The 222,537-nt window shown below is 61.3% G+C and carries 201 protein-coding genes and 1 tRNA gene (1 of these 202 cut by a window edge); 106 read left to right on the top strand and 96 right to left on the bottom strand.

The window, feature by feature from the left end; translation table 11 throughout:
• Positions 1-116: 116 nt before the first annotated feature.
• Entirely contained in the window at positions 117-332 is a 216-nt protein-coding gene (locus PQU92_RS07475; protein ID WP_272747588.1) for a hypothetical protein, read from the bottom strand.
• A 93-nt stretch (positions 333-425) separates the two neighbouring features.
• A complete protein-coding gene (locus PQU92_RS07470; RefSeq protein WP_272747587.1) occupies positions 426-1,673 on the bottom strand; it encodes a UbiH/UbiF/VisC/COQ6 family ubiquinone biosynthesis hydroxylase in 1,248 nt (415 codons plus the stop codon).
• A gap of 102 nt (positions 1,674-1,775) precedes the next feature.
• Between PQU92_RS07470 and PQU92_RS07465 the strand changes: the two genes are divergently transcribed.
• Positions 1,776-3,194, top strand: coding sequence for a serine hydrolase domain-containing protein (locus PQU92_RS07465; protein ID WP_272747586.1), 1,419 nt, complete (start codon positions 1,776-1,778; stop codon positions 3,192-3,194).
• On the opposite strand, the gene PQU92_RS07460 is transcribed toward PQU92_RS07465, so the two are convergent.
• Both PQU92_RS07460 and PQU92_RS07455 read right to left on the bottom strand, forming a co-directional pair.
• Positions 3,191-3,676, bottom strand: a complete 486-nt coding sequence (locus PQU92_RS07460; protein ID WP_272747585.1) for an FKBP-type peptidyl-prolyl cis-trans isomerase — start codon at positions 3,674-3,676, stop codon at positions 3,191-3,193. The two genes, PQU92_RS07465 and PQU92_RS07460, sit on opposite strands and share 4 nt — an antisense overlap.
• A gap of 14 nt (positions 3,677-3,690) precedes the next feature.
• On the bottom strand, positions 3,691-4,920 hold the full coding sequence (locus tag PQU92_RS07455) for a threonine ammonia-lyase (RefSeq protein ID WP_272747595.1): 1,230 nt from the start codon (positions 4,918-4,920) through the stop codon (positions 3,691-3,693).
• Positions 4,921-5,159: 239 nt separating this feature from the next.
• Between PQU92_RS07455 and PQU92_RS07450 the strand changes: the two genes are divergently transcribed.
• Positions 5,160-7,202, top strand: a complete 2,043-nt coding sequence (locus PQU92_RS07450; protein WP_272747584.1) for an NAD(+) synthase — start codon at positions 5,160-5,162, stop codon at positions 7,200-7,202.
• Positions 7,203-7,259: 57 nt separating this feature from the next.
• Positions 7,260-8,282: an NAD-dependent epimerase/dehydratase family protein gene (locus PQU92_RS07445; RefSeq protein ID WP_272747583.1), complete on the top strand. Its 1,023-nt coding sequence runs from the start codon at positions 7,260-7,262 to the stop codon at positions 8,280-8,282.
• Between the two features lie 178 nt (positions 8,283-8,460).
• Here PQU92_RS07445 and PQU92_RS07440 read toward each other — a convergent pair whose 3' ends face one another.
• On the bottom strand, positions 8,461-9,081 hold the full coding sequence (locus PQU92_RS07440) for a carbonic anhydrase (protein WP_272747594.1): 621 nt from the start codon (positions 9,079-9,081) through the stop codon (positions 8,461-8,463).
• An 86-nt stretch (positions 9,082-9,167) separates the two neighbouring features.
• Complete coding sequence (locus tag PQU92_RS07435; protein WP_272747582.1) at positions 9,168-9,380, bottom strand: hypothetical protein; 213 nt, start codon at positions 9,378-9,380, stop codon at positions 9,168-9,170.
• 207 nt (positions 9,381-9,587) lie between these two features.
• Between PQU92_RS07435 and PQU92_RS07430 the strand changes: the two genes are divergently transcribed.
• Positions 9,588-11,258 carry an MFS transporter gene (locus PQU92_RS07430; RefSeq protein ID WP_272747581.1) on the top strand — a complete coding sequence of 557 codons (1,671 nt, stop codon included), beginning with the start codon at positions 9,588-9,590 and terminating at the stop codon, positions 11,256-11,258.
• Here PQU92_RS07430 and PQU92_RS07425 read toward each other — a convergent pair.
• The 5 genes from PQU92_RS07425 to PQU92_RS07405 all read right to left on the bottom strand — a co-directional run bounded on the left by PQU92_RS07425 (position 11,248) and on the right by PQU92_RS07405 (position 20,199).
• A complete protein-coding gene (locus tag PQU92_RS07425; RefSeq protein ID WP_272747580.1) occupies positions 11,248-12,510 on the bottom strand; it encodes a type II toxin-antitoxin system HipA family toxin in 1,263 nt (420 codons plus the stop codon). The genes PQU92_RS07430 and PQU92_RS07425 overlap by 11 nt on opposite strands.
• A complete protein-coding gene (locus PQU92_RS07420) occupies positions 12,500-12,838 on the bottom strand; it encodes a helix-turn-helix transcriptional regulator (protein WP_272747579.1) in 339 nt (112 codons plus the stop codon). Before PQU92_RS07420 ends, PQU92_RS07425 begins: the two co-directional genes overlap by 11 nt.
• Before the next feature lie 68 nt (positions 12,839-12,906).
• On the bottom strand, positions 12,907-14,967 hold the full coding sequence (pbpC, locus tag PQU92_RS07415) for a penicillin-binding protein 1C (protein WP_272747578.1): 2,061 nt from the start codon (positions 14,965-14,967) through the stop codon (positions 12,907-12,909).
• A 29-nt stretch (positions 14,968-14,996) separates the two neighbouring features.
• On the bottom strand, positions 14,997-15,170 hold the full coding sequence (locus PQU92_RS07410) for a hypothetical protein (protein WP_272747577.1): 174 nt from the start codon (positions 15,168-15,170) through the stop codon (positions 14,997-14,999).
• 52 nt (positions 15,171-15,222) lie between these two features.
• Positions 15,223-20,199: an alpha-2-macroglobulin family protein gene (locus tag PQU92_RS07405; RefSeq protein WP_272747576.1), complete on the bottom strand. Its 4,977-nt coding sequence runs from the start codon at positions 20,197-20,199 to the stop codon at positions 15,223-15,225.
• A 224-nt stretch (positions 20,200-20,423) separates the two neighbouring features.
• Between PQU92_RS07405 and PQU92_RS07400 the strand changes: the two genes are divergently transcribed.
• The 5 genes from PQU92_RS07400 (at position 20,424) to PQU92_RS07380 (ending at position 24,271) form a co-directional block, all read left to right on the top strand.
• Entirely contained in the window at positions 20,424-20,924 is a 501-nt protein-coding gene (locus PQU92_RS07400; RefSeq protein ID WP_023460547.1) for a response regulator, read from the top strand.
• A gap of 76 nt (positions 20,925-21,000) precedes the next feature.
• Positions 21,001-21,408 (top strand): EF-hand domain-containing protein, encoded by a 408-nt coding sequence (locus tag PQU92_RS07395; protein ID WP_272747575.1) that lies wholly within the window; start codon positions 21,001-21,003, stop codon positions 21,406-21,408.
• Positions 21,409-21,455: 47 nt separating this feature from the next.
• Positions 21,456-22,235, top strand: coding sequence for a class I SAM-dependent methyltransferase (locus tag PQU92_RS07390; protein ID WP_272747574.1), 780 nt, complete (start codon positions 21,456-21,458; stop codon positions 22,233-22,235).
• Between the two features lie 4 nt (positions 22,236-22,239).
• Positions 22,240-23,745 carry a 2-polyprenylphenol 6-hydroxylase gene (gene ubiB, locus PQU92_RS07385; RefSeq protein ID WP_272747573.1) on the top strand — a complete coding sequence of 502 codons (1,506 nt, stop codon included), beginning with the start codon at positions 22,240-22,242 and terminating at the stop codon, positions 23,743-23,745.
• Between the two features lie 94 nt (positions 23,746-23,839).
• Positions 23,840-24,271, top strand: a complete 432-nt coding sequence (locus PQU92_RS07380; RefSeq protein WP_272747572.1) for a ribbon-helix-helix protein, CopG family — start codon at positions 23,840-23,842, stop codon at positions 24,269-24,271.
• Between the two features lie 140 nt (positions 24,272-24,411).
• On the opposite strand, the gene pnp is transcribed toward PQU92_RS07380, so the two are convergent.
• From pnp to miaB, 19 genes are all read right to left on the bottom strand, one after another.
• A complete protein-coding gene (pnp, locus tag PQU92_RS07375) occupies positions 24,412-26,643 on the bottom strand; it encodes a polyribonucleotide nucleotidyltransferase (protein WP_272747571.1) in 2,232 nt (743 codons plus the stop codon).
• 188 nt (positions 26,644-26,831) lie between these two features.
• Positions 26,832-27,101: a 30S ribosomal protein S15 gene (gene rpsO, locus PQU92_RS07370; protein ID WP_272747570.1), complete on the bottom strand. Its 270-nt coding sequence runs from the start codon at positions 27,099-27,101 to the stop codon at positions 26,832-26,834.
• A 34-nt stretch (positions 27,102-27,135) separates the two neighbouring features.
• The gene (gene truB, locus PQU92_RS07365) at positions 27,136-28,095 is read right to left on the bottom strand and encodes a tRNA pseudouridine(55) synthase TruB (RefSeq protein WP_272747569.1); all 960 of its coding nucleotides are present in this window, start codon (positions 28,093-28,095) and stop codon (positions 27,136-27,138) included.
• A 276-nt stretch (positions 28,096-28,371) separates the two neighbouring features.
• Positions 28,372-28,836, bottom strand: coding sequence for a 30S ribosome-binding factor RbfA (rbfA, locus tag PQU92_RS07360; RefSeq protein ID WP_272747568.1), 465 nt, complete (start codon positions 28,834-28,836; stop codon positions 28,372-28,374).
• A 41-nt stretch (positions 28,837-28,877) separates the two neighbouring features.
• Positions 28,878-29,561 carry a hypothetical protein gene (locus PQU92_RS07355; RefSeq protein WP_272747567.1) on the bottom strand — a complete coding sequence of 228 codons (684 nt, stop codon included), beginning with the start codon at positions 29,559-29,561 and terminating at the stop codon, positions 28,878-28,880.
• 73 nt (positions 29,562-29,634) lie between these two features.
• A complete protein-coding gene (gene purU, locus PQU92_RS07350) occupies positions 29,635-30,513 on the bottom strand; it encodes a formyltetrahydrofolate deformylase (protein WP_272747566.1) in 879 nt (292 codons plus the stop codon).
• Between the two features lie 176 nt (positions 30,514-30,689).
• Entirely contained in the window at positions 30,690-33,818 is a 3,129-nt protein-coding gene (infB, locus tag PQU92_RS07345) for a translation initiation factor IF-2 (protein WP_272747565.1), read from the bottom strand.
• A 113-nt stretch (positions 33,819-33,931) separates the two neighbouring features.
• The gene (locus tag PQU92_RS07340; protein ID WP_272747564.1) at positions 33,932-34,651 is read right to left on the bottom strand and encodes an RNA-binding protein; all 720 of its coding nucleotides are present in this window, start codon (positions 34,649-34,651) and stop codon (positions 33,932-33,934) included.
• A complete protein-coding gene (gene nusA / locus PQU92_RS07335; RefSeq protein WP_272747563.1) occupies positions 34,629-36,257 on the bottom strand; it encodes a transcription termination factor NusA in 1,629 nt (542 codons plus the stop codon). The genes PQU92_RS07340 and nusA overlap by 23 nt, the downstream gene beginning before the upstream one ends.
• A gap of 15 nt (positions 36,258-36,272) precedes the next feature.
• Complete coding sequence (gene rimP / locus PQU92_RS07330) at positions 36,273-36,947, bottom strand: ribosome maturation factor RimP (RefSeq protein ID WP_438263810.1); 675 nt, start codon at positions 36,945-36,947, stop codon at positions 36,273-36,275.
• A gap of 236 nt (positions 36,948-37,183) precedes the next feature.
• Positions 37,184-37,798 (bottom strand): hypothetical protein, encoded by a 615-nt coding sequence (locus PQU92_RS07325; RefSeq protein WP_272747562.1) that lies wholly within the window; start codon positions 37,796-37,798, stop codon positions 37,184-37,186.
• A gap of 101 nt (positions 37,799-37,899) precedes the next feature.
• Positions 37,900-38,613: a tRNA (guanosine(46)-N7)-methyltransferase TrmB gene (gene trmB, locus PQU92_RS07320; RefSeq protein ID WP_272747561.1), complete on the bottom strand. Its 714-nt coding sequence runs from the start codon at positions 38,611-38,613 to the stop codon at positions 37,900-37,902.
• A gap of 146 nt (positions 38,614-38,759) precedes the next feature.
• Positions 38,760-39,932: a methionine adenosyltransferase gene (metK, locus tag PQU92_RS07315; protein WP_272747560.1), complete on the bottom strand. Its 1,173-nt coding sequence runs from the start codon at positions 39,930-39,932 to the stop codon at positions 38,760-38,762.
• A 155-nt stretch (positions 39,933-40,087) separates the two neighbouring features.
• Positions 40,088-40,507, bottom strand: coding sequence for a helix-turn-helix domain-containing protein (locus PQU92_RS07310; RefSeq protein WP_272747559.1), 420 nt, complete (start codon positions 40,505-40,507; stop codon positions 40,088-40,090).
• Between the two features lie 103 nt (positions 40,508-40,610).
• Positions 40,611-42,296: an apolipoprotein N-acyltransferase gene (gene lnt, locus PQU92_RS07305; protein WP_272747558.1), complete on the bottom strand. Its 1,686-nt coding sequence runs from the start codon at positions 42,294-42,296 to the stop codon at positions 40,611-40,613.
• The gene (locus tag PQU92_RS07300; protein ID WP_272747557.1) at positions 42,296-43,183 is read right to left on the bottom strand and encodes a CBS domain-containing protein; all 888 of its coding nucleotides are present in this window, start codon (positions 43,181-43,183) and stop codon (positions 42,296-42,298) included. The genes lnt and PQU92_RS07300 overlap by 1 nt, the downstream gene beginning before the upstream one ends.
• Positions 43,184-43,192: 9 nt before the next feature.
• On the bottom strand, positions 43,193-43,666 hold the full coding sequence (ybeY, locus tag PQU92_RS07295; RefSeq protein WP_272747556.1) for an rRNA maturation RNase YbeY: 474 nt from the start codon (positions 43,664-43,666) through the stop codon (positions 43,193-43,195).
• Positions 43,659-44,618: a PhoH family protein gene (locus PQU92_RS07290; protein ID WP_272747555.1), complete on the bottom strand. Its 960-nt coding sequence runs from the start codon at positions 44,616-44,618 to the stop codon at positions 43,659-43,661. Before PQU92_RS07290 ends, ybeY begins: the two co-directional genes overlap by 8 nt.
• The gene (miaB, locus tag PQU92_RS07285) at positions 44,615-46,000 is read right to left on the bottom strand and encodes a tRNA (N6-isopentenyl adenosine(37)-C2)-methylthiotransferase MiaB (RefSeq protein ID WP_272747554.1); all 1,386 of its coding nucleotides are present in this window, start codon (positions 45,998-46,000) and stop codon (positions 44,615-44,617) included. The genes PQU92_RS07290 and miaB overlap by 4 nt, the downstream gene beginning before the upstream one ends.
• A gap of 151 nt (positions 46,001-46,151) precedes the next feature.
• Here miaB and PQU92_RS07280 point away from each other — a divergent pair, with 151 nt between their 5' ends.
• The gene (locus PQU92_RS07280; RefSeq protein ID WP_272747553.1) at positions 46,152-47,075 is read left to right on the top strand and encodes a polysaccharide deacetylase family protein; all 924 of its coding nucleotides are present in this window, start codon (positions 46,152-46,154) and stop codon (positions 47,073-47,075) included.
• Here the strand turns inward: PQU92_RS07280 and PQU92_RS07275 are convergent, their stop codons facing one another.
• From PQU92_RS07275 to PQU92_RS07250, 6 genes are all read right to left on the bottom strand, one after another.
• Positions 47,076-47,489: a Fur family transcriptional regulator gene (locus tag PQU92_RS07275; RefSeq protein ID WP_272747552.1), complete on the bottom strand. Its 414-nt coding sequence runs from the start codon at positions 47,487-47,489 to the stop codon at positions 47,076-47,078.
• Positions 47,490-47,592: 103 nt separating this feature from the next.
• Positions 47,593-48,045 (bottom strand): GNAT family N-acetyltransferase, encoded by a 453-nt coding sequence (locus tag PQU92_RS07270; protein WP_272747551.1) that lies wholly within the window; start codon positions 48,043-48,045, stop codon positions 47,593-47,595.
• Between the two features lie 21 nt (positions 48,046-48,066).
• Positions 48,067-48,744 carry a tRNA (adenosine(37)-N6)-threonylcarbamoyltransferase complex dimerization subunit type 1 TsaB gene (gene tsaB, locus PQU92_RS07265; protein WP_272747550.1) on the bottom strand — a complete coding sequence of 226 codons (678 nt, stop codon included), beginning with the start codon at positions 48,742-48,744 and terminating at the stop codon, positions 48,067-48,069.
• A 5-nt stretch (positions 48,745-48,749) separates the two neighbouring features.
• Positions 48,750-49,316, bottom strand: coding sequence for a NifU family protein (locus PQU92_RS07260; protein ID WP_272747549.1), 567 nt, complete (start codon positions 49,314-49,316; stop codon positions 48,750-48,752).
• Between the two features lie 345 nt (positions 49,317-49,661).
• Positions 49,662-50,126, bottom strand: a complete 465-nt coding sequence (locus PQU92_RS07255; RefSeq protein ID WP_272747548.1) for a universal stress protein — start codon at positions 50,124-50,126, stop codon at positions 49,662-49,664.
• Positions 50,127-50,184: 58 nt separating this feature from the next.
• Entirely contained in the window at positions 50,185-54,990 is a 4,806-nt protein-coding gene (locus tag PQU92_RS07250) for an NAD-glutamate dehydrogenase (protein ID WP_272747547.1), read from the bottom strand.
• 425 nt (positions 54,991-55,415) lie between these two features.
• Here PQU92_RS07250 and PQU92_RS07245 point away from each other — a divergent pair, with 425 nt between their 5' ends.
• Both PQU92_RS07245 and PQU92_RS07240 read left to right on the top strand, forming a co-directional pair.
• Positions 55,416-56,912: a helicase HerA-like domain-containing protein gene (locus PQU92_RS07245; protein WP_272747546.1), complete on the top strand. Its 1,497-nt coding sequence runs from the start codon at positions 55,416-55,418 to the stop codon at positions 56,910-56,912.
• A 64-nt stretch (positions 56,913-56,976) separates the two neighbouring features.
• A complete protein-coding gene (locus PQU92_RS07240; protein WP_272747545.1) occupies positions 56,977-57,387 on the top strand; it encodes an MAPEG family protein in 411 nt (136 codons plus the stop codon).
• A 44-nt stretch (positions 57,388-57,431) separates the two neighbouring features.
• Here PQU92_RS07240 and PQU92_RS07235 read toward each other — a convergent pair whose 3' ends face one another.
• Together PQU92_RS07235 and PQU92_RS07230 are read right to left on the bottom strand one after the other, a co-directional pair.
• On the bottom strand, positions 57,432-58,592 hold the full coding sequence (locus PQU92_RS07235; protein ID WP_272747544.1) for an MltA domain-containing protein: 1,161 nt from the start codon (positions 58,590-58,592) through the stop codon (positions 57,432-57,434).
• A 15-nt stretch (positions 58,593-58,607) separates the two neighbouring features.
• Positions 58,608-59,240, bottom strand: a complete 633-nt coding sequence (locus PQU92_RS07230; protein WP_272747543.1) for a Tim44/TimA family putative adaptor protein — start codon at positions 59,238-59,240, stop codon at positions 58,608-58,610.
• A gap of 187 nt (positions 59,241-59,427) precedes the next feature.
• On the opposite strand from PQU92_RS07230, the gene secB reads away from it, so the two are divergent.
• On the top strand, positions 59,428-59,919 hold the full coding sequence (secB, locus tag PQU92_RS07225) for a protein-export chaperone SecB (RefSeq protein WP_438263809.1): 492 nt from the start codon (positions 59,428-59,430) through the stop codon (positions 59,917-59,919).
• Positions 59,920-60,031: 112 nt separating this feature from the next.
• Here the strand turns inward: secB and dnaQ are convergent, their stop codons facing one another.
• From dnaQ to PQU92_RS07205, 4 genes are read right to left on the bottom strand one after another with little or no spacing between them, the layout of a single operon-like run.
• Positions 60,032-60,733, bottom strand: a complete 702-nt coding sequence (gene dnaQ, locus PQU92_RS07220; RefSeq protein WP_272747542.1) for a DNA polymerase III subunit epsilon — start codon at positions 60,731-60,733, stop codon at positions 60,032-60,034.
• A gap of 37 nt (positions 60,734-60,770) precedes the next feature.
• Positions 60,771-61,361 (bottom strand): dephospho-CoA kinase, encoded by a 591-nt coding sequence (gene coaE / locus PQU92_RS07215; RefSeq protein WP_272747541.1) that lies wholly within the window; start codon positions 61,359-61,361, stop codon positions 60,771-60,773.
• Entirely contained in the window at positions 61,361-62,203 is an 843-nt protein-coding gene (locus PQU92_RS07210) for a shikimate dehydrogenase family protein (RefSeq protein ID WP_272747540.1), read from the bottom strand. The genes coaE and PQU92_RS07210 overlap by 1 nt, the downstream gene beginning before the upstream one ends.
• Complete coding sequence (locus tag PQU92_RS07205; RefSeq protein ID WP_272747539.1) at positions 62,200-62,799, bottom strand: Maf family protein; 600 nt, start codon at positions 62,797-62,799, stop codon at positions 62,200-62,202. The genes PQU92_RS07210 and PQU92_RS07205 overlap by 4 nt, the downstream gene beginning before the upstream one ends.
• A gap of 129 nt (positions 62,800-62,928) precedes the next feature.
• Here PQU92_RS07205 and PQU92_RS07200 point away from each other — a divergent pair, with 129 nt between their 5' ends.
• The gene (locus PQU92_RS07200) at positions 62,929-63,288 is read left to right on the top strand and encodes a hypothetical protein (RefSeq protein ID WP_272747538.1); all 360 of its coding nucleotides are present in this window, start codon (positions 62,929-62,931) and stop codon (positions 63,286-63,288) included.
• Between the two features lie 132 nt (positions 63,289-63,420).
• On the opposite strand, the gene PQU92_RS07195 is transcribed toward PQU92_RS07200, so the two are convergent.
• On the bottom strand, positions 63,421-64,278 hold the full coding sequence (locus PQU92_RS07195; RefSeq protein WP_272747537.1) for a pyruvate, water dikinase regulatory protein: 858 nt from the start codon (positions 64,276-64,278) through the stop codon (positions 63,421-63,423).
• A 474-nt stretch (positions 64,279-64,752) separates the two neighbouring features.
• On the opposite strand from PQU92_RS07195, the gene hemE reads away from it, so the two are divergent.
• The 13 genes from hemE (at position 64,753) to PQU92_RS07130 (ending at position 77,447) form a co-directional block, all read left to right on the top strand.
• Positions 64,753-65,778 carry a uroporphyrinogen decarboxylase gene (hemE, locus tag PQU92_RS07190; RefSeq protein WP_272747536.1) on the top strand — a complete coding sequence of 342 codons (1,026 nt, stop codon included), beginning with the start codon at positions 64,753-64,755 and terminating at the stop codon, positions 65,776-65,778.
• Positions 65,779-66,768 (top strand): ferrochelatase, encoded by a 990-nt coding sequence (hemH, locus tag PQU92_RS07185; protein ID WP_272747535.1) that lies wholly within the window; start codon positions 65,779-65,781, stop codon positions 66,766-66,768. It begins immediately after the preceding gene.
• Complete coding sequence (locus PQU92_RS07180) at positions 66,765-67,220, top strand: CopD family protein (RefSeq protein ID WP_272747534.1); 456 nt, start codon at positions 66,765-66,767, stop codon at positions 67,218-67,220. The genes hemH and PQU92_RS07180 overlap by 4 nt, the downstream gene beginning before the upstream one ends.
• A 282-nt stretch (positions 67,221-67,502) precedes the next feature.
• Positions 67,503-68,870 carry a transcription termination factor Rho gene (gene rho / locus PQU92_RS07175; protein WP_272747533.1) on the top strand — a complete coding sequence of 456 codons (1,368 nt, stop codon included), beginning with the start codon at positions 67,503-67,505 and terminating at the stop codon, positions 68,868-68,870.
• Positions 68,871-68,987: 117 nt separating this feature from the next.
• Complete coding sequence (locus PQU92_RS07170) at positions 68,988-69,242, top strand: DUF6489 family protein (RefSeq protein ID WP_272747532.1); 255 nt, start codon at positions 68,988-68,990, stop codon at positions 69,240-69,242.
• A 16-nt stretch (positions 69,243-69,258) separates the two neighbouring features.
• Positions 69,259-70,590: a tRNA uridine-5-carboxymethylaminomethyl(34) synthesis GTPase MnmE gene (gene mnmE, locus PQU92_RS07165; protein WP_272747531.1), complete on the top strand. Its 1,332-nt coding sequence runs from the start codon at positions 69,259-69,261 to the stop codon at positions 70,588-70,590.
• A gap of 121 nt (positions 70,591-70,711) precedes the next feature.
• The gene (mnmG, locus tag PQU92_RS07160; protein WP_272747530.1) at positions 70,712-72,574 is read left to right on the top strand and encodes a tRNA uridine-5-carboxymethylaminomethyl(34) synthesis enzyme MnmG; all 1,863 of its coding nucleotides are present in this window, start codon (positions 70,712-70,714) and stop codon (positions 72,572-72,574) included.
• A 17-nt stretch (positions 72,575-72,591) separates the two neighbouring features.
• The gene (gene rsmG, locus PQU92_RS07155; protein WP_272747529.1) at positions 72,592-73,248 is read left to right on the top strand and encodes a 16S rRNA (guanine(527)-N(7))-methyltransferase RsmG; all 657 of its coding nucleotides are present in this window, start codon (positions 72,592-72,594) and stop codon (positions 73,246-73,248) included.
• Positions 73,249-73,255: 7 nt separating this feature from the next.
• The gene (locus tag PQU92_RS07150; RefSeq protein WP_272747528.1) at positions 73,256-74,065 is read left to right on the top strand and encodes a ParA family protein; all 810 of its coding nucleotides are present in this window, start codon (positions 73,256-73,258) and stop codon (positions 74,063-74,065) included.
• Positions 74,066-74,218: 153 nt separating this feature from the next.
• On the top strand, positions 74,219-75,103 hold the full coding sequence (locus tag PQU92_RS07145; RefSeq protein WP_272747527.1) for a ParB/RepB/Spo0J family partition protein: 885 nt from the start codon (positions 74,219-74,221) through the stop codon (positions 75,101-75,103).
• Between the two features lie 186 nt (positions 75,104-75,289).
• Positions 75,290-75,952 carry a LolA family protein gene (locus tag PQU92_RS07140; protein WP_272747526.1) on the top strand — a complete coding sequence of 221 codons (663 nt, stop codon included), beginning with the start codon at positions 75,290-75,292 and terminating at the stop codon, positions 75,950-75,952.
• A 234-nt stretch (positions 75,953-76,186) separates the two neighbouring features.
• On the top strand, positions 76,187-76,987 hold the full coding sequence (xth, locus tag PQU92_RS07135; RefSeq protein ID WP_272747525.1) for an exodeoxyribonuclease III: 801 nt from the start codon (positions 76,187-76,189) through the stop codon (positions 76,985-76,987).
• A complete protein-coding gene (locus PQU92_RS07130) occupies positions 76,980-77,447 on the top strand; it encodes a hypothetical protein (RefSeq protein ID WP_272747524.1) in 468 nt (155 codons plus the stop codon). Before xth ends, PQU92_RS07130 begins: the two co-directional genes overlap by 8 nt.
• Here PQU92_RS07130 and PQU92_RS07125 read toward each other — a convergent pair.
• Genes PQU92_RS07125 through PQU92_RS07115 form a run of 3 tightly spaced genes read right to left on the bottom strand, consistent with a single transcriptional unit; the run spans position 77,438 to position 78,912 of the window.
• The gene (locus tag PQU92_RS07125) at positions 77,438-77,842 is read right to left on the bottom strand and encodes a DUF3052 domain-containing protein (protein ID WP_272747523.1); all 405 of its coding nucleotides are present in this window, start codon (positions 77,840-77,842) and stop codon (positions 77,438-77,440) included. The two genes, PQU92_RS07130 and PQU92_RS07125, sit on opposite strands and share 10 nt — an antisense overlap.
• Positions 77,839-78,183 carry a hypothetical protein gene (locus PQU92_RS07120; RefSeq protein WP_272747522.1) on the bottom strand — a complete coding sequence of 115 codons (345 nt, stop codon included), beginning with the start codon at positions 78,181-78,183 and terminating at the stop codon, positions 77,839-77,841. The genes PQU92_RS07125 and PQU92_RS07120 overlap by 4 nt, the downstream gene beginning before the upstream one ends.
• Before the next feature lie 42 nt (positions 78,184-78,225).
• Positions 78,226-78,912: a response regulator transcription factor gene (locus PQU92_RS07115; RefSeq protein ID WP_023460489.1), complete on the bottom strand. Its 687-nt coding sequence runs from the start codon at positions 78,910-78,912 to the stop codon at positions 78,226-78,228.
• 50 nt (positions 78,913-78,962) lie between these two features.
• Here PQU92_RS07115 and PQU92_RS07110 point away from each other — a divergent pair, with 50 nt between their 5' ends.
• Positions 78,963-79,475: a L,D-transpeptidase family protein gene (locus PQU92_RS07110; RefSeq protein ID WP_272747521.1), complete on the top strand. Its 513-nt coding sequence runs from the start codon at positions 78,963-78,965 to the stop codon at positions 79,473-79,475.
• Between the two features lie 184 nt (positions 79,476-79,659).
• On the opposite strand, the gene PQU92_RS07105 is transcribed toward PQU92_RS07110, so the two are convergent.
• Positions 79,660-80,283 (bottom strand): YggS family pyridoxal phosphate-dependent enzyme, encoded by a 624-nt coding sequence (locus PQU92_RS07105; RefSeq protein WP_272747520.1) that lies wholly within the window; start codon positions 80,281-80,283, stop codon positions 79,660-79,662.
• A gap of 59 nt (positions 80,284-80,342) precedes the next feature.
• Between PQU92_RS07105 and PQU92_RS07100 the strand changes: the two genes are divergently transcribed.
• Positions 80,343-80,981 carry a thiamine phosphate synthase gene (locus PQU92_RS07100; protein WP_272747519.1) on the top strand — a complete coding sequence of 213 codons (639 nt, stop codon included), beginning with the start codon at positions 80,343-80,345 and terminating at the stop codon, positions 80,979-80,981.
• Between the two features lie 167 nt (positions 80,982-81,148).
• Here PQU92_RS07100 and PQU92_RS07095 read toward each other — a convergent pair whose 3' ends face one another.
• Positions 81,149-81,538 carry an NtrZ family periplasmic regulatory protein gene (locus PQU92_RS07095; RefSeq protein WP_272747518.1) on the bottom strand — a complete coding sequence of 130 codons (390 nt, stop codon included), beginning with the start codon at positions 81,536-81,538 and terminating at the stop codon, positions 81,149-81,151.
• A gap of 509 nt (positions 81,539-82,047) precedes the next feature.
• On the opposite strand from PQU92_RS07095, the gene PQU92_RS07090 reads away from it, so the two are divergent.
• The 4 genes from PQU92_RS07090 (at position 82,048) to holA (ending at position 86,870) form a co-directional block, all read left to right on the top strand.
• Positions 82,048-82,539 (top strand): DUF3576 domain-containing protein, encoded by a 492-nt coding sequence (locus tag PQU92_RS07090; protein ID WP_272747517.1) that lies wholly within the window; start codon positions 82,048-82,050, stop codon positions 82,537-82,539.
• Positions 82,540-82,656: 117 nt separating this feature from the next.
• Positions 82,657-85,242 carry a leucine--tRNA ligase gene (gene leuS / locus PQU92_RS07085; RefSeq protein ID WP_272747516.1) on the top strand — a complete coding sequence of 862 codons (2,586 nt, stop codon included), beginning with the start codon at positions 82,657-82,659 and terminating at the stop codon, positions 85,240-85,242.
• 6 nt (positions 85,243-85,248) lie between these two features.
• Positions 85,249-85,764 (top strand): hypothetical protein, encoded by a 516-nt coding sequence (locus PQU92_RS07080; RefSeq protein WP_272747515.1) that lies wholly within the window; start codon positions 85,249-85,251, stop codon positions 85,762-85,764.
• Positions 85,765-85,817: 53 nt separating this feature from the next.
• Positions 85,818-86,870, top strand: coding sequence for a DNA polymerase III subunit delta (gene holA / locus PQU92_RS07075; RefSeq protein ID WP_272747514.1), 1,053 nt, complete (start codon positions 85,818-85,820; stop codon positions 86,868-86,870).
• Here the strand turns inward: holA and PQU92_RS07070 are convergent.
• The 5 genes from PQU92_RS07070 to PQU92_RS07050 form a co-directional block, all read right to left on the bottom strand.
• On the bottom strand, positions 86,851-87,231 hold the full coding sequence (locus PQU92_RS07070) for a RidA family protein (RefSeq protein WP_272747513.1): 381 nt from the start codon (positions 87,229-87,231) through the stop codon (positions 86,851-86,853). The two genes, holA and PQU92_RS07070, sit on opposite strands and share 20 nt — an antisense overlap.
• 160 nt (positions 87,232-87,391) lie before the next feature.
• Positions 87,392-89,884: an FtsK/SpoIIIE family DNA translocase gene (locus PQU92_RS07065; RefSeq protein WP_272747512.1), complete on the bottom strand. Its 2,493-nt coding sequence runs from the start codon at positions 89,882-89,884 to the stop codon at positions 87,392-87,394.
• Between the two features lie 181 nt (positions 89,885-90,065).
• Positions 90,066-90,740: a LysE family translocator gene (locus PQU92_RS07060; protein WP_272747511.1), complete on the bottom strand. Its 675-nt coding sequence runs from the start codon at positions 90,738-90,740 to the stop codon at positions 90,066-90,068.
• 207 nt (positions 90,741-90,947) lie between these two features.
• Positions 90,948-91,718 (bottom strand): metallophosphoesterase family protein, encoded by a 771-nt coding sequence (locus tag PQU92_RS07055; RefSeq protein WP_272747510.1) that lies wholly within the window; start codon positions 91,716-91,718, stop codon positions 90,948-90,950.
• Positions 91,715-92,620 (bottom strand): diacylglycerol/lipid kinase family protein, encoded by a 906-nt coding sequence (locus tag PQU92_RS07050; RefSeq protein WP_272747509.1) that lies wholly within the window; start codon positions 92,618-92,620, stop codon positions 91,715-91,717. Before PQU92_RS07050 ends, PQU92_RS07055 begins: the two co-directional genes overlap by 4 nt.
• A 108-nt stretch (positions 92,621-92,728) precedes the next feature.
• Here PQU92_RS07050 and PQU92_RS07045 point away from each other — a divergent pair, with 108 nt between their 5' ends.
• Positions 92,729-92,980 carry a type II toxin-antitoxin system ParD family antitoxin gene (locus tag PQU92_RS07045; RefSeq protein WP_272747508.1) on the top strand — a complete coding sequence of 84 codons (252 nt, stop codon included), beginning with the start codon at positions 92,729-92,731 and terminating at the stop codon, positions 92,978-92,980.
• Entirely contained in the window at positions 92,980-93,294 is a 315-nt protein-coding gene (locus tag PQU92_RS07040) for a type II toxin-antitoxin system RelE/ParE family toxin (protein WP_272747507.1), read from the top strand. Before PQU92_RS07045 ends, PQU92_RS07040 begins: the two co-directional genes overlap by 1 nt.
• 122 nt (positions 93,295-93,416) lie before the next feature.
• On the opposite strand, the gene PQU92_RS07035 is transcribed toward PQU92_RS07040, so the two are convergent.
• Both PQU92_RS07035 and PQU92_RS07030 read right to left on the bottom strand, forming a co-directional pair.
• Complete coding sequence (locus tag PQU92_RS07035; RefSeq protein ID WP_272747506.1) at positions 93,417-94,658, bottom strand: argininosuccinate synthase; 1,242 nt, start codon at positions 94,656-94,658, stop codon at positions 93,417-93,419.
• 202 nt (positions 94,659-94,860) lie between these two features.
• Positions 94,861-96,888: a potassium transporter Kup gene (locus PQU92_RS07030; RefSeq protein ID WP_272747505.1), complete on the bottom strand. Its 2,028-nt coding sequence runs from the start codon at positions 96,886-96,888 to the stop codon at positions 94,861-94,863.
• 419 nt (positions 96,889-97,307) lie between these two features.
• On the opposite strand from PQU92_RS07030, the gene PQU92_RS07025 reads away from it, so the two are divergent.
• Both PQU92_RS07025 and PQU92_RS07020 read left to right on the top strand, forming a co-directional pair.
• Positions 97,308-97,727: an Rrf2 family transcriptional regulator gene (locus tag PQU92_RS07025; protein ID WP_272747504.1), complete on the top strand. Its 420-nt coding sequence runs from the start codon at positions 97,308-97,310 to the stop codon at positions 97,725-97,727.
• A gap of 9 nt (positions 97,728-97,736) precedes the next feature.
• Positions 97,737-98,531 (top strand): SDR family NAD(P)-dependent oxidoreductase, encoded by a 795-nt coding sequence (locus PQU92_RS07020; protein ID WP_272747503.1) that lies wholly within the window; start codon positions 97,737-97,739, stop codon positions 98,529-98,531.
• Between the two features lie 188 nt (positions 98,532-98,719).
• On the opposite strand, the gene PQU92_RS07015 is transcribed toward PQU92_RS07020, so the two are convergent.
• Positions 98,720-99,436: a MarC family protein gene (locus PQU92_RS07015; RefSeq protein ID WP_272747502.1), complete on the bottom strand. Its 717-nt coding sequence runs from the start codon at positions 99,434-99,436 to the stop codon at positions 98,720-98,722.
• Between the two features lie 82 nt (positions 99,437-99,518).
• Between PQU92_RS07015 and pyrF the strand changes: the two genes are divergently transcribed.
• Positions 99,519-100,205, top strand: coding sequence for an orotidine-5'-phosphate decarboxylase (pyrF, locus tag PQU92_RS07010; protein ID WP_272747501.1), 687 nt, complete (start codon positions 99,519-99,521; stop codon positions 100,203-100,205).
• Between the two features lie 184 nt (positions 100,206-100,389).
• Here pyrF and PQU92_RS07005 read toward each other — a convergent pair whose 3' ends face one another.
• Positions 100,390-100,626 (bottom strand): DUF1674 domain-containing protein, encoded by a 237-nt coding sequence (locus tag PQU92_RS07005; protein ID WP_272747500.1) that lies wholly within the window; start codon positions 100,624-100,626, stop codon positions 100,390-100,392.
• A 90-nt stretch (positions 100,627-100,716) separates the two neighbouring features.
• On the opposite strand from PQU92_RS07005, the gene htpX reads away from it, so the two are divergent.
• From htpX to PQU92_RS06940, 13 genes are all read left to right on the top strand, one after another.
• The gene (htpX, locus tag PQU92_RS07000) at positions 100,717-101,637 is read left to right on the top strand and encodes a zinc metalloprotease HtpX (RefSeq protein WP_272747499.1); all 921 of its coding nucleotides are present in this window, start codon (positions 100,717-100,719) and stop codon (positions 101,635-101,637) included.
• A 152-nt stretch (positions 101,638-101,789) separates the two neighbouring features.
• Positions 101,790-103,196: an RsmB/NOP family class I SAM-dependent RNA methyltransferase gene (locus PQU92_RS06995; RefSeq protein ID WP_272747498.1), complete on the top strand. Its 1,407-nt coding sequence runs from the start codon at positions 101,790-101,792 to the stop codon at positions 103,194-103,196.
• A gap of 11 nt (positions 103,197-103,207) precedes the next feature.
• A complete protein-coding gene (gene rpe / locus PQU92_RS06990; protein ID WP_272747497.1) occupies positions 103,208-103,867 on the top strand; it encodes a ribulose-phosphate 3-epimerase in 660 nt (219 codons plus the stop codon).
• Between the two features lie 6 nt (positions 103,868-103,873).
• Positions 103,874-105,607 (top strand): heparinase II/III family protein, encoded by a 1,734-nt coding sequence (locus PQU92_RS06985; RefSeq protein WP_272747496.1) that lies wholly within the window; start codon positions 103,874-103,876, stop codon positions 105,605-105,607.
• 199 nt (positions 105,608-105,806) lie between these two features.
• Positions 105,807-107,411, top strand: coding sequence for a bifunctional phosphoribosylaminoimidazolecarboxamide formyltransferase/IMP cyclohydrolase (gene purH, locus PQU92_RS06980; protein WP_272747495.1), 1,605 nt, complete (start codon positions 105,807-105,809; stop codon positions 107,409-107,411).
• A 19-nt stretch (positions 107,412-107,430) separates the two neighbouring features.
• Positions 107,431-108,558 (top strand): radical SAM family heme chaperone HemW, encoded by a 1,128-nt coding sequence (hemW, locus tag PQU92_RS06975; protein ID WP_272747494.1) that lies wholly within the window; start codon positions 107,431-107,433, stop codon positions 108,556-108,558.
• A 46-nt stretch (positions 108,559-108,604) separates the two neighbouring features.
• Positions 108,605-109,207 carry a hypothetical protein gene (locus PQU92_RS06970; protein ID WP_272747493.1) on the top strand — a complete coding sequence of 201 codons (603 nt, stop codon included), beginning with the start codon at positions 108,605-108,607 and terminating at the stop codon, positions 109,205-109,207.
• A 30-nt stretch (positions 109,208-109,237) separates the two neighbouring features.
• Positions 109,238-110,092: a 16S rRNA (cytidine(1402)-2'-O)-methyltransferase gene (gene rsmI, locus PQU92_RS06965; RefSeq protein WP_272747492.1), complete on the top strand. Its 855-nt coding sequence runs from the start codon at positions 109,238-109,240 to the stop codon at positions 110,090-110,092.
• The gene (locus PQU92_RS06960) at positions 110,089-110,454 is read left to right on the top strand and encodes a YraN family protein (protein WP_272747491.1); all 366 of its coding nucleotides are present in this window, start codon (positions 110,089-110,091) and stop codon (positions 110,452-110,454) included. Before rsmI ends, PQU92_RS06960 begins: the two co-directional genes overlap by 4 nt.
• Positions 110,455-110,517: 63 nt before the next feature.
• Positions 110,518-111,474 carry a glutathione synthase gene (gshB, locus tag PQU92_RS06955; protein WP_272747490.1) on the top strand — a complete coding sequence of 319 codons (957 nt, stop codon included), beginning with the start codon at positions 110,518-110,520 and terminating at the stop codon, positions 111,472-111,474.
• A gap of 203 nt (positions 111,475-111,677) precedes the next feature.
• Complete coding sequence (locus tag PQU92_RS06950; RefSeq protein WP_272747489.1) at positions 111,678-113,270, top strand: YifB family Mg chelatase-like AAA ATPase; 1,593 nt, start codon at positions 111,678-111,680, stop codon at positions 113,268-113,270.
• Positions 113,271-113,341: 71 nt separating this feature from the next.
• A complete protein-coding gene (locus PQU92_RS06945; RefSeq protein WP_272747488.1) occupies positions 113,342-114,883 on the top strand; it encodes a response regulator in 1,542 nt (513 codons plus the stop codon).
• Between the two features lie 70 nt (positions 114,884-114,953).
• A complete protein-coding gene (locus tag PQU92_RS06940; RefSeq protein ID WP_272747487.1) occupies positions 114,954-116,639 on the top strand; it encodes an AmpG family muropeptide MFS transporter in 1,686 nt (561 codons plus the stop codon).
• A gap of 39 nt (positions 116,640-116,678) precedes the next feature.
• Here the strand turns inward: PQU92_RS06940 and PQU92_RS06935 are convergent, their stop codons facing one another.
• On the bottom strand, positions 116,679-118,961 hold the full coding sequence (locus PQU92_RS06935; protein WP_272747486.1) for an NADP-dependent malic enzyme: 2,283 nt from the start codon (positions 118,959-118,961) through the stop codon (positions 116,679-116,681).
• A 412-nt stretch (positions 118,962-119,373) separates the two neighbouring features.
• Here PQU92_RS06935 and mutS point away from each other — a divergent pair, with 412 nt between their 5' ends.
• Together mutS and PQU92_RS06925 are read left to right on the top strand one after the other, a co-directional pair.
• The gene (mutS, locus tag PQU92_RS06930) at positions 119,374-122,085 is read left to right on the top strand and encodes a DNA mismatch repair protein MutS (protein ID WP_272747485.1); all 2,712 of its coding nucleotides are present in this window, start codon (positions 119,374-119,376) and stop codon (positions 122,083-122,085) included.
• A 43-nt stretch (positions 122,086-122,128) separates the two neighbouring features.
• Positions 122,129-124,981, top strand: a complete 2,853-nt coding sequence (locus PQU92_RS06925) for a [protein-PII] uridylyltransferase (RefSeq protein WP_272747484.1) — start codon at positions 122,129-122,131, stop codon at positions 124,979-124,981.
• 67 nt (positions 124,982-125,048) lie between these two features.
• On the opposite strand, the gene PQU92_RS06920 is transcribed toward PQU92_RS06925, so the two are convergent.
• Positions 125,049-127,394, bottom strand: a complete 2,346-nt coding sequence (locus tag PQU92_RS06920; protein WP_272747483.1) for a TonB-dependent receptor — start codon at positions 127,392-127,394, stop codon at positions 125,049-125,051.
• 250 nt (positions 127,395-127,644) lie between these two features.
• Here PQU92_RS06920 and PQU92_RS06915 point away from each other — a divergent pair, with 250 nt between their 5' ends.
• The 4 genes from PQU92_RS06915 (at position 127,645) to PQU92_RS06900 (ending at position 131,633) form a co-directional block, all read left to right on the top strand.
• On the top strand, positions 127,645-128,193 hold the full coding sequence (locus tag PQU92_RS06915) for a dihydrofolate reductase family protein (protein ID WP_272747482.1): 549 nt from the start codon (positions 127,645-127,647) through the stop codon (positions 128,191-128,193).
• Positions 128,194-128,320: 127 nt separating this feature from the next.
• Positions 128,321-129,946: a murein biosynthesis integral membrane protein MurJ gene (gene murJ / locus PQU92_RS06910; RefSeq protein WP_272747481.1), complete on the top strand. Its 1,626-nt coding sequence runs from the start codon at positions 128,321-128,323 to the stop codon at positions 129,944-129,946.
• A gap of 10 nt (positions 129,947-129,956) precedes the next feature.
• Positions 129,957-130,952 (top strand): tryptophan--tRNA ligase, encoded by a 996-nt coding sequence (gene trpS / locus PQU92_RS06905; protein ID WP_272747480.1) that lies wholly within the window; start codon positions 129,957-129,959, stop codon positions 130,950-130,952.
• Between the two features lie 150 nt (positions 130,953-131,102).
• A complete protein-coding gene (locus PQU92_RS06900; RefSeq protein WP_272747479.1) occupies positions 131,103-131,633 on the top strand; it encodes a copper chaperone PCu(A)C in 531 nt (176 codons plus the stop codon).
• Here the strand turns inward: PQU92_RS06900 and PQU92_RS06895 are convergent.
• Both PQU92_RS06895 and rdgB read right to left on the bottom strand, forming a co-directional pair.
• A complete protein-coding gene (locus PQU92_RS06895) occupies positions 131,607-132,377 on the bottom strand; it encodes a dienelactone hydrolase family protein (protein WP_272747478.1) in 771 nt (256 codons plus the stop codon). The genes PQU92_RS06900 and PQU92_RS06895 overlap by 27 nt on opposite strands.
• A gap of 57 nt (positions 132,378-132,434) precedes the next feature.
• A complete protein-coding gene (gene rdgB / locus PQU92_RS06890) occupies positions 132,435-133,046 on the bottom strand; it encodes an RdgB/HAM1 family non-canonical purine NTP pyrophosphatase (protein WP_272747477.1) in 612 nt (203 codons plus the stop codon).
• 131 nt (positions 133,047-133,177) lie between these two features.
• Here rdgB and PQU92_RS06885 point away from each other — a divergent pair, with 131 nt between their 5' ends.
• Positions 133,178-133,699 (top strand): DUF2975 domain-containing protein, encoded by a 522-nt coding sequence (locus PQU92_RS06885; RefSeq protein WP_023460456.1) that lies wholly within the window; start codon positions 133,178-133,180, stop codon positions 133,697-133,699.
• A complete protein-coding gene (locus PQU92_RS06880) occupies positions 133,696-133,908 on the top strand; it encodes a helix-turn-helix domain-containing protein (protein WP_272747476.1) in 213 nt (70 codons plus the stop codon). Before PQU92_RS06885 ends, PQU92_RS06880 begins: the two co-directional genes overlap by 4 nt.
• Positions 133,909-134,150: 242 nt before the next feature.
• On the opposite strand, the gene rph is transcribed toward PQU92_RS06880, so the two are convergent.
• Positions 134,151-134,867 carry a ribonuclease PH gene (rph, locus tag PQU92_RS06875; protein WP_272747591.1) on the bottom strand — a complete coding sequence of 239 codons (717 nt, stop codon included), beginning with the start codon at positions 134,865-134,867 and terminating at the stop codon, positions 134,151-134,153.
• A gap of 154 nt (positions 134,868-135,021) precedes the next feature.
• Here rph and PQU92_RS06870 point away from each other — a divergent pair, with 154 nt between their 5' ends.
• The gene (locus PQU92_RS06870; protein WP_272747475.1) at positions 135,022-136,023 is read left to right on the top strand and encodes a glycoside hydrolase family 43 protein; all 1,002 of its coding nucleotides are present in this window, start codon (positions 135,022-135,024) and stop codon (positions 136,021-136,023) included.
• 3 nt (positions 136,024-136,026) lie between these two features.
• On the opposite strand, the gene PQU92_RS06865 is transcribed toward PQU92_RS06870, so the two are convergent.
• Both PQU92_RS06865 and PQU92_RS06860 read right to left on the bottom strand, forming a co-directional pair.
• A complete protein-coding gene (locus PQU92_RS06865; RefSeq protein ID WP_272747474.1) occupies positions 136,027-136,443 on the bottom strand; it encodes a hypothetical protein in 417 nt (138 codons plus the stop codon).
• A 3-nt stretch (positions 136,444-136,446) separates the two neighbouring features.
• Complete coding sequence (locus PQU92_RS06860; RefSeq protein WP_272747473.1) at positions 136,447-136,776, bottom strand: hypothetical protein; 330 nt, start codon at positions 136,774-136,776, stop codon at positions 136,447-136,449.
• A 125-nt stretch (positions 136,777-136,901) separates the two neighbouring features.
• Here PQU92_RS06860 and hrcA point away from each other — a divergent pair, with 125 nt between their 5' ends.
• Both hrcA and grpE read left to right on the top strand, forming a co-directional pair.
• A complete protein-coding gene (gene hrcA / locus PQU92_RS06855; protein ID WP_272747472.1) occupies positions 136,902-137,987 on the top strand; it encodes a heat-inducible transcriptional repressor HrcA in 1,086 nt (361 codons plus the stop codon).
• A gap of 24 nt (positions 137,988-138,011) precedes the next feature.
• On the top strand, positions 138,012-138,608 hold the full coding sequence (gene grpE, locus PQU92_RS06850; protein ID WP_272747471.1) for a nucleotide exchange factor GrpE: 597 nt from the start codon (positions 138,012-138,014) through the stop codon (positions 138,606-138,608).
• A gap of 40 nt (positions 138,609-138,648) precedes the next feature.
• Here the strand turns inward: grpE and PQU92_RS06845 are convergent, their stop codons facing one another.
• A complete protein-coding gene (locus PQU92_RS06845) occupies positions 138,649-139,593 on the bottom strand; it encodes a dienelactone hydrolase family protein (protein WP_272747470.1) in 945 nt (314 codons plus the stop codon).
• A 349-nt stretch (positions 139,594-139,942) separates the two neighbouring features.
• Here PQU92_RS06845 and PQU92_RS06840 point away from each other — a divergent pair, with 349 nt between their 5' ends.
• From PQU92_RS06840 to PQU92_RS06825, 4 genes are all read left to right on the top strand, one after another.
• Entirely contained in the window at positions 139,943-140,281 is a 339-nt protein-coding gene (locus PQU92_RS06840; RefSeq protein ID WP_272747469.1) for a hypothetical protein, read from the top strand.
• A 262-nt stretch (positions 140,282-140,543) separates the two neighbouring features.
• Positions 140,544-142,442, top strand: coding sequence for a molecular chaperone DnaK (gene dnaK / locus PQU92_RS06835; RefSeq protein ID WP_272747468.1), 1,899 nt, complete (start codon positions 140,544-140,546; stop codon positions 142,440-142,442).
• A 143-nt stretch (positions 142,443-142,585) separates the two neighbouring features.
• The gene (gene dnaJ / locus PQU92_RS06830; protein WP_272747467.1) at positions 142,586-143,746 is read left to right on the top strand and encodes a molecular chaperone DnaJ; all 1,161 of its coding nucleotides are present in this window, start codon (positions 142,586-142,588) and stop codon (positions 143,744-143,746) included.
• Between the two features lie 28 nt (positions 143,747-143,774).
• A complete protein-coding gene (locus PQU92_RS06825) occupies positions 143,775-144,371 on the top strand; it encodes a class I SAM-dependent methyltransferase (RefSeq protein ID WP_272747466.1) in 597 nt (198 codons plus the stop codon).
• Here PQU92_RS06825 and PQU92_RS06820 read toward each other — a convergent pair.
• Entirely contained in the window at positions 144,352-144,837 is a 486-nt protein-coding gene (locus tag PQU92_RS06820; protein WP_272747465.1) for a YqhG/Tai3 family protein, read from the bottom strand. The two genes, PQU92_RS06825 and PQU92_RS06820, sit on opposite strands and share 20 nt — an antisense overlap.
• A gap of 27 nt (positions 144,838-144,864) precedes the next feature.
• Complete coding sequence (locus tag PQU92_RS06815) at positions 144,865-145,368, bottom strand: DUF3828 domain-containing protein (RefSeq protein ID WP_272747464.1); 504 nt, start codon at positions 145,366-145,368, stop codon at positions 144,865-144,867.
• A 123-nt stretch (positions 145,369-145,491) separates the two neighbouring features.
• Here PQU92_RS06815 and dapB point away from each other — a divergent pair, with 123 nt between their 5' ends.
• A complete protein-coding gene (dapB, locus tag PQU92_RS06810) occupies positions 145,492-146,223 on the top strand; it encodes a 4-hydroxy-tetrahydrodipicolinate reductase (RefSeq protein ID WP_272747463.1) in 732 nt (243 codons plus the stop codon).
• Here the strand turns inward: dapB and PQU92_RS06805 are convergent.
• The 3 genes from PQU92_RS06805 to coaBC form a co-directional block, all read right to left on the bottom strand.
• Entirely contained in the window at positions 146,220-146,567 is a 348-nt protein-coding gene (locus PQU92_RS06805; protein ID WP_272747462.1) for a hypothetical protein, read from the bottom strand. The two genes, dapB and PQU92_RS06805, sit on opposite strands and share 4 nt — an antisense overlap.
• A gap of 138 nt (positions 146,568-146,705) precedes the next feature.
• Positions 146,706-147,167, bottom strand: a complete 462-nt coding sequence (gene dut, locus PQU92_RS06800; RefSeq protein WP_272747461.1) for a dUTP diphosphatase — start codon at positions 147,165-147,167, stop codon at positions 146,706-146,708.
• The gene (gene coaBC / locus PQU92_RS06795; protein ID WP_272747460.1) at positions 147,164-148,363 is read right to left on the bottom strand and encodes a bifunctional phosphopantothenoylcysteine decarboxylase/phosphopantothenate--cysteine ligase CoaBC; all 1,200 of its coding nucleotides are present in this window, start codon (positions 148,361-148,363) and stop codon (positions 147,164-147,166) included. The genes dut and coaBC overlap by 4 nt, the downstream gene beginning before the upstream one ends.
• A gap of 52 nt (positions 148,364-148,415) precedes the next feature.
• Between coaBC and PQU92_RS06790 the strand changes: the two genes are divergently transcribed.
• From PQU92_RS06790 to rplS, 9 genes are all read left to right on the top strand, one after another.
• Complete coding sequence (locus PQU92_RS06790) at positions 148,416-149,072, top strand: hypothetical protein (RefSeq protein ID WP_272747459.1); 657 nt, start codon at positions 148,416-148,418, stop codon at positions 149,070-149,072.
• Positions 149,073-149,103: 31 nt separating this feature from the next.
• Positions 149,104-149,775 carry a pentapeptide repeat-containing protein gene (locus PQU92_RS06785; RefSeq protein ID WP_272747458.1) on the top strand — a complete coding sequence of 224 codons (672 nt, stop codon included), beginning with the start codon at positions 149,104-149,106 and terminating at the stop codon, positions 149,773-149,775.
• A complete protein-coding gene (locus PQU92_RS06780) occupies positions 149,772-150,044 on the top strand; it encodes a hypothetical protein (protein ID WP_272747457.1) in 273 nt (90 codons plus the stop codon). Before PQU92_RS06785 ends, PQU92_RS06780 begins: the two co-directional genes overlap by 4 nt.
• Positions 150,045-150,518, top strand: a complete 474-nt coding sequence (locus tag PQU92_RS06775; protein ID WP_272747456.1) for a YaiI/YqxD family protein — start codon at positions 150,045-150,047, stop codon at positions 150,516-150,518.
• A 79-nt stretch (positions 150,519-150,597) separates the two neighbouring features.
• Positions 150,598-150,846 (top strand): hypothetical protein, encoded by a 249-nt coding sequence (locus PQU92_RS06770; protein ID WP_272747455.1) that lies wholly within the window; start codon positions 150,598-150,600, stop codon positions 150,844-150,846.
• 71 nt (positions 150,847-150,917) lie between these two features.
• Entirely contained in the window at positions 150,918-151,421 is a 504-nt protein-coding gene (locus PQU92_RS06765) for a hypothetical protein (protein ID WP_272747454.1), read from the top strand.
• Between the two features lie 135 nt (positions 151,422-151,556).
• On the top strand, positions 151,557-153,902 hold the full coding sequence (locus PQU92_RS06760) for a TonB-dependent receptor (protein WP_272747453.1): 2,346 nt from the start codon (positions 151,557-151,559) through the stop codon (positions 153,900-153,902).
• Positions 153,903-153,938: 36 nt separating this feature from the next.
• Positions 153,939-154,691, top strand: coding sequence for a tRNA (guanosine(37)-N1)-methyltransferase TrmD (gene trmD, locus PQU92_RS06755; RefSeq protein WP_272747452.1), 753 nt, complete (start codon positions 153,939-153,941; stop codon positions 154,689-154,691).
• 22 nt (positions 154,692-154,713) lie between these two features.
• On the top strand, positions 154,714-155,142 hold the full coding sequence (gene rplS / locus PQU92_RS06750; protein WP_272747451.1) for a 50S ribosomal protein L19: 429 nt from the start codon (positions 154,714-154,716) through the stop codon (positions 155,140-155,142).
• Between the two features lie 53 nt (positions 155,143-155,195).
• On the opposite strand, the gene PQU92_RS06745 is transcribed toward rplS, so the two are convergent.
• The gene (locus tag PQU92_RS06745; protein ID WP_272747450.1) at positions 155,196-155,957 is read right to left on the bottom strand and encodes a slipin family protein; all 762 of its coding nucleotides are present in this window, start codon (positions 155,955-155,957) and stop codon (positions 155,196-155,198) included.
• Positions 155,958-156,299: 342 nt separating this feature from the next.
• Between PQU92_RS06745 and PQU92_RS06740 the strand changes: the two genes are divergently transcribed.
• Entirely contained in the window at positions 156,300-157,430 is a 1,131-nt protein-coding gene (locus tag PQU92_RS06740) for a PQQ-dependent sugar dehydrogenase (protein ID WP_272747449.1), read from the top strand.
• Between the two features lie 6 nt (positions 157,431-157,436).
• Here PQU92_RS06740 and PQU92_RS06735 read toward each other — a convergent pair whose 3' ends face one another.
• Positions 157,437-157,988, bottom strand: coding sequence for a hypothetical protein (locus PQU92_RS06735; protein ID WP_272747448.1), 552 nt, complete (start codon positions 157,986-157,988; stop codon positions 157,437-157,439).
• 109 nt (positions 157,989-158,097) lie between these two features.
• Positions 158,098-158,871 carry a hypothetical protein gene (locus PQU92_RS06730; RefSeq protein WP_272747447.1) on the bottom strand — a complete coding sequence of 258 codons (774 nt, stop codon included), beginning with the start codon at positions 158,869-158,871 and terminating at the stop codon, positions 158,098-158,100.
• A 286-nt stretch (positions 158,872-159,157) separates the two neighbouring features.
• On the opposite strand from PQU92_RS06730, the gene PQU92_RS06725 reads away from it, so the two are divergent.
• From PQU92_RS06725 to trxA, 7 genes are all read left to right on the top strand, one after another.
• Positions 159,158-159,982 (top strand): GNAT family N-acetyltransferase, encoded by an 825-nt coding sequence (locus PQU92_RS06725; RefSeq protein ID WP_272747590.1) that lies wholly within the window; start codon positions 159,158-159,160, stop codon positions 159,980-159,982.
• Positions 159,979-160,425 carry a tRNA (adenosine(37)-N6)-threonylcarbamoyltransferase complex ATPase subunit type 1 TsaE gene (gene tsaE / locus PQU92_RS06720; protein ID WP_272747446.1) on the top strand — a complete coding sequence of 149 codons (447 nt, stop codon included), beginning with the start codon at positions 159,979-159,981 and terminating at the stop codon, positions 160,423-160,425. The genes PQU92_RS06725 and tsaE overlap by 4 nt, the downstream gene beginning before the upstream one ends.
• Positions 160,422-161,495 (top strand): N-acetylmuramate/N-acetylglucosamine kinase AmgK, encoded by a 1,074-nt coding sequence (gene amgK / locus PQU92_RS06715; RefSeq protein WP_272747445.1) that lies wholly within the window; start codon positions 160,422-160,424, stop codon positions 161,493-161,495. Before tsaE ends, amgK begins: the two co-directional genes overlap by 4 nt.
• Positions 161,492-162,208 carry an N-acetylmuramate alpha-1-phosphate uridylyltransferase MurU gene (murU, locus tag PQU92_RS06710; protein WP_272747444.1) on the top strand — a complete coding sequence of 239 codons (717 nt, stop codon included), beginning with the start codon at positions 161,492-161,494 and terminating at the stop codon, positions 162,206-162,208. Before amgK ends, murU begins: the two co-directional genes overlap by 4 nt.
• The gene (locus tag PQU92_RS06705) at positions 162,201-165,230 is read left to right on the top strand and encodes a PD-(D/E)XK nuclease family protein (protein WP_272747443.1); all 3,030 of its coding nucleotides are present in this window, start codon (positions 162,201-162,203) and stop codon (positions 165,228-165,230) included. The genes murU and PQU92_RS06705 overlap by 8 nt, the downstream gene beginning before the upstream one ends.
• Complete coding sequence (gene addA, locus PQU92_RS06700; protein ID WP_272747442.1) at positions 165,227-168,718, top strand: double-strand break repair helicase AddA; 3,492 nt, start codon at positions 165,227-165,229, stop codon at positions 168,716-168,718. The genes PQU92_RS06705 and addA overlap by 4 nt, the downstream gene beginning before the upstream one ends.
• Positions 168,719-168,797: 79 nt before the next feature.
• Positions 168,798-169,130, top strand: coding sequence for a thioredoxin TrxA (gene trxA, locus PQU92_RS06695; protein ID WP_272747441.1), 333 nt, complete (start codon positions 168,798-168,800; stop codon positions 169,128-169,130).
• Positions 169,131-169,304: 174 nt separating this feature from the next.
• Here the strand turns inward: trxA and PQU92_RS06690 are convergent, their stop codons facing one another.
• From PQU92_RS06690 to PQU92_RS06665, 6 genes are all read right to left on the bottom strand, one after another.
• Entirely contained in the window at positions 169,305-170,603 is a 1,299-nt protein-coding gene (locus tag PQU92_RS06690) for a bifunctional folylpolyglutamate synthase/dihydrofolate synthase (protein ID WP_272747440.1), read from the bottom strand.
• Positions 170,604-170,892: 289 nt separating this feature from the next.
• Positions 170,893-171,333, bottom strand: a complete 441-nt coding sequence (locus PQU92_RS06685) for a hypothetical protein (RefSeq protein ID WP_272747439.1) — start codon at positions 171,331-171,333, stop codon at positions 170,893-170,895.
• Positions 171,334-171,388: 55 nt separating this feature from the next.
• Entirely contained in the window at positions 171,389-172,324 is a 936-nt protein-coding gene (locus tag PQU92_RS06680; RefSeq protein ID WP_272747438.1) for an acetyl-CoA carboxylase carboxyltransferase subunit beta, read from the bottom strand.
• 103 nt (positions 172,325-172,427) lie between these two features.
• Positions 172,428-173,246, bottom strand: coding sequence for a tryptophan synthase subunit alpha (trpA, locus tag PQU92_RS06675; protein ID WP_272747437.1), 819 nt, complete (start codon positions 173,244-173,246; stop codon positions 172,428-172,430).
• 3 nt (positions 173,247-173,249) lie between these two features.
• The gene (trpB, locus tag PQU92_RS06670) at positions 173,250-174,485 is read right to left on the bottom strand and encodes a tryptophan synthase subunit beta (protein WP_272747436.1); all 1,236 of its coding nucleotides are present in this window, start codon (positions 174,483-174,485) and stop codon (positions 173,250-173,252) included.
• A gap of 14 nt (positions 174,486-174,499) precedes the next feature.
• Positions 174,500-175,162: a phosphoribosylanthranilate isomerase gene (locus PQU92_RS06665; protein ID WP_272747435.1), complete on the bottom strand. Its 663-nt coding sequence runs from the start codon at positions 175,160-175,162 to the stop codon at positions 174,500-174,502.
• Positions 175,163-175,389: 227 nt separating this feature from the next.
• On the opposite strand from PQU92_RS06665, the gene PQU92_RS06660 reads away from it, so the two are divergent.
• Entirely contained in the window at positions 175,390-176,334 is a 945-nt protein-coding gene (locus tag PQU92_RS06660; protein WP_272747434.1) for a glucokinase, read from the top strand.
• A gap of 36 nt (positions 176,335-176,370) precedes the next feature.
• Here PQU92_RS06660 and mscL read toward each other — a convergent pair whose 3' ends face one another.
• From mscL to cmk, 4 genes are all read right to left on the bottom strand, one after another.
• Positions 176,371-176,775: a large-conductance mechanosensitive channel protein MscL gene (gene mscL, locus PQU92_RS06655; protein ID WP_272747433.1), complete on the bottom strand. Its 405-nt coding sequence runs from the start codon at positions 176,773-176,775 to the stop codon at positions 176,371-176,373.
• Between the two features lie 24 nt (positions 176,776-176,799).
• Positions 176,800-177,096, bottom strand: a complete 297-nt coding sequence (locus PQU92_RS06650) for an integration host factor subunit beta (RefSeq protein ID WP_023460394.1) — start codon at positions 177,094-177,096, stop codon at positions 176,800-176,802.
• A gap of 373 nt (positions 177,097-177,469) precedes the next feature.
• On the bottom strand, positions 177,470-179,158 hold the full coding sequence (gene rpsA / locus PQU92_RS06645) for a 30S ribosomal protein S1 (RefSeq protein ID WP_272747432.1): 1,689 nt from the start codon (positions 179,156-179,158) through the stop codon (positions 177,470-177,472).
• A gap of 203 nt (positions 179,159-179,361) precedes the next feature.
• On the bottom strand, positions 179,362-180,006 hold the full coding sequence (gene cmk, locus PQU92_RS06640; RefSeq protein ID WP_272747431.1) for a (d)CMP kinase: 645 nt from the start codon (positions 180,004-180,006) through the stop codon (positions 179,362-179,364).
• 181 nt (positions 180,007-180,187) lie between these two features.
• Between cmk and PQU92_RS06635 the strand changes: the two genes are divergently transcribed.
• From PQU92_RS06635 to PQU92_RS06620, 4 genes are all read left to right on the top strand, one after another.
• The gene (locus tag PQU92_RS06635) at positions 180,188-180,676 is read left to right on the top strand and encodes a TIGR02300 family protein (RefSeq protein WP_272747430.1); all 489 of its coding nucleotides are present in this window, start codon (positions 180,188-180,190) and stop codon (positions 180,674-180,676) included.
• 182 nt (positions 180,677-180,858) lie between these two features.
• Positions 180,859-180,934 (top strand) — tRNA-Ala (locus PQU92_RS06630).
• Between the two features lie 209 nt (positions 180,935-181,143).
• The gene (locus PQU92_RS06625) at positions 181,144-181,767 is read left to right on the top strand and encodes a DUF4142 domain-containing protein (RefSeq protein WP_272747429.1); all 624 of its coding nucleotides are present in this window, start codon (positions 181,144-181,146) and stop codon (positions 181,765-181,767) included.
• 110 nt (positions 181,768-181,877) lie between these two features.
• Complete coding sequence (locus tag PQU92_RS06620) at positions 181,878-182,150, top strand: GNAT family N-acetyltransferase (RefSeq protein WP_272747428.1); 273 nt, start codon at positions 181,878-181,880, stop codon at positions 182,148-182,150.
• An 8-nt stretch (positions 182,151-182,158) separates the two neighbouring features.
• Here the strand turns inward: PQU92_RS06620 and PQU92_RS06615 are convergent, their stop codons facing one another.
• Positions 182,159-184,210, bottom strand: coding sequence for a TonB-dependent receptor (locus PQU92_RS06615; RefSeq protein WP_272747427.1), 2,052 nt, complete (start codon positions 184,208-184,210; stop codon positions 182,159-182,161).
• 135 nt (positions 184,211-184,345) lie between these two features.
• Here PQU92_RS06615 and PQU92_RS06610 point away from each other — a divergent pair, with 135 nt between their 5' ends.
• Complete coding sequence (locus tag PQU92_RS06610) at positions 184,346-187,234, top strand: M16 family metallopeptidase (RefSeq protein ID WP_272747426.1); 2,889 nt, start codon at positions 184,346-184,348, stop codon at positions 187,232-187,234.
• A gap of 40 nt (positions 187,235-187,274) precedes the next feature.
• Here the strand turns inward: PQU92_RS06610 and PQU92_RS06605 are convergent, their stop codons facing one another.
• A complete protein-coding gene (locus PQU92_RS06605; protein ID WP_272747425.1) occupies positions 187,275-188,303 on the bottom strand; it encodes an aldo/keto reductase in 1,029 nt (342 codons plus the stop codon).
• Between the two features lie 158 nt (positions 188,304-188,461).
• Here PQU92_RS06605 and PQU92_RS06600 point away from each other — a divergent pair, with 158 nt between their 5' ends.
• Entirely contained in the window at positions 188,462-189,124 is a 663-nt protein-coding gene (locus PQU92_RS06600; RefSeq protein WP_272747424.1) for a dienelactone hydrolase family protein, read from the top strand.
• Between the two features lie 2 nt (positions 189,125-189,126).
• On the opposite strand, the gene PQU92_RS06595 is transcribed toward PQU92_RS06600, so the two are convergent.
• The 3 genes from PQU92_RS06595 to PQU92_RS06585 all read right to left on the bottom strand — a co-directional run bounded on the left by PQU92_RS06595 (position 189,127) and on the right by PQU92_RS06585 (position 193,002).
• A complete protein-coding gene (locus PQU92_RS06595) occupies positions 189,127-190,008 on the bottom strand; it encodes an EamA family transporter (protein WP_272747423.1) in 882 nt (293 codons plus the stop codon).
• Entirely contained in the window at positions 189,995-191,227 is a 1,233-nt protein-coding gene (locus tag PQU92_RS06590; RefSeq protein ID WP_272747422.1) for a multidrug effflux MFS transporter, read from the bottom strand. Before PQU92_RS06590 ends, PQU92_RS06595 begins: the two co-directional genes overlap by 14 nt.
• A 176-nt stretch (positions 191,228-191,403) precedes the next feature.
• Positions 191,404-193,002 (bottom strand): RecQ family ATP-dependent DNA helicase, encoded by a 1,599-nt coding sequence (locus PQU92_RS06585; protein ID WP_272747421.1) that lies wholly within the window; start codon positions 193,000-193,002, stop codon positions 191,404-191,406.
• 298 nt (positions 193,003-193,300) lie between these two features.
• On the opposite strand from PQU92_RS06585, the gene PQU92_RS06580 reads away from it, so the two are divergent.
• The 11 genes from PQU92_RS06580 to PQU92_RS06530 all read left to right on the top strand — a co-directional run bounded on the left by PQU92_RS06580 (position 193,301) and on the right by PQU92_RS06530 (position 206,713).
• Positions 193,301-195,304, top strand: coding sequence for a transglycosylase domain-containing protein (locus PQU92_RS06580; RefSeq protein ID WP_272747420.1), 2,004 nt, complete (start codon positions 193,301-193,303; stop codon positions 195,302-195,304).
• Positions 195,305-195,527: 223 nt separating this feature from the next.
• Positions 195,528-196,517, top strand: coding sequence for an aldo/keto reductase (locus PQU92_RS06575; RefSeq protein WP_272747419.1), 990 nt, complete (start codon positions 195,528-195,530; stop codon positions 196,515-196,517).
• 240 nt (positions 196,518-196,757) lie between these two features.
• Positions 196,758-197,636: a bifunctional DNA-formamidopyrimidine glycosylase/DNA-(apurinic or apyrimidinic site) lyase gene (gene mutM / locus PQU92_RS06570; protein WP_272747418.1), complete on the top strand. Its 879-nt coding sequence runs from the start codon at positions 196,758-196,760 to the stop codon at positions 197,634-197,636.
• 193 nt (positions 197,637-197,829) lie between these two features.
• A complete protein-coding gene (gene rpsT / locus PQU92_RS06565) occupies positions 197,830-198,105 on the top strand; it encodes a 30S ribosomal protein S20 (RefSeq protein ID WP_272747417.1) in 276 nt (91 codons plus the stop codon).
• A gap of 631 nt (positions 198,106-198,736) precedes the next feature.
• Positions 198,737-200,179 (top strand): chromosomal replication initiator protein DnaA, encoded by a 1,443-nt coding sequence (dnaA, locus tag PQU92_RS06560; RefSeq protein ID WP_272747416.1) that lies wholly within the window; start codon positions 198,737-198,739, stop codon positions 200,177-200,179.
• A 179-nt stretch (positions 200,180-200,358) separates the two neighbouring features.
• The gene (gene dnaN / locus PQU92_RS06555; RefSeq protein WP_272747415.1) at positions 200,359-201,480 is read left to right on the top strand and encodes a DNA polymerase III subunit beta; all 1,122 of its coding nucleotides are present in this window, start codon (positions 200,359-200,361) and stop codon (positions 201,478-201,480) included.
• 98 nt (positions 201,481-201,578) lie between these two features.
• Complete coding sequence (locus PQU92_RS06550) at positions 201,579-201,860, top strand: type II toxin-antitoxin system TacA family antitoxin (protein ID WP_272747414.1); 282 nt, start codon at positions 201,579-201,581, stop codon at positions 201,858-201,860.
• Positions 201,861-202,358, top strand: coding sequence for a GNAT family N-acetyltransferase (locus PQU92_RS06545; RefSeq protein WP_272747413.1), 498 nt, complete (start codon positions 201,861-201,863; stop codon positions 202,356-202,358).
• A 273-nt stretch (positions 202,359-202,631) separates the two neighbouring features.
• Complete coding sequence (recF, locus tag PQU92_RS06540) at positions 202,632-203,768, top strand: DNA replication/repair protein RecF (protein ID WP_272747412.1); 1,137 nt, start codon at positions 202,632-202,634, stop codon at positions 203,766-203,768.
• A gap of 2 nt (positions 203,769-203,770) precedes the next feature.
• Positions 203,771-206,224, top strand: coding sequence for a DNA topoisomerase (ATP-hydrolyzing) subunit B (gene gyrB / locus PQU92_RS06535; RefSeq protein WP_272747411.1), 2,454 nt, complete (start codon positions 203,771-203,773; stop codon positions 206,222-206,224).
• Between the two features lie 78 nt (positions 206,225-206,302).
• The gene (locus PQU92_RS06530) at positions 206,303-206,713 is read left to right on the top strand and encodes an NUDIX hydrolase (protein ID WP_272747410.1); all 411 of its coding nucleotides are present in this window, start codon (positions 206,303-206,305) and stop codon (positions 206,711-206,713) included.
• Between the two features lie 136 nt (positions 206,714-206,849).
• Here the strand turns inward: PQU92_RS06530 and rpoD are convergent, their stop codons facing one another.
• From rpoD to PQU92_RS06510, 4 genes are all read right to left on the bottom strand, one after another.
• Positions 206,850-208,934 (bottom strand): RNA polymerase sigma factor RpoD, encoded by a 2,085-nt coding sequence (rpoD, locus tag PQU92_RS06525; protein ID WP_272747409.1) that lies wholly within the window; start codon positions 208,932-208,934, stop codon positions 206,850-206,852.
• Positions 208,935-209,091: 157 nt separating this feature from the next.
• On the bottom strand, positions 209,092-210,975 hold the full coding sequence (gene dnaG / locus PQU92_RS06520; RefSeq protein ID WP_272747408.1) for a DNA primase: 1,884 nt from the start codon (positions 210,973-210,975) through the stop codon (positions 209,092-209,094).
• A gap of 137 nt (positions 210,976-211,112) precedes the next feature.
• Positions 211,113-211,691, bottom strand: coding sequence for a hypothetical protein (locus PQU92_RS06515; RefSeq protein WP_272747407.1), 579 nt, complete (start codon positions 211,689-211,691; stop codon positions 211,113-211,115).
• Between the two features lie 174 nt (positions 211,692-211,865).
• Positions 211,866-212,837, bottom strand: coding sequence for a homoserine kinase (locus tag PQU92_RS06510; RefSeq protein WP_272747406.1), 972 nt, complete (start codon positions 212,835-212,837; stop codon positions 211,866-211,868).
• A gap of 245 nt (positions 212,838-213,082) precedes the next feature.
• Between PQU92_RS06510 and PQU92_RS06505 the strand changes: the two genes are divergently transcribed.
• On the top strand, positions 213,083-214,093 hold the full coding sequence (locus PQU92_RS06505) for a cysteine synthase A (protein ID WP_272747405.1): 1,011 nt from the start codon (positions 213,083-213,085) through the stop codon (positions 214,091-214,093).
• A gap of 20 nt (positions 214,094-214,113) precedes the next feature.
• Here PQU92_RS06505 and gcvA read toward each other — a convergent pair whose 3' ends face one another.
• On the bottom strand, positions 214,114-215,076 hold the full coding sequence (gene gcvA, locus PQU92_RS06500) for a transcriptional regulator GcvA (RefSeq protein ID WP_272747404.1): 963 nt from the start codon (positions 215,074-215,076) through the stop codon (positions 214,114-214,116).
• 129 nt (positions 215,077-215,205) lie between these two features.
• Here gcvA and PQU92_RS06495 point away from each other — a divergent pair, with 129 nt between their 5' ends.
• Positions 215,206-216,303: an NAD(P)/FAD-dependent oxidoreductase gene (locus PQU92_RS06495; protein ID WP_272747403.1), complete on the top strand. Its 1,098-nt coding sequence runs from the start codon at positions 215,206-215,208 to the stop codon at positions 216,301-216,303.
• 105 nt (positions 216,304-216,408) lie between these two features.
• Here PQU92_RS06495 and PQU92_RS06490 read toward each other — a convergent pair whose 3' ends face one another.
• Together PQU92_RS06490 and PQU92_RS06485 are read right to left on the bottom strand one after the other, a co-directional pair.
• A complete protein-coding gene (locus PQU92_RS06490) occupies positions 216,409-217,401 on the bottom strand; it encodes a class 1 fructose-bisphosphatase (protein ID WP_272747402.1) in 993 nt (330 codons plus the stop codon).
• Positions 217,402-217,541: 140 nt separating this feature from the next.
• Positions 217,542-218,132: a thymidine kinase gene (locus tag PQU92_RS06485; protein ID WP_272747401.1), complete on the bottom strand. Its 591-nt coding sequence runs from the start codon at positions 218,130-218,132 to the stop codon at positions 217,542-217,544.
• Between the two features lie 162 nt (positions 218,133-218,294).
• Between PQU92_RS06485 and PQU92_RS06480 the strand changes: the two genes are divergently transcribed.
• Positions 218,295-219,395, top strand: a complete 1,101-nt coding sequence (locus PQU92_RS06480; protein ID WP_272747400.1) for a hypothetical protein — start codon at positions 218,295-218,297, stop codon at positions 219,393-219,395.
• Between the two features lie 2 nt (positions 219,396-219,397).
• Here the strand turns inward: PQU92_RS06480 and glmS are convergent, their stop codons facing one another.
• Entirely contained in the window at positions 219,398-221,236 is a 1,839-nt protein-coding gene (gene glmS / locus PQU92_RS06475; RefSeq protein WP_272747399.1) for a glutamine--fructose-6-phosphate transaminase (isomerizing), read from the bottom strand.
• A 185-nt stretch (positions 221,237-221,421) separates the two neighbouring features.
• Here glmS and glmM point away from each other — a divergent pair, with 185 nt between their 5' ends.
• A protein-coding gene (gene glmM, locus PQU92_RS06470; protein ID WP_368407097.1) for a phosphoglucosamine mutase crosses the window boundary here: on the top strand, positions 221,422-222,537 show its 5' portion. It continues 510 nt past the right edge of the window; 1,116 of the gene's 1,626 nt are visible here — the first part of the coding sequence; it begins with the start codon at positions 221,422-221,424; its stop codon lies off the right edge, out of view.

Raw genomic sequence — 222,537 nt, 5'->3', positions numbered from 1 at the left:
TTGCCGACCATTGCGCGTCACTAAGCCAGAACTCATGAGCCATAGCTTATCTCCTCGAATAAACGAAGAGAATCAATGTTTGCACCTTAAATCAATAGGATGATTAGGTTTTAAACCTAGGGTTTGCGGACATCCAGCTCATCCGCCTTGTCCTCAAACGGCGGCACCGAGCCCGGACCCACCACATCCCCGGCATTGTGCACTTTAAGATGCTCGCCGAGGTCCTTCTGATCGTCCGGGTCGCCATCCGGCGTCACCACCAGAGTCGCATCGCCTTCGGGGTGGAGTTCGTCATCAAGGGCCTGGAATTGCTTCTGAAAGTTATCGGGCATCCGGTGTCTCCTGAATCCTTTGCAGAGGGGCTCAGGGTTTCACACACCGCCTAAGTTTTCACCGTCTTAGGCGCAGACACGCATAAGGCCGGCCTAAATAGATTGCCCGCGCAGTAGCTTCGGCAGATCGCCCGTCGCACCGCCCGCGTCTTCCATGAAAAAGCGTCGCGCCGGGCCGATGGCATTGATAACCCCCATGCCGACGTCGCGCGCCGCCCGCACAACCGGGTTGTTGTTGGAGAACAGGTGAACGAAGCCGTCCATGATGACCGAGGTCGAGACATTCTCGAACCGCCGCCACTGCGCATACCGTTCCAGCACGCTTTCCGCGCCGATATCCTCGCCCAGACGCGCCGCCTCGATGACCACCTCGGCAAAGGCCGCCGCGTCTTTCAGGCCGAGGTTCAGACCCTGCCCGGCGATAGGGTGGATGCCGTGCGCGGCGTCACCCAGCAGCGCGATGCGCCCACGATACATGTCTTCGGCCAGGGCCATCGAAAGGGGATAGATGAATTTCGGCCCGGTCAGTTCGATTTCACCGAGGAAGTCGCCGAAGCGCTGCATCAGATGAGCGTGGAACAACTCAGGACGCACCGTCAGCAGCGCCTTCGCCTTGGCGTGGCTTTCGGACCAGACGAGACAAGCCCGATTATCCGTCAACGGAAGAATAGCAAATGGCCCCGAGGACAGGAAGTATTCGTAGGCGACGTGGTTGTGCGGATGCTCCATTTTCACGGTCGCCACGACGGCACTCTGACCGTAATCCCAGCCGATGGTTTTGATGCCCGCGTGTTCGCGCAGCGGCGACTGGCGCCCTTCGGCGGCGACCACCAGCGGCGCGGTCAGCACCTCACCCGTATCGAGCGTCAAAACAACCTGTTCCGGCCTATCCTCGATATTCGCGACCCGGGCGGGCGTAATCAGACGAATTCCGGTGGCGACCACCGCCTCATGCAAGGCAGCGCGTATATGCCGGTTTTCGATCATATAGCCGAGCGGTTCATCCCCCGAACGATCGGAGATTTCCGCCGCGTCGAAATGCAGGAAGAACGGCGACGGTTTTCGGGTCGCCGCACCCGGCAGGTGCGCATCGGTGACCACGATCTCGTTCATCCGGCACGACAGCGGTTCCAGCGCCGCGCCGACACCCAGCGCCTGCCATTGGCGAAAGCACGAATAGGCGATCGCCGAGGCCCGGCCGTCATAGGTCGTCTCGACCTGCGCGGTCAGCGGCATTCGCTCGACCATCACCACGTCCAGCCCGCCTTTAGCGAGCGCCAGAGCGGCGGTCATACCGGCCATACCGGCCCCTACGATGATGATGTCGTGTCGCGTGTTCATGCGGCTGTTTTAGACCTCTGCGTCGCGCGCCGCATTAAATTTATTTCAGTAGCCTCGATTTGCCGCAGCCCGTAAACAGGATGAGCTGTTCGGGAGGGGTTGATGATGACGATGACGCGCCGCTGGCACCTAAAGGGCTGGCTCGCTGCGGCGGGCATGGCGGCCACGCCGGTATTCGCCGCCGCACCGTTTAACGGTACATGGTCCGGCACGCTGATCGCGGGCGCGACGCGGCTGATCCTGCGTCTGGTCATCGACGACACCACCGCCACGCTGTTCAGCGTCAGCCAGGGCAATGGCCGCATCCCGGCCAGTTCGATGGCTATCGAAGGCCGCACCATTACCCTCACATTCACCGCCATCAAGGCGACGTTCGAGGGCACACTGAGCGATAACGACCACATAGAGGGCACCTTCTTTCAGGGGGCGCCCCTGCCGCTGCGCTTCAATCGCGGCGATGTGCCGGAACCGGTGGCCGAGCCGACCTTCCCGGCCCTGACGCCTGAGATTTTGAACGACAAACGCATGGCGGCCTATACCCCGGCCATGGGCGCGGGCTGGTCGAAGGGCACCTATTCCGGCCTGTTCGTCAAAGGGGCGCGGTCGAGCGACGACGAGATCGCGGCCCAGCCCGAAGACCAGTGGCATTGGGGATCAATCACCAAATCGATGACCGCCACCCTGTGTGCCCGGATGGTCGAGGCGGGCGTCATCGATTGGCAAACCACCGTCGGTAAGGTTCTGGGTGCGAAGACGGCCGGGCCCTATGCTCAGGCGACGCTGGTGCATCTCCTCAGCCACCGCGCGGGCCTGCAACCCAATCTCGATCTGATGAACGCCGTCTTCTACAGCCGCGATCCTTTGCCCGATGCCCGCGACGAGCGGCGCAAATGGGCCCTGGCGGCGTTGAAACAAAAGCCTGTCGGCCCGGTCGGCAAGCAGAATGTCTATAGCAATAATGGCTACATCGTCGCTGGCGCCATGCTGGAAACCCTGACCGGAAAAGCGTGGGAAGCCCTGATGCAGCAGGAGGTTTTCACGCCTCTGGCTATCGAAAATGCGGGCTTCGGCGCGCCCGGACGTCCCGGGCAGATCGACCAGCCGCTGGGTCACGCGGTGCAGGGCCATAACCGCAAGCCCATGCCGGTCGGCCCGAAAAGCGCCAACGACAATCCGGTCGCACTGGGCCCCGCAGGCCGCGTTCACATGCCGATCGCCTCGATGCTCACCTATCTCAGGGCGCACCGCGACCGGCCTGCGACCTTCCTCAGGGCTGAAAGCTGGGCCGCGCTGCATACACCGCATTTCGGCGACGACTACGCGCTCGGCTGGGTCGTGCGGCCCGACGGCAGCCTGTGGCACAATGGGTCGAATACCATGTGGTACGCCGAGGTGCTGGTCGACGTCAAAACCGGCACCGTCGCCTGCGCGACCGCCAATGACTTCGCGCCGGATACTCAGAAGGCGGTCGGCGAGGTGCTGATGTCAGCCCGCGCCGCCGCCCTTGCCGATGTAGTTTAAGGGGCAATATCGATCAGCTGGATCTTGAACACCAGCACGGCATTGGGCGGGATCGGCCCCATGCCTGCTTCGCCATAGCCCAGTTCGGCCGGCACATAGAGCTCCCAGGTCTCGCCCTTCTTCATCTCGGGGATGGCGATCTTCCACGCCTCGACCAGACCGTCCAGCGCGAAGGCCGCCGGGGCCCCGCGTTCGAAGCTCGAATCGAAGACATTGCCGTCGAGAGTCTTGCCCTCATAGTGGACCTTGACCGTATCGCGCACCGAGGGCTTCGGGGCGTTCGGGTCACTGGCCGGGGTCAGAACCTTGTACATCAGGCCCTTGGGCAGTTTCTGCACACCCGGTTCCTTCGCCTTGGCGTCGAGGAAGGTCTTGCCCGCCGCCGCATTGGCCGCCAGCACCGCCGGGTCTTCCTTTTTCCCACAGGCCGTCAGAGACAGGGTGGACACAAGCGCCGCGGCTAAAAGAACAGATTTCAACATCGCCATTCTCCGTATCAATCCATCCGCAGCGCGTAGCCGGTGGCCCGCAGCGCTTCGGAAATTTCATGGGCGTGGCGCGCGTCCTGCGTTTCCACCAGGATGTCGAATTCCGCGCCCTTGGCCGGGACGTCAAGGACGAGGCGGTTGTGCGCCACATCGACGATATTGCCGCCCTTGCGCGAGATCACGTCGGCCATAAGCGTCAGCATACCCGGACGGTCGTCACCCAGAATGCGATAGGTGACCAGACGCTTTTCACGCACCAGTTCGCGTTGCAGCACCGAGGCCAGCAGGCGCATGTCGATATTGCCGCCGCACAGGATCAGGCCGACCTTTTGCCCCTCGAACTTTTCCGGATACCGCATCACGGCAGCCAGACCGGCCGCACCCGCGCCTTCGGCCACGGTTTTTTCGATATTCACATAGGCGGCGATGGCGCGTTCGAAATCGGCCTCGTCGATAACCAGTACGTCGTCGACCAGCGGATTGGCGACGTCGTAGCTGAGATTGCCGACTTCCTTGACGGCGATGCCCTCGGCGATGGTCGAGCCGCCCGACGGCGTGTTCAGCCCGCGGCGCTTGGCGGCGAACGACGGATACATCGAGGCTTCGACGCCGATGACCTTGATCCACGGCTTGAGCGCCTTGGCGGCGACCGCCATGCCCGCGACCAGACCGCCGCCGCCGATCGGCACGATCAGCACGTCGAGGTCCGGCACGGCGTCGAGCATCTCAAGCGCCACCGTGCCCTGACCCGCCATGACGTCGTAGTCGTTGAACGGGTGGATATAGACGGCGCCCGCCTCTTCGCAGACGCGCTGCGCATAGGCCGAGGATTCGTCGAAATTGGCGCCTTCGATCACCACGCGGGCGCCGAAGCCCTGCGTCTTCTGCACCTTCACGAAGGGCGTGCCGTGCGGCATGACGATAGTTGCGGGAATCCCCAGACGCGTGGCGTGGTAGGCAATGCCCTGCGCGTGATTGCCGGCCGAGGCCGCATAGACGCCGCGCGCCCGCTCGTCCTCGGACAGGGTCATCAGCTTGTTGAGCGCACCGCGTTCCTTGAACGCCGAGGTATATTGCTGGTTTTCGTATTTAATCCAGAGCTGCGCGCGCGTCATGGCGCTGAGCTTCTGCGAATAGGCGCAGGGCGTATTGAGCACATGGCCGCTGATCCGTTCGGCGGCATCCTGGATATTCTGTAAACTGACGCTCATAGTCTCGGCATTCTCTTGAAAACTCAGCGCTCCTTACCAGAGGTATGTCGGACGCCAAAGCCAAAATCAGGAACCCATGAAAAAAGCACGGAAAGCCGTAATTTTTAATACAGTTTCATTTGTAATTATTTTATATATTTTGAAAATCAAGAAACCCAATGTGACGCATTTTTAGTCCATATTCGATTTTCAACAATATCCAACTTGCTGAAATAAGCCTATAAGACGCAATATGCGATATTCCGGTTTGACGAAAGCCGCCCAAAATGACCCATTCTGATCTTTCCTTCTATTCGCCTGCTACGCACGGTTTCGTCCGCATAGCTTGCGTCACGCCGAAGGTGCATATCGCCGACCCAAAGGCCAATCTGAAAGAGCATCTGGCCCTGATAAAGCGCGCCGAACGTCACGGCGCCGATCTGGTCGTCTTTCCCGAATTAAGCCTGACCGGTTACACGCTGGATGAACTGTTCAATCAACAGGTCTTGCTTGATGGTGCGCTTTCGGCACTTTCGGAACTGTCCAACCTGTCCGGCGCCTACCGCTGTACGATCGTCGTCGGCCTGCCGCTAAGGATTGGCCATGCGCTCTACAATTGCGCCGCCGTGATCCACAGAGGCCGATGTCTTGGTATTGTTCCGAAAACCTACCTGCCCAATTACCGTGAATATTACGAAAAGCGCTATTTTGCTTCAGGGGCCGATCTGATTGAGGCAGGCATACGCGTCAACGGATCAGGTGTGCCTGTCGATGCCCGGTTTGTTTTTCATGCCAACGGATTCGAGGCTTTCACGTTCGGCGTTGAAATCTGCGAAGACCTGTGGTCGCCGGTAACGCCGTCAACCGATATGGCTTTGAACGGGGCCAACATCATCGTCAATCTGTCGGCCTCCAATGTACTCATCGGCAAGTCTCGCGCCCGCAAAGCCTTGTGTGCGGCTACGTCCGAGCGCCTGATCTGTGCCTACGCCTATTCGGCATCAGGTCCTGGGGAATCGACCACCGACCTTGCCTGGGATGGCCAGTCGCTGGTTTACGAACTGGGAGAGCTGATAGCCGAGGGCGAACGGTTCACGTCGGATTCTATCGTGCTGGCCGACATAGACGTCGAACGGATTGCCTTGGAACGGCAACGCAACGGCACATTCAATGATGCTGTCCAGAACAAAAACAGCATAGGGCACGGGACAAGCTTCGACTACTTACCCCACGAACTAACGGACTTTCACCGCCCGGTGGATCGCTTCCCCTATGTGCCGAACGACCGCGAACGGCTCGACGAAGATTGCTACGAGGCCTTCAATATTCAGGTCCACGGCCTGATGCAGCGGCTGGAAAGCACGAAGACGCAAAAGGTCGTTATCGGCATTTCCGGCGGGCTCGACTCGACCCACGCCCTGATCGTCACCGCCAAGGCCTTCGACCGGCTGGGCCTGCCGCGTGAAAATATTCAGGGCTATACCATGCCGGGGTTCGGGACTTCGACGGGCTCGAAATCCGACGCGCACAAGCTGATGAAGGCGTTAGGCATTACCGCGCACGAGCTCGATATCCGCCCCGCGGCCAAGCGAATGCTGATGGATATCGGCCACCCCTATTCACGCGGCGAAGCGGTCTACGACGTCAATTTCGAAAACGTGCAGGCCGGTTTGCGCACCGACTTTCTGTTTCGTCTGGCGGGCGAGCACAAGGGCTTCGTCATCGGCACCGGCGACCTGTCGGAACTGGCGCTCGGCTGGTGCACCTATGGCGTCGGCGACCATATGAGCCACTACAACGTCAATTGCGGCGCGCCGAAAACCCTGATCCAGCATCTGATCCGCTGGGCCGCCAAGACCGAGTTCGACCCTAAGGCGGCGCGTATCCTGCGCTCGGTACTGGAGCGCGAAATCTCGCCGGAGCTGGTCCCTATCGGCGCGGCGGGCGAGGTGCAGAAGACCGAGGACAAGGTCGGTCCCTATGAGCTTCAGGACTTCACCCTCTATTATCTGACCCGTTACGGCTTGAAACCGTCGAAGATCGCCTTCCTGGCCTATCAGGCTTGGAAGGACGCGGAGGCGGGCGACTGGCCGCCCGATTTCCCCGAGCACAAGCGCCGCGCCTATACGATCGGCGAGATCAGAAAGTGGGCCGAGGTCTTCCTGTTCCGCTTCTTCACGATTTCGCAGTTCAAGCGTTCTGCCGTGCCGAACGGCCCCAAGCTGATTTCCGGCGGGGCGTTGAGCCCGCGCGGCGACTGGCGCGCGCCGTCGGATGCCACCGCGACCCTGTGGCTAGAGGAACTCAGGTCGCGGGTGCCAGATAGCTGAGACTTGACACGCACGTCGCATCGATAGACACCCGGAACCCAAGTAAGGACACGGATCATGCGTTACCTCGTCACCGGCACCGCCGGCTTTATCGGCTTTCATCTCGCCCATCGACTGCTGCGCGACGGCCATGAGGTGCATGGCTTCGATGGCATGACCCACTACTACAATCCGCGCCTGAAAGAGGCGCGTCTGGCGGAACTGGCGCAGTTTCCAGCCTTTACGCAGCATATCGGGATGCTCGAAGACCGCGCCGCGATCGAGGCCGCGTTCAATGCGTCAAAGCCTGAGGTCGTCGTCCATCTGGCGGCGCAGGCGGGCGTGCGCTATTCGCTCGAAAACCCCAAGGCCTATCTCGATTCCAACCTCGTGGGCTCGTTCAATATCATCGAACTGTCCAAGCTGCACGGCATCCAGCACCTGATGCTGGCCTCGACCTCGTCCGTATATGGCGCCAACCCGTCGATCCCGTTCCGTGAAACCGACAAGACCGACGAGCCCCTGACCTTCTACGCCGCCACCAAGAAGTCGACCGAGCTGATGGCGCATGCCTACGCGCATCTGTACAAGGTGCCGACGACGGCCTTTCGCTTCTTTACGGTCTATGGCCCGTGGGGTCGTCCGGACATGGCGCTGTTCAAGTTCGTCAAGGCGGCTTTGGAAGGTCGCGAGGTCGAAATCTACGGCGAAGGCAAGATGTCGCGCGACTTCACCTTTATCGACGACCTGATCGAAGCCATTGTGCGCCTGTGCGCCATCGCACCGTCCGAAGCCAACCGCGTCGCGGGCGACACCCTCTCGCATCAGGCCCCCTTCCGCGCCATCAATATCGGCGGCGGTCAGCCGGTCGGCCTGCTCGATTTTGTCGATACGGTCGAGGTCGCCCTGCAAACTAAAGGCATGAACTCGGCGCTGAAACGCAGGATGCTGCCGATGCAGAAGGGCGACGTCCCGCGCACCTACGCCGCGCCGGACCTGCTTCAGGCCCTGACCGGCTATTGTCCGTCCACGGATTTGAAAACCGGCGTTCAGGCGTTCGTCGACTGGTATATCGACAAACGCCCGCTGTTCGAGGACTGATATTCACCCTGAGGTGGCAAATGACACGCAAAATGCCCTGTAACGACGCGCCGATACCGGAAACGCCTGAGAAGCAAAGCCTGCAAGAATTCACTACAGGCAAACCGGCTTCGTGGGATGACTTTTTCGATGCGCCGGGTATCGACTTAGAAGACCGCGAGCAACCGCCTTTGTAAGGCTAAATCCCGAATAAACGCTCACGCTCCGCCAGATTGCGGACCGAGATGTTCATATCCGTCACCAGCCCGTTAGCGATCGAATAGACCCAGCCGTGGATCGCCAGAGGCTGGCCTTCGCGCCAGGCATTGAGGATGATCGGATTGGTCGCCACGTTACGGACCTGCGAAATGACGTTCAGTTCGCACAGACGATCGACGCGGGCATCCTGCGACGAACAGGCGTCCAGTTCGTGGCGGTGTTCGTGCGCCACGTCGCGGATCGGCGACAGCCAGTGATCGATCAGGCCGTGATCGGTCGACTCGATCGAGGCGCGCACCCCGCCGCAGCCATAGTGCCCGACGACCAGCACGTGTTTGATCTTGAGCACATGCACCGCATATTGCAGCACGCTCAGATAGTTGGCGTCCTGCGGCGGGGCAAGGTTGGCGACGTTGCGGTGAACGAACAGCTCGCCCGGGTCGAGATTGACGATCTCATTGGCCGGCACGCGCGAGTCGGAACAGCCGATCCACAAATATTCGGGGTTTTGCTGACGGACCAGACGCGAAAAGAAATCCGGATCGACGCGCGTCTTTTCCCGCGCCCAGTTACGGTTATTCTCGATCAGATTCTGCACCATGTCCGGCTCCGTCGTCATCTGGCTTAACCCCTCTCGTGTGTTGCACCGCATAAAACCCGCAGGCCCACGGATCAAGCCTTTTTACGTCAGGCCTGACCGAACAGGGGCGCAAGAAACAGCCAGATGGCGCTTATACCGGCATCGAGTTTCTGACCCGCGCCGGAAAACGAGCCCGTGTAGAGGTAGAGGATCAGCACGATCACCCCGATCAGACCCAGAGCGGCCTCCAGCGCGGCGATCAGGGCCTTGCCCGGTTCGATGCGCTTTTGCGGCGCATAGGTGTCCTTGGCATCGATCATGGTTCCCTCCCCAAAGCGCATCCAAAAAGTGTGAAGCGGTTTTTGGAATTAAATGCGCGTCAACCCAATATCCATTAAGCTTAACGCAAAAGCCCGCACGGCCAAACGCAAAAATAACAACGGCCGCACAAAGCCCCTTGTCAGGACAGGCCGCTTCGATCAAATGGCGGGCCCAAATCTCTGATAAGAAACGGACAGGGACGTCACATGGCCAAAAAGCCCAAACCGCCGGTCATTGAAGCCCCTAAGGCGGGCCTGAAAACCATCGTCGCGGCGTCTGCCGCCGGTACGACGTTCGAATGGTACGATTTCTTCATCTTCGGTGCCCTGACCTCGATCATCACGAAGAATTTCTTCACCGGGCTCGATGATACGACCGGCATGATCCTGGCGTTGCTGACCTTTGCGCTGGGTTTCCTGTCGCGGCCCATCGGCGCGCTGATCTTCGGCCATATCGGTGACCGCAAAGGCCGCAAGGGGACGTTCCTCTATACGATCCTGCTGATGGGGGCGGCGACCGTGCTGATCGGTTTCCTGCCAACCTATGGTCAGGCCGGGATATTTGCCCCCCTGCTGCTGGTGGGACTGCGCATCCTTCAGGGCATCGCCATGGGTGGCGAATACGGCGGCGCGGCGATCTATGTCGCCGAACACGCGCCGTCGCACCGTCGCGGCACCTATACGGCGTGGATTCAGTCGTCCGCCTCGTTCGGCCTCGTTGCCGCGCTGGCTACCGTCCTGATCACGCGTTCTGTCGTCGGCGAAGACGCCTTTGCCGACTGGGGCTGGCGCATCCCGTTCATCGTCTCGACCCTGCTGCTGGTCGTCTCGGTCTATATCCGCGCCAAGACCGCCGAAAGCCCGGCCTTCAAGGCCCTGCACGACGCCGGTGCCGTGTCGAAAGCCCCCTTTAAGGAAGCCTTCGGTCAATGGTCGAACCTGCGTCAGGTCCTGATCGCCCTGTTCGGCTTCATGATGGCGCAGGGCGTCGTATGGTACACGACCTTCTTCTACACGCAGGTGTTTCTGGAAAAGAGCGTGCGGCTGGAACCGGCGATCATCAACTGGCTGGTCATGGGCACTTCGATCCTCAGCTCGTTTCTGTATGTCATGTGGGGCGCGATTTCCGACCGCATCGGCCGGAAAAAGGTGATGGTCTTCGGTATCGCTCTGGCCGTTGTCGGCTTCTTCCCCGGCTTCCACCTGCTTGCCAAATTCGCCAATCCGGAGCTGGACGCTGCGGTTCAACGCACCCCCGTCGTCATCTTCGCCGACCCACGCACCTGCACCGTGCAGTTCGACCCGGTCGGCAAGGCGCAGTTCACCTCGTCCTGCGATCTGGCCAAGGCCCTGGTTACCGCTCAGGGCGTCCCCTATGTCAGCAAACCCGCCGAACCGGGCGCCAAAGCCGCCACGGTTCAGATCGGCAATGCGGCCCTGGCCGTCAATTCGGGCAAGGATCTGAGCAAGGACGAGCTGAAAACGCTGAAAACCAATGCCACCACCGACCTCAAGGCCGCGCTGAAAGCCGCCGGTTATCCGGAAAAGGCCGATCCGAAAAAAGCCAATCTGTGGGGCGTGTTCCTCGTCCTGTGCGGCTTTACCATCGGGGCGACGGCGCTCTATGGTCCCATGGCCTCGGCACTGGTCGAGATGTTCCCGACGCGGGTGCGCTATACGGCGCTCAGCCTGCCCTACAATATCGGCACCGGCTGGTTCGGCGGGCTTTTGCCGGCCATCTGCTTCGCTATGGTCGCCGGATCGGGCAATATCTTCTACGGTCTGTGGTATCCCGTGATCATCGGGGCCATTGCGGTCGTGGTCTGCGTGGTCTTCATGAAAGAGACCCACGGTCGCGACCTCAATTCTATTGAGTAAAGCCTTCGAACGCATAGGGATTCAAGAACTGCCGCTCCCACATCAGGTTGCGGTCGATCTCGCTCAGTTGCGCCTCGTCGCAGACGGTGTGCCACTGCGCCCGGATGGTCGTGACCTGCGCGTCGATCAGGGCCTTCGCGGCCTCGCGTGTTAATTGGAAATTGCTCGCGGCATCGAGGCAGACGGATAACCGGCTCTGGCGGTTATCACCGATGATGAGCATGGCCTGCGTCGCCTCATTACCCGTGCGGCCCTGCGGGCAGATATCGTAGGCGGGCGTCAGGGTCAGGCGTGACCCGTCCCAGAAGGCCGCGTGATTGCGGGCATGGTCGTCGGTATTGCCGCTGAGGATATTGAACACCAGCCGCCCGAACAGTTCGCGCAGGGTCTGACCCGGGTTGGTGAACCGGTGGCGGATATGTTCGCACAGATCCTCATAGCTGGCGTAGCGCGCCATCATCTCGTCCAGCCCGAAAATAGTCAGGGCCGAAACGTGCAGTTTCCGCGTCCAGCCGCTTTCGATGCGGTGGCGGTCAAAGCGCTCGATCAGCAACACGTCCTTGCCCGCGGCGTTGAGCAATTGCACCGGCGCGACGTCGAGGCCGACGCGTTCGGCCAGCCGCATGGCGACATATTCACCGCGCACCACATCGAAGACGTCGGATTTGGAAGAGAACTTGGCGATGAACTTGTGCTCGCCCTCCATCACCTTGCCCTTGGGCCGCGCGCCGCCGATCGAGTCGCCGTGGAACAGGGCCTGCTCCAGTTCCGGCGTCAGGGGCACGCCCTGCTCGACCTGCTCGGCGGCCGCCATCAGATCTTCGATGGTCGGCGTCCCGCGTTCGCGCGCCACAAACGCCGTCGGTGAACGCTGGAAATCGAGCGCGCCGATGCGATCGGAGCCCGATTCCAGCATATAGGTCAGCTCATCCAGTTGCGTGACATCGATGGCGTCGCGCTTCTTGCCGAATTTACGGTTGATGATGACGCGCCGCCCCCAAGCGTCCGGCGCGCCATCGCGCAGGCATCCCGGCATGGAGAGACCCGGCAATAGCGGTAGCGGTCCCGGCTGCAATGGCAGCTCCGGCCCGTAAAGCGAAATGGCGTCGGGGCGCTCCAGATAGGAGCGGCCATAGTTGAACTGAAGCTCCTCGCCGACGCGAAACAGCCGTCCGGCCACGACCGGTTTGGTGGCGCCCGGCAACCACGTCCAGACGAAGGCTTCTGTGATCGGCTCTGGTTCAGAAGTCATCGTTTATCACCGGTTTGGGGCGGCGCACCGTCTTCGGCAGCAGGGTCAGGCGCGATTCGACATCGTTGATTTGCAGGGTCAGCCCGCCGCGTTCCGGCGTGAACAGAGGTACTCCGGCGATGGTCGCCGCTTCAAACACCGCCCCGATGGCGCAACCCGGATCGCCGCGCTCGATGCGTTGCAGAAGGGTGCGCGAAATTCCGGCGCGTTCGGACAGTTCCTGCGTGGTAATCTTGCGCTCGATGCGCGCCATGCGGATCATCTGCCCCAGAAGCATCAGGGCTTCCCGGCTGTAGCGCGAATAGGCACGGTCGGAGACTTGCGGCATATTGATCCATTAATGATGCAAGAATAAATAATATGGATCATTTATAAATCAAAATTGTAAATATGCAATTATGGCCGTGCGTTATGTGCAATAGCCCGAACGCGGACCTGACTGCGGCTGATGACACCGTCGGCATCAACGACGCTAACCTCGTAGAAACCCTCTGCTTCGGGCCGCCAGTCGAGCCGCCCGGTTTCATCCGGCAAGAGGGGCTGACCGTTGACGTACCAGCTCAACGGCCCCTTGCCGCGCGCCGAGGGTTTCAGTCCGCGCACGACCGACAGCTTGCCGCCGATGGTCGTTGCCTCGACATAGACCACGGCCTTGTCCGGCGGGAACAGGATCGAGGCCCCGTTTTGCGCCGGTTTCAGGGCTTTCAACGCCTCGGGTGCGGCGGCGGGCGTCAGGGCCTGCGGCGCTTGCGAAGGGGCATTAATCTGATCGAAAACATCGAACAGGAGGGGCGCCGAGGCCTCGCGCCCGGTCTGATCGACGCGCGACCCGCCATCGGGTCGTCCGGTCCACACCAGAACCACATACCCCCCGGCCACTCCGACCGCCAAGGCGTCACGGAAACCGTAGGACGTACCGGTCTTATAGGCCGGACGATTGGCCGTTTTCATGAGGTGCGCCGGCAGGCGTCCGGCGGGCGGCGGTGTTTCGCGCAGGATGCTGATCACGCGAGATGCCGCGTCGGCCTGCATCAGGCGTTGCCCGCCGCGGGTGAGGTTCTGCCTGGCGTCTGCCTCGGTCCAGACCAGCGGCTTGATCAGACCCTTGTCACCAAGCCCGGTATAGAGCAGGGCCAGATCGTCGAGTTTGATTCCAGCCCCGCCCAGCGCAATGGCCAGACCGGCGTCCTTATAGCCCTCCTTGGGTCGCCGCAGTCGCACACCTACCCCATCCAACCGCGACTCGAACGCACCGACGCCGATGCGATTCAGCACCGCCACAGCGGGCACATTGAGCGAATGGGTCAGAGCTTCCTTAGCCGAGACTTCACCGTGGAACACCTTATCGAAGTTTTCCGGCTGATAGTCGCCAAAGCGCGTCGCCACGTCCATCAGACGCGTGTCTGGCGCGATGATCCCCTCCTCGAAGCCGAAGCCGTAGATAAAGGGTTTCAGCGTCGATCCCGGCGAACGCATGGCCTGCACCATGTCGATCCAGCCGCCCGCACGGTCCAACCCACCCGAACCGACACTGGCCCGTACAGCGCGGGTCTTGACCTCGATGACAAGGATCGCCGCCGAGGAATTGGGCCCCTGTGCGATGGCCGTCTGCCGTGCCAGAGTCTCCAGACGCGCCTGTAAGGGCGCATCGAGCGTGGTGACCACCGTCGCCTGTAACCCCTTGGCCTCAGCCGCCAGCCGTCCGGCCGCGTGCCACGCCAAGGCGGGGAAACTGAACCGCTTGACGACCATCGGTTCGGTTTGCGCCTCGCTGACCTGCGACGGCGCGATGATCCCCTTTTGCGCCATGCGTCCCAGCACGAGGTTGCGCGCGGCCATGGCGCGTTCCGGATGGCGGTCGGGGCGGCGCGCTTCGGGGGCCTGTGGGAGGGCTATCAGCAAGGCCTGTTCGCCGAGCGTCAGGCTTTCCGGCTCATGCCCGAAATAGGACAACGACGCCGCGCGCACCCCTTCGAGATTGCCGCCATAGGGGGCAAGCGTCAGATAAAGCGACAGGATTTCGCGCTTGGAGTAGCGCGCCTCCAGTTGCCACGCCCGACCGACCTCGATCAGTTTCGACAAGTAGTTGCGCGGCTTCGGCTCCAGCAGCCGCGCGGTCTGCATGGTGATGGTCGAGCCGCCCGAGACGATGCCGCCCGCACTGACATTCGAGCCGAGCGCCCGCGCAATGGCGATCAGATCAACGCCCTGATGCCACCAGAAACGCTCATCCTCGACCTTCAGCAGATTGCGGATAAAGGTCTTATCGGTGCGCTCCAGATCGGCGCGAATGCGCCACGTCCCGCCCCTGACCGGCAAGGCCCTCAGCCACGCCCCATTGTGATCCAAGGCCACAGCGGACGCCTCTCTGGCCCGCGACATGTCCGGCGGCAGGATCAGATCGACCACGCACACCACGACCTGAAGCGCCAGAAACGCAATCAGCGGCTTGATCAATTTGCGACCTAAAGAACTCACCCGAACGCTTACTTTTTTTGTTTTGTTTTTAGATAAAATCGCCCCACCAGCATGAGCCCCATAAACAAAACCATTTCCAGCCGTGAGGACCAGTCCGGCAGGAAAAATAATGATGTGGCACCAATCACCAGAAGAATGATCAACCCTTCTTTTCGCACAATAAAATCTAAAGCGCTTTTCACAGACTAACCCCTCACCCTAACCCTCTCCCCGCAAGCAGGGAGAGGGGACTTTTCACCGCGCCGAAACGGTCAGGCGACCACCGCCGGTACGAGCATAGAGATCGTTCCGGTACAGGTCCTTCACCTCGGCACCGGGGAGGTAGTAATCCCCCGGCGTCACGGCCCGCGCCACATAGGCCATGGCGAATCCACTATTGGCCGAAACATCCAAGGCCGCCACGTAGCGATCGTCTCGCGCCTCCTGCACATCGACGGCGCTCAGATCGCCGACGAAGCGGAACGGTCCGTTCTGAGCGTCGTCGCGCGACAGGGTCATCTCGATCTCGAACCCGGCCGGCAGCGCGTCATCGACCACGATCGGCCGCGTTTCGGCGTAGTTCGTCCGCCCACTGATCAGAACCAGCACCTTCTGCCCCTGGCCGATCTGCGACGGGTCGATCCGCTGGCCTTGCAAGGTGTAATAGGCCTTGTCGATCGTGTAGCCTTTCGCCTCGGCGGGCGGCGCGTTGATCGGCACACCGGTCACGGTGATCGTCCGCCAGATCGGGCCGGAGCCGTTATTGGTGAACTTCGCATCCTTGATCGCCGCCACATTGAAGCGTTGCAGTTTTGCATTCGCCGCATCGACCGCCGTCACGCCTTCGCCCTTGATCTTTACCGGTCCGGCGGCGTCCAGCATCCGGCTGGCGGCCTTGAGGACCTGCGCCTGCTCCTGCGTGTTCATGGCGTCGGGGCCTTTGACGTTGCGTTCCAGCAGCGGGATCAGACCCTTGGCGATTTCGGTTTCCCCGGCTTCAAAGGCCAGAGCGATCACCGCCGCCACGTCGCGCAGCGGCGACTGATACCAGTCATAGGTGGCCTTATAGCCAAGGTTTTGCGACGCCTGACGCAGCGCCGAGCGGGCACGGGCCTTGTCGCCCATCAGGGCCAGAGCCGCGCCGACCTGTGCCTTGGCGACCGGCGAGCGCTCGGACTTGAACTGCACGTCGTGATACCAGCGCAGGCGGGCCAGATCGCCCGATCCACCCTTGGCCAGCACATAGAGCGCATAGGCCGAGGCGCGCGAGCGGATTTCCGCCGACACGGCCTTGGCCGCCGGCGCCGTCCACCACGGGCCTTCATCGACCTTGAGGCGGTACGACACCGAGGTGAAGCCTTCCGGTTTCGACAGGTCGCGCATGGCGTTCATCGCCTTATCGAGCGCATCCTGCGGCACATAGATGCCGCGTTTTTTCGCTTCGACGAGGAAGTCGGTGGCATAGGCCCCGATCCAGCCCTCGGCCTCACCATCCCCGGCACGCCACAGACCGAACGCCCCGTCTTCGGATTGGCGGTCGAGAATCTTGTTGACCGCCGCCTTGATGATGCCGTCGGCGCGCGCCGCATTGACGCCCTGACCGGGCGTGACGTAGAGCCACGGATAGGCCGCCGAGACGATTTGTTCCGTACACCCATAGGGGTAGCGGTTGAGCGCCGCCGCGATAGGGGCCGGATCGACACCACGGAACGGCGAATAGGAGACCTGAACCGTCGCCGAACCGGGTTGCAACCCGTTCAGCAGGTCGGCCGGAAGAGTGTAGGCAGTACCCGCCGCCTGTTGGGCCGTAAAGGTCCGCGTCTGCGGCCCCCAGCCCATGCGGGTCTGGATCTGGTAATCCTCATCGAAGCCATAACCTTGCCCATTGAGCGCCAGATTGATCTTCGAGACGCCGACCGTGGCGGGCGCTTCGATCAGGATTCCCTCCTGAACGCGTTGACCCTGCCCGATATTGAAGGCCTTCTTGAAGGCGGTGACGAGGCCGTTGAAACCCTTGACCACCGTGTCGTACAGACCCGGCTTGCCCTCTACATTGTTCAGTTCCAACGTCGCAAAGGCCTTGTCGCCCGGCGCGAGGAAGCGCGGCAAGGCCAGTTCGGCGACCACCGGCTGACGGACGGTCAGCTTGTCTTCGCTTGAGCCCACGGCCTCGTCGGTCCAGGCGACCGCCATGACCTTGAGCTCGCCATTAAACTTGCCCACCGGCAGGCGGATATGGGCCGTACCGTCGAAGCCGGTATTGACGACGCCGGACCACAGGGCGACCGTCTTGATCGGCGTGGTGGTCAGGCCGTCGCCGCCGATCTGATCGCCGCCGAAGACATCCGCCGGAGCCCCCATGTTCGGGTCGAGCAGACGGCCATAGTCGTCGCGATATTCCAGCCCCAGGGCGCGCTTGCCGAAATAGAAGCCGACCGGATCAGGGGTTTTGAACTTGGTCAGGTTGATGATGCCCTGATCGACCACGGCGACCGAAACCCGCGCGGTCTTGCCCAGACCTGCACCACCGACCTTGACCGGCACCTCGACAAAGGCTTGCCCTGATTTCGAAAAGTCGGGTTTCAGCACCTTGTCCTTCAGGTCGAGCTTGACCTCCAGCTTGCGGCCCTTCGGATCGAGCGGCACATAGATCAGCCCCATGGCGCGGCGCGGTTTCGACGACTCGACCGGGTCGCGCGGCTGCACGACGCTGACCATGATATAGGCCCCGCCGCCCCAGCGGGCATCGGTTTTCAGGCGGATGGTCGTGCCGTTGTCACCGACGCTGACCGTTTTCAGATCGATCAGCCTGTCATTGGCGACCGCGATCTGTGCCTCACCCTTGTAGGGTGATTTGAGCGTCAGGCTGATTGTGTCGCCCTGCCCGTAGGTCTGCGACCCGGCGGTCAAGCGCACGAAATCTGGCGCTTCGGTGCCCTCGGACGACGAACCCCAGCCGGAGGCAAAACGGATCACGGTTTTCGCGCCGGTCGAGCTTTGAGTGACCTCAAGACGATAATCGCCCCAGTCGAGATTGCGATCGAAGGTCAAACCGTTGGCCGTCAGGTCGTAATCCTTATCAGATACAACCACGTCTTTCGACGTCCGGCGCCAGTTCCAGCGACCGTCCTGCTGATACCAGTCGTAGTTCCAGTTTTCCGCAATCAGACGAACCTTGACACCCTTGGCCTCGGTCTTGTCGCCCTTGGCATTCAGGCCGATGATGTTGATCACCGTTTTGGGCGTATTGCCGCCTTTAGCGTCCTGCGTATCGAGCTTGACGCCGAAATAGACCGGTTTTGTCCGGATACGGAGCGTCTCGACCTCATTGACCGGACGTCCGCCCGGTTCGAACACCGAGGCGGTCATCAGAACGCTCAAAGGCTGGTCCGTATCGTAGCTGGAATTGAACGGCAGGATGGCGTTACCGTCGGCATCGGTCGCCGTTTGCGGCAGATCGACATACTGCTCCTCGAACGGCGTCTGTTCGTTGCCGAAGCGGTAGTCCCTGAACTTCGGGAACGGATTGTGGTCGGCGCGGACGCGGGCCGAACCGGACACCTCAAGCCCCGAACCGGTCGCCCCATAGAGGAAGCGCGCATTGACCTGCACGGCGCGCGTCTCATTCAGCGCCGTCAGCGGGCGCTCGGCATCGGCCTTGACGTCGACGCCGAGACGCTGGGGCGCGAAGTCTTCGACCGCGAAGCCGATAGTGCCCTGATCGTCGTCGATACCCTCGATGAGCAGCTTGGCCCGCCACTGCCCGCGCGGCGCCGATTTCGGCAGACCGATATTGGCGGTGGCAAAACCTTGCGGCGTCTTGGCGAAGGGGTAACGGAAGGCTTCGACGCCCGACGGACGATAGATAACCAGCGCGCCTTTGCGGTCCTTGATCGCCTTGCCGTCCGGGTCGCGGACCATGGCCACCAGACGCACGGTCTCACCGGGGCGATAGATGCCACGATCGGTATAGAGGAAGCCGTCGATCAGGGCCTTGGCCGTGCGCCCATCGGTCAGCTTTTCATCCGAACGCCCGCCGACACCCTGCGACGAGAAATCCATCGGCGAAGCATTGAGATCGGTCGCCGTAAAATCCTCGGCGGGGCCATAGGCCATGATCATGCGCGCGGCGAGAGCGTCCTCGCCCTTGAGCAGGGCCTTGTCGAAATGAACGCGGCCATCGGCTGTCGATTGCGCGGCCGACAGTTCCTCGCCGTTCTGCGCCACCAGGGTCACCTTGACGCCGCCCATCGGTTTAGCGGTCTTCAGCGAGCGTACCACCACATCGACGCCGTTCGACCCGGTATAGGTGGTCAGGGCCATGTCGGTGAACAGAATCCAGCGTCGGGCCTGTGCGGGCTGATCGCTTTCCTTCTTGTCGCGACCACCCGAAGCGTCGCGCACCTTGACCACATAGGCCCCCGGCTTGAGGTCGCGCAGCACGGCACCGAGCGGGAAGACCGTTGTCACGCGCTCACCGGCATTGCCCGCGACGCGGACCTTACCGGTCCAAACCTTGTAGCCTTCGCCGCGCGGGCTGTCCTCGTCCCAGTCGTAATCATATTCGCCTTCCGGCGTCGGATCGGGCGAGGAGATCGACTTACGCACCAGATTGCGATCACCGACGCGCCAGACCTCGAACGCGAGCGTCGAAACGTTCAGGCTTTCAACCGCCACGCCGTCGGCCTCTTCGCGTGGCAGAATGACGCCATTGCCGGCAAAGCCCACATAGGGCGGCTTTTCACCGAAGCTGAAATCGACATCGGCGTTCTGTTTCAGGGTGTCCTTGCCCGCCGACGGCAGGCCTTTGAGCAGGGTCACGCGACGGTCTGTGAAGCCGAAACCGCCGACGCATAGTTCAGAATCCTTCACCGTTACGGCGGGTGCCGACGGCAGTTCCGGCGACACCATCACGTAGTCGCCATAGGATTTCGACGAATCGAGCGGTCTGGAGAATTCGATACAGGCCTTGGGGGACGCCCCCGACGTATCAAGCCTTTGTTTCCATACGGCGAATCCTGCCGGTTTCGCGCCGCCCGCGCGCGGGGCGTTCTTGTCGCGCACCTTGCCGAAGATCGTGCCCAGTGTTTCGGTAATGGGGATAGCACCGTCCTTGGCACCGGGCTTGAACCCGCCTTCGGTCGCTTTGGCGGTCAGGAAGCCTACGCAAAAACCGGAAATCAGAACGGCAGCAGCGCCGGTGATAACGGTACGGTTACGCCAGTCGAACATGGGCAAAGCCCCCCAATTCCCTGAATGCTATTTCCGGGAGTATGGACACAATCTGCGGCCGCGTAAAAGCCCCAAAAGAGGGGGGATTTATAAGTTATTGCGAAGGCGCGTTTACGCTTTTGTTAAAATTGCGATAAGGTTAAGACTTTCGTAAAGGATGCAGCCTAACCCTCGGTCATACGAGGTCGTATCTTGATCGATATCTGTATAGAAAGCCGCCTGTTTTGAGTCAGTTTTCCCGTGTGCTGGCCCTGGTCGTTGACGATAACCACTATATGCGGGTTATCGTCTGTACCATGCTGCGTGCCATGGGGATCGTCCATATCCGCGAGGCCTCCGACGGGGCCGAAGCGCTGGAAATCGTGCGCGACTGGCGGCCCGACGTGATCATCACCGATCTGGTCATGGAAACTATCGACGGTATCGAAATGACGCGCCTGATCCGCACCGGTTCCGACAGCCCGCACCCCTATGTGCCGATCATCATGATGACCGGCCACACCGACCGCAACCATGTGATCGCCGCCCGTGACGCCGGGGTCAACGAGTTCGTCGCCAAGCCGCTGACGGCCCGCGCCCTGATCGACCGCATGAAAAGCGTCATCGATAACGAACGCGCCTGGGTCAAGTCGACCGCCTATACCGGTCCCGACCGCCGCCGCAAACGCGCCAACGACTATAAGGGCCCGTTCCGCCGCGCCTCCGATAAGGCGATGATGGGGTAACCACAATGCGGTCATATTGAAACCGCAGTTGCCGGTCCTTATATCGCGGCAATACCCCCCTCCGGAGTCCGTGGTCATGCGTTCCGTTCTGCTTGCTGTTACAACCCTTGCCGCCTTCGCCTCCAGCGTCTTCGCACAGGACGTCATCGAGCCCAAAAGCAAGCCGTCGTTCGGCGATCGCCTCAAGCAGATGACGCCTCAGGAGCGTGACGCCGAACTGAACCGCATCTTCAACGAATTCGATAAAAACCGCGACGGCCACATTACCGTCGACGAAGCCCCGCACCTGCCGCCGGAACCGGGTCAGGCCGTCAATCCCGCCGCCGAGATCGAGGACGCGAAGTTTTTCATTTCGCTTTACGACACCAATGAAGACCGAAAGGTCTCCTTAAGCGAATACCGCGCCAAGGCCGCCGCCATGTTGCTGGGTCTGGGCGATACCGACAAGGCGATACGCGAAAAAATGCCGCAGGACCGCAAATAGAAACTTAAGTGTCGCCAAGGCCGCGCCGCTGGTTTAAAACCTCCCGCATGAGCGAAGATGCCCCCACCACAGAGTCCGTGAAAACCTCGCCTTTCGGCTTCCGCGACGTCGAAGCGAAGGAAAAGGTCAACCTCGTCCACGGCGTGTTCAAATCGGTCGCGGCCAAATACGACCTGATGAACGATGTCATGTCGGTGGGCGTGCACCATCTGTGGAAAGACGCGGCCTGCGCCAAGCTCAACCCGCAACCGGGCGAAGTCATCCTCGATGTCGCGGGCGGCACTGGCGACATTGCCCGCCGTCTGGCCAAGCTGGCCCGCGCCGCCAGGGCCCGGCGGGGCGGCACATCGACCGAAATCCGCATCATCGACTATAATCAGGCGATGATCGAAGCCGGGATCGAAAAGGGCAGCGAGCCGGAAATCAGCTGGTCGGTCGGCGACGCCATGAACCTGGCCATCCCAGACAATTCGGTCGACGCCTACATCATCTCGTTCGGCATCCGCAACGTCTCGGACGTACAGGGTGCGCTGAACGAGGCCAAGCGCGTGCTGAAACCCGGCGGGCGCTTCTTCTGCCTCGAATTTTCGCACGCCACGACCGGTCTGGTCGAAAGCGTCTACGAGACCTACGCCTTCAAGGTCATCCCCTTCATGGGGCAGTTGGTCGCTGGAGACCGCGACTCGTATCAATACCTTGTCGAGAGCATCAAGCGCTTCCCCGATCAGGACACCTTCGCCAGCATGATGCGCACGGCGGGCTTCTCGCGCGTCAGCTACACCAACTTCACCGGTGGCGTCTGCGCCCTGCATCAGGGCTGGGCCTAACCCGGTGATTGGGTCGTTCATCCGCCTGATCCGGACCGGCTTCTTGCTGCTGCGCGAGGACGTGCTGATCCCGCGCGAACTGTCGCACCACCTCAATCCGGCAACCCGGTTTTTCGCCGCCACCCTGCGCTTTTTCTTCGCCCACCGCGGGCCGCAGCCGCGTGTCGGCCTGCGCTATGCCCGCGCGTTCGAGAGCCTCGGCCCCGCCTTCATCAAGCTGGGGCAGGTTCTGTCGACACGCGGCGATATCTTCGGCGACGAATTTATCCGCGATCTGGCGCACCTCAAGGATCAGTTGCCGCCGTTCGATCAGGCGACCGCCAAACGCCTGATCGAAGAGGCGCTGGAACAACCGGTCGAGAGCATTTTCATCGAATTCGGTGAGGTCATCGGCGCGGCGTCTATCGCGCAGGCCCACCGCGCCATCCTGAAAGACGGCCGCAAGGTTGCGGTCAAGGTGCTGCGTCCGCGCATCGAGCAGATCATCGCCGACGATATCGCCATGATGACGCTGGCGGCCAAGCTGATCGCCTTTTTCGCCCCGGCCACGCGGCGTCTGGAGCCCGAAGCCTTTGTCGGCACGGTAGCGCAGTCGCTGCTGCTGGAACTCGACCTGCGGCTTGAGGCCTCCGCCGCGGATGAACTGGGCGCGATCATCAATGCCGAGCCCTATATGTCAGCCCCGAAGATCGTCTGGCACTACGTCGCCAAGCGCGCTCTGGTTATCGAATGGGCCCCCGGCATCCCTCTGAGCCGCCCCGAAGCCCTGACCCAGCCCGGTCTTGAGCCCAAGGCCATGGCCGATAACCTGATCCGGGCCTTTCTGTCGCAGGCCCTGAACCACGGGGTCTTCCACGCCGACCTGCACGAGGGCAACCTCTTCTGTCAGGCCCCCGACAAGCTGACCGCCATCGATTTCGGCATCGTCGGACGATTGAAACCGCCGGAACAGCTCTATCTGGCCGAGATGCTGTGGGGCTTCCTGCGCCGCAACTACCGCCGCGTCGCCGAGGTCCATTTCGAGGCCGGTTACGTGCCGAAACACCATGATGTCGCCGCCTTCGCTCAGGCCCTGCGCGCCGTCGGTGAGCCCGTTCTGGGCCGCGCCGCGACGGAGGTGTCGATGGGCCGTCTGCTGGGGCAGCTGTTCGACATCACCGCGCAGTTCGACATGCACCTGCGCCCCGAACTGGTCCTGCTGCAAAAGACGATGGTCAGCGTCGAAGGCGTGGCGCGGCGTCTCTATCCCGAACACGATATCTGGGAAGCCGCCCGCCCGGTGGTGCAGGAGTTCATCACCAAGGAACTGTCGCCGCTGGCCGAGGCCCGCCGCCTGATCGACAAGGTCGTCGCGCGGTTGAAGGACGACGAACCCAAGGCCGATCCGCTGGCCCAGCTTCAGATCGCCACCCTGCGCTCGGAACTCAGCCACAGCCGGGCGATTTCGACGCTGGCGCTGATTGCGTCGGCTCTGGCACTGGGGACGATGGTCTGGATGGCGGTGTTTTAACCTCACCAAAAGAACTCCGTCTTCATTCGTCATTTTTGCACCATTTGACGATTGTGTATTTTTGTGTAAAATTACACAAAAGGAGTTATTTGGTATGAGATACAACATTTCTCTCGAAGAGAGTGTAGCTAAAATATTAGATGCGAAGGCAGATGAATTGGGCCTCTCACGCTCTGCCTACATCTCGCAATTGGTTATGAAAAATAGCGACACTCATCCTTATAGTTACGCACTTTATAAATTTCAGGCGGCAATTAGACGCCTCATGTGCTCGGACAGCTTTCCTATACGTATGCAGAAAGCTAGGGAGAACCTTTCTGGTTTAATTTACGAGCAGCATTTGCCACCAAAAGCTTTAGCGCGTTTTAAACAACTAGAAGAAATCATTAGTGAAAAAGCAGTCGACGATGGTTCAGGTTATGGAAGTTGGTTCACTGCTGCAAAAAATATGGACGACTTTGAAGAAGCCGAGATTTTAAATGGTTTAAGTACAATTTACTCGGAGCTTATTGAGTTATCATCGTAAGTAGCAATCCGGCCCCGTTATGGGGTCGAGGGGTCCGTGACCCCTCGCCTTGAGACCTAAAAGAAAAGGCGACCCCTTAACGGGATCGCCTTTTCTTTTAGTCTTAGAAGATGAAGGGGCCGCAGGCCCCTTCGACCCCCTTAGTCGCGACGCGGGCGGCGCGGACGGCGTTCACGCTTTTCGCCGCCTTCCGATTCCGACTCGTTCGATTCCGGCTCTTCACCAGCCGCCACGCGGGCCGCTTTTTCAGCCGCCAGCTTTTCCGTCAGGTCTTCGCCGGTTTCCTGATCGACAACCTTCATCGACAGCTTGGTCTTGCCGCGATCGTCGAAGCCGAGGAACTTCACCTTCACTTCGTCGCCTTCGCTCAGGACGTCCGAGGTCTTGCCGACCTTTTCGTTCTTGATCTGCGAGATGTGGACGAGGCCGTCCTTGGCACCGAAGAAGTTCACGAACGCGCCGAAATCGACGACCTTCACGACCTTGCCCTTATAGATGGCGCCAACTTCCGGCTCAGAGGCAATCGACTTGATCCAGTCGCGCGCGGCGTCGATCTTCGATTGTTCCGAAGCGGCGATCTTGATGGTGCCGTCTTCGCCGATATCGATCTTGGCGCCGGTCTTTTCCACGATTTCGCGGATGACCTTGCCGCCCGAACCGATGACTTCACGGATCTTGTCGGTCGGGATCTTGATCGTTTCGATCTTGGGCGCGAACTCACCCAGCTCTTCGCGGGCGCCGGAGATGGCCTTGTTCATTTCGCCGAGGATGTGCAGACGGCCTTCGTTGGCCTGACGCAGCGCCTTGGTCATGATCTCCTCGGTGATGCCCGGAACCTTGATGTCCATTTGCAGCGAGGTGATGCCGTTGACGGTGCCCGCGACCTTGAAGTCCATGTCGCCGAGGTGATCTTCGTCACCCAGGATGTCCGACAGAACCGCATAGCCGTCCTTTTCGAGGATCAGGCCCATGGCGATACCCGATACCGGCGACTTCAGCGGCACGCCGGCGTCCATCAGGGCCAGCGAGGTGCCGCAGACGGTCGCCATCGAGGACGAGCCGTTCGACTCGGTGATTTCCGAGACGACGCGCAGCGTATAGGGGAATTCTTCCGCCGACGGCAGCATCGGACGGATGGCGCGCCAGGCGAGCTTGCCGTGGCCGATTTCGCGGCGGCCGGGCGAGCCCATGCGGCCGGTTTCGCCGACGCTGTACGGAGGGAAGTTATAGTGGAGAAGGAACTTCTCCTTGTAGGTGCCTTCCAGCGCATCGATGAACTGCTCGTCTTCGCCGGTGCCGAGCGTGGCAACGACCAGAGCTTGCGTCTCACCGCGGGTGAACAGGGCCGAACCGTGGGTGCGCGGCAGGATGCCGACTTCCGAGACGATCTGACGGACCTTGTCGACGGCACGACCGTCAACGCGGCGGCCGTGGTCGATGATGTCGCGGCGCAGGACGTCGGCTTCGCATTCCTTGAAGGCCGAACCGAAGACAGCGGCTTCGACGCCGTCCGGGTTTTCTTCGGTCTTCACGAGGGCGGCAGCGGCCTTCTTCTTGGCTTCACCAACGGCGTTGCGGCGCTCTTCCTTGGCCTTGTGGCCGTAGGCGGCGATGATGTCCGGACCGACGAGGCCCTTGATCTGCGTGACGACGTCCGAGAAATCTTCGGCTTCGAATTCGAAGGGTTCCTTGGCGGCGTGGTCGGCCAGCTCGATGATCGCGTCGATGACCGGCTGCATACCGGCGTGGGCGAACATCAGGGCGCCGAGCATCTTGTCTTCCGACAGTTCCTGCGCTTCGGATTCGACCATCATCAGGGCGTCCTGCGTACCGGCAACGACGAGGTCGAGCGAGGACTCCTTGGATTGGTCAAGGGTGGGGTTGAGGACGTATTCGTCGTTGATATAGGCGACGCGGGCGGCGCCGACGGGGCCCATGAACGGCACGCCCGACAGGGTCAGGGCGGCGGAGGCGGCGACGAGGCCCAGAATATCCGGATCGTTTTCCATGTCGTGCGACAGGACGGTTACGACGACCTGAACTTCGTTCTTGAAGCCCTTGACGAACAGCGGGCGGATCGGACGGTCGATCAGGCGCGAAACGAGCGTTTCCTTTTCCGACGGACGGCCTTCGCGCTTGAAGTAACCACCGGGGATCTTGCCGGCGGCGAAGGTCTTTTCCTGATAGTTGACGGTCAGCGGGAAGAAGTCCTGACCCGGCTTCGGCGCGCGGGCGTAAACGACGGTGGCCAGAACGGTGGTTTCACCGTAGGTGGCGAGGACGGCGGCGTCAGCCTGACGGGCGATGCGGCCGGTTTCGAGCGTCAGCTTGCGGCCACCCCACTCGATCGTTTTTCTTTTGATATCGAACATGTATTTTCTTTCTGTCACCCGCAGGCCCATTCCTGCCGGGCTTTAAGTCTGTGAGGCCCGATCAGTTCGGGAAGGGGCCCTGTTTGCAGACGGCAAAGGATTTTGCCGCTGAGATTCGCCGTTCAGGCGAGGTATATCATACGATCAGGGCCCGACACTCTGTGTCAGGCCCTGACGTTTAGTAAGACTTAGCGACGCAGACCCAGGGTCTCGACGATCGCCTGATAGCGCGCCACGTCGGTGTTCTTGAGGTAGTCAAGAAGACGGCGACGCTGCGAAACCATTTTCAGGAGGCCGCGGCGGCTGTGGTTGTCTTTCTTGTGACCCTTGAAGTGCTCGGTCAGGTTGGCGATACGCTCGGAGAGGATCGCAATCTGGACTTCTGCCCCGCCCGTGTCGCCTTCGCTACGGCCGTGGGTCTTGATCAGTTCGGCTTTACGCTCGACAGTGATCGACATCGTATGCTCCTTTTCGCAGGGTCTATGCCGCTGCCTAAGAGTTGAGGTTAAGGATGCGCGTGGGGTAAAATTGCCCCAAACGCAATTCGCCCAAAGCCACGATCTGACCGTCCTTGTGCGCCCAGAGGGTGCGCCCGTGCTCTGATTTTCCCGATTGTGCTCGGATTTTCAAAGCCGCCTCCGCCGTTTCCGTGCGGGAGAAGGACAGGGCGATATCGCGACCCTGTTTGAGCTTAGCGGCCTCGTCTTCCGTCACAGGCAGCGCCGGGATGTCGTCCAGCGCCGTCTCAACGGCAAGCAAAGCCTCGAAAGCGGCGTCTCTATGCCTCAAATCCTCAAGCTTTTCCACCCCTGAGGACAAATTTAAATTGAAACCACCGACCTGTTCACGGCGCAAAACGCTGACCACGCCCAGCACGCCAAGTTCAAGCGCCAGATCGCGGGCGATGGAGCGGACATAGGTGCCCTTGCCGCAGTGGAGGCGGAACTCGGCCTCGTCGTCGGAGACCATGCGTTCCAGCGTCAGGTCGTGCACGGCGACAGGCCGCGTTTCCAGCTCGAACTCGACGCCTTCGCGGGCGAGGTCATAGGCGCGCTTGCCATCGATCTTGATCGCGGAAAAGGCGGGCGGGGCCTGTTCGATCTCACCGATGAACACCGGCAGGATGTCGCGGATTTCGGCCTCGGTCGGGCGCAGGTCGTTTTGCTCCAGCACCTCGCCTTCAAGGTCGTAGCTGGCGGTGCGCAAACCCCAGCGGACGGTGAAGCGATAGACCTTGTCGGCTTCCATCAGATACGGCACGGTCTTCGTCGCTTCGCCCAGCGCGATCGGCAGGATGCCCGAGGCCAGGGGATCGAGCGTCCCGGCGTGACCGGCTTTCTGCGCGTTATAGAGGCGCTTGATGAAGCTGACAGCCTGAGTCGAGCCCATGCCGAGCGGCTTGTCGAAACAGACCCAGCCGCTGACCTCGTCGCCTTTTTTCTTGCGTGCCATGTTTTACCTTGTGGTCGGTTGCGGCGTGAACGGAAGGCCCCCACCACCACATCTCAATCGCTACGCGATCTCGTGCGGTCCCCCTCCCCGACCGTTTTCTTTGCGTGGATAAACCGAGAAACGGTCAGGGAGGTATGAAGGAAGATACTCCTTATCAATACCTCCCTGCCGTCAGCGCTTCAGATAACACACAAAGAAAGGCGGCGGGGAGGGGGACCGCACGACGCCGCGTTTACGCGGCTAGATGCGGTGGTGGGGGCCAATGACCCTCAGCGCTCAGTCCTCGTCCTCATCGTCCGAATGCCGCAGATCGCGCGCAATTTCCGGACGCAGGAACAGGGCATCGATGCGCGCCGCCTCATTGAAGCTCTCGTCGTGCAGGAATCGCAGGTCCGGCGTGAACTTCATGTCGATCATCCGCCCCAGAATGCCGCGCAGATACTTGGCATGACGGTTGAGTGCCTCGACCGCCGGGGCGATCTTGTCCTTGGAAATGGTCACACCGCCAAGGCCAGCCCCCAGCGGTTCGACGAACACGGTGGCGTGGCGCAGGTCCGGCGAGCAGCGCACTTCGGTGATGGTGATCGACACGCCCTGCAGGGCTTCGTCGTGCAGTTCTTCTTCGCGCAGGATCTCGACCAGCGCGTGACGGACCAGTTCGCCCGCGCGCAACTGGCGCTGGGACGGTCCAAGGGTTTCGGCCTTGTGACCCTTACCCGATTTGTGAGTTTCGCGTTTCATCCGCGCTGTATAAGCTTTTTTCGCAGATTTTCTATCGAAATCTATCCGCCGACAAAGCCGCGCAACGGGACATAGAGCCCCAGCCGGTTCCACGCCGCCGTCTGCATCAGGGTCCGCAGCCACGTCACATAGGCCTGCGCCATGGCGAACGACAGTTGCGCATAGGCCATGACCATGCGCGTGACCGCATCGTGTTCAGGCTCATTGACGGGCGCTTCCACGACCTCGACCGGCTGAAATTTCAGCGGTTCGGCCTCCGGTTCGGGCACCACCGTAAACCCATCGAGCATATGCGAGAGATAGGCACTCAGGCCTTCGCCGTCATAGGTATTGAGCGCGGCCTCGGCCTGAACCTGACGACCCGCGTCGTGGGCATAATAGGCGAGAATAGCCTGACACACCGCCACGTCGTAGCAATACTGACGCCGGCCCTGATAGGTCAGGATCGTATGGGCGGCGGCGCGTTCTTCATTGACCGCCGCCAGACGCGTCTTGATCGTCTGGATGCGCGGTTTATCGAGCATCCAGTCACGACTGATCGTACCGATGTGGGCGTTTTGCACGCCACACAACCGCGCCAGACCGCGCTGCGTCAGGTAATGCGACCCATCCGACAGACGCCCCATGCCGATGCCGTTCACCTCGGCATACTGCACGATATAGAGGTTCGAGGCCGGCGTTTTCACCCGGCGTTTGCGTGTCGATGCGGTCTTGGCCTTCGGCATGTCTGAACCCTCCCGGACCCGGACATTGCAACGCGAAGGCGATCTTCGCAAGTGCGAAATCAGCGAAAGACGCCTAATTAAAAACGATGGTTTTGCCGCCATTGATGATGACGCGCCGTTCCGCATGCCAGGTCACCGCGCGCGCCAGCACCCGGGCTTCGATATCCTGCCCGATGGCGACCAGTTGCTCCGGCGTGTGCCCGTGGTTCACGCGCTGCACGTCCTGCTCGATGATCGGGCCTTCGTCGAGGTCGGACGTCACATAGTGCGCCGTCGCGCCGATGATCTTCACGCCGCGCTGATGCGCCTGATGGTAGGGCTTGGCGCCCTTGAACGACGGCAGGAACGAGTGGTGGATATTGATGCACTTGCCCGACAGGGTACGGCTCATCTCGTCCGACAGTATCTGCATGTAGCGCGCCAGCACCACCAGATCGGCCTTGTGCTCATCGATCAGGCTCAGGAACTGCGCCTCCTGCTCGGCCTTGGTGTCCTTCGTGATCGGCAGATGCACATAGGGCAGGCCGTTCCACTCGACAAATGACCGCATGTCCTCGTGATTCGACATCACCGCTGCGATTTCGACCGGCAGCAAGCCCGAGCGCCAGCGATGCAGAAGCTCGTACAGGCAATGGCCGAACTTCGATACAGCTATAATCACACGCGGGCGAACGCTGAGATTATGGATGTCCCATTCCATGCTGAAGCGGTGCGCGATCGGCTTGAAGCCTTCGCGCAGGATCGACATCGGCGGCATTCGCGGCCCGGCCTGTTTGAACACCACGCGGACATAGAACATGTCACCGCCCGCGTCGTTGAACTGATTGGATTCAACAATCGAAATGTCGTTGTCGTTCAGATAGCCCGACACCGCCGCGACGATACCGCGCGTATCGGGGCATTTGATGATCAGGACGTAATGGGACGGGTCGAAAAAGGTCGTATCGGGCACAAGCGCATTCCAGAGGTTTGTCCCGCTATAGCAGGTAAATCTTGCGAAAAGTCAAAGGTTACAAATGAAAGAAAAAGGTGTGGGGTCACAGACCCCACACCCCATAACTGTCAGAGACACCCAAGCCCCAAAAGCATTCGGCCCGAAACAAGGCCGGGCCAAATCCTTTTGATAGACTAGAGAGTCCGCTTGATCTCTTCGACCGTAAAGCACTCGATGAAGTCCCCGGCCTTGAGGTCCTGGAAGCCATTGAACGCCATACCGCATTCCTGACCCACGACCACCGAATTGACCTCGTCCTTGAAGCGCTTGAGCGTCGAGAGGACGCCCATTTCCTGAATAACAACGTTGTCGCGCAGGATACGGACGCGGGCGCCCTTTTCCACGCGGCCTTCGGTAACCCGGCAGCCGGCGATCTTACCGACCTTCGAGATGTCGAACACCTGAAGCACCTCGGCATTGCCGAGGAAGGTTTCGCGCTGGATCGGCGCCAGCATGCCCGACAGAACGCCCTTGATGTCGTCGATCAGGTCGTAGATGATCGCGTAGTAACGGATTTCCACGCCTTCGCGTTCGGCCAGATCGCGCGCCTGCTTCGAGGCCCGGACGTTGAAACCGATGATCGGCGAGTTCGAGCCCTTGGCCAGTTGCACGTCGGACTCGGTGATCGCACCGGCACCCGAATGGATGATACGGGCGCGAACTTCGTCGTTGCCAACCTTTTCCAGCGAGCCGATGATCGCTTCGGCGGAACCCTGCACGTCGGCCTTGACGATGAGCTGAAGCTCCTTGACCTTCTTTTCGGCCAGCTTCGACATCATGTCGGTCAACGACACGGCGCCCACCGGGGCCATCGTCTTTTCACGCTTCACGCGCAGACGATACTCGGTGATTTCACGGGCGCGCGCATCGCTTTCGACCACGGCGAAGGCTTCACCGGGATCGGGCGCGGCGTCAAGGCCGAGGATTTCCACCGGCTGCGACGGACCCGCTTCGGGTAGTTGCGCGTTGCGTTCGTCGATCAGGGCGCGGACGCGGCCCCACGACGCACCGGCCACGATGATGTCGCCGCGCTTGAGCGTACCGCGCTTGACTAGAACCGTCGCCACCGGGCCACGGCCCTTGTCGAGCTTGGCTTCGATGACCACGCCTTCGGCGGTGCGGTCCGGATTGGCGCGCAGGTCGAGGACTTCGGCCTGCAGCAGGATGGCTTCGATCAGGTTGTCGAGGCCCTGACCCGTCTTGGCCGAGACTTCGATGATCTGCGTGTCGCCACCCAGCGCTTCGACGACGACTTCGTATTGCAGAAGTTCGTTGATGACGCGCTGCGGATTGGCGTCCGGCTTGTCCATCTTGTTGACAGCCACGATCATCGGGGTTTTGGCCGCGCGAGCGTGGTTGATGGCTTCGATGGTCTGCGGCATGACACCGTCATCGGCCGCCACGACCAGCACCACGATGTCGGTCACGTTCGCACCACGGGCACGCATGGCCGAGAAGGCGGCGTGGCCCGGCGTATCGAGGAAGGTGACGCGGTCGCCCGACGGCACCTTGATCTGATAGGCGCCGATATGCTGGGTGATGCCCCCGGCTTCGCCCGAGGCGACGTCTTCCTTGCGCAGGGCGTCGAGCAGCGAGGTCTTACCGTGGTCGACGTGACCCATGATGGCGACGACCGGCGGACGAACGATGGTATCGTCGTCGTGGTCTTCGGCATCGATGAAGCCTTCCATGACGTCGGCTTCAGACACGCGCTTGACGGTATGGCCGAATTCGGTGGCCACCAGTTCGGCGGTATCGGAATCGATCACGTCGTTGATCTTGAGCATCATGCCCTGCTTCATCAGCATCTTGATGATGTCGACGGCGCGGACAGCCATACGGTTGGACAGTTCCTGAACCGTGATGACATCGGGGATGACGACATCACGCGACACGCGGGCCTGTTCGGTCGTCGTGCCCTTGCGCTTTTCGCGTTCACGCTCACGCGCCCGGCGGACCGAGGCCAGCGAACGCATGCGGTCGGCGGCACCCTCGTCGTCACCGACAACGGCTTGCAGGGTCAGGCGGCCTTCGCGGCGCTTGGGCTCACCGCGGGTCTGCGAGACGGCCTTGGTCGGCGCGCCGGCCTTGCCGCGCTTGTTGCGATCATCGTCGTCACCGGCACGAGCACCCAGCGGGCGACCGGCGGGCGTGCCGCGCGAAGAGCGGATACGGTCGACTTCGGACACCGACGGGGCGTTCGGGGCGACACCGGCGGGGGCACGCGGCGGACGCGGCGAATTGGCCGAGTAACGAACGGTTTCACCGGCGGGACGCGGACCACGGTCGCCCTGAGGACGGGGTCCACGATCGCCCTGAGGACGATCGCCTTGCGGGCGGTCACGATTGCCATCACGATTGAATGGCGGGCGGTCGCCTTGCGGACGATCACGGTTGAACGGCGGACGATCGCCCTGAGGACGGTCACCCTGCGGACGCGGGGTGCGCTCACCATAGTTGCCTTGCGGACGGTCACCTTGGGGGCGCGGCGTACGTTCGCCATAGTTACCCTGGGGGCGATCACCTTGCGGACGGTCGCGGTTAAACGGCGGACGGTCGCCCTGAGGACGGGGACGGTCGCCGTATTGACCTTGCGGACGTTCCGTGCGCGGACCACGATCGTCGCGGAAGCCTTCACGATGACCTTCGCGCGGCGCGCGCTGGGCCGGACGCGACAGAGCTTCTTCGATAGGGCTCTTTTGAACGGGTTGCGGCGCGGGCTCGGCCGCGCGCGGCGCTTCGACCGGGGCCGAAGGCGCAGCCGGTGCCGGTTGAGCCGGTTGCGGCGCAGGCTCGGCGGCGCGACGCGCGGCCTCTTCACGGGCGCGGACTTCGGCAGCGCGACGGGCATCGGCTTCGCGGCGTTCCTGATCCTGACGGGCGGCCTCGACGACGCGGTTGCGGCGTTCGACCTCTTCCTGGCGCAGACCACCGAGGTTACCACCAGCGGCTTGCGGACGCGGAGCCGGACGCGGACCGTTGTTTTGCGGCTGACCCGACGGCGCACCTTGCGGACGCGGCTTGGCCAGATTGCTGTCGGCGGTCGGACGCGGCGCGGCGTTCGCGCTGCCCGGAGCGCCCGGCGGCGGCGTGCCGATACGGCGCTTGGTTTCCACCACCACCGTCTTCGAACGCCCGTGGCTGAAGCTCTGCTTTACGGTGCCGGTGGACACGTTTCCACCGGTCCGCGGCTTGAGGCTCAGCGGCGCGCGGGTATTGTCGCCCTTTTGGGCATCGGTCTTATCGTCTTTCGGGTCGCTCATTCAGCTTGCTTACTTAAACCTTGATGAAACCGCGATCGGTTTCGTTTCGGACAAATTCGGAATACGAAAATGGGGCCGTGAAAATTCACCGCCCTGATAGTCGCATTCTCAACTCAATTAAAGGGCCTTTCGCGCCATTTCGCAGGAAACAGCGGTTGGAACCCGCTCAGGCGCGTAATCTCTTTCGAAAAGGCCTGAGACCGACGCCCTTCGACAATGGCGGCGTGTATGACATTTTCCAGTCCCAAAGCCAAACTCAATTCGTCGTTCGTGAAGATTCCGCAGATATTAACCGGCGGGGTTTGCGAAAATGCGACAGACAGGAGCTTGTTACGACCGTCTTCGGCACCGTCGGCGGCTTCGATCAGCCAGGCGGCCCGGCCAGCGGCGTGAGGCTGGCTCCTGCCTAATTTAAGCGCTGCGGCGACTTTTTCAAACCCCGTCAGCAAATTTCCTTCGCGACGCGCCAGACCGAGCTGATCGAGCACGCGTTTGCGGATCAGGTTCGGCACCATGTCGCTCAGTCCGTCAGGGGCTTTCACCTGACGTTTGGCGGCGCGCGAAAACAGGTTCTTTTTGATGGCCAGCGCCAGACTGTCGGCATCGGCCTTGAGCCATAAACCGCGACCGGGCAGGTTTTCCTTGAGGTCGGGCACGGCAAAACCGTCTGGCGACACGACAAACCGGATCAGGCCGTCACGCGCGAACGCCGTATGCGAGGCGATATCGCGCCGCGTGGTTTCGACAGGCAAGGTCGCATCCTGAGGCGTTTCCGCCTCAGGACTATCTTCGGTCAGATCGACGAGGGTCTCATTGTTCGGAGTCGGCGTCACTGATTTCGCCCTCCTCTTCATAAGACTCTTCGGCTACCTCTTCCGGTGCTTCGATCCAGCCGGCGGCGATACGCGCGTTGAGGATCAGGTTTTCCGCATCCGGCACCGACAGCGAGAAGGCTTCCAGCGCACCGGCGACGCGAACGCGCTCGGCACCGTTCTGTTCAAAACCGCCACGCAGTTCGTCGGTCGCCAGATCAGCGAGATCCTCGACCGTCTTCACGCCGGCTTCGCCCAGAGCGACGGCCATGGCCAGCGTGATACCCGGCACGTTCAGAACCTCGTCTTCGACACCCAGTTCGGTCCGCTTGGCGTTCTGCTCGGCCTGTTCGCGCTCAAGGAAGTCGCGCGCACGGGCTTGCAGTTCCGAGGCCGTGTCTTCGTCGAAGCCTTCGATGACGGCGATCTCGCCCTGATCGACATAGGCCAGATCTTCGACCGTGGTGAAGCCTTCGGTAACTAGCAGCTGGGCGATGACTTCGTCGACATCGAGCGCTTCCTGGAACAGGGCGGTGCGCTCGGCGAATTCTTTCTGACGGCGTTCCGAATCCTGCGACTCGGTGATGATGTCGACCTGCCAGCCGGTCAGCTGCGAGGCCAGACGCACGTTCTGGCCGCGACGGCCGATGGCCAGCGACAGTTGTTCATCCGGCACGACCACTTCGACGCGGTCTTCTTCTTCGTCCAGCACGACCTTCGACACTTCGGCCGGGGCCAGAGCGTTGACGATGAAGGTGGCTTCGTCCGGCGACCACTGGATGATATCGATCTTTTCGTTCTGCAGTTCGGCGACGACGGCCTGAACGCGCGAACCGCGCATACCGACGCAGGCGCCGACCGGATCGATCGAGTTGTCGTTCGACAGAACCGCCATCTTGGCGCGCGAACCGGCGTCACGGGCAACCGACTTGATTTCGATCACGCCGTCATAGACTTCGGGGACTTCCTGCGCGAACAGCTTGGCCATGAAGCCGCCGTGGGCGCGCGACAGCATGATCTGCGGGCCCTTGGTTTCGCGGCGCACGTCGTAGATATAGGCGCGGATGCGGTCATTGACCTGAAAGGCTTCGCGCGGGATCGACTGATCGCGGCGCATGATGCCTTCGCCCCGGCCCAGATCGACGATGACATTGCCGTATTCGACGCGCTTGACGGTGCCGTTGACGATTTCGCCGACGCGGTCCTTGAATTCGTCGTACTGACGGTCGCGCTCGGCTTCGCGCACCTTGTGCGTTACCACCTGACGGGCCATCTGCGACTGGACGCGGCCCAGTTCGAACGGCGGCAGGATTTCCGGATATTCCTTACCGACAAAGGCTTCCTTGTCGTCGCGCAGGGCGTCGGTCAGGGTACGCTGGGCGTATTCGTTCTCGATCTCGTCGTCGGCGACGACCGTCACGTAGCGGGTGATGGTCATTTCGCCGGTGCGCGGATCAACAAAGACGCGGATGTCGTGTTCCGCGCCGTAACGCGAACGGGCGGCCTTTTGCACCGCTTCTTCGATCGAGGCCAGGACGACCGACTTGTCGATCGACTTTTCGCGCGCCACGGCGTCGGCGATTTGCAGCAGTTCCTGACGGTTGGCGCTGATTCCGGTAAAGCTCATGTCACTTTTCCTATTTTAGTTCGGCTTGTTGTCGTCGGATTCGTCATCGAAATCCGCGTCGTCAAAATCGTCGTTATCGGCATCTTCGAAGTCGTCATCCTCTTCGTCGCCGAAGTCCACGTCGTCTTCAAAATCCTCGTCGTCCTCATCCTCTTCCTGATCGCGGCGGGCGGCGGCCTTTTCGGCGCCCAGCTTCATCAGTTCGTCGTTGAGCACCAGCTTGGCGTCGACAATCCACGCGAACGGGATCATCGCGGTGTCTTCTTCGTCCTCAAGGTCGATGGCGATATATTCGCCGTCTTCCGTCCCGGCCAGCGTCCCGCGGAAGCGCTTGCGCCCCTCGGCCAGACGATCGAGCTCCAGACGCGCGACCAGCCCCTGATAGGTGTCGAAATCCTTGAGACGCGTCAGCGGGCGGTCGATGCCAGGCGATGAGACTTCGAGGATGTATTCGCCCGAAATCGGGTCGGTCTCTTCGAGATAGCCCGACACGGCACGCGACAGGCGGGCGCACTGATTGACGCTGATCTCGCCATCGGTCTTGCGCTCGGCCATGATTTGCAGACGACGCGCACCGCCGGGCTTGTTCGAGCCCATCAGGCGCACGCGCACGATGTCGAGGCCCAAAGTTTCGGCAATGGGGTCGAAAGCTTCGATCAGCTTACGGTCTTCGGTGGTTTTCGCGCGCAACAGGTGTTCCTTTGGTTCTTCCGATTGGGCAACAAAAAAGCGGCTGGCCTTCTGAAGGGCCGCCGCCGTGGCCAGTGGCCGTTCGGACGATGTTGGAGCGCTTATAGACCCTTGAGGTCAGATTGCCAAGGTAAAATAAGTTTTAGCCACGGATATACACGGATGCGGCGGCATACCGCCGCTACACGGATGGATCGCAGTAATCCGTGTTCTCACTTGCACGATCCATGGCCAAGTTAAAATTTCACAGGATACAGCGCGAAGTATTCCTCCGGCACATGCAGGGTGAAGACATGACCCGTATAGGTCATCATCATCACATAGGTCACATATCCGCCGATCCCTACCGTCAAAACCAGCAGCATCCACGACACCGGACGCAGGGTTTTCTTGAAGATATCGAACAGGATGCAGCCCATATGAACGAACAGGGCGAAAATCGCCAGCGCATAATAGGGGATCAGGACGTACATCCACCCCGTCTGCATCAGGCCCGCGACGATCAGATAGATATTGCTGTCGAGATTGAACACCTGACGCACAGCAAAGATAAACGCTACGTGGGTCAGGGCGAAAAAGGCGATATAGACGCCTGACGCGGCCTGAAGCTGATGAAGGAAGTCTTTCTTTTTGGCCCAGATTTCGCGCGCCAGCGCCCAACCGGTCAGGATTTGCAGCAAAAAGGCCAGCAGCACGACCATCTCGACCACTGGATGTCGATAGGCCATGCGCGCCACGGTCATGAAGGTGATGTGCGTCTCTAAGTCCTGCAAGCCGATCAGGTGATTGGCCATGTGCAGACACAAAAACGCGAACACGAACCCCGCCGAAACCTTATGCAGGCCTTCCATAACCTCAACACGCCCCCATTAACTATGGTTAACGATGGCGCATTCCGGGCGCGGCGTCCATGCCCGAATGATCGGACAATTACGGCTGTGGTAATTTCGCGTCAGATTCGCGGTTTGCGATAAAAATCAAGAAAAACCGGGGCGCAATCACCCAGCTTTTTCTCTTCGTAGCGGGTGGTGACGTGATCGGCGGGCGGCACGTTCCATTCCGCCGGGGTCTGCGCGGTCCACTCAAAGTCCGGATGCGCCGTCGCGCGCTCCAGCGTCCAGTCGGCATAGTCGGCCCAGTCGGTCGCAAAGCGCAGACGCGCGCCGTCCTTCATGACGCGGGCCAGCGCATCGAGCGTCTCAGTCTGGATGAAACGGCGCTTGTGGTGACGAGCCTTGGGCCACGGATCGGGGAACAGGATGAAGACCTTGTCGACGCTTTCGGCATTGAGCTTGTCGATCACCGGGCGCGCATCACCGGGCATGACGCGGACATTGCTCAGATCCTGCTCTTCGATATGGCGCAGCAGGGAACCGACACCATTGAGGAACGGCTCGAAACCGAGGATCAGGGCTTGCGGATTGCGGCCCGCCTGCGCGGCCAGATGCTCACCGCCCCCGAAACCGATCTCCAGCCACAGTTCCGAGGCACCATTGCGCTCGCCGGTATTGATGGCGTCGATGCGGGCATCGGTGATCTCGATTTCCGGCAGTAGCGTGTCGAACAGGTCAGCCTGACGCGGTTTCAGCGTGCGCGACTTGATGCGTCCAAAGGAGCGCATGGGCCCCCAGGTGGTGGCGGCGGCGGGTGTGGTTTCGTCGGTCATGCTTACCTTCCTTCTCCCTGAGGGAGAAGGTGGCCCATCAGGGCCGGATGAGGGGGAATGGTTGAACCGTGCTCATATCTGACAGTTCCCCCTCACCCCAACCCTCTCCCTCAAGGGAGAGGGGGTTTTACGGATAAGCCGCCCCTTTAAAACGCACCCTTCAGCGCGTCAACCAGATCGGTGCGTTCCCACGAGAAACCACCGTCGGCATCGGGCGTACGGCCGAAGTGGCCATAGGCCGTCGTGCGCTCATAGATCGGCTTGTTCAGACCCAGATGCGTGCGGATGCCGCGCGGCGTCAGACCACCGATCAGTTCCGGCAGGATCGCTTCCAGCTTCGCTTCGTCAACCTGACCCGTGCCATGCGTGTCGACATAGAAGCTGAGCGGCTTCGACACGCCAATGGCGTAGGAGACCTGAAGCGTGCAGCGCTTGGCCAGACCCGCCGCGACGACGTTTTTCGCCAGATAGCGCAGGGCGTAGGCCGCCGAACGGTCGACCTTGGTCGGGTCCTTGCCCGAGAACGCGCCGCCGCCGTGCGGGGCCGCGCCGCCGTAGGTGTCAACGATGATCTTGCGACCGGTCAGGCCGGCATCGCCGTCCGGGCCGCCGATGACGAAGTTGCCGGTCGGGTTGACGTACCATTCGGTTTCCGGCGTCACCATGCCTTCCGGCAGGACGTCGAGGGCATAGGGCTTGATGATCGCTTCGACATCCTTCGGGCTCAGGCCGTCCTTATGCTGATGCGAAACCAGCACCTTGAGGATGCGACTCGGGACGCCGTTTTCGTACTGCACCGTCACCTGCGACTTGGCGTCGGGCTCAAGACGGTGTTCGCCCGCATGACGCGCTTCGGCCAGGCGGCGCAGGATGTTGTGCGACCACTGCAGCGGCGCCGAGGTCAGTTCCGCCGTTTCGTCCGTGGCGTAACCGAACATGATGCCCTGATCGCCCGCGCCTTCGTCCTTATTATGACCGGCGTCGACGCCCTGTGCAATATCGGCGGACTGGGCGTGCAGGTGGCAGGCATAGTCGGCCAGCTTCCAGTGGAAACCCTTCTGCGCGTAGCCGATATCCTTCACCGCGGCGCGGACCTTGTCTTCGAGGCCGTCGATGATGTCGCTGATCTGATCGTCACCGGCGCGAACTTCACCGGCCAGAACGATGCGGTTGGTCGTGACCAGAGTCTCACAGGCGACCCGCGCTTCCGGATCGGCGCGCAGGAAGGCATCGACCACGACGTCGGAAATGCGATCGGCGACCTTGTCCGGGTGGCCTTCGGAGACACTTTCGGAGGTAAAGATATAGGACGGACGCATGGGGGTACTCCGGTTTCGGTTCCCGCCACTCATATAAACATATCTTTATATGATCAAGTCGTTTTGATCATCGTTTTGATTTCCGGGCACGAAAAAGCCCTGTCCGTCCACCTGACAGGGCTTTTCGACTTTCTATCACGAAACCTGAAGGGGGATCAGGCGTCGTCGTCTTCGGCCAGGGCCCGCACCAGTTCGAGAATGCGGCGGCGATGCTTGGCATTCTTGATGCGCGGGAAGGCTTCGGCCAGTTCGATGCCTTCGGTGGTCATCAGGAACCCGTGTACGAACTGCTCGGACTCGGACTCCGAAAAGCCTTCGATGGCCTCGGATTCGCCGTAACCTTCGAAGAAGTAGGCCACCGGGGCCTTGAGCGCGCGGGAGATTTCATAAAGCTTCGAGGCGCTGATGCGGTTGGAGCCGCGTTCGTATTTCTGCACCTGCTGAAAGGTAAGGGCGATGGTTTCCGCCAGACCTTCCTGAGACATCCCCAGAAATTTCCGACGCATTCTTACGCGGGCACCTACATGTAAATCGACCGGATTCGGACTACGGTCCGTTTTTGAGATATCGTCCAACTTTGCCTCTTTTTATACAAGTTTCCGAAGCCAGAAATGCAACTTCGGTATTTCTCGGTTTTGTCCTCGACACCGATCCGGACACCGGCGGCAAGGCGCTCCCTTATTGATTTCTTTTGCTAACCCTTACGAAAGTCGCAATTGCGGTCGGAATCAAGCAAAAAAGACCCACAAGGAACAGGTGCGCGTATCGCGAGAAAGCATAGGGGGTAAGTTTTACCGGTGCCGGAAGAAGCACATCGCGGAAACCGGCTTCCCCGATGTTAATATCTGAACCCTTTATTATACGTCCTAACGGGTCGATCATGGCTGATACACCCGTTGGGGTTGATCTTACCATAGGTAAACCTTCTTCGATAGCACGATAACTCGACAGGTTGAGATGCTGGACCGGACCGGTTGTCGGACCGAACCAGGCATCATTGGAAATATTTACGATCCATTGTGGCCTTTGCGTGTCATCTGTACCCTTGAAGGTTTCAGATGACAGGGCCGGAAACAGACCTTCGTAGCAGATGAGCGGTAAGAACCGCGGTATATCGTCGATTTCTACTGAATGTGTACGCTTCCCGGCGGTGAATCCATCGCCGACATGTACCAATTCTTTGATGCCTACTTTTTCCAGGGTTTTTTCAAAGGGTAAAAACTCGCCGAACGGCACGAGTTTGAATTTCGAATAGGCGACGCGCACCTGAGTTTCACCCGCATGACGATGCAGCGACAGCAGGGAATTTCGCCACACGACGCCTTTTTGCGAATCTATATCCTGATGATAGGCCCCCCACAGGAGCGTTTGATCCTCCCTGAGTAACCCGCCGAAAACTTTTGCAGTTTCAGATTGTGGGTCAAGCAGGTTTTCCGCTGAGTCCGGCAGGGCCCCTTCGGGCCAGATCACGATCCGGGGATAGGGTGGGTTATCACTATTTGTTTCTGATTGTAAAATTTCGCGTTTTACGGGTGCATGAGTCATGGCGGCATAGCCGTCAAGGACGCGCATCAGCGCGCCTTCGGTCCACTTGGCCCGCTGACCGACATTCGGCTGGACGATTCGCACGAGGGTATCGGTCGTGACGACCGAGGTCGTGGCCAGCCTGACCGAGCCATAGATCAGGCCCGCGCACAGTATCGCCGCCGATGTCAGGACGGGTAGCTGTCCGCGCCAGCGCATGCGGAACGATCCCTGCCCCCAAACGGTGACCGCAAGGCTGGAAAACACCGCCACGGTCACCAGGCTCAGGCCGTAAACCCCGAACAGGGCCGCCAGCTGCGACAGGGCCGATCCGGCTTTCCACGTCGCCCCGGCGGGGTTCCACGGAAATCCGGTCAGGATCGTGCCGCGCAACCACTCGAAGCCGCAGAACAGGCCGACAAAAAACAGCCAGCGCAACACATGATCGGGCCGGAAACGGCGATACAGCGCGAACGCCGCGCCCCAGAAGAGCGCGATCCCCGCCGGCAGCAGGGTCACCGCGAACGGCGCCATCCAGCCCTGATTTTCGGCATCGACCAGAAAGGCCTCCGCGACCCAGAAACAGCCGACCAGGAAATAGGCAAAACCGGCCCACCAGCCGATGGCGAAGGCTTTTCGCAGGGGTTTCGGTCCAAGATCCTGATCGAGGCTCCACAGCAGAACCGTGTAGCCGAAAAGCCCCGGCAGGAAACCGAACGGCGGCTGGGCCAGCCCGATCAGCAATCCCATAAGCGCCGCCTGACGTTTGGGCCCCACAAAGCGCCGGTAAAGTCCCAGCGACACGCTCAGCGTTTGGGCGCTCCGTTCCGTCAGGTTCATCAGGCTTCGTCCGTGGTTTGTACAGTGTCCGTCTTATGGCGATGCAGGCGCAAGCGCCGGATATGACGCGCATCCGCATCGATAATTTCGATATCTATGCCGGCCTCGGCATGAGGAATGATCTCACCCATTTCAGGAATCCGGCCCGCCAGAACCGTGACCAGTCCCGCAAGCGTGTCTATCTCTTCCTCGCTGTCTTCGGGATAAAGCGTCAGATCGAGACGCTCTTCAAGCGTTTTCAGTTCGACGCGCCCCCCGACCTCAAGGGTGCCGTCGGGCATCTCGTGCAAGTCGTCGGCCTCTTCGTCGTCGTATTCGTCGGCGATATCACCCACCACCGCTTCGAGCAGGTCTTCGAGCGTAACCAGCCCGTCCGTACCGCCGAATTCATCGATGACCAGCGCCATGTGCGAGCGCTCGACCTGCATCTTGAGCAGCAAATCGGACGCCGACATCGAGCCCGGCACGTAAATCAATTCGCGGCGGATGCGCGACAGAACCGGTTCAGTCCAGTCGGGTGTCTCTCGCCCTTCTTCCGGCGCCAGAATTTTCAGCAAGTCCTTGATGTGGATCAGCCCCACCGGATCATCAAGCGTCTCGCGATAGATGGGCAGGCGCGAATGCTCACTGTCGATGCAGACGCGGATCAGCTCGGCCAGCGTGGCCTGTAGCTCGACGCCGATAATATCGACGCGCGGCGTCATGACATCGGACACGCGCAGATTCTGAAAGGCGCGGGCATGGTCGATGAGGTCGGTCGAGGGGTTTTCCTCGTGCAAACTCAGGCCTTTGTCCTCTTCGGACGGCCCGATCAGGCCGAACAGGTTGAGGAGGGTTTTCTTTGGCTTCGCAGCGGTTATGTCGCTGCTACTGTCAGGCTCCGGCATGGTTTGCATTTATCCAATATTTAAGTATGGGTCGGCGATGCCGAGGCCCTTCAAAATCTGCCGTTCGAGGTCTTCCATTTCCTCAGCTTCGGCGTCGTTCAGGTGATCATAGCCCAGAAGATGCAAGGCCCCATGCACACTCAGGTGCGCCACATGGTCTTTCAGCGTCTTGGACTGTTCCTTCGCCTCGCGCACGCAGGTCTCGAACCCGAAAGCGATGTCGCCCAGATGCGGGTGCATCATGTCGGGCGCGGGAAAGGACAGGACGTTGGTCGGGGCGTTCTTCTGACGGAACTCCTTGTTGAGCGCCTTCATTTCCGCGTCGTCGGTCAGAAGGACGACGATATCGAGCTGCTCTTTCGCCCCCAGATGGGCAAAGGCGGCTTCGATGGCCCCGGTCACCACGCCAGATACCTCCGGCAGGACTTCGGTCCAGTCGTCGTGCTCGACTTCGATATCGATCAGGGGGGCGAAATCAGTCATTCTGTTCACTGTCGTAGGCGCGCACGATCCGCGCGACCAGTTCGTGACGCACCACGTCATCGGCGGTCAGGCGCGAAATCCCGACGCCCTTCACATCGCGCAGCAGGCCGACCGCATGCGCCAGACCCGAGTCCGACGGCCGCGGCAGATCGACCTGCGACGGGTCGCCGGTGACGACCATCTTCGAGCCTTCGCCAAGGCGCGTCAGGACCATCTTCATCTGCTGTTTCGTCGTGTTCTGCGCTTCGTCGACAATGACATAGGCATTGCTCAGCGTCCGCCCGCGCATATAGGCCAGCGGTGCGACCTCGATCTCGTTGCGTTCGCGGCGGCGCTTGAGGCCGTCGGCCCCTAAGATATCGTCAAGCGCCTGCCAGATCGGCATCAGGTACGGATCAACCTTCTCATTGAGGTCGCCGGGCAGGAAGCCGAGCTTTTCACCCGCCTCGACCGCCGGACGCGTAATGACCAGACGATCCACCGCGCCCTTGAGCAGCAGCGACGTGCCGTGCGCCACGGCCATGAAGGTCTTGCCCGAGCCCGCCGGGCCGAGGCCAAACGTCAGGTCGTTGCGCAACAGTTCCTTGTAATAGGCCGCCTGCCCTTCGGTCTTCGGTGCAATCGCGCCCTTACGGCCCATGACGATGACGTGCGATTGCCCATGATGGTCGGCCCAGACGGGGGATTTGCCCGTCGGGTTCTGGATCAGGGTGCGGACATCGACCTCACTGATATCGACGCCTTCGTCGTAGAGTTCCGACAGGGCGTTGATAATGACGTGGGCGCGCTGACGGTCGCGCACCTTGCCCGTCACCTGAAAACCGCCGCCGGGGGTTTCGATCAGGACGTGGTACGCGCCCTCGATCAGCGCCAGATAACGCTGCGACGGGCCTGACAAGGCCAGGACCTTGTCTTCGTCCAGTTCGATGAAGTCGTCCGTGGCTAAGCTCATGCCAGCTCTTCTTTGGCGTAAACCTTTTCCAACTCGCCGATCAGCGAGTTATTGCCCAGCCCGATAATCTTGACCGGCACGATCTGACCGATCAGGTGGGCGGCGTCTTCGGCGAAGACCGAGTGCAGCCACGGCGAGCGGCCGATGGCCTGCTGGTTATGACGGCCCAGTTTCTCGAACAGGACGTCGATGGTCTGACCGACCAGTTCGGCCTTGAAGGCCTGCTGCTGCTCGATGATCAGGGCCTGAAGCGCCTTGAGGCGGGCGTCGGCCACGGCCTCATCGACCTGACCCGGCATGGATGAGGCCGGGGTGCCGGGGCGCTTGGAATATTTGAACGAGAAGGCCGAGGCGTAGCCGACCGTGCGGATCAGGTCCATCGTGTCCTCGAAATCCTTGTCCGTCTCACCCGGGAAGCCGACGATGAAATCGCCCGACAGGGCCAGACGCGGATTGGCCGCCTTGATGCGCGCGATCAGGTCGATATAGGCCTGACGCCCATGCTTGCGGTTCATGGCGCGCAGGATCTTGTCGGAGCCTGACTGCACCGGCAGGTGCAGGTACGGCATGAGCTTCGGATTGTCCGCATGGGCGCGGATCAGTTCGTCGGTCATGTCATTGGGGTGCGAGGTCGTGTAGCGGATGCGGTCGAGGCCGGGGATTTCCGACAAGGCTTCCATCAGGCGCGGCAGGGTCGATTCCTGACCCGTACCGTCGTCGCCGTTGAAGGCGTTGACGTTCTGACCCAGAAGGGTGACTTCGCGCACGCCTTTTGACGCCAGAGACCGCGCCTCTTCGACGATCGAGGCGACCGGACGCGACCATTCGGCGCCACGCGTATAGGGCACGACACAGAAGGTGCAGAACTTGTCGCAGCCTTCCTGCACGGTAAGAAACGCCGTCACGCCGGTGACGTGTCGCTCGCTCGATAAGGCATCGAACTTGTCTTCCGGCGCGAAATCGGCACTCAGGCGCTCGCCCTTGGCGCGGGTGGTACGTGCGATCAGCTCCGGCAACTGGTGATAGGCTTGCGGCCCGATAACCAGATCGACCGCCGGGGCGCGATTCATGATCTCCTGCCCCTCGGCCTGCGCCACGCACCCGGCGACAGCGATCGTCATCCGGCCTTCGCCGCGGGCTTCCTTTTCGCCGCGCAGTTCCTTCAGGCGACCGATCTCGGAATAGACCTTTTCGGCGGCCTTTTCGCGGATGTGGCAGGTATTGAGCAGGACGAGGTCCGCGCCATCGGCCTGATCGGATACGGCATAGCCCAGCGGGCGCAGAAGATCGACCATGCGCTCGCTGTCATAGACGTTCATCTGACAGCCATAGGTTTTGATGTGCAGCTTTTTCAGCGCGGCGGGGGATGCGGTTTCACTCATGCGGTGCTTATGAGGTTTTGCCCTCGCTTTTTCAAGAGCCGGGACCCGAAATTGTCCACAAGCACAGGCATGGGGCATAGACAAAGGTCGATAGGTGACGGTGGCCGAACGCGATGATATCCCTGAGCGCACAAAACACAGGGATTGCGCGATGACTTTGAAACACCTGACCGCTACGGCGTGTGTGCTGGCCATGCTGGCGTCCGGGACGGCCGCCGCCGAACGCTTCGATATCGCGATTACGGTCGATGACCTGCCCGCCCACGGCCCCTTGCCCAAGGGCATGACGCGCGACGGTATCGCATCGTCCTATCTGGCGACGCTCAAGGCGAACAAGGTGCCCGAAGCCTACGGTTTCGCCAATCCGTCGAAGATGACGACGGAGCCCGGCAGCGGCGTCGTACTCGACCTGTGGCGCAATGCCGACTATCCGCTGGGTAACCACACCCTTACCCATATGGGGCTGGCGAAAGCCCCGTCTCTGGCGGCGTGGCTGGCCGATCTCGAAGCCGGTGAGCCCGAAGTCGCCAAACGCATGGATGGCTGGACGTGGAAGGTGCTGCGCTTTCCGTTCCTGAATGCCACGGCCAATGACCCGGCCCGCCGCGCCGGGGCGATGGCATGGTTGTCCGAGCACGGCTATGCGATCGCCGAGGTAACGGTGAGTTTCGACGACTTCGCCTATACCGACGCCTATGCCCGCTGTCTGGCCAAGGGTGATACGGCGACGATAAAGGCGATGGAAGTTCAGTACTTCAAACAGGTCGATGACGGTATCGTGCGGATGAAAGCCTTGTCGCAAAAGGTCTATGGCCGGATGATCCCGCAGGTTCTGCTGACGCATCTGGGCGGCTGGAGCGCCCATACGATGCCGGTGGTCATGCAAAAGCTGGATGCCGCCGGGGCGCGCTATGTGACCTTGTCTCAGGCCCAGTCGGATGCGGCCTACCGAGAGGCGGATCCTTTGCGTGGCAATGGTCCGATGATGGAGCGCGCGGCGAAGCGTAAAGGCATAGCCATCGACGAGGTGATCAAACCCGCGCCGACGGCGAACGTCAAAGAGCTGTGTAAATAGTTACTTCTCGTCGTCGAGCGGGACGCCGTAGAGTTCGAGCTTGTGCCCGACCAGCTTGAAGCCCAGCTTCTCGGCCAGGGCGGTTTTCAAAGCTTCGATCTCTTCGTCGAAAAATTCGATGACCTGACCGGTCTTGATATTGATCAGGTGATCGTGGTGGTCGTCGCCGGCCTGTTCGTAGCGCGAACGGCCATCGCCGAAATCGTGGCGTTCGACGACGCCGGCCTCTTCGAACAGGCGCACGGTACGATAGACGGTCGCAAGAGAGATGTGGGGATCAACGGCCGCCGCGCGGCGGTACAGTTCCTCGACGTCCGGATGGTCGGTCGCCTGCGACAGGACGCGGGCCACGACGCGACGCTGATCGGTCATGCGCATGCCTTTTTCGATGCACTGCTGTTCAATCCGGTCCATGCGGCCCTCCCGTTCTGCTGCGACGGCACGTCGCATGGTTTTCAATTAGAGCGCATTCCGAAAAGTGTCCAACGGTTTTAGGACTCAAATGCGCGACAAAAACTTAGTTCCCATGAATCGCAAGGCTCAAGATGCGCGCATCGACCGGCGGACCGTTGCGGCGGCTGTAATAGGCCTTGCGCTTGCCGACCGTCTGAAAATTCAGGCCTTCGTAAAAGGCGATGGCAGCAGGGTTATCGAGCGCCACCTCAAGGAACAGACTACGCGTGCCCTTGAGTTTCAGATGCCCTAAAAGGTGTTCCAATAGGGCCTGCGCATGGCCCTGACGACGTGCAGCGGGATCGGTAGCGATGGTCAAGATTTCAGCTTCGTCGGCGATTTCAGCTGATAAAACAAATGCTTGCAGGTTATTTTCGGTATATAAACCCCACAAAACATGGTGGGGCTTGCTCAAATATTCCAAAAACTCGGAATCTTTCCAGCCAAAATCGAAGCTTTGGGCGTGGATTTCCACCAAACGAGGGTCGAATTCGCGTATTTGGTGAATATGCTTCATATTTTTCAGAACTGTTTCGGATCAGAAATCGAAGCTGATAACGGCCTTGTTCGATACCTTAGCGTCAGCATCGCGCATGTAAAGCGGCGTCAGATCGTCATAGGCCTGCGTATCGGCAAAACAGAGCGCTGCCATGGCCGAAAGATCGGGTAGAGCCGCCGGTATGACCTCAGCCGACGGGAAGATATCGGCCAGATATCCGGCGCCAGAGCCGATGATGAGATCGGGTGGGGTCAAGGCTTCGACCTCGCTCAGATCGTTGATATCAAAGGATTTAGCGTCATAAGCATGACCCTCGGTATCCAGCGTTTGCAGGTATAACTGGCCACGCCCGGCATCATGGGCAACCAGTCGCGTCCGGCCATCGAAATCCGCGCGACGACCCATCAGTTCGAGCGTGAAAAAACCGCGCAAGGGGAGGTCCAACCCTCCGGCCATACCCTTGGCGAAGGACAGACCGACGCGTAAACCGGTGAATGACCCCGGTCCCAACGTCACGCCGATGACGCTTAGTGCCTTCGGTATAGTTCCACTTTTTTCGAAGCTTTCAGCGACCGCTGGGCCAATGAATTCCTGATGCCCGCGGGTCATTTCCTCGCTACGGATAAAGAGCGGCGTTACGGTCGTACCGTCGTGCGAAAACAGCCCTACCTGACAGGCATTGAGCGCCGTATCGATCACCAAGGCGTAGCGGGTCATCCGGCTTAAAGCACCTGCTCGATGGTCTGCACTTCGGGGACGTAGTGCTTCATCAGAGACTCGACGCCCTGACGCAGGGTCGCCGAAGACGACGGGCAGCCCGAACAGGCGCCGCGCATGTGAAGATACAAGGTGCCGCTGTCGATATCGAAATGGTCGAATTCGATGTCGCCGCCGTCCTGCGCCACCGCCGGACGGACGCGCGTGTCAAGCAGGTCCTTGATCTCGGCGACGATCTGAGCGACCTCGCCTTCGTAGACGCGCTCTACGACCTCATTGCCTTCGCTGAGGATCGGACGCGACGAGGCGTAGAAGTCCATGATCGCGGCCAGAATCGGGGCCTTGATCTGGGCCCAAATCAGCGCCGCTTCGGGGTCGCGTTTGACCGTCAGGAAGTCCGAGCCGAAATAGACGCCCGACACGCCGTCGATCTGAAACAGGGCGTGGGCCAGCGGCGATTTTTCCGCCTCATCCTCGGTGCGGAATTCCAGCGAGCCCTTGCCGAGCACATCGCGGCCAGGGAGGAATTTCAGAACGTCGGGATTGGGCGTGGCTTCGGTCTGGATGAACATGGCAGGCTTCCAATAAATCTAAAGCCCAAATGGGGGTAAAAGCAGACGATGGCAAGGGGCTTTTATTGAGTCACGTTGATACGAATTCTGCCATATAGCGAAACCCTTCTATTACCAATACGCCGCCGTAAAGGACCAAATAGAACCAGCCGGTGAATATCTTCACTCGCTTAGATACTAAGTGAGGGCCGAAATCATCCGGATAACGAATGGTCAAAATGGCAAACACCATTCCGAGAGTTAATATCCAAAAAAAAGTCCAGTCCATGCCCGCCTCACCCAGCGCCACGCATCGCTTGTCAAAGCCATACTTTCGCCGACTATATATCCCATAGGGCTAGGAAATTACATTAACTCCTCAATCGCCTCGTCGGACAAATCCCCCGGTACCACGGTGACCGGAACCGGTCGCGTGCCGCCCAACGTACCGACGCCTTCGCGGACCAGCAGGGTCACCAAAGGCCCCGGATGGCTGCCCGACGCGCCGATGACGATGATCTTGATCTCCGGATCGGCGTTCAGCACGTCGCGCAGCGCGTCCTTGATATGGCCGGTGCGGATGATGATTTCCGCCGGACGACCGGACTTTACGGCCGCCGCGTCCGACAGGCCCGACAGCAGGGTTTCGGCCTCTTCGCGCTGTTCGCGCTCGATTTCGTCGCGGACCCCGGCCCACTGGCTGAAGTCCGTCGGCGGCAGGACGCGCAGCAGCGAAACCATACCGCCGGTTACCCGCGCCCGCGTCGCCGCATAGGACAGGGCCGAGCGGAATTCCGGCGTATCGTCGGCGATGACCAGAAACTTTCTCATAGCGAGCATTTCCAGAAAAAGTGGGAACCGGTTTTTCGCCCGGAAATGCGACAAACTATCATAGTCTTCCCACCCACTCACGTAGCACGGCGTTGACGATGGACAGTTTGGCGAAGCTCCACCCTGCCCCACCGCCTTCGATATCGGCCATGATCTGATCGACGGGGGCGATCAGGGCGGCCTGAGATTGCGCCCAGCCGTCGAGGTCGCCCGATTTTACCACCGCCGCCGTCACCGATTTCTGCTCGGCATAGACGTCCTCGATCAGGCGGCGGATGGCCATGCGGTCCCACGGGTCAGATGAATAAAGTTCCCCGGCCCCGGCGCGCAGACGGTCGAAGCCGAAACGTTCCCCGGTCAGGAAATAGAGCCGCGCAGTCTGCGCCAGATCGCCGCCATTTGCCAGATCGATGACATCGACCGCGCTGGTCCAGGCCAGCAGCACCGCCACGCGCTTTGCCAGATCGGCGGGTGCCCCGGCGGCGATCAGCTTTTCACAGCGCTTAGCAACGCGTGCCACCTCGTTCGGACTGAGCAGATCAGGCGTACTGAGCAGGGTCGCAACCCCGGCCTGATAGGCGGCAATCACCTCGGTCAGGCTTTGCGGTTGCCCGACGAAACGACGGGCGAGGAAATAGACCTGACGACGCAGGAATACGGCAATGGCGTTATAGAGCGCGGTCTGCGCTGCCGCCGGAATCTGATTGTCCAGCGCCGAGACCTCGGCCCACAAGGCTTCGGTGCCAAACAGACGACGCGCGCCTTCAAACGACAGGACCAGCCCGCCGGTGTCGACCGCGGCGGCCTTTTGCAGACGCGCCGGGAAGCTGGGGCCGAGAATATTGATCATCTCGTTGCACAGGACGGTCGCTACGATTTCGCGGTGCAGACGGTGCTGACGGATATCGTCGATCATGCCGTGCAGGGGCTTGGGGAAATAGTCGACCAGGGCCTGTTCGAAGATCGGATCGTCGATAGCCTTGGTCTCGATCAGGTCGTCGAACAGGACGATCTTGCCATAGGCCATGACCACGGCCAGTTCGGGACGATACAGCCCGGCGTTCTGAGCCTTACGCGCTTCCAGTTGGGCGTTCGACGGCAGGCCCTCGACCTTGCGGTCCAGCTTGCCGCGCTTTTCCAGCCCCGACATAAAGGCCTGCATCGAAGCATTGTCGTCCACTGCCGTCGATTCGAGCAGGGATAGCGTCAGGCTCTGGGCGTAGTTGTCCATCAGGACCAGATCGCCGACCTCATCGGTCATAGACGCCAGAAGCGTGTCGCGCGCCTCAACCGTCATGCGGCCCGACTGCACCAGACGGCCGAGCAGGATCTTGATATTGACCTCGTGGTCCGAACAATCGACGCCCGCCGAATTATCGATGGCATCGGTGTTGAGCTTCACCCCATTGGCCGACAGGGCGATGCGCCCGGCCTGAGTGATGCCGAGGTTTGCCCCCTCGCCCACCACCGCCGCGCGGATATCACCCGCATCGACGCGGATGGCGTCATTGGCCTTGTCGCCGACGTCGAGGTGCGACTGCGACGGCGCCTTGATATAGGTGCCGATGCCGCCGAAATAGAGCAGCTCCGCGGGGGCCTTGAGGATGGCCTGCATCAGCTCGAACGGCGACAGGGCGTCGGCGGTGAGGTCGAGCGCTGCCTTGATTTCCGGCGAAAGCTCGATCGATTTCAGGCCACGCGAGAAGATGCCGCCGCCCGTCGATATCTTCGACTTATCGTAGTCCTGCCACGACGAACGTGGCAGGGCGAACAGGCGCTCGCGCTCGGAAAAGGAGGCCGCCGGATCGGGGTTCGGGTCGATGAAAATATCGCGGTGGTCGAAGGCGGCGATCAGCTTGGTCTGTGTCGACAACAACATACCGTTGCCGAACACATCGCCGGACATGTCGCCGACGCCGACCGTGGTGAAGGTCTCGGTCTGGATATCCTTGCCGCGTTCGCGGAAGTGGCGCTTGACCGCTTCCCATGCGCCGCGCGCCGTGATGCCCATCGCCTTGTGGTCGTAGCCGACGCTGCCGCCGGAGGCGAAGGCGTCATCAAGCCAGAAACCGTAGTCGCGCGCCACGCCGTTGGCGATGTCGGAGAAGGTCGCCGTCCCCTTATCGGCGGCGACGACCAGATAGGGGTCCGGCGCGTCCCACGCGACGACGTCCTTCGGTGCGATAATGCCGCCATTGGCGTCAAGATTGTCGGTGATGTCGAGCAGGCCCGACAGATACATCTTGTAGGCCCGCACGGCTTCGGCACGGATGGTGTCGGGGGCACCGCCCGCCGGGAGTTGCTTAGGATAGAAGCCGCCCTTCGAGCCGACCGGGACGATGACCGCGTTCTTGACCTGCTGCGCCTTGACGAGACCCAGCACCTCGGTGCGGAAGTCTTCCTTGCGGTCGGACCAGCGCAGACCGCCGCGCGCCACCGGGCCAAAGCGCAGGTGTACGCCTTCGACCACCGGCGACCAGACGAAGATTTCGCGATAGGGCTTGGGTTCGGGCAGGTCGGCCAATTCGCGCGAGGCGATCTTGAACGAAATGTAGGGCTTTTGCTGGTAATAATTCGTGCGCAGCAGCGCCCCGATCAGGGCCGACAGACGGCGCAGAACGCGGTCGTGCTCCAGTGACGACACGCCCTGCAGCAGGTCGAGAATGCGCTTTTCGGCGGCTTCGACCTCGGTCTTGCGCGCTTCCACGGTTTTACCGAGGACGAATTTCAGGCTGAACAGATTAAGCAGGGCGCGCGTCACCTCGGGATAGGTGCGCAGGGCCTGTTGCTGGACAATGCCGCTGGGGTCGAGGCCCGACTGGGCGCGATACCGGCAAAGGGCGCGCAACAAGGCGACTTCGCGCCACGGGATGCCTTGCAGAACCAGCGCGTTGAAGCCATCGACCTCGGTATCGCCGCGCCAGACGGCCATCAGGGCCTCTTCGAACGGCGTTTTGAACGTTTCGAACGGCGTCGCGTGTCCGGCGGGCAGTTGCAGGATGAATTCGTGCACCCAGTGGCGCGGCCAGCCCGCCGACTCGACCTTGTAGCCGTATTCCTCAAGCGTTTTCAGACCCATACGGTCCAGTACCGGCAGAATGTCCGACAGAGGAATCGCCGTTTCGGCGCGGTCGTAGATCTTCAGGCTGAAACGGTCTGAGGCACCCTCACCCTGATAGGCGCGGACGGCCAGCGTCGCCTCATCGGTCAGGGCCGACAGGCGCGCAATATCAGTGACGGCCTCGCTCAGGCTATAGCGTTCCTGATACCCCGCCGGCAGGGCGCGCGCCCAGTTGAGGTAACCGATATCCGCCGCGCCGCTTTCCAGCGCCTCATCCTCGACGCGCTGCGCCCAGTTGAGCGTCAGGTCGGTGATGCGGTCCTCACAGTCGGTCAGATCGGGCAGCGGATGGTTACCCGGCGTCACACCGATAATATAGTGGATGCACGACAGCAGACTGCCGGTCACATAGGGATAGAGCGCGCTGACCCGACCGCCGTAACCTTCGGCCAGGATCGCTCCGGCGCGCTCCTGCACCGAGACGTGGTAGGATTCGCGCGGCATATAGAGCAGGACCGAAATGAACCGGTCGAACGGGTCCTGACGCACGAACAGCTTGACGCGCGGACGGTCGGAGATGTGCAGGATGCCGCGCGTGATACGCAGCAGGTCTGCGTCGGTCATCTGAAACAGTTCGTCGCGCGGATAGGTTTCAAGGATATTCTTGAGCCGCTTTTCCGAATAGCCACCGTTGTTGAAGCCGATGCGTCGGGCCTCGGTCAGGACGTGTTCGCATTTCCGGCGGATCAACGGCACCTCGAAGGCCGGACGGTCGTAGGCGTCGGAGGTGAACAGGCCGACAAAGCGCGTCTCACCCGACGGCTTGCCATCGGCGCCGTAATGCTTGATCGAGATATAGTCCATATAGACGCGGCGATGGACGCGCGATTTGAGATTGCCCTTGGCCACTGTGACCGGCTCGGAATTTTCCAGATGGTGCAGCAGTTGCGGGCTTAAGATAGCAGGTTCGGAGCCTCGGCGCAGGATGGCACGCTTGTCGCGCAAAATGCCGTATTCCTCCTGCATCAGGCTCAACGGCTCTTCGGGGACGTAGCCGCCGCTCTCGTTGCGCGGATAGATATAGGTCCGCGCACCCAGGAACACGAAGTGGTTTTCGCCGACCCAGCGCAGGAAGGCCAGATCTTCGCTTAGGACAGCGGGATCGATCTGCACCACCGGATGCAGGCTCAGGCCTTCGAGGGTGGCGACTTCCTGAGTCAGCAGCTTCTGCATACGCGGGAAATCGACCACCGCCGCGCGCAGGTCGTTCAGGGTTGCGTCTATGCCATCGATGATCGCCGGATGCTTTTCCGGCGACTGGCGCGTGATGAAGACCAGCATCATCGATTCCGCGACATCGTCACCGCTTGGGGTGCGCTTGCCGTCGCGGTCGCGCTGAACCGTCAGGACCGGATGGAACATCGAACGGATGCCGAGGCCCTGATCGAGCAGTTCACCCATGACGCTTTCGACGATAAAAGGCGCGTCGGGTTGGGTGATTTCGATCAGGTCGTAGGATTTAAGGGACGTGATTGCCTTATGGGCGGCGGCACCGGGACGTGAGGCGGCGCGTTGCCAGACCCCGGCAAAGGCGGCGGCCATTTCCTGAGGCGTCAGGTCCGGCAATTCTTCCGGCTCGTAGTCTTCCAGACACTGATCGAGGAAGGCGGAGGCTTCGCGGGTGACCCCCTCGCCCAGCGCCTGAAGGAAGGCTTCGGCGATCAGCGCCTTGAGGGTCGTGACATCGTCTTCGGTCGAAGAGGCGAGCGAGAAATCATCCATGGCAGCGTTCCGTCCGGGCATGTCCGCGCCCTTGGGGATGTGGGCACGGATCCATTATGTAGGCCCATTAGTATGGCTTGGAAAGGCGGCTGAAAACAACGGGGGTCGGAAAATATTGTTTCTTGTGGAACGAAAAGGCCGTCTGCCTTGTTCAGGCAGACGGCCTCGTTCGAGTGCTCTCTATGGGGGGAAAGAGCCACTCAATGCGGACTCACGCCGGCTATGGGGGGAACCTTCGCGTGGACCGATAATCGCTCCGAGAGAGACAGAGCAGTCCGAATATAATACCACTTTGCGCCCTTCCCGCTAATCAGGCCTGATCGCGAAACCATCACATCTATGTGAGAGAACGGTGTTACTTTGTGTCTGCGTTGCGCTGTGCAAAAGCCTTTGCCAAATCCGCCGGGATCACTTTATTAAGAAGGACTAATTTGAGGACTAAGAACATGGCGGATTCCAAGGGCGTACTGATCGGTTATTCCAGCGAAGGACCGCAAAATCTGTTACTTCAGCGTGCCAACCGGCACGGCATCGTCGCGGGCGCGACCGGCACAGGCAAAACCATCACGCTCCAGATCATGGCCCAGGCCTTTTCCGACGCGGGCGTCCCCGTCTTCGCCGCCGACGTAAAGGGCGACCTGTCGGGGATCGCCCTTCCCGGCGCGCCGAACGAAAAGCTGCTGGCCCGCGCCAAGGACATGGGCATCGCCCTGCAACCGTCCGCCGCGCCGGTGGTCTTCTGGGACCTGTTCGGGCAGAAGGGGCACCCGATCCGCACCACCGTCTCCGACATGGGGCCGCTGCTGCTGGCGCGCCTGTTCCAGTTGAACGAGGTGCAGGAAGGCGTGCTGAACATCGTCTTCCACGTCGCGGATAAGGAAGGGCTACTGCTGCTCGACCTGAAAGACCTGCGCGCCATGCTGACCCACGTGTCGGACAATGCCAAGGAAATCAGCGCGCAATATGGTCAGGTCTCGGCCAGCTCGATCGGCGCCATCCAGCGCCAGATCCTGACGCTCGAATCGCAGGGCGGCGAGCAGTTCTTCGGCGAACCGGCCCTGCGCCTCGAAGACCTGATGCGCACCGATATTTCCGGCAAGGGTTATGTGAACCTGCTGGCCGCCGACAAACTGATCGGCAGCCCCCGCCTCTATTCGACCTTCCTACTCTGGCTGCTGTCGGAACTGTTCGAGGTCATGCCCGAAGTCGGCGACCCCGAAAAACCGCGCATGGTCTTCTTCTTCGACGAAGCCCACCTGCTGTTCAATGAAGCGCCCAAGCCCTTGCTGGAAAAGATCGAGCAGGTCGTGCGCCTGATCCGTTCCAAGGGCGTCGGTATCTATTTCGTGACGCAAAACCCCGCCGACGTACCGGATTCGGTGCTCGCCCAACTGGGCAACCGCGTTCAGCACGCGCTCCGCGCCTATACGCCGTCCGAGCAGAAGGGCCTCAAGGCGGCTGCCGAATCCTTCCGTCCGAACCCGGCCTTCAACACGGTCGAGGCCATTCAGGCGCTGGGTGTCGGGGAAGCTTTGATTTCGCTGTTGGACGAGAAGGCCTCGCCGACCATCACCGCGCAGGCGAAGATTCGCCCGCCCGCCTCGCGCATGGGACCGGCGACCGATGCCGAGCGTCAACAGATTCTGGCTAAATCTCCGGTCGCAGGGATGTACGACGCCCTGCGCGATCGTGAATCGGCGTTCGAACTTCTGACCGCCCGCGCCGCCGAAGCCGCAAAGGACGAGGCCGAGGAAATCGAAGCGACCAAGGTGACCAAGACCGTCAAGGTCGAAAAGGAAGTGGTGCGCAAGCCGTCGCAGACCGAAAAGGCTGTGACCTCGGTGGCCGTGTCGGTCATCCGCACCATCGGCGTCACGCTAGGCCGTGAGCTGGTGCGCGGCCTGATGGGCTCGATGAAGAAGTCGACCTCGCGGCGCCGCTAGCGCTTTTTGTTTTGGCGCGATATTTTCGCCAAAAACCGCTCATACTTTTTGGCATATCGCTCTGATGATCCACCCCCTCCTCGCGCTTATCGGCTGGACTCTTGTGGTGCTCGTCTGGGTTTATGCCCGGCGCATCCCGGCCATGCTGCGCCTGGGGCTGAACCCGCAGGTCTTTGCCGACAAACGCAATCTGGCCAAGCTGCCCGCCGACGTGCGCGCCATTTCGGACAACTACGCCAATCTGCTGGAACAGCCGGTGCTGTTCTACGCCCTGTGTCTGGGGATTCAGGTCAGCGGCCTGACGGACATGTTGTTCGTCGTTCTGGGCTGGATCTATGTCTGGCTGCGTATCGCCCACACCGGCGTGCAGGCCTTCGGCAATCGCGTCATGCTGCGGTTTTTTGTCTTCGCGGCGGGAACGCTGGTGCTGGCAGTAATGGTGCTAAGAGCGGTTCGGCTGGTGTTTAATTTCTGAAAACTCATACCTCCCCAGCTTTGCTGGGGAGGTATGAATATAATTCATTCCGCCGGGACGATCCGCCACATGCGCAGGGTATGCTTGACGCGACCCGCTTCCTGACCGGCGCGGTCGCCATGGCCGATATAGAGGTCGGCCCTGATCTTGCCCTTGATCGCCCCGCCGGTATCGAGCGCCGAAACCATACGCTGATAGACGGGGAACGAGTCCTTCAGCGTCCCCGCATCGGCATCGAGCCAGTAGAGATCGCCGTACTGATGATGCAGCGGATCGACGGCAATGGCCGAACCGGCGGGCAGCGGCACGGCGGCCGCGCCCAAAGGTTCCATCCGCGTCGTATCGATGGCGAAGAAGGCGTAGCGCGGATTTTGGTTCATCACCTCCTGCGCCACCGGCCCGCGATTTTCGGCCAGCCATTTGCGGATATTGTCACCCGACGACTGGTTCTTGGCCAGAATACCGCGATCGGTCAGGGTCTTGGCGATACCGACGAAGGGTTGCCCGTTATCGGCGGCATAGGCGGCCATGATACGCGTGCCGTCTTCGAGCGTCAGATAGCCCGACCCTTGCAACTGCATGAAGAAATAATCTTCGGGGCGCATGAAATAACGCGCATAGGGTGCGGGCTGGGCCTCGATCTCGGCACGGGTATAATAGGGCACATAGAGGTCGCCAACCTTACGCGCGGCGACCTTTTTCCCGGCCGCCGACGGTGGGCTTAGTTGTGTCGCATCCACCAGCACCAGATCGTCGGGCCGTTCGCGCACGGGCTGCGAAAACTCCGTCGTGGCGACGGTGGTGGCCGGATATTCCGGCACGAAATAGGCCGTCAGCAGCCCCTCGCCCTCCAGACGCTCGATCCTGAACCGCGTCAGGAGCCACGCCTTGATCTCCTCCGGCGATTCGAAGCTCTTGCCTTTGAGATCCTCGCAGCTCTTCGAATACTGCCGCCCCTTCTTATAGGCGCAGGTGCCGCGCACGGCTTCGAGCGCGATGAAGGCGTCGGAGGTCTCCCACCCCGGCAAGGCGCTCAGACGGTCGGATTTCGGAATCGGCTGCGGTTCGGGTTCCGGTTTATCGCCATTATTTATGGGCGGCGGCACCGGCGTCGGGCCGACCGGGGGCTTCGGAGTTTCCACGCATGCCGCCACCAGCAGCAGCAAGCCTGCCGTAACGGCGAATTTCAGCCTGTTTGCCCCCATGGACCCCGCCCCCGCCTACGCTTTAGCGGCTTCGACGCGGACCAGAATCCACGGATTGGCAGCGGATTTGAGGTTTTTCTGGAAGGTCCAGTATTCGGCCGTGCGGCGGTGTTGCTTGTGCACCTGATCCGGCTGACCCACCTCGGCCGGCGGGGTGCGCGTCTCATAGACGAGCTCCGACAGAAAGCGCATGCGCACCTGGGCGCGGTCGTCCTTCAGATCGATCAGGTCCATATCGGCCTTGGGGGAATCGACGAAGGCAACGGCGATGGCTTTTGCCTCGCCACGCGCCGCAATCGCCTTGCCGAACACCGCGAACACGTCTTCGGACAGACGCTCTTTCAGGCCGTCGATTTCGCCGCGATTGAAGGCCAGTACGATCTGCTCATAGGCCTCGCGCGACTTCTCGACGAAATTGGCTTCGTTGAAATTGGAATCCTTGGCCTTGAGCGCATCGAGATTGGGCAGGCGCAGACGGTCCGACGGCTTGTCCTGAGCCGGACGGCCGATAGGCCCTTCCGTATCTTCGATCCGCGGGGCGCCGGGTTTGTCCTCGGCCTTGAAACCCACACGCCGACCGAGCACATTGTAGAGCTGAAAGAGCACCACAACGGCCACAAGGGCGAGAATGAGCAATTCCCAGGACATACACATCATCTCCGACAAACAGGCGTAATCTTCCCTATATAGGATAAGTTTGATGAAACGGAACACTTCGTTTGCGCAAACGCCCCAAACCTCAAAGATTGCCATTCGTTTTTGTGCGTGTTAGGGGCGTTTCACAGCCAAATTTCGGTCGCGCGCGAAATCGTCGCAGCGCCCGCAGGAGATATTTATGAACGACAGCGTAACCCCGACCGAAACCCCGGAAGCGAACAGCGTTCCCCTGCCCGCCAATATGCAGGTCATGGCGCAGTTCGTCCGCGACTTCTCGTTCGAGAACCCGCGCGCCCCGAATTCGCTGCGTATGGATCAACGTCCGGAAATCGACATGGGCGTGGAAATGAACGCCAAGGGTCGTCCCGACGGCCTGTTCGAAGTCGATCTCAAGCTGTCGGTCACCGCATCGAATCCCGAAGGCCCGATGTTTGCCATCGAGCTGGTCTATGGCGGCCTGTTCCAGCTGGCCGGCGTGCCCCAGCCGATGATCGAGCCGACCCTGCTGGTCGAATGCCCGCGCTACCTGTTCCCGTTCGCCCGTCGCATCATCGCTGACGCGACCGCCGATGGTGGCTTCTTCCCGCCGTTCTTTGTTGAGCCGATCGATTTCGCGACGCTGTACATGCAGCAAAAGGGTCAGATCGGCGAAACGCAGGGTCAGGCGTAAATACTCACAAAGTTTTTCGCTCTGCGAAAAAGCTTTGTGGTTTGAAACGGAGAAAAAGACCCTCGGGCGGCCCGACGGGTCTTTTTCGCATTTTAGGCTTTAAGATTAACGACTACGACGCCGTATAGCCCCACATATTCTTGTCTTTCAGATATTTAAGACAAAAGGCCATGTGTGCCTCGGCTTCTTCCGGGTGGATGTGCGAGGGCAGGGCGCGGGGGCGCGGGCCATAGTCCATCACGATGATCGCCTCGCCCGTCGCCGACACCGCGCCATGCATGGTCAGGTCGAGGCCGCGCTCCTTGCCGCCCGACAGCTCCAGATAGACCCCGGCCAGCAGCCGCGCATCGAGCAACGCTCCGTGCTTGTCGCGTTCAGCCAGCGAAATATTGTAGCGCCGACACAGGGCATCGAGCGAATTGGCCATACCGGGAAACTTGTAACGCGCCATTTCCAGCGTATCGATCCAGCGGTCGGGATCGGTCGCCGTAAGGCCCAGCCGCTCCAGCTCCATATTGACGAAGCCGCGGTCGAACGAAGCGTTATGCGCGATTAGCGGCGCGTCGCCGATAAAATCAATAAATGCCTGACTCAGTTCGGAAAAGCGCGGCTTATCTGCGACCATCTCATCGGTGATACCGTGGACGCGGATGGCGTCCGGTTCGATCAAACGATCAGGGTTGAAATAGTGGTGAAAGGTGCGCCCTGTCGGCAGCAGGTCATCGATTTCGATACAGCCGATTTCGATCAGGCGATGCCCTTTTTTGGGGTCAATGCCGGTGGTTTCGGTGTCGAGGACGATCTGTCTGGCCATGGCCCTTTGTGAATCCGTTCGCCGCGATTGTCCAGAGTCAGGCCGTCGTCAGGGTCTGGACAATCTCACGGACCTGTTGACGGCTGTGGTCGAGGCTGATCGAGGTGTCGATGACAAAATCGGCGCGGGCGCGTTTTTCGGCGTCGGGCGTCTGACGCGACAGGATGTCCTTGAACTTGGCCTCACTCATGCCGGGCCGGGCCAGAACGCGGGCAGCCTGGACCTCCGGCGGAGCGGTCACCACGACGACCTTATCGAAGGTTTTTTCCGCGCCGGTCTCGAACAACAGCGGAATGTCGGACAGGGCCAGTGTCGCACCGTTCAGCGCCTGACGCGCCAACCAGTCGTTACGATCATCGACCGTCGCCGGGTGAACCAGAGCGTTGAGAATTTTGTATTTTTCCGGATCGGCGCGCAAAATGGCCGACAGCTTGACGCGATCCACCGCACCGTCGGTCAGCACGTCGCCGAACGCTTCGACAAGCGCCGCTTTCAACGGCGCCGACGTCGCATAGAGGCGATGCACGGTCTCATCGGCGTCCCAGACCGGTACGCCTTCATCGGCAAACATCTTCGCAATCGTCGATTTACCCATGCCGATGGAGCCGGTGAGACCGAGGCGGATCATCAGGCCTCACCGAGATAGGCGAGGGCCAGACCACGCACGTCGAAGGTCGCATCCGGTAAGACACCATAGAACGCCTCGAACGACGGACGCGCCTGCTCGATCAGCATCATCAGGCCATCCACCGTGGTCAGACCGCTGTTTTCCGCCGCCTGAAGCCAGTTGGTTTTGAGCGGACGATAGGTCATGTCCATGATCGTGGCGGATCTGTCCAAAGCGTCGAACAGGGGCAGGGGACCGCCCGAGGCAGCATTGATCACCGCGACCGAACCGGCAAAGGCACGATCGACATCGCCCAGTTCGTAGGCGGTGACGCCGTCCTTGAACGCAAAGACCAGTTCTTCGGCGCGGGCCAGCGTCCGGTTGACGATGCGGATGTCTTTGCAACCTCTGGCTAGAAGCGCGGCGACTACCGCCCGCGACGCACCCCCGGCGCCCATAATCGTCACGCCACCCGCCGTCAGGTCGCAATCCGGGGCCTGAAGTTTAAAGGCCTGAATGAGCCCATGACCGTCGGTCGAATCGGCATGGACGCGGCCGTCGTCGTCGAAGGTCAGGAGGTTGGCCGAGCCCGAGGTGTGGGCCAGATCGGAATAGGAATCGGCCAGTTTCAGCGCCAGTTCCTTGAACGGTGCGGTGACGTTCAGACCCTTGATGCCATTAGTCCGGCACGACAGGACCAGACGCTCGAACGCGTGATCATCGACCGGGGCAAAGGGCGCATAGACGCCGTTCAGGCCCATATCCCTCAGCCAGGCGGTGTGCAGGAAGGGCGACAGGGACTGACGGATCGGTTGACCGACGACGCCGGCGACCATGGCCGCGCCTGTGGGGAGATTGTTCATGCGGGAAGCACCTCATAATGGCGAAGCTGACCGAGCAGCGGCAGGAGCGGCAGGCCCAGCACGGTGAAATAGTCGCCCTTGATCGAGTCGAACAGGTGAACGCCGTAGGCTTCGAGCATATAGCAGCCGACACTCGACAAAATTTCTTCGCCCGCCGTCTCAATATAGTGGGCGATAAACTCGTCGCTCAGACGACGCACCGACATATCGGCGGTGTCGACGTGCGACCACAGAAGCTGCCCGTCCTGCGCCACCGCGACGGCGGAATGCAGATAGTGGGTCAGGCCGGAAAACCGACGCAACAGATTGGCGGCGTCGGCCAGCGATTTTTGCTTGGAGATCAGATCGCGTTCCAGTTCGAGCACGGAGTCGGCACCGATCACCAGACCAGGGTTCGTGCGCGACACTTGCAGGGCTTTTTCCTGCGCCAGTTTCAGAGCGACAGCCTTGGGGGTGAAACCCTTGAGCAGGCAGTCGTCCTTGACCGCGTCCTCGTCGATATCGGCGGGGATTTTGGTAAAGCTCAGGCCGCAATTGGTGAGCAGGGTGGCTCGGATTTTCGAGCCGGAGGCGAGAATAAGGGCAGGGCGTGTCATGCGCTTTTCTTTTGCCGATGGCGCGCGATTGTCAAGCCCGTTAAGGATTGGCCACGGATAGACACGGATGCGCTTCGCGCTCACGGATGATCGTGTATAATTGTTGCCAGGTGTTTCTGGTGCTTTCGCATGACCACGAAAAACGCATTATCCAGCCTCGGTCTTGGAGGCGATGGCGACGAAGTCGCCGCCATAACCGATGTCGAAAAGGCTTTTGGCGTCCAGCTCAATTACAGTGAGGCCACGGGCTGGGAGACCGCCGGGGATGTTTTCGAGAGCTTGAAACGCGTTTTGCCGACAGAGGTCTTAGTTGAACCCGATCTCTGGCAACGATTTGCCGTCGCTATTTCCGGAGAGACTGGTGCCGATCCCGAACGCGTGAGCCCCGAAACGTCTCTGCTGGAAGCGGGTAAGGTTTCGGGATGGCTAATCGCTTTGATTATAATAGTTTTTCTGACTATTACAGCCTGGGTCACGTCATCCATATAGCGGCTGCGCCGCCCCCTCCGTCTCGTCGCTTTCACGCCGATCCACCTCCCCACTGCGTAGGGAGGAGGGAGGCACGATAACTATGGGGGTGCAGGGGTCCGCGACCCCTGCGTCTTAAACCTTCAAACCCTTTTAAATCCCACCCAGTCTTCCCGTCCGCTTTTCATTCAGCAAACTGATGATGGCTGCCGAGGTTTCCTCGACGCTACGCCGGGTGACGTCGATCACCGGCCAGCCCTTGCGCTCGAAGAGGCGGCGGGCGGCGATGATTTCTTCGCGCACGGCCTCGGTGTCGGTATAGCTGGTCGGGCGGTCATCGGCGGCGATGCTCATGATGCGCGCCTTGCGGATCTGAACCAGGCGGTCGGGCGAAGCGAGGAGGCCGACGATCAGGGGTTCCTGAAGGTCGTCGAGTTCCGGCGGCAATTCGCGACCGGGGACCAGCGGAATATTGGCGGCCTTGTAACCGCGGTGGGCCAGATAGATGCAGGTCGGGGTTTTCGAGGTGCGCGACACGCCGATGAGGATGATTTCGGCCTGACGCAGGCGGTCGGCATAGGCGCCGTCGTCGTGGGCGATGGCGTAGTTAAGGGCTTCGATGCGTTCGAAATATTCGTTGTCGAGATTGTGCTGGGCACCGGTGCGCTTGGAGAATTCGGCGGCGCCGAGATAGCGCGAATAGGCGACGACGACGGAATCGAGCACGCCGATAGTGGGGATATCGCGCTCGCGGCAGAAGGTTTCCAGCGTCAGGCGCAGGTCGGCATCGACCAGGGTGTGCAGGACGATACCGGGATAGGCTTCGATTTCATGCAGGGCGCGCTCCATCTGCTTTTCCGAACGGATCAGCACATAGATATGTTCGATGGGGTAGATGCCTTCGAAGCGGGCGGCGGCGGCCTTGGCCAGGGCGTTAAGGGTTTCGCCGGTCGAATCCGAGACCAGATGGACGTGGAAGTGGATGCCGATCTTTGCCGCTGATGTCGTCATGAAATTTATCTGTGTACGCTTTCTGGGGAAAAACGGGGGATGATCCCATCGCTTTTCCGGATAAGTTTCCCATAAAGGCCATACCACGCCGGGCACCGGGGAAACAGCGGAAAACCGGGGCGATTCCGCGGCTATTTTTCCCCAATCACGGGCAGGGTGAATCTTTTGTGACGGATTTGTGTGCAAATCTTAATGAAAAATTAACCGTGTATGACCGGAGTCCGTTTCAATTAAGAAAGTTTTAATCATTCCTAAGATTTGGTTAACTATCCCGGTTTTTCACAGGGTGTGAATGATTAATTATTCGTTAACGACGTCTTGTGAAAAAGCCGTGATAAACGCCCTCACGACCTCGGCCTGCGACGTTTTTCCGCAGTCTCCCGGCCCTTACTACCCCTTCTATCTTTCTTAAAATCTATTTAGAGGAACAGTTTAGGATTGAGGGGAACCCGCCCCCGGCCTATGGGTTGACCTATGACCACCTTTACCCCATCCATAGTCTCGGTCCTTCAGGGACACAGGCAGACCATCCCTCCCGTCTGGTTTATGCGTCAGGCCGGTCGACACCTGCCGGAATATCGTGAGCTTCGCGCCACGACGCCCGATTTCCTCAGCTTTTGTCTGAACCCCGAAAAAGCCGCCGAAGCGACCCTGCAGCCGGTTCGGCGTTACGGTATGGACGGCGCGATCCTCTTTTCCGATATATTGGTCATTCCCATGGCACTGGGCCAAGACGTACGCTTCGAGGCGGGTGAGGGGCCTGTCTTAGGCGACTTACCGCCTATCGAGCGGATGGCCGATCTGGCGGGCTCGGCGGGGGAATATCTGGCCAATGTCGGCGAGACCCTGAAGATTTTGCGTTCGGAACTTCCCAAAGAGGTGACGCTCTTAGGCTTCTGCGGCGGGCCGTGGACCGTGATGACCTATATGCTCAACGGACGTAAGGCGCACGACCGGTCGCTGATCCGGTCCTTTGTCTACGAGCAGCCCGATCTGGTGGCCAGGGTCATGGACGTGGTCATCGAGGCCTCGGCGCAATATCTGAAAATGCAGGCCGAGGCCGGGGCGCAGGTGCTTAAAATCTTCGAAAGCTGGGCCGAAGGCTTCCCAGATCCGCTGTTCGATCAACTGGTCATCGGGCCGCATCAGCGCCTGATCAAGCGCGTCCGTGAATTGGGCGTGACCCTGCCGATCATCGGGTTCCCGCGCGGGGCCGAGGCACGCTGTCTGGATTATGTGCAGGCCGTCGAGGTTCAGGGCATGGCGCTGGGGACCGCGACGCCGCTAAAACTGGGGCAAGAGATTCAGAAACTGAAACCCATTCAGGGGGCGCTCGATCCCGTCGTGCTGCGCTCGGGTGGGCAAGCGCTCGACGATATGGTGCGGGCGTTGAAATCCGCCTGGGGGCAGGGGCCGTATATCTTCAATCTCGGTCACGGGATTTTCCCCGATACGCCCATCGCGCACGTCGAACGCGCCTTGGAAATCATTCGTAGTTAGATGAAAAAAGTCGCTGTCATTCTGTTCAATCTCGGCGGTCCGCTCACGCAAGCCGACGTCAAGCCGTTCCTGTACAACCTGTTCAGCGATAAGTTCATCATCGCCTTGCCGACGCCGTTTCGTCAGATCATCGCCAAGCTGATCTCGACGCGGCGCGAAGCCTCGGCGCAGGCAAACTACCGCTATATGGGTGGTGGTTCGCCCATCGTGAAGGAAACCGAAGCACAGGCGCGGGCGCTGGAAGCGCACCTGAATACGACGCCGGATATCGAGTTCAAAGCCTTTATCGGCATGCGCTACTGGCACCCCTTCATCAATGAGGCCATAGCCGCACTAGAGGCCTGGGGTGCGGAGGAGATCGTCGCCCTGCCGCTCTATCCGCAATATTCGACCACCACGACCCAGTCCTCGTTCGAGACCTTCAAAAAGGCTTATAAAGGCACGGCGCCGGTGCATTTTATCGAGGACTATCCCGTCAATCCGTGGTTCGTCAGCGCCTATGCCGTTCTGATCCGCAAAGCCGTCGCCCATATCGAGAACCTTGATGACTACCGCCTGCTGTTCTCGGCGCATGGCCTGCCGGAAAAGGTCATCCTCGGCGGCGATCCGTACCAGCGACAAGTGGAGGCCAGCGTCGCGGCGATCATGGCCACGCTCAATGTGCCGATCGAGCATGTGATCTGCTATCAAAGCCGCGTCGGGCCGCTGAAATGGATCGGCCCGGCGACCGACGAGACGATTCTTGAGACCGCCAAATCCGGGAAATCGCCGGTCATCGTGCCGATTGCCTTTGTGTCGGAGCATATCGAAACCCTGGTCGAACTCGATATCGAGTACAAACATCTTGCCGAAGAGGCGGGCACCAAGGACTATATCCGCGTCCCGACCGTCAGCGTCGAACCCGACTTCATCCGCGGTCTTGCCGAAGAGGTGCTGACGGCGATAGGTTACGCGGCACATACCGAGGTAAAAGAGGCCATAGCCCGATGAACCACTACGATCTGCTGCGCGGCTTGCATATTCTGGCCGTCATCGCCTGGATGGCTGGGCTGCTCTATCTGCCGCGCCTGTTCGTCTATCATATCCAGAACCGCGACAAGCCCGAGGTCACCGCCGTCTTCGCCAATATGGAGCGCCGCCTGCTGCGTTTCATCATGAACCCGGCCATGATTGCGGCATGGCTGTTCGGGGCAGGGTTGATCTACGTCAATGTCGCTGACCGTTTCGGCATGAAGTTTTTCCACGAGCCGTGGTTCGTCGTGAAGATGCTCGGTATCGTCGGTATAACGGGTTACCATCATTTCCTGTCGGCGAAGTTCAAGAAACTCAACCGTGGTGAAGATATCGGCACGGAAAAATTCTGGCGCATGGCCAACGAGATCCCTTTCGTGCTGGCGATCATTATGGTCATTGCGGTGACGACGGAATTTTTTACGATTTAAAAAGAGAAGACGCAGGGGTCACAACCCCTGCACCCCGGAACTAAAGCTTGAAAATTTCGAGTTTCGGTGTATGTCGGACTCTGACGCGCGCGCCGGACATCGGCTTTCAAGCGCGCACCCCTCTCAGGCACCGCGGTTCTCGCGGCTAAACGCCTCCCCCAGACGATACACATACGGCCCTTGGAAAAGGGTACGACCATTGACGGGCTTTCGCCTTAAGTGACTGTATTCACGAATGAATGAGTCACGGGCATAGCTCTATATTCAAAAAGAGATCCCCTCATGAGTGAAGATACCGAAACCGAGTTCGACACCACGCTCGACGACGCCAACACCGAAGATGCCAACGGTGAAGAGGGTGATGAAGAGAGCGAAAACCCCAATCAGGAAAAGCTGTCGCTTCAGGAGCTGAAGGACAAATCGCCGGCTGACCTGCTGGCCTTCGCCGAACAGATTGGCGTCGAGAACGCCGCCTCGATGCGGATGCAGGATCTGATGTTCGCGGTCCTCAAGACCCTGGCCGAAGACGGTGTCGAAATCACCGGCTCCGGCGTTATCGAGGTCCTGCAGGACGGTTTCGGCTTCCTGCGTTCGCCCGAAGCCAACTACCTGCCGGGTCCGGATGACATCTACGTCACCCCTCTTCAGATCCGCCGCCACGCCCTGCGTACCGGCGACACCGTCGAAGGCCCGATCCGGTCGCCGCGCGAAGGCGAGCGCTACTTCGCCCTCTCCAAGATCAAGACGATCAATTTCGAAGACCCCGAAGCCATCCGCCACAAGGTCCATTTCGATAACCTGACGCCGCTCTATCCCGATCAGCGTCTGACCATGGAAATCGACGACCCGACGCTGCGCGATCGTTCGGGCCGCATCATCGACATCGTCGCCCCGCTGGGTAAGGGTCAGCGCTGTCTGATCGTTGCCCCGCCGCGCGTCGGTAAGACGGTCATGCTGCAAAACATCGCCAAGTCGATCGCGGCCAACCATCCCGAATGCTATCTGATGGTGCTGCTTATCGACGAACGTCCCGAAGAAGTGACCGACATGCAGCGCACCGTGCGCGGCGAAGTCATCTCCTCGACCTTCGACGAGCCGGCCACCCGCCACGTTCAGGTCGCCGAAATGGTCATCGAGAAGGCCAAGCGTCTGGTCGAACATAAGCGCGATGTCATCATCCTGCTCGACTCGGTCACGCGTCTGGGCCGTGCCTATAATACCGTCGTACCGTCGTCGGGTAAGGTTCTGACCGGTGGTGTCGACGCCAATGCCCTGCAACGTCCGAAGCGCTTCTTCGGTGCCGCGCGCAATATCGAAGAGGGCGGCTCGCTGACCATCATCGCCACGGCGCTGATCGACACGGGCTCGCGCATGGACGAAGTCATCTTCGAAGAATTCAAGGGCACCGGTAACTCGGAAATCGTGCTCGACCGTAAGGTCGCCGACAAGCGCGTCTTCCCGGCCATGGATATCCTCAAGTCGGGCACGCGTAAGGAAGACCTGCTGGTCGACCGCGCCGATCTGCAAAAGACCTACGTCCTGCGCCGTATCCTTAACCCGATGGGCGCTCAGGACGCCATCGAATTCCTGATCGACAAGCTGCGTCAGACCAAGAACAACGCTGAATTCTTCCAGAGCATGAACACCTGATCCTTGCCAAATCAGGCACATCAGGCGCATGCTGAATTATCCGGGCCGGAGCAATCCGGCCCGTCTTACTTTCTCCTCCCCACTTCGTAGGGAGGAAATTCAAATTGGAGTTAGGTCATGAAGGTCACCGTCGATGTCGAATGCACCCCGCAGGAAGCCCGCGCCTTTCTGGGCCTCCCTGATGTCGAACCGCTGAACAAGTTCATGATCGACGCCATGCAGGCGCGTATCGAGCAGAATATCCACTCCATGCAACCCGAAGAGATCATGAAGACCTGGTCGAGCTTCGGCGTTCAGGCGCAGGACCAGTTCCTCAAACTGATGCAGACGGCGGCCACCGCCGGCATGGGCGGCTTCAAGGGCCCAAAGTAGGACTTGAGTGTTTCACGTGAAACAGACCATTTTCGCTCTGGCCTCGGCGCAGGGTAGGGCCGGGGTATCGGTCATACGTTTATCCGGCCCGCAATCCGCCGAGGTCATACAGGCGCTCTTGGGGCGTTTACCAAAGCCACGATTTGCGACCCTGGGACGGCTGGTACAAGACGGCGAAACCATCGATCAGGCCTTGGTTCTGTACTTCAAAGGGCCGCACAGTTTCACTGGTGAGGACTGCGCCGAATTCCATATCCATGGCTCACGCGCCGTGCTGGATCGGCTTTATGGCATTTTCCGCAGCATGGGACTACGCCACGCCGAGGCAGGCGAGTTCTCCCGCCGCGCCTTTGAAAACGGTAAGCTCGACCTAACTCAGGCCGAGGCGATTTCCGATCTGGTCGAGGCTGAATCCGAAGCCCAGAGGCAACAGGCCCTGATGCAACTCGATGGCGGGTTCAGGGAGCGCTACGGTCAGTGGCGCGACAACCTGATCAAATTGCTGGCCCATATCGAAGCCATTGTCGATTTCCCCGATGAGGATATTCCCGAAAGCCTCAGCGATAAAATTGTCGGTGACATTATCGCGCTGAAATCGGATATCGCTTCGGCCATCGATGACTCCAGACGCGGGCGACAAATTCGTGAGGGCTATCGTATTGCCATTATGGGCAAGCCGAACGCGGGCAAGTCGAGCCTGTTCAATGCGCTGCTGGAAAACGACACCGCCATCGTCACACCGATTGCGGGGACGACCCGTGATGTGATCGAATCCCATATTCGCATCGGCAACTATACGGCCCTGATTTACGACACGGCGGGTCTGCGCGAGACCGACGATGTGGTCGAGTCTGAAGGTATCCGCCGGGCGAGGGCGAGGGGCGATACGGCGGATCTACGCCTTTGGGTGATCGATAGTTCCGAATCCCAAGCGTCCGATCTGAGCGGTATTCGCGCGGGTGACTATGTCGTGCTGAATAAGAGCGACCGTGCCGAGGCTGGAAAGATCGATGACCTGAAAGCACGGATGCCCGACGATGTGCACCTATTCGAGACCAGTCTGCTGACCGACACGGGCACAGACGCGCTTCGGGTGGCGCTTGAAGCGCATCTGGAAAAGGCACTGTCGCTGAGCACTTTCCCGGCGGCAACGCGTGAGCGTCATATGGAACGATTGCGTGAGGCCGAAGCCTGTCTCGACCGGGCGCTGGGTATCGGCTTTGGTACGCCCGAACTCATGGCCGAAGATATCCGACAGGCATTGTCAGCCTTCGATGCTCTGTTCGGGCGCACCGATGTCGAGCAGGTGCTGGACCATATCTTCTCAAGCTTCTGCATTGGCAAGTGAGCCGTCTGTGTTTCACGTGAAACACTCACAAAACGGCGAAATTAACACTTCTCGATTCGACCCGTGCGGGACGATCTGATATAGGCTGCCGCTCAACTCTTCCGCATAAGGTATCGCGTCCATGACCCAGCTTTGGGATGTTATTGTCGTCGGTGGTGGTCATGCCGGCGCCGAGGCCGCCACGGCGTCCGCGCGCATGGGCGCGAAGACGTTGTTGCTGACGCACAAGATCGAGACGCTGGGTAAAATGTCGTGCAACCCGGCCATCGGTGGTCTGGGCAAGGGGCATCTGGTGCGCGAAATCGATGCGCTGGATGGCGTTATGGGTCGCATGGCCGATATCGGCGGCATCCAGTTCAAGGTGCTGAATAAGTCGAAAGGCCCTGCCGTGCGTGGGCCGCGCGCTCAGATCGACCGCAAGCTCTATCGCGAGGCTATGCAGGCCGAACTGAAAGCCACCGAAAACCTGACCATTATCGCGGCGGCCGTCGAAGACCTGATCCTCGAAGGCGACACGGTGATCGGCGCGGTCGATGCGCATGGCGTCGAATATCGTTCCAAGGCCGTGGTCCTGACGACCGGTACCTTCCTGCGTGGCATCATCCATATCGGCGAAAAGCGCATGGCCGCGGGTCGTTTCGGCGATGAACCGGCCAATGGTCTGGGGCAACGTCTCTACGATCTGAAACTTGACATGGGTCGTCTGAAGACCGGCACACCGGCGCGCCTTGATGGCAAGACGATCAACTGGGATATCCTGGAAAAGCAAGAAGGCGATGCGGTGCCGACGCCGTTTTCGACCCTGACGACGTCCATCGACCGGCCTCAGATCGTCTGCGGCATCACCCATACCAATGCCGAGACCCATCGCATCATCAATGACCGCATCATGGAATCGGCGGTCTATGGTGGTTACCTGTCGGGGCGCGGTCCGCGCTATTGCCCCTCGATCGAGGATAAGGTGGTGCGCTTTTCGGATAAGGACAGCCATCAGGTCTTCCTCGAACCGGAAGGCTATGACGATGACACGGTCTATCCGAACGGCATTTCCACCTCTGTTTCCGAGGCGACGCAGGAGGCGTTCTTGCGCACTATCGTCGGTCTGGAGAATGTGATCGTCAAACGCTACGCCTACGCCATCGAATACGACTATGTCGATCCGCGCGAACTCTATCCGACGCTGGAACTAAAGAAGCTGCCCGGGCTGTTTCTGGCCGGGCAGATCAATGGCACCACCGGTTACGAAGAGGCGGGGGCGCAGGGCCTGATGGCCGGGCTCAATGCGGCGGCGAAAGCGGGCGGTCTGAACGCCGTTGTGCTGGGTCGCGACGAAGCCTATATCGGCGTGATGATCGACGATCTGGTTACCAAGGGTGTCACCGAGCCCTATCGCATGTTCACCAGCCGTGCCGAGTTCCGCCTCAAGCTGCGTGCCGACAATGCCGATCAGCGTCTGTCGGACACGGCGTTGAAACTGGGTATCCTGAGTGAACGCCGTAAAGCGCACTGGCTGCAAAAGAAGGCGGCTCTGGCTGAGGCGCGGGCGCGCGCGGCGGAACTGAAGCTGACGCCGAATGAGGCCAATGCGCACGGCATTCGCGTCAATGCCGACGGTCAAAAGCGCGACCTGCTGCAACTGCTGTCCTACGATAGCTGCGACCGTGACACGCTGAAAACAATCTGGCCGGAACTGAATGCCTGGTCTGATGCGATCTTTGAACAGGTCGAAATCGATGCGCTCTATTCGGGTTATCTGGGGCGTCAGGCCGCCGAGATCGATGCCTTCCGTAAGGACGAAAATCTGGCCCTGCCGGACGATCTGGACTACTTCGCGGTCGGCGGTCTGTCGAACGAGGCCAAGGAGAAACTGAACCGGGTGAAGCCGATGACGCTCGGTCAGGCCAGCCGCATCGAAGGCATGACGCCGGGCGCGCTGACAGCCCTACTGTTCCACGTGCGAAGCCTGAAAAAGAGCGTAGCTTAGAAATGACAGAGACATTCATGACGCCAGAAGAGATGGCGTCGCATCTGGTGTTTCACGTGAAACAGGCAGCCATCGCCGACCTGATGCGCTTCGGTGAGATACTCGCTGAGCGCAATGAGGTCATGAATCTGGTCGGTCCGGCGACGATTCCGCACTATTGGTCGCGGCACGTGCTCGATTCGGCGCAATTGCTCAACCATGCGCCGAACGCCAGAACCTGGGCCGATCTGGGGGCAGGGGCCGGATTTCCCGGTGTGGTGCTGGCCATACTTCTGAAACACCAATCCACAGATTCGGCCATACCATCCCCAGACTTGCCCACAAGCGGACACGTCTATCTCATCGATTCTCTGGCCAAGCGTTGTCGCTTTCTGAGCGAAATCGTGCGAGACTTGGGCCTGCCCGCCACGGTCATCAACGACCGCGCGGAGAATGTCTCTCTCAAGGTCGATGTGGTGACGGCGCGGGCCATGGCGCCGCTGCCGAAGCTGTTGGGTTTTGCCGAGGGTTTCTTCAAACGAGGCGCCGAAGGGTGGCTTCTCAAGGGCGAAAATACCGACGCCGAGATCATCGAGGCGCACAAACACTGGTCGTTTCAGGCCGAAAAGTTTCCTTCCCTCAGCGATCCTCGCGGTCGCGTGGTGCATATCCGGAGCGTAAGACGTGCCAAATAAATCTGCTGTGAAGCGCCCACCTCGCGTTCTGGCCGTCTCGAACCAGAAAGGCGGCGTCGGTAAGACGACCACCGCCATCAATCTCGGTACGGCGCTGGCCGCGGTCGGCGAAACGGTTCTGCTGATCGATATGGACCCGCAGGGCAATGCCTCGACCGGTTTAGGCGTGCCCCGTGCCGCGCGTACCACGACCATCTACGACGTCATCGTCGATCAGCAGCCGATCGGCGAATGCGCGGTGAAAACCTCGGTGCCGGGGCTCTACATCATACCATCCGACCCCGATCTGTCGGGTGTCGAGATCGAACTGGGGCAGGCGGAGCGCCGGTCTTACCGTCTGCGCGACGCGCTGGAGCAGCAACTGGACGAGGGCGAGGTGCGCTATACCTACGTCCTGATCGATTGCCCGCCGTCGCTGAACCTGCTGACCATCAACGCCATGAGCGCGTCCGACGCCGTTCTGGTGCCGCTGCAGTGCGAGTTCTTCGCTCTTGAAGGCCTTAGCCAGCTGATGCGGACCATCGATCTGGTGCGCGGGTCGCTCAATCAGCGCCTGGAATTGCAGGGCATCGTACTGACCATGTACGACCGCCGCAACGCCCTGTCGGGGCATGTGGCCAAGGACGTGCGCGGCCATTTCGGCGACAAGGTTTATGATACGGTCATCCCGCGCAATGTGCGGGTGTCGGAAGCGCCGTCGTTCGGCAAACCGGCGCTGATCTACGATCTCAAATGTTCGGGCTCACAGGCCTATCTCAAACTGGCCCGCGAAGTCGTGCAGCGCGAAAAGCAGCGCCGTGCGCAGGAAGCGGCCTAACATAATTAATACTCCCCCACCACGTGGGGGAGATACCGCCGTCAGGCGGGAGAGGGGGGCCTTGCGTCTGGTTAAAGCTCCCCACCGTCACGTCGCAAAGCGCCGTGCCACCTCCCCCGCGTGGCGGGGGAGTATAAGGAAACGGAACGAACCATGTCAGAAAAACAACGCGGCCTCGGACGGGGGCTTTCGGCGCTTCTCAGTGACAATCAGGGCAATGTCCCGGTGGTGCCCGTGGCCGCCGATGGTGCGCCGGTGCAGACTCTGGAAAAGCCGATCGAGCTTCTGATCCGTAATCCGGATCAGCCGCGCCGCTTTTTCTCCGAAGCCGAGATCGACGATCTGGCCGCTTCGGTGAAAGAGAAGGGCGTCCTGTCGCCGATCCTCGTCCGTCCGGCGCCTAATGCTGCCGGTCAGTTTCAGATCATCGCCGGCGAACGCCGCTGGCGCGCGGCGCAGAAGGCGGGCCTGAAAACCGTGCCGGTGCTGGTGCGCGAGCTGGACGATCTCGAAGTGCTGGAAATCGGCATCATCGAAAACGTGCAGCGCGAAGACCTCAACCCGATCGAAGAGGCCCGCGCCTATAAGACCCTGATGGAGCGCTTCGGTCGCACGCAGGACGCGGTGGCGCAGGTCGTGTCGAAATCGCGCAGCCACATCGCCAATATGATGCGCCTTCTGGCCCTGCCGGAAGCCATTCAGGATCACGTCATCCACGGTCGCCTGAGCGCCGGTCACGCCCGCGCCATCGCCACGTGCGACAATGCCGCCGAACTGGCCGAAAAGATCATCGCGCAGGGTTTGTCCGTGCGTCAGGCCGAGGCCTTGGCGCGGCAATCGTCGGCGGGGCTTGAGACCAAGTCGGCGCGACCGAAAGCGCAACCCGACGCCGACGTGCTGTCGTTGGCGCAGGATCTGGAGGAAATCCTCGGCCTGACGGTCAAGCTCGATGACAAGGGCGGGAAGGGCGAGATGAAGATCGCCTACGCCAATCTGGAGCAGCTCGACGCCCTGTGCCGTCGCCTGATGGCGTCTTAACAGAGGGATTCATGCGCGGTTTAGTTTACGGCCATTTTGTGCGGGGCTTATGACGTTTTGATGCCGTACTCACGTCATCATATGCGGATAGCCTCTTTCTCAAGGCATACTAGCGCATCCCAAAAAGTGCTCAGTGCTTTTTGGGATTAGATGCACGGCCGAAAAAAACACCGTAAGAGAAACGACATGACCGATATTTCAAAACGCACGCTTTTGCTTGGATTGGCCACCGTGAGTCTGATGCCGGTAACGGCATTGGCACAAGGCAAGACCAATACCCAGCCCTTCGTTCTGGCGCCGAAGTTCAGCGCGCAGGATCAGGGCCGTATCAATCGTGCGGTCGCCTATCTGCAAGCCCTCAATTCGGGGGCGGGCCGGTTCGAGCAGACCGACTTCAAAGGCCGCAAGACCCAGGGCGACTGGTGGCTGCAACGTCCGGGCAAGATTCGCTTCGCCTATGATGCGCCCTATTCGCTGCTGGTCGTCGCCGACGGCAAGCGCGTCAATATGTGGGACCCGCGCCTGAAGGCCTTCAATCAGTATCCGCTCGACGCCACGCCGCTGTCGTTGTTTCTGTCGAAGCAGATCAGGCTGGATCAGGGTGTCATCGTCACCGAGGTCACCCCGACCACCGACGGTTTCCGCCTCAAGGCGCGCGACCGCCGCCGCGATGTCGAAGGCTCGATCCTGATGACCTTTATCGAGCAGGGCGGCAACCTGACGCTTGGCGAATGGACCGTGACCGATGCACAAGGCAAGGGCACACGGCTCAAGCTCTTGACCTTTAACAAAAACGCCCCGGTCAAGGCCGATCTGTTCGTGCTGAATAAACCCAAGGATGCAAAATAACGTCTGAGAGGCTAGATTTTCGCCGATAACACGGAAATGTGCATTGTGTTTTTCCACAACCGTGCCATTATTAACACAACATCTCATACCCGTTATCCGGTGTGAGATCGGACGGCGACGACCAGACTATGATCTCTTGAGTGCGTTTTTCCCTTTATCTCTTCGTGTTATGTGCCAAAATCTGACCCGGTCGGGAAACTGACCGGGTCTTTTTTGTCTTGAATGTGAGTTTGTATGCGCCTGTCGGTCGTCTCGTGGAATGTCAATTCGGTTCGTCTCCGGCTCGATCAGGTGCTGCGCTTTCTGAAACAGGCCGATCCGGACATCCTGTGCATTCAGGAAATCAAATGCCAGACGCATGAATTTCCCTCTGAGGCCTTCATCGAAGCCGGGTATCCGCACATTCTGGTCCATGGGCAAAAGGGCTGGCATGGCGTGGCGCTGGTGTCGAAATACCCGTTCGAAACGCGTGAGGTTCTGCCCTTCTGCCGCCGTGGCGAGGCCCGGGTACAGGCGATCGAGGTCGCCGGGATCGAGCTGTGGAACTTCTATATCCCCGCGGGGGGCGACGTGCCGGACCGGGTGGCCAATGACAAGTTCGACCATAAGCTGGAATTTTACGAGCGCCTGACCGAGTATCTGAAACGCCGCGATGCCGATAAGCCGCTGATGATCTGTGGCGATCTCAATATCGCGCCGGGCGAATACGATGTCTGGTCGCACCGTCAGATGCTGCGCGTCGTCAGCCATACCCCGGCGGAGCTGGAGACCTTCGCCCATCTGATGGTGGCGGGCGCGTTCCATGATCCGTTCCGCGCGGCTTATCCCGATCCGCAGAGGCTGTTCACCTGGTGGTCGTATCGCTCGGCCGATTTCCGCAAATCCAATCGCGGCCTAAGGCTGGATCACATCCTGCTCAATCCGGGCTTGATGGCGCGCCTGACCTCGCCTATAGCCGCCGTGATCCACGATACGGTCCGCGAATGGGAACGCCCCAGCGACCATGCCCCCATACAGGTAGAATTGAATGTCTGACGCCCCCATCGAATCCCGTCTGCCCGCTGAAATCCTGGCCAAGGCCAATTTTCAGCACGGCGAATATGCGTGGAAGGTCCGCGATATCCCGGCGGTTATCAAGGCGGCGGTCGATACCAATCTGATGAATCTCGGCGGGCAACTGCAAATCCGCATCCCCGGCTGCATTGGCGAATGCGACTGGGTCGAGACCGATCCGGCGGCGATGGTGCCCGACGATCTGCCATGGGATGTGCGCATCCGTATGGTCGCCGAAATGGCCCTGACCGACTGGGAAGACCTGAAGAACCACTTCAATTTCGAAGAACAGATTCGTTTGGCCTTTCCCGATCCGATCAAGGATTTCCTGTCCAAGGGGGGCAAGATCGAGGACGCGATCTGGTTCTGCTGGTACGTGATCGACGAAGATGGCGACCGCGAACACCGGGAGTCGTTGCCGCCTATGGAAGATCAGGTCTGACGCAGTTCTTTCCGCACCACCAGTTTCAGGCCCGACCAGACCTCGCTGACGGCGCAGACCTTCACATCGACCCAGCCCAGCGGCAGGCACACTTCGCGGATGACGTCCTCGGTGATGTCGGTGGGGACTTTCGACGCTTTCTTGGGCCATGAGACCCAGACCATCGCGTCGGATGATAGAGTTGCGCGCCATGCTTTCAGGCGCGTTTCCAGTTCCGCGCGCTCTACGGTGAACAGATGCACCAGTTGCGGATCGTCGGCTTCGAACACGACGCCTTCCGGCAAAGGCTCAAGCCACGCCGTATAATTGTCCGGTGCATTGACGGCGAGGGCGCGCATCCCCGGCTTGTACCCGAGTTTCTTGGCCAGAGGCGTGCCTGAATAGCCAGAGGTCACTTTTGCTGAACCTTTTTATAGAAAGCATCTGTATTTTTTCTCTGAGAAATAAATACACCTGCCGGCCCTTTGTCAGCGCAGGGATGCCACTCTTCGGCCTCTCCAACGGGCGTGAAATGAATTCTCAAACACCCCGGTTCGGCCTCTCCGGTTTTCCACTTGAAATGTTCGGTCTTATAGCCGTTTTGTAGGGTGGCCGTACCATCGGTTTTCAGAATGAGCGTTTCTTTTTGATCGCCGTCTTCATAAACGAAGGTCCCTGTCAGATCGTCTGTTTTTGCTTCCATACAACCTGACAAGCAAAGTCCGAGCAGCGTCAGTGCTAAGGCTATCCGCATCATTTCCCCCAAACGAAAAACCGGGACCATCTGGCCCCGGTTTTATCAGAATTGCAAACGATAGCCACCGGCATCCGTCATCAGCAGACGGGCATTGGCCGGATCGGGCTCGATTTTTTGTCTCAGTCGATAGACGTGGGTTTCCAGCGTGTGCGTGGTGACGCCCGCATTGTAACCCCACACCTCGGTCAGCAGCTCTTCGCGCGAAATCGGCTTACCGCCGGCGCGATAGAGGTATTTGAGGATATTGGTTTCTTTTTCGGTCAGGCGAATCTTCTTCTGCACCTGATCGATCAGCAGCTTGAGCGCCGGTTTGAACTCGTAAGGCCCGATGCGGAAGGTCGCGTCTTCCGACGTTTCGTGGCTGCGGACCTGAGCGCGGATGCGCGCCAGCAGGACGGCAAAACGGAACGGCTTGGTGACATAGTCGTTGGCACCGGCATCTAAGCCCAGAATCTGATCGGAGTCGCTGGCTTGTCCCGTCAGCATGATCACCGGAGTGGTCAGGCCGGACTTGCGCAGGACACGGCAAGCTTCGCGACCGTCCATGTCGGGCAGATCGACGTCGAGCAGGATCAGGTCGGCATTGATCGTCTTGCCGAGGCGGATGCCTTCGGTACCGTTGGCGGCTTGCGTAACCTTGAACTCTTCGTGCAGCTCAAGCTGCTCGGCCAGGGCTTCACGCAGTTCGTCGTCGTCATCGACGATCAGCAGGGTTTTTTGTTGCACCATAATCCTATAGCTTATGAGTGTCGTTTTTACAGATAGGGTGTAACCGGCATATGGTCAAAATTTTTACCGCATACGCCGAAGGTTTTCTAGTCTTAAACTCAGATAAGGTGCGTTGCGCCCTCGGTAAAGGGGGCGTTATTCCTGCGGCGGACAAAAGAGAGGGCGATTTACGCTCGCCGCTGGGGATGTGGCCGCTGAAATACGTGTTTTATCGGCCGGATAGATTGCCAGTGCCGGAAACGGTTCTGCCGGTCAAGGCGTTATCGCCGGACGATGGCTGGTGCGATGACGCGGGGTCTGAGTCCTATAATCAGCATGTGAAATTGCCGTTCGACGGCAGCCACGAAAAGCTGTGGCGCGAGGATGGTGTCTACGACATCGTCTGCGTGCTGGGGCATAATGACGATCCGCCGGTGAAGGGACTGGGCTCGGCGATTTTCCTGCATCTGGCGCGCGAGGATTATTCGGGTACGGAGGGCTGTGTGGCCCTGTCGCAGGCGCATCTGCTGGAGCTGCTGAAGAGCGCCGATGCGGAGACCTATGTGGAGATTGTGAGAGACTGACTCATCTTATACCTCCCTGCCTTTGGCGGGGAGGGGGACCATTGGCGAAGCCAATGGTGGTGGGGTGGCTTTCGGTGTTTCAACAATTACTGTCGCAAGTAAGGAAGAACCCCCACCACCACATCTCGCTGACCTTCGGTCATCTCGTGCGGTCCCCTCCCCAACAAGTTGGGGAGGTATAAGACTAACGGCTTCCGAAAATGGCGGTGCCCACACGGATTTCATTCGAACCAAAGCGCAGGGCGGTCTCATAATCGTCGCTCATCCCCATGCTGAGGTGCGCAATGCCGTTGCGTTCGGCGATCTTGCGCAACAGCGCGAAATAGGGGCCGCGCGGGCCGTCGACCGGCGGGATACACATCAGGCCGCTGATGGTGAGTCCGTAACCGCGCGCCGCCGCGATGAAGGCATCGGCCTCCAGCGGCAGAATCCCGGCCTTTTGCGGTTCCTCGCCGATATTGACCTGTATCTGAATCTCAGGTGCCCGGCCCTGCTTCTGAATCTCATCGGCGATAGCACGAGCGATCTTGTCGCGGTCGACGCTTTCTATGACGTCGAAAAAGCCCACGGCCTCGGCGGCCTTGTTGCTTTGCAACGGCCCGATCAGACACAGGGTCAGGTCCGGATACTGGTCCTTGACCGGCCCCCAGCGTTCCATGGCCTCCTGCACGCGGTTTTCACCAAAACGTCGGTGGCCAGCCTCCAGCACCGGGCGTATAACCTCCCAAGGCTGAGTCTTGGATACTGCCGTGAGGATCGCGGCATTGTCCGCGCGCCCGGCCCGTCGCAGGCCCTTTTTCAGCGACATCAGGACGTTTCTGTAATTTTCGGGGGGCCCGTAGTTTTCAGCAGAGGTACCGGACTGGGATGACATATAAGACCCGCTTCGCCTTTTTGATGAACCGCGCCAAAGACATAGCCCGCCATGCGCATATGTCCAGCCCGAATGGCCGCGTCCTGCCGCCGCTGTTCTTTTTCACCGACCCACAGCGGACGCCGCATCCGGAAGAGATCGCCGCGCATCTGCCGGAAGGGACGGGGATTATCTACCGTCATTTTGGCGATCGTCATGCGGTCGCTCATGCGCGTGTTTTAAAAACCCTGACCGAAGACAATGGGTTAAAACTGCTTATCGGTGAGGACGAGGCCCTGGCCGAAGAGATCGATGCCGATGGTGTGCACCTGCGCGAACAAAGCCTGTGGCGCGCGGCGGGTTTGCGTCAGACGCATCCGGAATGGTTGCTGACCGCGGCCTGTCACGCGTGCGAGACGCTGACAGCGTCGGATGTCGCCGACCTTGACGCGGTATTCATATCGCCGGTCTTCCCCAGCCGGAGTCCATCGGCAAACGGGGTGGCGCCTGTGGGCCTCAAGGGCATCCAGCGTTTCTGCGACCTGAGCCCGGTGCCGGTTTTAGGCTTGGGGGGCATCGGCGCTGACAATGCGGAATCGCTCACGCACACCGGTCTGGCGGGCTTTGGTGCGATTGAGGCATTCCATTTGTAGAATTAGCCACGGATAAGGCACGGATGCGGTGCTGTGCTGTGCACCGCGAACACGGATATTAAGCGCATTGTTCCCAACGGCTTTCGATCAGGACTCATGAAAACATCCGTGTCGGCGCGTTCACGCGACGATCCGTGCCTTATCCGTGGCCAAAATAATCTTTAAGATTAAAACTTGAACGTCGTTTCCAGACGGACGCGGGGCTGGTCTTTTTCCTGCGCCGGGTCGCGCGGTTGCAGCGCCTTGGTCTTTTCACCGAAACCGACCGAACCGCCGACGCGGACCGACGGGGTGATCTTGTAGAAGGCCCCGGCATCGACGTCGTTCCAGCCGCTTGGGCGGGCTTCGTCTTCGTTGACGCCCAGCTTGAGACCCCAGCGGCCCTTGAGCGACCACTGATAGACCTTGGACTGCTGCTTGTTGGCGTTGACCTGAGAGTCGACCGAGACACCGGTCAGGCTGACGGGGGCGGAAGCCTCGCTCGTCTTGCCCTTGACGGTCTGCTGATTGAGCGCAAAGGCCGGTGCAGTGCTTGCGGCGATTGCCAGCACCGTCATCGAGACCAAACCTGCGACCCAACGTGTCATCGTTTTTGTCAACCTAAGGCGCGCTTGTTAAGCGGCACCGATCCTGAACTTTTTTCGAGCCTCGCCTTATATGGGAATGATGACGGTTTTATGTAACCCGCCACTGCCCCAGAAAGGATAGGCCTGCCCACACCATACACCCCTATTCTGGCGTATATGTGTTATTCCCGGATTAAGAGGGATGGGTAACGAAAGCAATATATTTGAGCGTTTTTTGGCGCTTGCGTCAGATTCGCTCAAAACCTGTGGTGAAATGGTCACGCTCGATATTACGCGACGTTCTCCGGTTTGCCCCATAAGCGTCTCAATTGGGTGCCAGTTTGCCCCGCAACGGGCCATTTTGGGGGCTTGCGACGCCATATAAGGCGTCGGGACAGGGAAGGTCCAAGGAAACCCTTGTCATACCCCCGTTTGCCTATGCTATAGAGCGATTAATAAGCCTCAAGGCGAAGAGATACACTTTCGGAGTGGACGATACTATGACGATGACGAAAAAGGCGGTTTGGGTTATGGCCGCCGCGGCAATGTCTCTGAGCCTGGTGGGCTGCACGAGCTTCGGCAAGAAGGACAGCACCCTTGATGCCAGCGCCGAAAGCAAGGGTTTCCTCGGTCTGGGCGGCAAGAAACCGGCGTCCGAAACCGCCGACGCCACCATCGGGGTCAATGCCTATCTGTGGCGCGCCTCGCTCGATACCATCTCCTTCATGCCGCTGGCTTCGGCCGATCCGTGGGGCGGGATCATCATCACCGACTGGTACGCCAACCCGGAAAAGCCGGATGAGCGTTTCAAGGCGACCATCTATATCCTCGATACCCGTCTGCGCGCCGATGCTCTGAACGTGTCGCTGTACAAGCAGACCAATACCGGCGGTCAGTGGGTAGACGCCACGGTTTCGGCCCAGACCCAGATCGACATCGAAAACGCCATCCTGACGCGCGCCCGTCAGTTGCGCCTGTCGAACGTGAAGTAATATCTAAAACGAACTGAGAGCTTTAAAAGAGCGTTCCGGCTTTGACCTGAACGCTCTTTTTGTCTATTCGGAATGCCAATTCGTTCGCGGCGAGATGCCGCCCTTCATGGCTTACCGATGTCACGCTACAATCCCAAAGAGTCCGAACCGAAACAACGTGCCCGCTGGGACGAGGCCCAGGTCTTCCTGACGAAGACGGCTGAACAGGCGCAGGGTAAAGACAAGTACTATGTGCTTGAAATGTTTCCCTATCCGTCGGGCCGGGTACATATGGGCCATGTGCGCAACTACGCCATGGGCGATCTGGTGGCGCGGTTCAAGCGCGCGCGCGGTTTCAACGTGCTGCACCCGATGGGCTGGGACGCCTTCGGTATGCCGGCGGAAAACGCCGCCATGGAGCGCGGCATCCACCCCAAGGGCTGGACCTACGACAATATCGCCAACATGAAGACGCAGCTTCAGCGTCTGGGTCTGTCGATCGACTGGACGCGTGAATTCGCCACCTGCGATGCCGCCTATTACGGCAAGCAGCAGAAGTGGTTCCTCGACCTGCTGAAACACGATCTGGTCTATCGCAAGGAGTCGCAGGTCAACTGGGACCCGGTCGACAATACTGTGCTGGCCAACGAACAGGTCATCGACGGCAAGGGCTGGCGCTCGGGCGCGGTCGTCGAAAAGCGCAACCTGACACAATGGTTCCTCAAGATCACGCAGTATGCCGACGAGTTGATCGAGGGTCTGGAGACGCTCGACCGCTGGCCGGACAAGGTGCGCCTGATGCAGGCCAACTGGATCGGCCGCTCGAAGGGCCTGAAGTTCAGCTTCCCGTTCGCGGCCAATGCGCCCGCCGGTTTCGACGGGCTTGAGGTCTATACGACGCGGCCCGACACCCTGTTCGGGGCAGGCTTTGTCGCGGTGGCTGCCGATCACCCGCTGGTTAAGGCCCTGCCCGCCTCGCCGGAGCTGGACGCCTTCCTCGACACGGTGAAGAAGGGCGGCACGACGCAGGAAGAAATCGACACCGGTGAGAAGCTGGGCTTCAATACTGGTGTCACCGTCGCGCATCCGTTCAAGGCGGGTGAGACTCTGGACGTGTGGATCGCCAATTTCGTCCTGATGGGTTACGGCACCGGGGCCATCTTCGGTTGCCCGGCCCACGATCAGCGCGATCTCGACTTTGCGCGTAAATACGATCTGCCTGTGACCGAGGTGGTTCTGCCCGCCGATGCCGATCCGGAATCGTTCACCGTCGGCACCGAGGCCTATACCGGTCCCGGCACGATCTTCAATTCGGACTTCCTGAACGGTCTCGATATCGAAACCGCCAAGGCGCAGGCCATCGCGAAAATCGAAAGCATGGGCCTCGGCGAAGGCGCGACCATCTACCGTCTGCGCGACTGGGGCGTGTCGCGTCAGCGGTATTGGGGCTGCCCGATCCCGGTCATCCATTGCGAGGACTGCGGTGTCGTGCCCGTGCCCGACGATCAGCTGCCGGTGGTTCTGCCCGACGACGTGACCTTCGACGTCCCGGGTAATCCGCTCGACCGTCACCCGACGTGGAAGCACGTCAAGTGTCCGTGCTGCCAGAAGGATGCGCGTCGCGAAACCGATACGCTCGACACCTTCGTCGATTCGTCGTGGTACTTCGCGCGCTTCACCGCGCCGGATGCCGATGAGGCGATCCGCAAGGCCGATGCCGATTACTGGCTGCCCGTCGATCAATATATCGGCGGCATCGAGCACGCCATTCTGCACCTGCTCTATTCACGCTTCATTACCCGCGCCCTGAACACCTGCGGCTATCTGGATGTAAAAGAGCCGTTCGCAGGCCTGTTCACGCAAGGCATGTTGACGCACGAGACCTATTCCGAAGGCGTGGACGAGGTCGGCAAGCCGCTGTGGGTCGATCCCTCGGATGTCGACATCACCACCGATGGCGGCAAGCGTTCGGCGATCCAGATTTCGACCGGCAAGCCGCTGATCATCGGCGACATCGAAAAGATGTCGAAGTCGAAGAAGAACGTCGTTGCCCCCGAAGACATTTTCGACACCTACGGCGTCGATGCGGCGCGCCTGTTCGTCCTGTCGGACTCGCCACCCGAGCGCGACGTGCAATGGACGACCGGCGGGGTCGAGGGGTCATGGCGCTTTACCTCGCGCGTGTGGACCGAGTTCGACAGCCTGCCCGACGAGGAGATTGCGGGCGAAGAGGCCGCGGCGCTGGAGTTGCGCAAGGCCGCGCACAAGGCGTCGAAGGCCGTCACCGAAGGCTTCGAGAGCTTCCGCTTCAACGCGGCGATCGCCAAGCTGTACGAGTTCGTCAATATCCTGCGCGCCGCTGACGTGCAGAAAACGGGCACGGCGGCCAAGCGCGAAGCCCTGACGATCCTCGCCGGTCTGATCGCGCCGATCACGCCGCACCTGGCCGAAGAAGGCTGGACGCGACTGGGTCACGACGGCCTGATCGCCGATGCCGCCTGGCCGCAATTCGACCCGGCGCTGGCCACCGACGACGTCTATATCCTGCCGGTGCAGGTCAATGGCAAGAAACGCGGCGAACTTTCGGTCCGACTGGGTGCCACGGAAGACGAAATCCGCGAAATGGCGCTTGCGGACGAGGGCGTTAAACGACATCTTGAGGGCGTCACCGTGCGCAAGGTGATCGTTGTCCCGAACCGCATCCTCAACTTCGTCGTAGGGTAACCGCTCATGATCCGCAAAGCCGTGTTTGCCGCCTGCCTTCTGGTCGCGCCCCTGTCGTTAAGCGGCTGCGGCTTCACGCCGGTCTATGCGCAGAAGGGGCTGGCGGCGACGCTGGCCGGGATCGACTTCAATGTGACCGAGTCGCGCACCGGCTATTTCGTGCGTCAGAACCTCGTTTCGGGCTTCGACAGCGCGGCGGCAGCCACCAAGCCCTATCGTCTGGACGTCAAGCTGGTCGAAAACCGCTACGATATCGGCGTCGGGGTCAATGACACAGCGACCCGTTCGGAAATTTCGAACTCGGTCACCTATCAGCTGGTCGATGTACAGACGCGGAAGGTTCTGACCGAAGGCAGTTTTGTCGATACAACGACCTATGACGCGAGCAATAAATCGCCCTATGGCAGCGTCATTTCGCAAAAGGACGGTCAGCAGCGCGCCGCCACCAGCATCAGCGAGCGCCTGCGTAACGACATCACGCTCTATTTCCACGGCAAGGCTACTGCCGCCTCTGCAAATTAGTTTGCGCGCATCTGATCCAAAAACCGCTTCACACTTTTTGGGATGCGCTTGGAATGAAACTCGTCAAACGCCCTGAAATCGAGGGCTTTCTCAAATCGCCGCCGCGCGACGTGATCGCCTGCCTAATCTATGGCAAGGATCGCGGGCAGGTGATCGAGCGCGGCGAAGCGCTGGCGCGACAGATCGTGCCGGATGTGAAAGACCCGTTCAACGTCTCGATCCTCACCGATACGGATATCGATAACGACGCGGCCCGGCTTGAGGACGAACTGACGGCGCAGTCCCTGATGGGCGGCCGGCGGCTGGTGCGGTTGAAGTTTTTCTCGGAAAAGGCCGCGCTCGACAAACAGGTGGCGGCGGCGCTCAAGGCCCATGCGGCGGGGGAATTCAACCGTGAGGCTTTCTTCCTGATCGAAGCCGGTGGTCTGGGCGGCGATTCCGCGACGCGCAAGCTGGCCGACGCCGATAAGGCCGTGGCCTCGATCGCCTGTTACGAGGATGAGACCGGCGATGTCGTGCGCATGGCGCGTGAAACTCTGGCCAAAAACGAAGTCGCCCTGACGCCCGACGCCATGGATATCTTCGCCGCGCGCTTGCCCCGCGAACGCGGTGTGGCGCGGCAGGAGATCGAGCGTCTGTGCCTGTTTATCGGGCCGGGGTCGAAAAAAACGCTCGATGCCAAGGAATTGCAGGATTTCCTTGGGGTTGAGCCCGAAGCCTCTCTGTTCGATGCAGCGCTTCAGGCCTTTGGGGCGAAGATGGGTCCGGCTCAGGCCGGTTTGCGCCGCGCCTTTGCCGAGGGCGAAACCGGGGTCGATGCGGTGCGGGCGCTCAATGCCCACCTGATCAAGCTGAGGCTCATTCAGGCGCAGGTGGCGAAGGGCATCGACGCCAAGCAGGCGACGCGCGCCGCCGGGGTGTTCTGGAAACAGGAGGCCGAGTTCCTGCGTCAGGCGCGGGCGTGGTCGGACTTCCATATCGATCCGCTGTCGAAAGAGATGATCGACACCGACAAGGCGTGCAAATCGACGGGTATGCCCGATTTGCTGATCGCCGAGCGGCTCTATATGAGCATCGCCGGGCGGGCTAAGCGGTTGGGGCTGTAGAGGCGACGCACTCGATTTCGATAGCGGCATCGAGCGCCAGTTGTGTCACGGCGAAGACCGAACAGACGGGCAGGGGTGCGCCGTGGAAATAGGTGGCGAACAGGGTGTTGAAGCGGTCGAGGTTGGCCATGTCGGTGAGCATGACCCTGACCGAGACCAGCGCCGTCAGGTCACGCTCGAAACGGGCCAGAGAGGCTGAGACATTGGCCATCATCTGACGGACTTCGGCATCGAACCCTTCGGCGAGATTGCCGTCGTCGTCATCGCCGATATGGCCGGACAGATAGATCGTATGGCCGATCTGCACCGCTTCGGAAAAGGCGGCGTCAAACGGATAGGCGAGGAAAACGGGTTCGGTCATGGGAAGATTATGACTGAAAAATCATACGTGTGTCTAGGTTAAGCAAGAACCCCCACCACCCCGCCCTTCGGGCGCGGTCCCCCTCCCCAGCAAGCTGGGGAGGTATAAGGAGAGCAAAGCAGTGCGATCTGCTCCAAGTAATGGTCCTAGGGGCTTGCCCCTAGTGGCCCGGGGGCGGGCCGACTAGGATATCGCGCTTGCCGACGTGGTTGGCCGGGCCGACGACGCCTTCCATCTCCATCTTTTCCATCAGCGAGGCCGCGCGGTTATAGCCGATCTGGAGCTTGCGCTGGATGTAAGAGGTCGAGGCCTTGCGGTCGAAGGTGACGAAATAGACGGCCTTGTCGTAGAGGTCGTCGCCGGAGCCGCCTTCGCCCATGCCGCCGCCATCGCTGTCGCCGCCGTCATCGTCGCCCCCGGCGGTGATGTCGTCGAGATAGTTGGGTGAGCCCTGCGAGCGGAGGTATTCGGCCACGGCCTCGACCTCGTTGTCGCCGACGAAGGGGCCGTGCAGACGGGTAATGCGTCCACCGCCCGCCATATAGAGCATATCGCCCTGACCGAGGAGCTGTTCGGCGCCCTGTTCGCCGAGAATGGTGCGCGAGTCGATTTTCGAGGTGACCTGGAAGGAAATCCGGGTCGGGAAGTTGGCCTTGATGGTGCCGGTGATGACGTCGACCGACGGGCGCTGGGTGGCCATGATCAGGTGGATACCGGCGGCACGCGCCATCTGAGCCAGACGCTGGACCGCGCCTTCGATGTCCTTGCCCGCGACCATCATCAGGTCGGCGACCTCGTCGATGATGACGACGATATAGGGCATGGGCTCGGGGACCATTTCCTCGATCTCGAAGATCGGCTGGCCGACCTCGTCGAAGCCGGTCTGGACCTTGCGGATGAAGTTCTTGCCTTCGGCGGCGGTGGCCTTGGCGCGTTCGTTGAAAGAGGCCACGTTGCGCACGCCGATCTTGGACATGCGGCGGTAGCGGTCCTCCATCTCCTTGACGGTCCATTTGAGCGCCACGACGGCCTTTTTCGGGTCGGTGACGACCGGGGCGATTAGGTGCGGGATGCCGTCATAGACGCTGAGTTCCAGCATCTTGGGGTCGATCATGATGAACTTGCACTGTTCCGGATCGAGGCGATAGAGGATCGACAGGATCATGGCGTTGACCCCGACCGACTTACCCGAGCCGGTGGTACCTGCGATCAGAAGGTGGGGCATCTTGGCGAGGTCGGTGACGTAGGGCTCGCCGCCGATATTTTCACCCAGCACCATCGGCAGGATGTGACCCGCCTTTTCGAACTCGGCTGAGGCCAGCATGTCGCGCAGATAGACGGTTTCGCGCACGGCGTTGGGCAGTTCGATACCGATGGCGTTGCGGCCCTGAACGATGGAGACGCGGCACGAGCGCGCCGACATGTTGCGGGCGATGTCGTCGGCCAGCGCCACGACGCGCGCACCCTTGACGCCCGCAGCCGGGGCCAGTTCGTACAGGGTGACGACGGGGCCGGGGCGGATCTGGTCGATGACGCCCTTGACGCCGAATTCGGCCAGCACGCTTTCCAGCATCCGGGCGTTTTGACGCAGCGCCGCTTCGTCGAAGCTGGTGGCGCGGGGCTTGGGTTTCGACAGGATATTCAGTTCGGGCAGGCGGAAATTGCCGGGCTTGAGGAATTCGAAGCTCGACTGACGCTCGTCCTGTTCGCGGGCCGACGGTTTGGGGGCCTTGGGCGCTTCCATGCGGATTTTCGGTTCGGGTGCCGCAGAGCGGGGTGCCGGGTTCAGCATCGGCGCGTCGGGGTCGAGGTCGTCGATATCGAACGGCGGGGCGTCGTAGTCGTAATCGGGTTCTTCGCTGACCGGTGCGCGCAGATTGACCTGCGGTTCAGACACCGGTTCGGCGTCGTAGGCCGCTTCATCAAGGAAGGGCTTGGGCGTCTTGGCGGTTTTGCGCGCCGCCTTGGGCTTCGCTTCGGCGCGGCTGACGGCATCGCTGACCTTTTCGGTGATGCCCGAGGCATTGAGGGCGCCCTTGAAGCCGCCCAGCACGAAACCGGCGGCGCGGACGTAGTTTTCAGCCTTGAGGCGCAGCGCCTGATTAAAGGCCCAGATGGCGGCGGCGGCGAAGATCAGGCTGGCGATGACGTCCCCGGCGGGCAGGCGCATGAAGTCGAACAGAGCCTTGAGGAGGCCGTGCACGCCCGTACCCCAGAAGCCGCCGATCGACGGCGAGGTCGCATCGCCTGTATGCAGCGGCGCGAGGGCGGCGGCCAGCATCAGGACGAACAGCGCGGCGAACAGGCTGTGGATGCGAAGGGCGCGGCGGCCTTCGTCGGGATCGAGCTGCATCAGACGCGTCAGGCCGAACCAGGTCATCAGGGCCGCCATCGGCCAGGCGGCGAGACCGAGCGATTGCAGACCCAGATCGGCGACGATGGCACCGAACCCGCCGAGCAGGTTCTGGACCGCGGCGCTGGTTGCCGTGTTCCAGCTGGCGTCGGCGGCGTTGTAGGAGGCATAGGCCAGCAGCGAGGCCAGTCCCATCAGGCAAACCAGAGCGCCGCGCAGGCGCGCCATCGGCACCGACCGCCAGATCATGAGGAAGTTGGTTTCGAGATGGTTCCAGACGAGGGCGGTAACGGTGCTCATACGACAAACGGGCCTGTAGAGAGCGCATTCCGAAAAGTGTGCAGCGGTTTTTCGGAATCAAATGCGCGACAAAGCAAAAGCTCAGAACAGGTTCTGATCCGAATGGATTGGAACCTGTTCTGGATTGAACCCGTTTTATGCCGTCAAAAGGGTTAAGAGCGGTTTACCATGACCAGGATTATCAAGCCGATTTCAACAAATCTGCCACGCCATGACCGAGGATCAGCAGTGCAATCAGACCCAGCAGACACCCCACGAACAACTCGAAATATTCGCGGTTTCGGCCCCGGCTGAGAAGCTGCGTCAGGGCCAGTCCGCTCAGGCCGTAGGTGGTCATGGTGATGACGTCCATGCCGATGGCGGTGGCGGCGAAAACCGGCATCTGCGTCGTCATCGGCCGGCCGAGATCGAGAAACGGCGGCAGAACGGCAGTGAAAAACAGCGTCACCTTGGGATTCAGAAACTGGACCATGAAGCCGTCTTTCCACGTCGCCCACAGGCTTTGCGGAATTTGATCCGTTGTCGGAACATCGAGCTCATGCGCGGTATGCGATTTGCGGGCGCGGACGGTCTTATAGGCGATCCACAGCAGATAGAGGGCGCCACCGAAGGTCATCAGATGGAAAATGACCGGGACGGTGGTGATCAGGATGTGCAGCCCGAACGCGGCCATGACGAACCAGATCAGGGTGGCGCTGTTGATGCCGAACACGCCCATCAGGACGCGCGGCACCGACCGCTTCAGGCCGGTCGAAATGCAAAACAGGTTGGCCGGTCCCGGCGTGATGGCCATGAGCAGCATCGCCGCCAGAAAGGCGGAGTATTTTGACGGATCGACGGGGAGCGAAGCAAACATGCCGCCTTATTTCGTATAAATCGAAACTTGTCGAGCCGTCTTAGTCCCCTCTCCCTTGAGGGAGAGGCGGGGCGGCCCGTGCCGTTAGGGTGAGGGGGAAATGCCTGATGCAAGTGCAGTAAAAATACGTTTTAAGCAGAGCGGGTTGAAAGAGTTCCCCCTCACCCGGTGCTAACGCACCACCCTCTCCCTCATGGAGAGGGGAGTCTATTTCGTATGGCTGACCACGGAGAATAGCTCGAACCGCTCTTTGCCCAATTGCCACATCTCGATCCGCACGGATGTCTCGGTGAAATCCAGCATATTGAACCCCTGAGGCTGTTTACGGATGCGCGTGGACATGGCCGTCGATGCACAGACGAACAGGGTCGTATGTCCGCCGGTCAGGCGCGTCTCGACATAGGCGTGGTGCTGATGTCCGGCCAGCACGATATCGATCTTCGTTTCATCAATGGTTTTCAATAGCTTGTCGGCATTGAACACCGTGATATCGAGCGGAAAATCCTTCGGATTGAGCAGGGGGTGGTGCACAGTCAGCAGCCGCCACGGTGCGGTCGAGGTGGCGAAGGTCTCGGCAATGTCATGGCGTTGCGCGGCGCTGATCGAGCCATAGGCCCAGTTGGTGGCCGGCAGGATCATACGCGCGCTATTGATGCCCTTGATATCGACCAGATCGCTGCGCAGGACCGGATTCATGTCCTCCCGCAGATATTTCTTATAGCGCCGCCACGGGGCGATGAAACGCATCACATCCATGCCGGGCAGGTCGTGATTGCCGGGGATGATGAACACCGGCACGGGCAGAAGATTGAAAAAATCGCGGGCTTCGACAAATTCGGCCGTCAAGGCGTGCTGGGTGATGTCGCCTGAGGCCAGCACCAGATCGGGTTTGGTTTCGATCAGGTGCGACAGGAGGGTTTCGGTCACGCGGCGGTCGTGGGCTCCGAAATGCAGGTCCGAGATATGAGCGATCTTCATGCCGCGTCCTTTGGCACAAGGAGCTTCACACCGCGCGGTTTGAGTTTGAATTCCAGCGGGGTTTTCAGCTCCAGCACCTCGCCGTCGATGGAGACCAGTTGTTTGTTATGGCCGGACCACAAGGTCAGGGCTTTGGCGGTCAGTTCGACCAGATCGGGGTCTTTTTTCCAGTCCCCGACCAGAAGCCGGGTGACGAAGCGCAGATGCGAGCCGCGCGTTCGGGTGGTCGAAATATAGGCGGCCAGCTCGCCGCCCTGAAGGTTATCACGCTTGAAATTGTTCTGGCTGAGCAGGTCGGAATCGGCGAAGCGATTGGCGGCGACGACGGCGGCGGGCGAGCGGAACTTTTTCATCTTCTTGCCGATTTGCAGCACGATACGGTCGCCTTTATGCCGCTCGAAATGGTCGATAACAAACCAGAACAGTTGCGGGATCAGGACGAGGATATTGCGGCTGCGGTTTTCTTCGCGAAAGACCGAGGCTTCGGGCATGGTGCCGATCGAGGCGCAGCACAGGAACATCTCGTCATTGACAAAACCGGCGTCGATGGCGGTCTCAATTGCCCCTTCGGCGTATTTGGACAGGGCCGCCTGAAGCGTATCGATCGACAGGTCCTTGGCCAGCAGGTTCATGGTGCCGAACGGCAGGATGCCAAACGCCTTGCTCTTTTTGCTCAGGGATACCGCGCACGAGCGCAGGGTGCCGTCGCCGCCGCCAACCAGCAGGGGCGTATCGCTTTTGGCAAAGCGCACCAGATTGGCTTCCATGTCGTCGGGTTCGGAAAAGCAGAGTTCGGCAACGGCCATGCCGCTGGCCTCGATGGCGGCTTCGATGGCGGGCTGGCCCATATTGAGGACGGTCCCGGCCTTACCGTTGATCAGTATATTGAATGCAGTGCCCATGCCTCCGGTGTGCCGGGCAGGGTGCAAAGATTCAATGTGTGGGTATTGATGGCAATTTATGCCATTTAATGGCATGATAGGTTTTACAGGAGCCTAACGATGCAGAGCATGAATATTTCGCTGCCCGAACCCTTAAAGCAATTCGTCGATGGTCAGATTGCCGAAGGTCGTTACAGCAGCGTTAGCGAATATGTCCGTGAACTGATCCGCGCCGATGAAAAGCGCAAGGCAGAGGCACGACTTGAAGCCTTGCTGATGGAGGGTTTGGCGTCGCCGGAATCAGAGTTCCAAGCCAGTGACTGGGCCGATATTCGGAAAGAGGCGATGGCGCGGCTGGCATTGAAGCAGAGCAAGCCCTGATGCCGGTTGTCCGCAAGCGCGAAAGTGCGCGTCGCGACCTTGTCGAGCATTTTGTCTATCTGGCCGAAGAGGCCGGGATGGCAACGGCAGACCGTTTTCTGGAAAACGCGGAGACGACATTCGCTGAACTGGCTGAATTTCCGGCTTCGGGTCGTCGACTTGATCTTGAAGCGGCGATTTTGAAAGACATGCGCGTCTGGCGTATCAAAGACTTTGAAAACTGGCGTGTGTTCTACATTCCTGAAGCGAACGGCGTTTCGATTGTCCGCGTCCTTCATGCCTCACGCGAATGGTGGGCGATACTCTCCGATTAAAGTTATGGGGTGTGGGGTCCGTGACCCCACGAAACCGTTACTCAAAGAAAAACCCCTTCGGAAAACCGAAGGGGTTTTTCTCTGAAGATAAGACTTGGGGCCGCAGGCCCCAAACCCCATAACTATTTCGCGTCACGTGCGTCACGCTTAGCGGCGACACGAAGGCGAAGGGCGTTGAGCTTGATGAAGCCCGCCGCGTCGCGGTGATCGTAGGCGACCTTGCCTTCTTCGAAGGTGACCAGATCCTGATCGTACAGCGAATAGGGGCTTTCGCGGCCGATGATCGTCGTGTTGCCCTTGTAGAGCTTCACTGTGACGCGGCCGGTGACCTTGGCCTGAGAATAGTCGATGGCGGCTTGCAGCATTTCGCGCTCGGGCGAGAACCAGAAACCGTTATAGACCAGCGACGCATATTTCGGCATCAGCTCGTCCTTCAGGTGCATGGCCCCACGGTCCAGCGTGATCGACTCGATGCCGCGGTGGGCGGCCAGCAGGATCGTGCCGCCGGGGGTCTCATAGACGCCGCGCGACTTCATGCCGACGAAGCGGTTCTCAACCAGGTCCAGACGACCGACGCCGTTGTCGTGGCCGAGCTGGTTCAGCTTGGTGAGCAGGGCGGCAGGCGACAGGGCTTCGCCGTCGATGGCGACCGGATCGCCTTTTTCGAAGTCGATGGTGAAGACGGTCGGGGTATCCGGCGCGGCTTCCGGGGCGATGGTGCGCTGATAGACGAATTCCGGGGCTTCGACCGCCGGGTCTTCCAGCACCTTGCCTTCGGAAGACGAGTGCAGCAGGTTGGCGTCGACCGAGAACGGCGCGTCGCCGCGCTTGTCCTTGGCGATGGGGATCTGGTGCTGTTCGGCAAAGGCCAGCAGGGATTCGCGCGAGGCGAAGTCCCATTCGCGCCACGGGGCGATGACGCGGATGTCGGGCTCAAGGCCATAGTAGCCCAGCTCGAAACGGACCTGATCGTTGCCCTTACCCGTCGCGCCGTGGCAGACGGCGTCGGCGCCGACCTTGCGGGCGATTTCGATCTGCTTCTTGGCGATCAGCGGGCGGGCGATCGAGGTGCCGAGCAGGTACTGGCCTTCATAGACCGTGTTGGCGCGGAACATCGGGAAGACGAAGTCGCGCACGAACTCTTCGCGCAGGTCTTCGATATAGATGTTTTCCGGCTTGATGCCGAGCAGTTCGGCCTTTTTGCGCGCCGGTTCCAGCTCTTCGCCCTGACCGAGGTCGGCGGTGAAGGTGACGACTTCGGCGCCGTATTCGGTTTGCAGCCACTTCAGGATGATCGAGGTGTCCAGACCGCCCGAATAGGCGAGGACGACTTTCTTGACGGGCTTTTCAGCGGGGGAGGTCATAAGGCAAACCACTCCGGTTGGGGGGCGAAAACTATTGTCCGCGCGTTTAAGACCAGAGGGGCTACGATGCAAGTTTGTTTGTCGCTATCGGCAAACAAACTTGCTTAGCTAAAAAGAGAAAAAGTCTCGACGGGCCGCCCCGAGAGACTTTTTCACGATATTGAAAAGGGGGCACATGGGGGAAAATCCTTTTCCCCCATGATCAAACGCTGACTTGAGTGCCTAATTCCACCACCCGGCCCGGCGGGATATGGAAGAACTCCGTCGGGTTGGTCGCGTTGCGCATCAGGAAGATATATAGCCGGTCCTGCCACAGCGGCATCCCCGAATTGGCCGAGGCCACCACTGAGCGACGGCCGAGGAAAAACGAGGTCGCCATGATGTCGAACTTAAGGCCCTGCTTGCGGCAGATGCCCAGCGCCTTGGGCAGGTTCGGGCTTTCCATGAAGCCGTAGCTGACCGTCAGCTTCTTGAAGTCGTCATTGAGCGACTCGATGGTGATGCGTTCGGACTCGTTGACGCGCGGAATGCTTTTGGTGTGGACGGTCAGGATGATGTTCTTCTCGTGCAGCACCTTGTTGTGCTTGAGATTGTGCATCAGGGCGACCGGGGCGACGTCGGGGTCCGAGGTCAGGAAAATCGCCGTGCCCGACACGCGGTGCGGCGGGCGGCTCTTGAGCATGTCGGCAAGGTCGGTCAGCGAGACGCTGTCGCGGCGGGACTTATCGAGCAGGATGTGCGAACCGCGTACCCACGTCGCCATGACGGTGAACAGGCACGCTCCGATCAGCACTGGCAACCAGCCGCCGGAGAAGAAGCGCAGCATGTTGGCGCTGAGGAAGGCGAGGTCGAGGATGGCGAAGGGAATGATGAAGGCCAGTACGCGCGGCCAGCCCCATTTCCACATCTGACGCATGACGATGGCCGCCATCAGCGTCGTGACGACCATGGTGCCGGTGACGGCCAAACCATAGGCATGGGCCAGAGCCGACGAGGTCTGGAAGGTGACCATGACAACCATGACGCCGACCAGCAGCATCGAATTGAGCTGCGGCACGAATATCTGGCCTTCCTGCGTTTCCGAGGTCCGCTTGACGTTCAGGCGCGGCAGAAGACCGAGCTGGATCGCCTGCTGCGTCAGGGAGAACGCACCGGTGATAACGGCTTGCGAGGCGACGACGGTGGCCAGACCGGCCAGCAGGACCAGCGGCAAACGCAGCGCCAGCGGGGCCATTTCGAAGAACCAGTTCAGTTCCTCGAACGGCGCGCCCGACGCCTGAGACGCCGATAGGACGTTGAGCGCCAAGGCACCCTGACCCAGATAGTTGAGCGCCAGACAGGGCAGAACGAAGAACAGCCAGGCGGCCTGAATCGGCCAGCGCCCGAAATGGCCCATATCGGCGGTCAGGGCCTCGGCCCCGGTCACCGTCAGGAACACCGCGCCCAGTACGATGAACCCGGCCAGACCGTGCTCCATCAGGAACTCGACCGCGTACCACGGATTGATGGCGATCAGGATTTCCGGACGACCGGCGAACTGCATGACGCCAAGGACGGCCATGACGGTGAACCAGACGAGACAGACCGGTCCGAACAGCAGGCCGACCTTGGCCGTGCCCTTGCTCTGGAAGCTGAACAGGCCGATCAGCATGACACCCGCGATGAGGAGAACCATCTCGGTTGAGATACGGCCTTCGAGCGCCGGAATGGTGCGCAGACCCTCGACCGCCGACAGCACCGACATGGCGGGGGTGATCACCGCGTCGCCGTAGAACAGCGCCGCGCCGATGATGCCGAGTGTAAAGACGATGGCCGTGCGCTTGCCGATGGCGCGCTGGGCCAGGGCCATGAGCGACAGGACCCCGCCTTCGCCCTTGTTGTCGGCGCGCATGATGAAGCCGACATATTTCACCGTCACGACGAGGATCATCGCCCACAGGGCCAGCGACACGACGCCGAGGATTTCCGAGCGCGTCACCCCATCATGGGCGGCGGCGGCCAGGGCTTCCTTGAAGGCGTAGAGCGGCGAGGTGCCGATATCGCCGAACACCACGCCGACCGACCCGATGGCCAAAGCCCAGAAACCGGCATGATGCCCGTTGCTGTGCTGTCCGTTCGACTCGTGATGTGCGGATTTGTGTGCGGCGCCTTTGTCCGCTTCGCCGGTCGTGCCGGTGGTGTCCGAAGCCCCGGAAGATGGGCTGGCTTCGGAAGGGGGAACCCCGATCATGCAAACTCTCCTGAGGCCCCGCAAAATGCGCGGTCCTCGCTTGAACGGCGCGCTCCATACGCCCATTTCAGACAGGTTTCAATCCACAATCCCGCACAGGCGAAGAGCCGTGTGCGCAGCAACCTATGCTAAAAGGGGTTAACAGCCGGAATCCGCATGATTATCGCCCTGTTGTAGCCGAAAACCGGTTCCCACTTTTCGGCACAGGGCTCATGGTTCTCGCCCTGTTGTAGCCGAAAACCGGTTCCCACTTTTCGGCTCAGGGCTCATGGTTCTCGCCCTGTTGTAACCGAAAACCGGTTCCCACTTTTCGGCACAGGGCTCATGGTTCTCGCCCTGTTGTAGCCGAAAACCGGTTCCCACTTTTCGGCACAGGGCTCTAGGAATAAGCCCTGAATTATCGTAACAAGAGTACAACCATGTCCGACAGTCAAAGATTTCCTGTTGCCGCGCACACCCTCGCCTATCTGGCGCACAAGGGGGCCTATTCGCGCGAACAGGCGGTTTCCTCGTCGGTGCTGGCGGCGTCGATCCCGACCAATCCGGTCGTCATCCGCCGCATGACCACGCAATTGGCCAAGGCCGGGCTGGTCAATACCTGTTCCGGCGTTGCCGGGGGGACGTGGCTGCTGAAAAACGCCGGTGAGATCAAGCTCGACGAAGTGCTGCACGCCGTAAACGGCTGCGCGCATCTGGGCTCGGCACCTCCCGGGGCCGATGGCTGCCCCGTCGGTCAGGCCATACCCAAGGCCGTGTCGGGTGCGATGAAGGAAGCCAATTCCGCCGCCACCGCCGCCTTGTCCAAAATCACCGTCGCTGATCTGATCAGGAATATCTGAGGTATCTGAATGCGCCGCCTTGTCCTCATTACCGGTGCGACTTCGGGCATAGGGCTGGCCTTCGCCCGTGTCTATGCCTCGCACGGCTGGGACGTGGTCGTGACGGGCCGCCGTCAGGAGCGGCTGGAAAAGCTGGTCGAGGAGATTCGTCTGCGCTTCGGCGTCGAGGCGCACTTCATCGCCGCTGATCTGGCCGAGGCCGGTACACCGCAGAAACTGGTCGATTTCGTCACCGCGCTCGGGCGCAAGGTCGACGGGCTGGTCAACAACGCCGGGTACGGTTTACCGGAAGGTTTTGTCGGTAATGATTTCGCTGCGCACGAAACCTTCATGCGGGTGCTGATGCAGGCCCCGACCGAGCTGGCCCATCTGGTCCTGCCGGGGATGATCGAGCAGAAATTCGGCCGCATCATCAATGTGGCGTCTCTGGCCTCGTACCTGCCCGCGTCGCCCGGCGACACGCTCTATGCCCCGGCCAAGGCCTATCTGACGCGGTTTTCGCAAGGTCTGCACCTTGAGGCGCGCGACCATAATGTCCACGTCTCGGCCCTGTGTCCGGGCTATACCTATTCGGAGTTCCACGATGTGACCGGTTCGCGCCGCATCATCAGCCAGAACACGCCGGAATGGATGTGGATGGGTGCCGACGAGGTCGCGCGCGAAGGCTATCAGGCGGCGGAGGCCAATCGCGCGATCTGCGTGCCGGGCGCGCCAAACAAGTTCCTGTCGGCAGTGCTGAAGATATTGCCGGACGACTGGTCGCTGGAACTGATTTCGAATCAGTTGCGACGCATGATGCGGTGACTTCTTATTCCTCCCTGGCTATGCCGGGGAGGGGGACCGCCGCGATTTATCGCGGGGGTGGTGGGGTATCTTGCGGAGGTTCATTGGCCACGATTGCAAGAAAGTAAGAACCCCCACCACCACATCTCGCCATTTCATGGCTCGTGCGGTCCCCCTCCCCAGCAAGCTGGGGAGGTATGATATAGGGTCTACTGCCCGCTGTACGGATGCGCGGCCGCTGGCACGATGATGTCGTGCGTGATGACGCTGACGGCGGAAATAATGATCTGGATCGCCAGCGCGCACAGGATCAGGCCCAGTACCCGGATCACCACTACCATCCCGACGCGGCCCAGCAGCTTCGAAATTGATCCGGAAAAGAAGAAGGCCAGCATGGTCGCCAGCGCCGCCGAAACGATCGCGCCCAAGCCCACCGCCATGCCGGTGACGCCCCACTTCTGCGCTTCGCCGGCCTGAATGATAACGGTCGAAATCGCGCCCGGTCCGATCAAAAGCGGAATGGCAAAGGGCACGACGAACTTCTCGAACGATTTTTTGGCGCGGTCGCGGCCCCGCAAAGGCATCCCATGCGCGTCGAGGGTCTCTTCGGTAAGCGACTCGGTTTCCTCGAACATCGACAGGAAGTCGCCGCGTGTCATGTCGAGCCCGAGCAGGAACAGCAATATGCCGCCCGCGATCCTGAACGCGTCCATCGAAATGCCAAAGAACTGCAGCAGGCCAAGGCCGGTGAAGAAGAAGAAGCTGAGGAACAGGGCGGCAAAGGCCGAGATATAGACGATCAGCCAGCGGCGCGACGAATCCGACTGCGTCCGCGTGGCGGCGGCGAAGATCGGCACATTGCCGATGGGATCAAGCAGCGCGAACAGCGTAATGAAAAAGTTGACGTAAAGCTCAACCAGGCCCATGACGCTCCCCTGAATGCCAGCGCAGGGTTTGTCTGTACCAAACCTGCGCATCTGGTTACAGGAAAAACTTTCGGAGTCTCTCATGTCCCTCCCTGCCGATCCCCGCATTATCGTCGCCCTTGATGAGCCCGATCTGGACTCGGCGCGGGCCCTGGTCGCGCGGCTGGGCGATCACGTCAGCTTCTACAAGATCGGCCTGACCTTGCTGGGCAAGGGCGGTTATGCGCTGGTCGAAGAACTGGGCGCGCAAGGCAAACAGGTGTTTCAGGACTGGAAACTGCACGATATCGGGGCGCAGGTCGAAGGCGCGGCACAGGCGATTTCGTCGGGCGTCTGCGACATGCTGACCGTCCATGCCGAGCCGCAAGTCATGGCGGCGGCGGTCAAGGGGCGGGTGGACAACACTAAACTTCTGGGGGTGACGGTGATGACCAGCCTGACTCAGGCGCATCTGGATGACATGGGCTACGGCATGGCGCTCGAAGACCTCGTCAAGCGCCGCGTCGATCAGGCGGTCGAAGCGGGGATGGACGGCGTGGTCGCCAGCCCGCACGAAGCGGCCATGATCCGTGCCCGGGTACCGGCTGAGTTCCTGATCGTGACGCCGGGGGTTAGACCGTCGTGGGCGGACGCCAACGATCAGCAGCGGATCGCGACTCCGGCGGATGCCATCCGCAACGGGGCCTCACACATGGTCATCGGTCGCCCGATCACCCGCGCCGCCGATCCGGTTGAGGCTGTGCAGAAGATATTGGCGGAGTTGGCGTAATTTCATACCTCCCTGCGCTTGCGCGGGGAGGGGGGCCATCAAGCGAAGCGTAGATGGTGGTGGGGTATCTTACATTGTTTCAGCAGTCTCGCTCGTAAATAAGTAAGAACGCCCACCACCACATCTCACCCGCTATGCGGGCTCGTGCGGTCCCCCTCCCCGACAAGTCGGGGAGGTATAAGCTTTAGAAATCCACCGCGATGCCCTTGCGTTCCCAGTCGCCGTAGCGCGTGGGTTCAGGGCCGCTGGGGCCGCCTTCCTCGATGGCTTTCAGGCGCTCGACTTCGGCCTGAGCGCGACGTTCTTCGGCCTCGGCCAGAGCGCGCTGGGCGGCAGGCGTCAAAATCTTCGCGGGCGCTTCGATTTTTTCTTCCGATTCAAACGATTGCGGGGCGGATTCGTCGTGATTTTCGGATGACATATTTGTAATCGCCTTAAATTCAACGCGGGTTTCCCTATATTTAGACCTGAAGGATTGCCGTCGCAATCCAATATAGGAGCTTACACCCCGATGAACCCGTTCAAGACCTTTATGCTACTGGCAGGGATGACCGCGCTGTTCGGCGTGATCGGTCTGGCTATCGGCGGGCCTGCGGGTATGCTGATCGCGCTGGGCCTTGCCTTGGCCATGAACGCCTTCGCCTACTGGAATTCCGACAAGATGGTGCTTAAGGCCTATCAGGCCGAGCCCGTCGATCCGCGGCAAGCCACCGGCCTGATCCGCGACTATTACAATGACATCGCCGAGATGAGCCAGCGCGCAGGTCTGCCCATGCCGGCGGTTTACGTCATCCATAACGATCAACCGAACGCCTTTGCCACCGGCCGGAATCCGCAAAACGCTGCCGTGGCCGCGACGACGGGACTTCTGCGCGCGCTCGACCGGTCGGAAATCCGTGGCGTCATGGCGCACGAACTGGCCCACGTGAAGAACCGCGACACCCTGATCATGACGATCACCGCGACGATTGCCGGTGCGATCTCGTCTCTGGCCAATTTCGCCATGTTCTTTGGCGCGGGCAACAGCGACGATGAGGATGGCATCAATCCGATCGCCGCGATCCTGATGGCGATCCTCGCGCCCATCGCCGCCATGCTGGTTCAGATGGCGATCAGCCGGACACGCGAATACGAAGCCGACAAGCTGGGCGGCGAAATCTGCGGCGATCCGGAAAGTCTGGCGCGTGCCTTGCGCAAGATTGAGAACTTCGCGCACGGCATCCCCAACCACGAGGCGGAACGCAATCCCGCCTCGGCGCACATGTTCATCATCAACCCGCTGTCAGGTCGCCGGATGGACAATCTTTTCTCGACCCATCCGGCCACGGACAATCGCGTCCGCGCGCTGATGGATCTGGCGGTGCGCATGGGGGGTCGCGGTAAGAGCGCGTCGGGTGGCTTTACGAGCGTGCCGACAACGCCTATGAGCTAATTCTCTCTCTCCCTCTCCCTTGAGGGAGAGGGCCGGGGTGAGGGGGAACTGTCAGCCAAGAGCGCGGTTCTGCCTTTCCCCCCTCACCCGGCCTTTCAGGCCACCCTCTCCCTCAGGGAGAGGGAATAACGCCCAGCATCTTAGAGTAAGATATGTCCCTCCCGCCTAAAAAGCCGACCTTCAAAAAACCTGCCTTCAAAAAAGCCCCGTTCAAAAAACCGTCCCCCGGTGACCGGCCCATCAAGGCCCCCAAGCCTGCGCCGGACGAGTCGATGGACAACGATATCGGCCTCAATGCCCGTCTGGGCGCCTTGAAGCTGATCGAGGCGGCGCTCGACCATCGCGGCGGCTTTGACGAAGCGGGATCGACCGCCGAATTCCTCAAGCTGTCGGACAGCGAGCGCGCCTTTGCCCGCGCTCTGGCGCTGCTGGTGCTGCGCCGTCTGGGGCACCTCGACCACATCATCCATAACAAGACCCAGAAGATGCCGCCCGAAGCCGTGCGCGCCCTATTGCGTATCGGCATGGCGCAGATCTTCTTCATGCAGGTCCCCGATTTCGCCGCCGTTTCGACTACGGTCAAGATCGCCGAGCGCGACAACAAGACGCGTCCGTTCAAGGGCCTGATCAACGCCATCCTGCGCGGCCTGATCCGCGAAGGCGGCCTGCGCGACGTCAATCCGAAGAAGCTGATGCCCGACTGGCTGTGGCAGCGCTGGCTGCAAACCTATGGCGAGGACAATGTCGCGGCCATGGCCAATGTCCTGACCGAGGAACCGGCGACCGACCTCAGCTTCCGCAACAGCGCCGACCGCGACCGCCTGCTGGAGAAACTGGAAGGCGAGGCCATCGGCGAGCTGAATATGCGTTCCAGCCTGCGCGGCGATCTGCGTCATTGGGAAGCTTACGAGGACGGCCTGTGGTGGGTGCAGGACATCGCCGCCGCGACGCCGGTCAATCTGCTCGGTGATCTGACCGGTAAGACCGCGCTCGATGTCTGCGCGGCACCGGGCGGTAAGACCGTGCAACTGGTCGCCAAGGGCGCGTCGGTGGTGGCCATCGACCGGTCGAAGAACCGTCTCAAGCGCGTCGAAGACAACCTGAAACGCCTCGGCATGACCGCCGAAATCCACAATGCCGATGCGGCCTCCTTCGACGATCCGCGTCAGTTCGATGTCGTGCTGGTCGACGCGCCCTGTTCGGCGACGGGCACCTATCGCCGTCAGCCGGATGTGCTGTGGGGCTCGAAACCCGCCGATGTCGCCAAGCTGGCCGACGTGCAGCACCGACTGCTCGACGCTCTGGCCGACCGCGTCGCGCCGAACGGCGACCTTGTTTACTGCACCTGTTCGCTGGAGCGCGAGGAGGGCGAAACGCAGATTCTGGCCTTCCTGCGCCGGAACAAGGCCTTTACGCTGGTCAAACACACCGCCGATCAACACCCGGATATTCCCGCCGCCTCAATTGCGCCCGAAGGCTGGTTGAGATTGCTGCCGCATCAGCGTAAGGGAGGTCAGGACGGGTTCTTTATCGCCCACCTCAAGCGCAATCCAGTTTAAAAGTTACGCCCATGACGACGCCCCTGATCTGCCCCTCCATCCTCGCCTCGGATTTCTCGAAACTGGGCGAAGAGGTCCGCGCCATCGACGCCGCCGGGGCCGACTGGATTCACATCGACGTTATGGACGGTCACTTCGTGCCGAATATCACCATCGGGCCGGACGTGGTGAAGTCTCTGCGTCCGCATACGCAGAAGATCTTCGACGTCCACCTGATGGTCGCACCGGTCGATCCGTATCTCGAAGCCTTCCGCAATGCCGGGGCGGACATCATGAGCGTACACCCGGAATCGGGGCCGCACCTGCACCGGACCCTGCGTCAGATTAGGCACCTCGGCGCAAAGGCCGGCGTCGTGCTCAATCCGGCGACGCCGCTGGAAGGGCTGGAATGGATCATGGACGATCTCGACCTGATTCTGATCATGAGCGTCAATCCGGGCTTCGGCGGCCAGAGCTTCATCGACACGCAGTTGCGCAAGATCGAGGCCGTGCGCCAAAAGCTCGACGCGCTGGGCCACCCGGCGATCCTTCAGGTCGATGGCGGTGTCAATCTGCAAAACGCGGCGTCGTGCGTCTCCGCCGGCGCGACGGCGCTGGTTGCTGGGACTGCCGTCTTCAAGGGCGGTCCGTCGGCCTATGCCTCGAACATCAAGACCCTGAAAGGCCTGTAACGAGAGATGCAGGCCTACGAGCAGCCTATCGCCATTGCCGGTCAGGTCGTGCCGCGCGCGCCGTGGTGGCGGGTGGTGCGGGCCTGGGCGCGGCGTCAGATCGCCGCCGAGGTCTATGGCATGCCGGGCTACGGCCTGACGCTCAAGGGGCCGTCGATCGAAGGTTTTATCGCCGCACCGCACGAAATCCGCCCGGCGGTCGCCACGACCGGCAAGGCGATGATGGCGGGCCGCTATACGCTCGGCGGGGCGCGGATGAGCACGCAGGGCTCCGGCGATCCATGGAACCGACCGTCGCCGACACGCTCCTTTGCCATTGAACTGCACCGTTTCTGCTGGCTGCGCCACCTGCTGACCCAGGGCGAGGACGGCGTCAAGGAAGGCCTGCGCCTGTTTCTCCTGTGGGAAAAGACCTTCCGCACCTGGACGCCGTTCGTCTGGTCGCAGGAGGTCATGGCGCGCCGCCTGATCAATCTGAGCATTTTCGCCCGCCGACTGGCCGCCTATGCGTCGGAGGATGAGGCGCAGATTCTGGCGCGGTCGATGGCCGAGCAAGCGCGGCAATTGTGGCGTCTGCCGCGACATCTGGCGTGGTATACACAAAAGGCCACGGCGCTGGTGCTGGTCGGCTGCGTCCTGTCCGGCCACGTCGGCGATCGCTTGCGCCGCAAGGGTCTGCGCATCCTGCCCAAGGCGTTGAAGCGCGCCATCATGGCCGATGGCTCGCATGCCTCGCGCAGCCCGCAGGCGGGTCTGGAGCTTCTCTACGACCTGCTGCTGATCGAGGATGCCCTCAATCAGCGCGGTCTGGCTATCCCCGAATATCTTGAGGTCGCCATCGAGCGCCTGAGCCGCTTCGTGCGCACACTTTCACATCCCGACGGGTCGTTGTGCGCGTTCCAGGGCGGCGAGTCGGTCGACGGCGAGTCGGTCGCCCCGGCGTTGCTGCACGAAGATAAACGGCCTCTGGCCCTGTCGAACCTGCCGCTGTCGCTGGAACACGGGCGCTATCACCGGATGCTGGGGCGCTCGCTCAGTGTGTTCGTCGATGCGGGTGAGCCGAAGCCCGGTGTGTTGGGTTACGGCGCCTGCGACCACCCGATGAATTTCGAGGTGTCCGGCGGGCGCGACAAACTGTTCGTTACCCCCGGCTGGTCGTCGCAGCAATCGGATCAGCATGGCTTCCGCGTGGTGTCGGCGTCCAACAGCCTGACCATCGGTGAAGGCGTCATCCTCAGCCCGATCACCGGCAAGTTCGGCGAATTGTTGCACTTTACGCTGGAGGGGCTGCGTTATCGCATCCGCTCGCGCCGCATCGAATCCGACGATTCCGGTTCGCTGCTGGAGATGGAACACGAAGGCTGGCGACCGCAGTTCGGCCTCAAGCACGAGCGTCGCCTCTATGTCGATCCGGGCCGTGACGAGCTGCGCGGTGAAGAGAAGATGATCCCGGTCGAGCCGAAAAAGGAACTGGCGGCCTCGGCGCCCTATGCGCTGCGCTTCCTGCTACACCCGGAGGTGCAGGCCTCTCTGGCGCGCGACAAGCGTTCGATCCTGCTGCGCGGTCCCGGCGGGCGCGGCTGGTGGTTGCGCCACGACGCCAAGGAAGTGGTAATCGAGGAGTCGGCGGTGTTCGACAAGGGCCTGCCGAAGAAGTCGACGACGTTATGTTTGCGTGGGATATGTCGGTTGGATACCCCGACGCGCATTCGCTGGAAGCTGTCCCCAGCGGAGGGATGATTTTATCCCCCTCTCCCTGAGGGAGAGGGTTGGGGTGAGGGGGAAATGGTAATCTTGCGCTCATGGCTAGCAGTCCCCCCTCACCCGGCCTTTCAGGCCTCCCTCTCCCTCAGGGAGAGGGTATAAAGTGGGTTCCCTTTTGCAGCTTCGTTGTGTACACCGCGCGCATATTTCCCCAACCTCTCCGAATGGACTGCCCATGCCCGCCGCGCCCGATTTCCCGCCCGCCCCTGATTTTGTCACGCCCAAACGCGCCCTGATCTCGCTGTCGGACAAGACCGGCCTGATCGAGGTGGCTCAGGCGCTCGCGGCCGCAGGCGTCGAAATCGTCTCGACCGGCGGGACGCGCGCGGCGATTGCCAATGCGGGCATCGCGGTCAAGGACGTGTCGGACCTGACGCAGTTCCCCGAAATGATGGACGGCCGCGTCAAGACCCTGCACCCCAAGGTCCACGGCGGCCTGCTCGCCTATCGCGACGCGCCGGAACACGCGAAAGCGTTGACCGAGCACGATATCGCCCCCATCGACATCGTGTGGATCGACCTCTATCCGTTCGAAAAGACCGTCGCCGCCGGGGGTGGCTTCGAGGCGGCGATTGAGAATATCGACATCGGCGGCCCGGCCATGATCCGCTCCTCGGCCAAGAACCACCCCTATGTCGCCGTCTGCGTCGACAAGGCCGGAATCGACGAGGTCATCGCCGCCATCACCACCGATGGAAAGACCGGTCTGTCTTTGCGCAAGTCGCTCGCCGCTCGCGCCTTTGCCCGCACCGCCGCCTATGACAGCGCTGTGTCGTCGTGGTTCGCCGAACAGCTTGGCGACACCTATGCCGAGCGCAAGACGATTGCCGGGGCGCGCCTGCAAACCATGCGCTACGGTGAAAACCCACATCAGTCCGCCGCCTTCTACAAGACCGGCGAAGACCGTCCGGGCGTTGCCACCGCGACCCAGCTTCAGGGCAAGGAACTGAGCTACAACAACGTCGCCGACACCGACGCGGCCATCGAGCTGGTCGCCGAATTCGACGAACCGGCCTGCGTTATCGTGAAACACGCCAATCCGTGCGGTGTCGCCGTCGGCCCGGACCTGCTGACGGCCTATAAGCGTGCGCTGGAGTGCGACGACGTCTCGGCCTTCGGCGGTATCGTGGCGCTGAACCGCAAGCTTGACCGTGCGACGGCGGAAAAAATCGTCGAGGTCTTCACCGAGGTTATCGTCGCCCCCGCCGTGGACGATGACGCGGTCGAGGTCATCAAGGCCAAGAAGAATCTGCGCCTGCTGGTCACCGGCTCGCTGCCCGATCCGCTGAGTGGCGGTCAGGTCTTCCGTTCGGTCGCCGGGGGTCTGCTCGTCCAGTCGCGCGACACCGCGCGTATCCTCGCGCCGGACCTGAAGATCGTCACCAAGCGCCAACCGACCCCGACCGAGATTCAGGACATGCTGTTCGCTTTCACGGTCGCCAAGCACGTGAAGTCGAACGCCATCGTCTATGCCAAGGAAGGCCGCACCGCCGGCATCGGCGCCGGTCAGATGAATCGTCGCGACTCGGCGCGCATCGCGGCGCTTCGTGCGCAGGAAGCCGCCGAAAAGCTGGGCCTGACGGAGTCGCTGGCCAAGGGTTCGGCCTGCGCGTCGGAAGCCTTCTTCCCGTTCCCCGACGGCCTGCTTGAAGCTGCCGCTGCCGGTGCCACGGCGGTCATCCAGCCCGGCGGCTCGATCAAGGACGCCGACGTGATCGCCGCCGCCGACGAAGCGGGTCTGACCATGGCCTTCACCGGCGTACGCGTCTTCCGTCACTAAAATAATGGGCGGCACAGGCATGACCCCGGTCGCCCTCTATATCCACTGGCCCTATTGCGCGCGCATCTGCCCCTATTGCGACTTCAACGTCACGCGCGATAGGGGCCAGATCGCGACGCAGACCGCGCTGTTCGAAGCGATCCTCGCCGATTTGCGCACTCAGGCGTCGTGGCTGGGACCGCGTGAGCTGGCCTCGGTCTTTTTCGGTGGCGGTACCCCGTCGCTGATGTCGCCCGAATGGGTCGCCGCCCTGATCGATGAAGCCCGCCGCCTGTTTCCACCGTCCGGTCCCGTCGAAATCACCCTCGAAGCCAACCCGACCGACGCCGAGATTTCGCGCTACCAAGCCTTTCGCGCTGCCGGGATCAACCGCCTGTCGATCGGTATCCAGTCGCTGGATGACACCGCGCTGACATTTCTTGGGCGCAACCATTCCGCCCGCGAAGCCTTGCTCGGCCTCGACACGGCTCTGTCGGTGTTCGAGCGCGTCTCGCTGGACCTGATCTATGCCTTGCCGGGGCAGACACCTGAGGATTGGGCGGCGGAACTGAAACGCGCGGCGGCCTTGGGCGTCGAACACATCTCGCCCTACCAACTGAGCCTTGAGCCCGATACGCCGTTCGGGCGCGCCGCCCGGCGCGGCAAGCTGAGTCTGCCCGCGCCGGAACTGGGTGAGGCCTTCTATTATACGACGCAATCGGTGCTGAACGATCTGGGTTTCGAGGCCTATGAGGTGTCGAACCACGCTAAAGGCCTTGCCGCGCGCTCGGCGCACAATGTGAATATCTGGGAGGGTGTGGATTATATCGGCGTCGGCCCCGGCGCGCATGGTCGGATAAGCTATGACAATGCCCGCCATGCCACCGTCTCCGAAAGCGATCTGCGCACCTATATCGTCCGCGTCGGCGACCACGGCACCGGCGTCGAGCATGAACGCTTATCGCCGAACGAGTCCGCCGAAGAGGCCCTGATGCTCGGCCTGCGTCTGATCGACGGCGTACGGCTGGAACGCATCGAAAGCCTGTCGCTGATCAAACGCGACGACCTGATCCATGACGGCTTCCTCGACATCCGTAACGACCGCCTTAGAGCCACCGACAAGGGCCGCGTGGTTCTGGATCGTCTGTTGCTGGAACTCCTGTCATAATTTCTGCCGAATTGCCGGTTACGGTCGCGTGCTTAAGGGGTGTTGCATGCACAAATGGCGTAGATATCTGATCGTTTCGGCCATCCTGCTGGCCGTCATCGGCGGCGTGGTCTGTTACGATGTTTACCGCGCCCAGAGCGTGGCCATCGAGACCCTGACCTTTGCCGGTAAGCCCGATCTCAACCGCCTCGAAGCCCTGATCGACGGCACCGCCATCACCAATAGCCTGTACAAAGACATCGAGCCGTTCGAGGCCGCGCCGCAATCCCCGCCCGCCGATCCGAAGCGCAAGCGCGGCTTCCTCAACCGCATCTTCGACCAGGGCGCGGCCCTGATCATCCGCAAGAAGCGCGAACCCGACGCGCCGCCGCTGAAAGGCCCGGACCTGCATCTGTGTGCGCAGGCCGCCGGGGAGCCGGAGGGTTTCGCCACCTTGATCCGCCACCTCAAGCCGACCCCGGTCAAGACCGGCTGGAAGCCCGATCCGCGCATCCGTTACGGCAGTTTCAACGCCCGTCAGTACAATATCAGTGGCGATAGCTGGCTGGTCGTGGCGCGCGAAGGCCTGCTCGACTGGAAGGTCAAGGGCGTCAAACTGACCGACGCCCAGAAACGCCAGGTCGCCCGCACCTGCGTCGGGATTATTTGACTTCCCCGCGTCGTGCGCCAATAAGAACGCATGACCGATTTCTTTGCGCCGCCGCCCCGTCCTGTCGAAGGCGGGCTCTATATCATCGCCACGCCGATCGGCAATCTGCGCGATATTACGTTACGCGCGCTCGATGTCCTGCGCGCCGCCGATGTCGTGCTGTGCGAGGACACGCGGGTGACGGGCAAGCTGCTGGCGGCCTATGATCTCAAGAAAAAGCTGATCCGCTACGACGACCATTCCGGCCCGCAGGTCATCCCCGAAATCCTCGCCCGCCTGCACACCGGCGAAGTCGTGGCGCAGGTGTCGGACGCCGGGACGCCGCTGATTTCCGACCCCGGTTTTCGACTGGTCAATATGGCGTTAGGTGTCGGCGCGCGCGTCCACCCGATCCCCGGTGCGTCCGCCGTCATGGCCGCGCTGTGTCTGGCCGGATTGCCCACCGACCGCTTCATGTTCGCCGGGTTCGCCCCCAACAAATCGAGCGCCCGTAAGACCTTCTTCGCCGACTTCAAAACCCTCGCCTCGACAGTGGTGTTTTTCGAGACCGGCCCGCGCCTGCACGACAGCCTGAGCGATCTGCTGGCCACCATCGGTGATCGCGACGCGGCGGTGTGCCGCGAACTGACCAAGCTCTACGAGACCTGCGTGCGCGGCCGCCTGAGCGACCTCGTCACGCGTGAGGAACTGCATGAACCGAAAGGCGAAATCGTCGTCCTGATCGGTCCCGCCGAAGCCGTCGAAACCTCCGAAGACGACCTCGATGCGGCCATCCTCGATGCGCTGAAAACCCTGGCCCCGTCCGAGGCCGCCGCGACCCTGGCCCAGCGCTTCGACCTGCCGCGCAAGGTGATCTACAAACGCGCGCTCGATCTGAAAAAATGAGGCGCGAACGGGGGCAGAAGGCGCACAAACGCGGCCATCTGAGCGAATATATCGCGCTTGGTCACCTGATGCTGACCGGTCATCGCATCCTCGGGTTTCGCCTGAAAACGCCGGAAAGCGAGATCGATATTCTGGCACTCAAAGGCAAGCGCCTCTGCGTCATAGAGGTCAAGCAGCGCCGCACGCTTCTGGAGGCCGTGACCGCTGTCGGCCCGGTGCAGCAACACCGCCTGTGGCAGGCGGGGCTGAAGCTTCAGGATCGCAAACCCGCCTTGCGCAAATACGATCTGCACGTCGATCTCTACGCCATTACCCCGCAGGGCGTAAAACATGTGCGCGACGCTTTTTCCGAAGGTATTTGAGCCCGCCCTCTTGCCGTTGCGCGCCGTCGGTTTACATAGAACAAAGCAACAGAGAGATACCCCATGACCCTGCGCGTCGCCATCCAGATGGACCCCATCGAAAAGATCAATATCGCCGGGGACACGACCTTCCTGCTGATGATGGCGGCACAAAACCGGGGACATGAACTGTGGGTCTATGAGCCGCAGCATCTGTCGCTCGAAGACGGTCAGGTCAAGGCGCGTGCGCGTAAGGTAAGCCTGCGCCCCGTCAAAGGCGATCACGTCACCGCCGGGGATTATGAGACGCTCGACCTCGGCACGGACATCGACGTCGTCTTGATGCGTCAGGACCCGCCCTTCGACATCGCCTACATTACCGCGACCTATCTGCTGGAGATGATCCATCCGAAGACGCTGGTGGTCAATGACCCTAAGAGCGTCCGCGATTGTCCGGAAAAGCTGTTTGCCCAGCATTTTCAGGGCCTGCAACCGCCGACCCTGATCAGCGCCGATCCGGTGGCCCTGCGGGAGTTTCAGGCGAAGCACGGCGACACGATCCTCAAGCCGCTGCACGGCGCGGCGGGTGGCGGTATCATCAAGCTCAAGGCCGATGACCGCAATCTCGATGCCCTGATCGAACTGCACGCCGCCATCGGGCGCGAACCGCTGGTCCTGCAGAAATTCATTCCGGCCGTGTCGGCCGGCGACAAGCGCATCATCCTTGTCGACGGTGAGGTCGTCGGGGCCATCAACCGCGTGCCGGAAAAGGACGCTGTGCGTTCGAACCTGCGCGTCGGTGGTACGGCGGTGCAAACGACGCTGACGCCGCGCGATCTGGAAATCTGTGCCCGTGTTGGACCGGAACTCAAGGCGCGCGGCCTGATGTTCGTGGGTCTCGACGTCATCGGCGACTATCTGACCGAGATCAATGTCACCTCTCCGACGGGTGCGGTGCAACTGAAAACGTTCGACGGGATCGATGCCGGGGACGCGCTCTGGGACGCTGTGGATCGCCGGTTATCCACAGGTCAGGCTTGAAAACACTGAGATATTTTCCGAATTTTTGCACACGCACACGGTAAAATAAGCCCGTATACAAAAAATTACCCCATTTGTTCCAATTTTGTTCTTGATTTGTCTATTTTCATTCCCTAGGGTGTGGATAAGAAATCAATATAAGGTGGTGGGATCAACCCTATAATACCTGCGATGGTTTCTTCCACGGGGTTGGGAGGGGAGTCATGCCGGCACGGGTCACAACGATTGCGTTCGAAGGGGCTAAGGCGCACCGCGTCGAAGCCGAGGTGCAACTGACCTCTGGCAATGTCGCTTTCGTCGTCGTCGGGCTGGGGGACAAGGCCGTCGCCGAAAGCCGCGAACGCGTACGCGGGGCCTTTGCGGGCATGGGTCTGAGCCTGCCGGGTAAGCGTATCGTCGTCAATTTGGCCCCTGCCGATTTGCCGAAAGAAGGCTCGCACTACGACCTCCCCATCGCCCTGGCCCTGATGGTGGTGATGGGTGTCTTGCCGCAGGATGCGCTCGACGCCTATGTCTGTGCGGGTGAGTTGAAGCTCGATGGGCGTATCGGTGCGATGGCCGGGGTGCTGCCCGCCGCATTGGCCGCATCGAGTTTCAATATGGGGCTGATCTGTCCCGAGGAAAACGGCCGTGAAGCGGCGTGGGCGGGGGATGTGCCGATTCTGGCCCCGCGCTCGCTGATCGATCTGATCAACCATTTCAAGGGTCATGCGGTGTTGTCGCCGCCGTCACCGGGTGAGGTCGTGGCCGGTCAGGCCGCGCCCGATCTGCGCGAGGTCAAGGGGCAGGAGGCGGCCAAGCGCGCGCTGGAAATCGCGGCGGCGGGTGGCCATAACCTGCTGTTCGTCGGCCCGCCGGGATCGGGCAAGTCGATGATGGCCCAACGCCTGCCGGGTATATTGCCGCCGCTGACCTCGTCCGAACTGCTGGAAACCTCGCAGGTGTGGTCGATGGCGGGGTTGCTGGAAAAGGGCAATCTGACGCGCGATCGACCGTTTCGGGCACCGCACCATTCAGCGTCGATGGCGGCTTTGACGGGCGGTGGATTACGCGCCAAACCGGGGGAAATCTCTCTGGCGCATAACGGGGTACTGTTCCTCGACGAACTGCCCGAATATTCGGCGCAGGCCTTGGATAGCCTCCGCGCGCCGCTGGAAACCGGCGAAGTCGTCGTCGCCCGCGCCAACCACCACATCCGTTATCCGGCGCGGGTGCAACTGGTCGCCGCCATGAATCCGTGTCGCTGCGGCTATGGCGGGGTGGGGAAGGGGGCCTGTGGCAAGGCGCCGAAGTGTCTGCGCGATTATCAGAGCCGGGTGTCGGGGCCGATGATGGACCGTATCGACCTGCAAATCGACGTGCCGCCGGTCACCGCTGCGGATATGGGCCTGCCGCCGCCCGCCGAAGGCTCGGCCGAGGTCGCCGCGCGTGTGCTGGCGGCGCGACAGATACAGGTTGCGCGGGCGCAGCGTCTGGGTCTGTCGCCCGAACAGGCGCTGAACGCCACGGCGTCGGGATCGGGTCTGGAGCAAATCGCACCGCTTGATGAGGCGGCCAAAACCCTGCTGACTCAGGCGGCACAGCGCTCGAACCTGTCGGCGCGGGGCTGGACGCGTTGTGTGCGTCTGGCGCGGACCATCGCCGATATCGAAGCCAGTCTGAGCGGCGAGGAGACGCCGATCCTGCGCCGCCATGTGGCTGAGGCCCTGGTCTATCGCCGGACCTCGCCGATGGAGGCCGAAGCGCCCGCTGCCTCTGTTGCGGCGCGATTTTCGCCGCAAAACGGATCGCTTTGAGCCGTCGTTAAGGTTTCTCGGCTACAGTGATCACGGCCTGAAAAACAGGCCTCTGCGAGAAGAATATATCCATGCGCCACAGCTCCACGACTGCCCCCGTTCCCGCCCTGCTTACCGAGGCCGATGCCCGTGACGCCGCGGCCAAGCTGAAGGCGCGTGAGGATTTCTTCAAGCTGATGAGCCATGAAATCCGCACCCCGCTGAATGGTGTGCTGGGCATGTTGTCCCTGCTCAACCGCACGCCGTTGAGCGGCGAACAGCAGTCCTATCTGCAAACGGCGCGCGAATCGGGTGAACACCTGCTGACCCTCGTCAACGATCTGCTCGACTATGCCCGTATCGAGGCCGGGCATATAGGTCTGGAAATCCACCGCGTTGAATTAGAACCCCTGCTGCAAAGCGTCGCCGAACTGCTGTCGCCGCGCGCCCATGCCGGGGGTATCGAAATCGCCTGGAAGTTGGATGCGCAACTGGAATCGATCCAAATCGACGAAGGCCGCCTGCGCCAGATCCTGTTCAATCTGGCCGGAAACGCCATAAAGTTCACGCAATCCGGTGGCGTCCTGATCGATGTGTCCCTGACCGAGACCGGCCATATCCGCTTCGGTGTCCGCGACACCGGCGACGGCATCCCGGAAGAGGCCCGCGCCCGTATTTTCGAGGAATTCGGTCAGGTCGATCCGTCCCACGCCTCGGGGCAATATGGCGGGGCCGGTCTGGGGCTGGTCGTCGTCAAGAAGCTGGTCGAGGCGATGAACGCCACCTTGACGCTAGACTCCGAACTCGGCTCGGGCTCGCTGTTCAGCGTCGAGTTCCAGATTCCGTATACTTTGCGCAAGCCCGTGATCGTCAATGCGCCGGCGGACACGGTCCTGATTACGGCCAATCCGATCCTCACCACCAGTGCGCAAAGCCACCTCGACAGCTTTCAGACGCCGATGCGCACGGTGCGCACGCTCAAGGAGGCGGGCAAACGCGCCCGCACCGTGGTGCTGGCCGACCGCCGGACCCTGGGCGAACCGGTGCCCGCGCCGAACAATCGCAGCCTGATCCTGCTGGCACCCGAAGAGCGCGATGAGATCAGCGCCTGGCGCGACAAGGGCTGGGCGGGTTACCTGATCAAGCCCCTGCGCCGCAACTCGCTGAAAGAGCGTATCGAAACCCTGTCGTTGAAGCCCGTCGCCGCCGAGGCGCGTCCGGTCACCCCCGAAGACGAGCGTATCCTGACGGCCTCGGGTCAGAACGTCACCGCGCTTCTGGTCGAAGACAATCCGGTCAATGCGCTTCTGGCGCAAATCCTTCTGCAGCGCGAAGGCTGCCGCGTCGAGCGGGCGGCTTCGGGCGAAGAGGCGCTGGAAATCATGGCGCATCGTGGCTTCGATATCGTGTTCATGGATCTGGGGCTGCCCGGTCTGGATGGCCTCGGCACGACACGGCAATTACGCGCCAGTGGCCATCTGACGCCGATCATCGCCCTGACGGCCAATGCGTACGAAGAGGACCGCCGCGCCTGTCTGGCCGCGGGGATGAACGACTTCCTGACCAAGCCGATCGAACTGGCGGCCCTGCGCCACCGCCTGTCGCAATGGTGCGGTCAATCGCAGGCGGCTTAAACGTCATCGAACCTTGCCAAATCAGGCAACTGCCCCGATGATCGATTGAATTGCGATTTCCGGGGCCCCCATGACCGACACTCCACCCGCCAAGCCGACCCTGTGGCAAGCCGTGCGCCCCTTCTTCCAGCGCAAGGTGCTGGCCATGATCTGCCTCGGTTTTTCGTGCGGCCTGACCCTGACCCTGATCTTCGACACCCTGTCAGTGTGGTTGCGGACCGTCGGTCTGTCGCTGGAGGTCATTGCCTTCTTCTCGCTGGCCACCTTTGCCTACAGCCTGAAATTCGTTTGGGCGCCGCTGGTCGATCGTGTGCCTTTGCCCATTCTGACGCCGCTGCTCGGTCACCGGCGCGGTTGGATGCTGCTGACCCAAAGCCTCGTCATGCTGGGGCTGTGGCTGATTTCCGGCCTTAATCCGCAGGAAAATCTGGCGCTTATGGCGGCGATCGCTGTCATGCTCGGCTTTGTCGGCGCGACTCAGGACATCGTGGTCGATGCGTGGCGGATCGAAAGCGCCGATGAGGACGGGCAGGGCGTCATGGCCACCGCCTATGCCTGGGGCGCGCGCGTGGCCCCGTTCATCGCCGGGATTGTACCGCTGATTCTGGCCGAAACGCTGGGCTGGGGTTTTGCCTATGCCCTGATGGCGGCGCTGATGGGGCTGGGCCTGATCGGAACCTTACTCGCGAAAGAAGGCGTCCACACGATCCGTGCCATCCACTACGGTGATCTGCCGCCGCATCCGGTGACCGAAGGCCTCGAATGGGGCGGGCGTATCCTGCTGATGGTCATTGCCGCCTCGCTTATGGGGGCGGGCCTGACCGCTAATATCAGCCTGTTCCAGTTCGCCTTCCCCAGCGCCGAAGCTTACGACGCGGTCAAGGCCGTGTGGACGTCGAAACAGACCGGCATCTTCCTGCAATTGCCCGCGGTCATCCTCGGTCTCGGCCTGATGTTCCTCGCCTGTGTGCCGTTGCCGAAGGTACCGACGCGCCCGGGAGCGTACCTGCGCCAGACCTTTGTCGAGCCCATCGCCGACTTCTTCAAACGTTATGAAAATCTGGCGGGGCTCATTCTGGCGACGATCTGCGTCTATCGCCTTGCGGATTTCCTGTTGAATATCAACGGGGCCTTCTATGTCGATCTGGGTTTCGATCTGGCCGTGATCGGTGAGGTGCGCAAGATTTTCGGCGTGGTGATGACCATTATCGGCGTCACCGCCGGGGGCCTGAGCATGACGCGCTTCGGCATGAAGTTCAGCCTGATCACCGGCGCGGTCATCTGCTCGGCGTCGAACCTCGCCTATGCGTGGCTGGCGACGCAGGGCGACAGCGTCCCGGCGTTCTCGTTGACGCTGGCCATCGACAATATCTCCGGCGGGTTCGCGGGAACGGTGTTGATCGCCTATATGTCATCGATGATTTCCGAAGGCTTTGCCGCCCCACAATACGCGCTGCTGTCGTCGCTCTATGCCTTACCGGGTAAGCTTCTGGCCTCGCAGTCGGGCCGCATCGTCGAAAGCGCGGCCAAGGGGGCCGATCAGGGCGGACTGGCTGCCCCGTTCCTGCCGTGGCTGCACAACCTGCCTGCTGTGTCGTTCACCAAGCCCGCCGAGACCTTAGGCGTCAGCCGCGAAGCGCTGGGGGCGGGCTATATGCTGTTCTTCACCTATACGGCGGTGATCGGTTTTGTTGCGGTGGTGCTGGCCGTGTGGCTGATCCGCGTGGGTGCGGTCAGGGAAAAGGGCGAGGCCTGAACGGCTTCGCCCTTATAGTTCCTCAAACCTTGATGGCTCTTAACCGCCCATGCTGGCGCGGATATCGTAGGCGGCAAAGGTCGCCATGGTCAGGATCTTCGTCACCGAATCCGACAACTGACAGATCTGCACCGGCTTCGACAGACCGAGCAGCAGCGGGCCGACGACGGTCGCGCCGCCCAGCGCCTGCACCAGCTTGGTCGAGATCGAGGCCGAGTGGATCGCCGGCATGACCAGAATATTGGCCGGTGCGGTCAGGCGCTGGAACGGGTAGTTGGCCCACAAGGCCGGATCGAGCGCCACGTCGGGCGGCATCTCGCCTTCGAACTCGAAGTCTACGCCGCGCTTTTCAAGCTCCGCCACGGCCTTGGCGACGCGCTCAGACCGTTCGCCCGCCGGATTGCCGAAGGTCGAATAGGACATGAAGGCGACGCGCGGGGTGTGGCCCATGCCGCGCACGGCCATGGCCGCTTCGACGGCGATTTCAACGAGATCGTCGGGATCGGGCAGTTCGGCCACGGTGGTATCGGCGATGAAGATGGTCTTGCCGCGCGCCAGCACGATCGACAGCCCCATGACGCGGCCGCCGGGGGCTGGATCGACCACGCGCAGCACTTCGTCGAAGGCCTGGTCGAAGGAACGCGTGACGCCCGTCACCATGCCGTCGGCGTGGCCGGACAGGACCATGGCGGCGGCAAACGAGTTGCGGTCCTGATTGATCAGGCGATCGACGTCGCGCTTCAGGAAGCCCTTGCGTTGCAGGCGGTTATAGAGAAGTTGCGAGTAGGCGGCATTGCGGTGGCTGAGACGGGCATTGACGATTTCGATGCCTTCTTCCGCCGGGTCGAGGCCCGCCGCACGCATATTGGCGGTGACGAGGTTTTCACGACCGCACAGGATCGGCGTGCCCAGCCCCTGCGCCTTGAAGGCATGGGCGGCGCGGATGACCGACACGTCCTCGCCTTCGGCGAACACGATGCGCTTCGACGGGCGCGACCGCACGGCAGCGGTGATATTTTGCAGAAAGCCCGCCGACGGATCGAGGCGCTTTTCCAGCGTCTTACGGTAGGCGTCCATGTCCTCGATCGGCTTGCGCGCCACGCCGGTAGCCATGGCGGCCTGCGCCACGAAGGGCGGGATGTACCAGATCAGGCGCGGATCGAACGGGGTGGGGATGATATAGTCCTTGCCGAATTTCAGGTGGCGGCCCTGATAGGCGGCAGCGACCTCGTCCGGCACGTCTTCGCGGGCCAGTTGCGCCAGCGCCTGCGCGGCGGCCAGCTTCATTTCGTGGTTCACCCGGCGGGCACGCACATCCAGCGCGCCACGGAAGATATAGGGGAAACCGAGGACGTTATTGACCTGATTGGGGTAGTCAGACCGCCCCGTGGCGACGATGGCGTCGTCGCGCACCTTGGCCACGTCTTCCGGGGTGATTTCCGGATCGGGATTGGCCATGGCGAAGATGATCGGTTGCGGCGCCATCGAGGCGACCATTTCCGGCGTGATGACGCCCTTGGCCGACAGACCCAGCACAACGTCGGCCCCGACCATGGCTTCGGCCAGGGTCCGTTTGTCGGTGTCGGTGGCGTGGACCGATTTCCACTGATCCATCTCGACCGTACGGCCCTTATAGACGACGCCGTGGATGTCGCAGACCGTAGTGTTTTCAGGCTTCACGCCCATGGCCTTGATCAGGCCGATGGAAGACAGACCCGCCGCGCCCGCACCGCACAGGACGACCTTGACATCCTCGATGTTCCTGCCGGTGATCTCCAGCGCATTGATCAGACCGGCGGCAGCGATGATCGCCGTGCCGTGCTGATCGTCGTGGAAGACCGGCACGTCGGCCAGATCCTGCAGGGCGGATTCGATAATGAAACATTCGGGCGACTTGATGTCTTCGAGGTTCACGCCGCCGAAGGTCGAGGTGATGTTCTTGACCACCGTGATGAATTCGTCGGGGTCCTGCGTCGCCACTTCGATATCAAAGCTGTCGATATCGGCGAAGCGCTTGAACAGGACGGCCTTGCCTTCCATGACGGGCTTCGAGGCCAGCGCGCCCAGATTGCCGAGGCCGAGGATGGCCGTGCCGTTGGAAATGACCGCGACCGTATTGCCTTTGGAGGTATAGTCGTAGGCGGCGTCGGGGTTTTCGGCGATCTTGCGCACCGGCACGGCGACGCCCGGCGAATAGGCCAGCGCCAGATCGCGCTGGGTCGCCATCGGCTTGGTGGCCAGAAGCCCGATCTTGCCCGGCGACGGATACTGGTGAAAATTCAGCGCTTCTTCGTCGCTGACCTTGGTCTTGTCGATCGGCATTCGGGCTTCCTGCGTTTCCGCTTATTTGTCAGACAATTCGGTGTTTACCTAGGGTGTTAGTATTGCAGGAAGCCCCGGAGATAAACAGGTTTATCAATCACTTTTTCTCAAAAAACATTTTGCTTCATTTCAACATATGAAACGCCATGCGGAAGTCCGTGCATCTTACTTATTCCTCCCTGACTTGTCGGGGAGGGGGACCGCGCCTGAAAGGCGTGGTGGTGGGGTATCTTGCTCCGGTTCAACACGCTGGGTCGTAAGAAAGTAAGATACCCCACCACCCCTTTGCTTCGCAAAGCGGTCCCCCTCCCCATCAAAGATGGGGAGGTATAAAAATGGAATCCCTGTGGAAATTCACACCCTCCGTCGTTTCCGGCTAGGCTTTGGCGTTAACAGTTATTAACGTGGCCAGATGAATGCGACGACGTCTCCCCAAATCGATGATGGCCTTAAGGCCCAGCTTGACGGCGCCACGCCCGTCATGGCGCAATATCTTGAAATCAAAGCGCAAAATCCCGACGCGCTGTTGTTTTTCCGTATGGGCGATTTCTACGAAGTCTTTTTCGATGACGCCGTGAAGGCGGCGGGGGCCCTGTCGCTGGCCCTGACCAAGCGCGGTCGGCATCAGGGCGAGGAAATCCCCATGGCGGGGGTGCCGGCCCACGCCGCCGAGGCCTATATCGCCAAGCTGATTCGGGCCGGGTTCCGCGTGGCCGTCTGCGACCAGCTGGAAGACCCGTCGGAGGCCAAGAAGCGCGGATCGAAATCGGTGGTCAAACGCGGCATCGTGCGCATCGTCACGCCCGGCACCCTGACCGAGGATACCCTGCTGGAGGAACGCGGGGCCAACCGCCTGATCGCCCTGTCGCAGCGGGCCGGGGTGATGGCACTGGCGTCATTGGAACTGTCGACCGGCGAGGTCGAGTGTCTGGAAACGACGCCGGAAACGCTGGGCACGCATCTGTCGGCCTTGCGCCCGTCCGAAAGCCTTGTCGCCGACCGGCTGTTGCAGGACGAAAACCTCTATGCCCTGCTCAAATATTGCGGTGGCGTGCTGCAACCGCAGTCGGCGTCTCTGTCCGATCCGGCGGCGGGCGAGGCGCGGCTGAAGCGCCTTTATGGTGTCGATACGCTGGACGGTTTTGGCGCGTTCAGCCTCGCCGAAGTCTCGGCCATGGGGATGCTGGCGGCCTATATCGACCTGACTCAGGCGGGCAAGGTGCCGGTCCTGAAAGCGCCGAAAAAGACGACGTCTCTGGCGTTTTTGGCGATAGACCCCTCGACCCGGCAAAGCCTTGAGATCGAACGCACCCAGAAAGGCAGCCGCGAAGGCTCGCTGATGTCGGCCATCGACCGCACGATTACGTCGGGCGGGTCGCGTCTGCTGGCGGCGCGGTTGTCGCGGCCCCTGAACCACCCCGACGAGATCAATAGACGCCTCGATGCCGTGCAGTGGTTCGTCGAGCATCGCGGTTTGCGACAAAACCTGCGCGACACCCTGCGCGGGATGAGCGATCTGGCGCGCGCCCTGTCGCGGCTGGGTCTGGGGCGCGGTGGCCCACGTGATCTGAAGGTCATCAAGGATGGTCTGGAACTGGCCGGTGAGACGATCCGGGTGCTGAAACAGACCGACGCCGAAGATGCCCTCGATCCGAGGTGCCCGACCGAAATCCGCAGCCATATCAAGGCCCTGACGGTCTCCGATTCCGTCGCCGACCTGCGGTTCAAGCTCGACATGGCGCTGGTCGAAGAACCGCCGCTATCGACGCGCGATGGCGGTTTTATCAAGGCCGGGTACAACAGTAATCTCAACGAACTGATCACGCTGCGCAACGATTCGCGTCAGATCATCCTGCGCATGGAATCCGACCTCCAGCAGGAAACCGGCCTGCCGCTGAAGATCAAATATAATGCCGTGCTGGGCTATTTCATCGAACTGACCTCAAAACAGGCCGATAGCCTCAGCGACTCCGACCGGCAACGCCTGATCCACCGGCAAACCCTCGCCAACCAGATGCGCTTTTCGACGCCGGACCTGATCGATATGGACGCCCGTATCGCGCGGGCGGCATCGGACGCCCTGACGCTGGAGCTGGCGCTGTTCGAGGATTTGCGCGAAGAGGTCCGCCGCAATGCGCATCCCTTGCAGGACATGTTCGACGCCTTCTGCGCGCTGGATGTCGCCTCATCCGCCGCCGAATGGGCCGAGGACATGGAGGCCACGCGTCCGGTCGTTGACGACAGCCTCGTCTTCGACGCCAAAGCCGCGCGGCACCCCGTGGTGGTGGCCGCCCTGCGGTCCGAGGGCAAGCCGTTCACGCCGAATGACGGCTGCCTCGATGCGTCGGGTCAGACCGGACCGCGTCTGACTCTGGTCACCGGGCCGAACATGGCCGGTAAATCGACCTTCCTGCGTCAGAATGCGCTGCTGGTGATCATGGCGCAGGCCGGACTGTTCGTACCCGCCGCATCCTTGCGTCTGGGTGTGGTCGATCGTTTGTTCTCGCGCGTCGGCGCCGGGGACGATCTGGCGCAGGGCCGCTCGACCTTCATGATGGAGATGGTCGAAACCGCCGCCATCCTCAGTCAGGCGACGCAACGCTCCTTTGTGATTCTGGATGAGATCGGGCGCGGTACGGCGACCTTCGACGGTCTGGCTATCGCCTGGGCCTGCGCGGAAAACCTGCACGAGGTCGTCAGGGCGCGCGCCCTGTTCGCGACCCACTATCACGAACTGTCCCAGCTTGAATCCTTACTCGCCCATACCCACAATATCTCCATGACCGCGAAGGAGTGGAACGGCGACCTGATCTTCCTGCACGAGGCCAAGCGCGGAGCGGCGGATCGCTCCTACGGCGTGCAGGTCGCCAAGCTGGCCGGGATGCCGCCGGTCGTCGTGGCGCGGGCGAAGGACATTCTGGAGCGGCTGGAAACCGACCGGTCGCATCAACTGAAACTCGACGACCTGCCTCTGTTCGCCACCGTACAGGCGCAGGTGCAAAATGTTGCAGCGCAACACGCGGTGGAATCCGACGTGGAAAAGGCGGTAAAAGCCGTCAATCCCGACGATTTGAGCCCGCGTGAAGCGCTTGAAATTATCTATCGTTTAAAGGGTCTGGTTTAGATTAAACAGGTTCCCCATGCCGCCCGAAGGTTCACGCTCGCCCATGCTTACCAAGACCAGTCCCGCCCTGCTGACCCATAGCATCGACGGTGCCGACCTGCGGGCCAAGCTGACCCAGGCCTATGAAGACTCGACCGGCGACGTGTCGGACCTGCGCCGCAAGGCCGTGGCGATCCTCAAGCGCGAATGGGATATGGCGCGCGACAGCCTCCTGTCGCACGTCGAGGACCATCGCGGCGGATTGTCGACGGCGCGCGCCTTGTCGAAACAGGCCGACGAGATCGTCCACGCCCTGTGGGACTTTACCCTGACCCACGTCTATCGGGCGCGCAATCCGACCGAGGGCGAGCGCCTGTCGCTGGTGGCGGTGGGGGGTTACGGGCGCGGCGAACTGGCCCCGCATTCGGACCTCGACCTGTTGTTCCTGCGCGCCTGGAAAGAGACGCCGCACTCCGAAAGCGTCATCGAATTCATCCTCTACAGCCTCTGGGATCTGGGGCTGAAGGTCGGCCATGCCTCGCGCACCGTCGATGAAACCATCCGTATCGCCCGCGAAGACCACACGGTCATGACGGCCCTGCTCGAATATCGCCCGCTGGCCGGGGATACGGTGCTGGTTCAGAGCCTCAAGGAAAAGCTGAACCTCGACGTCATCCGCCACGGCGCCTACGATTTCGTCACCGCCAAGCTGGAGGAGCGCGATTTCCGCCACGCCAAGTCGGGCGCCTCGCGCTATGTGGTGGAACCCAATCTGAAAGAAGGCAAGGGCGGCCTGCGCGACCTGCATACCCTGTTCTGGATCGCCAAATATGTGTCGGCGTCCGGTCCCGCGCCGGTGCTGCGCGAAAGCGCCCGGCCGCAAAACCCCAATGGCTGGGGCGCGCTCGATGCGCTTCTGACCGAAAAGGAACGTCTGGCCTTCGTGCAGGCCTTCGACTTCCTGTGGAAGGTGCGCATCCTGCTGCACGTCACGGCGGGCCGTGCCGAAGAACGCCTGAGCTTCGACCTGCAACCGGAAATCGCCCGCCTGATGGGCTATATCGATGCCGATGGCGAGCCGGCGGTCGAGCGCTTCATGCGCCGCTACTTCCTTGTGGCCAAGGAGGTCGGTGCCCTGACGCGCATCTTCTGCACCAAGCTTGAGGCCCAGAAGACCAAGCCGCTGACGCGCCTCAGCCACATGATCCAGTCGGGCATCATGTCCCTGACCAAGCCCGAACATCCCGGCATCGTCATCGATTCCGGACGCCTGAGCGTGCAAAACGCCGATGTGTTCAAAAAATCGCCGATCGCCATGTTCATCCTGTTCCGCATGGCGGACAAGATGGAGCTGGACCTGCACCCGGACGCCTTCACGGCGATCACGCGTAATCTGAAACTGATCAATGCGGCCCTGCGGCGCGACAAAACCGTTGCCGAGGTCTTCCTCGACATTCTGGTGCGCGGCAAGAACCCCTACCGCACCCTGTCGCTGATGACCGAGACCGGACTTCTGGGGCGTTACATCCCTGAATTCGGGCAGATCGTCGCCCAGACCCAGTTCAACATGTACCACACCTATACGGTGGATGAGCATACCCTGCGCGCCGTCGGCCTGATCCGCGAGATCGAGTTGGGCAAGCATCCGGAAGAACACCCGCTGGCCACCTCGCTGATCCCCAATCTGGCCAACAAGGAAACCCTCTATCTGGCCATGCTGCTGCACGACACGGGCAAGGGCGGCGAGCTGGGGCAGGAGATCGAGGGCGAGATCGCGGCGCGGCGGGCCTGCGCGCGGCTGGGGCTCGAAGACTGGCAGATCGATCAGGTCGCCTGGCTGGTGCGTCACCACCTTGTCCTGTCGGACTATGCGCAAAAGCGCGATGTGTCGGACCCGGAAACCGTGGCGGCCTTCGCGCGCATCGTGGAAACGCCCGAGCGTCTGCGGCAATTGCTGATCCTCACCGTGGCCGATATCCGCGCTGTCGGGCCGGGCGTCTGGAACGGCTGGAAAGGCCAGTTGATGCGCGAGCTTCTGGCGGCGACCGAGTCGGCTTTCCGCGGCGGACGCGGTTCCGAAGGCGATGCCGTGACGCAGGTACGCGAAGACCTGCACGCCCGCGCCGAGGCTTTGCGCGAACAGCTGGGCGGCAGTAACCGCGACATGCGGGCGTGGCTGGCGACGATGGAGGAATCCTATCTCTTCTCCTTCTCGCCGGACGAGATCAGACAGCATGCCCAGCAGGCGTGGTCGACCTTCGACTCCGAACCTTCGGCGCGGGCCCATATCGATCAGGCGCGCAACGCCGCCACCTTCTGCATCAGCGGCTCGGACCGCCCCGGCCTGTTCGCCGATCTGGCGCGCTGCTTCACCAATCTGGGGGCCAACGTCGTGGGGGCGCAGGTCTTTACCTCGACCACCAAGCAGGCGCTCGACATCTTCTATGTGCAGGACAGTCAGGGCAAGCCGTTCGGCTATGACGACCCGTCGCGCCTGAGGCAACTGGAGCAGTCGCTGGAAAAGGCGGCTCTGGGCGAGGTGGCGCCGCCGCCGCCGCACAAATCGACCCTGGCCGGTCGCGCGGCGGCCTTCGCCATCGCGCCGACCGTGGTCTTCGACGACGAATCCAATGCCCACATGACGATCATCGAAGTGTCGGGCCGCGACCGTCCGGGCCTGCTGGCCGATGTGGCCAGCGTCATCAACAAGGCGCGGCTCGACATCGCCTCGGCGCATATCGACTGCTACGGTGAACGCGCGGTCGATGCCTTTTATGTGGTCGATCATTTCACGCGCCAGCAATTGTCGAAGGGGCAGAAGGACAAGATCCGCCGCGCCCTGAGCGACGTGCTCGACCCGCCCGCACCGCGCCCGAAATCGGCCCCCACGCGGGCGAAGGCGTCGTTGGCACGATAAGCCCACAAACGAAAAACGCGCACCCGATCATGACCGGATGCGCGTTTTTTATTGATAGCCTCTGATTTTAGAAGCTGTAGCCCAGCGTGACAAAGGCCTGACGCGGCGCCGACGAATGGACCACCAGAATGGAGCCCGCCGCATCGTCCGGCGCGAAGACGCTGCTATCGAAGTTCGAGGCGTAGCGCTTGTCGGTCAGGTTGGTGACGTTGAGCGACAGGCGCGCGCCCTTCATGATGTCGAAGTGGCGGAAGTCGTAGTTGACGCCCAGATCGAAGGTCGTGACGCCGCCGAAGCCCTGATCGTTGGTGTAGGTGTAGTAGCGACGGCCCGTATACTTGCCTTGCAGCGAGGCGGAGACGCCGTAGCCCTTCACCGTCACGACGCTGGACAGCAGTTCCTTCGGCGTGTCGACCTGCTGCTTGCCCTTGGTCGCCTTGACGACGCAGGTCGTGGTGCACCAGTTGAGGTCTTCGTTATAGGTCGTCTTGTTCAGCGCGGCCGAGTTATACCAGGTCAGCCACGGCAGGGCCTTCCACAGGACGCCCAGCTCGACGCCCTTGCTGGTGACGCTGCCGGCATTGTGGAACGAGTTGCCGCAACCCGGGTTCTGCTGCTGGTTCGTCGGGCAGGGGTTGTACTGCAGCAGGCGGTTGTCGAAATCGACGTCGTAGGCCGCCATCGACACCTGAAGCTTCGGGCTGACATAGCGGTAGCCGAGGTCGATGCTTTGCGAGGTTTCCGGCTCAAGATACTTGCCCTGCGCGTCCCACACGGCCTGCGACACCGATTGCGGCCCAAGCTTGAAGCCGCCCTGGAACATGGCGATGTTCTCGGAATAGCTGGCATAGACTTCGTGGCCGGGGGTGATCGTCCAGCGCGCGCCGACCTGCGGCAGGAAGCTGTCCTTGGCCTTCAGCGAGCCGCTGGCGAACTGGGTCGAGGCGGCCGCGGCGGTCTTGGCGATGCCCGGCAGAGCCTTGGCGTCGGAGGTGGCGTCGGTGCTCTTGAAACCGAAGTCGATGCTCACGGCGTCGTCAAACAGGGTGACGGTGTCCTGTACGTAGAACTGCTTGGTTTTCCACGTCGTTTCCTGCACCCACTGGGCGAGGTCGGGCTGGCCGTCCTTATCCATGAAGTGGGCGAGGCTGAACGGACCCGTGACGTTCTGCCAGAGATAGCGCGCGGCGGAGGACACATTGTCCTCGGTCCAGAAACCGGCCTGCACGTGATGGTTGGCGACGGTCCAGCTGACGCTGCCGATCACGCCGTCGCGGTCGATGGTGTAGCGCGTGTCGCGGATCTGTACCGGCAGGTCGTCGGCGGTCGAGGTCGTGCCTTGGGTCGACCAGCCGGTGATGAAGTTGTTACCGGCACCCTTGTCGGTGTGTTTGTAGACCTTGGCGCTGACGGTCAGGCCGGTGGCGATCTCGTACTCACCGGCAAGGTAGTACAGTTCATCGTTGCGCAGGATCTGACCGTTGGTGAAGGTGACGTCCGAATTCTTTTGCGGCGACGGGGCGGCGACGCACTTGGTCGGTGCGGTCGGGCCGGTCACCGAGCAGTAGGCGCGGTTGAGATAGGACTGCCAGTCGGGCGCATAGCCGCCCCAGTCCGGCCCGAGGCGCGACAGCATGTCCTTCGACAGATAGGCGTCGTCGGCCTGATTGGTGCTCGACAGGTCGGCGAAGGCCGTGATCCTGCCGCGCTCGAATTCGTATTGGGCCTTGGCGTTGACCTGCTTGCCCCAGGACTTGTTATAGGCGCCCTGGTTCACGAACAGGTCCTGTTCGGTGTAGTGGCCCGACAGATAGGCCGAGAAGCCGTTATATTCGCCCGTGTCGAAACGCAGGAAGGTGCGCGCGCTGTCTTCGCTGCCGAAGGTCTGGCTGGCCGAAACGCCCAGCTCTTTGTGCGGGTTGCTGGAGGTATAGATCAGCGCGCCGCCCAGATTGCTGGTCGAAGGCAGGCTCAGGCCTGCGATGCCGGTCGCCAGATCGGCGCGGCCGAGGTTTTCCGAGATCAGGGCACGGCTGATGGTCAGGCCGTTATAGTTGTTGTAGGCGCCGTCGCCCAGCGGCACGCCGTCCAGCGAATAGCCGAGGTGGGTGGTATTGAAGCCGCGCACCTGAAGCGACAGCGACTGTTCGTTGGTGCCCAGCGCGTCGATCGACTGCGCCATGACGCCCGGCAGGTAGTTGAGCGCCTTCTGCACGCTGGTGCCCGGCGGCACGACGTCGAGATTGGCCGGCAGGAGCGTCGAGACCGAGCGCGTCTGGCCCTTGCCGACGACGACGATTTCCGTCACCTCATCGTCCGCGCCGTGCGCGCAGGCGACGCCCGCCAGCATGGTCGTGGACAACAGGACAGCGAGGCCTGCCGAGAAAGTTTTGGCGCGCGATGACACGGTCATATGCAGATAGTCCCCAGAAGCGGCACCGTCCGTAACCGCGGACGGCCCTGAATTGACACGCCGGATGCGGGCGCGACCGTTCGATCGGCGCGGCCCTTACCGGCGAGGCCCCCTTACGCGGGCTCTGCAACGGTTTTGTGAAATGGTTTGCAGAAGTGAGGGGCGGGCCGCGACGGCGGTTCTGACTGTGGCCTTTGTGTCGCGTGTGGTGATACAACCGATCGATCAAATCAGCGGCAAGAGGGTCGTCATGGCGAAGTTTGTTCTGGCAATGAACGTGTCGATCGACGGTTATGTCGATGATATTGGCGGCAATTTTGTCATGCCGTCGCCCAGTGAGACGCATTTCGATGTCTGGACCCAGGCCGTCGAGGGCTATGCGGGCAGCCTCTATGGCCGCAAGATGTATGAGGTCATGCGCTACTGGGACGAGGATCGCCCGGAATGGGACGCTGCCCGGCAAAGATTCGCCGTAGCGTGGCGTCGCTTGCCAAAATGGGTCGTCTCCCACACGCTTCAGGCCGCCGGCCCGAACGCCACGCTCATTTCCGGTGATATCGAGGCACAAATCCGCGCACTGAAAGCCCAAACGGACGGCACGATCAGCGTCACCGGCCCGCAACTGGCCGGACTTGCGACACAGCTGGGCCTGATCGATGAATACCACCTGCACGTCCGCCCGTTCGTGCTGGGTGGCGGTAAGCCGTTTTTCCACGACGCCCGCCCGCCGCTTCGACTGGTCTCAACCACGCAGATCGATGACGATACGGTGTGTCTGGTCTATGCGCCAAAGCCGTAAACCCCGGTTTCCCCCTTCCGTCTTTTTAGCTCACGCTAAAAATCCACCTTCCCCGTAAACAGGGAAGGATGTAAGGCGGTGGGTGGGGCCGTCACCGCCTCGGTCGTTTCCTGTTCAAGGCTGTTACGTGTCCGATTCCTCAGCTTCCCCGCCGCTCGAACCCCAGAGCCCTAAACCCCAGAGCCCCAAAACGCAAAGCGTTGCCCGTTCGTCGCTCGTTTTCGGCGGGGTGACCCTGATCAGCCGCGTCATGGGCTTTGCCCGCGATCTGGTCATCACCGCCGCCATGGGCGCGTCGGGCAATATCGCCGCCGACGCCTATTCGACGGCCCTGCAATTCCCGAACCTGTTCCGCCGCATCTTCGCCGAAGGCGCGTTCACCGCCGCTTTTGTGCCGGCCTATTCGGCGACGCTGGAAAAGGATGGCCCCGAAGCCGCCGACCGGCTGGCCCGCGACGCCATGGCGACGATCACCCTGGTCGCCATCGTCCTTAGCGTGATCGCGCAGATTTTCATGCCGCAGATCATGGCCGTCTTTTCCGAAGGCTATGCCGAAAACCCGGAAAAGATGCGCCTGACGGTCATATTGACCCAGATCACCATGCCTTACCTGCCGTGCATGACCATGGTGGCGCTGCTGTCGGGGGTACTGAATGCGCGGGGCCGGTTTGCCCTGTCGGCGCTGGCACCGACCCTGCTCAACCTGTTTATGCTCATCTTCGTCTGGTTCGCGCGCGATCCGGTGACCGCCGCCTTTGCCGCCTCGTGGGCGGTGATCGCCGCCGGTCTGGCGCAGGCCGCGCTGCTGGTCTGGGGTTGCCGCAAGACGGGCGCGAAGATCGGACTGGCCCGCCCGACATTGACACCCGAAATCCGCAACCTGCTGATCCTTGCCGTTCCCGGCGCGATGGCCGCCGCCGCGACCCAGATCAACGTCTTCGTCTCCTCGTGGCTGGCCTCGGCCATCGACGGGGCGCGGACGTGGCTCAACGTCGCCGACCGCCTCTATCAGTTGCCGCTCGGCCTCGTCGGCGTTGCCATCGGCGTAGCGCTCCTGCCCGCCTTGTCGCGCTCGGTGCAGGCGGGCGACCATGAGCGCTCGCAAAGCGTGATGGACGAAGCTGTGCTGCTGTCCATGGCCCTGACCCTGCCCGCCGCCGCCGCCATCATCGCCATGCCGTTTTTCCTCATCGACGGGCTTTATACGCGCGGCGAATTCCTCACGCACGATGCGGTTGAGACCGCTTCGGCCCTGCTGCACTACGGTTGGGGCGTCCCGGCCTTCGTGCTGGCCCGCGTCCTGACCCCGGCGTTTTTTGCGCGCAAGGACACGTTCGGGCCGATGAAGTTCGCGGTGGTCTCGGTCATCGTCAACCTCGCCTGCGGCCTGACCCTGTTCCCGATCATCGGCGTGGCGGGCCTCGCCATCGGCACCTCGGCCGCCGCGTGGGTCAATGTCTTCCTGATGCTGTTCACGCTGGCGCACCGTAAGACGTGGGTGCTGGGCAAGCGCGCGGGTATCGGCCTGATCAAGGTGCTGATCTCAGGCGGCCTGATGGGGGCGTTCTGCGCCGCCTGTTCCTATTACCGGCCGCTGGTCGAAAGCCCGATTGTGTCGATCATCCCGCACGGGACCAAGGAAATCGCCATCGTCGCCGTTTGTTTTGCCGGGCTTTTGCTCTATATCGCCTTTCTGTTCATCACGCGGGCCATCCGCCCGTCCGATATCAAGAAGGCCCTGAAGAAGGGGTAGGACCACTTACATGCGTATTCTTTCGGGTATTCAGGCCTCAGGCTCCCTGCACCTCGGCAACTATCTCGGCGCGCTGAAAAAGTTCGCCGACATGCAGTCGTTAGAGGCCGAGCGCTTCTATATGATCGCCGATCTGCACGCGATCACGGTGTGGCAGGATCCTGAGAAGCTCTTGTCGCAGACCCGCGAAATCGCCGCCTGTTATCTGGCCGCCGGTGTCGATCCAGCCAGGTCGACCATCTTCGCGCAGTCGGCGGTCCCGGCCCACACCGAAATGGCGTGGCTGTTCAACTGCGTGGCGCGGCTGGGCTGGCTCGACCGCATGACGCAGTTCAAGGACAAGGCGGGCAAGGACAAGGAACGCGCCTCGATCGGGCTCTACACCTATCCGGTGCTTCAGGCCGCCGATATCCTGATCTACAAGGCGACCCACGTGCCGGTCGGCGAAGACCAGCGTCAGCACCTTGAGCTGACCCGCGACGTGGCCAAGAAGTTCAACCACGACTACAAGACCGACTATTTCCCGCTGCCGGATACCCTCTATCAGGGGCCGGGCGCGCGGATCATGTCGCTGCGCGACGGTTCGGCCAAGATGTCGAAATCCGACCCGTCGGACAATTCGCGCATCAACCTGACCGACGATGCCGACACCATCGCGTCCAAGATCAAGAAGGCCAAGTCCGATGCCGACGCCCTGCCGTCGGAAGCGGCGGGTCTGGCTGAGCGTCCGGAAGCCAAGAACCTCGTCGGCATCTATGCGGCGCTGGCCGGGGTGTCGGTCGAAGCGGTGCTGGCCGATTTCGGCGGCAAAGGCTTCGGGACATTCAAACCGGCTCTGGCGGAAGTGGTGGTCGAGAAAATGGCCCCGATTTCGGAGCGTTTGCGGGCGCTGCTGGCCGATCCGGCGGAGATCGACCGTTTGCTGACGATTGGTGCCGAGCGCGCCAACGAGGTCAGCGCGCCGGTGGTCAAGGATGTGAAGAAAATCATCGGCTTGTGGGGGTAAATCCCTAGCACCTCCCCTGATTTCAGGGGAGGTGGATTTTGGAGTGAAACGACAAAAGACGGTGGGGTTAACTACCGTTGGTTTAACCCCACCCGGCCTTTCAGGCCACCCTCCCCTGAAATCAGGGGAGGCGCTTAAGGGAGACGTTTTATGCGCAAACTACTCATTCTGGCTGCCGCCCTCACCCTCACGGCCTGTGGCTCCAAGACCGAGGTCAGCACCGAATCGCAAGAAAGCGGCGTGACGAAGGTCGAGACCAAGACCAATATCGACGGCGTGAAAACCCACGCGGCGATGGAACTGACGCACTACGCTGTGCGGGCGGCCCTGGGGCAGAATCCCAACACCGCCGCCTATGTGACGATCAAAAACACCGGCACCACCGATGACCGTCTGGTGTCCGCCGCCTGCGATTGCGCCGACACCGTCGAATTGCATTCCATGAAAATGGATGGCGACAAGATGATGATGGCGCCGCTGCCCGATGGTCTTGTCATCAAGGCGGGTGAGACCGTCGAGCTGAAACCCGGCGGCAATCATATCATGCTGCTGGGCCTGAAAACCCGCCCCGAAGACGGCCAGACCCAGAGCGTGACCCTGACCTTTGAAAAGGCCGGTTCGGTCACCGTCGAGATGCCCGTGTCCAATGCGCCGTTAAGCGACGCTCACAGCGGGCACTAACACCTCTTCTATAAAGGCCGTCATGGCCTCCATCGAGGCCTTCATCGCTTCCGGGTCGAAGTCCATCACCGCACCCTTATTGCCCTGCTCGTCGAAGGCGTGGCTGGCGTCGAGGCTGAGGGTGTGCATCGGCACGCCCTGTTCGCTCAGGCGCTCGAACACCTCAAGCGAGCGTTTATAGGGCGTCAGGTGGTCGCGCATGGCCAGCACCACCGTCGTTGGGATAGTATAGAGCCACGGGTGCTTCACGCTGCGTGCCGGGAAGTTGATATAGGGATAGACCATGAATATCCCTTTGATCTTTTTGATTAATTTGGCGTCCGGATCGGCCAGCCGCGCCTCGCCGCGTTTGGTGAGGCTCTGCGTCATCAGGTCCATGATCGACCAGCCACCGTGGCTGAACCCGGCCAGCATAATCTGATCTGAGATAACGTCGGGCCGTTGCGACACGCCCCATAAGGCCGCCAGCACATCACCGGAACGCTCATAGCCCTGCAAGGCCGCGCCGGTGCAGACGAGGGTCACGCCCTGCATCCGACCCCAGCCGCGGACTTTCAGCGAATCGACGACGAAGACGCGGATACCGGTTTCGGCGGCAGCTTTAGCGTAGGTGTAGATATGCGGGCGGATACCGCCGCAGCCGTGGAACAGGAGCATGGCCGGGCGCGGGGTCGTATCGGCCGGACCGAAATGTTCGGTACAGGCGTCGAGCCGCGCCCATCGCGCGGCTGTGGTTTCCAACATTGGAAAAAACCTCGAAAATCACGTCCCCGCCAGAAGCGTAGCACATGGCGTTCAGGATTAAAACAGAAACGCCTTCAACCGTTCGAACGCCAGATGGCGGTGGCTGAGGCTGTCCTTCTGCGCCTCGTCCATTTCGGCAAAGGTGATATCATAGCCGTCGGGTTGGAAGATCGGGTCGTAGCCGAAGCCGTTATCACCGCGCGGGGCGACGATCTGACCGTGGACGACGCCTTCGAACACGCAGGCATGGCCTTCGGGCCACGCGACCGCCAGCGCCGAGGTGAACCACGCGCGCGTCGAGAAGGTGTCGGGGTTGTGGACCTCGGCCTGCACCATCTTGTGATGGATGATTTCCATGGCGCGGGAAAAATCTTTGTGCGGCCCGGCCCAGCGCGCGCTGTAGATGCCCGGATCGCCGTTCAGCGCCGCGATGCTCAGGCCGGAATCGTCAGCCAGAGCGGGCAGGCCGCCCTTTACCGCCGCGTGGCGGGCCTTGAGGATGGCGTTGGCGACGAAGCTGTTTTCGGTCTCATCGGGTTCGGGCAGGTTGAGCGATCCGGCGGTGACGATCTCGAACCGCCCGCCCAGCAGGGTGTCGATTTCGCGCGCCTTGCCCGGATTGTGGGTGGCGGCGATCAGCTTGTCGCCGGGGATCAGGGTCAGGGCCATGGGTCGCGTCTCCGTTTGACCCTGTTTAGCCAACCGCACCCGGATGAAAAAGGTGTAATTTGGGCCGCGCGGCTTTTTGTGGCATTGACGTAGCAGGATAGGGTTGGGATGACCGTATCAAAGGAATGACGATGCGTTTTCTGGGCCCCCGCTCGATATCCAGCCTGCTGAAGACCGCGCTCGACGTGGTCTATTACGGCCTGTTCGCCATGATCGTGGCCGTGGTGCTGGCGGCGCTGTGCCTGTTGTCGGTGCCGACTCTGGCCAGTGAGGTCGTGGCGCGGATGAACGTCGCGACCGACATTACCGGCACCGAACAGGCGATCCTGATGCTGGCGTTCGGGGTATCGCTAAGCGGCTATCTGATGATCATGTTATGGACGCGGCAGGTGTTCCGGACCCTGGCCGAAGGCGATGTTTTCCACCCCGACAATACACGACGTCTGCGCTGGATCGGCTTCGGTCTGGCGGGGGTCGAGATCTATTCCTACGTGTCGCGCAGTCTGGCCGAGCACCTGCTCAATATGCCGGTCGAGCCGGTCTATGGTATGCGCGCGGTGACGGCGTGGTTCTCGGTGCTGGTCGTCTTCGTGCTGGCCGAGGTGTTCAAGGAAGGCGCGCGGCTCAGGGCCGAAGCGAACCTGACCATATGATTACGATCTGTCTGAATGAGTTGCTGGCGCGACGGCGGCTGTCGATCGTCGAACTGTCCGACCGGACGGGGATTGCGGTGCGCCATCTGGAGCTGCTGCGCGATCAGAAGGCCGTGGCGGTAAGGCTGCGGACGCTCGACGTCCTGTGCCGGGCGCTGAACTGCACGCCGGGTGATCTGCTCGGCCGGCGCGACGAGGACGCGGGGTAAGGCATCCTTCCCTGTTTGTGAGGTTGAGGCTCCTAAATCCTTCCCCGTTTACGGGGAAGGTGGATTTTGGCGCGAAGCGGCAAAAGACGGAAGGGGGAAGCGGAGGTTCAACGAGCGATGACCGTGCGGGTTTCTTCGACGGTTTCCCCCTTCCGTCACCTCGCTTTGCTCGGCGCCACCTTCCCCGGCCTCGCCGGCAGGCAAAACGGGGAAGGATGTTTACCTGACTTACCGACCCAGATTTACCGACCTAATGCCGACAGTTGCAGGGCGAAGATTTCCTTCGCGCCCTTGTCGGCCAGATCGAACAGAGCGTTGAATTCGTCGCGCGAGAAGCCGCGCTTTTCGCCGGTCGCCTGCACCTCGACGATATGACCCGACCCGGTCAGGACGAAGTTCGAGTCGGTTTCGGCCGACGAGTCCTCATCGTAATCGAGGTCGAGCACCGGCGTGTTTTCATAGACGCCGCACGAAATCGCCGCGACCTGATCGATGATCGGGTTGCCCGTGATCAGCTTCTGCTCTTTCAGCTTGTCGCAGGCCAGAGACAGGGCGACCCATGCTGCCGTGATCGAGGCGCAGCGCGTGCCGCCATCGGCCTGAATGACGTCGCAGTCGATGATGATCTGACGCTCGCCAAGGGCCTTCAGATCGACCACGGCGCGCAGGCTCCGCCCGATCAGACGCTGGATTTCCTGTGTGCGGCCCGACTGCTTGCCGGCGGCGGCTTCGCGGCGCGAGCGCGTGTGGGTCGAGCGCGGCAGCATACCGTATTCGGCGGTGACCCAGCCCTGACCCTTGCCCTTGAGGAACGGCGGCACGCCCTGTTCGACCGAGGCGGTGACCAGCACCTTGGTGTGGCCGAAGGTGATCAGGCACGAGCCCTCGGCATAGCGCGTCACGCCGGTCTCGATCGTCACCTTGCGCAGCTGGTCCGGCTGACGGTTCGACGGACGGATGGTTTTCAGCGCGTTGAGGGCTTCGAATTGCGACATGGTATGACTCCGAAATATCGGGTCTGCGTATCAGGATAGACCCGCAGGCGCAAAAGGTTTTTGGGTTGACACCCGATGGTCAATAAGTCAGACAAATGGCAATAAAGGGAGATGCCATATGATCGCGTTACGTTTGTCCGCCGCCATCCTCGCGCTGGCTATTGCCCAACCCGTATGGGCCGAAACGTCTAAACCAAAACCCGGTGCCAACCCGATCATTACCGACGTTTTCACGGCCGATCCCGCCGCGCTGGTGGTGGGCAAGCGCGTCTATCTCTATGTCGGGCGCGATGACTCTTCGGTCAACACCTACCGTATGCCCGACTGGCGCGCCTATTCCTCGACCGACATGAAGCGCTGGGAAGCGCACGGCGTTGTGCTGAAACCCACCGATTTTAGCTGGTCCACCGGTGACGCCTATGCCTCTCAGGTGGTCGAGAAAAACGGTAAGTTCTACTTCTTCGCCACCGCCAAATGGCGCGGCGACGAGACCATGCGCGCTTCGATGGCCATCGGCGTGGCGGTGTCGGATAAGCCGACCGGTCCCTTTGTCGATGCCATCGGCAAGCCGCTGATCACCAACGGCATGACGCCGCAGGGCAAGCACGGCTGGAGCGATATCGACCCCACCGTCCTGATCGACGACGACGGCACGGCATGGATGATGTGGGGCAACGAGAACCTGTTTCTGGTCAAGCTCAAGCCGAACCTGACCGAGCTGGACGGTCCGATCCGCGAAATCCCGATGGCCAACTATACCGAGGGCCCGTGGCTGCATAAGCGCGGCAAGATGTATTACGTGACCTTTGCCTCATGGGATAAGACCAAGGACGGCGAATATATGTCCTATGCTACCGCGCCGTCGGTCGAAGGGCCGTGGACCTATCGCGGCGTCCTGACCGGCATGGCGCACAACAGCAATACGATCCATCCGGCGATCATCGAATTCAAGGGCAAGTCGTACTTCTTCTACCACGACGGCGGTCTGAATATCGGCGATCAGAAGGGCGGCAGCTTCCGCCGCGCGGTGCGGGTCGAGTATCTCTATTACAACGACGACGGCACGATCAAACCGATCGTTCAGACGGACGAGGGCGTGTCCAAACCGGCGAAGAAATAGGTTTCAGAGCCACACATCCGGAAGCGCCATGGCGGCTATCAAAAATGCCATGAAGGCGTATCCGATATTGAAAAGGCTCAGACCTCCCGCAATCAGTCGGGCGCCTTTCAGTCTGAAGATAAACCAGACGGCCAGTAGAATCTGGAGACAGAGAAAGGCATACAGTACCGGTTCAGAGCCATGCTTGACTTGCCCGCGTAAAGCACCGGCGACCGTAACGAGGACGTGACTCAGGGCAAAAGGAAACAGAAGCCAGAGCGCGCGTTTTTCCTTACGTCGAATGGCCAGCACGGCACCTGCAAGGCCGGTCAACAAGCCTATGGGAACCAAAAGCGACCATGGAAAGAAAAAGGTTGGCGCGGCCAGGATCGACACAAACCACGTCGGCAAGGAGGCGTTAAGCCAAATGACATCGCCCACAGTTTAGTCCCGCTTCTCGTCCACCTTGCGCGAGACCTTGCATTCCTTATCCATGCAGGCATAGGTGTTGCCGTCTTCGTCGACCGGTTCCTTGCCCTTGTGCTTGAGCGACTTGGTGACGCGCCACGGGCCGCGTAGAGGCTCGTAGTCGCTGCCCTTTTTCTTCGCCTTGGGCTGGTAGTCGCTGGGCAGATGGTCGACGGTTTTTTCCGCCTTGGCCGGACCGTAGACCGGCTTGTTAGTCAGGGTCACCGCCGGGGCGGTCACGGCGCCTGCCGCAAAGGCCAGCACGGATGCAGTCGCAAGGGTCGTTACGAACAGACGGATTTTCATAGGGGCCTCCCACCTCAATGTGCAGAGATTTCGCCGCAATCGTGGCAATTTAGGGGCCCAGTCTTTAAGTGTCTTGTGCGTTTCGCCCTTCACAAGCGCTATCCTCCCTCTATATCCTTTAAGTTATGATCTCGAAAACCTCGCTTTCGTCGCTGCTGAGCACCACGGCCCCTCTGGGGGAACTGGATGCCCGGGCGCGTGAAGTCTTCCGTCAGGTGGTCGAGACCTATCTGGAGACCGGTGAGCCGGTGGGGTCGCGCACCCTGTCGCGCGGCGGGATCGCCCTGTCGCCCGCGTCGATCCGCAACACCTTGCAGGATCTGGCGCATCTGGGGCTTCTGAGCGCGCCGCACGTCTCGGCGGGGCGGATGCCGACGCATCAGGGCCTGCGCCTGTTCGTCGATGGTCTGCTCGAAATCGGCGATATCGGCGAGGCGGCGAAACGCGAGATCGAAGCGCGGCTCACGGGCCGAGGCATGACCTTCGACCACGCCCTGAAGGAGGCCTCGAACCTGCTGTCGGGTCTGGCGGGCGGCGCAGGGGTCGTCATGACGCCGTCGTTTGAAGCCGGGGTCAAGCACGTCGAATTCGTCAAGCTGGGGGTCGATCAGGCGCTGGCTGTGTTGGTGTTCGACGATGGGCGGGTCGAAAACCGCCTGATGACGCTGGAGGCCGGGGTGACGCCTTCGGTGCTGATCGAAGCGTCGAACTACCTCAATGCGCGTCTGCGCGGTCGGACCCTGATGGAGGCCAGCCGCGAGCTGCGCACCGAACTGGACAGCGAGCGCGAACAGTTGAACGTCGCGGCGGCGCATCTGATCGAGGCGGGCCTTGCCGCCTGGTCCGGCGGCGAAAGCGATAAGCGCGCCCTGATCGTGCGCGGCCAGGCCAATCTGCTGGAGGCTTCGGCGCTCGAAGACCTTGAACGCGTGCGGGCCCTGTTCGAAGATCTGGAGGAAAAAGAGGAGCTGATCAACCTGCTCGACCACGTCAAGGTGGCACAGGGGGTGAGAATTTTCATCGGATCGGAATCGAAACTGTTTTCTTTGTCGGGTTCGGCTGTTATTGCAGCCCCCTACATGCGGGCGGGCGGCCAAACCCAGAAGGTTATGGGCGCCATCGGGGTCATCGGCCCCGCCCGGTTGAATTATGCGCGCATCATCCCACTTGTGGACTACACCGCGAAAATCCTTGGGCGTTTGTTAGATTAGCGCCCTCAAATCGATAGAGATGTCATGACCGAAGAGACCCAAAACACCGAGTCCCCGTTTGAAAACGACGCCATCGAGACGCTGAACGCGGCTCTGGAGCAGCTTCAGGCGGAGAATGCGGCGCTCAAGGAACAGGCCCTGCGTTATGCCGCCGAAGCCGAGAACGTCAAACGCCGCTCCGAGCGCGAAATGAACGACGCGCGCGCCTTTGCGATCCAGCGCTTCGCCCGCGACCTGCTGGGCGTCGCGGACGTCCTGCAACGCGCGCTTCAGGCGACGCCGAAAGAGATTGCCGATCCGGCCTTCAAGAACTTCGTCTCGGGCATTGAAATGACCGACAAGGAGCTGATGGGCGCGTTCGAGAAAAACGCCGTCAAGAAGATCACGCCGCTGAAGGGCGACAAGTTCGATCCGAACTTCCATCAGGCGGTGATGGAGCAGCCCTCCACCGAGGTCGAGGGCGGCAGCGTCCTGATGGTCATGCAGGCGGGTTACGAGCTGTTCGGCCGCGTCATCCGTCCGGCCATGGTCGTCACGGCAGCGAAAACCGCCGCGGCTTCGGGTGGTGCCTATGCCGCCAATGGCGATGCGTCCGGTGGCACTGTGGACACGCAGGCTTAAGTCAAACCATCCTCCCCCGCCACGCGGGGGAGGATGAGAATTACAGATACGTCTTGAACCAGCCGAGCAGGTCGCTCCAACCTTCCTTGGCGGCTTTTTCATTGTACAGGTTGCGGTAATCGGCGTGGAAGCCGTGCTTGGCGTCCTTGAACAGCTTGATATGGCTGGTCTTGCCGGTCGCTTTCAGTGCGGCGTTCATTTTCGCCACGCTGTCGAGGGTGATGCCGCCGTCCTGTTCGGCATAAAGCCCCAGCACCGGGCGTTTCAGGCGCGACACCGTGTCGATCGGCCATTCGCGCTCTTCCTTGCCGAGAAAATCGGTCCTGGCTGGACGCTCCAGACGCCCGTACCACGCTACGCCCGCCTTGATGTCGGGGATCGAAGCCGCGGCCATCCACACCACGGCGCCGCCCCAGCAGAAGCCGGTAATGCCGATGCGCGAGGTATTGGCGAATTTGTTCAGGCCGCCGAAGGTGCCCTTGCCCTGACCGACATCCGGGTTCGATTTCAGCCAGTTGATCAGGGTTTTCAAATCGCCCATGACCTGTGCATTGGTCGCCGTTTCGACCAGCTTGCGGATCTCGGCGGTGTCTTTCAATGCGGCGGCATTCCCGGCGCGGGCGAACGGGTCGAAGGTCAGGGCGACATAGCCTTCGTGAGCCAGTCGGCGGCAGACATCGCGCAGATAGTCGTGCAGACCGAAGATTTCCGGCACCACCAGCACGACCGGCAGGCGTTTGGCCTTTTCCGGGAAGGCGATATAGGCGGGAATCTGATAGCCGGTGTCGGTGCCGACCGTCAGGTCTTTGGCGATCAGGCCGTCGGATGACGTCTTGATCGTCTCGGCATTGACCGCCCCGGCCCCCAGCGCATAGCCTGCGAAGAACAGGCCCGCAATGCCGCGGCGGCTGAGGTGAAAGTCCTGCGGTTCGTTGCCTTCGGGACGGGTGAGGCTGAAAGAGGGGCCCGTTTGGCGCTCAGACATGGTCGTTTCCTTGGATAGCTTTGGGGCTTGAAAGATTTGCTTATCGTCAGGTTTTAACGCATCGTGAGGCGAAAACAAGCGGTCTGGGTTAAAGGCGCAAAGCATGAAAAGGACGGTTTCGGGTATTGCTTATCTGGTTGCCGGTATGGTGCTTTTTCTGGCATCCGATGCGTTTGCCGGGATCAAACCGGACAATGGAGTCTTTGGACCGCGACCGGTAGTGCAATCGGGCCCGGGAACCGCGAAAGCTTTGTCGCCGCGCCTTCGATCATTTCTTCAAAATCACTATAAAGATACGCAGGAATACCCGAATATATATTCCGGCCCCCTGCGGGTGTCTGTTCGAACCATGCCTAGCCACGGTGGCCGGTCTTTGGTTCTGGTCTATGCTTCCGGTGGCGGCATATGTGGCACAAGCGGGTGTTATCTGCTGATATTGGAGCGGACGCCCACCTCGTACCGCGTTCTCGGTAACATACAGGGCTGGCCGTCGATCCGGCGTTTGACGGGCAACAGCGCGTATCCGGACCTGTCGATCTGGACGCAAGGTGGCGGCGTTCAGCCGGGCTATAGGTCTTTGATCCGGTTTGACGGCAAGGCTTACCGGCTTATGGAGACGACGCACCCTGCGGCCAAAGGTCAAATCCTGTTTAGCCCGCAGACACCGGATCAGTTGCTCTATCCCTGACCTATGCGCAACCGTTTGCCTCTCAACGCCGGGGCATCTGAAAAACCACACTAAATTTGCTGCCATTCGGGGCGTACCCCCTCTTGCACAGGCCGTATCGGCCCCCATATCGGTGTCACAACCGGGATCGAAGCAGGTCGTTTTCCCTGCCACGGTCCCGAAAAATTCGTCATTTTTCATCTCAACGGGGATGGACAAGCGGGGTGCTTATCTTCAAAAGGCCCCGAAAGCCCATTGCCTATAACGGAGCAGACCCAGACTCATGGCTAAAATCATCGGTATCGACCTTGGTACGACCAACTCGTGCGTCGCCGTCATGGACGGCAAGAACCCGAAGGTCATCGAAAACGCCGAAGGCGTGCGCACCACGCCGTCGGTAGTCGCGATCGTGGACGACTCGGAGCGCCTGATCGGGCAGCCTGCCAAGCGTCAGGCGGTCACCAACCCCGGCAACACCTTCTTCGCCATCAAGCGCCTGATCGGCCGCAACTATTCCGACCCGATGGTCCAGAAGGACAAGGGCATGGTCCCTTACGACATCTCGAAGGGCCCGAACGGCGATGCGTGGGTCAAGGCTCACGGCAAGGACTATTCGCCGCAGCAGATCTCGGCCTTCATCCTGCAAAAGCTGAAGGAAGACGCCGAAGCCTATCTGGGTGAAACCGTCACGCAAGCCGTCATCACGGTTCCGGCCTACTTCAACGACGCCCAGCGTCAGGCGACCAAGGACGCCGGCAAGATCGCCGGTCTCGAAGTCCTGCGCATCATCAACGAGCCGACCGCCGCCGCTCTGGCCTACGGCCTCGACAAGAACGACGGCAAGAAGATCGCCGTCTACGACCTCGGTGGCGGTACCTTCGACGTCTCGGTGCTGGAAATCGGCGACGGCGTCTTCGAAGTGAAGTCGACCAACGGCGACACCTTCCTCGGCGGTGAAGACTTCGACATGCGCGTCGTCGACTACCTTGCCGACGAGTTCAAGAAGGAAAACGGCGTCGATCTGCGCTCGGACAAGTTGGCCCTGCAACGCCTCAAGGAAGAGGCCGAAAAGGCCAAGAAGGAACTGTCGACGGTCGCGCAATACGACCTGAACCTGCCCTTCATCTCGATGAACGCCTCGGGTCCGCTGCACCTGAACCTCAAGCTGACCCGCGCCAAGCTGGAATCGCTCGTCGAAGACCTGATCCAGAAGACCATTGCCCCGTGCCAGCAGGCGCTCAAGGATGCCGGTCTGAAGGCCTCGGACATCGATGAAGTCGTCCTCGTCGGCGGCATGACCCGTATGCCCAAGGTCGTCGAAGCCGTGAAGGCCTTCTTCGGTCGCGAACCGCACAAGGGCGTCAACCCGGACGAAGTCGTGGCGCTCGGTGCCGCCATTCAGGCCGGCGTTCTGCAAGGCGACGTCAAGGACGTGCTGCTGCTCGACGTCACCCCGCTGACGCTGGGTATCGAAACCCTGGGTGGCGTGTTCACCCCGCTGATCGAACGCAATACGACGATCCCGACCAAGAAGTCGCAGACCTTCTCGACCGCCGATGACAATCAGTCGGCCGTGACGATCCGCGTCTTCCAGGGCGAGCGTCCGATGGCCGCCGATAACAAGACGCTCGGTCAGTTCGACCTCGTCGGTATCCCGCCCGCCCCGCGCGGCGTGCCGCAGATCGAAGTCACCTTCGACATCGACGCCAACGGCATCGTGCAGGTCCACGCCAAGGACAAGGCGACGAACAAGGAGCACTCGATCCGCATTCAGGCCAATGGCGGCCTGTCTGACGCGGATATCGAGGAAATGATCAAGAACGCCGAGGCCAACAAGGCGGAAGACGAGAAGCGCAAGTCGCTGATCGAAGTCCGCAATCAGGCCGACGCCCTGATCCATTCGACCGAAAAGGCCCTCAAGGACTTCGGTGCCAAGGTGGCCGAAGGCGACCGTGTGGCCATCGAAGTCGCCGTGACCGACCTCAAGGCGGCCAAGGACGGCGAAGACGTCGAGGACATCAAGGCCAAGCACCAGACGCTGCTGACCGCCTCGATGAAGCTGGGTGAAGCCATGTACGCCGCTCAGGGCGATGGCGAAGCCGGTGACGACGCGGCCGACGCTTCGGACGACGTGGTCGACGCCGAGTTCGAGGAAGTCGACGGTAACGAAAAGAAGGCCTAAGCCGGTCTTCTAAGACAAACGGGGGAGTCTGATTTCGATTGGACTCCCTCTTTTTTTGAGTTTCGTCCGACATCGGTTATGGTGCCGGTGTGGATAGTGCAGGCAACCCAAGCGGGGGCTTGGGAAGACAGGGCTTGTGTGTAATGGCGCGTGATTATTACGAAATTCTGGGTGTGGCCCGCGACGCGGACGATGCGACGCTGAAATCGGCCTTCCGCAAGAAGGCGATGGAGCATCACCCTGACCGCAATCAGGGCGACGATCAGGCCGAGACGCGGTTCAAGGAAGTCAACGAAGCCTATTCGGTCCTGTCCGACGGCAATAAGCGTGCGGCCTATGACCGCTTCGGCCACGCCGGGGTCAATGGTCAGGGCGGCGGTGGTGGCTTTGGCGGTGGCCCGCAGGGCTTCGGTAATGTCGAAGACATCTTCTCCGAAATGTTCGGCGATATGTTCGGTGGTGGTGGACGCCGTCAGAACAATGGCCCGCAACGCGGCGCCGACGTGCGCTACGACTACGAAATCACGCTGGAACAGGCCTATCAGGGCGCCGATGTCGAACTGAACGTGCCGACGACGCTGACCTGCGAAGTCTGTAACGGTTCGGGTGCCAAGGCGGGCACCAAGCCGGTCACCTGTACGACCTGCGGCGGTCATGGCCGCGTGCGCACCTCGAACGGTTTCTTTCAGGTCGAACGCGGTTGCCCGACCTGTAACGGCTCCGGTCAGATGATCAAGGAGCCGTGCACCAACTGTCACGGTCACGGTCAGGTTCGTGCCAACCGCAAACTTAATGTCCGCATCCCGGCGGGCGTCGATGATGGGGCGCGTATCCGCCTCAGTGGCGAAGGTCAGGCCGGAGCCAAGGGCGGCCCCAAGGGCGACCTGTACATCTTCCTCAGCGTCGGTGAACACGACATCTTCGAGCGCGACGGGGCCGACCTGCACTGCATGATCCCCGTGCCGATGACCACCGCCGTTCTGGGCGGCGAGGTCGAGGTGCCGTGCCTGATGGGCGGTGAAAACTGCGACGGCACCTGCAAGCTGGGGGTCCAGATCCCCGAAGGCGCGCAGACCGGCCACAAGGTCAAGATCAAGGGCAAGGGCATGCCGGTGCTCAATTCCAAGCACAAGGGCGACCTGATCGTCGAGCTGTTTGTGGAAACGCCCAAGGGTCTCAGCGCGCGTCAGAAGGAACTGATGCAGGAGTTTGCCGAGATCGCCGAGGCCCAGTCCTATGCCCAGTCTCAGGGCTTCATGCACAAGGCCAAGCGCTTCTGGGACGACATCACTGGCACCGCCTGAGGCTGAACGGTTTATCCGTGATAATCTGATGCTCACGCCCGCGCCGTCGGTGCCGGACATCAGCCTCTATCAGGCCCATGCCCACAGCGGTCTGCGGCGGTTGGTCGGCGACGACGGGCCGTCGCCCTACTGGGCCTTCGGCTGGGCGGGTGGCACGGTGCTGGCGCGCTATATCCTCGATCATCCGCAGGTGGTCAAAGGCCGACGGGTGTTCGATCTGGGCACGGGCTCGGGCATCGTCGCCGTTGCCGCGATGAAGGCCGGAGCGGCATCCGTGATGGCGGTCGATGTCGACCCGCTGGCGGCGCTGGCGGCGCGATTGAACGCCGAAGCCAACGGGGTTTTGTTTGATATTCAGACCACGGATTATCTCGACGGTGCTCCGCCAGATTGTGATGTGATGACGGTCGGTGATGTGTTTTTCGAGGCGGGTTTGGCCCTGCGCGTCACGGCGTTTCTGACGCGTTGTCAGGCCGCCGGGGTCGAGATTCTGGTCGGCGATCCGGGGCGCAAACCGTTGCCGTTGAACAATCTCGAACACGTCGCCGGATACGATGTGCCAGATTTCGGGCAGTCGGGTGTCGTTCCGGCCAAAGTCTACCGGTTCAGATCAGCGGCGTCTTGAGGAACGATTTCAGCGAAAACCCGGCAGGCCGTTCCGCGCTTTTCAGATAGCGCACGTCGCTGATCCGCCAGCCTTTCTTGGTCAGGACGAAGTCGTACAGCACGGTCATCGGCGTACCGATATTCCTGAACGAAGCGGTTACCAGTTGACGTTTCGGATCGAGCATTTTTGCGGTCACCTTGACCTCGGTGATCTCGTAATCCTGCGCATCGATGAACGGGTCGAAGTCGAGGATCGGCATCTCTTCACCCGGCTGGGTCGTCGTCCCTTTGTCGTACAGCACGCGCAGATCGTCGGTCATCCAGTCGCGCAGATGTACCTTTTCGACGGCATTGCCGGTCCCTTGCGTGCCCTGCGCCGCATAGATCAGGTAAAATTTCTGGATCAGGTCGCGCGGCGGCTGAACGGCAGCAAAGGTCGGCGATGCGACGGCCAGAAGGCCTAGGAGAAACAATCGGCGATCCATATCAGCGTTCCCTATCAGCGTTACTTATCAGCGTTTTGGGGGATGGGTGAGGTAACCGCGCAGCGAGAAGCCCTCCGGCGAGTCCTCGTCACCGGGATAGCGGACATCGGTGACGCGCCACTTGCCCTTGGTCAGGACGAAGTCGTAGTAAACCGTCATCGGCGTGTCGAAATTCTTGAAGCGCGCGGTGACGATCTGATGCGTGGCGTCGGTGACTTCGGTCGAGACGCTGAATTCGGTCATCAGCACGTCCTGACCATTGGCGAAAACGTCCCAGTCGAGCAGCGGCAGGTCGCCGTCAGGTTCTTCCTCGCCTTTCTGGTAGAGCTTATAGAGGTCGGGTGTAAACAGGTCCTTCAGATCGATCTCGGGCTTCGGAAAGTCCATCGTCTCGTTTTTGATGCTCAGATACGAGGCGTAGAAGGCGCGGATCATCGCTTCCGGTGTCTTCGGGGCAGCCAGAGCTTGAGAGGTTTGAGCCGCGGTGGCCGACAAAACCAGCAGTGATATCAATAGAGCGCGACGGTGCATGAGCATTTCTCCCCGCGTCACCCTAACGCGGTTATGCTGAGGCCACCACTTACAAACGCCGTCATAAGTTGCGCGGGTCGCTTCGATTGTCTAAGGGTGACGCGAATTAAGGAGATTGATCGCATGACACGTTTCGCCGTTGCCGGGGCCAAAGGCCGTATGGGTCAGGCCGTTATCCGCGTCCTGACCGAACGCGGGTTCGACATCGCCGCGACCTTCGACAAGGGCGACGATATCGACCTGACGAACGCCGATGCGGTGATCGATTTCACCACGCCGAACGCGACTCTGGCCATCGCCGAGGCCTGCGCGGCAGCGGGCGGCAAGGTCCACGTGATCGGCTCGACCGGCTTCATGCCGGAGCAGGAAACGGCGCTGAATGCCTATCAGGATCGCAATATCATTATCCGGTCGGGTAATTTCTCGCTGGGGGTCAATATCCTGATGGGTCTCGTCAAGCAGGCGGCGGCGAAACTGGACGCGCTGGACTGGGACATCGAGGTCACCGAAGCTCACCATAAGCGCAAGGTCGATGCGCCGTCAGGGACCGCTTTGATGCTGGGTCACGCGGCGGCGGACGGGCGCGGTGTCTCCTTGCATAATGCCAAGGTGGCGGCGCGCGACGGCCTGACCGGTCAGCGCGAACCCGGCACGATCGGCTTTTCGGTCATTCGCGGCGGCGGTATCGTCGGTGAACACAGCGTCCTGTTCGCCGCGGAAGACGAACTGATCACCCTGTCGCATTCGGCGCGCGATCGGACCCTGTTTGCGCGCGGCGCGGTCGAGGCGGCGCTCTATGGCGTCAAGCAGTCGCCGGGGCTTTACGACATGCAGGACGTGCTGGGGTTTAATTAAACCTCAGCCTTCTTTTTCGGCGTCAGTGAAATGGTGTTCTTGATCACGCATAGAAAGCGAATGATCAGGAACGCCGCCGCGAACATCAGGCCGGTTTGAATCTGCGTTTCCATCGCGAAGGGATCGGGCAGGACCGGCGTCAGACCGAAGGCCAGCGGCCACAGGGTGTTGACGATGAGCGCCAGACCGGTCGAAAGCCCGGCCTTGATCAGATAAGCGGTTTTCTGCGACTGGATGACGCCGATCAGGACGCTGAGCACAATCACTGGTATCCAGTTCAACCCGTTCAGCGCCGCAACGATGAGGTCGCTGAAAACCAGGGTCAGATCGATCACACTCGCCATAGTTCACCTCATGGCCGGAAAGGCGGTAGGGCAGGTAGGCACGTCTTAATATATGGACAGAAGTGTGGGCCGCTTCGCCGGATCGGTAAAGCGGGAAAGCGTGTTTTTCGCGCTACAGGCGAGATGAAAATATCCTTGTTACGACTTTCCGGTGGATCCGAAACCGCCCGCGCCGCGTTCGGTCTCATCGAGGCTTTCGACCACCGACCATTCGATGCGCGCATGGCGGGCGACGATCATCTGGGCGATGCGGTCACCGCGACGGATTTCGAAGTCTTTCGAGCCCAGATTGATCAGGATGACGCCGACCTCGCCGCGATAGTCGGAATCGACCGTGCCGGGCGAGTTGAGGCAGGTAATGCCGAATTTCAGCGCCAACCCCGAGCGCGGTCGCACCTGCACCTCGAAACCGAGCGGCACGGCGACCTTGAGGCCCGTCGGCACCAGAGCACGGCCCAGCGGCTTCAGTGTCAGAACCTCGCCGTCAGGGATGGCGGCGCGCAGGTCGAGACCCGCCGAGCCTTCGGTTTCATAGGCCGGCAAAGCAAGGCCTGCGGCGTGCGGCAACTGGATAATGTGAGCGGTCGGCGTATAGGTCATGTCAATTTCGCGGCTATGTAATGGATAAGGTCGGCGGCGGCCTCGGTCTTGGTCATATGGCGACCGGAGGTCGGACCCGAGGCGTCGATCAGGATCATATTGGTCGTGTCGGCGTCGAACACGTCTTTTGAGACATCATTGGCCATGATGGCGTCGGCGCCCTTGGTGCGCAGCTTGGTCTGGCCGTAGACCTCGACATTGCGCGTTTCGGCGGCGAAACCGATGACCAGCCTGGGGCGCAAGGTTTCGTGCTTGCCGACGCTGGCCAGGATGTCGGGGTTCTTGACAAGGGTGACGCTGAGTTCGTCGCCTTCGCCCTTTTTCTGCTTGTCGCGGGCGATGGTCTTGGCGCGCCAGTCACCGACAGCGGCGACGCCGATGAAGACGTCGGCGGGCAGGTGGGCGTGGACCGCCTCGAACATCTGCTGCGCCGTCTCGACATCGATCCGCGTCACGCCGTCGGGGGTCGTGAGGCTGACCGGGCCGGAGACAAGCGTCACCTGCGCCCCGGCCTGAGCGGCGGCGGCGGCGATGGCGTAGCCCTGTTTGCCGGACGATCGATTGGTGATGCCGCGCACGGGGTCCAGCGGCTCGAACGTCGGTCCCGCCGTGATCAGGACATGGCGGCCTTTCAGCGGTTGCGTCTTCGGTTTCAGCGCAGTTTGGATGGCGGCAAAAATAGCGTCGGGTTCGGACATCCGCCCCAGTCCGAATTCGCCGCAGGCCATGTCGCCCTCACCGGGGCCGACGAACAGCACCTTATCCCCTTGCAGGGTTTTGAGATTACGCTGAGTGGCCGGATGATGCCACATGCGCACATTCATCGCCGGAGCCATCAGGACGGGTTTATCGGTCGCCAGCAGCAGCGTCGTCGCCAGATCATCCGACTGCCCGGCGGCCAGCTTGCTCATCAGGTTCGCTGTGGCGGGGGCGACGACGACCAGTTCCGCCTGACGCGACAGGGTGATGTGACCCATCTCGGCCTCGTCGGTGAGGTCGAACAGGTCGGTGTAGACCTTGTCGCCCGACAGCGCTCCGGCGCTCAGGGGTGTGACGAACGATTGCGCGGCCTCGGTGAGAACGACGCGGACATCCATCCCGCCCTTTTTAATCAGGCGGATCAGCTCCAGCGATTTATAGGCAGCGATGCCGCCGCCGACGATCAGCAGAATGCGGGGAGGGGTTGCAGAGGTCATGGGAACGGCTTTAAATCGTGTCGTGGGGTCTGACAATAGATATGGGGGGCACATGAAATTCGCACAACGACTAATCGCTGGATTACTACTGCTGGGGCTGGCCGCCTGCGATGCCGGTCCGTCCGCCGTCCTGACCGATGGAAAGGGTGAAGCGCCCGCCGCGCAGGTCGCCCCGCGCGAGACACCCGCGCCCATAGCTGAGGCGTCCCCGCCGGTCGTGGCGGCCGAGGTGCCCGCCCCTGAAGTTGAGACGGCCGAAGTCGGGACGGCCGAGCCGGTCAAACAAACCGCGATCCGTCTCAAGCCGGGGCCTGCGGAGAAGGCCACAAAGACCAAGTTCGGCGACTGGCCGCTGTGGTCGTCGAACCGTCAGTATACGGCCTATGAGAACGCCACCTATCATTTTGAGAAGCATGGCGCAGAGGTGGGGGCCAAGTCCTACGAGGAATGGCTGGCCATCGTACACGGTTTTATCCACGCGCCGCCACCGGGCGTACAGACCCTTGCGCGCAACAATGGCGACACGCTGTTTTACGATCCGAACCGCAATGTCTTTGCGGTGATGACCAAAAAGGGGGCACCACGGACCCTGTTTCGGCCCTACGAAGGGGCGGCCTACTGGCAAAAACAGAAACAGGTCGAGTCCGAGCGCCGGACGATGACACGCGACAGCTATGGCGGCGGCTTCGAAGGCGGTGGCGAACCGTAGGGCAATCCTGTAAACTGCGGTCATGACTCAAATGACCCTAACCGATCAGATTCTCGACCGTGGTGCGGTACTATTGCTGGCCAATAAGGGCGAGCCCGTGCGGCTGGAAGGCTGCGAGCTGGAAGAGACAGACCTGTCCGACCTCATTCTCAATGGCTGGGTGTTCGAGGACTGCATCCTGCGCAAGGCCAAGTTCAAGTCGGCGCGGATGGAACGGGCGCAGTTCATCGGGTGCAAGGGCGGGCAGGCGGATTTCACCTCCGCCGACCTGACCGAGGCCCAGTTCACCGGTTGTGATTTCAACAATACGCCGTTCAAGGGCGCGCTCCTGTCGCAGGCCGTGTTCAAGCGCTGCAAGCTGACGGGGGCCAATTTCAACGACAGCCGCAATCTGGATGTGGTTTTCGAAGAATGCCGCCTGAACGATGCGCGGTTGCGCGGGTTTGCTTTCAATAAGCAGACGCTGAAATCGCTCGATCTGACCAATGCCGATCTGGCCAATGTCGATTTCCGCGAGGTTATGTTCGAAGACTGCAGTTTGCGCGATGCCGGGCTGAGTCACGCGCGCTTCGAAGGGGCGGATTTGCGCGGGACCGATATCGGCGGCGTACGGCTGGAAGACGCCCGGCGGTTCAAGGGCGCGACGATTTCAAAGGCACAGGCGGCGGAGCTTCTGTCGGAACTGGGGTTGAAGGTAAGATGAAGCCTTATGTGGAAATCCTGACCGGGGGTGGTTATCGCGTCGGTTTTACCGAGGTCGCCGATCTTTCGGCAACCGGGCTGACCGTGATGGACGCCTTGCGCGCCCTGTCGGTGGAAATTACTCGCCATTACGACACCGAAAAAGGCGATGAGAGCGCGGCGACCGAAACCGCCATGCGCCAGACCGACATTCTCGCCAATGACCGTTTTATCCGCGCCAATCAGATGCAGCAGTCGGTCATGACGGCCATGGCCATAGGCCTGATCTGAATGCCCCCCCTTACCCAGAAAGTTACGGTCTATATCGATGCCGATGCCTGCCCGGTGAAGGACGAGACCTATAAGGTCGCCGGACGTTACGGCCTGCGGACCGTGGTCGTGTCGAACAGCTTCATTCAGATCCCGAAATCCCCCCTGATCGAACGGATGATCGTCGATGCTGGGCCGGATATCGCCGATGACTGGATCGCCGATCAGGCCGTGGCGCACGACGTCGTCATCACCAACGACATTCCGCTGGCCGGGCGGGTGCTGGCGAAACAGGCCTATGCCATCGCGCCGAACGGGCGGGCCTTTACGCCGGATTCGATCGGGGCGGCCCTGTCGCAACGGGCCCTGATGGAGCATATTCGCTCGACCGGTGAGATTACCGGCGGGCCGCCGCCCTTTTCCGCCGCCAATCGTTCGCAGTTTTTGCAGACGCTGGATCAGGTGATCGTCAAGGCCCAAAAACTTAAACGCTAGGCTGGCTTTATAAAGACGCGAGGGTTTCGGCTCGAAACCTTAGCGGGTGTCTATCATCCTCCTGAAAAAGGAGACTATGATGACCGACCCCAAACCGAAAGTACCGCAGGAAGACCTGCTGACCAACGAACGTGATAACGAGTCGTCCATTGGGGATCTCGATATCGATATGAATGACGCCGATGACCTTGATCAGAGCATTGAACAGACCCAGGAACAGGACGACGATTTGAATTTCGGTCAGGGCAAGCTGGACAACGAGGCGGACGATCTCGATCTGGTTCGTGACGGTGACAAAGGCGAGGAAGACCTCGGCTATACGCGTTGATCGATACTCAAAGCGCATTTCTCCCTGATGAGTCGCCGTGATAGCGTGCGGCAAAATTACCGGAGGATGCCATGAAACGTCTGCTGCCGCTTGCCGTTACCCTTGTCCTGACCGCCTGTTCCCCAGCCGCCGAGCCGCCTCAGGAGCCGACGCAAAAGCCGCCGGAATCGCCCCCGGCGGCGGTCGATCTGCCGGAAGGGGTGCGGTCCGCCGCCATCGCCGCCATTCCGGGCCTGACCATTGCCGAATTCGAACGCAAGGAACGCGAAGGGCGCGTCTATTACGATGTTGAAGGTACGCGACCTGACGGTTCGGCCGTAGAGCTCGACCTGCTACAGGAGGGCGAGGCCTATAAGGTCGTCGAAATCCAGCGCGACATCGACTGGGCAACCGCTCCGGCGCTGGTGAGAGCCGCGGTCAAGGGGCTGACGCCGGTCCGTGTGATCGAAAGCACCCAGACCGATGCCGCCGTGATTTACGAACTGTTTGCCGAAGGCAAGCCGGAAAAGCCGTCCCTCGAAGTGCGCTGGAAGGACGGGCAGGCTCAGGTCTTGAAAGAAGAATGGCCGCATTAGGGTTTGTGAACACCATTCAGGGGTGTTGAACAAAATAAGGGCGTCATAAAAATAGGTCTTGCGTATAATTAGTGAACGTTTTAGGGGGAAGCGTTCATTTTGCCTCCCCCGGCGTAGTAAGAGACTTTAAGACCCATGACTTTCCTGCGGCTTCGTTCGGCCACCGCCCTGTGCGGCACCCTCATCGCTTTCACGGCCCTGCCCGCTCTGGCGCAGGAGGCCGTCACCGAGGTGGTCATCACGGCGCGTAAAAAGCCCGAACCGCTGGCCAAGGCCCCTATTTCGGTCGCTGTGGTCACCGGCGACCAGATGCGCGGCGCAGGCGCCTATGATCTCAAGGACATGCAGCTTCTGACGCCGTCGCTGCTGATCACCTCGACCGCCAATGAGGCCCAGACGACGGCGCGTCTGCGGGGCGTCGGTACGGTCGGCGACAATCCGGGCCTCGAATCGTCGGTGGGCGTGGTCATCGATGGCGTGGTGCGCGCCCGCACCGCCACCGCCATGAGCGATCTGGGCCAGGTCGAGCGTGTCGAAATCCTGAAAGGGCCGCAGACCAGCCTGTTCGGCAAGGGGGCGTCGGCGGGCGTCATTCAAGTGGTGAGCCGGGCACCCGGCTTTCAGCCCGTCCAGACTCTGGAACTGACCGCCGGAGATCACGGCACCTACGCGGTGGATGCCTTTGTTTCGGGACCGCTTTCGGAACGTCTGGCCGGCTCCCTGAGCCTTGTCCACCGTCAGCGCGACGGTCAGTACGATATTCAGACCGGTGACGGGCCGCGCAGCGAGACCAGAGACGGTGACCAGAACTATTATTCGGGGCGCGGGCAACTGCTGTACATGGCGGGGGATCGCCTCAAGGTCCGTCTGATCGCCGACTATACGAAACGCGACGAACACTGCTGCGCCGGGACCGCCGTCTCGGTCGGGGCGGCGGCGGCCTATATAGACCGTCTGTCGGTCGGTGACGGCGTCGTCAAGGCCGCGGATATCCACGATCGTCAGGCCTGGCTCAACCGTTCGACCGCGCAGGCAATCATAGATCAGGGCCTGTCGGTGGAAACCCATGCGCGCCTCACCGATAGCGTCGAACTGACCGCCATCACCGCCGTGCGTCGTTATGATCACAAGCAAGGTTACGACGCCGATTTCAGTGGCGCCGACATCTATTATCGCGAGCCGAGCGGGGCCTTCGGCAACCGTTTCGAGACCCTGAGCCAGGAGGTGCGCCTGTCCGGCGACACCGGTACGCTCGACTGGCTGGTGGGTGCCTATCTGTCGTCCGAAGACCTGACGCGCCACGATCAATATATTTATGGCGTCGATTTCGAACCCTATCTGGGGCTGATCCTGACCAGCGGGGCCAATATCAACCGCGTGTCGGAACTGACCGGCCTGGCGGTCGGGCAGTCCTATGTCGCCGGTCAGGGCGCGGCGGACGTCCATCATCAGCGTGAGCGTAATGCGGCGCTGTTCACCAATCTCGACTGGGACATCACCCCGGATGTCTCGGCGGTGCTGGGTCTGCGCTATAATCGTCAGACCAAGACGCTTTTGTCGAGCTATAGCAATTCCGATAACGGTATCGCCTGTGCGGCGGCGCAGGCCAAAGGCTCGGCGTCGCTCGGCACCCTGTGTCAGTCGTTTTCCAATCCCGCCTTCAACCGCCTCGTTCTGGGGCAACGGATGAGCGACGAGGCCGTGACCGGTACGCTCAAGCTGAGCTGGCAGGTGACGGACAAGGTCCTGACCTATGTGTCGGCCGCGCGCGGCTGGAAGGGCGGCGGGTTCAACCTCGATCGCGAACAGACGGCAACCTACGCCGCCGATACCAATACGTCGTTCGCACCGGAAACGGTGACGGCGTATGAGGCCGGCCTCAAAGGCCGGTGGTGGAACGGGCGTCTGGCGCTCGATGCGGCGGCCTTCCATCAGAAATTCAAGGATTTCCAGCTCAATACCTTCCTCGGTACCACCTTCCTCGTCACCTCGGTACCGGAGCTGACCTCGCGCGGGGTTGAAGCCGAGGCGCGCTTGCGCCTGCGTAACGGCTGGCGCTTCGTGACGGGGGCGACCTATGCCGAAAGCCAGTTCGGGCCGGATATCGTGTCGGGCCTGCCGCGCCTGACCGATGCCCGCGCCTCCTTCGCACCAAAATGGTCGGTGACGGCGCAGGTCGATTATTCACGCGACCTGTTCGGGCTCGATTTCGACGCGTCGCTCGATGCGCGCTATAATTCCGACTATAATACCGGCTCCGATCTGGCCCCTATCAAGATACAGCCGGCCTATACCCTGGCCAATGGCCGTCTGACCTTTGCCCGCAAGGACGGTTCGGTGGCGCTCGATATCTGGGGTCAAAACCTGACCGACGAGGACTATTATCAGGTGGTCTTCAGCGCGCCGATGCAGACGGGGACATTCAATGCGTTCATGGGCCAGCCCCGCACGCTTGGGGTGACCTTGAGGCTGAAGCGGTAGGTTTTGTTTTGTGGGGGGCTGTGCTAAGGCCCCTCAATGTCCGAAGAAAACCTCGCCATCCCCCTCGCGCCGTACCGCGTCTCCGTCCTGACCATGTTCCCCGAAGCCTTCCCCGGGCCGCTGGGCGTGTCGGTGCTGGGCAATGCCGAAAAAGAATCTGGGCTTTGGGCGCTTGAGCCTGTGGACATTCGTACCTTTTCGAGCGATAAGCGCGGCTTTCTCGACGACACCCCCGCCGGAGGTGGTCCCGGTCAGGTCCTAAAGGCCGACGTGATTGCCAAGGCGCTCGACAGTCTAGGTGAAAATGATGACCGTCCGAAGCTCTATATGAGCGCCCGCGGTCGCCCGATCACTCAGGCAAAAGTGCGCGAATGGTCGAAGGCCTCTGGCCTGATCGTTCTGTGTGGACGGTTCGAAGGGGTGGATCAGCGCGTACTCGATGCGCGCGGGTTCGAAGAGATCAGCGTCGGCGACGCCGTCCTTGCGGGCGGAGAATCGGCGGCGATGGTGACGATCGAAGCGGTGGTGCGGCTTATTCCGGGGGTTCTCGGCGCATCGGAAAGCCTCGATACAGAAAGTTTTGAGGATGGTCTCCTCGAACATCCGCAGTACACGCGACCGCGGAATTTCGAGGGCCTCGACATCCCCGAAGTGCTGTTATCCGGCGACCATAAAAAAATGGCCGTGTGGAAGCAGCGCATGAGAGAGGCAACCACGAAAGAACGCCGACCGGATCTCTGGGACGCGTATCTTTCCAAATCACAGGCAAAAGGCACGCCCAAGGCGTAAGCCTCAATATCGGAGTTACATCATGAACCTGCTTCAGCAAATCGAAGCCGAAGAAGTCGCCAAGCTGCGCGAAGGCAAGACCTTCCCCGCCTTCCAACCGGGCGACACCGTCCGCGTCAACGTGAAGATCAAGGAAGGCGACCGCGAGCGCGTCCAGGCCTATGAAGGCGTTGTGATCGCCCGCGCCGGCACCGGCATCAACGAAACCTTCACCGTCCGCAAGATCTCGTTCGGCGAAGGCGTCGAGCGTAAGTTCCCGCTGCTTCTGCCGGCCATCGAGTCGATCGAAGTGAAGCGTCGCGGCGTCGTGCGTCGCGCCAAGCTGTACTATCTGCGTGACCGTCGCGGCAAGTCGGCCCGTATCGTCGAGCGTTCGCAAAACTCGACCCGCGGCTCGAAGGGCGACGAACTGCGCGCTCAGCTGGCGGCCACGGACACTACGGAAGGCTAAGGCTTTCGGGCAACCGAGATATGAAAACCCCGCTGGTCGCCAGCGGGGTTTTTTTATTTCTTCTTCTTAGGTGTCAGGGCCAATCCCTGCTCGGCGCTGTAGGCGATGGTATTGCCGCCCTTCGACAGGGCCTGAATCAGCCGGGCCTGCAACAGCATCGGATTGTCGCTGTAGAGCCGGGCCGAATTGGCGAGGCTGCGCAATACGGCCTGTTCACCGCGCGCCTGTTCGATCTGGCGCTGGGCATCCTTTTGCGCCTCCAGCACCCCGGCAAAGGCGCGTTTCAGGTGCGGCGGCAGCAGGACATCGCGGACGGCAAAGTCGCTCAGCGTCAGGCCCAGGGCCGTGCCGTGTGGCGCAAGCACCGTCGTCAGGCGTTCGTCCAGTTCGCCTTTTTGCGCCAGCAAATCCTCCAGCGTCAGGTCGGCCACGGCACGGCGCAACTCGATCTGCGCCAGATTGTGCAGGCTCGCGTGAAAGGATTCGTGCGCGGTCGTGGCGGTATAGGCATCACTGATCTGATAAAATCCGGCCAAAGTCAGGCGGATATTGACGTTGTCACGCGTCAGTATGTCCTGACCGGGCAGGACGATCAGGCGTTTGCGCGTATCGACGATCTCGATGAACTGCGTGCGCGGGTGCCAGGTGTGAATCCCGGCCTCCAGCCGTTTCACGAAGACGCCTTTCTCGTACAAAAGCCCGCACTGATAGGCATAGATGGTCATCCGCTGATAGCGCGAATTGAGCCAAAGGGCACCGATCAGGACGGCCATCAGAATGATGAAGGTAATAATGGCGGGTGGGTCGATATCCATTCGAAATACCTAGAAAGCGCGGCTGATAATGAAACCCTGCGGGACCGGCATCGCGAACGGCGGGGGAGGCGCAAAACCTTCAGGCCCGATCGTCCGCTTTCTGACACCGGCCCGCAAGGCGGGGAGATGCAACCTGAATGCAGAGCATGACCGACTATGCCGTCTTGTCGGCGATCTATAATCTCCCGGACGGCCTTTTTCGGTCACGCCAACGGACAATGCGAGGCCGCGCGTTTAAGGTCAAGTTACGTCACCTGTCAGGATAGCTGACGGGCTTTTGACTTGCCCCGCCCCGAGTGGCGGCTAAGGTCAGCCCCTTCAACAGATAAAGGACGACCGCTCATGAACCGTCGCGATGCCCTTCTGTCCGGTCTGGCCCTGACCGCCCTGATTTCGACCCCCGCCTGCGCCCAGACCAAGCCCTCGACCTCGGTCGAAGGTTACGATGCCACGGTGTTTGCCGAAGGGATCGAGCAGCCGTGGGGCATGGCTTTTCTGCCGGACGGGCGATTGCTGGTGACCGAAAAAGCCGGGACGCTGAAACTGATCAGCGCCGATGGCAACTCGGCTCAGGTGATCACGGGGACGCCGGAGGTGGTCGACTACGGTCAGGCCGGTCTGCTGGATGTGGCCATCGATCCGAAGTTCAGCGAAAACGGCCTCGTCTATCTCAGCTTTTCCGAAGCGGGCGAAGGCGATACCGCCGGGACGGCGATTGCGCGCGGCAAGCTGGAGGGTACGGCTCTGACCGGCACCAAAGTCATCTGGCAACAAAGCCCGAAGGTCGAGGGACCGAACCACTGGGGCTCGCGTCTGGCCTTTTCGAAGGACGGGCAATATCTGTTCGCGACGCTCGGCGAGCGCGCCTCTTATCGCGACAAGGTGCAGGACCTCGGCACGACCTTCGGCAAGACCATCCGCATCAAACCGGATGGATCGATCCCCCAAGACAATCCGTTTGTGAAAACCGCAGGTGCTAAGCCGGAAATCTGGTCCTATGGTCACCGCAATATGCAAGGCGGCACGATCCACCCGGTGACCGGCGAATTCTGGACCAACGAGCATGGCCCTCAGGGGGGCGATGAGATCAATATCGCCCGTGCGGGCAAGAATTACGGCTGGCCGCTGGTCACCTATGGCGAGGAATATGGCGGCGGTCGCATCGGCGTAAAGCAGAAGGCGGGGATGGAAGAGCCGCTGCACTATTGGGTGCCGTCGATCGCGCCGTCGGGCATGTGGTTTTACGACGGCCCGCACGCGGTATGGCAGGGCAAGCTGTTCATCGGTTCGCTGAAGTTTAAATATCTCGACATGATCACGCTGGACGGCGAAAAGGTCGTCAAGGAAGAGAAGCTCCTGACCGAGTTCAGGGAGCGCATCCGCGACGTGGTCATGGGGCCGGATGGCGCGCTTTATGTCGCTTTCGATAATGCCGACGGGCGGATCGTCAGGATCGTGCCGAAGGGCGCCTGACCTGATTTAGAACGCACCCGCTTCGATGCGGAAATCGTTGCTCAGAAGGGTGCCGCAATCGGGCCGGTCGCCGAGACAGATTACCGCCATCGAGCCCTTCGGCACCAGAACCACGCCGTAGAACAGCTTGCCGCCGTTCACCTCGACGTGCCAGACGGCCATCTTGACCGGTTGCGGCCCGTTGAGGGTGATGACTTCGCGACCGGTGATGGCGGTGACGTCCTTGGCGATCGACAGGTCGTCGGCCGAGCCCGGCGTGATCATCTGCTGGACATTGGCGTCGAGCTGATCGGCGGGCATCGGGGTTTGCGCCTTGCCGCGCGAGACGTTGAAATAGTACTTCCCGTCGGACGAATCCCACATGAAGACGCGTGATCCGTCCTCGCTCTGGGTGGTTTCGCCGGTGACGGGGGTGCGGAAGCTGTACCAGCCTTCGCTGTCGGCGAACTTCATGCGCGTGCCGTCGAGGATCATCTCGCTCTTGACGGAATCCGCCAGAGCCAGAGGCGCCCCGATCAGGCCGCCCACAGCAAGCATTACGCCGACTATCCGTTTCATCGATTTTCCCCGGTTTACCCGCCACACCATGGGCTCAAGTTTGCGCTGCGGTAAACCCCTGTTCAGGGGTAGCGCCCCACCTTGCGGGATTTGTAAGTCTCAGCGGCGCTTAAAGCGCATCGGGGCCATAGTTGGAAGCCGCGGCCTCGCTGGCGACCGTACCGGCCTCCGGCAAGGGCTGGGGTTGCTTTTGCTCGATCATGGGCGCGGCGGGGGCTGCCGGTTTTTCAGTCAGGCTGGCTGGGGCGTGCAGATCGTCGCGGACATAGTGGTACATGCGTTCGTCCGAACAGGCGCAGATCTTGATATGCTCGGCCCCGTCGCGCCAGATGATCAGCGGATAGCGGATCGGCACGCCATTATTGGCCAGAAGCGGCTCAAGCTGGGTGATGAAATCGCGACTGGCACCGACGACCGCTGTGCGCGCCAGATCGCCGTCGGCGGCGCGGAAGTCGGGTTGCCACGTCTCTTCCGGGGCCGCACGCCACTGGCGATAGAGCGAATAGGAGCGGTTGAGCCAGATTTCGGCGATGGTGGCGCGTTCGGACGGCGTCGTCTTGGTCTTGCCCTCGACATCCATCGGCGCGAAGGGGACGATGCGGATATCGGCGGCGATGGCTTCGAACTTGGGCAGTTCCTGCTCTTCCCACACCTTGCATGAGGCGCAGTTGCGGTAGGTGATGACCCACATTTCCGGGCCTTCCTTGCCCGAGGCGGCAAAGCCGGACGCATCCAGAAGGGTCTGAATTTCCTTCTGGTTCTGGGTCACCGTGATCGGGCTCCAGCGGATGAAGAAATTCCAGTAGGCCCAGTAGCCCACGCCGCCCAGTACCGTCACGGTCAGCAGGACAAAGATCGCGTACAGAATATGTTTCTTGGTCATGCCGCCGGTTGCCCCTCTTGAAGGCGGCACTATAAGCGCGAACCGGGGCGGCTGTTAAGACTTTGGTTAACGAATTCAGCCGCCGAGCAGGGCGAGAACGCCGATTATGGTCCCGGTGAGGGCGGCAAACCACAAAAGTCCGTACCACAGGCGCGATTTTATCTGTCGCCGATCGAGACTTGTGTGGGGATTCTGCGGTTCGGTTGAAGGCATATGCCTCTATAGCCGTAATTTTCACCGGGGAAAACAGACTTGATCCGTGAACGAACACGGGCATGATCGCGCCATGCACATCGTCGAGGAACTCATTCAGGAACGCGCCCCGAAACTGGTTGCTTCGGCGGCATGGCCGGTCGTCAAGCCGGTGCTTTATGGCGTGCTCGGTTACGGCAAGGCGGTCGCCATGGCCGATGCGATTGCGGATTTGCCGGGGGAGGACGCGCTGGCCCATGTGTCGCGCCTGCTGTCGCTCGACACGGCGGTCAGCCATATCGACCGTATCCCGAAAACCGGGCGCTGCGTCGTTCTCTGCAATCATCCGACCGGTATTGCCGATGGCGTCGCGGTTTACGACGCGCTGCGGCGGGTGCGGGGGGACGCGATTTTCTTTGCCAATGCCGATGCGTTGCGGGTCAGCCCGCGCCTGAGCGAGGTCATTATCCCCGTCGAATGGGTCGAGGTCAAACGCACGCGGGAAAAGACGCGCGCCACGCTGCTGGCGGCCAGAGATGCCTTTGACGCCGAGCGCTGCGTGGTGCTGTTCCCTGCCGGACGGCTGGCGCGACGCGATGCGCAGGGCCGGTTGAGCGATCCGCCGTGGGCGACGACGGCGGTGTCTCTGGCGCAGAAATACGCGGCACCGATCGTACCGATCCACGTCGCCGGACCTGACTCGGTCTGGTTCCACACTTTCAACCGCTTCTCGCCGGAATTGCGCGACATCACCCTGTTTCATGAACTGCTGAACAAGGCGGGCAAGCGGTTCGACCTGACCGTCGGGCCGGTCCTGGCGCCGGAGAAACTGGATATGGAAACCGGCTTGTTGTGCGACCGCCTGAAGGTCTATATCGAGCGCGACCTGCGCGACGATCCGGACAAGGCGGCCCTATGAGCGACACCTTTCTCAAAGACGAGGCGGAAACCATCGCCTATGGCGCGTGGCTGGCCGGTGAACTGAAGGCGGGGGACGTGGTCTATCTGCTCGGCGATCTGGGGGCGGGGAAATCGACCCTGGCGCGGGGCCTGATCCGCGCTCTGACCTCGCCCGACGAAGACGTGCCGTCGCCGACCTTTACACTAGTCCAGACCTATGAGGGCCAAAGCGTCGATATTGCCCATTTCGACCTCTATCGCCTGACCGACCCGGAAGAAATATATGAGGTCGGCCTGTTCGAACTGGCCGAGACCCATATCTGCCTGATCGAATGGCCGCAGCGGCTGGGGCATTTGGGCTTTGACGCGCCATGGGTGGTGCGCCTAAAACAGCAGGTCAATGAGGCGGGTGACGCGGGCCGTTCGGTCAGCCTGACCCGGCCGGAACAGGTGGCAGGATGACCCGGGAAGATTTACGCGTTCAGTTTCTTCAGGCCGCGGGTCTGGGCGATTGGCGGCGCGATCCGCTGCCGGGCGACGCCTCGACGCGGCGCTATGAGCGGCTGGTGCACACGGATGGTTCGACCCTGATGCTGATGGATCAGGCCCCGGCGCTGGAATCGCAGCCGTGTCCGCCCGACGCCACGCCCGCCGAGCGCAAGGCCCTGGGCTACAACGCGTCGGCGCGTCTGGCGGCGGGGCGGATCGAAGCCTTTGTCGGTGCGGCGACCTATCTGTCAGAGCACGGACTATCGGCACCGAAACTGCGCGATTTCGATGCACAAAACGGCTTCCTCATCCTCGAAGACCTCGGCGATGGCCTGTTTGCGCGCCTGATCGAAGGGGGCGAACCTGAGGCACCGCTCTATCTGGAGGCCGTGGCGGCGCTGGCGCAACTGCATCGGGTGACGCCGCCCGTCGACGTCGCCGGCTGGCCGCTTCTGGCCTATGACGCGCTGGCCCTGAAAACGGGAGTGGACCTGTTTATCGAGTGGTATCCGAAATATGATCCGTCGGTGGCGCTTTCCGCCTCGGCCCTGGCCGAATGGGAGGCGCTGTGGGCCCCATTGCAGGCGCGCGCCGCAGCCGAAGCCACGGTGTTCATCCATCGCGACTACCATGCGGAAAACCTGCTCTGGCTGCGCGACCGCGCGGGGGTTGCCCGTGTCGGCATGATCGATTTTCAGGACTGCCTGAAGGGCCACCCCAGCTGGGATCTGCATTCCCTGCTTCAGGACGCCCGCCGCGACGTGCCGCCGGAACTGGAAGCGCTCTGTCTCGATCACTATTTCACCCTGCGACCGGAGGTGGATCGTGAGGCCTTCATGCAGAACTATACCGCGCTGGCCGCGATGAACGAGGCGCGCATTCTCGGCATTTTTGCGCGCCTGATCGCCCGTGACGGCAAGCCGCGCTACGAGGCTTTCATCCCGCGCATGTGGGGGCATCTGGGGCGGAACCTCGCCGCACCGGGCATGGCGGCGGTGCGCGACTGGTTTACGGCCAATGGTTTCGGAGACAAGCTGTCGTGACGATCCGAACCGCATTCGTACTGGCGGCCGGGCTGGGGACGCGGATGCGGCCCCTGACCGACGACCGCTCGAAGGCGCTGGTCGAGGTGGGCGGACGCGCCCTGATCGACCATATGATCGACCGGCTGATCGGCGCAGGGGTCGAGCGGTGCGTGGTCAATGTCCACTATTTTGCCGATCGGCTGGAGGCGCACCTGCGTCGCCGCACGGATGTCGAGGTGGTGATTTCTGACGAGCGCGACGCCTTGCTCGAAACCGGGGGCGGTCTGAAAAAAGCCCGGCCCCTGCTGGGGGACGACCCCATACTGGTCGCCAATATCGACAGCGTTTGGATCGAGGATGGGGGCACGGATGGAGCGATCCGGGCCCTGATCGAGGGCTGGGACCCCGAGCGCATGGCGGCGCGACTGCTGCTCGCCGATATGGCGCGGTCGTCGGGCTTCGACGGGGCGGGTGACTTCTTTTTGTCCGATGACGGACGACTGACCTTTCGCGGCGAATCCAAAACCGCGCCCTTCAACTATATGGGCGTCCACATTACGCATCCCGACATCGCCGACCGCGTTCCGGCGGACGCCTTTTCGCTGACGCCGATCTGGCGCGCCAAGGCCGCCGAAGGCAAACTGTTCGGCGCAACCCTGCAGGGCGACTGGATGCACGTCGGCGATCCGGCGGCCCGCGCAGCGGCGGAAGTGAGACTGGCGCGTGGCTAAGACAGACCTGTTCGTCTATCCGGCTCCGCGGTGGTTTTCGATCCCGCCGGGGCGTCCGTTTCTCGACGATCTGGCGCGCGGCCTGTGCGAGACGCTCGGCGAAGAGCTGTCGTCGGCGCAGATCCTGACGCCGACGCGGCGTGGCGCACGGGCCATGGCGCGAGCCTTTACCGATCAGTGCCGGACCGGGGCCTTGTTGCTGCCTCAGGTGCGCGCCATCGGTGATCTTGATGAAGGCGAGCCGCCGTTCGATCTCGAATATCTGGCGCTTGACCTGCCGCCGGCCTTGTCGCCGACGCGCCGACGGTTCGAGCTCGCCAAGCTGGTGCGCGCGCATTTCGAATCGCCCCAGCCGCTGACAGCACGCACGGCGCTGGAGCTGGCCGATTCCCTCGCGGGCTTTTTCGATTCTCTGGCTCTCGAAGAGATCGATGCGGGGCCGAAGCTGGAGCGTCTGGTCCATGATCCGGAGCAGACGCACGGCGCACTGGAGGCCTGGGCCGAACATTGGCAGGTTTCGGCGCGCTTCCTGTCGATCGTGGTCGATCTGTGGCCGCGACGCCTGAGCGAACTGGGCCTGATGGACCCCAGCCAGCGCCGGGCCCTGCTGATCCGGCGGCTGGCGGAGCAGTTCGACGCGCATCCGCCCGCTACGCCGCTCCTGCTGGCCGGGTCCACCGGTACGGCGCCGTCCATGGCCGACCTGATGGGGGTCATCTCCAAGCTGCCTCAGGGGGCGGTGATTCTGCCGGGCCTTGACGCGTCGCTGGCCGACGATGTCTGGGCGCAGATCGAGGATTCGCACCCGCAGGCCGCCCTCAAACGCTTGCTGGACCGGCATGGGGTTTCACGTGACACGGTGCGAATCTGGCCCGCTTCGGTCGAGGCCGACCGGCAGCGGCTGGCGCGGCGTCGCCTGATCAACGAGGCCCTGCGGCCCGCCGAGGCGACCAAGGACTGGCGCACCCAGATCGACGCCCTGAAAGCCGGATCGTCGACGGCGATTACCGATGGCCTGAGCGGTCTCAATCATCTGGAAGGTCGCAACGATGAAGAGGCGGCGGCGGTCATTGCGCTTTTGATGCGCGAAGCGCTGGACACGCCGGACAAGACCGTGGCCCTGATCACGCCGGACATTACGTTGTCGCGGCGCGTGTCGGCGCGCCTGTCGCGCTGGGGGCTGGCGGCGGATTCTTCGGCGGGGGATGCCCTGATTCATGCGCCCGTGGGGCGCTTCTTTCATGATGTGCTCGACCTGAGCCTCGATCCGTTCGATGCCGCGACGCTGCTGAGTCTGCTGCGTAATCCCTTGTCGCGATTTGCCCGGGACGCGCGTCTGGACGATCTGGATATCAAGGGGCTTCGGGGTGCCAAACCCAAATCCTTCGCTGAAGTGCGTGAACGGCTGATCGCCACGCAAAGATTCGAGGCCGCCGCCCTGTGGGAGGACTATGTCGGCGCGGTTACGACGTCGGAAAGCACAAAGACAGACCTGTCCGACTATGTGAGGGCCTTTATCCGTCGCGCGGAGGGTCTGGCGGCTGACGAGGGGCAGATTTTGTGGCAGGGGGCCGCCGGTGCCTCGGCCGCGGCGCTCCTGTCGGACCTGCTGAGCGAAGGCGAGACCTATGCTGTCGAAGACGACCAGGTCTTTGCCGATATTCTGCGTCACGCCCTGCGGACGACCACGGTACGGACGGGGGGACACACCCATCCGCGTTTGTCGATTCTGGGGGCCATCGAAGCGCGGATGTTTTCGGCTGACCGGGTCATACTGGCCGGGCTCGAAGAAGGGGTATGGCCGCAAGCCGCCGAAATCGACCCGTTCCTGTCACGTCCGATGCGCAAGACTCTGGGCCTGCCGTCGCCCGAACGGCGTACTGGATTGTCGGCGCACGACTTCGTTCAGGCGGCCTGCGGTCCCGACGTATGGCTGATCACCCGCAACCGTCGCGAAGGCGAACCACAGGTGCGGTCGCGCTGGCTGTGGCGGCTGGATACCCTGGTCGGCGGGGCGGGCGAAAAGGTGCCCGGCGACCGCCGATGGCTCGACTATGCCCGGCGTATGGACGCGGCCATCGCAACGGCGCCGGACAGCCTGAAACCCGCCATGCGCCCCCGTCCGGCGCCGCCGGTCGAGGTGCGGCCGCGCAAGCTTTCGGTTACGCGGATCGAGACGCTGGAACGCGATCCTTACGCCATCTATGCGCACTATATCCTGAATCTGAAACCGCTCGACCGGCCCAACGAACCCTTCGAGGCCCTGCGCCGCGGGACAGCGATCCATGCCGTCGCTGAGGCCTTTGCGCAGTCCGACACACCGCTCGGGGCGGCGGGCGAGGCCCTGTTCTGCGAGATGCTGGAAGCCCGTCTGCGCGCCGAAAATCTCAGCGAGGCGCAACTGGCCCTGCAGCGTCCGCTTTTCCCCGATCTGGCACGTGAATTCGTCCGTTTCGAGGCCGGGCGGCGGGCAGCGAAACCGCGATTGCTGATCGAAAAGGCCGGTCAGCTCAGCTTTACCCTGCCGCGCGGCGAGTTTGTGATCAACGCCAAGGCCGACCGCGTCGAGATCCATGACGGCGGCATGGACATACTCGATTTCAAGACCGGTCAGCCCCCGTCACCCAAGGCCGTGCTGGCCGGTTTTTACCCGCAATTGACCCTGACGGCGGCGATCCTGAAATATGGCACGTTCGAGGGGCTGGAGGCATCTCATCGCGCCAAGGGGCTGGGGACGCTCAGCTATGTGCGCCTGTCGTCCGATGCGGTGAAGGAACGCGTGGTCTTCGACAAGAAAAATCCGCTGACTACGGACGAAATGGCCGATCGCGCTTTGATCCGCGTCAAAGAGCGTCTCGGCCAGTACGAAAATCCGTCCCAGGGCTATGTGTCGTGGCGCGCCCCGCAATTCCGCCTGGAGCGTGGCGGCGATTACGATCAACTGGCGCGGCTCTATGAATGGCACGTGCTGGGCGACAAGGAGATTGACGGGTCCGAAGGCTTCGGGGAGGAGGGCGAATGAACCCGCAAAACGCTGCCGCCGACCCTGAGGTATCGTGCTTCCTGACGGCCAATGCCGGGTCGGGCAAGACCTCGACCCTGGTCAATCGCGTCGCCCGCCTGCTGCTGCGCGGGGCGCGGCCGGAACACGTCCTGTGTGTGACCTATACCAAGGCGGCGGCCGCCGAAATGCAGGGGCGACTCTATGAACGGCTGGGCGGCTGGGCGGTCGCCGAGGACGAAAAACTGGCGGCGGAACTGGTCGCCATCGATGAAAATCCCGCCGACCTGTCCAAGGCGCGGGCCCTGTTCGCGCGGGCGCTGGAGACGCCGGGCGGGCTGAAAATCCAGACCATCCACGCCTTTTGCGAAAAGCTGTTGCGGCGATTTCCGCTGGAGGCGGGACTGAGCCCGTCGTTTCAGGTGCTCGACGATCTGGTGGCGAAAGACCTGTCGCAAAAGGCCCTTGATGCGGTCCTGACCCTGCCCGACGCGCCCTATCGCGATCGGTTGATCCGTGGACTGAAAGGGCAGAAGTTCGAGCAGTTGCTCAACCAGTTCATCCATCAGCACGATGCCATCGTTACGCAACTCGATGCCGTGCAGGCCGAGGCCGCCGGCACGCCGCTGAGCGTCCATGTCTTCGCACGGCTGGGGCTGGATGCGCCGATAACGCCGGATCAGGTTGTCGATCGGTTTGCCGCGACGCTCGACTGGGACGAGATCGCCGAACTGGCGCGGTCGCTGGCGACGATCAGCACCAAAGGCAATCAGGACCTGTCGGTCACGTTGCTGACCCTGCGGGAGGCCGCCCTGAATGGCGACCCGTTCGATTTCGACACGTTCTATAAGATTTTCTACACCGGCACGCACGGCCCGCGCAAAGACCTGTGCTCGACCAAAAGCGCGCAATACGACCGCGACTGGCTGGACCGGATGCGGGTGACCTTCGCGGACGTCGTCGCGCAACGCAAGGCGGCGGAAACGGCGCTGAATACGCTGGATGCCCTTCTGCTGTTCACCGATTTCAGCCGTATCTATCAGGGTTTGAAGCGGCAGACCGGGGCGCTCGATTTTCAGGACCTGATCGGCCTGGCCAAACGTCTGCTGGCGGACGGTTCGATGTCGCAATGGGTGCTGTTCAAGATGGATGGCGGACTGGAGCACGTTCTGGTCGACGAAGGACAGGATACGTCGGGCGATCAGTGGGATATCGTCAAGGCCCTGACCGAGGAGTTCTTCGCGGGCGAAGGCTCTGTCTCGTCTGTGGCCAATGCCGGGCGGACGGTCTTTGCGGTGGGCGATGAAAAGCAATCTATCTATGGGTTTCAGGGGGCCAAGCCCGACCTGTTTCTGGGGATGCGCCACTATTATCAGCAGCGCGCGGAAGCGGCGGGCAAGCGCTTCGTCGTACCGCAACTGGTGCAAAGCTGGCGTTCCCTGCCGCAGGTGCTGGGGGCGGTGGACGCGGTATTCGACGCGCCGGACCTGTCCGAAGCGCTGAACTTCACCGCGGAAAAGATCGTTCACGAGGCGAAACGCGGTGAGCGTGCGGCCACGGTCGAGCTATGGCCGCCGGTCTTCCCGTTGCCTGTGCCGGACCTCGATGAGGACGATGCCGATATCGAGCCGGTCGATGCCTCGGCGGCGGCCCCGGCCAAGCGTCTGGCGCAGCAATTGGCCTTCCATATTCGCCGTGAAATCGATCTGGGGCGCAGCGTTATCGACAAGGGAACGCGTACCGCGCGACCCATGCACGCCGGTGATGTCCTTATTCTGGTGCGCAAACGCGATGCCCTGTTCGAGCATATCATCCGTGAACTGAAAATGGCCGGAGTGGCGGTGTCGGGCGCCGACCGGCTGAAGCTGGGCGACCATATCGCCTTTCAGGATTTGCGGGCGTTGATGCGTTTCTGTCTGCAACCGGGCGACAGTCTGTCCCTGGCCTGTGTGCTGCGCAGTCCCCTGTGCGACCTGAGCGAGGACGACCTTTACGATCTGGCACGCACACCGGAGACGCGTCTGTGGCAGGCGCTGGGGAGGCGGGCGGACGAGAATCCGCGCTTTTCCGCCGCCCGGAATTTCCTCGGCTGGGTCCTGAGCGAGGCCCCGGACCGCACGGCCTTCGACCTGCTGGGGCGTATCCTCAACCGCCGCGATCCGGACGGCCGCACCCAGCGTCAGCGCTTCGTCACGCGGCTGGGGGTGGAATGCGAAGACGTGCTGGACGAGACGCTGAATCTGGCGCTCAAGGGCGAAGGCGTCGGCGATATCGGCCTGATCACCTTCCTCAATCTGTGCGAATTCAACGCCACGGATATCAAGCGTGAGCAGGAAGAGGGCGGCGACCGCGTACGGGTTATGACCGTGCACGGATCGAAAGGCCTCGAAGCGCCATGGGTCATATTGCCGATGGCGCCGGGGTTCAAGTCGACGCAGAAGGACGATCTGCTGGTGATGTCCGATGCGGCCGATATCTTCCTCTCCTCGCGCGGCAAACACTTCGACCCCGATGCGGTGACGCAGATCAAGTCGGCGCGCAGCGACCGCGAGGCAAAAGAGGGCTTGCGTCTGTTTTACGTGGCCCTGACGCGGGCGCGTGACCGCCTGACCCTGTGTGGCTATCGCGGCAAGACTTCACCCCGCGGTCTGTTCCCCGACTGGTACGATCTGGCGGCGGACGGTTTTGCCCGCCTACCCGATGTGATCGCCGTCGACATGGAAACGCGCGTCGATTTCGGCGTGGCGAAGGACGCCGAACCGGCGGACGGCACGCAGGTTCTGGTTTATGGGCAGCGCGCGGGCCTTATGACCGCCGAGGCCGGGATAGGGATGCCGGACGCGCCGCTACCGGCCTTTATCACCGCTCCGCCCATGGATGACCCGGAGGCGGACATTATTTGGCGCTCGGTGTCGCAGTTAAGTGATGACGACCGCACCGCCAGCGACCGGGCGCCGTCGCCTCTGGCCGGGTTGCCGGGGCTGGGACGGTTCGGGCGCGGTATCAAGATCCATAAGCTGTTCGAGATTCTGCCGGAACTTCCCGAGGCGCGGCGCGACACCGTGGCGCGCGCCTGGCTGGCCAAGCAACCGGACCTCGACGACACCCAGCGCGAGGAAATCCATAGCGCGGTGTTCGGCGTGCTGAACGATGTGCGTTTTGCCGAGGCGTTCGGGCCGAAATCGCGGCCGGAAGTGGCGCTGGCCGGGCAGATCGGTGTCAATGAGCGCGGAGACGCGGTGTTCATGTCGGGCCGCATCGATCGGCTGGTGGTCGAGGCGGATCGTGTGCTGGTCATCGACTATAAATCGAATCGGCCCGCGCCCGATTCGGCGGACGAGGCCGCCGTCGATTATCAGCGTCAGATGGCCGGCTATGTCGCGCTGCTTCGGCAAATCTATCCCCACCACCGGATCGAGGCCGCGCTTTTGTGGACGGACGGCCCGAAACTGACGCCCTTAAGCGAGACTTTAGTAAATCTCAGGCTCGCCGAAATCGGCGGCCATTGATTTCTTATCGCGTCTTACCTACCTTGTGATCCGAACAAGCGTATCCGCCCCTGATACAGACGGGCAGTTAGGAACTATCATGTCCAGTGCAACGGTAAAAGTTACCGATGAATCCTTCGAAGCCGACGTCCTGAAGTCGGACAAGCCGGTTCTGGTCGATTTCTGGGCCGAATGGTGCGGCCCGTGTAAGCAGATTGCACCGATCCTTGACGAACTGGCCGAGGCCTATGGCAACAAGCTGACCATCTCGAAGATCAATATCGACGATTCGCCGATGACCCCGTCGAAGTTCGGCGTGCGCGGCATTCCGACCATGATGCTGTTCAAGGACGGCAAGATGACCTCGATGAAGGTCGGCGCCATGCCGAAGTCGAAGCTGGTGGAATGGCTGAATGAGGCGGGCGTCGCCTAACCTATACCTCCCCAACTTGTTGGGGAGGGGGACCGTTCGCGAAGCGAAGGGTGGTGGGGTATCTTACTTTGTTTCAGCGGACTGAGTTGTAGCAAGCAAGAACCCCCACCACCACATCTCACCGACTTCGTCGGCTCGTGCGGTCCCCCTCCCCAGTAAACTGGGGAGGTATAATTAAGTTGGCCACGTATCTGGCGATAGCGCCAGCACATCCCCCGCCAGATAGAGCGAGCCGCAGATCAGCACCCGCCTGGGTTCGGGTTTGAGGCGTTGAATAGCTTCCAGAGGGCTTGTGGCCACCGTGGCCATAAGCCCTTTTTCGTGCGCGGCCGCGGCCAGCTGATCCGGCGGGATCACGGCGTCGGATGAAAAGCCGACGCAGGTGATGGCGAGGTCAAGGCCTTCGAAATGGCCAAAGAATTCCGCTGCGTCCTTGGTGTTGATCAGACCACAGATCAGGTGTAGCGGCTTGGGGTCGCGGGCCTGAAGCGCTTCGATATGAGCCCGGAGCGCGCGGGCGGCGTGGGGGTTGTGCCCGCCGTCGAGCCACAGTTCGCTATCGGTAGGCAGGGCGGCCACCAGAGGCCCCGCGCGCAGGCGCTGCATCCGCGCGGGCCAGACGGCGCTTTGCAGCCCTCTGTCGATGGCGTCGGGCGTGAACCCCAGCAGCAGGGCGGCCTTGATGCTTAAGGCGGCATTGTCGATCTGATGCGCGCCGGACAATTTCGGCAGGCTGAGATCGAGCAGGGCATCTTCGTCCTGAAAGACCAGACGACCGTTTTCCTCGTAGGCATCGAAACCCTGACCGGCGCTATAGAGCGGACAGCGGCCTTTGAGCGCGGCGCGCGCGATGACGGTTTCGGCCTCGTCGGGTTGGCGGGCGCTGATCACCGGGCACCCGGGCTTAATGATCCCGGCTTTTTGTTTGGCGATGGTGGTCAGGTCGTTGCCGAGAAAGGCCTGATGGTCGTAGTCGATGGGGGTGATGATCGAGATTTTGGGGTCACGGATGATGTTGGTTGCATCGAGTATGCCGCCCAGACCGGTTTCCAGCAGCAGCAGATCGGCCTCGACTTCGGAAAACGCCAGAAACGCCGCGGCGGTGGTCGCTTCAAAGAAGGTCAGGGGCAGGCCATCATTGGCTTTTTCGACGCGATCCAGCACATCGGCCAGATAATCGTCCGTGATCAGAGTACCCGCCAACCGGATGCGTTCGGCGAAGCGCACCAGATGCGGCGACGTATAGACGTGGACGCGCAGGCCCTGCGCTTCGGCCATCGCCCTGAGCAGGGCCAGCGTCGAGCCCTTGCCGTTGGTTCCCGCAATGTGGACCACGGGCGGCAGGCGGTCTTGCGGACGGCCCAGAGCTTCGCAGACCCTGAGCATGCGCTCCAGCGTCAGGTCGATCTTTTTCGGGTGCAGCGCCTTGAGGCGTTCCAACGGGGCATCGAAGGGTAACAGGCGGTCGGTCATCGGCAATCTAACCCCCTCTCCCTTGAGGGAGAGGGTTGGGGTGAGGGGGAACAGGTTAAGCGAGTGCGGTGGACATTTCCCCCTCACCCGGCCCTTTCGGGCCACCCTCTCCCTCAAGGGAGAGGGGATAATCGGCTTTAGCACCGGTTTCAATTTGAGGGGAGGTCTTTCGATGCGTCCCTGTCCGGTCGGCGGATCAACCAAGCCACGGAACCGCGACAAGCTCCCTGAAATCGCACTGATCAGACAGGCAAGAGGAACTGGAAAAATCGGAAGGCGCTGCCGGTAATTATGTGGGAGCCCTTTCCGGATAAGGGCGGCGGATAAGTATGGCGGCTACAGACAGGATGAAGCCGATAAATGCCCCAACCCAAAGCGATGTAGGATTGAAGAACGACTGACCTGTCGGACAAGCATCATACTCATTGCATTCCAATCCCACGTAAAACCATGTCGTCATAACTAAGGCCCAGAATAGACTGGCCAATACGACGAAATAAACCGGAGCCAGAGGTGATTTTGCCTGCCGCAGAAGGCGTACGCCCCAATACGCAAGGGGGTAGATTGGGAACAGAGCAATGGTGGAAAGTATGAGTAGCGAGAAGGCTAACTCAGGGTATCCGTGCCGATAGTTGATAGTGAATGTCCAGTACGCGGAATAACCTATGGTTAGAACCATAGCGCCTGTAAAAGCGCTTAAGCCCCATTGAAACAGAGATTTCAACTTCACAGGCTCCCCCTTCGTCACCTGCGCCAAGTAAAGGGTGCAGGGTCCGCGACCCTGCTTAAGCCGCCCGGCGCTTACCATCCATCAGCATCGACATCAGCGCGCCCAGCACATCGGGCAGTTCCGAGCGCGAGACGACGCGGTCGACCATACCCTTATCGACGAGGTACTCCGCGCGCTGGAAGCCTTCGGGCAGCTTTTCGCGAATGGTGGTCTCGATGACGCGGGGACCGGCAAAGCAGATCAGCGCGCCCGGTTCGGCCAGATGGATGTCGCCCAACATGGCGTAAGACGCCGAGACGCCGCCGGTCGTCGGGTCGGTGAGGACCACGATATAGGGCAGTTGCGCCTGTTTCAGTTCCTGAATGGCCAGCGTGGTGCGGGCCAGCTGCATGAGGGACAGGGTGCCCTCCTGCATGCGCGCGCCGCCGGAGGCGGTGATGGCGACCATCGGCACCTTGCGCTCGACGGCGTAGCGGCAGGCGGCGATGAAGGCTTCGCCCGCGGCCATGCCGAGGCTTCCGCCCATGAAGGTGAAGTCCTGCACCAGCACAACGCAGGGCACGTCAGACACCTTGCCGAAGCCGATCTGCATGGTGTCCTTGGCACCCGAGGCATTGCGGGCGGCCTTGAGGCGGTCGGCATAGGGCTTGCCATCGGAGAAGTGCAACGGGTCTTCGGGCACGGCGGGCGTGTCGAGCGCTTCGTATTCACCGTTGTCGAAGGTATAGCTGAGGCGGGTTTGCGCGTTGATGCGCATATGGCGACCGGCCGGCGTCACCCACAGGGCGGCTTCGAGGTCCGGGCGGTAGATCATTTCGCCGGTGTCGGGGTCCTTGACCCACAGATTTTCGGGGGTCTCGCGTTTGGACACCAGTTTGGACACGCCGGGGGCGATCTTGGCGAGCCAGCCGCCGCTGTCGCGACGATCCGTGGGGCGGGCAGTGTTCGGCAAGGCGCGTCTACTCTTGGCTAGTTTGTCGGCGATGGCCATGTACAGTCGTAACTCCGGTACGCTTAAAAAGCTATGCGGTTGTTGTGGGCTGCGTCGGCAAATAAAGGGTTAATGAGACCTTTATGCGCGCAACCCGAGCCGTTTAGTTTCGGGCGTTATGAACAGCCTGAGCCAAAATGCCGGCGGTTTCCAGCACTTTCGTCTCGATGGGGGAATTTCCCGGTAAAGATTTCGCGAGTGCGTCGACCAGAACCGAACCGACGACGGCGCCATCGGCGATGCGGGCGACCTCGGCGGCGCGTTCCGGCGTCTTGATGCCGAAACCGACCACGACGGGCAATTGGGCGGCGTCCTGAACGCGTTTGACGGCCCCGGCAATGCTCTGGGCGTCGGCTTCCTTGACGCCGGTGACGCCCGCCACCGAGACGTAATAGACGAAGCCCTTGGTGCGTTTCACGAGCGTTTTCAGGCGCTTTTCGTCGCTGGTCGGGGTAATCAGGCGGATCAGGGCCACGTCGGCGGCATCGAGCGCATCGGTCAGGCCGTCGGCCTCTTCCGGCGGACAGTCGACCACGATAACGCCGTCGATACCGTGGTCGGCGCAGGCCTTGGCAAAGGCCGGATAACCCATATTCTCGACAGGATTCATGTACCCCATCAGGATCAACGGCGTGTCGGCGTCGATCTCACGAAAACGTGACGCAAGGGCGAAGACCTGAGCGATCTTGGTCCCGGCCTTGAGCGACCGTTCGGCGGCCAACTGGATGATCGGGCCTTCGGCCATCGGATCGGAGAAGGGGAAACCCAGTTCGATAATGTCCGACCCGGTCTCAGACAGACCTTTCAGGACGTTGAACGAGGTTTCAAGGTCCGGATCGCCGGCCATGATATAGGAGACGAAGGCCGCCTTGTTTTCCGCTTTCAGTTTGGCGAAGCGGGCATCGATACGCGCAACCGTCATGTCTTACATTCCACTCATGGTCTGACCGATGGCGCTGGCCACGGTGAAGATGTCCTTGTCGCCGCGCCCGGACAGGTTCAGCACGACGATACCGCCCTTGCCCACGTCCTGAGCCAGTTCGCCGACGCGGGCGATGGCATGCGAGGATTCGAGCGCCGGGATGATGCCCTCAAGCTTTGACGTCAACTGGAAGGCGTCCAGCGCTTCCTTGTCGGTCGTATAGACGTATTTGGCACGGCCCGTGGCGAACAGGTGGGCGTGTTCCGGCCCGATGCCCGGATAGTCGAGGCCCGCCGAAATCGAATGGCCTTCGAGGATTTGCCCGTCGTCGTCCTGAAGCAGATAGGTGCGGTTGCCGTGCAGGACGCCCGGACGGCCGCCGTTGAGCGAGGCGGCGTGGCCGTTATAGACGTCGAGCCCGTGACCGGCGGCTTCGACGCCGACGATCCTGACCGACTCATCGTCGATGAAGGGGTGGAACAGGCCGATGGCATTCGAGCCCCCGCCGACCGCCGCGATCACCGCGTCGGGCAGACGACCTTCGAGTTCCAGGATCTGTTGCTTGGTTTCCTTGCCGATGACGGTCTGGAAGTCTCGCACCATCTCCGGATAGGGGTGCATCCCGGCGGCGGTGCCGATCATGTAATAGGTGTCGTGAACGTTGGTGACCCAGTCGCGCAGGGCTTCGTTCATCGCGTCTTTCAGCGTGCCGTTGCCGTTGGTGACCGGCACGACCGTCGTGCCGAGCAGGTTCATGCGGAACACATTGGGTTTTTGGCGTTCGACGTCCAATGCGCCCATATAGACCGTGCATGGCAGATCGAACTTGGCGCAGACGGTCGCCGAGGCGACACCATGCTGACCGGCGCCGGTTTCGGCGATGATCCGTGTACGGCCCATGCGCTTGGCGAGCAGGATCTGACCGATGCAGTTGTTGATCTTATGTGCGCCGGTGTGGTTCAGTTCTTCGCGCTTGAAATAGATCTTCGCCCCGCCGTAATAGTCGGTCAGGCGCTCAGCGAAATAGAGCGGTGACGGACGGCCGACGAAGTGTTTCAGCAGCGAATGGTATTCGGCCCAGAAGGCTTCGTCGTTCTTGGCGACTTCCCACGCCTCACCCAGCTCCAGAACGAGCGGCATGAGGGTTTCGGGGACATAGAGCCCGCCGAAATCCCCGAAACGGCCCTTAGCGTCGGGCAGATTGTAGCGGTTCGTCTGAACCGGCGTTTCAGTGGACACAGCTTAGACCTTTATTAGATTGCCTTTACGGCCTTGAGGAACTGAGAGATCAGGGAGGGGTCTTTTAGTCCGGGCGCGCGCTCGACGCCAGAGGAAACATCCACCATCGGTGCTTTCGCTTGCGAAACGGCCTCGGCGACATTCCACGGCGTCAGCCCCCCGGCCAGCAACCACGGCGCTTTCGCCGGATAGCCCTCCATCAGCGTCCAGTCGAAGCGCGCCCCGACGCCGCCGGGCAGGGTGGCATCCTTCGGCGGTTTGGCGTCGAACAGCAGGTGATCGACGACGCTCTCATAGGGCGCGGCATTAAGGACATCGGCACGGGTCTCGACACTGATCGCCTTGATGAGCGGCGTTTTGAAGCGGTCGCGGATGTGACGAACGCGCTCCAGCGTTTCATGGCCGTGAAGCTGGATCAGATGCGGTCGGGCGCGGGTGACGATAGCCTCCAGCAGGGTGTCGTCCGGATCGACCAGCACACTGACGCCTTTGACGTCGTACCCCTTGTGCAAAGTATAGGTTGTCGCATTGGCAATCAATTGTGCCATCTGATCAATGTCGAGATGGCGAGGCGACTTGGGGAATGAAATAAACCCCAACATATTCGCGCCACTGTCTATTGCGATGCGGGCGGTATCATCATCCCTGATGCCGCAGATTTTTGCCTTGATCGTCATGGGTTACCCGGATTTTTGGGTCAGATGCGACGAAATTTAAGAAAAATCAACCATTAAAAGCGATGCTTGATTAATCCTATAAATCCTATGGGACTCAGTAACCAGGCCAGGCCCGCACCTAAGCCTTACCGCATTTTCCAACGCGCAAATGGCGGGAAATGTTTGGTGCCTTGTCCGCAGCGTACCCCCAGACCGGAAACCGGCGGGGCTTTACAGAGGAAACACCTATGGCATCCGTTCTTTTGAGCGATCTGTCGAATAGTGCCTATATGAAGCTGGCCCTGGCGCACCCGGGGGAACGGCCGGAACTCTCCACCCTTTATCCCTGCAAATCCCTCGAAGAATTCAACGGCTCCGTCGTCGATTTTCTTGAAGCGCACGGCAATCCCGACCTGATAGGGGCAGCGGTGTCGGCCTGCGGCTGGGAGGTCGGGGGCGGGTTGTCCATGCCCAATCACGGCTACCGCATGGAACGCAGCGATTTGCGCGAACTGCTCAATATTCAGCGCCTGCACATCGTCAATGACTGCGTCTCGCGCGCCATGGCGGTCGAGCGCCTGTTCGATAGCGAAGTCATCAAGGTCTGCGGCGGTCAGGGCGAGGACGGCCTGACCAAGGCCCTGATCGGTTCGGGGCGCGGTCTGGGGGTGGCAGGCATTGTGCTCGACGATCTGGGCAATCCGACGGTCCTGCCGTGCGAAGGCGGACACGCCGATCTGGCCACCGTCAGCGCCCGCGAAGACAGCGTCTTTGCCCATCTTGAGGCCAAGTACGGTCACGTGTCGCGCGAACGCGTCGCCTCGATCAGCGGGCTGGCCGAACTTTATGAGATACTGGGGCGCATCGATGACGGCGACACGCGTCGGGTCAATGCCGCCGAAGTGGTGGCCCTGGCCCATACCGGCGACAGGCGGGCGAAGGAGGCCATCGGCCTGTGCCAGGGCTGGCTGGCGGCGATGGCGTCGGATACAGCGCTGATGCTGGGGGCGCGCAGCGGGGTCTATCTGTCGGGGGAACTGCTCGAACTGATCGGCGATCTGATCGACTGGCCGGCGTTCGAAGCGCGCTTTACGGACAAGGGACGGCTGCGCAGCTATATGCAGGATATTCCGGTCTATCTGACGCGGGCGGCCGATCTGGAACTGATCGGCCTGACGACCCTATTCGGATAAAAAAAGCCCGGATCGCTCCGGGCTTTCTTATTTTTGTTATTTCTTCTTCAGCTCTTCCAGAATGCCGGCCAGCAATTCCTTTTCGGACGGGCCGGGGTCAGCCGCAGGGGCGGGCGGCGGGGGCGGCATCAGCTTGTTGATGGCCTTGACGACCAGAAAGATCGCCGCGCCGATGATCACGAACTGGATCAGGGTGTTGATGAAGATGCCATAAGAGATGGCGGCTTCGGCGGTCTCGGTCGCCGGATTGGCGGGCACCAGCACCCACTTGAGATCGGAGAAATCGACCCCGCCGGTCAGGACGCCGATCGGCGGCATGATGATATTGTCGACCAGCGATGTGACGATCTTGCCGAACGCGCCGCCGATGACGACACCGACCGCCAGGTCGATGACGTTGCCGCGCATGAGGAAGGTCTTGAATTCGGATACGATGCTCATGAAAAGCACTCCCTGCCGTTAAAATCAGTCGTTGTCGTCGCCGCTGAGGTTCAGGCGCTCGCGCAGTTCCTTGCCGCTCTTGAAGAAGGGCACGTGCTTGGCAGGGACGGAAACCGCTTCGCCGGTGCGCGGATTGCGGCCCGCGCGCGCCGGGCGTGACCGCACCGAAAGGGCCCCGAAGCCGCGCAGCTCGACCCGACCGCCTTTTTCCAGCGTCTCGATCATCGATTCGAGGATCAGATTGACCACCCGCTCGACATCTTTTTGAGTCATGTGCGGATATTCGGACGCCAAACGCTCAATAAGTTCCGACTTTAACATCTTATCCCCCGAACACGGCAAGGTTCGACAATATGAAAATGCGCCGCTGTAAATAGTTGCGGCCAAAACAAAAACAAAAGATGCGCGGCAACGCACCGAACCACAATTCGCACCGTATGATGCGCTTCAAAAACTGAGCATGATCGAAAATGGATGACGGATCAAGGTGTTGTTGAAAAAATTAACACCGCGCCACGGTAAATTTTCCCATGACCCCTGTCGGGAGGGGCGCTATTGCCACCGGTATCTGTTGCGGGGCACAAAAAAAGCCCCTGTGTTTCAGACTTTGCGAAAAGCCGTCAACACAGGAGCTTTAATTGGATATCAGGTTGTAATCCCTGCTCCCCGTTAAGGGTGCAGGGTTTTGACCCTGCTATTCCTTGGTTTGGCCACGCAGGGCGGCGCCCAGGATGTCACCCAGCGAAGCGCCGGAGTCCTGCGAGCCGTACTGTTCGATGGCTTCCTTTTCCGAGGCCATTTCCAGAGCCTTGATCGAGACGGACACCTTGCGGGCGGCCTTGTCGACGTTGGTGATCTGGGCGTCGATACGGTCGCCGACGGCGAAACGCTCGACGCGCTGCTCGTTACGGTCGCGCGACAGGTCGGACTTGCGGATGAAGGTCGACATAGGCGCGTCGTCTTCACCGAACTTCACTTCGATACCGCCCGAGGTGACTTCGGTGACGGTGACGGTGACGTTCTGACCCTTCTTGAAGGTGTCGCCGGTCATCGGATCGCCGCCGAGCTGCTTGATGCCCAGCGAGATGCGTTCCTTCTCGACGTCGACGTCGAGGACCTTGGTCTTGACGATGTCGCCCTTCTTGTACTTGGCGATGGCTTCTTCGCCCGCGACGTTCCAGTCGAGGTCCGACAGGTGGACCATGCCGTCGATTTCGTTTTCGAAGCCGACGAACAGACCGAACTCGGTGGCGTTCTTGACTTCGCCTTCGATGGTCGAACCGATCGGGTGCTTGGCCAGGAAGTCGTCCCACGGGTTGTTCTGGGCTTGCTTCAGGCCCAGCGAAACGCGGCGCTTGCCGGCGTCCACTTCGAGGACGACCACATCGACTTCCTGCGAGGTCGATACGATCTTGCCCGGATGGACGTTCTTCTTGGTCCACGACATTTCCGACACGTGGACGAGGCCTTCAACGCCCGACTCCAGCTCGACGAACGCGCCGTAGTCAGTGATGTTGGTGATGCGACCCGAGAACTTGCCGCCGACCGGGTACTTGGCTTCGACACCGTCCCACGGATCCGACTGCAGCTGCTTCATGCCGAGCGAGATGCGCTGCGTGTCCGGGTTGATCTTGATAATCTGGACACGGACGCTGTCGCCGACGTTGAGGACCTGCGACGGATGCGAAACGCGCTTCCACGACATGTCGGTGACGTGCAGCAGGCCGTCGATGCCGCCGAGGTCAACGAACGCACCGTAGTCGGTGATGTTCTTGACGACGCCGTCACGGATTTCGCCTTCGGCCAGCTGACCGACCAGCTCGGTGCGCTGTTCGGCACGGGCTTCTTCGAGGATGGCGCGACGCGACACGACGATATTGCCGCGTGGACGATCCATCTTGAGGATGGCGAAGGGTTGTTCCTTGCCCATGAGGGGCGCGATGTCGCGGACCGGACGGATATCGACCTGCGAGCCGGGCAGGAAGCCCGAAGCGCCGTCCATATCGACGGTGAAGCCGCCCTTGACGCGGCCGACGATGGTGCCCATGACCGGCTCGCCCTTGTTGAAGATGACTTCAAGGCGGGTCCAGGCTTCTTCGCGGCGGGCCTTCTCACGGCTGATGACCGCTTCGCCCATGGCGTTTTCGACGCGTTCCAGATAGACTTCGACGGTGTCGCCGGCCTTGATGTTGGCGGCTTCCGAACCGAATTCCTTCAGGCTGATGCGGCCTTCGGTCTTCAGACCGACGTCGACGATCGCGAAATCCTTTTCGATGCCGACGACGAGGCCGTGCACCACCTGGCCTTCGAGCATTTCGCGGCCGTGCAGGGATTCGTCGAGAAGCGCGGCGAAATCGTCACGCGAAGGGTTGTAATCGCTCATAAATTCTCAGTTTCGGTTGGCGCGTGCGGCGGGCGGGATGAAGGGCGGCGTCCGGACAGGGACAGACGCGAGCGGACTTCGGCCAGCGACAGGCGACTTTGGATTTGGGATGGGTATTTGTAAAGCAGAGTCCTGCCAGTACAGACTGTAAAGCGAAGACCGTGATCCCTGATCTGTTGAAGCGCGCCGGTTAGATTTAACGCCTAAGCGGCGTCACGGCGGTCTTTCACGATGTTTCGCGCAAGCTCGATGGCCGCCTCTATACCCAAATCGGTGGTATCAAGCAAGACCGCATCTTCGGCCATTTCCAATGGCGCCGAGGCGCGCGAGGAATCGCGCTCGTCCCTGAGGCGGATGTCGTCCAGAACCGCCTCGAAGGTCAGGGCGGGATCGTCCTTGACCAGTTGCAGCCAGCGGCGTCTGGCGCGCACCTCGGGGGCGGCGGTGACGAAGATTTTCACCGGGGCATGCGGGGCGATGACCGTGCCGATATCGCGACCGTCGAGGACGGCGCCGGACGGCTGATGGGCGAAATCGACCTGAAACTGCTTGAGCGCGGCGCGCACCTCGGGGATGGCGGCGACCTGAGAGGCCCACTCACCCGCCTCGCGCCCGCGCAGGGCCGGATTGTCCAGAACCGACAGGTCGAGTGTGAGCGCCAGCTCGGCCAGGGCGTCGACATCGTGCAGGGTCAGGCCTTTCTGGGCGCGCAGGAAGCCGACCGCGCGATAGATCAGGCCGGTGTCGAGCATAGGCAGGCCGTGGTCCCGGGCGATGACGGCGGCCAGCGTACCCTTGCCGGAGGCGGCGGGTCCGTCGAAGGCGATGAGGAGCGGTTTGTGAGTCATGGCGTGGACATATAATGACTGGCCTGAGGGCGGCAAGCGCTTATTGCCTTCGGGGAATCGGACCTGAGCGCGGCGGTGCGAAACGGCGAATTCGCCATAAATATGTAAAAGGGGTTTTGACAGGCGGGCAATCTGGTGGCAAGGGAGCCGTCACATATGTATTTTTTGATGAGGACGATCCGTGGCTGATCCCGCCTTAGGCACCAAACAGATTTGCCCCAACTGCACGGCAAAGTTCTACGACCTGAACAAGCGTCCGGCGCACTGCCCCAAGTGTGCCAACGAGTTCGACCCTGAAGAAGCGCTGCGCACGCGCCGCACCCGCGCCCGTCCGATCGAGAAGGACGAGTACGATCAGGACGAGATGGAAGATCAGGTCAAGGATAAGACCGGTGACGACGAGGACGAAGACGAGCCGGAAATCACCGCGCCCGAAATCGACGAAGTCGTGGCCGACGATCCGGTCCTGATGGACGAAGACGAAGACCTCGATCCGGCCGATCCGGCGCGCGTGGGCGGCAATGCCGACAGCGTCGACATGGATATCGAAGACGCCGATCTGGGCGATGACGACGCCGACGACGTGCCGTTCCTTGAGGACGAAGACGACGACGCCTTCGATGAAGAAATCGACGGTCTGCCCGGCGAAGACAACGAAGACGATATCTGATCGGGTATCAGAGATAACGCAAAAGGCCGCGAAGCATTTGTTTCGCGGCCTTTTTTATTCCTCCGTTCACGGGCCTGTGAAAAACTCGAAAAACTTCATAAAAAGGGCTTGCAAGTCAAAATGCCTTGCCCTAGAAGTCGCCACCTCGACGGCGGAGACGCCTTCGGGGCCATCTTAAAGATGGGGCATTAGCTCAGCTGGTAGAGCGCTTGCATGGCATGCAAGAGGTCAGCGGTTCGACTCCGCTATGCTCCACCATTAAAAAAGCCGTCCTTCGGGGCGGCTTTTTTAATGGTCGTTTCACCCGCTCGACCGCAAGGTTTGCCTTGAAATGGCCTGAAAAAAGCCGCCGTTGCAAATATACAACATTTTTATCTTCGGGCCGGTCTTCGGGAAAGCATACTTATCCCGTCCGCGACAGACTGAGGACCACAAGATCGTTTGATCGTCACCTCAGAGTGTGGACCATGTCCTTCAAAACCCTTGCCTACGGTTTAAGTTTAGCGACGTTGATCTCCGCGGCGCCCGCCCTGGCGCAGCAGACCTCTGTTCCGGCCCAGACACCTCCGCCCGAACAGGCGCCGCCGGTGGATGTGCCTGCTGAAACGCCTGTGCTGAGCGCGCCCGATGCCACCGATGTGGCGACCGATGCTGCCGGTCTCAGCCCGAAAGCCTTCGTCGAAAAAGCCTATCAGGCCAATGAGTTCGAAATCGCCCTGAGCCAGATGGCGCTCGACAAGGCGACGGACCCGAAGATCAGGGTTCTGGCCCAGCAAAGCCTCGATTCGCACATGAAGGTGCGCGAAGGTATGATCGCGGCGGTGCAGTCGTCGGAAGCCGACATGAATTTTCAGCAGACCTGGACCGATGCGCAACGTCGTACCCTGGCCGAACTGGATGTCACCAAGGGGCCTGAATTCGACAGCCGCTATATGGAGGTCAGCGCCCACAACCGGACCGAGGCGGTCGAGTTGTTCGAGGCCTATGCGGCCACAGGCACCGATGCGGCGGTCAAGACCTTCGCCACCCAATCCCTGCCGACCCTGACCTCTTCGGAACAGGCGATCAGCGCGGTCGACGCAGCGAAATAACCGGCTTTAGGCTTTTTTATTCAGGGAGGTATTCTGCGCAATACCTCCTGTTTTTTTATGCAATTCGTCTTACATAGATGAGGAGAGGGCATATAAAGAGGGAAACGCCAATGGCTCAGGTTACCGATAACACGTCCGCGGATCGATTCGAACTGACCCGGGAAGGGCACGTCGCCTATGCCGACTATCATATACAGGGCGAGGTCGTGTTCATCGATTACGTCTATGCGCCGCCGGAACTACGGGGGACCGGCGCGGCGGGTGAGCTGATGCGCGGGCTGGTTGAGATCATCAAAGAGCAGGGCCGGAAAATCCGTCCGATCTGCGGTTACGCCGCCGCCTGGCTGCAACGGTCGCCCGCGGGACGCGAATTGCTGGCGTAGGTAGCGAACTAAGGCCGATATCTGATCGAGACCCACAGGCTGCGGCGGTTATCGTAACTGAGAATGTCGTCTGCCGTGCGCTGAACCGGAATGTCCGCGTCCAGCGCATTATCCACGGTCAGACGGAGCATGAGGCGATCGGTGACCGGCCTGTCGATCCGCACGCGCAACTTATCCGCCGGACGCAGGCGCTGCCGGTTCAGGTCGTCTTCGAAGCTTTCACCCGTAAACACCCAGTCGAGGCCGAGACCGGACGTGTCCCGGAACCGATAGGTCAGGCCCAGACTGGCGATGTAGTCCGGTGCCTGAGCCGGGCGTTTTCCTGTCAACGTAGAATCGCTGCCGTGCATCTTGGCGTCGGTGAGGGTCGCCGAGGCGTCGAGCGTCAGGGCGGGGGCGGGCCGCCATGTGGCGGACAGCTCAAGCCCTATCGCCCGGATGTCTCCGGCGTTCTGTCTCTGGCGCAGGACGCCGCCCACCGGGATGAAGCCCGCTGTGGGAAAGGTGGCCGGGCCGAACCCGAGGGTAATATTGCTGATGGGGTCGCTCAGGACGTTGTGAAACAGCCCGGCGTCAAGCGAGAGCGAACCGCCGTCGTAGCGCCAGCCCGTTTCGATCCCTTTCAGCGTTTCCGGCGTCAGGGCGCTGTTGGCCTCGGTGACGTCGTTGCCGACGCGAAAGGGGCGATAAAGCTCGTTCAGTGACGGCGGACGAAAGCCGGTATAGGCCGCCACGCGCCATTGATGGCGTCCGTCCATCTGACGCGTCAGGCCCAGACGGCTGGACACGACGGTCCTGTCGGCATCCTGCGGCCGCAGGTCGAAGACGCTGGTCCCGGTCGTCAGGTCGCGTTCCTGCCGGAAGGCATCGGTGGCCTGCCAATGATCGGCGCGTATCGCACCCGTCAGGCGCCAGGGCCCGAAGTTCTGCGTTCCCTGCGCATACAGTCCGATCAACTGCGTTTCGCCGCCCGCCACGCGGTAGCGTGTCGCGAGTCCCGACACATAGCGGAAATATTCACGGACCTCGCCGCGATTGAGGCGCGCATCGATACCGATTTCCCATTCGCGCGCCGCATCGTCGTGACGCAGGGCGGCATTCACGCCATAGCCTTTGGCCGGAGTAGCGATCTGGTCGTTGGCCAGTGCCGTGCCGGTACGCCCGCTCAGCACCGACACCGAGCGGTTGGCGAGGTCGGAGTCGCGATACCAGGCCTGAAGCCGGAACCCCGTGCGATCCCCGTCGGGTTGCCGGGTAAGCGATGCCGCCAGCTGTTGGCCGCTCGACACCGCCGTCGCGCCGCTGAGGCCGGTATCGCGACGACTTTCGTACTGCCCGGCGAGCAGAGTCAGGATACCTGCCGCCAGCGCGGTCTCATAGCGGGTCAGCAACGACCGGTCCTTGCCATAGACGCCCTGATCCGCCGCCCCGCGCTGAGGGTCGCGCACGGCTGCGTCGCCGTAGCGAGTCGCCTGCGTGTAATAGAGGCTCAGACCGTCGTGCTCTGCCGTCAGGCTCAAGCCGTTACTGCCGCTCTCGCCGATATCGACCTGACCGGCGACATGGCGGCCTTTCGGCGGCGACAGGCCGAGGTCGACCACGCCGGTCAGGGCCCCGGCCCCATAGGCCCCGCCGCCCGCCCCGCGTACCACGCGGACATGGTCGATGGCGTCGCTCGGCAGGGCGGCCCAGATGACCCAGCCCCCGAACGGATCGTTCTGCGGTATGCCGTCAAGCGTGACCAGCGCACGTCCGGCGCCCGACGGGGCTATGGCCCGGAGCGACAGACCCTGCCCCGTCGGATTGGCGGTGAGGCTGGAGGTGCGGCGAAACAGCGAGGCCTGCGCTGTGGTCTTCAGGGCGTCGTCAAGCGAACCGGCGGCCTCGATATCGGTCTGACGCAGAGTGACGCCGGAAAAGGCCGTATCCCCGCGAAAAGGCATCAGTCGGCCGCGCACCACGACCTCGGTCACCTCTTCGGCACGGGTGCCGGACACCGGAACCAGCAGGCCCAAAAAGGCGAGAACAGGGGCGGCGAGAACGGGGGTAACACGGGTCATGAAGGCTCCTGGCGCATGCGGCGAATTTCCGTATCCGGCATGCGTCACGGTTTAGATACAGGTTCAACGTCCACTTGTCTTTCCTCCGCCGCTTGATTAGCCTTCAATATGAAATTTGTTGAGAACGAGGGCCGGGTGCGCCAGTTTATAAAAGCCTTTGCGGCAGGTCTGGCGCTATGGCTGGCGCTAATGCCGGTCGGTGGTCACGCCCGCGATTTCGGCACCGTCGCCCCCAAGCAGATAATTTGGCCGCACGAGCACAGCGACCTCAAGCCCGATCCGGACGCGCGTTTCGGACGCCTGCCCAATGGCATGACCTATGTGCTGTATCGGTCGAACGCCCCGGCGCAGGGCATATCGATGCGTTTTCGCATCCGCGCCGGATCGATCGATGAGCGCGAGGGGCAGGAGGGGCTGGCGCACTTCGTCGAGCACATGGCCTTCAAGGGATCGAAGGCGATCGGCGAAGGAGAGTTAGTGCGGGTGCTGGCGCAGAATGGCGTCGATTACGGGTCCGACGCCAATGCCTTTACGCATTTCGAAACGACCGAATACGTGCTGGACCTGCCGGGGTGGAGCGACAAGCTGGTACAGACCGGTCTGTTCATATTTCGCGAGACGGCGTCGAACCTGACCTTCGATACCGCCGCCATCGATCGCGAGCGCGGGGTGATCGCCGCCGAGGAACGCGAGCGGGCGACGCCGGACAGCCGGGCTTCTCAGGCCTGGGATCGGGCGGCCTTTGCCGGTCTGACCTACGCCGAACGCTGGCCCATCGGCCGGGCCGAGGTCATCGCCAGAGCCTCGCGCGACGATCTTCTTGCTTTCTATCATGCCTATTACCGGCCCTCGCGCGCCACCCTGATCGTGGTGGGCAAGTTCAACTTCGACGCCATGGAAAAGAAGATCGCCACGGTGTTCAACGACTGGCAGCCAGTGGGTCCGGCACCGGCCCCTCCGCCGCTGGGGACCTATCAGAACAAGGGGCTGCGCACCTTTGTCCATGCCGAGAAGGGCCTGCCGGAGCAATTGTCCCTGAGCTGGTTCCGCCCATGGATCGACCTGCCGGACGCCAAGGCGACGCGACGGGTGGGGTTGCTCAAGGCGCTGGCGGTCGACATCTTCAATCATCGCCTGTCCGAAGGGGCGCGGGCGGCGGGGTCGCCGTGGCTGGGGGCAGAGGTCGGCTACGACAACGAGCGCCTGACCGCCAATCAGACGACGGTGACGGTGGTGCCGAAGTTCGGTCAGTCTCCCGAAGCCCTGAGCGACATCGTGCGGCGGATCAATCAGTTCCGCACCCATGGCATTACCGAAAGCGAGCTGGCCGAGGCCCTGATCCGCTTCGAAGCCGCCAATGAACGCGACCTTCTGGGGCGCAAGACGCCGAACAATGTCGACCTGGCGTCCGGGCTGCTCGACTATGTCGATCACGACGACGTCTATATGTCGCCGCAGCAGTTCATCGACCTGTGGAAAGAGCTGAAACCGGCCTTTACCGTGGCGGGGGTCAATGCCCAGATCGCCTATCTGTTCAGCGGCGACGGCCCGCTGATCGGTCGTCAGGGGTCGGAACGCGGCAGTTTCGACGAGGCGGCACTCCGGGCCGCCTTTGAGGCCGCCGACGGGCAGGCGGTGATCGCGGTCACCGACGCTCAGGCCGCCAGCTGGCCCTATACCGATTTCGGCAAGCCGGTGCGCCACTTGAGTAAAACGGCCATCCGCCCGCTGGGCTATAGCCGCTACACCTATCCCAACGGGACGGTGCTCAATTTCAAGGCGTCGGCGCTGGAAAAGAACCGGGTCGTGGTCAGTGTACGCTTCGAGGGCGGCACGCGCCTGTTTTCGCCGGATGGCCCCGATCCGTTGTACCGGGCGTGGATCTACGATCCGCTGTCATGGGGTCTGGGCAAGCTGAGCGCCGACGGTATCGCCCGGGCCCTGAGCGGCAAGGCCTATGGGCTCGGCTACGATCTGGACGAAGAAGCCGCCTTCCTGAGCGGCGATACCGACAAGGCGGGCTTCCCCTATCAGATGCAACTGATGATGGCGTGGCTGACCGATCCGGGCGACCGCGTGGACGCCTTTGAAAACACGCGCGGCAACCTGACCTATCTGGAAAAAGGGTTGCGCGCGACGCCGGATGCGGTTCTGGGGTCCTTCGTCCTGCCCATGCTGAGCTGCGGCGATCACCGCTACGACCTGCCCGATGCCGGTGAGGTGCGCGATCTGAAACCTGCCGATGTAACAGGCATGGTGCGGCGGACGGTGAATAATGTACCGATAGAGGTGACGGTGGTGGGCGACCTCAGCGAATCCGCGGCCCTGGCCATGATGGAACGCACCTTCGCCACCCTGCCGCCGGTGCCCGGGGCGCCGGTGTTCGCGCCCGGCGGTGAGCGCCTGAGCCTGCCGCAGACGGCGCACAGCTACCGCCTGTTCCACGAAGGGCGCGCCGATCAGGCCATTGCCTTTGTCGTTTTCCCGACCACCGATGCCGTGTCCGATCTTCGGGAAACACGACGGCTGGAACTGTTGTCCGCCATATTGGGCGACCGGCTGAACGAAGAGGTGCGCGAGCGTCAGGGGGCGACCTATGGCGCGTCGGCGGGGCACTACGGCTCGATGGTGTTCAGGGGCTACGGCTATATTTCAGCGCAGGCCGAGATCAATCCGGACAAGGACGACCTGTTCGTCCGTATCCTGATGGACACCGCGCGGGACCTGCGCGAGCGACCGGTCGGCTATGCCGAACTGGAAAAGATCCGCGTCCCGATGACCGAACGACTGAACGACAATTTCAAGACGCACGGCGAATGGCTGCGCGTCCTGCCGGGGCTGTACGGCTCGCCGCGCTGGGATTACGAGGTCGGGGTGGCGAAGCAGTACTATGCCATCACGCCGGCGGAATTGCAGGCGACGGCGCAAAAATATCTGACACCGGAGCGGATGCAGCGGTTCAGCATATTACCGGAAAAAGACGGTCAGACGGAACCGCCGGTGCCGGTGTGTCTAAAGGAGTGAATATACCTCCCCAACTCGCTGGGGAGGTATAATGAACTCATCACCACACCGTTGGTTTGGGGTTCCGGTCGAAGCCCATCTGGTGCCAGTAAGGGTAGATCGGCTGTACACGGCTGACCGCGTCCAGTCGCGCCACCTGTTCCGGCGTCAGGTCCCATCCGACAGCGCCGAGATTGGCGATAAGCTGGTCTTCATTGCGCGCCCCGACGACGATATTGGCAATGCCGGGGCGTTGCAGCAGCCAGTTGAGCGCCACCTGCGGGATGGTCTTGCCGGTCTCTTCGGCCAGCTCCGCCAGCACATCGACCACGTTATAAAGACGTTCATTATCGACCGGCGGGCCGCCGCCTTCGCCGCCTTGCGCAATGCGGCCGTCAGTGGCGGGCTGATCGCGGCGAATCTTGCCGGTCAGGCGACCCCAGCCGAGCGGCGACCAGACCATGGTGCCGACGCCCTGATCCAGCGCCAGCGGCATCAGTTCCCATTCATATTCGCGCCCGATGAGCGAGTAATAACCCTGATAGGCAACGTAGCGACTGAGGCCCAGCCGGTCGGATGTGGCCAGCGACTTCATCAGATGCCAGCCGGAGAAGTTCGACGCCCCGATATAGCGCACCTTGCCCGAGGTGATCAGGGTGTCGAGCGTCGATAATACCTCTTCGACCGGGGTCAGGGCGTCGAAACCGTGCATGAAATAGACGTCGATATGGTCGGTGCCGAGGCGTTTCAGGCTGCTCTCGACCGACCTCAGGATATGATAGCGCGACGAACCTTTATCGTTCGGCCCGCTGCCCATGGTGAAGGTCGTCTTGGTCGAGATCAGCACGTCGTTGCGACGGCCCTTGATCGCCGCGCCGAGGATTTCCTCGGAGACGCCGCGCGAATAGACGTCGGCGGTGTCGAAGAAATTGACGCCGTGCTCAAGGCAGACATCGACCAGTCGCGTGGCTTCACGCACATCGGTCGCGCCCCACTTGGAAAACATGTCGCCCTGGCCGCCGAAGGTGCCCGTGCCGAAGCTCAGAACCGGTACTTTCAGACCGGAGCGGCCCAACTGTCTGTATTGCATGGAAATCTCCTTAACGGCGTCAATCTGTTGCAGTGCAACCTTTTGCGTAACCTTAAACCATATAGGGCCCATCAAGCGGGTTTACAGCGGGGGCGGAATGATTTTATGGTAGGGGATATTGCACCGCATAAAAGCAAAAAGTTTCCGAGGATTAGACTATGGGCCAGATGATCGACATCACCCGCCCCGATGGGGGTTCTCTGTCCGCCTATCTGTCCGGGATCGATCCGGCGCGCCCCAGTGTCATCGTACTTCAGGAATGGTGGGGCCTCAATGATCATATCAAGTCGATCGTCGATCGGTTCGATGCCGACGGCTTCAACGCGCTGGCGCCGGATCTGTTTCACGGCCGGGTGACGAAAGATGCCGACGAGGCCAGCCACCTGATGAACGGTCTCGATTTTCCCGGCGCGGTGCATGAGGATATCGCCGCGGCTCTGACGTACCTGAAGGGTATTAACCAGACGGTGGCCGTCATGGGCTTCTGCATGGGCGGAGCCTTGACCATCGCGTCGGCGGCGCTTCTGGACGGTTTTTCGGCGGCGGTCTGTTTTTACGGCGTGCCGCCCAAGGCATTCGCCAGCCCGGCCAATATCACCATCCCGTTTCAGGGCCACTTCGGCAAGAAGGACGACTGGGTCACTCCGGAAGTCGTGGCGAAGATCGAGTCCGACATGCGGGCGGCGGGCCGCCACCCGGAGCTGTACAGCTACGATGCCGACCATGCCTTCTTCAACAAGACACGGCCCGAGGTTTATGATGCCGGGGCAGCGGAACTGGCCTGGGAGCGGATGATCGATTTCCTCGGTGATAATCTGTAGGTTTAGGCGGGATCGGGCGTGGCAGCTGGCTTGCGCACCATCAGGGTCGCCCCTGCCGACGCGGCGATGATCAGGGCGATGGCCAGCCACTGACGCCCGGTCAGAAACTCGTGTAGCAAAACGAGACCGGAAAGAGCGGCAACGGCGGGCTCAAGGCTCATCAGGATGCCGAAGGTCTTGGCCGGGATTTGCTTCAGCGCGAACATTTCGATGGTAAACGGTATCGCACCGGACAAAAGCGCGACGCCCAGACCCATCAGTAAAATCGGCCACGTAAACAGGGCGGCTGTGGCCGTGCCGAGGCCGACGGGTACGGTCAGGACGCACGAAATGACGATGCCGAGGCTGACCGCCACGCCGCCGGGCATCTGAGAACCCACCTTCTGACCCAGCAAAATATAGGCGCCCCAGCAGACACCGGCGATCAGGGCGAAGAGGACCCCCAGCGGATCAAGGTGCGCGGCGTCGCCCTGCGGTAGCAGCGTCCACAGACCGGCAATGGCCAGGGAAATCCAGACGAAATCCAGCTTCTGACGTGACCCCATCAACGCGACGGCCAGCGGGCCGATGAACTCGATGGCCACGGCGATGCCGAGCGGGATACGAGCGATGGCCGCATAGAAGACGAGATTCATCACGCCGAGCACGATGCCGTAGAGGGCCAGTGTCCGCCAGCGGCACCCGGTCGGCCACAGGCCTTCGCGCCACGGTCTGAAGACGGCGAGCAGGATGATCGCGGCGAATCCCTGCCTCAGGGCGACGGTGGCCATGGGGCCCACATCGCTGAACAGGTGTTTGGCAAAGGTCGCGCCGATCTGCACCGAGGCCATGGCGACCAGCAGGCTGAGGACCGAGACGACCGGCAGGGCGTTATGACGCGGCATCGGTCGTTGCGGTCGCGGATTTTGGCTGGCCGAACATCAGAATGCCCAGCCCGATCAGGGCGCACACCGCCATAACCGCGACGATCGGCGTCATAGTCGTGGCGTGCAGGTTCGACACCACCGCCGAGACTATGGTGGCCAGCCCGATCTGGGTAAAGCTCATCAGGGCCGAACCGGAACCGATATCGCGCGTCAGGCTCGACAGGGCGGTGGCCGAAGAGTTCGGGCCGATGAAGCCGATGCACGACAGGAGCAGGAAGATCATCGCCACCGTGCCATAGACGTTGAAGACATTCAGCCACGCGCCGATAACGAAAAGGACGGCGATGACGCACTGTACCGTCAGGGCGACGCGCAGGATCTGCTTCGACGGGAAATAGCGGTTGACGAAGACATTGACCTGGCTCGATCCGATAAAGCCGACGCTGAGAAGCGCGAAGATCAGGCCATAGGTTTCGGGCTTAAGGTGGAAGATATCCATGAAGATGACCGGCGAGCCCGAGACATAGATGAACAGGGTGCAGAAGCTGAATCCGCCTGCGAACAGGTAGGTGACGAAGGTCCGATTGCGGTAAATCCCGGCAAAGGTTTTGATGATCGGCCACGGGGCCAGCGACACCGAGGTATCGGCGGGCTTGCCGGCGGGCAGCAGCACCATGGCCAGGGTCAGGATCAGGGCGACGATCGCGGCCAGAAACGCAAACACCCAGTGCCAGCCGAGCGTCGCGGCGACGACCCCGCCGATGGTGGGGGCCAAAAGCGGCGACACGCCAATGGTCAGGATGATCAGCGAGATGATCTTGGCGGTGTCTTTCGGCGGGAAGAGGTCGCGCACCAGCGCCATGGCCGCGACCGAGGCGACGCAGCCGCCGAGCGCCTGAAACAGTCTCAGCCAGATCAGGGTCTCGATATTGGGCGAGACGATGCAGCCGAGCGAGGTTGCGACGAACAGTCCAAGCCCGAACAACAGCGGCGGCTTGCGCCCGAAGCGGTCGAGCAGGGGACCGTAGAACAACGGCCCCAGCGCCATGCCCGCGAAATAGGTCGACAGCGACAAACCGACATGGGCCGTGGTGGTGCCGTATTCCTTGGCGATCTGACCGAAGGCGGGCAGGTACATGTCGATCGCGAAGGGGCTGATCGTCGACAGCGCCCCTAAGGTGAAAATGACGAGGAACGGATTTTTCGGCGGATTAGGCACGGCATCGGGCGCAGACATTAGGACACACACAAAGGTTTCGAGCGCATTCCGAAAAATTTTGGCTTCGCCGAACTTCGTTTCGGATTAAAATGCGCGTCAAGATAAGAATGAAAGGCTAGATGTGGGTAGCGCGCCCTGAGGTCAAGTTCTGTCAGCGGTACGATGGTCAACAAATGTAACCACTCTAACGAAACTCAGGGTCGGACGTTGATATCGATCTCGCCCCGCCACATGGCCCGCACCTGTTCCGGGTCGCCAATGGCTACGATCGGCATCTTGCCGTCGTACATTTCCTCGGCGATCAGTCCCAGCGCCTGACAGTAGTCCAGCACGTCGGCGAGGAAATCGGCCTTGTAGCCTTTTTGAGCTGCAATGCCGAAGGTCGTCTGGCGCGCGCCGTAATCCTGCGGGTTCTTGCCCAATACGTGCTCGATGAGTTTCTTGCGCCCCCGTGGCCCGTTGAGCCGGTGCAGGGCCGAAGTCAGAATGGAGGCGGCTTCGCGCGCATCGACGGGGCGCGTGCGGCTCAGACAGTTGTCGCAGGTGCCGCAGTTCTCGCCTGCGGCTTCGCCGAAATAGCGGCGCACGCCCTTGCGGCGGCAGTCGGGATTGTGCACGAACTGGAAGAAATCGAGGGCCTTCTGCTTCTGGATGCTCAGGTCCGCGCCGGTTTCGCTTTCGCGCATCCCCAGACGCCGCAAGCTCCAGCCGAGATCGGTCGAACTATAGAGGCAGACGCCCGACGCCGGTTTGCCGTCGCGGCCCGCGCGGCCGACCTCCTGCCAGTAGGCCTCCAGCGACGAGGGCGGATCGGCGTGGATGACGAAACGCACATCAGGTTTGTTGATGCCCATGCCGAAGGCAATGGTGGCGACCATGATCTTGGTGCGGTCGGCGAGGAAATCCTTCAGCCGGTCTTCGCGCAGTTTTGGCGCCAGCCCGGCGTGATAGGCGTCGGCCTTGTAGCCTTCGGAAGACAGCAGACGCGCCAGCTTTTCCGCCCCATCGCGTGAGCCGGAATAGATGATGCCCGAGGCGTTTTTCTGCCGCCGCAACATGTCGAGGATCATCTTCTGGGCGCTGCCGGTGCGCTTCATCAGGCGCAGACTGAGGTTCGGGCGGTCGAAGCTGTCGATGATCTCGACCGCATCCTCGATATGTAGGGCCTTTTTGATGTCGCGGCGCGTATGCAGGTCGGCGGTGGCGGTCAGGGCGAGCGTCGGCACGTCGCGGAACAGGCCTTTGAGCTGACCCAGAGCGCGGTATTCCGGGCGGAAGTCGTGGCCCCAATGCGACACGCAGTGCGCTTCGTCGATGGCGACCAGATTGACCGGCAGACGCGACAGCTTGTCGAGGACGAAACTCTGGTTCAGGGCTTCGGGCGACATATAGAGCAGGTCGATCTCACCGTCGCGGCAGGCGTCCCACAACTGCATCCGTTCGTTCATCGACACCGAAGAATCGAGGCGTTCGGCGCGCACGCCGCGGGCCTTGAGCGCCTGCACCTGATCGCTCATCAGGGCGATCAGCGGCGAAATGACCAGCCCGAAACCGGGGCGCATCAGAGCGGGAATCTGATAGCACAGGCTCTTGCCGCCGCCCGTCGGCAGGATGGTCAGGACGTCGTCGCCATTCAGGATCGCCGCGATGACGCGCGCCTGCTGACCACGGAAATCGTCGTAGCCAAAGACCTTTTGCAGGGTTTCGCGCGCCGCCTCGACCCGCTTCAGCGCAGGGCCGGACACGCCGGGGTCGGCATATCCATTCGAGTCGTTAGGGTGGTCGAGAAGCATGAACATCCTATAGGCTGCTTCGGGGGGCAGGGTTCAAGCATAATTTTGACGAAATTAACCGTCAGAACGAACGACGGGGACGGACATCTTGGTTGGCGCGCATCTTATGCCGAAAACCGCTGGACACTTTTATGGATGCCCTTGAAACGCGGCGCTTTTGAGTCGCGGGTCAGGGAAAATCGAACCTCGCGCACAAAACTCTGGGTGCGACGGCGGGGCTTTGATATATCCTTAACCAAGTGTTTGCATGACGTGGCGGCGGAACATAACGGTTTTGCCGATGCGATGGGGATAATGAATGGCTCTCAGCTTTAACATGAAGCGTCCGCCCGTGAAGGCTCTCATCTATTGGACTACGGTCATCTGCGTCTGGGCGCTCATCTTCGCGGTGGGTTTCATCGCCGTGTTCGCTATCGACCTGCCCGACACGTCGTCGCTGTACAAGACCGATCGCACGCCTTCGATCACCTATCTGGACCGCTCCGGCGCGCTGATCGCCGTGCGGGGCTCGCAGTTTGCACCGCCGGTCAAGATCGACGACCTGCCCGATTACGTGCCCGCCGCGTTCATCGCCATTGAGGACCGCCGTTTCTATCACCATTTCGGCTTCGATCCGATCGGTATGGGCCGCGCCCTGGTGCGCAACGCGACGAAGAAGGGCGGTAATCTCGCCGGGGGCTCGACCATTACCCAGCAGCTGGCGCGTAACCTGTTTCTGTCCGCCGACCAGAACATCAAGCGCAAGATTCAAGAGCTTATCCTCGCCGTGTGGCTCGAGGTGAAATTCAGCAAGAAGGAAATCCTGGCCCTCTATCTCAACCGCGTCTATTTCGGTGCGGGCGCTTACGGTATCGAGGCGGCGGCGCAGCGCTATTTCAACAAACCCGCCAAGGACCTGACCATCGGGGAATCGGCGATGCTGGCCGGTATGATGAAGGGCCCGTCGCGCTATTCGCCCCTGTCGGATCAGGAGCGCGCGCGCAAACGGACCCAGATCGTGCTCAACGAAATGGTCGATGCCAAGGTCATTACGGTCGCGCAACGCGACGAGGTGTTCAAGACCGGCGTCAAGGTCACCCGGACGCTGGCCACCGAACACGCGCAGTATTTCGTCGACTGGCTGGATGGCGAACTGGGGTCGATGATCGACCTCAGCAAGATCAGCGACGATCTGATCGTGGAGACCACGCTCGACCTGCCGATCCAGACCGACGCCGAACGCGCGGTCAAGGCGATGATGGCGCGCGACGCCAAGAAGAAGGTCGAACAGGCAGCGCTGGTCGCGGTCGACGGCGAAGGGCGTATCCGCGCCATGATCGGCGGGGTGTCCTATACCGACAGCCAGTTCAACCGCGCCGTCGAAGCCAAACGTCAGGCGGGTTCAGCGTTCAAGCCATTCGTCTATCTGACGGCCATGGAAAGCGGAAACTATACGCCGATTTCGCCGGTCGTGGACGAGGAGTTCTCCATCGGCGACTGGAAGCCGGAAAACTATACCAAGAAGTATCTCGGCAATATCACCCTGACCACGGCCCTGGCGCAGTCGGTCAATACGGTCGCCGCGCGTCTGGCCAACGATGTAGGGCGTTCCAACGTCGCTTCGACGGCGCGTCGTCTGGGTATCGAGTCCAAGATCAATACCGATCCGGCCATGGCGCTGGGGACCGCCGACGTGACGCCGATCGAGATGGCGCAGGCCTATGTCCCCTTCTCCAACGGCGGCTACAAGGCCAAGGCGCACGGCATCGTGCGCATCCGCACGGCGGCCGGCAAGGTGCTGTTCCAGAGCAATATGGGCGCCAACGATAACCGCGTGCAGGTCATCAACAATCCGGCGCTCGACTATATGAACATCATGATGCGCGAAGTCGTCCGGTCGGGCACCGGGTCCGGCGTGCGCCTGTCGCAATTCGATATTGCGGGCAAGACCGGTACGACCTCGGATTACCGCGACGCCTGGTTCGTCGGCTATACGGGCGGCTTCGTCACCGCGGTGTGGGTCGGTCGCGACAACAATACGCAGATGGCCAAGGTCACGGGCGGCGGTACGCCGGCGGCGATCTGGCGCGAATTCATGAGCAAGGCCCTGACGCGGATCAAAGTCAGCCCGATTCCTGCGGGGCCGGGCGGCGGGCTTAATGAAACGGCGTCCAGCGCGGTCGACGACCTGCTCAACAGCGAGGCCAGCGCCGAAGCGCCGAATATCATCGTCGAGCCGACGCCCGAACCCAAGAAAGAGGAAGCGGCGCCGCCGAAAAACATCGATGACGTGTTCGAGGAAGCGCAGCGGCAATCCCGATAGCCCGCGTCTTGTTAAGGTCGTGTTAAGGTGTTGTAATACCTCATTAACTATCTGCCTGTGGATGGTTTGTGAATTTTGCAAATTTGTCGCAGGGCCGTTTAAATCTTCAGAGGTTGTTTAACAGTTTGCCGACATATGAGTCCGTATCGGGGCTTTAGCCCCTTGGAATCATTAAGGTTTGGGTAAGGACTTTCCGGTCCTCGCCACCTCGCGGGAAACGGCATTGGACACCCTTCTGGAGACAGGCTCAGCGACACAGCCGGCGGCGACGCCGGTGTCCGCGCGCGCGTCCCAAAAGGCGTCTTTAGGTCTGGGCTCGGCGCAGTTCGGCTGCGACTACGGCATCTCCAATACGCGCGGCCGGGTGACCGAGGACGAGGTCCGTCAGATCCTGCAATATGCGGCCCAATGCGGCCTGAAAGCCATCGATGTCGCGCCCTATGAAGGCGATGTCGAGCGCATTCTGGGGCGTTGCTGGCCGTTTCCGTCACCGTTCAAGCCGCAGATCCGTACCGTCCGGGCCGAAAAGGGCCTCGACTGGATCGAGTCGCGTCTGAAGCGCTCGGTCGATCATATGGGGCTGGCGCGCGCCGCCGTCGGCATAGTCGATTGCGCCGAAGACCTGATGGGGCCGCTGGGCGATGCCCTGTGGGCGCGCATGGAAAAGCTGAAGGCCGACGGCGTGTTCGCCCGCATCGGCATTTCTGCCCGTTATGAAGACCAGCCGGTCGCCCTGGCCAAGCGCTTCAAGCCCGACCTCATTCAGGTCCCGGCCTCGATCCTCGATCAGCGTCTGGTGCGCGACGGCGCGCTGGAAGCGCTGGCGGAGATGGGGATCGAGGTGCAGGTGCGCTCGGTGTTTCTGCAGGGCCTGCTGTTCACGCCGCGCGAAGCCCTGCCGTCCAATCTTCAGGCCATCGGCCCGCAATTGTCGCGCATCAAGCGCCACCTGCTGGAGACCGGCACGGACCCGCTGCATGCGGCGCTGAGCTATGCGATGCACCTGAAAGGCGTCTCGTCGGTTATCGTCGGGGTGACGTCGGCGGCGGAACTGCGCGCTGTGATCGCCGCCTCTGACCGCGACAAGCCCGACCTCGCCTGGCAGGCCTTTGCTATCGAGGACGAGATCGCGCTGAATGCGTCCCTGTGGCACGCCGATCTGAGCGACGATCCGCGCCTGCGCCAGCGACGTTCGGTCATCCGCGCGGCGTAAGCTAGCCTGAAAAGACTGTGCCAGGTGGTTCCTATCGTAAGGTTTTGACCACGAAAAACACGAAAAGCACTAAAAATCCATTGCGTTGGTCCATCGCGCGAAGCGCTCTGATAATATTTAAGCCGCACATATTTAAAGCGCTGCGCGCAGCAGATTTGACCTGCTTTTTTAGTGCTTTTCGTGTTTTTCGTGGCTAATAAATGAGTCTTGTAACGCGCTCGATCGCGCACGGAGACTCTCTTGCCCGAACTGCCCGAAGTCGAAACGGTCCGCCGTGGCCTTGAGCCTGCGTTGGACGGCGCGCGACTGTCCGGCATGAAGGTGCATCGTCCGAACCTGCGCTACGCCTTCCCTGACCGCTTTGCCGAACGCCTTGAAGGCGCGACCGTGCTGCGGCTGGAACGGCGGGCCAAGTACCTGCTCTTTCACCTCGATACGCAGGACATCTGGGTCACGCATCTCGGCATGACCGGGCGCTTTCAGGTCACCGACCTCGATGGCGGCACCGTGCCGCTCGATGGCAACTACTATCATGCCGTCCGCCCCGATCCGAAGCACCTGCACGTTCAGGTGCTGGCGGAAAAGGACGACCGGACGCGCCTGATCGATTTCTACGACCCGCGTCGGTTCGGCTTCATGTTGCTGCTCCGGCCCGACGAGCTTTATGCGCAGGGCTGGTACAAAGGGCTGGGTATCGAGCCGCTCTCGGATGCGCTCAACGGCGACTGGCTCTATGAGACTCTGACGGCGCGCAGGCCGAATCTCAAGACGCTTCTGATGGACCAGACCCTGATCGCGGGGCTTGGCAATATATATGTGTGCGAGGCTCTGTGGCGGGCGCGCCTGTCGCCGGATCGTCCGGGGCCTTCGCTGAGCCATGCAAATGCCGCCGAACTGACACTGGCGATCCGGGCCGTGCTGGAAGAGGCCGTGGCGGCGGGCGGCTCCTCGATCAGCGATTTCGCTTCCGCCTCGGGCGAACTGGGCTATTTCCAGCACCGGTTCCGTGTCTATGACCGCAAGGGACAGCCGTGCCTGCGCGACGGCTGCGACGGCGTGATCGATCGCAAAACCCATTCTGGTCGTTCGACTTTTTATTGCCCGGTGTGCCAGATATGATGGGAATCCCGGTTATACAAAGCCGCCCACAGGTCCGACGGCGAAAAAAGTCCGCACTGTGGATGAATCTTCGCTGACAAGCGTTGACCTGCCTTTGCCCATCGGTTATATCCCGCCCCCTTGAAATTCGCGTCGTGGCCCGCTCAGATGGCTGGCGCCGCGGCTCCCTTAACTTATCTCACCGAGGTGATGAATGGCTAACAATCCCGGCGCCAAGAAAGCGATCCGCAAGATCGCCCGCCGTACCGAAGTCAACAAGGCGCGTCGTTCGCGCGTCCGTACCTTCGTTCGCAAGTTCGAAGAAGCTCTGGCTGCCGGCGATGCCGCCGTCGCCAAGACCGCCTTCGTCGAGGCTCAGTCCGAACTGATGCGCGCCGTCACCAAGGGCGTGGTCCACAAGAATACCGGCGCGCGCAAGGTGTCGCGTCTGGCTGCCGCGCTCAAGAAGCTCGACGCGGCGGCTGCCTAACACCGCTTCCGGAGGCCTGTGCCGCCGCGCCTGAGATTTATCCGGCGGCGGAGCAAGGCCTCTTCCTAAAAAGATGAGGGGTCCGGATCGTTCGATCGTGTCCGGCCCCTTGTTTTTTCCCGGCTTTGTTATCCTCTTGCGTCTCTGCTTCTTCGTGGCGGAGCGTATTTTTCTGCGTCAATTTTTTCTACCCGTATGTCAAAAAGACGCAGGAAAGGCGGTTAATAAATTTCTCCTTGCCGGGGAAGAGGTTATCAGAGTCAACCAAAAGATTCGCTCCTGTGAGTAAATATCCTCGTTGACCTGACCGCCGGGAAAGTTAAGGTGAACCCATCTCACCCTTCCATCCCAACACGGATGAAATGGTGGCGTCAGGCAAGGCCGGACGCCAGACGCTGCACTGTTGCCGAAGCCTTTGTTTTTGTTGACTTAAGGGAAGGTTGCGGCGGTGGTGCAAAGCGGCGCGGGACGGGTCGGAAACCGTTGTTCAGGACGGTCCGGCGCATACAAAGTAAGCGTAACCGGGCAGGGCCGGTCTTTCGCAGCGAAGGGTATAAAACCTTTGGCAAATGCGGGGAAACGGTCCGTCTCATGTGTATGAGTTGGGGAATATGATCGGGACTTTAATAACATGCCAGGCATAAACAGCTGGTCACCGATCCTGCCTGAAACGGTATGGTCTAAAGTGGCGTCCACCCTCCGGCATGAACTCGGTGAGGGGCCTTATAATTCCTATGTGGCACCGTCCGCCCTGCGTCAGGGGCCTATGGGCGACCCCGTACTGGTCACGCCGACCCTCTATGCCCGCGACTGGTTCGCGCGCAATGCCCTGAAAAGGGCTAACGAGCTGTGGTCGCAGATCGATCCGGAGTCGCGCAGCCTCGACCTCAAGTCGCGCGTCGAATTCGACGATCAGGCGAAGATCGTTCAGGTCGCACCAGAAACATTGACGGAAACCGTAGCCCCGCTGGCGTCGCCCTCGGTCCTGCCGTCGGCTGCGCCCGTGGTCAATTTTCAGGACGCCGCCGCCCGCGTGGCCGGTCTGCAGGAGCGCCTGACCTTTGACACCTTCGTGCCGGGCCGCGGCAACGAATTCGCCTATACCATGTCGCGCCAGGTGGCGAGCTGGGCCGACGGGCACTTCAATCCGGTATTTTTCCATGGCCCTTACGGCTACGGCAAGACCCACCTGCTCAACGCCATCGCCTGGGAGGCGCGGGCGCGCCGCCCGGACGCCAAGATCGTCTATCTGACGGCGGAAAAGTTCACCTCGACCTTCGTCAAGGCGATCCAGGATCGCTCTACGGCGGCCTTCAAGGACGAGCTGCGCGGGGCCGATCTGCTGCTGGTGGACGACGTTCACTTCATCGGCGGCAAGACTTCGTCGCAGGAAGAACTGTTCCACACCTTGACCGCGCTTCTGGAAACCAATAAGCGCGTGGTGTTCACGGCGGATCGCCCGCCGTCGCACCTCAACGAAATCGAAGCGCGTCTCAGGTCGCACCTGTCTTCCGGACTGGTCTGTGCCCTCGACGTCGCCGATCAAAGCCTGAGACTGGGCATTGTCGAGCGGAAGCTCGATCAGCTATCGATGCGACTGGGCGCCGCCCAGAAGCCTCACCACGATGTATTGCAATTTTTAGCAGACCGCGTACCGGGCTCCATCCGTGAGCTGGAAGGGGCCGTGAATACGCTGGCCGCTTCGGCCGGTGCGCGTCTGGGGAGTTTGACTTTGGACGAAGCTATGGCCTTGCTGCAACCCAACCTGAAGGTATCGGCGGAACGCCGCGTGACGGTCGACGAGATTCAAAAGCTGACGGCGGATCATTTCGCCCTCAAGCAGGCGGATCTTTTGTCGGAACGTCGCACGCGCAGCGTCGCCCGCCCGCGTCAGGTGGCCATGTGGTTGTGCAAGCAGAACACCACCCGTTCCTATCCGGACATCGGTCGCCGCTTCGGCGGTCGCGACCACACGACCGTGCTGCACGCCGTCAAGAAGATCGAGGAACTGCTGCAATCGGACGAACAGATCGCGAAGGACGTCGAGGCCCTGACGCGCAAGCTGCGAGGCTAAGCGTCGAAAACGAAGGGAAGTCGCGCAAACTGCGCGGCTGATTTCGACCTCAACAAGCGGTTGACGCCGCTTAAGAAACCTTTAAGGTCTTGCGAAGCGCCGGAGCCGAAAAGCTCCGGCCTTTTGCACTCAGGACCGCCTCAGACGGTTCCGGGCAATCTACGATTTGGAACGCTAAGATGCAGCTGATCATTGAACGTGGCGCGCTTTTGAAGGCCCTCGGCCACGTGCAGAACGTGGTGGAACGCCGGAACACCATCCCCATTCTGTCGAACGTCCTGCTGTCGGCTGAAGGGTCGCAGGTGTCGTTTTCGGCCACCGACCTCGACATGGAAATTGTCGATGTCACCGAGGCCATCGTCTCGGTGCCGGGTCAGATCACCGCCCCCGCCCACACCCTCTATGAAATCGTGCGCAAGCTGCCTGACGGCGCCGACGTCGAACTGCGCTATCAGGCCGGTGAAGACCCGCGCCTGACGGTTCAGGCCGGGCGCTCGCGCTTCGCCCTGCCGGTCCTCCCCGCCGGGGACTTCCCGGTCATGTCGGGCGACCACGAAGGCGTCACCTATTCGCTCCTCAAAGAGGATTTAAAGCGCCTCATCGACAAGACGCGCTTTGCGGTGTCGACCGAAGAGACGCGCTACTATCTGAACGGCCTGTTCCTGCACACCATCACCGAAGACGGCTCGGCCTATCTCCGCGCCGTGGCGACCGACGGTCACCGTCTCGCGCTCGCTGAAATGCCCGCCCCTGACGGCTCGGTCGGCGGTGCCGGTGTCATCATCCCGCGCAAGACGATCGATCAGGCCCGCCGCCTGCTCGACGATGGCGCGGGCTATGTCGAAATGACCGTTTCGCCGGCCAAGATTCGCTTTACGCTGGGCAATGCGTCCCTGACGTCGAAGATCATCGACGGTTCCTTCCCGGACTATGGTCGCGTGATCCCCAAGAACAACGACAAGTCGATGCTGGTCGACACCGGCGTTCTGGCTCGCGCAGTGGACCGTGTATCGACCATCTCAGCGGAAAAGAGCCGCTCGGTGAAGATGTCGATCGAGCCGGGCCGCCTGACGCTGACCGTGCGCAATATCGAAGCCGGTCAGGCCGTCGAAGAGGCCGAGATCGAGTACGATTCCGACAGTCTGGAGATTGGCTTCAACGCCCGCTACATCCTTGATGTGATGGGGCAGATCGCCGGTGAGCAGGTCGAACTGCGCCTGAACGACGCGGCCTCGCCGACGCTGGTGCTCGATACCGCCGATCAGGGCGTCCAGTACGTGCTGATGCCGTTGCGGGTGTAGGTTGCTGATTTAAGATATATTTAAAAGGCCGCGCGCATCTGCTCGCGGCCTTTTGTTTTGTCATGACAATGTCTGGCGACTGTGATATTGGATTTGATATGACAACAGCCCCTATTCGAAATCAAAAGCTGGACCTGCGGTTGACCCCGCAAGCCAAGGCCTATTTGCAAGCGGCGGCGCAAACGGCGCACCGTTCGGTAAGTGAATTCGTTCTGGAAAGCGCCTTGTCGAAAGCCGAGGAAACTCTGGCGGAACGTCGAGCTTTTGCTTTGGATGCCGAACGCTGGGAAGCATTTTCGGCGGCGCTGGATGCCGAGCCGCGCGATCTTCCGGCGGTCCGCGAACTCTTCAATTCCGACAGCCCGTTCGAGTCGCGCTGAGTGACGGTTTTTCGCATCGAAAAATTATCGCGCCACCATGCGGTCGGGGCTTTCGATTGTGGCGAAGAGGCGCTGAACCGGTTTCTTATTCGCTTTGCGTTGGCGAACCAGACGGCCAATTCGGCGGTGACCTATGTCGGACTGGCGGGCGACGAAATTGTCGGTTTCTATTCGTTGGTCGTGGGCGAAGTCTATTACGATGATGCGCCGGAGCGCTTGAAAAAGGGTCTGGCACGTCATCCGGTGCCGGTTATGTTGCTGGCTCGACTCGCCATAGGCAAGGCTTGGCAGGGGCGGGGCCTGGGGGCGGGTTTGCTCAAGGATGCCATTCGCCGCACGCTTCAGGCCGCCGATATTGCGGGTGTCCGTGCCTTGATCGTCCATGCCAAGGATGACCGTGCACGGGCCTTCTATGAACGTTATGACTTTCAGCCGTCACCGTCTGATCCTCTACATCTTTACGCCCTGATCAAAGATTTGCGCGCGGCGGCAAGCTAGGCTTTGCCTGAGTCGGCGGGCATGGTAGGTCGAAGCCAACTCATCTGATCCAGCGCGTTTCGGGCCCTTTAAGATTTTGACCACGAAAAACACGAAAAGCACGAACGCCATTGCGTGGAGCACATGTGCCCGAAGGGCGTTTGTCCAGCTTGTTGAGGTGACAGGCTTTAAGGCGCTTCGCGCGGTGTTTCGGCGCAAAGAATTTTTTCGTGCTTTTCGTGTTTTTCGTGGTCAAACGTTCAATGCGGTTAGCGCCGTACTCAATGGTTGCCGATGAAAACGCGTCTGCACACCCTCAGCCTGACCGAGTTTCGCGGTTATGAGCGGCTCGATGTCGATCTGGAAGGCCGGTCGCTGTATCTGTTCGGGGCCAATGGCGCGGGCAAGACCAATTTCCTCGAAGCGATCAGTGTCCTCAACCCCGGTCGCGGGCTGCGTAATGCTTCGGTCGGCGATCTGGGGCGGCGGTTACCGCACGAAACCAAAGGTCGCGCCTGGGGCGTGTCGGCCATCCTCAAGACCGAGGATGAAGAGGTACGGCTGGGGACCGGTTCGGACCCGCGCAATCTCGATAAACGCGCCGTGCGTATCGATCAGCAGACCGTCGTCGCCGGGCGGCTGCTCGACCATCTCAGGCTCGTCTGGCTGACCCCGGCGCAGGACCGGATTTTTTTAGAGGCTCGCGCCGAACGCCTGCGTTTTTTTGACCGGCTGGTCTTCGCCGCCGACCCGCATCACGCGTCCACCGTCGCGGCCTATGAAAAGGCCCTGCGCGAACGCCTGAAACTGCTGACCCAAGGGCCTGCCGATGCCGTGTGGCTCGACGCACTGGAGGAGCGGCTGGCCAATGCCGGGGTGGGCATGATCGTCGCCCGTCGTCTGGCGCTGGAAGCTTTGCAGGCCGAGATCGAGAGCCATCAGGGCGCCTTCCCGAAGGCCGATCTGGGCCTGACCGGCGAAGAGCAATCCGGGGCCGTGGCGGTGTATGATCACCGCGCCCTGAACGGCTGGTTGCGCGACGGTTTTGCTCGCGCCAGAGCCCGTGATTCGGCGGCGGGACGGTCGCTTTTCGGGCCGCATCGCACGGACCTGAGCGTCTTTCACCGCGATAAGGATCGTCAGGCGGCGGATTGTTCGACGGGGGAGCAAAAAGCCCTCGTTCTGAATATGATTTTGGCGCAGGGGGCGCGACTTTCGCGTGTCAAAATGGCCCCGAATCCTGTAGTGTTACTGGATGAAGTGGCGGCGCACCTCGACCCGATTCGCCGGGGCGCGCTGTTTGACGAAACCGATCATCTGGGCCTGCAAACCCTGTTTACAGGTACGGATGAAAACCTCTTCGATGGTCTCAAAGGGCGCGCTCTGGGCGTCCGCGTCGAAGGCGGTCAATGGACGGAATTTAGGAACTAGGCATGGCCGAAAACGAAGAACATCCCGACGTCGCACCGAATGCCTATGGCGCGGATTCGATCAAGGTCCTCAAGGGGCTGGACGCGGTGCGCAAGCGTCCGGGGATGTATATCGGCGACACCGACGACGGGTCGGGCCTGCACCACATGGTTTACGAAGTCGTCGATAACGCTATCGACGAGGCCCTGGCCGGTCACGCCACGCGCGTCGAGGTCATCCTCAATGCCGACGGCTCGTGCTCGGTGTCCGACGACGGGCGCGGCATGCCGGTGGATATCCACGCCGAGGAAGGCGTCTCCGCCGCCGAAGTCATCATGACCCAGCTCCATGCCGGGGGTAAGTTCGACCAGAACTCGTACAAGGTTTCCGGCGGTCTGCACGGCGTCGGCGTCTCGGTCGTCAACGCCCTGTCGGATTACGTGGAACTCAAGATTTTCCGCAATGGCAAGGTCCACGAAGCGCGCTTTGAGTTGGGTGAAACCGCCCGGTCGGTCGCCATCACCGGCGATGCCCCGACGCGCACCGAAGGGCCGAAGGCGGGGCAGCCCCTGACCGGCACCATCGTCACCTTCCTGCCGTCGCTGAAGACCGGCCCGGATCAGGGTACCTTCACCTTCATCGATTTCGACCGCAAAACGCTGGAACACCGTCTGCGCGAACTGGCCTTCCTCAATTCGGGCGTTCATATCCGCTTCGCCGACCTGCGCGAAGCCGAGCCCTACGACGTTATTCTGAACTACGAAGGCGGCATCGTCGAATTCGTCCGCCACCTAGACAAATCCAAGACCGCGATCATCAAGGAGCCGGTGTCGGTGCGCGGCCTGCGCGAAAAGGTCGAGGTCGATCTGGCCCTGCAATGGAACGACAGCTACCACGAGACGATGCTGTGCTTCACCAACAACATCCCTCAGCGCGACGGCGGCACCCACCTGGCGGCCTTCCGCGGGGCGCTGACGCGGGTGATGACGCAGTACATGGAATCCTCTGGTCTGGCCAAGAAGGAGAAGGTCTCGGTCTCGGGCGAAGATGCCCGCGAAGGCCTGACCTGCGTCCTGTCGGTCAAGGTGCCGGACCCCAAGTTTTCATCGCAGACCAAGGACAAGCTGGTTTCCTCCGAAGTGCGTCCGGCGGTCGAAGGCCTCGTCTACGACAAGCTGTCGCAGTGGTTCGAGGAGAACCCGACCGAGGCCAAGACGATCGTTTCCAAGATCATCGAGGCGGCCTCGGCCCGCGAAGCGGCACGCAAGGCCCGCGAACTGACCCGCCGCAAGTCGGCGCTCGACATCAACTCGCTGCCGGGCAAGTTGGCCGACTGTCAGGAACGCGATCCGGCCAAGTCCGAAGTCTTTATCGTCGAGGGTGACTCGGCCGGTGGTTCGGCAAAACAGGGCCGTAACCGCGAAAATCAGGCCATCCTGCCCCTGCGTGGTAAGGTGCTCAATGTCGAGCGCGCGCGTTTCGACAAGATGCTGTCCTCGGATCAGATCGGTACGCTGATCACGGCCCTGGGGGCCGGGATCGGGCGCGACGACTTCAATATCGAGAAGCTGCGCTACCACAAGATCATCATCATGACCGACGCCGACGTCGATGGCGCGCACATCCGCACCCTGCTCCTGACCTTCTTCTACCGTCAGATGCCGGAGATCATCGAGCGCGGCTACCTCTATATCGCCCAGCCGCCGCTGTATAAGGTCGCCAAGGGCAAGTCGTCGCGCTACCTCAAGGACAATACCGAACTCGACGCCTTCCTGATCGAAGAGGGCACGACCGAGGCCGTCCTCGAACTGCGTAACGGCGAACGCATTGTCGGTCAGGACCTCGAAGCGCAGGTGCGTGCCGCCAAGACCTTCAAAGGTACGGTCGACCGCCTGTCGATGCGCGCCCCGGCCTTTGCGCTGGAACAGGCGGCGCTCGGCGGTCTGTTCGGCGAAAACCCGGACCTTGGCGCGGTGGCCACGCGTCTCGACCGCCTCAACGAAGACGGCGACGGCCCGTGGTCGGTCGAAGCCGGTGAAGCCGGCGGCTATGTCTTTACCCGCGTCCGTCGCGGCGTGTCGGAAAAGATCGTCCTCGATGACGGCCTGATGCACTCGCTCGACGCCCGCCGTCTGGGCGAACGCGTCGAAGGTCTGGCCGATCTGTTCGCCGAGGTCGCCGTATATCGTCGCAAGGACAAGTCGACCGACATTCGTGGACCACTCGACCTCGTGGCCGCCGTGCTCGATGCGGGCCGCAAGGGCATGACCATCCAGCGCTATAAAGGTCTTGGCGAAATGAATGCCGAGCAACTGTGGGAAACCACGCTCGACAAGGACGCCCGTACCCTGTTGCAGGTCAAGGTGAACCTGAGCGACGAGGCCGACGACCTGTTCGTCAAGCTGATGGGCGATCTGGTCGAACCGCGCCGTGAGTTCATTCAGGATAATGCGCTCAACGCCGAGGTGGATGCCTAAGGGCTCGAAGGCTGACAAGGTAAGAAGATGCAGGGCCACAGGCCCTGCACCCCCTAACTTGGAGCAGGTGACGCGGTTATGAGCCAAATCATTCGCCTTGCGACCGCATTGATCGTTGATCGCACACGCAAATTGGCACTTGTGGTGCGCAAGCGCGGGTCAGCATTCTTCATGCAGGCGGGTGGCAAGATCGATGTCGGTGAGACGCCATTCGACGCCTTGCGGCGCGAATTGCGTGAAGAAATCGGGGTGGAAATCGCCCCTGAGCAGGCTGAATATTTGGGCGAGTTTCATGCGGAGGCGGTGAATGAAGCGGGTCACAGCGTCCACTCTCACGCCTTCTATATCGAGATAGACAGACCCGTCTTTGCAGCGGCGGAGATCGAGGAAATTCGCTGGATCGATCCAAGCGATGCCGTAGACTTACCGCTCGCGCCACTGTCGAAATACCAGCTTATGCCGATAGCCGCCAAGCGACTCGGACTGTAGCCGTCCTGTTCCCGGTAAAGGGGTGTGGGGTCCGTGACCCCACGAAACCTTTGAACAAAAGAAAAGCCTCACTCCAAGAAGTGAGGCTTTTCTTTTGTTTAGAAAGACTTGGGGCCGCAGGCCCCAAACCCCCTGACTAGGAGTCCAGGAACGAGCGCAGCTTGCGCGACCGCGACGGGTGCTTCAGCTTGCGCAGCGCCTTGGCTTCGATCTGCCGGATACGTTCGCGGGTCACCGAGAACTGTTGGCCAACTTCTTCCAGTGTGTGGTCGGTGTTCATGCCGATGCCGAAACGCATCCGCAGAACACGTTCTTCACGCGGGGTGAGCGAGGCCAGAACCCGCGTCGTCGTCTCTCTAAGGTTCGACTGGATCGCCGCGTCGATCGGCAGGACGGCGTTCTTGTCTTCGATGAAGTCGCCGAGGTGCGAGTCCTCTTCGTCGCCGATGGGGGTTTCGAGCGAGATCGGCTCCTTGGCGATTTTCAGAACCTTGCGCACCTTTTCCAGCGGCATGGCCAGCTTTTCGGCCAGTTCTTCCGGTGTCGGCTCGCGACCGATTTCGTGCAGCATCTGGCGCGAAGTGCGGACGATCTTGTTGATCGTCTCGATCATGTGCACCGGGATACGGATGGTGCGGGCCTGATCGGCGATCGAGCGCGTGATCGCCTGACGAATCCACCAGGTGGCGTAGGTCGAGAACTTGTAGCCGCGGCGGTATTCGAACTTATCGACGGCCTTCATCAGGCCGATATTGCCTTCCTGAATGAGGTCGAGGAATTGCAGGCCGCGATTGGTGTATTTCTTGGCGATCGAGATAACCAGACGCAGGTTGGCTTCGACCATTTCGGTCTTGGCCTGACGGGCTTCGCGCTCGCCCTTCTGCACGGTCTGAACGATGCGGCGGTAGTCGTCGACGGCCACACCCATATCGGTCGCCAGACCAATGATGTCGCCGCGGATACGGGCAATCGATCCGGCTTCGTTATCGGCGAACTTCTGCCAACGCACGCCCAGATCGCGGACCTTGTCGGCCCATTGCGGGTCGAGCTCGCGCGAATAGTAGTGCTGCAGGAATTCCTGACGCGAGATGCCGTAGGAGTCGGCCAGACGCAGCAGACGGCCTTCAAGCCCCATCAGGCGCTTGTTGATCGTATAGAGCTGCTCGACCAGTGCTTCGATACGCTGGTTGTTGAGCTTGAGCGTCTTGAGGTGACGGGTGATCGTCGCCGTCACTTCGTCATAGGCGGCGCGGTCGGCCGGATCGAGCGGCAGGCCTTCCAGCTTCGCCGTCAGCATCTTTTCCTGTGTGCGGCGGTAGGTCTCGAACTCGCCGGCGATGGCGTCGAGCGTGGCCATGACGCCTTCGCGCAGTTCGGATTCCATCGCCGAAACGGTCGGGCCAGCGCCATCGTCGAAATCGTCCTCGTCTTCCTCTTCCGGCTGAGGCTTCTTCTCTTCCTCATCCATCGGGACGTAGTCGTCATCGTCGTCATCATCGCCGGACTTGGGCTTCTTGGCCTCGACCGGCTTGGCTTCGACGACTTCGGTTTTCGGCTCAGGCTTCGGCGCCTCTTTCACCACAGGGGCCGGGGCGCGCAGCGCAATCGTGCCGTCGCCGTCTTCCTCGTCGACCTCTTCGCCCATAGCCCCGGGAGGCGGGCCTTCGGCAGGACCGCCGCCGTAGGTGCCTTCGAGGTCGATGATTTCGCGCAGCAGGATGCGGCCCGAGCCCAGTTCCTCGCGCCACACCATGATGGCTTCGAAGGTCAGGGCGGATTCGCACAGACCACGGATCATGGTGTCGCGCCCGGCTTCAATGCGTTTCGCAATGGCGATTTCGCCTTCGCGCGACAGAAGCTCGACCGAGCCCATTTCGCGCAGATACATGCGCACGGGGTCGTCGGTGCGGTCGTAGTTCGAGGTCTTGGTCGTCTCGATGACCGCGCCGGCTTCTTCGCGCACGGCGATCTCACCGCCTTCGGCGACGTCCTCTTCCGAATCGACGACGTTCACGCCCATTTCGGTGAGCATGGCCAGGGTGTCTTCGATCTGTTCGGAGGTGAACTCCTCCGACGGCAGGACCTTGTTCAGTTCGTCCATCGTGACGTAGCCGCGGGCCTTAGCCTGCTTGATGAACTTCTTTACCCCGGCGTCGGTAAGGTCGAGAAGGGGACCGTCGGACGACGCATCGGCTTCAGGCTTGTCCGTAGCTTGGCTCATTTAATTCTCCGCCCAGCGGCATCCACCGCGTGAGACCTCAATCATGTGCGGCATTTTTACCGCAGATGGCTTATATTAACGAAGAAGCTCAACGAATGATTAAACTTTTCAGTTTTTAGCCCGCTTTTCCGAAAACCGTAAACACTTTTCGGGCGGGCTAATCATCCGCATCCACTTCAAAAATCTGTCCGCTTTTCAAGGCTTTGCGCAAGGCGTCGCGTTCCAGCTTGGTCCGTGAAAAAATTTCTGCGTCAAAAGAAGCCGAGGCCTCGTTTTTAGCCGCCGTTAATGCACGGTCCAACGCCGTCAAACGCGCGAACGCGTTGAACGCTTTGAGCCAGCGACTATGGGCATCCGCGAGAGATATGTCCTGTGCGAGGATTGGCGATGCCGCTCTGAGGGCTGCCTTTTGTATCTCGCTCAATAATGCGCCATAACCTTGATTTTGCAGATGGCGGTTCACACTGGCGGAGTCAAGGGGGCTTGTGGAAAAACTTAAAGACACCAGCGTTTTGGCCAGTCTTTCCAGCGCTGGATCGCCCAGACCGTAGGCATCCAGCGCCTCGGCCTGATCCATCATCCAGTCGGGGTGGTCAAGCAGCCCTTGAGCCAGTACGGCGGACATCGGATCAAGCGCCCTGGAGAGCGCCTGCGCCGCGCGGCCGCCTTCGGGGGTCATCTGGATCGGCGGCTCGATAAATTTGCCGTTTTTGAAGCTGCCACGTGGCTGGAACGGGGCGCGTTGAAACCCTTGTGTTGGTTCACGCCGGAACAGGGCGTCGAAGCGGTCCATCAGGTCCTGACGGTAGCTGTCGGCGAGATCCTTGTCCTCGATCTGCCCGGCCAGCGCCCGCAGACGCTTCTTGAGGCCCGCCTTGCGTTCGGGCGTATCGAGCGGCTCCAGATCCTGTTCGCGTTTGAACAGCACCTCGACGAAGGGCTGAGTGACGGTGAGGGCCTCGCGCAGGGCCAGCGGGCCTTTTTCGCGTAGCACGTCGTCCGGGTCCTTGCCGCCGGTGATCAGGCAGACCTTGAACGACTTGCCGGGCTTCAACTTCGGCAAAGCACGATCCAGCGCCCGGTCGGCGGCGCGCATCCCGGCCTTATCGCCGTCGAAACACAGCGTCGGTTCCGGGTGACGGCGCCAGAGGATGTCGATCTGCTCTTCGGTCAGGGCGGTCCCCAGCGGCGCGACAGCGGCAATCTGCGCCCGCTGACAGGCCAGTACGTCCATATAGCCTTCGACCACGACCAGTTCCGGGCCGGTTTGCGCGGAACCGAGGATTTTCAGCGCTTTCGGCAAACCGAACAGCAGCGATCCTTTGTGGAACAGCGGCGTTTCCGGACCGTTGAGATATTTGGCCTTCTCATCCGGATCGAGCGCCCGCCCCCCGAAGGAGACGATTTTGGATCGTGCATCTTCGATGGGGAACATCAGGCGGTTGCGGAACCGGTCATAGGGGGCCTTGCCTTCGACCTCGATCAAAAGTCCGCATTCGACCAGTTCGGAAACCTTGGCCCCCTTTTGTACCAACGCGTCTTTCAACGCGGTGTGGTCCTTGGGGGCATAGCCGAGACCGAAATCGGCCACGTCCTGATCGCTGAGACCGCGGCGTTTGAGGTATTCGCGGGCGGCCTGTGCCCCCGGCGTCTTGTCGTGCAGGCGGGCCGCAAACCATTTGGCGGCCAGGTCCATCCAGTCGCTCAGGCCCTGCCGCTTCATCTGCGCCTGAGCGTCCTGCGGCGTCTGGACGGGGAGGGCCATCCCCGCTTCGGCGGCCAGTTTTTCGATCGCTTCCACGAAGCTCAGGCGCTCGGTTTCCTGTAAGAACGAGATGATGTCGCCGTGCTTGCCCGACGAAAAGTCATGGAAAAAGCCCTTCTCGTCATTGACGTAAAAGGACGGTGTTTTTTCCTTGGAAAAAGGGGACAGGCCGACCCATTCGCGGCCGTTGCGGCGCAGCTTCACCGCCTTGCCGATGACCTCCGACGGCCGCAAGCGGGATTTCAGTTCTTCCAGAAAACGGTCATCGAAGCGCACAATTTACATATACGCGCCTTGCGACCGGAAGGAAGAGAAAAAGCAGCCCTTATGTCCTGCGTCATTCGGTCGGGTTTGACGCGTAGGTCGTTCATACCGAATAGGTACGGTGAATCCTGCCCCTGATCCCAGGCCCCTCAGTTCAAGGGCGGGCAGTCGGGGTCGCGGTCCATTTGCCCGCCGCAACGGACATTCGTAAAGTCGCGCACCCATCCGGACGCGGCTTTGGTGCGCCTGACCTTTACCCACATGACTGGCTCAGGCTGTGTTTTCGAAACGGTATCCCAGTCGATCTCTGCCAGATTGGCTTCGATATCCGGTTCGGCCCAGCTCAGGCGCTGCCCGGATCGCCAAAGCTCCACCCACCCTTCGCCCTGATAACCGATAATGTAAACGACATCGCCCCGGGCCAACTGCTCGGCCTGACCGTTAGGCTCGCGGACCACGCCGCGTGTCGGAGCCATATGAAATTCCCGTGCCACGACCTCGACCCATTCGTTGGCACGAAGTGCGCCGATCTTGCGCGCTTTCGATGAGGGCCGGTCATATACGGCTACAGGCTGGGTCCATTTGAGTTTGCCGGAGAGGGCGCAGGCCTCGCCCGGGCAGGCACCCTTGTCGATGAAGACGCCGTTGGTCATCGGCGGCGGGATATCGGCTACGGGTTTGGCGGGCGTCGAGGCCAGAAGCAGTGTGGCGAGCAGGCTCAACAACATGGCGATGTCCTCCCACCCCTGCGGGGGTTTAGAGCGATATGTCGAAAAGTGTGAGCGGTTTTCGACGACAATATCGCGACAAAGCAAACACTTAGAGCGGGATGGCGATTCCATTTAAGCCATACCGCTCTAGGCCGGTTATAAGCCCACCGGTCTCACGCCCTCGGATAGGCGTCAAGATTTAAAATAACGCCGTCCGGAATTCAGGCCGCGGTGATATTCCAGCCGGCGGTAGAAGGCCTCCGGGTCCTTCGGCTTCACCACCCAGCTTGGGTCGTGGTTGAGCAGGTCGTAAAGCCGCGTCAGGGTAAACCTGACCGCCGAGCCGCGCGCAAACAGCGGCAAGGCCGCGATCTCGGCCTCTGAGAGGGGCCGCTCTTTGTGGTAGGCGTTGACGAAGGCGCTGATCATCTCCGGCAACGGCTGACCGCCGGGCGTGAAACCCCAGGCGTTGAACGACACCGCCAGATCGTAGGCGTAGAAGTCCGTACAGGCGTAATAGTAGTCGATGACGCCGGTGACCTGCCCGTCGTCGTCCATCAGGACGTTGTCGGTAAAATAGTCGGCGTGGATCGCGCCTTTTGGCAGGGTTTCCGGCCATACGGTTTTCAGCCACGCCACCTCGGCGCGGAAATCGGAAAGGATGGCCTCGGCGCGGGCCGATTGCGCGGCGCGCGGTTCGCAGCGTTCGATCAGGTGATCCCAGACACTGATACCCATCGAATTGTCGCGGTGCTGCGGGAAGTCGGCCCCGGCGGTGTGAAGTTTCGCGAGATACTCCCCCGCCGAGGCGGCATGGCGCACATCGGGATTGCGCGGCCAGCGTCCGGGCAGCCACTTGATCAGGGCGCAGGATTTGCCGTTGATGCGCCCGATGCTCTCGCCGGATCGCATGAGGGCCGGGCCGGGCGCAGGATAGCCCTTGCGGTCCAGATGCAGGGTATAGTCCATGAAATAGGGCAGGTCCGCTTCGGGCGTCGCCGCCTCGAACAGGGTCAGGGCATAGAGCCCCGTCGTTGTCTCGACCTTGAAATTGGTGTTGGAGACGCCTTCCTCGATCCCTTCGAGGTGGAGCAGGTCGCCGATCTCGTACTGGCTCAGATAGGCGCGGGCCTCATCGAGAGATACTTTTGTAAATACGGCCATGCGTCCCGGGTGCCCTTATTCGCGTTAGCCCTGCTATAGGCGAGGCAATCCCCTTTCGACAATAGGGACATGACATTTTGCAAGCCGTTCGCAAATCTTAGGCCGTCGCGTTGACCGCTGTCAAATCCTTGCTCTATAAGGCCGTCAGCATATCTGTAAGTCGCGCTAAACCACCGGGTGAGAATCTATCGCTTGGGATTATAGAGTAAATCCAATAGCGCAAACCGACTTCAAAGGAGTTTTCCGTGGCCAAAACCGTATCCTCCGTGCTCGACCTTGTTGGCGATACGCCCCTGATCCGTCTCAACCGCGCGTCGGAGCAGACGGGCTGCGAGATTCTGGCCAAGGCGGAGTTCCTCAATCCGGGGCAGTCGATCAAGGATCGCGCCGCCCTGTGGATCATCCGCGATGCGGAAAAGAAGGGCCTGCTGAAGCCCGGCGGCACCATCGTCGAAGGGACGGCGGGCAATACCGGCATCGGTCTGGCCATGGTCGCCAATGCGCTGGGCTATAAGGCCGTCATCGTCATTCCACGCACTCAGGCGCAGGAAAAGAAGGACGCCATCCGGATGCTGGGGGCAAAACTCATCGAAGTTGATGCCGTGCCCTATTCCAACCCTGACAACTATGTCCGCTATTCCGGGCGTCTGGCCGAAGAGCTGGCCAAGACCGAGCCGGGCGGGGCCATCTGGGCCAATCAGTTCGACAACGTCGCCAACCGTAACGCCCATATCGACGCCACGGCCCCGGAAATCTGGGAACAGACCGGCGGCAAGATCGACGCCTTTATCTGCGCGGTGGGCTCGGGCGGGACTCTGGCCGGGGTCGGTATGGGCCTGCGTGGGTTCAATCCGGACATCAAAATCGGTCTGGCCGATCCGTATGGCGCGGCGCTCTACAACTACTATAAAACCGGCGAACTGAAATCCGAAGGCACCTCGATCACCGAAGGCATCGGTCAGGGCCGCATCACGGCCAATCTCGAAGGCTTTACGCCGGACTATTCCTATCAGGTCGCCGACGAAGAGTGGTTGCCGGTGCTGTTCGATCTCGACCGTTATGAGGGTCTGGTCGTTGGCGGGTCGTCGGCGCTCAACGTCGCCGGGGCGATCAAGCTGGCCGAGGAGATCGGTCCGGGCAAGACCATCGTTACCGTGCTATGTGACTATGGCAACCGCTATGCGTCGAAGATCTTCAATGCCGAGTTTCTGGCCTCCAAGGGCCTGCCCACGCCACCGTGGAGCGAACCGGCCTGATGAACGCCGCCAGTGCCGCCTTAGATCCCCTGCGCCGCAAAGACCGGACGGTCCTGCGGGCTGGCGGTCGCATGGCCGCCGTCGCGGGCCTGAGCGCGCAACCAGTCCATGAACCGTGTCTGGGCCATCGACGGCTCACGCGTCTGCGGCCAGACCAGATGGTAACCGAAGCTGACCGGCGCGTCCTTTTCGTTGAACAGGCCGCGCAGACGACCGGCCCGCAGATCGGCCTCGGCAATCGTGCGTTTGGCCAGAGCTACGCCGCGACCGGCCACGGCGGCCTCGATGACCATGTGGCTTTGGTTGAACCGCGGGCCGCGCGACGGATCGACGCCGTCGACGCCGTGCGCCTTGAGCCACATCGCCCAGTCGGGATCGGACGGATCGAGGTCGGAGCTGACGTCATGCAGCAGGGTGTGGTGCGTCAGGTCGGCGGGCTTGCGGATCGGGGCCGCGTCGAACAGGGCGGGCGAGCAGACCGGCAGGACGGCCTCGACCAGCAGGTGCTCGACATGGACGTTGTTGTAGTTGCCGGTGCCGTAGCGGATGGCCAGATCGACGTCGGAGACCGCAAAGTCAGTCGTCGCCATGTCGGCAGACACCCAGACGTCGATATCGGGATTGGCGGCGGAGAAATCGCCCAGACGCGGCATCAGCCACTTGGCGGCAAAGGACGGCGCGACGGAAACCGTGACGCGGCCCTTCTGCTGGGTCTGGCGCATGACGCGGGTCGCCTCGAACATCTTTTCGAAGGCTTCCTTGAGGATGATCGACGAGGCCTTGCCCGCATCGCTGAGGACCACCCGGCGGCCGTCGCGCACGAACAGCTCGACGCCGACATGCTCTTCCAGCAGGCGAATCTGCTGCGACACCGCGCCGGGTGTAACGAACAGTTCCTCGGCGGCGTGCTTGAAGCTTTCATGGCGCGCAGCGGCTTCAAACACACGCAGCGCCGACAATGGCGGCAAACGGTCACGCGACATAATGACTCCCGCATCAGTTTAGACTATCGGATAGCCTGACTGATCTTTCTGTAAAAACCCTCAGATGCGGCCCTATATACCGCATGCCTTGTTTAATAAATCTAATCCTTGCGTTTCGGAGACAAAAAAATGAGTGACGCGAATCCTTCCGCCGCGATCGAAGTGCTCGATGCGGGCCAGTCGTGGGAAACCGACGTCGTCGTGATCGGCGCGGGCCCCGTCGGCCTGTTCAGCATTTTCGAACTGGGCCTGCTCGATATCAAGGCTCACGTCATCGACATTCTGGACAAGGTTGGCGGTCAGTGCGCCGAGCTTTATCCCGAAAAGCCGATCTACGACATCCCGGCCTGGCCGATCATCACCGGTCAGGAAATCACCGACCGCCTGCTGGAGCAGATCGCGCCGTTCGGGGCGAAATATCACCTCGGTGAGATGGCCGTCGCCGTCGAAAAGCTGGAGCAGGACGACGGCACCTTCAAGTGGAAGGTGACGACCGATCAGAAGACCTCGATCGTCGCGCGCTGCATCCTGATCGCGGCGGGCGGTGGGTCGTTCCAGCCGAAAAAACCGCCGATCCCCGGCATCGACGGTTTCGAGAATCTCGGTGCGGGCCTCGGTGTCCACTATGCCGTGCGCAAGATGGAAGCCTTCCGCGGCAAGAAGATCGTCATTTCCGGCGGCGGCGATTCGGCGCTCGACTGGACGCTGAACCTGCAACCCATCGCCGAACGCGTCACCCTGATGCACCGCCGCGACGACTTCCGCGCCGCCCCGCACTCCGTGGCTCAGATGCGCAAGCTGGTCGAAGAGGGTGCCATGGACCTCGTCATCGGTCAGGCCACGGCGCTGCGCGGTGAAACCGGCCACGCACTCGATGCCGTGACGGTCGAGGACAATGACGGCAACGAAATCCATCTCGAAGCCGATGCCTTCCTGCCCTTCTTCGGCCTGACCATGAAGCTGGGGCCCGTCGCCGAGTTCGGCCTGAACCTGCACGAGAACCTGATCCCCGTCGATACCGAGAAGTTCGAGACCTCGACCAAGCAGATCTTCGCCATCGGCGATATCAACTACTATCCCGGTAAGCTGAAGCTCATCCTGTCGGGCTTCCACGAAGGCGCGCTGGCCGCCCAGCAGGTCTTCCGCTACGTCTATCCGGACAAGAAGCTGCGCTTCCAGTACACGACCTCGTCGTCTGACCTGCAGAAGAAGCTGGGTGTTAAGTAAGCAGGGGCTCGCCCCCGCACCCGTTAGTTGGAACAGAAAACCCCGCCTCAGTCTGATCTGAGGCGGGGTTTTTCGTATCGAATTTCAAAGCCCGGGACTAAATATCTAGGCTTCGGTATAATAGGCCTGTACGCGTTCGACCTCTTCGCGTGAGCCGAGGATAACCCCCGTGCGCTGGTGCAGCTTTTGCGGCGTCTGGCTGAGGATGCGCTCAGGCCCGTTGACCGCCGCGCCGCCCGCCTGTTCGATCAGGAAGGCGATGGGATTGGCTTCATACAGCACCCGAAGCTTGCCGTTCTTGCCGCTCTCGCGCCGATCGGTCGGGTACATGAAGATGCCGCCGCGCGTGATGATACGGTGCACGTCGCCGACCATCGAGGCCAGCCAGCGCATGTTGAAATCCTTACCACGCGCGCCGTCCTTACCGGCCACGCACTCATCGATATAGCGCTGGACGGGCGCGTCCCAGTGGCGGTGGTTCGACATGTTGATGGCGAATTCGCGCGTCGTCGCGGGGATTTGCACCTGATCGCGGATCAGCAGCCATTCGTTCTTGTGGCGATGATACCCGAAGACTGCCACACCCTGCCCGAAGGTTACGACCATCAGGGTTTCCGGGCCGTACAGCACATAACCGCCCGCGACCTGCTCGGTGCCGGGGCGCAGGAAGTCGGCTTCGCTGAGGTCGCCCGCTTTCGGCGCATCGAGGATCGAGAAGATCGTGCCGACCGTGCCATTGACGTCGAGATTGCTCGACCCATCGACGGGATCGAAGATCAGCAGATAGTCGCCGTCGGCGTCCACCGGGACCAGCGTATCCATTTCTTCCGAGGCGATGCCCGCCACCGTGCCGTGCCAGCGCTCCGGCTGGATGAACAGTTCGTTCGACAGCACGTCGAGCTTCTTTTGGACCTCGCCCTGCACGTTTTCCTGCTCCAGCGCCCCTTGCAGATTGTTCAGCGAACTGGTGCCGATGATGTCGCTCAGTTCGGCGCACGAGGCAGCCATGGCGAGGATCAGGCGGTTCAGTTCGGGGCTGATCGGCGTTTTCGCCGCATCGAGATACTGGCCCAAGGGCGTGTTCGGGGTCTGGGTCATGAAATGAGGTCCGGCATTATGTGAGCGCATTCCAAAAAGTGCCAAAATACTGTCTTGGCGGTTTTTGGAAATGAATGCGCGACTGAAAGTTAGAATTATTGCCGCAACGACCTATCAGTCACCGCGCCTCGGCGCAAGTTTCAACCGGTGGGGTCGGGGGTGCTACCGGGTTTCGATAGATGCTTTTCGATGATCCAATGTCGGTTGCAGCGCGCTTCGTATATGTCCGAATGCCCTAGGGCAATCTCCTGATCGTCCTGGTGTTTTTTGAAAGTCTTCTGAGCCGGCTGGCCACAGATAGAACAATGCGCTTTGAGCTTGAGCACCTCGTCGGCCATCGCCATCATCAGTGCGGTCGGGGCGAAAGGCTCGCCTTTCCAGTTGGTATCGAGACCGGCGACGACGACATCGCGCCCGGCATGCAGCAGATCGGAAACAAAGTCGGCCACGTCGAGGTCCATGCCGCTGAAAAACTGAATCTCATCTAGGCAGATCATTTCGGCGTCACGCACCAGATCCGCGACCTCGGCAAACTGTGAAATGGCCTTGGCATCAGCGGACAGTCCGTCGTGAGAGACCAGTTCCGTGTCCGAGTACCGGTTGTCGAAAGCGGTTTTCAGTACCAGAACCTCCTTGCCCTCGCCGTTGCGCGCCCAGAGAATGCGCTTAAGCAATTCGGTCGTCTTGCCCGCGAACATCGGGCCGCAAATGGCGGTTAGTTTTCCGTACATCAATCCCTGGCCTTCTGGTCGTTTTCGTCTCGGTGCGGAATTATCCGCAACGACCTATCAGGCCCCGCTATTTGACGCAAGCTTGCCCATCATGCCGCATAATTAGGTATGCAACTTCCTGTTGCTGCTTTGATGGAGTAATATGGGAAAAAGTGGGGGAATATGAAACGACTTCTGTATGGTCTATTGGCCGTGGTGTGTGCAGGTCCGGCGCAGGCGCACAGCTTTAATCGCCCGCCCGATGTCACCTACGCCGTGCCGGACGCCGTCGATCATGTGATAGAAATGGAGATCACGACCGGTATCCCTCACCACCTCATCGTCACGCGCAGAGGCGACTGGGTGCGGGAAACCCATCCTAACTTCGCGGGATATAGTTATAAGCAAATCGTCGCTAACCTTAAGACGGGACAAAGCTGGACTTTCAATGACGCCATAACGGCCGAGCGCGGCACCCTAAGCTTTCAACGCCTTCGCGTGACTAAACCGCATGACTGGGTTCAAACGGATCAGACGGACACGATTTTAGGGGAAAGCTGCATCAGCTGGAAGGTTGAGCAGGACAAATACACCGAAACCTTCTGCCTAACGAAGGATGGGCTTATTGTTCAGTATAAGCGGTTTGTCGGGCGTAGTGAGGATGTCGTGGCCCGAGCTGTTCGGATCGAGCGGCGTAGGGTGTCCCTGACGAAGGTCAAACCGCCGGAGAAACTTTTCAAACTGGCGAACTGGGGCAACTGGACCGCCATGCCGGACACGTCTCCCAACTACGAGGTGACGCTGGACAAGGCGCATACCTTTCGCCGAAAGACCAAAAAATGGGTCGAAACGGTACGGCGGCTGGGCAATCATCAGATCGAAAACAGGGTCAACGAAGATGGTACCGTTTTCCGAACCTATACGAGCGGTCGTACACGGATCGAACTCAGACAGGATGCGCAAGGCATTTACGAGGTGAACGTCGAGCGCCAGACAGACGACATTTTATCGCGTGAGATGTCGGGTGAAAAGAGCCGGACGGAAACCATCGCGGGCGAATCCTGCGTCTGGATAATCAACGACCATGACCACGGTTACTCTTATCGATGCGTGACGCGGGATAGTGCCGTTTTGGCCGTTAGCTCAGGTTACGTTAGCAACAATATCTATGACAAGTGGGATGATAAGGCCACGAGCTTCCGGCGCGGCCACCTCAAACCGGCGGACGTGAGGCCGCCCGCCGATTTGCTCAGTCCGGATTTCAACCGCTTGCCGCCGTTCTAGGGCTATTCCACCGTCACCGACTTGGCGAGGTTGCGCGGCTGGTCGACATCGGTGCCTTTGTGGACGGCGGTGTGGTAGGCCAGAAGCTGGATCGGCACCGAATAGACCAGCGGCGCGATGAACGGGTCGCAGCTCGGGCCGGTGACGATTTTCAGCGTTTTCGCGGCATCGCCAGACAGGGCCGGGACCTTTTGCGGGGCGTCAGTGATCATGATGACGCGACCGCCGCGCGCGGCGACTTCCTGCACGTTCGAGGCCGTCTTTTCAAACAGCTCATCGTCCGGCGCGATAACCACGACCGGGGTGTTTTCGTCGATCAGGGCGATCGGGCCGTGCTTCAGTTCGCCCGCCGCATAGCCTTCGGCGTGGATATAGCTGATCTCTTTCAGCTTTAGGGCGCCCTCCAAGGCCAACGGGTACATGGCCCCGCGCCCCAGATAGATGACGTCGCGGGCGCGCGACAGGTCGAAGGTCATCTTGAAGATTTCCGCATCCATAGTCAGGGCCTGAGAGATCAGGCCGGGGCTTTCCAGCAGGACCTGTACCAAGCGGGCTTCCTCAGTGGCGTCGATGCGACCGCGCTGGGCGGCAGCCGCCACGACCAGCGACAGGAGCGCCGAAACCTGCGCCGTGAAGGCTTTGGTCGAGGCGACGCCGATTTCCGGTCCCGCATGGGTTGGCCATAGGATGTCGGCTTCGCGGGCCATGGTCGAGGTATGGACATTGACCAGCGCCGCAGTTTGCAGGCCCTCGGCCTTGCACCAGCGCAGCGCTGCCAACGTGTCGGCGGTCTCGCCGGACTGCGATACGGCCATGGCCAGCGTCCCGGCCATCATGGCCGGGGTGCGGTAACGGAATTCCGAGGCGACCTCGACATCGACGGGCAGGCCCGCGATCTTTTCAAACGCGTATTTTGCGATGCAGCCGGCATAATAGGCGGTGCCGCAGGCAATGATCTGAATGCGCGTAACTTGGGTGAAATCGACGCTGGCCTTGATCTCGGCCTTGACGCTCTGGGCGACCGGATCGAGATAGGCCGAGAAGGTCCGCTGGCAGCTTTCGGGCTGTTCGTGGACTTCCTTTTCCATGAAGTGGCGGAACGAGCCCTTTTCGACCAGTGCCGCCGAAGCCGAAACGGTCGCGACCGGACGATTTACACGGAAGCCTTTGGAGTCGTAGATGTCAGCGCTGTTGTGCGACAGGATGACCCAGTCGCCTTCTTCGAGATAGGTGACGCGGTTGGTGAACGGCCCAACGGCCAGCGCATCGGAGCCGAGGAACATCTCGTTCTCCCCCCAGCCGACGACCAGCGGCGAACCGCGACGCGCGCCGAACAGGGTTTGTGCCTCGCCATCGACGATGATGGCCAGGGCATAGGCGCCATGCAGACGGTCGAGCACGACTTTGAATGCCTCTTTAGCGGATAAGCCGGTTTGCAGGGTCGCGTCGAACAGGTGAGCGATGACCTCGGTGTCGGTGTCGGACGTAAAGACGTGACCGGCGTCGATCAGTTCGGCCTTAAGCTCGGCGAAGTTCTCGATAATACCGTTGTGGACCAGAGTCACCTTGCCCGAGGCGTGCGGGTGAGCGTTGGCGACCGTCGGCGCGCCGTGCGTCGCCCAGCGCGTATGGCCGATGCCGACCGTGCCCGACACGGGGCTTTCATCGACCACGGCTTCGAGGTTGCGGATCTTGCCTGCGGCGCGGCGGCGTTCGGTGCCCGTGTCGGTGACGACCGCGATGCCAGAGGAATCATAGCCGCGATATTCCAGCCGTTTCAGGCTTTCGATCAGGCGCGGGGCCGCTTCGGAGGTGCCGATAATACCGATAATGCCGCACATGTGATCGTCTCCGTGAGCCTTTTCAGAGCGGTCTATGCCATACTGCACAAGGCTATCGCGTTAAATTGCGTGTTTTTAGTAGCAGATTAATATTTCAAATGCTATGAAAGAGTCTCAAATCCGCTGTCACCCTTTATGTCCTTTTACGACAAACCGGTTAAGAAGCGGTATTTTCGGGAGACGGCATGAGCGAGACAAAGTGGGAAAGGTTGCAGGCGGCGCTGAACGCCACCGGCATTTCCATCCGCGAAGTGGCCGACGTGGCGGGGCTGGCGCAATCGAGCATCTTCCGCGCCCTGTCGGGTCAGACCAAGGCCCCGCGCGCCGAGACGGTCGATAAGCTGGAAGCCGCCTTCATAGCGCTGGTGACCGCCAAGATGACCGGCTTTCGCGACACCCTGAGCAGCTACGGCTACAACCCTTTGAAACATCGCAACGACGAACTGGCGACGCACATGACCGAACTGAACCGCACGCGCAAATATTTCGGCACCGACGGTATCCGCGGCCGGGTCAACAGCTTCCCGATGACGGCGGAAATCGCCTACCGCCTCGGCATGGCGGCGGGCAAGATGTTCATGTCGTCGGACAACCGCCGGCATCTGGCGGTGATCGGCAAGGATACGCGCCTGTCGGGCTATATGATCGAACCGGCGCTGGTCGCGGGTTTCACCTCGGTGGGGATGGATGTGCGCCTGTTCGGGCCATTGCCGACGCCGGCTGTGGCGTTGATGACAAGGTCGATGCGCGCCGATCTGGGGGTAATGATCTCGGCTTCGCATAATCCGTATGCTGATAATGGCATAAAACTGTTCGGCCCGGACGGCTACAAGCTGTCGGACGAGGTCGAACTGGCCATCGAAGCGCGCATGGACGGCAATATTCTTGATGGCATCGCCGAACCCCACGCCCTGGGCCGCGTGCAGCGCGTCGATGATGCACAATACCGCTATATTGAAATCGCCAAGGCGACCTTCCCGAAACACCTGCGCCTCAAGGGGCTGCGCATCGTCATCGACTGCGCCAATGGCGCGGCCTACAAGACGGCCCCGGCGGCGCTGTATGAACTGGGGGCGGAGATTTTCACCATCGGCGTGTCGCCGGACGGTCTGAATATCAACGAAAAGTGCGGCTCGACCAAGCCGCAGGCCATGGCCGAAAAAGTCAAGGAATTGCGCGCCGATATCGGCATTGCGCTCGATGGCGACGCCGACCGGCTGGTCATCTGCGACGAAAAGGGTCAGATCGTCGACGGCGATCAGATCATGGCCATCATCGCGCAAAGTTGGGCCGAAAAGGGC

The organism is Asticcacaulis aquaticus (assembly GCF_028550415.1).
In the GTDB taxonomy this organism is placed as follows: domain Bacteria; phylum Pseudomonadota; class Alphaproteobacteria; order Caulobacterales; family Caulobacteraceae; genus Asticcacaulis; species Asticcacaulis aquaticus.
The sequence above is the reverse complement of the archived record's forward strand: the minus strand, read 5'-3'. Positions and strand labels throughout refer to the sequence as shown.

Coding starts and splice junctions, on each gene's coding strand:
- PQU92_RS07475 (WP_272747588.1), bottom strand. CDS start 332: ATGCCCGATAACTTTCAGAAGCAATTCCAGGCCCTTGATGACGAACTC.
- PQU92_RS07470 (WP_272747587.1), bottom strand. CDS start 1,673: ATGAACACGCGACACGACATCATCATCGTAGGGGCCGGTATGGCCGGT.
- PQU92_RS07465 (WP_272747586.1), top strand. CDS start 1,776: ATGATGACGATGACGCGCCGCTGGCACCTAAAGGGCTGGCTCGCTGCG.
- PQU92_RS07460 (WP_272747585.1), bottom strand. CDS start 3,676: ATGTTGAAATCTGTTCTTTTAGCCGCGGCGCTTGTGTCCACCCTGTCT.
- PQU92_RS07450 (WP_272747584.1), top strand. CDS start 5,160: ATGACCCATTCTGATCTTTCCTTCTATTCGCCTGCTACGCACGGTTTC.
- PQU92_RS07445 (WP_272747583.1), top strand. CDS start 7,260: ATGCGTTACCTCGTCACCGGCACCGCCGGCTTTATCGGCTTTCATCTC.
- PQU92_RS07440 (WP_272747594.1), bottom strand. CDS start 9,081: ATGGTGCAGAATCTGATCGAGAATAACCGTAACTGGGCGCGGGAAAAG.
- PQU92_RS07435 (WP_272747582.1), bottom strand. CDS start 9,380: ATGATCGATGCCAAGGACACCTATGCGCCGCAAAAGCGCATCGAACCG.
- PQU92_RS07430 (WP_272747581.1), top strand. CDS start 9,588: ATGGCCAAAAAGCCCAAACCGCCGGTCATTGAAGCCCCTAAGGCGGGC.
- PQU92_RS07425 (WP_272747580.1), bottom strand. CDS start 12,510: ATGACTTCTGAACCAGAGCCGATCACAGAAGCCTTCGTCTGGACGTGG.
- PQU92_RS07420 (WP_272747579.1), bottom strand. CDS start 12,838: ATGCCGCAAGTCTCCGACCGTGCCTATTCGCGCTACAGCCGGGAAGCC.
- PQU92_RS07405 (WP_272747576.1), bottom strand. CDS start 20,199: ATGTTCGACTGGCGTAACCGTACCGTTATCACCGGCGCTGCTGCCGTT.
- PQU92_RS07395 (WP_272747575.1), top strand. CDS start 21,001: ATGCGTTCCGTTCTGCTTGCTGTTACAACCCTTGCCGCCTTCGCCTCC.
- PQU92_RS07390 (WP_272747574.1), top strand. CDS start 21,456: ATGAGCGAAGATGCCCCCACCACAGAGTCCGTGAAAACCTCGCCTTTC.
- PQU92_RS07380 (WP_272747572.1), top strand. CDS start 23,840: ATGAGATACAACATTTCTCTCGAAGAGAGTGTAGCTAAAATATTAGAT.
- pnp (WP_272747571.1), bottom strand. CDS start 26,643: ATGTTCGATATCAAAAGAAAAACGATCGAGTGGGGTGGCCGCAAGCTG.
- rpsO (WP_272747570.1), bottom strand. CDS start 27,101: ATGTCGATCACTGTCGAGCGTAAAGCCGAACTGATCAAGACCCACGGC.
- truB (WP_272747569.1), bottom strand. CDS start 28,095: ATGGCACGCAAGAAAAAAGGCGACGAGGTCAGCGGCTGGGTCTGTTTC.
- rbfA (WP_272747568.1), bottom strand. CDS start 28,836: ATGAAACGCGAAACTCACAAATCGGGTAAGGGTCACAAGGCCGAAACC.
- PQU92_RS07355 (WP_272747567.1), bottom strand. CDS start 29,561: ATGCCGAAGGCCAAGACCGCATCGACACGCAAACGCCGGGTGAAAACG.
- infB (WP_272747565.1), bottom strand. CDS start 33,818: ATGAGCGACCCGAAAGACGATAAGACCGATGCCCAAAAGGGCGACAAT.
- nusA (WP_272747563.1), bottom strand. CDS start 36,257: ATGAGCTTTACCGGAATCAGCGCCAACCGTCAGGAACTGCTGCAAATC.
- PQU92_RS07325 (WP_272747562.1), bottom strand. CDS start 37,798: ATGGAAGGCCTGCATAAGGTTTCGGCGGGGTTCGTGTTCGCGTTTTTG.
- trmB (WP_272747561.1), bottom strand. CDS start 38,613: ATGACCGACGAAACCACACCCGCCGCCGCCACCACCTGGGGGCCCATG.
- metK (WP_272747560.1), bottom strand. CDS start 39,932: ATGCGTCCGTCCTATATCTTTACCTCCGAAAGTGTCTCCGAAGGCCAC.
- lnt (WP_272747558.1), bottom strand. CDS start 42,296: ATGAACCTGACGGAACGGAGCGCCCAAACGCTGAGCGTGTCGCTGGGA.
- PQU92_RS07300 (WP_272747557.1), bottom strand. CDS start 43,183: ATGCCGGAGCCTGACAGTAGCAGCGACATAACCGCTGCGAAGCCAAAG.
- ybeY (WP_272747556.1), bottom strand. CDS start 43,666: ATGACTGATTTCGCCCCCCTGATCGATATCGAAGTCGAGCACGACGAC.
- PQU92_RS07290 (WP_272747555.1), bottom strand. CDS start 44,618: ATGAGCTTAGCCACGGACGACTTCATCGAACTGGACGAAGACAAGGTC.
- miaB (WP_272747554.1), bottom strand. CDS start 46,000: ATGAGTGAAACCGCATCCCCCGCCGCGCTGAAAAAGCTGCACATCAAA.
- PQU92_RS07280 (WP_272747553.1), top strand. CDS start 46,152: ATGACTTTGAAACACCTGACCGCTACGGCGTGTGTGCTGGCCATGCTG.
- PQU92_RS07275 (WP_272747552.1), bottom strand. CDS start 47,489: ATGGACCGGATTGAACAGCAGTGCATCGAAAAAGGCATGCGCATGACC.
- PQU92_RS07270 (WP_272747551.1), bottom strand. CDS start 48,045: ATGAAGCATATTCACCAAATACGCGAATTCGACCCTCGTTTGGTGGAA.
- tsaB (WP_272747550.1), bottom strand. CDS start 48,744: ATGACCCGCTACGCCTTGGTGATCGATACGGCGCTCAATGCCTGTCAG.
- PQU92_RS07260 (WP_272747549.1), bottom strand. CDS start 49,316: ATGTTCATCCAGACCGAAGCCACGCCCAATCCCGACGTTCTGAAATTC.
- PQU92_RS07255 (WP_272747548.1), bottom strand. CDS start 50,126: ATGAGAAAGTTTCTGGTCATCGCCGACGATACGCCGGAATTCCGCTCG.
- PQU92_RS07250 (WP_272747547.1), bottom strand. CDS start 54,990: ATGCCCGGACGGAACGCTGCCATGGATGATTTCTCGCTCGCCTCTTCG.
- PQU92_RS07245 (WP_272747546.1), top strand. CDS start 55,416: ATGGCGGATTCCAAGGGCGTACTGATCGGTTATTCCAGCGAAGGACCG.
- PQU92_RS07240 (WP_272747545.1), top strand. CDS start 56,977: ATGATCCACCCCCTCCTCGCGCTTATCGGCTGGACTCTTGTGGTGCTC.
- PQU92_RS07235 (WP_272747544.1), bottom strand. CDS start 58,592: ATGGGGGCAAACAGGCTGAAATTCGCCGTTACGGCAGGCTTGCTGCTG.
- PQU92_RS07230 (WP_272747543.1), bottom strand. CDS start 59,240: ATGTCCTGGGAATTGCTCATTCTCGCCCTTGTGGCCGTTGTGGTGCTC.
- secB (WP_438263809.1), top strand. CDS start 59,428: ATGAACGACAGCGTAACCCCGACCGAAACCCCGGAAGCGAACAGCGTT.
- dnaQ (WP_272747542.1), bottom strand. CDS start 60,733: ATGGCCAGACAGATCGTCCTCGACACCGAAACCACCGGCATTGACCCC.
- coaE (WP_272747541.1), bottom strand. CDS start 61,361: ATGATCCGCCTCGGTCTCACCGGCTCCATCGGCATGGGTAAATCGACG.
- PQU92_RS07210 (WP_272747540.1), bottom strand. CDS start 62,203: ATGAACAATCTCCCCACAGGCGCGGCCATGGTCGCCGGCGTCGTCGGT.
- PQU92_RS07205 (WP_272747539.1), bottom strand. CDS start 62,799: ATGACACGCCCTGCCCTTATTCTCGCCTCCGGCTCGAAAATCCGAGCC.
- PQU92_RS07200 (WP_272747538.1), top strand. CDS start 62,929: ATGACCACGAAAAACGCATTATCCAGCCTCGGTCTTGGAGGCGATGGC.
- PQU92_RS07195 (WP_272747537.1), bottom strand. CDS start 64,278: ATGACGACATCAGCGGCAAAGATCGGCATCCACTTCCACGTCCATCTG.
- hemE (WP_272747536.1), top strand. CDS start 64,753: ATGACCACCTTTACCCCATCCATAGTCTCGGTCCTTCAGGGACACAGG.
- hemH (WP_272747535.1), top strand. CDS start 65,779: ATGAAAAAAGTCGCTGTCATTCTGTTCAATCTCGGCGGTCCGCTCACG.
- PQU92_RS07180 (WP_272747534.1), top strand. CDS start 66,765: ATGAACCACTACGATCTGCTGCGCGGCTTGCATATTCTGGCCGTCATC.
- rho (WP_272747533.1), top strand. CDS start 67,503: ATGAGTGAAGATACCGAAACCGAGTTCGACACCACGCTCGACGACGCC.
- PQU92_RS07170 (WP_272747532.1), top strand. CDS start 68,988: ATGAAGGTCACCGTCGATGTCGAATGCACCCCGCAGGAAGCCCGCGCC.
- mnmG (WP_272747530.1), top strand. CDS start 70,712: ATGACCCAGCTTTGGGATGTTATTGTCGTCGGTGGTGGTCATGCCGGC.
- rsmG (WP_272747529.1), top strand. CDS start 72,592: ATGACGCCAGAAGAGATGGCGTCGCATCTGGTGTTTCACGTGAAACAG.
- PQU92_RS07145 (WP_272747527.1), top strand. CDS start 74,219: ATGTCAGAAAAACAACGCGGCCTCGGACGGGGGCTTTCGGCGCTTCTC.
- PQU92_RS07140 (WP_272747526.1), top strand. CDS start 75,290: ATGACCGATATTTCAAAACGCACGCTTTTGCTTGGATTGGCCACCGTG.
- xth (WP_272747525.1), top strand. CDS start 76,187: ATGCGCCTGTCGGTCGTCTCGTGGAATGTCAATTCGGTTCGTCTCCGG.
- PQU92_RS07130 (WP_272747524.1), top strand. CDS start 76,980: ATGTCTGACGCCCCCATCGAATCCCGTCTGCCCGCTGAAATCCTGGCC.
- PQU92_RS07120 (WP_272747522.1), bottom strand. CDS start 78,183: ATGATGCGGATAGCCTTAGCACTGACGCTGCTCGGACTTTGCTTGTCA.
- PQU92_RS07115 (WP_023460489.1), bottom strand. CDS start 78,912: ATGGTGCAACAAAAAACCCTGCTGATCGTCGATGACGACGACGAACTG.
- PQU92_RS07110 (WP_272747521.1), top strand. CDS start 78,963: ATGGTCAAAATTTTTACCGCATACGCCGAAGGTTTTCTAGTCTTAAAC.
- PQU92_RS07105 (WP_272747520.1), bottom strand. CDS start 80,283: ATGTCGCTGAAAAAGGGCCTGCGACGGGCCGGGCGCGCGGACAATGCC.
- PQU92_RS07100 (WP_272747519.1), top strand. CDS start 80,343: ATGACATATAAGACCCGCTTCGCCTTTTTGATGAACCGCGCCAAAGAC.
- PQU92_RS07095 (WP_272747518.1), bottom strand. CDS start 81,538: ATGACGGTGCTGGCAATCGCCGCAAGCACTGCACCGGCCTTTGCGCTC.
- PQU92_RS07090 (WP_272747517.1), top strand. CDS start 82,048: ATGACGATGACGAAAAAGGCGGTTTGGGTTATGGCCGCCGCGGCAATG.
- leuS (WP_272747516.1), top strand. CDS start 82,657: ATGTCACGCTACAATCCCAAAGAGTCCGAACCGAAACAACGTGCCCGC.
- PQU92_RS07080 (WP_272747515.1), top strand. CDS start 85,249: ATGATCCGCAAAGCCGTGTTTGCCGCCTGCCTTCTGGTCGCGCCCCTG.
- holA (WP_272747514.1), top strand. CDS start 85,818: ATGAAACTCGTCAAACGCCCTGAAATCGAGGGCTTTCTCAAATCGCCG.
- PQU92_RS07070 (WP_272747513.1), bottom strand. CDS start 87,231: ATGACCGAACCCGTTTTCCTCGCCTATCCGTTTGACGCCGCCTTTTCC.
- PQU92_RS07065 (WP_272747512.1), bottom strand. CDS start 89,884: ATGAGCACCGTTACCGCCCTCGTCTGGAACCATCTCGAAACCAACTTC.
- PQU92_RS07060 (WP_272747511.1), bottom strand. CDS start 90,740: ATGTTTGCTTCGCTCCCCGTCGATCCGTCAAAATACTCCGCCTTTCTG.
- PQU92_RS07055 (WP_272747510.1), bottom strand. CDS start 91,718: ATGAAGATCGCTCATATCTCGGACCTGCATTTCGGAGCCCACGACCGC.
- PQU92_RS07050 (WP_272747509.1), bottom strand. CDS start 92,620: ATGGGCACTGCATTCAATATACTGATCAACGGTAAGGCCGGGACCGTC.
- PQU92_RS07045 (WP_272747508.1), top strand. CDS start 92,729: ATGAATATTTCGCTGCCCGAACCCTTAAAGCAATTCGTCGATGGTCAG.
- PQU92_RS07040 (WP_272747507.1), top strand. CDS start 92,980: ATGCCGGTTGTCCGCAAGCGCGAAAGTGCGCGTCGCGACCTTGTCGAG.
- PQU92_RS07035 (WP_272747506.1), bottom strand. CDS start 94,658: ATGACCTCCCCCGCTGAAAAGCCCGTCAAGAAAGTCGTCCTCGCCTAT.
- PQU92_RS07030 (WP_272747505.1), bottom strand. CDS start 96,888: ATGATCGGGGTTCCCCCTTCCGAAGCCAGCCCATCTTCCGGGGCTTCG.
- PQU92_RS07025 (WP_272747504.1), top strand. CDS start 97,308: ATGTCCGACAGTCAAAGATTTCCTGTTGCCGCGCACACCCTCGCCTAT.
- PQU92_RS07020 (WP_272747503.1), top strand. CDS start 97,737: ATGCGCCGCCTTGTCCTCATTACCGGTGCGACTTCGGGCATAGGGCTG.
- PQU92_RS07015 (WP_272747502.1), bottom strand. CDS start 99,436: ATGGGCCTGGTTGAGCTTTACGTCAACTTTTTCATTACGCTGTTCGCG.
- pyrF (WP_272747501.1), top strand. CDS start 99,519: ATGTCCCTCCCTGCCGATCCCCGCATTATCGTCGCCCTTGATGAGCCC.
- PQU92_RS07005 (WP_272747500.1), bottom strand. CDS start 100,626: ATGTCATCCGAAAATCACGACGAATCCGCCCCGCAATCGTTTGAATCG.
- htpX (WP_272747499.1), top strand. CDS start 100,717: ATGAACCCGTTCAAGACCTTTATGCTACTGGCAGGGATGACCGCGCTG.
- PQU92_RS06995 (WP_272747498.1), top strand. CDS start 101,790: ATGTCCCTCCCGCCTAAAAAGCCGACCTTCAAAAAACCTGCCTTCAAA.
- rpe (WP_272747497.1), top strand. CDS start 103,208: ATGACGACGCCCCTGATCTGCCCCTCCATCCTCGCCTCGGATTTCTCG.
- PQU92_RS06985 (WP_272747496.1), top strand. CDS start 103,874: ATGCAGGCCTACGAGCAGCCTATCGCCATTGCCGGTCAGGTCGTGCCG.
- purH (WP_272747495.1), top strand. CDS start 105,807: ATGCCCGCCGCGCCCGATTTCCCGCCCGCCCCTGATTTTGTCACGCCC.
- hemW (WP_272747494.1), top strand. CDS start 107,431: ATGACCCCGGTCGCCCTCTATATCCACTGGCCCTATTGCGCGCGCATC.
- PQU92_RS06970 (WP_272747493.1), top strand. CDS start 108,605: ATGCACAAATGGCGTAGATATCTGATCGTTTCGGCCATCCTGCTGGCC.
- rsmI (WP_272747492.1), top strand. CDS start 109,238: ATGACCGATTTCTTTGCGCCGCCGCCCCGTCCTGTCGAAGGCGGGCTC.
- PQU92_RS06960 (WP_272747491.1), top strand. CDS start 110,089: ATGAGGCGCGAACGGGGGCAGAAGGCGCACAAACGCGGCCATCTGAGC.
- gshB (WP_272747490.1), top strand. CDS start 110,518: ATGACCCTGCGCGTCGCCATCCAGATGGACCCCATCGAAAAGATCAAT.
- PQU92_RS06950 (WP_272747489.1), top strand. CDS start 111,678: ATGCCGGCACGGGTCACAACGATTGCGTTCGAAGGGGCTAAGGCGCAC.
- PQU92_RS06945 (WP_272747488.1), top strand. CDS start 113,342: ATGCGCCACAGCTCCACGACTGCCCCCGTTCCCGCCCTGCTTACCGAG.
- PQU92_RS06940 (WP_272747487.1), top strand. CDS start 114,954: ATGACCGACACTCCACCCGCCAAGCCGACCCTGTGGCAAGCCGTGCGC.
- PQU92_RS06935 (WP_272747486.1), bottom strand. CDS start 118,961: ATGCCGATCGACAAGACCAAGGTCAGCGACGAAGAAGCGCTGAATTTT.
- mutS (WP_272747485.1), top strand. CDS start 119,374: ATGAATGCGACGACGTCTCCCCAAATCGATGATGGCCTTAAGGCCCAG.
- PQU92_RS06925 (WP_272747484.1), top strand. CDS start 122,129: ATGCTTACCAAGACCAGTCCCGCCCTGCTGACCCATAGCATCGACGGT.
- PQU92_RS06920 (WP_272747483.1), bottom strand. CDS start 127,394: ATGACCGTGTCATCGCGCGCCAAAACTTTCTCGGCAGGCCTCGCTGTC.
- PQU92_RS06915 (WP_272747482.1), top strand. CDS start 127,645: ATGGCGAAGTTTGTTCTGGCAATGAACGTGTCGATCGACGGTTATGTC.
- trpS (WP_272747480.1), top strand. CDS start 129,957: ATGCGTATTCTTTCGGGTATTCAGGCCTCAGGCTCCCTGCACCTCGGC.
- PQU92_RS06900 (WP_272747479.1), top strand. CDS start 131,103: ATGCGCAAACTACTCATTCTGGCTGCCGCCCTCACCCTCACGGCCTGT.
- PQU92_RS06895 (WP_272747478.1), bottom strand. CDS start 132,377: ATGTTGGAAACCACAGCCGCGCGATGGGCGCGGCTCGACGCCTGTACC.
- rdgB (WP_272747477.1), bottom strand. CDS start 133,046: ATGGCCCTGACCCTGATCCCCGGCGACAAGCTGATCGCCGCCACCCAC.
- PQU92_RS06885 (WP_023460456.1), top strand. CDS start 133,178: ATGCGTTTTCTGGGCCCCCGCTCGATATCCAGCCTGCTGAAGACCGCG.
- PQU92_RS06880 (WP_272747476.1), top strand. CDS start 133,696: ATGATTACGATCTGTCTGAATGAGTTGCTGGCGCGACGGCGGCTGTCG.
- PQU92_RS06870 (WP_272747475.1), top strand. CDS start 135,022: ATGATCGCGTTACGTTTGTCCGCCGCCATCCTCGCGCTGGCTATTGCC.
- PQU92_RS06860 (WP_272747473.1), bottom strand. CDS start 136,776: ATGAAAATCCGTCTGTTCGTAACGACCCTTGCGACTGCATCCGTGCTG.
- hrcA (WP_272747472.1), top strand. CDS start 136,902: ATGATCTCGAAAACCTCGCTTTCGTCGCTGCTGAGCACCACGGCCCCT.
- grpE (WP_272747471.1), top strand. CDS start 138,012: ATGACCGAAGAGACCCAAAACACCGAGTCCCCGTTTGAAAACGACGCC.
- PQU92_RS06845 (WP_272747470.1), bottom strand. CDS start 139,593: ATGTCTGAGCGCCAAACGGGCCCCTCTTTCAGCCTCACCCGTCCCGAA.
- PQU92_RS06840 (WP_272747469.1), top strand. CDS start 139,943: ATGCCTAGCCACGGTGGCCGGTCTTTGGTTCTGGTCTATGCTTCCGGT.
- dnaK (WP_272747468.1), top strand. CDS start 140,544: ATGGCTAAAATCATCGGTATCGACCTTGGTACGACCAACTCGTGCGTC.
- dnaJ (WP_272747467.1), top strand. CDS start 142,586: ATGGCGCGTGATTATTACGAAATTCTGGGTGTGGCCCGCGACGCGGAC.
- PQU92_RS06825 (WP_272747466.1), top strand. CDS start 143,775: ATGCTCACGCCCGCGCCGTCGGTGCCGGACATCAGCCTCTATCAGGCC.
- PQU92_RS06820 (WP_272747465.1), bottom strand. CDS start 144,837: ATGGATCGCCGATTGTTTCTCCTAGGCCTTCTGGCCGTCGCATCGCCG.
- PQU92_RS06815 (WP_272747464.1), bottom strand. CDS start 145,368: ATGCACCGTCGCGCTCTATTGATATCACTGCTGGTTTTGTCGGCCACC.
- dapB (WP_272747463.1), top strand. CDS start 145,492: ATGACACGTTTCGCCGTTGCCGGGGCCAAAGGCCGTATGGGTCAGGCC.
- PQU92_RS06805 (WP_272747462.1), bottom strand. CDS start 146,567: ATGGCGAGTGTGATCGATCTGACCCTGGTTTTCAGCGACCTCATCGTT.
- dut (WP_272747461.1), bottom strand. CDS start 147,167: ATGACCTATACGCCGACCGCTCACATTATCCAGTTGCCGCACGCCGCA.
- coaBC (WP_272747460.1), bottom strand. CDS start 148,363: ATGACCTCTGCAACCCCTCCCCGCATTCTGCTGATCGTCGGCGGCGGC.
- PQU92_RS06790 (WP_272747459.1), top strand. CDS start 148,416: ATGAAATTCGCACAACGACTAATCGCTGGATTACTACTGCTGGGGCTG.
- PQU92_RS06785 (WP_272747458.1), top strand. CDS start 149,104: ATGACCCTAACCGATCAGATTCTCGACCGTGGTGCGGTACTATTGCTG.
- PQU92_RS06780 (WP_272747457.1), top strand. CDS start 149,772: ATGAAGCCTTATGTGGAAATCCTGACCGGGGGTGGTTATCGCGTCGGT.
- PQU92_RS06775 (WP_272747456.1), top strand. CDS start 150,045: ATGCCCCCCCTTACCCAGAAAGTTACGGTCTATATCGATGCCGATGCC.
- PQU92_RS06770 (WP_272747455.1), top strand. CDS start 150,598: ATGACCGACCCCAAACCGAAAGTACCGCAGGAAGACCTGCTGACCAAC.
- PQU92_RS06765 (WP_272747454.1), top strand. CDS start 150,918: ATGAAACGTCTGCTGCCGCTTGCCGTTACCCTTGTCCTGACCGCCTGT.
- PQU92_RS06760 (WP_272747453.1), top strand. CDS start 151,557: ATGACTTTCCTGCGGCTTCGTTCGGCCACCGCCCTGTGCGGCACCCTC.
- trmD (WP_272747452.1), top strand. CDS start 153,939: ATGTCCGAAGAAAACCTCGCCATCCCCCTCGCGCCGTACCGCGTCTCC.
- rplS (WP_272747451.1), top strand. CDS start 154,714: ATGAACCTGCTTCAGCAAATCGAAGCCGAAGAAGTCGCCAAGCTGCGC.
- PQU92_RS06745 (WP_272747450.1), bottom strand. CDS start 155,957: ATGGATATCGACCCACCCGCCATTATTACCTTCATCATTCTGATGGCC.
- PQU92_RS06740 (WP_272747449.1), top strand. CDS start 156,300: ATGAACCGTCGCGATGCCCTTCTGTCCGGTCTGGCCCTGACCGCCCTG.
- PQU92_RS06735 (WP_272747448.1), bottom strand. CDS start 157,988: ATGAAACGGATAGTCGGCGTAATGCTTGCTGTGGGCGGCCTGATCGGG.
- PQU92_RS06730 (WP_272747447.1), bottom strand. CDS start 158,871: ATGACCAAGAAACATATTCTGTACGCGATCTTTGTCCTGCTGACCGTG.
- PQU92_RS06725 (WP_272747590.1), top strand. CDS start 159,158: ATGCACATCGTCGAGGAACTCATTCAGGAACGCGCCCCGAAACTGGTT.
- tsaE (WP_272747446.1), top strand. CDS start 159,979: ATGAGCGACACCTTTCTCAAAGACGAGGCGGAAACCATCGCCTATGGC.
- amgK (WP_272747445.1), top strand. CDS start 160,422: ATGACCCGGGAAGATTTACGCGTTCAGTTTCTTCAGGCCGCGGGTCTG.
- addA (WP_272747442.1), top strand. CDS start 165,227: ATGAACCCGCAAAACGCTGCCGCCGACCCTGAGGTATCGTGCTTCCTG.
- trxA (WP_272747441.1), top strand. CDS start 168,798: ATGTCCAGTGCAACGGTAAAAGTTACCGATGAATCCTTCGAAGCCGAC.
- PQU92_RS06690 (WP_272747440.1), bottom strand. CDS start 170,603: ATGACCGACCGCCTGTTACCCTTCGATGCCCCGTTGGAACGCCTCAAG.
- PQU92_RS06680 (WP_272747438.1), bottom strand. CDS start 172,324: ATGGCCATCGCCGACAAACTAGCCAAGAGTAGACGCGCCTTGCCGAAC.
- trpA (WP_272747437.1), bottom strand. CDS start 173,246: ATGACGGTTGCGCGTATCGATGCCCGCTTCGCCAAACTGAAAGCGGAA.
- PQU92_RS06665 (WP_272747435.1), bottom strand. CDS start 175,162: ATGACGATCAAGGCAAAAATCTGCGGCATCAGGGATGATGATACCGCC.
- PQU92_RS06660 (WP_272747434.1), top strand. CDS start 175,390: ATGGCATCCGTTCTTTTGAGCGATCTGTCGAATAGTGCCTATATGAAG.
- mscL (WP_272747433.1), bottom strand. CDS start 176,775: ATGAGCATCGTATCCGAATTCAAGACCTTCCTCATGCGCGGCAACGTC.
- PQU92_RS06650 (WP_023460394.1), bottom strand. CDS start 177,096: ATGTTAAAGTCGGAACTTATTGAGCGTTTGGCGTCCGAATATCCGCAC.
- rpsA (WP_272747432.1), bottom strand. CDS start 179,158: ATGAGCGATTACAACCCTTCGCGTGACGATTTCGCCGCGCTTCTCGAC.
- cmk (WP_272747431.1), bottom strand. CDS start 180,006: ATGACTCACAAACCGCTCCTCATCGCCTTCGACGGACCCGCCGCCTCC.
- PQU92_RS06625 (WP_272747429.1), top strand. CDS start 181,144: ATGTCCTTCAAAACCCTTGCCTACGGTTTAAGTTTAGCGACGTTGATC.
- PQU92_RS06620 (WP_272747428.1), top strand. CDS start 181,878: ATGGCTCAGGTTACCGATAACACGTCCGCGGATCGATTCGAACTGACC.
- PQU92_RS06615 (WP_272747427.1), bottom strand. CDS start 184,210: ATGACCCGTGTTACCCCCGTTCTCGCCGCCCCTGTTCTCGCCTTTTTG.
- PQU92_RS06605 (WP_272747425.1), bottom strand. CDS start 188,303: ATGCAATACAGACAGTTGGGCCGCTCCGGTCTGAAAGTACCGGTTCTG.
- PQU92_RS06600 (WP_272747424.1), top strand. CDS start 188,462: ATGGGCCAGATGATCGACATCACCCGCCCCGATGGGGGTTCTCTGTCC.
- PQU92_RS06595 (WP_272747423.1), bottom strand. CDS start 190,008: ATGCCGCGTCATAACGCCCTGCCGGTCGTCTCGGTCCTCAGCCTGCTG.
- PQU92_RS06590 (WP_272747422.1), bottom strand. CDS start 191,227: ATGTCTGCGCCCGATGCCGTGCCTAATCCGCCGAAAAATCCGTTCCTC.
- PQU92_RS06585 (WP_272747421.1), bottom strand. CDS start 193,002: ATGCTTCTCGACCACCCTAACGACTCGAATGGATATGCCGACCCCGGC.
- PQU92_RS06580 (WP_272747420.1), top strand. CDS start 193,301: ATGGCTCTCAGCTTTAACATGAAGCGTCCGCCCGTGAAGGCTCTCATC.
- rpsT (WP_272747417.1), top strand. CDS start 197,830: ATGGCTAACAATCCCGGCGCCAAGAAAGCGATCCGCAAGATCGCCCGC.
- dnaA (WP_272747416.1), top strand. CDS start 198,737: ATGCCAGGCATAAACAGCTGGTCACCGATCCTGCCTGAAACGGTATGG.
- dnaN (WP_272747415.1), top strand. CDS start 200,359: ATGCAGCTGATCATTGAACGTGGCGCGCTTTTGAAGGCCCTCGGCCAC.
- PQU92_RS06550 (WP_272747414.1), top strand. CDS start 201,579: ATGACAACAGCCCCTATTCGAAATCAAAAGCTGGACCTGCGGTTGACC.
- recF (WP_272747412.1), top strand. CDS start 202,632: ATGAAAACGCGTCTGCACACCCTCAGCCTGACCGAGTTTCGCGGTTAT.
- gyrB (WP_272747411.1), top strand. CDS start 203,771: ATGGCCGAAAACGAAGAACATCCCGACGTCGCACCGAATGCCTATGGC.
- PQU92_RS06530 (WP_272747410.1), top strand. CDS start 206,303: ATGAGCCAAATCATTCGCCTTGCGACCGCATTGATCGTTGATCGCACA.
- rpoD (WP_272747409.1), bottom strand. CDS start 208,934: ATGAGCCAAGCTACGGACAAGCCTGAAGCCGATGCGTCGTCCGACGGT.
- PQU92_RS06515 (WP_272747407.1), bottom strand. CDS start 211,691: ATGTTGTTGAGCCTGCTCGCCACACTGCTTCTGGCCTCGACGCCCGCC.
- PQU92_RS06510 (WP_272747406.1), bottom strand. CDS start 212,837: ATGGCCGTATTTACAAAAGTATCTCTCGATGAGGCCCGCGCCTATCTG.
- gcvA (WP_272747404.1), bottom strand. CDS start 215,076: ATGTCGCGTGACCGTTTGCCGCCATTGTCGGCGCTGCGTGTGTTTGAA.
- PQU92_RS06495 (WP_272747403.1), top strand. CDS start 215,206: ATGAGTGACGCGAATCCTTCCGCCGCGATCGAAGTGCTCGATGCGGGC.
- PQU92_RS06490 (WP_272747402.1), bottom strand. CDS start 217,401: ATGACCCAGACCCCGAACACGCCCTTGGGCCAGTATCTCGATGCGGCG.
- PQU92_RS06485 (WP_272747401.1), bottom strand. CDS start 218,132: ATGTACGGAAAACTAACCGCCATTTGCGGCCCGATGTTCGCGGGCAAG.
- PQU92_RS06480 (WP_272747400.1), top strand. CDS start 218,295: ATGAAACGACTTCTGTATGGTCTATTGGCCGTGGTGTGTGCAGGTCCG.
- glmS (WP_272747399.1), bottom strand. CDS start 221,236: ATGTGCGGCATTATCGGTATTATCGGCACCTCCGAAGCGGCCCCGCGC.